The following is a 203,783-nucleotide window of genomic DNA, read 5'->3' on the forward strand; positions in this document are numbered from 1 at the left end:
CGCCTGCTAAAGAGTGAATGTTGTGCATTGGCTGGGTCGCTTTGAGTAAACGGCTTCCCCATAAACTCCCTGATACCGTGATGTCGCGGACAAAAATACCGTCGCGTGGTAAGACTTGCTCTACGGCATCACTGAGTTGACTATAAGGGCCACATTGTTGCCTTAGTTGTTCTTCCGCCTGCTGTACGGCCTCTTGCACTTGTTTCTTCCACTGAGTAGAGATAGGGCGCTTGGCTTGTTCGATTTTATCGGCAAGTGCTTCAAGTAAACTTTTACAATCCCCAGTTACTGACAAATCAGCTAAATAGTTGCGATTGGCGGCGAGTGGGTTTATATCGATTTGAATGATGGGGTGTGGCAAAGGTAATGACCATGTTTTGGTTTCATTACTGCGTAAACGTGAGCCTGCAACGATAGTTAAATCGCATGAACGCATTAATGCATCAACGGAATCTGCATTATGAAAAGCGCGTAAGCTGAATGGATGGTCATCCGATAAAATACCTCGTCCATGGGTGCTGCTGATGACGGCAATACCTGCATCAGCAAGGCGTTTGACAGCATCTTTTGCTTGTAGGGCTCCTGCGCCAACCCACAATAAAGGCTGTGCAGCGTGTTGAAGTTTATCCCAAATTGCATTGACTAACGATGTACAACTGTCAGGTAACCTAGAAGGGGGAAGTGGCGCACTCAGTACAGATAATGGCACCTGCGCACTTTGAATATCAATTGGGATTTCGATAGAGACAGGGCCACAAGGTATAGTTTGAGCAACTTGAATGGCTTTATGCAGCGTGGCGACGGCTTGTTCGGGCGTATGAACACGAAAAGCTTGCTTTGAACTTGAACGTAAAAAGCCGAGTTGGTCATGTGTTTCATGAATAAACCCTGCGTCCATATCCAGATAAGCTTTTTCAACTTGGCCTGTAATGTGGATCATGGGGGAGCATGCATTCATAGCTTCAATCATTGATCCAACAGCATTTCCAGCACCTGCTCCTGTACTGGTTAGCGCTATCCCTAAGCCACTAAAACGGCTATGGGCATCCGCCATGGTGACGGCCCCAGCCTCCCCTCGACTTGGCGTAAAATCAATCACGTCCCGGCGCCCGATAGCATCTGCTATGGGCAAATTATGAATTGAAATAACCCCATAAACCGTTGTGACTTGGTATTGTTCGAGTGTTCTGGCGATAGCTTCGCCAACTGTAATCATTTCAGACATTTTATTCTCCTCAATGCTGCCATAATCCGGTGACGGATTTGCTATTCACACCAACGGTTTGGTTGTGGGTTAAGTGCCAGAAATAGGCTTTTTTGTTGCATATAGGCTTTGAGGCTTTCAAGGCCTTTTTCACGGCCAATGCCACTTTCTTTAAAGCCGCCAAATGGCGTTGAAATAGAAAAAACTTTGTAGGTATTGACCCAAACAGTGCCGACATCAAGTGCATCGGCAAGCTTAAACGCTCGGGTGTAATCTTTTGTCCAAATACCGGCGGCAAGCCCATAAACAGAATCATTAGCTTGCTGAACGAGATCGTCTTCATCATCAAATGGCATTACGACGAGCACGGGGCCGAAAATTTCCTCTTGGCAAACCGTAGATTGGTTATTTAAGCCTTCGATAATCGTCGGTAAAAAGTAGTTGCCATCTTGAAGTGCCGGGTCAGCGGGGGCGGTTCCACCAATACGGATCTTCCCCCCTTGCCGAACGGCTTGTTCGACATAGTTTCTGACGCTATCTCGGTGTGAAGGGGAAATTAATGGCCCTAGATGAACACGCTCTTGCCTTGGGTCACCAATAATCAGGTTGTGGGTCAATTGCGTTAGCTTTTCCATAAAGGATGAGTAGATATCTTTAGCCACAAATAGGCGCGAACCCGCGATGCATGCTTGCCCCATCGAACTAAAAATACCGTAGCAAACACCATGTGCAGCGATATCAAGGTCAGCGTCTGACAACACGATAGTTGGGGATTTTCCCCCAAGCTCGAGTGACGTGGTGATCAGTTTCTCTGCTGCAATGTGAGCCAATTGTCGTCCGGTATTGGTGCCACCTGTAAAGGAGATTTTTTTCACCAGAGGGTGGCGAACTAATGCATCACCGACAATCGAACCTTTACCCGGTAGCACGCTCAATAGGCCGCTGGGTAAACCCGCTTGCTCAAATAGCTCAGCCAATTTTAATGAAATTAGAGGTGTGGCTTCCGCGGGTTTTAAGATGACCGCATTACCGGCCGCAATCGCTGGGGCAATTTTTTGCATATCACTGGCAATCGGGGAGTTCCATGGCGTGATTGCAGCGATTACGCCAATAGGTTGGTAAGTACTTATGGTCATCAGCTCGGGCTGGCGGCGAGGGGGAAGTTCACCACCTGAGACTTCACAAACCGCCGCAAAGTAGCGAGCGGTTGCTGCTGCGCTCATCACTAAGCCACGTGCTTCCGCCCAAGGTTTGCCGTTATCCAAGGTTTGTAATTGAGTTAATGTTTTGCAGTTTTCATCAATTAAGCGACTCACGTTGTACAAGATAGTTGCCCGCTGGTGAGCGGGAAGATTACGCCAAGAAGGCGCTCTCCAGGCCTTATCTGCGGCAATTACCGCATCTTCGACATCTTCCAAACTTGCACTGTTAAGGGTCGCAATCACCTGGTTATTCCCCGGAAAACGCGATTGCATTTCAGGCCCGCGACCTTGCTGCCATTTACCACCAATAAAAATATCCATTTTGTTCATAATAGGGCTCCTATTAAATAGCTTGGTGCTCAGCGATACGACGACAAATTTCAACAGCACTTAAAGCGGCTAACATCGATGTTTTCGGATTTGAAGGGAGTGGATTTCCATTGAGTTCAATGCAGAAATGGCCAAAATCACCAGTAACATCAATGCGGTGCGAGTTTTGTGTGGTAGTCGGGTCAACAACCAATTGCACTTGGGTGGCATCCATCCCAATGCCATACAGTGCAACAGTGGCAGCCACATTGGCATTCGCTGGAAAATTCAGTGCCGCTTCACGGGCACTGCCACTAAAGAACACCGTGGGCTGTGTCACTTGTGATAAATCGACATAACGTTCAGCCGCGCCATTGCGCCAACTTGCAGGGCTTTTACGTGACTGGTAGGTTACTTGGGTGATATTCGCCTCTTTTGCGGCTCGTAGGCCATCAAGACCTGCAACAGCGCCAGTCAGTGGGATCAACTGGCTGTGGTAGCGTTGGGTTAAGGCGATTAAGTGTTGTTCAAACTCCGTGTCTGCAAGTGCTCCCGTTGAGATAATAGCCAGTGTCCAGCCTCTTTCTAGTACCGCTGGTGCATATTGTTTAACGGCTTGGTGACCCGCACACTCCAACACTAAATCTGGTGGAACGATATTATTGTCAAGGTTATCGATGGGGGTGACTGCCCCTTTAAAGCGTTCCAAAATGGCTTGATGATGATGAGGCCGGGCAACAATGTAGCGCAGTGCTATCTCATTAGGTAAGCGAGTAATCACTTCTTGAGCCATTGCACCGTAACCAATCAACATGAGTGTTTTCATCGTTAAATCCTTCAAATATGATGGCTAAAGCCACCAGAAACGTCTAAAGCGGCACCCGAGGTAAACGACGCCATGGGGGAGGCTAAAAAGACTAAGGCACGTGCGGGCTCTTCGGGTTTTCCTAAACGTTGCATTGGAATGCCGCGTTTTTTAGCGATATCACCAATCCATTGTTCCCAATCGATATTTTTATCACTGCGATTGTCGAAACGGCGTCGCCATTGGTCAGATTCCACCATGCCAAGTAAAATAGAGTTCACGCGGATCCCTTTGGGTAACAGTGTTTTCGACAAGTTTAGCGTCATGTTTAATAATGCAGCCCGAGCCGCCGAGGTGGCGACCATATGTGGTTCAGGCTGTAAGGCCAACAGTGAATTGACACAGGTAATAGAAGCTATATTTGATTGCTCCAAGAATGGCAAAAAAGCATTCACGGGGTTAATCACACCAAATAGTTTTAACTGAGCTTCGTGTAACCATGCTTCTTCGGGGGTCTCGCTATAGCTTGCGACATAGCCTTGCCCTGCGTTGTTAATCAATATATCGACGTGTCCATATTGTTGATGAACCTGTTTTGCGAAAGCTTCGGTTTGTGTTTTATCAAGAACATCACAAGGTTGTGCAATAAAATGCCCTTGTGGGTAGTGTTCTCGTAATGTTGTAAGCGCTTGCTGGAGTTTGTCTTGATCACGGCCACAGAATGCCACTTTACATCCTTCATCCAGTAAGAGTTTGACGGTTGCAAAGCCGATGCCGGAGCTTCCTCCTGTCACGACAGCAACACGGTTATTTAACTGTAAATTCATGAGTCTTCCTTTATTCGGCTTCGCAATAGAGTGTCTCTAAAAATTGTTGTAAGTGGTGGTTAAAGGCATCTGGCGCATCTAAATAACTGGCGTGTCCCGCTTGGTTTATCAGGAAATAAGGGCAGTTTTTTTGGCGTGCGAGTTGCTCTACTTGGGCTGGTGGCGTAATGGTATCTTCTGTGCCAACCAGTATTTCCAAGGGGCCACCATAGCGATTTAAATATTGGCTAATATCGTCATGGGCTAGCATCCACGCCGCGGCTAAGAAGCCTTTGGGGTTGAGCTTCTTCATGTTCTGTTGAACCCAATTGACTTTTTCAGTGGTTGCGTTGGCGGATAACAAAGCAGCGGCACGGTTTTGCGCATATGCCTCAATACCGGAACTAAAAACAATATCTTGCCGCTGTTGGTAAACTTGTTTTTGTTGGTCAGGGCTTTTTGTGGCATAACCTTGCGCGGGGTTCGCTAAGATTAAGCCTTTAACTTTATTGGGGTATTGCGCTGCAAAAGCACTTGCCATTATGGCGCCAAGAGAGTGTCCCACTAACACGACGGGTGATAAGGCCAATTTATCAATAAAAGTATTCAATGCATTTGCGTAATCAATAGCGGTAGGCGTTGTCGTCTCTAGCTCACGGCTTTCTAAATAGCCGGGCGCATCCCAGCTATAGAGATGATAGTGTTCTGTCAGTGATGGACTGGTCAGTTGGCTTACCCATGAAGCAGAACCAGAGCTGATACCATGCAGCAATACCACCGGGTGCCCTTGGCCTGCTTCTCGCCAATTGAGGCGATATTGGCCAAAGTCTGCTATCTGTGGTTCCGGGAGTTTTTTATTGAGCAAATTCATCACTGACGACTCCTGTTAGTTACGTTTAACTTTTGATAAAGGGTGATCTTCAGGATATGTCGGGATCGCAGGTTTTGGTGTCCCGATCATGACGCACATTAAGGCTTCTTCTTCTCCATGGTTAAATAAGCCACGATAAATACCCGCAGGGACTGAAATTAGGTCACGTTCTTTCAGGACGGTTTCATACTCTTCATTGCCATCTTTCACAAACAACGTGATGGTGCCTTTCAACATAAAGAACACTTCTTCAACATCGGGGTGCAGGTGTAATGGCCCCTCGCATTTGGCAGGGAGAACCATGGTGGAGAAGGTAAAGTTCTCTGCGGGAACGGTGTTGACATCATTAGCAACGCCAGTCGCACCCGTGCCGATATAGCGCATTTGTGCGCGGCGATATTTAGGGTCGTAATCCGCTTGGAATTTCAGTGCATTCCAGTCATATTTACGCCCTTCAAGGCGAGCAATACGCGACTCAATCCATTGTGCCATTGGAATATCTTGTGGTTTGATTTGCGGTTGTGACATGGTGTTATCTCCAATAAAAAATGAATTAATATTTTTTCAGTAAAGGCACTAGTAACAAGCTGCCGAATAAACCTATGACGACGATAAATAACAGCCCGCTATCCATAGTGTGAGTGACAGTAATAAGAACTCCCATTGCCAGCGGTGCAGCAGCGCCAGCAAGGTTTCCTAACCCATTGAAAATACCGCCTGCTAATGCACTGACTTGCTTTTGTGTGGCTTTTGCGAGTAGAGCAAAGATATTTGGTGCGCCCGCCCCCCACATGAACATGCTAAACGCCATCATAAGAATGATGCTGTAGGTGCCAGTGAGAAATAACACACCAGCAAGGCCTAAAACGGCACCAAGTAGTGAAATAAAACAAACGAGTGCACGGCGATCGTAGCGATCTGATAACCACGCTCCGATGGCTTCACCAAATAACATGGCGATAAAGGGAAGGGATGACAGAATTCCTGCATGTTCTAAGTGAATAGACTTACCTTTAATTAAATAGCTGGGTAACCAACCATTCATTCCCCAAAGGTAGACAAGAAAAGCGATATTAAACATGCAGATAATCCAAAAATGGCTATTTTGGAATAAGCGTTTTTTATGGGCTCGCATCACGGCCAATTGCTCCACTGGAAGTGTTTCACCTGCTGTGTTTTTAGTCTGAGCTTGGCGATTGACTAAGTTGGGATGGCGAATACCAATCACCACAAGCCACCAAACAGGAACAGTAAAGGCGGCCATGACAAAAAATGTACTTTGCCAACCATAATTATTGAGTAAATACAATGAGATAGGAAATCCTAATGCTGCGCCTAACGGTGTGCCTAATAACCACATCATGGTGGCACGCGCTTGCATTTTTGGCGGAAAGGTACGGCGCACAATGGCGTAAGCGATTGCCAGCAAAGGCCCTTCGGCAATTCCTAGCAATACACGCAGAAAAACCATCGTGCCATAGTGGTGTGTGAATCCCATAAAAATCATGAGAAAACACCAGCTACTGATCATAAATAACAGCATTTTGGTGGGGTGAAATTTATCGCCAATACCGCTTAGCAGCATGGAAGAAACACCATAAGCGAATAAAAATGCGCTCATCAGTAACCCTAAACGGGTTGGGTCAAAATCAATCCCCAGAGCTTGCTGAAATTTTTCGTCAGAAAATAGAGCTGCAATACTGATTTTATCGAAGAAAGCCAGTAGTACACAGGAAAACAACCCGATAGGGATCAACCAATTGATCTTTTCAGGAACATCTTGCTCGACTTGATCATGCTCTGAGTTTTGTAAGGTTATAGTCTGATTAGCCATGAGATTTCTCCTGCTGGGCACTATTTCAGTGACATTAATGAAAATGTGGGATCAGCAAGTTGTGATGGGTCCAATTTGCGGTGGCCTTGTATCCAACGTTTACCTAGCTTGATGGCTCGTGCATCATTAAATGCAATCATTTGCACCAATTCATTGCTTTCATTTAAAGCAAAATGAACCTCTGAATTAGGGGTATACCGTTGAATATGTTTTAATTTTTGTGAGGTTGGGACGCCTAAAATTTGGATGTTGTCCTGGTATTGATCTGACCATAACCAAGCGAGTTCATTGAACCCTTCAGACTGCGGGTTTAGCATGGCTTTTGCTGTGGTAATGGCTTGGTTTTGCGCATAAGCCCATGACTGTAAACATAAGGATAGTGTTGGATGGCAAGCGACGTCGCCCGCAGCGTAAATATTTGGGTGAGAAGTTTGCCCTTGATGATTAATCACAATACCGTGGGTGACATCAAGCCCCGCTTCTTTGGCCAGTTCGAGATTTAATTCAACACCAATCCCCATAACAGCGAGATCGAAGTTTTGCGAAGGCTGTTTTTGGCAACTAATTTGTAATCCGCTTGGTGTCGGCTCGCCAAGTTCGATATCTCCACAATCGGTTATGACATGAACACCTGCTTGTGTGTGGCGTAATGCAAGAGCCTCTGAAACATTCTGCGGTACACTTCGTTCGCATAAGCGGCTTTGCCGCTCAAAAATCGTGACATCAATCCCCATTTTTCGAGCAGAAGCGGCGACTTCTAAGCCAATCCAACCACCACCAATAATGGCAATTTTTTGTGCAGAGAGCAGCGCAATGCGCAATTTCTGAGCGTCATCCCATGAACGTAAGGCAAATACTTGTGGATGTTGCTGCCAACGATTCGACAGGTAGCGAGGCCGACCGCCTGTCGCGAGCAGTAATTTGTCAAACGTAATGACACGACCATCACTTAAATAAATACATTGGGTTTGGCTATCAATTTTGGTGGCACGTAGTGGGCGAAACCACTGTAAATTTAAGGCGTGAGTTTCTTGTTCGCTGAATAAGCGTGATAATGAAAAACTCTCCTGTGTCAATGCGGCTTTAGACAGCGGTGGGCGCTCATAAAAATCATGGTTTTCATCGCTGATCACCGAAATAATACCTTGATAGCCTTCATCGCGTAGGGTTTTTGCCGCCCAACCACCAGCCTGACCCCCACCGATAATGACAATACCGCCTTGGATTAATGAGCTCATGGTGCTACTCCTTAACTTGGCGACGAGTTTCATAATCGAGACCGCCTTCTACAGCCCATTCGGTAAATGAAACCAAGGAATGTTCCAGTTCGCGTGGTTGCCATTTATCGGTAAGGTAATCATCATTGGTGTAATATTCGAAAGCTCCACCTGTTGGGCTGTTGACATACCAAAAGTAAGCGGATGAGATAGGGTGGCGGCCTGGGCCAATAAAGGTGCTCCATTGGTGGCGGTTCATTGCCAGACCGCCGCCAATCACTTCATGGATATCACGAACCGTAAAAGCGACATGGTTGAGGCCGCTGCCACGATGAGGAAGTTTCAGCAAAAACAGGTTATGGTGGCAACCGTTTATTTGTGTCCGTAAAAAGACGGCACGGTCGATATAACGGTCAGAAACTTGAAAACCCAGTTTTTGGCAATAGAACGCTTCTGTAGAAGGTAAGTCATCCACAAAGAACACCACGTGACCGACGTTAATTGGCGTGGCTTTTTCGTAAACTGGGCTGGGTTTATCAATGCGGCGAATATCTCCCCATTGGTTGATAGCGGTGACATCTAATTCAACTGTTTTTTGTTTACTAATGGTGAAAGCGACTGTCATGCCATTTGGGTCACGGCACTGTGCGCCATCTGACGTCAGTTGAAAACCATCACAAGGCCTAATTTTCTCAATGATTTCCTTGAGTTTATCCGGGCTTTCAACTCCCCATGTGATGCGGCGCAGTGTTGAACCGGCTTCAAAAGGTGCGGGTAAATTTGGGTCTTGGTGGGAAAATAACTGTATTTCAGCACCCGATAAAGTGGTGAATAACGAGGCGTTATCAGAGGCTGCTTGGAGGCCAAAATCATGTAAAAATTTCTGGCTGCTAGGGATATCTTCAACACCAAATTCTAATTTTTCTATTCCAATCACTGACATTATAAAGTCCTCTATCGATTGGTGTTATTGCCAAAGGTTTTTTGGACAAAAAGAACCTGAGGCTTATGGCAATAAACCTAAAAATGTGTGGATGATATTCGGTTAACGCTAAACGGCTTTTGCTTGGCTCATGCCACCTATAAATTCAGTGAGTTTTTGGGCTGCATAGCTCACTTCATTTTGTAGTCGCCGGCACTCTTGTGCAGGGATGCTATTCATTGGCACCATGATGCTAATCACCGCTTCGACGCCATTCGCTTGGTTATAAACAGGGTAAACAATGGATGAAATTCCTCGACGATAAAATGATTCACCAATCACATAGCCTCGCAGTTTGTCAGCTTGGATCATTTGCCAAAACTCCTGCTTGCTGCCTGCGTTGTCGGGGAGCTCATCGTCTGGGTAAAGCGCATCGAATTCAGCGCGAGTTAACCCACTGAGCAGCATGCGACCGAGTGAGGTTCGATGGGCTAATAAACGCGTGCCTACGCTAACATGGTTAATTTTTGATTCTGCGCCACTGACTCTGGCGATGTAAATAATGTCACGGCCATCTCGAATGACTAAATGGCTGTTACATTGGCTTCGGTCTCTGAGTTGCTCGATAATGGGCTGGCCTAACTGGGTTAAATCGAGTGATGCAATATAGCCAAGACCAAGGCTGAGTACTTTGCGGCCTAATGAAAATGCCCCAGTACGTGGGTGTTGGACGAGGAAATCCAAGTGCACTAAGGTTTGGATCGCACGGTAAGCCGTTGCTTTGGGCATATCGACTAAGCGAAGGATCTCTGCAAATGTGAGCTCACGGTGCTGTTCTGCAAGTAGCAGAAGAAGCTGTAGCCCTTTTTCCAAACCGGGTACCAGATATTTACATGTTGAATTCATGGTCCTCACCTCTTTACCTACTGAATGGTGAAATTAGTTAAAAATAAAGCCACCATTAACTGGGATTAGCTGTCCTGTAACAAAATCAGCCATAGGAGAAAGCAAGTACAAAGCGGTTCCTGTAACGTCTTCGGGCATTTGCTCCCCTTGTAATGCTCTGCCATTTTCATATAGCTGGTGGCGCTCGGTTGGAACGTATTCGGTCGCTTCGACTTTTGTGAGCCCGGGGGCAATCGCATTGACGCAAATTCGATGAGTGCCAAGTTCACGCGCCATTGAGCGGGTCATACTGATGATCGCCCCTTTACTGGCGACATAGGCCATCAGCTTGGGAGCTCCCCAAAGCGCGGTGTCAGAAGCAATATTGATAATTTTCCCGCGGGAGCTCTGTTTTAAAAAGGGGAGGGCGGCTTTGGTGACTAGCCACGTTCCTCTGACATTGACGGTCATAACCTTATCCCATAGCGCCAAGTCATATTCATCGAGCAGCTTTCCACCCACTCCGGTTGCCAGAGCCGCATTATTAATCAGCCCATCAATTGCACCTTGTTGACCAATACTGTCGAATGCATGAGTGATTGAGTCAGGATCCGCTAAGTCGAGAGAAACACCTTGGGCTTCAAACCCTTGTTGTTGTAGGGACTCGACACTTTCTTGTAATCGCTGTTCGAGGATGTCACACAAGATAACTTGAGCGCCTTGCTCTGCGGCGGCTTGTGCAAAGCTAAAGCCCAGTCCCCTTGCGGCACCAGTGATCACAAGGCGTTTTCCTGCCAAAACATCACGCATTTTCAGTTTCCTTATTGTGGATTAAGTCAAACTGTTTCTTCGCTTCACGTTGCATAATGCGACGTAGGCGAGATAACCCCACATCGTGTTGATAAAGAAACTCTTTATCCCGTGCATTTGGTGTGAGGTTTTCCAAAATAATGCGATCTTGCTCTAGGACATCCCAATGTAGCCCTTCTAGGCGGTTGCGGTACATAAAGCGCCATAAATCACGTTGCCAGTCTTTTACTTTGCGAATACGCCAAAAGAAAACACGCGTGTGGTGACGGTCTTCAGGAACGACCATGCCGATAATCCAAAAGTGCCCACCAGGACCGAAGCGTTTTTGATATGGGATAGATAAACGTAGCCAATTTGCACCCGTGCTCGCGAATTCCACCCAGTCAAAGTTGACACCAATTTGGTCATTTTTACGGAAAATAAACCCACTTTTTGTTGCTTCTAGGATCATTTCTGATTGTTTATCACCTTCTGCCATTGAGTGTGATGATGAATGGAGATAGGTGCCATGCATTGGGTCCATCACGTTTTCTAATGCATATTGGTAATTGCATTTCCACGATGCGGTGCAGAGGAAATTGCTGTGGTTTTCGTCATCAGCTAACTCTTCAGGAAATTCAAGGGCTGGGGGTGTTTCACCGTCAACTACCGCAAAATAGAGGAAGATAGCGCCATGAATTTCTTGAACGGGATAGGTTTTTAAACATTTTTGACCTTCAAGAGGGCATTGGCTGACCGCTGGGACATCTTTAACGACACCATCACCACCGACTTCGACACCGTGGTACCAGCAGGCAATACGTTCACCTAGGTTCCAACCCATTGATAAACGGGCTCCGCGGTGAGGGCATCTGTCTTCTAGTGCGTGAATTTGTCCTTTATCGTCACGCCAAAGGACAATTTGTTCTTCTAAACGGGTAATACCGATGGGGTCGCTACTCACTTCCCAACTGGATAATACGGGGTACCATTGCCCTCGTAACCCGACATCGAGATAATCTTGATAGTTTTGAATTTGTGTATTCGTTGTCATCATTTGCTTCCGTTTATCAAAAGTGTTTTTGTTTTATTTTCTTTTTATGACAATGTGTTAGTAACCATTGACAAGAAGAAATTCGCGGAAACTGCTGGTAGACCAAGGTTGCCCTTGTCGGTCATATAATTGTTGTTGATTTAATGCGCTAACTAATTCTTCAAGTGATTCAGTGCCTGCGGCGAATAGCGTTTCCAGTGCAAAAATAAGCTTATTTTCATATTCATCAGGGATGCGTGAACGTGTTTGCCAAACGATATTCGGTGCACTTCCCGGTGCTTGAATACTGCCTTTACCGCCTTCTCGCGCCGGGATGATTTGGTTATTCGCCGGCAAATACGGATTAAAATTTTGAATGGGTTCCATTCCTACTCCTCAATCAAACTGATTTCGATTTGGTTGTCGTGAATGCGTGTTTGGTAGGTTTTGAGATCTCGCCCACCAGGTTCGCGTAAACATTTACCTGTTTTAATATCAAAAACGGCTTCATGTAATGGGCATTCCACTTTGCCATCTTCAACAAAACCTTGGCTTAACAGAGCGTAGGCATGTGGACAAACATCTTCTAAGGCATAATATTGGTCTTCAACTAAGAAGATCCCAATTTCGGCATCATCAACTTTGGCGGAAAAAGGAAATTCTTCTTGAACTTGTGAGATATCGCAGACAGCAACCCAGCTCATGGTTTTCTCCTTTTGAATGTGTTGTAACATTTTGTTTCATAGGTGAAACATTGTTTTTTATTTAAAACCAGATTAATTGTATGGATGATTATTAGTCAATCGAATGTTGACTATATGTAAAATATTCGTTTCAAAATGTGGGGTGTGTCGAGGTTATGATGGAGTTTGGTTTCATATGAGAAACCAGTTAACGTGAGGTATTAAGTTCGTCACTCATATCTGGTGTAGAAAATAAAAACAGTTGAAGGCCAGTCATACCAATAAAATAGCCCTCAAGAGCGGATAAGCTATCGAGGGCGTATTCGGTTAAATAAGTTAAATTTAAGGTTTACTCGAGGTTTTCACCATTAGAAGCGATGACTCGCTGATACCAATAGAAAGAGTCTTTCGGTATACGTTTTAAAGAACCATTACCCTCATCATCTTGTTCTACATAGATAAAGCCATAACGTTTGGTCATTTGTGAGGTACCGCAGCTGATCAGGTCAATACAGCCCCAAGTGGTATATCCCATTAAATCCACACCATCACGAATGGCTTCTTTCATGGCAATAACGTGTTCTTTAATATACTCAATACGATATGGGTCAGAAACAGTGCCATCTGGGTTTAGCGTGTCACGTGCGCCTAAGCCATTTTCGACGACAAACAGAGGAACACCGTAGCGATCCCACAGTTTATTCAGGGTAATGCGAAGGCCTGTTGGGTCAATCGGCCAACCCCACTCGGATTGTGTTAAGAATGGGTTTTTGATTTTACTGACTAAGTGACCTGATAACTCTTTCGCGTCTGGCCCACCTTTAGTGACATAGGTCATGTAATAGCTGAGCGAAATAAAATCTGCAATTCCTTCTTTTAATACTTTAAAATCTTCCGGTTCAACTTGAATATTAATATTATTTTCTTCGAAATAACGTAGCATGTAAGCAGGATATTCCCCACGAACACTAACATCAGGGTAGAATAGGTTGATTTGGTCTTCTTTTAACGCCTGTAGCTGGTCTTCTGGGTTGCAACTTTCAGCGTAAGTTTCTAAGCGGCAAATCATGCAGCCAATTTTGGCGTTAGGCATCATTTGTTTACCCAGTTTGATAGAAATTGCACTGGCAACAAACTGGTTATGCGACGCTTGGTATGCGGCTTCTTCAACATTTTTAACGGTATCAGGTAATGTACCTGCACCCGTATATAAGCTGTTCAGGTTCATGTTCATTTCATTGAACGTGATCCAATATTTTACTTTTGATTCATATCGCTTATAACAAGTAGTTGCGAATTTTACGAATAAATCAATTAGGCGGCGATCTTGCCAGCCATTGAATTTTTGTGTCAGTGTTAATGGCATTTCATAGTGAGAAAGTGTCACCAGTGGTTCAATGCCATATTTTGCTAACTCATCAAATACGCGGTCGTAAAAGGCTAAACCGTCTTCATTTGGCTGCTCATCAATTCCATTTGGAAAAATGCGTGCCCAAGAAATAGATAAACGGAATACTTTGAAACCCATTTCAGCAAATAATGCGATATCTTCTTCATAACGGTGATAAAAGTCGATTCCCCAGCGTTTCGGGAATAATGCTTTACACTCGGGTTTTAAATATTCTTCCAACTCTTTTGAGGTAACGTTAAACGTAAAGTTATTGACGGAACCATCTGCATAAGGGTCTTTATAGGCGGCAACGTCTGAAGTTGATAATCCTTTACCACCTTGGTCAAAAGCGCCTTCGATTTGGTTAGCCGCTGTTGCGCCGCCCCATAAGAAACCTTTGGGAAAACCGATTGTGCTAATGTTTTTGGTATCTAATTTCATAATATCCTCTTACTGAATCAATTAACGGTGAGCAGTGTTGTGGTATTACTTGTGACATGTTTCTGATTTGTCACCTGTAATTCACTGAACTCGTCAAAGTTGGTTATCAAAACTGGGGTGATTGTTGATAATGAATGTTTAGTTATATTTTCAATATCGAACTCGATGAGTAGGTCTCCAGCTTTAACGCTGTCTTTTTCATTAACATGGAGAATGAAACCTTCACCATTTAATGAAACGGTATCGATACCTACATGAATTAGGATGTCTAACCCCTCATGGGTAGTTAGACCGATGGCATGTTTGCTCGGGGTGACCATGGAAATAATGCCATCCGTGGGAGCATAAACTTTGTTATCTGAAGGAAGGATGGCAATACCATCTCCAATGATTTTATTGGCAAAAACAGTATCTGGGACTTGTTCTAGTGCCAGTGTTTCCCCTGAAATTGGCGCGAATAAGTTAAGATTGATTAATTTTTTATCGTTTTGAGCGTGTGTTGATAGAGTATTTTCTTCGCTATTATTCTTATTTGACGAAACTAGGTTATGAGGTGAAGTCGACTCTTTATTTGGAGAGAGTCCCGTTTCATCAAGTTTTAATGAAAGTGTAATAATAAATGCTAAAGAAAAACTGACGATGACAGCGAGACAAACAAACAGGAAGTTATTGGTTCCCGCTTCAACATAAGTGGGTAAGGCCGTAATTCCAGGAATACTAAAAGCAAACGCTTTGACTGCAAATGTACCGATAATTCCGCCTCCCACGGCTCCTCCAATTAATGCCGCATAAAATGGTTTTTTCAAACGCATGGTAACGCCATAAATTGCAGGCTCTGTAATACCAAAAACCGCAGAAAGGGATGAGGAGTAAGCGATGGACTTTAATTTAGTATTTTTGCTCTTAATCGCGACAGCTAATGTTGCTCCTGCTTGTGCGAGGTTGCTGGATAAACTAATTGGTAATAAGACAAAGTCATAACCCAATGTTTTAAAATTAGAAAATGTGGCAGGGAAAAAGGCATAATGCATCCCTGTGATCACTAGCAGTGATAGGCATCCTCCCATGATGAAACCAGCGATAGGGCCTGCAACATCAAATAAATATGAGAATGTTTGTTGTAAATATTCGCCAACGTAGTAGCCCAACGGTGCTAATAATGACAAAGTGATAATCGAAGAGATAATTAAAACAAGTAGTGGCGCAAAAATAATTTTTACACTAGCAGGGATTATTTTTTCAACCCATTTGCTAATATAGCTTAATAACCATACACCTAAAATAATCGGAATAACGGTGAAGTTATAAGTAATGTTAGGGATATTAATGCCAAAGAAAGACATTGTGGGCTCGCCTTGAAACATCGGGTAAACAAGGATGAATGCCAATGTGACGGCGATATACTCATTAGTTTTAAATTTTTTAGCGACAGAAAATGCAAGTAAAATAGGTAAAAAGTAAAATGCTGAATCAGAAATTGTATAGAGAATTCGGTATTCTGAACTACCATTAGGTATAAAGCCAAAAATATCAAGAAGCGCAAGTAATCCCTTCAATAACCCGGTTCCAATAATAGCGGGTAAAATAGGGGTAAAAATGCCTGAAAGAAAATCAAAAAAGGTATTAATAATATTTTGTTTCGGTTCTACTATTTCTTCTTGCTGAGTTTCTTCGAGCGGAGAGCCATTTGGCTCAACGATTTTATGTAGCTCGGTAAAGACGTGGGTGACGTGGCTTCCCAATATGACTTGCAGTTGATTACCTTGGAAGTTAACGCCCAATACCCAAGGGATATCACGTAATTTTTCAACCTCGACAAGATCATTATTGTGCAGGTTAAACCGCAAGCGTGTAATACAATGCCAATGCTGACTAATATTTTTTTGACCACCAATAAGCGTGATGATCTGTTCTGCAACTTGTCTACTTTCCATAAGTATACCTATAAAAAAACCTGAACAATGCCCCCCGAAATTAATTGGAAGTATTGTTCAGGTTAATGCCTAGTCTTGCCAGTTACACACCTGTTATATTTCAAGCTTAAGTTTATGCCTGACTCATTTTATTTTTACAAACAACCTAATGAGTAATGCTAATTTCTATCATTTTTTACAAATAATAATGAATTTTATCGTTCGTTCTGAAAAAACATTATTATTTATAATCATTACTATTTATAAAGTCGTTGTCTGCACCTCAAAATTTAGGAATAAAAAAACCTGAAACCATTGAATTAATTAAATTCAATCTGTTTCAGGTTATTGCCTAGTCTAGCTAGTTACAGACCTACCATTACGTTATAAGATTTTTATGAATGAAAGACAATCGTTGATTAATAAATTTGTGATCCGTGCGACAGAGATGCGCTTATATCTAAGCTTAAATTTCTCTTACAATTTAATTGTGAAGGTATTATTTACAACGAGTCGATGACTAAAACCATTCCTCTAAAATAATTAGGAGTTTCTACTCAGCTATTGATCACAAAAAGCACCGATGTATCTTGCTTTTTAAAAGGAGAAAAGATATATCTACAGGTAATTGGTGTGTTACTAGCTCGACTAGGCAAAAACCTGAAGAGGCTGAAGTTTACTTCATGTCATTTCAGGTTTTTTGCATTTATAACTTATAAAAATGGAAGTACTCTATATGTATATAATAAAAAAAGTTATAAATAATAATGTGATACTTGTGGATAATGATGCCCAACAAGAATTCGTTATAATTGGTAAAGGAATTGGATTTAATTCAAAGGCAGGTCAAAACTACCACTGTACTGAGGGGGATGAGCTTTTTAGTAAGCCCCATGACTATGATATTCATAATTTTGTCGATAATATTCCGATTGGGATAATAAAGCTAACACTTGAAGTGATTAATAAATGTAAACCGATTTTAAATGCAAAATTAAGTGACAGTTTAGTCATTACATTATCTGAACATATTACATTTGCTATTGAGCGAAGTAAAAATAGAGAAATGAGTATTTCTCTCTATGAAGTTCCCTATCTTTATCACCTTGAATTTATTGCAGGGAAAGTGGCCGTTGATTATATTAATGAAAAGCTAGGGGTTAGCCTACCACCGGGTGAAGCATCGTTAATTGCGCTACATTTTGTCAATGCGAAGTTAAATAATAAAAGCGTAGGGGATACGTTAAAATTCACGCAAACGGTTTATAAGATTGTTAATATCATAAATTATTCTTTTCATATTCAAGTTAATACCGATGCCGATAGCTTTTCTCGGTTTATTAACCATCTAAAGTATTTATTGATCCGCTGCCAAGCAAATCATGACAAAAGTAGCCAATTTAATTCGGTACTTGAGGAACTCGTTGAAAAGGAATTACTGAAAAATTTTGCCTGTGCAAAAAAAATAGCTGCATTGATACAGTCTGAATATGCTATTCCTGTCTCTCGTGAGGAAATTATCTATTTAGCATTACACATAGAAAGGCTGCTACATTCAGTTTGAACGTTACTTTAACATTTTTTTAGTATAGGTGTGTAACTGGCAAGGCTAGGCATTAACCTACGTCATATTCTCCCACTGTAAAATACTGTGTTGCTATTTTAAATGGGAATAGAAAAGGAAAATCGTATGGCTGTAAAATTAATTGCTATCGACCTTGATGGCACGCTATTAAATACTCATCATCAAATCAGCGATAATATTAAATCAGTTCTTCAACAAGCACAGAAAAACAACATACAGATCATTCTAGCTTCTGGCCGACCTTATTCAGGTATTCAACCCTATTTACAACAGTTGGGCTTGGATAAGCCAGGAAACTACTGCATTAGTAATAATGGTAGCGTTATTCATGATGCTTCAAATGGTAATCATCTTATCGATTTTTTATTAGATATTGATGACTATAAGAAAATTTATGCTCAAACGGAAGAATTAGCCCTTTCTTTACATGCTCTCGGTGATAATAAAATTTTTACTGCAAATAAAATTATTGGTTTTTATACGACACATGAAGCTTATCTTTCGAATACATTAATCCATTATGTACCAATGAATGAGATGCCCTCAGATATTTTATTTACGAAATTAATGATTTCTTCTGAAGAAAACTATTTATCTAGTGTTATCAAAAAGATACCATCCAATTATTTTCAGCAATATACATTAGTTAGAAGCACGCCTTATTTTTTAGAAGTTTTAAATAAAAATGCAAATAAAGGGCTAGCAATCCAAGCACTTGCACAACAATTAGATTTATATAAACACGAAATCATGTGCATTGGTGACCAAAATAATGATTTGCCTATGTTTGATGTCTCAGGAATTTGTATTGCAATGGAGAATGCAACGGAAGAATTAAGGCAGCGTGCTACGGGGGTTACGAGTTGTAATGATTCTGATGGCGTCGCTAAGGCGATTGAGAAATACGCATTATAAGAGCGCCTAAAGATAAGTAAGTCGTTAAAAAACCCAGTAACGCTTACTGGGTTTTTTGTCTAATACATAGAACGAGGGGATTAGTTTTTTTGTAATCCTTCTAAAATAGCTTTCATTTTTCCTAAAGAGTGAGAAAGGTGAATTTTATAGGAATCACAAAAATAATTTTTCTTTGGTAACCTTTTTGAATCAAGTAAAAAACGATGTTTTGGGCAGCCGCCGTGACATAACGGTTTAAATTCACAGGGTAGGCAGTCTGCGCTAATCTTTTCTTTTTTAAGTGATGAAAAGCGTTGATGATTATCTGATTTCAACATATTAGAGACTGCATCTACCATTAAATTGCCGATTTTATTCTCAGGGTAAACAAAGTGGTCACAAGAATATAGATCGCCATTTGCTTCTAAAACTAAATTAGCTCCACAGCTTTCACTGGTTACACAGCTACTCGGCAAACCAAGGCTTTGGCTCATGGTCTGCTCAAAATTCATGACAAATACCTTACCAATATCGTTCTCTTGCCAATGGTCAAAAATATCATTAAGAAATTGGCCATATTTTATTGCATCGACGGACCAGTCCGTGACCTTTGCTGTTCCATTAAATTCAGGGGAAATTAATGATAACCCCTCCGTTGTTGCTTGCTGTACTTGACGTTCAACGACAGGAATAAACTGCATATAATAACTACCAATACTTTTTAAAAATTCATAAATTTCAATCGGCTTATCTACATTGAAATTATTGACGACCGTTAGTGTATTAAAATCAACTTGGTATTTTTTAAGCAGTTCAATACTGGCAAGTAAGCGGTCAAAGGTGCTTTTTCCTGAACGAGTTAAACGATATTCGTCGTTAAAAGAATGGTCACCATCGATTGACACCCCTAATAGAAAATGATGCCTTTTAAAAAATTGGCACCAATCATCATCAAGGTTGAGTGCATTAGTTTGAAATGAATTAGTAATCTTTTTCTTGCCTGCATATTTTTGCTGCAGTGCGACGGCATTTTTATAGAAGCCTAACCCGAGGAGAGTGGGTTCTCCACCTTGCCAAACAAATTCAACAACATCAGCAGGTTGTTGCTCTATATTGGTGTGAATATACTGTTCTAAAACCTCGTCACTCATTCGCCATTGATTTTTTCTATTTGGGTACAGTTTCGATTTCTCTAAATAGAAGCAATAAGTACAATCAATATTGCATACTGAACCTGAAGGCTTTGCCATCAATTGAAAATTTGGGTTTGTATTGCTCATACTTATGCCTCTATTATTAGAATTGTAATCCTATTTTATATTAAGGATTTTTTGATACTCTTTAACTTTTTCATCTGGGGCATTCCAGTTACCATCAAATATAGTATAAGTAATGTAACCTTTATCAAGGTATCCTGTATCAGAATCATCATTTCTTATTTTTAATGCTTCTGGATTAATAATTTGTTTTGCTTTTCCTTCCGGTGTTATTTCATATAAAATTTGTGGGGATACGGCATATTCATTCTCCACAAATTTAATACCTTTAATTTTATCTTTAGCTAAAGCGGGATAATTTATACTGAGCCCTGATTTTGCCGGAAGTATGGCTTGCCCTGAAACCCAATTTTTATTTAGGTCATCAACTAGCTCAACAACATAAGTAACAGAATCAGGCCAATACTTATGGGTACTTGGCCAGCCAGATTTCATTTCCTCTTCAGTCATAATATAGCCAATACTGGCGGCTATCGCTGGGTAGCCAAGACGTACAGCACGTGCAGCAGCTGAAACTGTTCCTGAATTAAGTTGTGACGTTCCGGTGTTTGGACCATCGTTGACCCCTGAAATGACAAGGTCTGGTGGTGTTTCCCGTAATAACCCCTGTAAACCGAAATCGAGAGAATCAGCCGGTGTACCAGGAAAACAATAAGTACGCTCATCGACTTTTTTAACATCGAATTCTTTCCCTGCTTTGAATGTAATAGCCGTCCCTATTCCACTTTGATTTGTTGCTGGGCCGACAAGCCAAACATCATAGCCTTTAGCATCTAATTGTGACTTTAATTCAGTGATACCAAATGCATCACAACCATCATCATTAACCAATAAAATTCGCATTTTTTCTGTGGATGCTTGGGCTTGAAGTCCAAATAGTGCGAGTAAACTGACAGCTAAAATAGTTTTTTTCATTTTTCATCTCTACACATGATTAGTGGTATTAAAATATATTGAATTTATAGTCAAAAATAATATCTACTGCGATGGAATTTCTTTTAATATAATGACCATTATTATCAAAGGCGGGTTGTATTCGATTCCCTTCTGTTTGATATAACCAAGCTTTGGTTAATTTAGTAAACATTGTGAAATTTTTTAACCGTGGATCACTTGGTTGCCATGCATTGATAAGGTTAATTTCTCCTGTTTTAATTTTGTTATTTTTAAAATCGAACTGGCCATAATTTAATTGTATTGCGGAATAAAAGTCTTCAGCATATTTATAGTCAATCAATCCTGTGAGAGCGAGCTCTCCGTCACGTTGATAATGATAGGCTGCGGAAGACATTGGGTCTAAACGCCAGCGAACGTTTTTAACAGGATGTCGGTCAAAGTAACCGAGTGACCCATCATTTTTAGCGGCATCGGTGTACCCAATACCCACTTTCATTCCTAGGGCATCATATTGCCATTTGGCCGTACCTTCATATACCCATGAGCTGCCATTTGCAGCCTGCCGTGAGGAAGGCATATTTTTATACATTTCCTGAGGAATATTACCAACGGCTCGAAAACCGAGTGTAATATCTGAACGTGGCATGTAGTTAAAATCAATGAAATGGCGATCGATATAATCTTTTGCATATCCGTAATTGTAGGTTGCATTTAAGGTTTTTGTTTTATAATTAAGCCCCCCTGCTGCTATATATTCAACTGCTTCATTGCTCTTACTGCGTAGCTTTTCTTTGTTAGGGGAAGCTCGCTCCATTACACTATCAATATATAATGTATCAATTGAGATATCATAATATTTTAACGTACCTGTATAGCCTAAATAGCTATTTTCCGATGATTCATAAGAGTTTTTTAATACAGTATATTTCCCCGGTGCTTGCCAGCCATATTTAGCTTTAAAGCTTAATTCTTTATCGTCACCTAATTGTAATTTAATATTACGTTTATTAAATTTTTTGAAGCTTTCAGCATTTGAAGATTTAAATCCAGAACCATCGTTCCATAATAAATCCCTACTTGCAAAGTAATCACTGGCTCCTAATTTAGCTACATAAGTATAAGAAACGTCAAAACCCAGAGTTTCTTTCCATAAACCTGATTGATAATTTAATCCAATCGTTTGTGCCCATGCAGTATGGATATAGGTTGGCCCAACTTCATTTTCGTTTAAATATTTTAATCTATTTCTGAGAAATAAATCCATTTTACTGTCTTTGATTAACGATTCATTACTTAGGCTATCAATAAATTTATATTCTCTAGCATCTACAATAGAAGAGAATAATATTGGGATGAGCATTGACCCTTTCAGATATTTTAGTAGTCTAACTTTTTTCATATACCAACCTTTATTCTTGATTATTAGCAATATTATTTTAATTGTTACTTTTTATGGTTTTAATTTTATTGGGTTACTGAGCAAGAAGATTAGGCAAAAAAAAACCTGAATTTTTATACGATTTGATAAAACGTATAAAAATTCAGGTTCTTGCCTAGTCAAGCTAGTAACACACCAATTGCTACATATTTAAAACGGGTTTATTTTTTATTACAATATATAATGATTGAAATTGTGAGCTACCACTGATTTTAATAAATAGAGCTCCTGAAGTAAATAAAATAGATATGAGTTAAATTAATTACAACTCTATGAATTTATTTAATTATAAGAATTTAATGGATGTAATAGTTTTGATGCTGTTCACAAATATATAAATAATAGATTGTGAATTTAATTTATTTTGATTAGATAGTGGCATTCTGGGTGTGTTACTAGTTTGACTAGGCAAAAACCTGAGACTTATAGCATTGGATGTTATAGGTCTCAGGTTTTTTTGTTTTTGTCCTTTTAATCCGAATGTGAGTTGTTTTTTACTAACTCGTATTTTATAAGTGAGGCACTATGTCTAATAAAGAGCGGTCGAATAAAGAAACAAGAAAAACTAAAAAACGGTATTTTTTACAATTACCACACAAGCCAAACCCGCTTAGACAGTGTATGAGTACAGCATTAAGTGGCGCATTGATGCTATCGGCATCTTTTGCTACACATGCCGCAGCTGAAAATACTGCGTCGAATATAAAGCCACCGAACGTGATCTTAATTGTGCTTGATGATGTTGGTTTTGCTGATTTTGGATCTTTTGGTTCAGAGATCAAAACACCAAATATTGATGCACTTGCAGAATCCGGGGTGCGTTATAACCGCTTTGATACAAGTGCGATTAGTGCGCCAACTCGCGCGGCTATCGTTACAGGACGAAACAATCAAACTGTCAATATGGAAGATTTGCCACCGGATAATGTGAATGCGCCATCGAAAGAAACACCTCATGGTACAGGGCCAGCAACGAGTGGGGAAATACCTGAAAATGCACAAAATATTGCTCAAGCCTTGAAATCTGCAGGTTATGATACTTATGCGTTGGGCAAATGGCATTTGGCACCAAATTATAAAGATGATTTAGCTCGTAATCAGAGCTTTTGGCCAAGACAGCGTGGATTTGATTATTTCTATGGTTTTTTAAGCGGTCATACCAACCAATATAAACCTGCATTAGTCGAAAATAACCAAAAAATTACCCCGCCTAATCATCCTGAATATCATTTATCGGTTGATTTAGTCGACCATGCGATTAAGCGTATTGATCAGAAATCAGAACAACCGAAATTTATTTATTTGGCTTTAGGCGCAGCTCATTCGCCTTATCATGTGCCGCAATCTTATATTAAAAATTACAGTGGCAAATATGATCAAGGCTGGGATCAACTGCGCTTAGATAGGTTTGAAAAACAGAAGAAGTTAGGCATTATTCCACAAAATACCCTTTTACCGGTAAGGGAGAAAGGAGACGCAGCTTGGGATTCACTCGATACTGAGCAGAAAAAAGTGTATGCAAGGTTTATGGAAACCTATGCTGGTTTTATGACTCATACCGATGAACAAATTGGCCGTTTAGTCGACTACTTGAAAGAAACAGGCCAATATGATGATACGTTAATTATTTTATTGTCAGATAACGGCGCCGCGCCAGAAGGCGGGGTAAATGGTGGTTTTAGAACGGCATATATGGATAAAACAACGGTTAAAGAAATGTACGATAACCTTGATGATGCCGGTGGACCAAAAACGGACATGCTATATCAGCGCCCTTGGGCGTATGCGGGGGCAACACCCTTTAAGCGTTATAAACTGTGGCCTTATTTAGGTGGTGTTAGAACCCCTCTGATTGTGTCATGGCCTAGTCATATACAACAACCAAATAGTATTCGCTCTCAATATGTTAGTGTTATTGATATTGCCCCTACAATTTTAGAGGCGGCGGGAACGTCATTTGCAACAGAGGTTGATGGCGTAAAACAAATTCCTGTGGCCGGTAAATCTTTCTTAGAAACATTAAATTCGGATGACGCAAAAACCCGTGATGTGCAGTATTTTCAATTGCGTAGTCAGCGAGCTATTACTCAGGGTAACTGGAGAGCGGTCGCATTGCACCGTTATAACACCAGCTACAATGATGACCAATGGCAACTGTTTAATACAGCAGAAGATTTTTCTGAATCAACAGATTTAGCACAGAAATACCCAGAAAAATTGAAAGAATTACAGCAATTGTGGTGGGATGAAGCCAGAAAATATAGCGACCCAGCTGTCGTAGACCCTTCTGAATTCTTCTACAACTTTAATCGCATGGAAGATGGATTTATTAGTGATTAAATTTCACTGCTATTATTCTGTACGCTAATATTTGAATAAATAGATATAAAAAGGTATTGAATATCAATACCTTTTTATTATTGAAATACCTTATTTCACTTCAAAACGTTGTAAGTCTTTACTGACCGTTACTGGGCCTGAGTATTGTTTTCTTACTTCATCAATCCACACATCGTCGGTGATGGATGGGTCATCGGCAGGAACTAAGTGAGTTAGGACAAGGTGTTTTACATTGGCTTGTTGGGCTATTTTGCCAACATCTTCTGCGGTCGTATGGTGAGAAATAATCGCTTTTGCCAGCGTTGAGCCGTTGCCGATACGATTTGCTAAATTTTCCACCCCAGAAACTAAGACAACTTCACTGATTAAGTAGTCAGCATCTTTAGCAAATTCAATGATTTGGCTATTATCAATCATATCACCGGTAATAACGATAGTTTTTCCGCCAGATTGTATTTTATAAGCGAGGGCTTCGTCTGAGTTAAAAGGTGGGTGTGGAACAAATAAGGCACTAATTTCGATATCATCATTCTTGAGTACAGGCCCTTCTTGAATATCTTTTGCTGTAACCATTTGACGCAAATCAGGTTTACCTTCATCTTTAACGCGTAAATCAATATCGCGACTAAAAGTATCCCAAACACCTTTTGTCATACTTTCCGTTCCAACAGGGCCATAAACAGCGATATTATGGTTTAAACCGCTGTTCCAGGCATTTAACAGTAGGGCTGGATAATCGGCAACATGGTCACTGTGAAGGTGGGTAATAAAGATAGAATCAAGGTTTTTTAATGGGGCTTTTGATTGAACTAATCGCAAACTTGCTCCGTATCCTGCATCAAATAGGTATATTTTATCGTTCTTGATAAATGCTGTAGATTGCGGCAAACGTTTTTCATTTAATAAGGAAGGACCGCCTTTTGTTCCAAGCGTAATAATTTCATCTGCACTAGCTAGATGGCTAGCACCAAACAGCGCAGCACCGATAGAAAGAGAAACGAAAAGTTGTTTTAATTTCAAAATATCACCTCTTTATATTATTAATAGATTGAGTTTTTTTATGAATAATATTCATTTATCCCAAGATGTTGCTATATTGTTAATATATGAATGAGTCTACGTTTATGTATGACGGGATACTATCGTTCTTATGGACTAGGTGAATGATTTAGAAAGGTTATTTATGTTGATTATAGAGAATAATTCTGAAAATAATTAATCAAATTGGCTATAATTCTAATATTATTTAATAGAGAAAGTTATATTGTTTACACATTCAAGTTAAATTGGATTTTAAGTTTATATTTAAGACTGTTTAGAATTCTTAATGAATAAATGATAGGCTCTATTTTTTAATGTAATCATTATTGTATTACTAAATAACTGAATCGGTTTTTTTTAAAAAACGAACCTGCCAATTGTATTTACACGATTTTTTTTGATCTCAAGTGAAGTTTTTTTTATGTTTTAGCGCGAAAATATCCTTACAGTGGTAAGAGGATATCTCAGTGAAAAGTGGTATACAGTTACGCATCAAAGGGAAAGTTCAGGGGGTAGGGTTTCGCCCCTATGTTTGGCAATTAGCCCACCAATGCAAACTATTAGGTGATGTCTGTAATGATGGCGAAGGGGTGCTAGTGCGCTTATGTCTTGATTCGGATATCACTGAATTTACCCAGTTATTGTACCAACACTGCCCACCGTTAGCCCACATAGAAAGTATTGAACCGCAACCATTTCAATGGGATAAATTACCCAACGCATTTACTATTCGCCGTAGTGGTGAAGGCAAAATGGATACCCAAGTGATCCCTGATGCCGCCACTTGCGATGCATGCCAACAAGAGCTTTTCACCCCATCGAATAGGCGCTTTCATTACCCATTCACAAACTGCACGCATTGCGGCCCGCGTTTTACGATTATTCGTCATATGCCTTATGATAGGCCCAATACCGCAATGGCTGATTTTCCCTTGTGCCCAAATTGTTTAGAGGAATATCAATCCCCAGCAGATAGACGATTTCATGCACAACCCAATGCGTGCGCGGTGTGTGGTCCTGAAATTAAATTATGCGACTCATCAGGAAAAACGACTGCAAATAAAGAGAACGCATTACTCTTGGCAGCTCAGCAGCTATTGGCAGGGAAAATTGTTGCTATTAAAGGGATCGGGGGCTTTCACCTTGCTTGTGATGCGAGTCATGATAAGGCTGTCGAGGCTTTACGCGTTCGTAAATGCCGCCCAACTAAGCCACTGGCGGTAATGATCCCATCACTGAATTGGTTAGAGTTGCACAATATTCCGCCTAGTGATGGGCTACGTGCATTATTAAAAAGTCCAGCAGCCCCGATTGTATTGATTAAAAATTGGAAAAATTCTGAACTAAGCCAATATATTGCACCAAACCTAGCGGAAGTCGGTGTCATGTTGCCGTCTAATCCGTTGCAACACCTATTGATGGCACAAGTTAATCGCCCACTAGTGATGACGTCAGGAAATGTATCAGGAAAACCCCCTGTGTTGAGTGAGCAAGCTGCTCTGGCTGAGTTAGCCAATATCGCTGACTTTTACCTCACTCATAACCGCGATATTGTCCAACGCGCAGATGACTCATTGGTGCGTTATCATGATGGGAAAGCGGAAATGCTCCGCCGTGCGCGGGGCTATGTTCCTGATGCCATTGATTTACCTGAAGGGTTTGAAAATTCGCCATCAATACTGGCCTTAGGGGCGGATCTTAAAAATACCTTTTGTTTATTGCGAGACAAAAGTGCAGTAATGAGCCAACATTTTGGCGATCTTGATGACATGGACATTTTCGAACAATATCAGTCTGCGATTGTATTATTTGAATCTATTTATCGTTTCACGCCAGCAGCGATAGTCAGTGATAGGCATCCTAGTTATGTGAGTACGCGCTATGGGGAGGCGTTATCACAGCAATTACAAATTCCATTACTAAAAGTGCAGCACCATCATGCGCATATTGCTGCGGTAATGGCCGAACATGGCTTACCATTAAACAGTAATAAAGTTATTGGGTTAGCTCTCGATGGGTTGGGGTATGGTGATAACGACCGCTTATGGGGAGGTGAATGCTTACTGGTGGATTATAAGTCCAGCCAATATCTAGGGGGGTTACCTCCAGTAGCACTACCGGGAGGGGAATTAGCTTCTCGCCAGCCTTGGCGTAATTTCCTTGCTCATTGTTTACAGTTTGTTCCCCAGTGGCAAAAGCAAGAAAGCGCTGCTTATTTAATGTCATTTTCTTGGCAGGGCTTACAAAAAGCAATTGAAAAAGGAATTAATAGCCCAATGGCTTCATCCACTGGGCGGCTTTTTGATGCGGTTGCTGCAGCATTAGGTATTTGTACGGCGCAAACTAGTTGGGAAGGGGAAGCCGCTTGCCAACTTGAGGCGATTGCAATGAAGTCACCCGTGATCTCGCATCCGGTCACTATGCCATTAGTTGGTCAACAATTGGATCTACACACATTTTGGCAACAATGGATGGCGTACTGTGCGCCTAAACCACAACGGGCACATGCATTCCATGTGGCATTAGCGCAAGGTTTTGCCGAGCTTGCTAGGAAATCAGCGAACCAATATGGTAGCAAACAAATTGTTTTGTCGGGTGGTGTGATTCATAACCAACTACTGCGAGAGCTATTAGTGAATAATCTATCTGAGTTCGATGTGTTATATGCAAAACAATTTCCCATGGGGGATGGGGGGTTATCACTTGGGCAGGTAGCTATCGCTTCTGCAATATTGAAACATGAATCTATTATTGATGGGTAGTATTATATTTAAAAGATTGTATATCTACCTATAATTTTACGGTTTATTATATTAATAGATTATATTGATTTTTTGATATTGATTCTTATTTAGCATGTTCATGTTTATATTAATAGATTGTTTATTATTAATACACTCATTCCGTTTAATTAATTAAGTTTCAATAATAAATTTCAATATCGTAATGAAAATAAAAGAATTTTATATTTAAAATGATGTGATATATAACGCATTATTGAAAATTAAATTCATTTATTTATATTTCTTTTCTTTTTTCAATACAGTTTACTGAATCGATTTTTCTAGCAAATATATAAAAAAAATAAAATTTCTTATTGCCTCTTGATGAAGATCAAATGATTTAGGCACGGTAGGAATAGGATCTTATTTTATATTTATGCATCAGGTTACTTAAATAAGAATTTATTTCATTAGACTTGGTTTTGTTGGCTTCTTAAATAGATAAACACAAGCCAAACGTGTGTATATCATTTGTACACAGGGCTTTGTGGTATCTATAACCTCAAGATAATAAACAAAAATTGCCTAATGAATAGGTTCTAAGCCACCCATAATAATAGGAAAAAAGAATGATAGGAGACAACTCTATTATTTCTTCGCATGGCATTAACCGCCGTGATTTTATGAAGTTATGTACAGCACTGGCCGCGACAATGGGATTAAGCGGGAAGGCTGCTGCCCAAATTGCGGAATCTATTAGTGACCCAGCACGGCCACCAGTCATTTGGATTGGTGCCCAAGAGTGTACGGGGTGTACGGAATCTTTGCTGTGTTCCACCCATCCTACTTTGGAAAATTTAATTCTCGATACCATTTCATTGGAATACCACGAGGTGCTGTCTGCTGCCTTTGGTGAGCAAGTTGAGCAAAACAAACATAACGCAATTGAAAAGTACAAAGGAAAATATGTTTTAGTGGTCGATGGTTCTATCCCACTCAAAGATAACGGTATTTATTGCATGGTAGCGGGTAAGCCGATTGTTGAGCATATTCGTGAAGTGGCTGAACACGCCGCAGCCGTGATTGCGATTGGTTCTTGCGCTTCATGGGGCGGTGTTGCTGCGGCAGGTGATAACCCAACCGGCGCTGTGGGTTTAAACCAAGTGATTAAAGATAAAACAGTTATCAATATTCCAGGCTGTCCGCCGAATCCTCATAATTTTCTTGCGACAGTCGCGCATTTAATTACGTTTAATCGCCCACCAAAATTGGATAGCAAAAATCGTCCAATGTTCGCGTACGGTCGTTTAATTCATGAACACTGTGAACGTCGCCCTCATTTTGATGCAGGCCGCTTCGCAAAAGAATTCGGTGATGATGGTCATCGTGAAGGTTGGTGTTTATACCATTTAGGTTGTAAGGGGCCTGAAACTTACGGGAATTGTTCCACATTGCAATTCTGTGATGTTGGCGGTGTCTGGCCTGTGGCAATTGGTCATCCTTGTTATGGTTGTAATGAGGAAAATGTCGGCTTTCACAAAGCGATCCATCAGTTGGCGAGCGTGGAAAACCCAACACCAAGGGCGGATAAACCGGATGTCAATAACCGTGAAGGTGGCCAAATTTCATCTACTGCTGTGGGGTTAATCGGCGGTGTTGTTGGGTTAGTGGCTGGAGTCAGTGTGATGGCGGTACGTGAACTAGGCCGTCAAAAACGCCAACAAGATACTGACTCACGGGGAGAATAACCGTGAATAGACGAAATTTTCTGAAACTCTCCGCGGGGGGAGCATTACTTGCGGGAAGTTCACCCAGTTTGGCGGGGCCCGAAAACCGCCCGCCGATTCCCAATTCTTTGGGGATGCTATATGACTCGACTCTGTGTATTGGGTGTCAGGCGTGCGTGACAAAATGCCAAGATATTAACCATCCAGAACGTAACCCGGTTGGAGAACAAACTTGGTCAAATAATGACAAACTAACCCCTTATACCAACAATATTATTCAGGTTTGGAGTAGTGGAACCGGCGTTCATAAAGACCAAGAAAAAGATGGTTACGCCTACATTAAAAAACAATGCATGCATTGTGTTGACCCGAACTGTGTGTCGGTTTGTCCAGTTCAAGCCCTGAAGAAAGACCCAAAAACCGGCATTGTTCATTACGACGCCAGCGTATGTACTGGTTGCCGTTATTGCATGGTAGCGTGTCCATTTAATATTCCGAAATATGCCTACGATGACAAATTTGGCGCAATTCATAAATGCGAGTTATGTAACCAAAAAGGTGTCGAACGTTTAGATAAAGGCGGCTTACCCGGTTGTGTGGAAGTTTGCCCAACGGGTGCGGTGATTTTCGGAACACGAGAAGAATTGCTCGCGGAAGCCAAAAAACGCTTAACACTCAAAGTGGGGGATGAGTACGGTTACCCACGACAAACCTTACACAGCAATGACCCGAATGTTATTAAAGTGCCGAAATATGAGACTCATGTTTATGGCGAGCTCGAAGGCGGCGGCACACAAGTCATTGTTCTTTCAGGTGTACCCTATCAAAATCTAGGACTACCGGAGTTAGAACAGTTGTCCACCGGAGCCCGCTCTGAGTATGTGCAGCATACCCTTTATAAAGGCATGGTACTGCCATTGGCTGCGTTGGCTGGGTTGAGTTTCTTGGTGTATCGCAATACCAAGAATGACAAACACGAAGGAGATGACTCAAATGACGACGCATCATAAAGAACAGCCGCTAGGCGGGCGTTTAGTCAGTTGGCCAATCATGGTCTTTGGGCCCTTAGTGCTGATTTGTGTCATCTTGATAGTTAAACGTTTAGTCTTCGGCCTAGGCTCAGTTTCTGACCTAAATGGTGGCTATCCTTGGGGAATTTGGATTGCTTTTGACTTACTGATTGGAACCGGTTTTGCTTGTGGCGGTTGGGCGCTGGCTTGGGCGGTATATGTATTTAACCGCGGTGAATATCATCCGTTAGTGCGTCCCGCACTATTAGCCAGTTTGTTCGGTTACTCTCTTGGTGGTTTGTCCATCACTATTGACGTAGGTCGCTACTGGAACTTGCCTTACTTTTACATTCCTGGTTTCTTTAACACCAATTCGGTGCTATTTGAAACTGCGGTTTGTATGACGATTTATATTGGTGTGATGGCATTGGAATTTGCTCCTGCACTGTGTGAACGTTTTGGTTGGAAAGTTTCGTTAAAACGCTTAAATAAAGTGATGTTTTTCATTATTGCACTAGGAGCGTTATTGCCGATGATGCACCAATCATCAATGGGTTCATTGATGATTTCGGCAGGGTATAAAGTTCATCCTATTTGGCAAAGTTATGAAATGCTGCCATTACTCTCATTACTGACCGCATTCATTATGGGCTTTTCGATTGTCATTTTTGAAGGGTCATTACTCCAAGCCGCATTACGTGGGCAGGGCGCAGATGAACGGCCACTGTTTGTTCGTATCACTCGTATCTTGCAGGTACTGTTAGTGCTGTTTTTAGTCTGTCGTTTTGGTGAGCTGATTTATCGAGATAAATTGCACCATATCTTCAATACCGATTTCTACGCCATGATGTTCTGGATAGAAACCGCATTAATGGTTTTCCCATTGATTATTTTCCGCATGTCATCACTAAGAAATGATTCGCGGTGGTTATATGCAAGCGGTTTAAGCATGTTGATTGGCGCTGCTATGTGGCGGATGAGCTATTCCCTCGTTGCATTCAACCCCGGAGGCGGATACGACTACTTCCCAACAACAGAAGAACTTTTAATTTCAATAGGTTTCGTGGCAATAGAGGTATGCGCTTATATCTTATTGATCCGCTTATTACCTGTTATTCCAGCATTGAAAAAAACAACGATGAGCCATTCAGAGGCCCGAGGTAAAGCATGAGCCAACGTATAACAATAGACCCAGTCACTCGTATTGAAGGTCATTTACGCATTGATTGTGAAATTGAAGATGGAAAAGTCACCAAGGCTTGGGCTTCAGGCACGATGTGGCGTGGTATGGAAGAGATAGTCAAAGGGAAAGATCCCCGTGATGCCTGGATGATTATGCAGCGTATTTGTGGTGTTTGTACCACAGTGCACGGTATTGTGTCGGTGCGTACCATTGAAAGTGCCTTAAATATTGATGTCCCAGTGAATGCACAGTATATCCGTAATATGATTCTAGCCGCGCATACCATTCAAGACCATATTGTTCATTTCTATCAATTATCTGCGTTAGACTGGGTGGATATCACCTCTGCGCTGAACGCAGACCCAAATAAAGCGGCCGAAATATTGAAAGGTGTTTCGACGTGGCCACTGAATAGCCCAGAAGAGTTCACACGAGTTCAAGATAAAATTAAAAAACTGGTTGCCAGTGGGCAATTGGGTATTTTTGCTAATGGGTATTGGGGGCACCCAGCGATGAAGCTGTCGCCTGAGGTGAACTTAATTGCCGTAGCCCACTATTTACAAGCCCTTGAATGTCAGCGAGATGCTAACCGTATTGTGGCGTTATTAGGGGGGAAAACACCACATATTCAAAACCTTGCAGTTGGTGGTGTTGCAAACCCTATCAATCTTGATGGTGTCGGGGTTCTGAACCTTGAACGTTTGATGTATGTGAAATCCTTTATTGATCGTTTAGGGGATTTTATTGAGCAAGTGTATAAAATTGACGCAGCGGTGATTGCAGCAGGCTACCCTGAATGGCTCGAAGTCGGTCAAGGCGCGAAACATTACATGTGCATGCCTGAAATGCCAATGGATGGTAAAAATGGGAGCTTCTTATTACCGGGGGGTTATCTGGAAAACAGCGATTTTAGTACTTATCGCCCCATTACTAGCCATACAGATGAGTATTTGATCAACGGCATCAAAGAAAGTAGCAAACATGCATGGTACAAAGAAAATGAACCTCAAGCACCGTGGGAAGGCACCACCAACCCTGATTACACTGGCTGGGATGATGACGGTAAATATTCATGGGTAAAAGCACCGACTTTCTATGATAAAACCGTCGAAGTGGGGCCATTAGCAGACTTACTGTGCAAACTAGCGGCAAAACACGAGCCAACGGAAAAACACTTTAATGATGTGGTAAACCTGTATCAAACATTGACAGGTAACAGTATTAGTGTGGATCAACTGCATTCAACATTGGGGCGGATTATCGGACGTAGTGTTCGTTGTTGTGTACTGAATGAAACCTTGTCAATTCAATGGCAAGCGCTGGTGGACAACATCGCAAAAGGGGATCACACCACCTTTGTAAAACCAATCTTCCCAGAAAATGCCACCATTAAAGGTGTTGGTTTTGGTGAAGTACCTCGAGGTTTGTTATCCCATTGGGTGGTGATCAAAGACGGTAAAATTGAAAATTACCAAGCGGTAGTACCTTCTACTTGGAACTCCGGCCCACGTAATTTCAATGATGAGCCGGGTCCTTACGAGCAAGCATTGGTAGGAACTCCCGTTGCTGACCCATCTAAACCCCTTGAGGTGGTGCGAACCATCCACTCATTTGACCCTTGTATGTCTTGTGCTGTACATATTGTTGACCCTGAAGGTGGCGAAGTCACTAAGGTTAAGGTGCTGTAATGCGTATTTTAGTCTTAGGTGTTGGCAATATACTGCTCAGTGATGAAGGAATTGGGGTACGCATCGTTGAGGCTTTAGAACAGCGCTATCATCTACCTGAATGCGTAGAAGTACTTGATGGTGGAACGGCAGGAATGGAATTGATTGGCCCAATGGCGGATAGAGACCATTTAATTATTGCCGACGTCGTGTTATCGAGCCAGCAGGCTGGCTCGATTTTAGTCTTGCGCGATGACGAAGTTCCTGCGCTATTTACGCGTAAAATTTCCCCGCATCAACTCGGTTTATCAGATGTGCTATCAGCTTTGCATTTAACCGATGAATTTCCACAGAGGCTAACATTAGTTGGCGTTGTGCCTGAATCTCTCGAACCGCATATTGGTTTGACAGCAACTGGGCAGGCCGCTTTAGAGCCAGCCTTACAAAAGGTCATTGAGGTTTTGCGAAGCGAAGGCTTGGAAATCATAGCAAAAGAAGAGAGTTTGCATGCCGGATGAAATCTTAGGTTATGACACTAACCCTCGGCCTCTGGTGGAGGCCGCATTTACGCGGGTTGCTGAACAATCAATGCATGATTTGTCATTTTTGCATCCGACGATGCCAGTGCATGCCAGTGAATTTACACTGTTTGACGGGCAATGGGTGGGCGTGGTGATCACGCCATGGATGCTCAGTGCGATTATTCTACCGGGGCCTGAACAATATTGGCCTCGCCGCGTGGTCGGTGACAAGGTTGGGTTAATCCTCCCTTATGGTGAAATGACGTATACCGTGGGTGAATTAGACGGTTTAACTCAATATGTTGCTTGCTCATTAATGTCGCCATTAGAAAAGAAAATGACACCGGAGCAAGGTATTCACTTGGTGGATGATTGTCAGCGAATTTTGTTATCGCTTCCAGTGAGTGACCCAAATATTCCTCAAGCACCTGAACGCAGGGCATTGTTTACCCGTCACTTAAGGGGGCAGGATGCATGAGATTTCGTTATGTCAAAGTACGATAGAAATTATTGAACAGCAGGCGAAAAAAAATGCAGTTAACCGAGTCACTGGTGTTTGGCTTGAAATTGGTGCGCTCTCTTGTGTTGAAGAGAGTGCATTTCGCTTCAGTTTTGATGTCGTTTGCCGTGGTACGGTTGCAGAAGGCTGCCAGCTCCACATCATTTACTCGCCCGCACAAGCATGGTGTTGGGATTGTAGTGAAACGGTGGAAGTAGACAGCCACCAATCGGTTTGTCCACGCTGTCAGGGGCTGAACCTGAAAGTTGAGAGTGGGGAGAGTTTGCGTATCAAAGAGTTGGAAGTGGAATAGCTTTTTGAACTGACTTTGAGGTGTATCAACCAGACTCAATAGATTATGTATTAATCTAATTTAACAATTTAGCGGTTGGGAGTGAAATTTATGTGTAGTACTTGTGGATGTGCATCGGGAGAGCGCAAAATTGAGGGGGATGACCATCATCATGGTCACGATCATCACCACGACCATGACCACCATCATGGTCACGACCACCACCACGATCACGACCATCATGACCACCAGCATGATCATGAATCTCACGGGCAAACAGTGATCATTCATCACCATTACTATCATCAAGGTGATGTGCATAACCATTATCACCAATATGAGCCCGCACCTGCTGAAAATAAATCTAAAAAGCATAAACACAAACATAAGCATAAACATATTTATCAAACGGCTGAGGCAAGTTTTAAACCAGCTGGGGAACACCATGACCTTGATTATGGACACGGTGAAGCAGGTACCCATGCACCGGGAATTAGCCAAAAACGTATGCTACAAATTGAAATGGATGTGTTAGACAAGAATAACCATCTGGCAGAACATAACCGCGAGGATTTTAACCAGAAGAATATTTTAGCGCTAAACCTCGTTTCTAGCCCGGGTTCTGGAAAAACGACCTTACTCACAGAAACCTTATTAAGACTGCGTGACAAAATCAATTGTGCAGTGATTGAAGGTGACCAACAAACCACTAATGATGCACAACGGATCCGCGAAACGGGTGTATCTGCGATTCAAGTGAATACAGGAAAAGGTTGTCACTTAGATGCACAAATGGTGCACGATGCAACGGCACGTTTAGATTTAGCAGATAACAGCTTGTTATTTATCGAAAATGTTGGGAATCTCGTGTGCCCTGCCAGTTTTGACCTAGGGGAGCGCCATAAAGTGGCGGTGCTGTCGGTCACGGAAGGGGAAGATAAACCTCTCAAATATCCACATATGTTTGCGGCAGCAGATATTATGTTATTGAATAAAATTGACTTATTGCCATACCTGAATTTTGATGTTGATGCGTGTATCGCCAATGCCAAGCAGGTGAACCCCAATATCCAAGTTATTCAAGTGTCTGCAATACGCGGCGAAGGGATGGATGCATGGCTGGCATGGTTGGAGACACAGCTATGTGCTTAGGTATTCCGGGCAAAATAGTTGCAGTTGGTGAAGATATCCACCAACTCGCTCAAGTGGATGTTTGTGGGGTAAAACGCGATGTTAATATTGGCCTAATTTGTGAAGGTGAAACCACTGATTTATTAGGCCAATGGGTATTGGTACACGTCGGGTTTGCCATGAGTATCATCAATGAAGAAGAAGCGCAATCTACCTTGGATGCCTTAACCGCGATGAGTCAATTAGACCATGAAGTTGGTGATTTTAGCGGTTTAAATGCAGGAGCAACAGATGCAGTACGTCGATGAATTTCGCGACCCTGTTCTTGCAAAAGCGCTATTGGCGCATATTCATCAACGGGTGAATGAAATACCTCAAGCGAAACGACGTCCATTACAACTCATGGAAGTCTGTGGAGGCCATACCCACGCGATTTTTAAGTTTGGTATTGACCAGTTATTACCCGCTGAAATTGAATTTGTTCATGGGCCAGGTTGCCCTGTGTGCGTTTTACCAATGGGACGAATTGATGGCTGTATTGAAATTGCACAGCACCCAGAGGTTATCTTTTGTACTTATGGTGATGCAATGCGAGTGCCGGGCGAAAAGGGCTCTTTACTTGACGCCAAGCGTAATGGAGCGGATGTCCGCATCGTTTATTCACCGCTAGATGCTTTGGCATTAGCAGAGCAGCATCCCCATCGCCAAGTGGTTTTCTTTGGCTTAGGTTTTGAAACCACCATGCCGAGTACTGCAATCACCTTGCAGCAAGCAAAACGCCGCCAACTAGCCAATTTTAGTGTGTTCTGCCAGCATATTACGATTATTCCCACCTTGCGTAGCTTACTCGAACAACCGGATGTGCGTATTGATGGCTTTTTAGCGCCGGGGCACGTGAGCATGGTGATTGGCGCGCATCCCTACCAGTTTATCACTGAAGACTTTCATAAACCCTTAGTGGTTACAGGCTTCGAACCCTTAGATATTTTGCAGTCATTAGCCATGTTAGTTGACCAAATCGCCGATGGCCGTTGTGAAGTAGAAAACCAATATAAACGTGTTGTGGCTGATGAGGGCAACCTGTTAGCACTTAAAGCATTAGAGGACGTTTTTGAACTCAAACAAACCAGCGAATGGCGCGGATTGGGGGAAATTGCCGATTCTGGGGTTCAATTAACTCAAGCTTACCAATTTTTTGATGCTGAGAGGCGCTTTCAGGTACAACCTCATAAGGTGGCTGATGACCCGCAAGCACGCTGTGGTGAGGTGTTGACAGGGCGCTGTAAACCCAGCGAATGTACGTTATTTGGGCGTCGTTGTACGCCACAAACTGCTTTTGGTGCATTAATGGTTTCTTCTGAAGGTGCCTGTGCAGCTTATTACCAATATCGTCGGGAGGCATAAATGAGTCGTGATGCTAACAATGTGGTGACGATGGCCCACGGTAGTGGTGGGCAGGCGATGCAGCAATTGATTGAACAACTGTTCTTGCAGGCATTTGCTAACCAAGCGTTGAATGAGCGGGAAGACCAAGCTCGGCTAGCATTGGCAGAAATGACCGCATTAGGCGACCGGTTGGCATTTAGCACTGATAGCTATGTCGTCGACCCGATTTTCTTTCCCGGGGGCAATATTGGTAAATTAGCCGTTTGCGGCACAGTGAATGACGTCGCAGTCAGTGGTGCTATTCCCAAATACCTTTCTTGCGGTTTTATTTTGGAAGAAGGCTTTCCACTTTCTGAACTTACCTCAATTGTGGAATCCATGGCGGCAACGGCAGCGGCTGCGGGTGTGGATATTGTGACCGGCGATACCAAAGTCGTGCAGCGCGGGGCGGCAGACAAAATTTTTATCAATACGGCCGGTATTGGTGTGATCCCGAGCAATATCCAGTGGGGAGCGCAGCATATTCAAGCGGGGGATAAAGTGATTGTTAGCGGTACGCTGGGTGACCACGGCGCCACTATTTTAAACCTACGCGAACAACTTGGGTTAGAAGCGGAGCTTTGCAGTGATTGTGCAGTATTAACGCCATTGATAGCACCGCTACGTGAAATTGATGGCGTTCGGGCATTACGAGACGCAACTCGTGGTGGCGTAACGGCAATCCTACATGAATTTGCCCAAGCCAGCGGCTGTGGAATTGCGGTTAATGAAGGTGATTTACCTATCTCTTCTGCGGTTAGGGGCGTGTGTGAGCTATTGGGCTTAGAGCCGTTAAACTTTGCGAATGAAGGTAAATTAGTGATTGTGGTGAAACCTGAAGTGGAAAATGCGGTGCTTGCTGCACTACACCAGCACCCATTAGGGAAAAATGCAGCCACGATTGGTTGTGTGACTGAGCAAAAACAAGTCAAATTAGTTGGGATCTTCGGTACATCAAGATTATTAGATTTACCCCACAGTGAGCCTTTACCCCGTATTTGCTAATTGAAAACGGCCTATAGATAGAATCTATAGGCCGTTCAAATCTATTAACGCCTTAACATACCTTTATCGATAATAAACTCGATAATGGTTTCTAAGCCGACTTTTTTCTTTAAGTTAGTAAACACATAGGGCTTTACTGGGCGCATTCTTGCGGTATCGGCTTCCATTACTTCTAATGAAGCACCGACATAGGGTGCAAGGTCAATTTTGTTAATCACCAATAAATCGGAATGGGTGATCCCCGGGCCGCCTTTACGTGGAATTTTTTCGCCTTCAGCAACATCGATAACATAAATAGTTAAGTCTGCCAGTTCTGGGCTAAACGTCGCGCTGAGGTTATCACCGCCGCTTTCCACAAACACGATATCAAGGTTTTTATGGCGCATGGCTAACTCTTCAACTGCCGCTAAATTCATTGATGCATCTTCACGAATCGCCGTGTGAGGGCAGCCGCCAGTTTCAACGCCAATAATGCGATCCGCATCTAATGCTTCGGCTCGGGTTAAAATTTTGGCATCTTCTTGGGTGTAAATATCATTGGTGACAACGGCAATTTGGTAAGTGTCGCGCATGGCTTTACATAACACTTCTAATAATGCGGTTTTTCCTGAGCCGACCGGCCCACCGACACCAATTCTTAAGGGTTGATTATATTCTTGCATAGCATTTTCTCATGAACGAAAAAGTCGTGTGTATTGGGTTTCATGCCGACTACTGGCAATAATTTGTGCAGGTGTAAAACTGCCAATATCGTCTATTGGCCAGATCGCTGATTGCGTAACCACTTCGGGTATGCGCTCAGCAAGGGTAAATAAAATATTTTGCCCTGCGCTTTGCCCTAAAGGGATAAGCTTAACACCGGACATCACAGTGTTTTCTAGCCAACCCCATGCATACGCGGTGCACAATTTTTCAACGTCAATCTGCCAATTTACGGCGGCGAGAGCGAAAGCCATTAGCTGGGTTTGTTTCACGCAGGTTTGCAGGTTAGCATCCAGTTCAATACCTAGCTGAGGAAGTAGTCGGGCAAAAGCAATTCCTCGTTGCCGTTCTTCTTGACGCAATTCTTTGGTTTCACGGCTGGCAATCATAAATTCACACCAATATTTCACCGTTTCAATATCACCAAGGGAAAGGGAAGTATGAATTTGCCGTAAAACAGGAAGCTCTAATGTTGCAATGGCATGTGTCATTTGTGCGGTTAGCCAGCCAGCAAGGGTATCAGGTGTTGTTACCCAGCCTTTTTCAATCGCCCATTCTAGGCCTTGTGAATAGGTAAATGACCCAACAGGCAAAGAAGGGCTAACTAACTGGTATAAGCGCAGATCTGCTAACATAGGCAAACTCCCTGAACCCGATTAGTGGTGGTGATCATCGTGGCCGTGATGGTGGTGATGACCACCTGATGAGCCGCCATAGGCCCCTGGTTCCGGTTGGTACTTTTCTAAACCGACACTGACGGTAGCGCCTAATCCACGGGCCATATCATCTAGCACATGGTCATGAAAATAACGGCACCAGCCCGCTTCAATTTGCAATGGAACATGGCGGTTACCTAAGTGATAGCAAACGCGAGCAAGTAACAGAGCGTCATCACTGTAAACCGTAGAAACTTGCTCTTTCGCGGCTTCGATGGTGACTAACTCACCGTCTTCAGTGGATAAAACATCGCCTTCCTTCAGGATGGTTCCGCGCGGCAAAAATAGCCCCGCTTCTTGCCCATCGCTTAAAGTGACTTTTAAACGGCTTTTGGTACGCTCATCCATAGTTAAGCATAGGGTTAACGCTGTTGGTGAATGCGGTTGTGGAGCAACCACTTTAATAAATTTTTTCATTCTCTGGCTCTTTTAATTAGGGGTCAGAATAAAAAGTAACGTTGTGCCATCGGTAACTCAGTCGCTGGTTCACACACCAGTGGGATACCATCGGCTTTGACGATATAGGTTTGTGGATCAAGTTCGATGTGGGGCACATAACTGTTGTGTACCATTGAAGCTTTGCTAATGCTTCGGCAGCCTTCAACTCGGCCTATTTGGCTCTGTAGGCCTAATTTTTCAGGAACACCTGCTTCAATACCGGCTTTTGACATAAAAATCATCGAGGTATGGTATTTTGCTTTACCTAACGCCCCAAACATCGGGCGGTAATGTACTGGCTGTGGTGTCGGAATAGCAGCGTTAACATCGCCCATTGGTGCATACGCAACCATTCCCCCTTTCATGATAAGGGCGGGTTTGATACCAAAAAATGCAGGATCCCATAATACGATATCCGCTAACTTACCGATTTCTACCGAACCGACTTCATGGGCGATACCGTGAGCGATAGCGGGGTTAATGGTGTATTTCGCCACATAGCGTTTGATACGGTTATTATCGCTATCGAGAGTGTCGCCTTCTAACGTCCCACGCTGTAATTTCATTTTATGAGCACATTGCCAAGTACGAGTAATCACTTCGCCAACGCGTCCCATGGCTTGTGAGTCTGAGGACATCACAGAAATTGCACCCATATCGTGTAAAATATCCTCCGCAGCAATGGTTTCACGGCGAATTCGAGACTCAGCAAAAGCCACATCTTCTGGAATCGATGGGTCTAAATGGTGGCAAACCATTAACATATCCAAGTGCTCATCAACGGTATTGATGGTGTATGGCATTGTAGGGTTGGTCGATGCAGGCAGAATATTCGGTTCTCCAACAGATTTGATGACGTCAGGGGCATGGCCACCGCCAGCACCTTCAGTATGGAATACGTGGATCACTCGCCCTGCAATAGCTTTCACGGTTTCTTCATAAAAACCACCTTCATTCAGCGTATCTGAATGGATAGCCACTTGCACATCCATTTCATCGGCCACATTCAAGCAATTGTGAATAGCCATTGGGGTAGCGCCCCAATCTTCGTGAATTTTTAAGCCTATTGCCCCCGCTTCGATTTGTTCGCGAATAGCTTCGGGTTGACTGACGCAGCCTTTACCAAATAGCCCGACGTTGATCGGCAGTTCATCAACGGCTTCTAACATGCGGTACATATTCCAAATACCGGGGGTGACGGTCGTGGCATTAGTACCAGCAACAGGGCCTGTTCCACCGCCTATAAAGGTGGTAACACCGGAAACAAGACCTTCTTCTGCCTGTTGTGGGCATATAAAATGAATGTGAGTATCAACGCCACCCGCGGTGATAATTTTACCTTCACCAGCAACCACTTCTGTGCCGGGGCCGATAACGATATCAACATTGGGTTGAACATCAGGGTTACCAGCTTTACCAATCCCCGCAATACGGCCGTTTTTAATTCCGATATCCGCTTTAACAATGCCCCAGTGGTCTAAAATAATGGCATTAGTGATTAACACATCGACACACTGGTCACTGGTGACTTGGCTTTGACCCATGCCGTCACGAATAACTTTACCGCCACCAAATTTGACCTCTTCACCATAGGTGGTGAAATCCTTTTCGATCTCTAAAAATAATGCTGTATCAGCTAAGCGTAAGCGGTCACCAGTTGTGGGGCCAAACATATCCGCATACGCTTGACGAGAGATTGTTTTCATTATTTATTCTCACTCTCTAACTTGCCCATGACTTTGCCATGGAAACCATAAATTTCTCGCTTGCCACTAAAAGCGACGAGTTCAACAGTACGACTTTGTCCAGGTTCAAAACGCACCGCCATACCTGCTGGGATATTCAAACGAAAACCCAGCGTGCCTTCACGTTCAAATTTTAGGGCCTCATTGACTTCATAAAAATGATAGTGAGAGCCAATTTGAATCGGGCGGTCACCATGGTTGGCAACTTGTATCGTTTGGGTTTCTCGACCTGCATTGAGTTCGATATCGCCTAAAGCGTGGTTGACTTTAATTTCACCGGGGATCATGTTGTTACCTATACAATCGGGTCGTGAATAGAAACCAGTTTTGTGCCATCAGGAAATGTACATTCCACCTGAATGTCTTTGATCATTTCCGGCACGCCTTCCATTACCTGCTCTGCGGTTAACACGGTTCGACCTTCGCTCATTAATTGAGCAACCGTCTTGCCATCACGGGCGCCTTCCATAATCGCACAACTGATCAATGCGACCGCCTCAGGGTAATTAAGCTTTAATCCACGGGCTAAACGCCTTTCAGCAACGAGGCCTGCCGTAAAAAGCAATAATTTATCTTTTTCTCTGGGGGTTAATTCCATTTTTTGCTCCTAAAAAACGTTTAAGTTGCCCAAATACGCGGCGGTTCTGGACAATAACCTAACCAGTATTGTCTTGTTGCCTGCCAAATATGGGCGAAGCAAGCCATCATGGGCTCGGTTTGAGAACCTAATAACCGCAATACTAAAATACCGTCTACATCAGTCAGTCCATACTCAAGCGGCCTCACTTCCGTAGAGAAAAACACCGCCAAACTCTCGTGAAGTTCAGCTTTTAATTCATCGCTGGCGGGGTAGATATACAAGGAACCCACCATAGGAAATTCACGCATGACGGCAGATTGTTTTTGCGAACCCTCGATAAATATGGATTCTGCCAAGGTGAGTTTGTCATCAATATAAAACTGCAAGCGGCCCCGAATATCACCGTTGTCGAATTGCTCGTTTAATACGGGGCGGCCTAAACATTGGATTTCCCAGCCGATAAATTTTGATGAACTTGCGATTCGAATATGAGTCTCTAAGCGAACTTGAGCCTCAGGGAAAAAAATATTTTCTTGAGGTAACCATTCTAAGAACCCATTGGGCGCGACGGTTAAGCTTTGTACTTGTCGTGCAACGCCGCCCGCACTACGATAAAATTTTGTTGCACCAGGCGTGGTCAATAACGCATGGGCATGTGGTTGAACATCAATATTGATAAGGAGTTTATCCCCCCCGACAACGCCACCGGGTGGATGAAGTAAATACGTGTGTGCAATTCCTTGCTCGGGGTAGAATGGCCGCTGAACCATTAAAGGGCCGATATGTTGTTTGTCCGTTAAGCGGGTGACGCCACGTTTTAGTTCATACCGTAAAAAGATTTCAGCTAACCAGCCTGATCCTGAAAAATCAGACATACTTTCTCCTGCAACTCAGTCAACTAAAAATACGCGAACATGTTTAGCTATACGCCTAACAAAAATTGGGTAGTTATGATGTAAAAGCTAATGCAAGTAGGGTAGGGTGTGAGTGAATACCAAAATCATTATTATTATGCAGTGTTGTCGGCTGCATGTGTCTGCCGCGCGATTCTACACCTTATATCGAAAATTACCTTTCAATTAAATAGCATTTTATTTAGAAAATGTAACAACCGTCAAAATAACAGTAAAAAATGAGCGTATATCTATATTGCGATTTCAGCGTAACAGGACTATATTCTCAGCCGCACAGGTATGGGGTTGATATGTTTTGCTACGTGACTTTATATCTATTCAACAATCCCTTTTCTTGGGAAGTCATTCTGACATTAACTGCAGTTTATAGAGATTATGGAATATAAATTCTTTCTTTCGGAAAGCCAAATGGTGCTAAAAGCGTTTTATATTGAAAACGCGATGATAGCCATGTTAACTGGCGCGAAAGGAAATGTTGTGATCAACGGTCAATCCATTGAAATTGAAACCGATGTCACCTTAATTATTCCTAAATATAGCCAAGTTTCTTGCAATATTGTGTGTAACACCGTGAATCAGCCGCTTGAATTACACACCTTATCGATGTCAGAAGAAGAATTACAATCGGTATTTTTATTACTAAAAACACTGATGAAGTCGGGTGCGCCACTGACTAGCCACCAACCCATTTACCATGTTTCTCCCCCTGAAACAGTGAGAGATAACTTTAGTTTATTAAAACAATGCTTACCATTAAAAAAACAGAGTGAATCCCAAGAAGCATTGTTAATGAAACAGAGCCTATATTTTATTTTAATGGCAGTATATCAAGAAGGTATCGATATTCTTAACCTGTTTCGTTTTAATTATGATGAACCGAAAAACCAAGCAATTACCCATTTGATAACTCAAGAACCGCAAAAAAAATGGCATTTAGACGATGTTGCGAAAGCGTTATTTACAACACCTTCAACTTTGCGTCGCCATTTAAACCGTGAAGGGGTGTCATTTCGTCAATTACTGCTAGATGTTCGAATGGGAATGGCATTGAATTATTTAACATTTTCGAATTATTCTGTTTTTCAAATTAGTCATCGCTGCGGTTTTGGCAGTAATGCTTATTTTTGCGATGTCTTTAAGCGAAAATATAATATGACGCCTTCTCAATTTCGGTTGCAATCAAGGCAGTCGAACGACCCGAATTTTATTACCAATTTGTCCTTGCACTCTAACCCAATTGAATTTGACAAAGAAATTGATGAGTAGTTGTTAAGATAGGTCAAATAACGACTTAATTTTGACGGTTTCTCGAATAAATTCGCTGTTCTATTGATGTAGCGCCTAGCAATTAGGGCGTTAAATTTAATATAACTCATATTGGTTACTCTACACATAGTGAATATCTCACCAATAGCGACATTAATGAAAATAACTTCATTAATTATATGAAATAAAAAATAAAATTTGTCTATAGAGGGATGTATGATTAAAAATATCGTTGCCGCAATGTGCCTGATGGGGCTCACACTGCAAGTACAAGCAGTTGAACCCGCTCAATCACAAACTTTACGTTTAGCGATTGGCTCAGAGCCGACTGAAGGTTTTGACCCCATGCTCGGGTGGAGCCACGGCAGCTACCTACTGTTGCATAGCCCATTACTGAAGCAAAAAGCTGACCTTTCATGGCATAGCTATATGCTTGAAAGTTATCAACACAATGCAGATGGTAAACAGTGGACACTCAAGCTGAAAAAAGGCTTAAAATTTTCCGATGGCTCACCGTTGACGGCGAAAGATGTCGTATTTACCTATAACAATGCTGCGGCAAGTGGCGGTAAGGTGGATATGGGGAATTTTGCCAAAGCAGAGGAAATTGACCCTCTCACCGTAAAAATCACCTTATCTTCCCCACAAAGTACCTTTATTAATGTACTTGGTTCGTTAGGGATTGTTTGTGCCGATAAATATGATGCGAAAACTTATGCACATAACCCAATTGGCGCAGGCCCTTATCGTTTAGTTGCATTCCAGCCGGGGCAGCAACTGATTGTCGAGCAAAATCCGTATTATGCAGGGCCAAAAAATGACTTTGATAAAATGGTCTTTGTTTTCCTTGATGAAGATGCGGCCTTTGCTGCGGCACAAAGCAATCAACTGGAAATTGTTCGTATCCCAGCTGCGGTAGCGGCGAATGCTAATGATGTGAAAAACATGAAACTGGTTGAGCGCTATAGCGTGGAAAACCGCGGTATTTCTTTCCCAATTCCACCTGCGGGTGAGAAAGATGCTCAAGGTAACCCTATCGGTAACGACATCACTTCTGATGTTGCTGTCCGTAAAGCCATTAACTATGCACTTGACCGTAAATTATTGGCGGAATCCGTGTTGGAAGGCTTTGCCGTACCGGCTTATACTGGTGTTGCAGGGCTGCCATGGAATAGCCCAGATTCAGCTTTTAAAGATGGTGATCTTGAAAAAGCGAAATCCATTTTAGAAGAGGCGGGATGGAAGCTGAATAAAGAGGGCTTACGTGAGAAAAATGGCAAAGTGGCAAAACTGACATTATGGTATGCCAGTGGTGATACCACACGTCGTGACCTTGCGCAGGCAATCCGTTCTAGCTTAAAACCGATTGGCATCGAGATGGATTTAAAATCGGGGAGCTGGGAAACCGTTGAGCTACACATGCATGCTAACCCAACACTGTTTGGTTGGGGAAGCTTAGACCCGATGGAAATTGTCCATAATTACAGCAGCAAAGCAGCAGGTGTTGGCTTTTATAACCCCGGTTATTATAAAAATGCAGCCGTTGATGAGCTAATCGAAAAAGCGTTAGCGCAAGCTGACCAAGACGCGGCGATTCCGTTATGGCAGCAAGTAGATTGGAACGGTACCACGGGTGTTGGTATTAAAGGTGATGCTCCGTGGGCTTGGTTGATGAACCTACAACATATTTATTTACTGAATAATTGTGTTGATTTAGGTACCAGTGCTCCTGAAATTCACGGCTCTTGGTCGGTGTTAAATAATGTCGATGAATGGGCGTGGACCTGTCAGTAATGCGAACCGCACTTGGGCTTTTATTGCGATTTATTTGTTTATTAACCGTAACGGCAGCGGGGATTTTTATCCTGCTGAGTTACTCGCCAATCGACCCAATAAAAGCCTATATTGGCAATGACTTACTGCACGTGCCCCCTGAGCAATATGCGCTAATTGCTGCACGATGGGGGCTTGATCAGCCATTATGGGTACAGTTTTGGCGTTGGTTTTCACAAGTATTACAGGGGGATTTGGGCTATTCCATGCTCTATAACACCCCAGTAATTCAAGTGATTGCAGACCGCCTTGTACCTTCTTTAGCTCTGCTTATTTGTGCTTGGCTGTTCTCCGGTGTTGTTGGTTTTGCACTGGGGTTGGTCTCTGGGCGTTATTTAAACCGCTGGCCAGACAAGCTTATCTCCACATTATGCTATTTACTTGCTTCAATTCCTGTTTTTTGGGTCGGTTTGCTGTTGTTGTCTTTGTTCGCGGTGACATTACAGTGGGCTCCAATATGCTGTGCTTGGCCGATAGGCTTGGATGAGCAAACGGCAACTTTTTCACAGAAACTTCATCACCTGATTTTGCCTGTCATTGCGTTGGGTATGCTAGGTGTGGGCAATATCGCATTGCATACACGTACCAAAGTTGTAGAAGTGATGAGCAGTGAATTTATTCATTACGCACAGGCTCAAGGAGATAATGGCTGGCCGATGATGAGGTTTCATGTACTAAAACATGCTATCACCCCTGCAATTTGTTTGCAGTTTGCTTCTGTTGGTGAATTATTGAGCGGAGCTTTGCTAGCTGAAAAAGTATTTGCCTATCCAGGCCTTGGTCAGGCGACGATTGATGCGGGGCTACGTGGAGATATTCCCTTGTTGATGGGGATCGTCATGTTATGTGCTGCGCTAATATTTTTAAGCAATACGGTAGCCGATAGCCTGCTAAAAAAAGTGAATAAGGGAGTGATGAGAGAATCATGACCTATAACCCTAATCGCGCTTTATTTAAGTTAGCTCTTTCGTTGCTTTTATTGGTCATCGTCAGTATTTATGCGTTTGGCCTCTCCTTCAATGATATTGAAATGAATTTACTCGATAGGCGTTTGCCACCTTCGTGGGCGCACCTATTTGGTACAGATAATTTAGGACGTGATTTATTTGCTAGAACCTTTCAAGGTGTGGCAACAAGTTTGCAAATCGGCCTTATGGCTGCCATTACCAGTGGTTTCATTGCACTTGTCATGGCGGGGTTATCTTCAATAAGCAAAGTTATGGACTACGTGGTGCGCGGCATTATTGATGCTATGTTGGCATTGCCACATCTCTTATTACTGGTATTGATTTGTTTTACGCTGGGTGGCGGAAAAATGGGGGTGATTTGGGCCGTTGCACTGACACATTGGCCAAAATTAGCCTTAATTTTACGTTCGGAGTTACAACGAGTTAGCCAGTCAGATTACATTATGTTGTCTCAACGTATTGGTAACAGTGCCTTTTACCGTTGGCGTTATCATTATTTACCCATGATTTTGCCGCAATGGATGGTAGGAACGTTGTTAATGTTTCCCCACGCGGTTTTACACAGTGCGGCATTAAGTTTCTTAGGTTTTGGTTTATCGCCTCATGAACCCTCACTGGGTATTTTATTGTCTGATGCATTGCGCTACCTCAGCACAGGAGCTTGGTGGCTGGTGGTTTTCCCAGGCGTTGCATTAGTCGGGTTAGTGTTATTATTTGACCAATTTGCTAAGGCCTTGCAGCAGCTATGGTTGAAGGGGGCCGTATGTTGAGTCTTGATAATCTCACCGTGGATGTCGCGCAGTTTCGTTGGTTAGGGCGTAAACGTTGGGCTCCGTTACTACAAGGAATTTCCTTGGATATTCAGCCCGGTGAGATGGTTGCACTGGTGGGTGGGAGCGGGGAAGGTAAGAGCTTGTTATTACAAAGTGTTTTGGGGTTACTTCCCCATAATATGCGCTGTCGTGGCGGTATTCACCTTAATGGTAAAAAGCTGACTGAACAAAACAAAGCGCAGCACCGTGGCAATGCATTATGCTATATCCCTCAAGGGGTTAGTGCACTTAATCCGCTAATTCGTATCGGTCCACAATTAGAACGTGCCGCAGTGTTAAGCGGGCAGCATATTAAAATGCACGATGTTGCGCGGCACTTACAGCAATATAATTTGCAAAGCTCACTAGTGGATAGCTACCCAAACCAGTTATCCGGTGGAATGGCAAAACGGGTACTCGCCAGCAGTGCGACACTTTCCCGCGCGCAATATATTTTAGCGGATGAAATCTCATCATGGCTGGATGATGACCATGCCATACAACTGCTCGAAAATATTAAATCACTGTGTCACGATGGCCGAGGTGTTTTATGGGTCACCCATGATTTATCCATGGCTGTGCGTTTTGCCGACCGTATCGCCTTATTGCGTAATGGAGAGTTGGAAGACGTGCTAAGCAGCCAACAACTGCAACAAGGCGGAGGTGGGCCGTGGCTGCAATCATTATGGAATGCGTTACCTGAACATCAATTTATGGCAAGTAAATGAGTATCACTGAACCTATTTTACAAGTAAATAATTTATGTATTGATCAAGGTGGGCAACGGCTGTGGGATGACTTTAATTTGTCACTGGCTAGCGGTGAACGCCTTGGAATATCTGCGCCTAGTGGTTTTGGTAAAACTACGTTAGGCCGAGTATTAGCTCAGTGGCAAACGGCATTCAAAGGAACCATTTTATTTGAAGGCCAACCATTGGCTCAACATGGTTATTGCCCGATTCAATTAGTCCCTCAGCATCCAGAAAAAAGTTTTAACCCATACCGTAAGGTCGGTGCGAGTGTATTTGATGCTTGGCAGCCAGATTCTCACTGGTTAGCACGTTTTTCAATTAAACCTGCATGGCTAGAAAGGCTTCCCAATGAGTTATCCGGTGGTGAGCTTGCTCGTATCGCCTTATTGCGGGCCCTTGACCCGCGAACGAAAATTTTGATTGCTGATGAAATCACCGCACAGTTAGACGCTAATTTGCAAAAAGAGATTTGGCAGTTGTTAGTGAGATTATCAGAAGAGCGGCCATTGGCGATGATTATTTTTAGCCATAACAAAGCGTTATTAGAGAAAGTGTGTAGCCGGGTTATCTCACTAGTCAAATAATAGGCCGATATTATGGCTTAACGATAGCTGAATTATTCAGTAATTTGGGCGAGCTTATCAATTTCTTTTAATAACTGATTTACATTGGGCCGATAGCCTATCCCATCGTTAACACCTTCCGTATAGGTCGATTTACTTATCAATTCGCGCATTCCCCACGCTGACAGAATAATTTGATGCTGTTTAGCATAGCCTTGAATTAATGCGAGTGCACCTGAACATAGTGGTGTTGCACTCGATGTTCCTGAATAACGGTCGGTATAATTGCGTTCATTGCCGGGGTGTTTTTGTAGTTTTCCATAGCCTGTGGTGGTCACACTCCAATCTCCCCATGAATTAATCAGTGAGCTTGTTTGATTATAATTTGAAAAAAGCGCACGTTTCCCAGTGTGGTGGTAACAAGCGCCTACTAACATGCTGCCATTGTCACCGAAATCATCCATAACCTCGGGTTTGCTTAAATCCAAGCCACCATTCCCTGCTGCTAGAAGAACGGTTGCACCTTTATCGACCATAATTTTAATTCTTTCCCACCAATTACGGATGGATGTGATAGGAAGCAATTTATTCTCAATGCGAAATTGGAGGTCGAAACTAACAATGTCACCCGGCTGAGTATCATCCGTAAGTTGATCTAAGTCGTCAGTATCATAGAAATAAAATTGGCAACCATGTGCAATGCCAGTGACACCAAATTCATTTTTAGTCGCAATTATGCAACCTGTTGAAGCGGTACCATGGTTACAATCTTGCGTTTCAGGTCGGCTACTTACCACAGCAAGGTTTGCATCTTTAAAATCTTCATGGTTTTGGTATACACCAAAATCCATATGGCGAACAACCGCTAGTGAGCCATCAATATTTTTTGCCCATGCCTCTCTCACATTCATACCCATTGGGGCATCTAAATATTTTTGTAACTCGGTGAAATCGGGGGTTATCTCATCACTACTGATCTCTTCTTCAATAGTTTGGCTATTGATAGGGAGTTTGGGAGGCTGGTAGCCTGTTGTGTTGGGGCAGATGCAGCAGTAGCTGACACAATCTAATTTTTCAATCCGTTGCGATATTTCAAGCAAATCGTCATAATTATTTTCTCCATAAAGGTTAAAATATTCACATTGCGTAACGGAAGAGCGAATATTTAATTTAATCAAAATTAATTTTGAATTAACTAATTCATTTGATAAAGCATCCATAATAAAATGCGAACTTTTTATTTTAGATTTAATTTCTAAAAAATATTTATTAATCCCATCTATTTTATGGTTGATGGTTTTCGATTTTATTTCTGCTTTAATTTTTTTATTGATTTCCTGATGGGGAAGACGATAGCTAACAGGGCTATCAATTAAGTGTAAAATATTTTTATTACTATCAACAAATGAGATAGTTACATGGTAGTTCCCCGATTTACCTACCTTGAAAAGATAATGATCATTATTAGTTGATATGGTTTCTATATTTTCATTATCTAAAAATAAGCTAATGGTGACTGTTTTTTTGTTTCTATTATCAAAATTAACGACAATGCCATTTGAATCCTTATCGATAAATTTAAAGGTTTTTATATTCATATATTCTCTTTTTATATAGCATATGTTGGTATGCTTTTAGTTATTTAAGTATTAGGTTGGGTACGTTATTTAAAATTGAAAATGAATTTACGACAAGATTGATAATTTAATAGAATTTAATGGAAACTATAATTTTAATATAAATAATAAATTAATTTATTTTGGTTTTGACAAATGTCATAGGGATATCTATACCCATCCTCTATTTTAAACTCCTTAAATGAAAATGATAACCATTACTATTATTGGGGTGAATATATGTCTTATCGTTTAAAGCGGCACCAATTGGCCCATTGTATTGCTCTAACTTTAGGCATAGGAACTTTGGCGATACCAATTGGATTCGCTGCACCAGTAGGCACACCAGACAAACTGATCGTTACGTCTTCAACAGGCCAAAGCCGTTTGTCACCGAGTGAGCAGCAAGAAAAAGATAAACTTGAAAAAGTGGCTGGTGGAACAAATTTAGTTGTTATCGAAAAAGATACTCGCCTTGCTACCTTACAAGACGCCCTGGATTACCAGCCTGGGTTGGTTATCCAAAATTTCTTTGGGGGGATTGACCAGCCACGTTTGAATATTCGCGGCTCTGGCGTGCAAAGTGCACCGCTTGCTCGTGGTGTATTGCTGTTGCAAGATGGCTTACCCGCAACGGATGCAGACGGCAGTTTTCATATCAGTACCTTAGAAATGCGTGATGCGCGGATGGTGAGCGTACGCCGTGGTGCAAATAGCCTTAACCCACAAAGTAATAGCTTGGGCGGTGAATTGGATGTGCTCTCTTACACTGGAGGAACTGAGCAAGGGCGCCTACGTTATGAGTACGGCTCCCATGGGCGCGAAGGGTTACAAACCGCCTTCGGTGGTGTTTCTGATGATGGGTTATTTGATGGGCGTGTGAATTTCACTTATGACCATTTTGATGGTTATCGCAAACACTCTGCTTCCCAACGTAAAACGTTACGCAGCAACTTTGGTTATGTGACTGATAACTTTGAAAACCGAACATGGTTGAGTTGGACAGATTTGCGCTTTGACGTTGCGGGGCCAGTTTCTGAAGAGGTATTAAATAATAACCCAACAGAGGTGTACCCAATGGTTTGGTTGCGTGATCCTCACCGTAATGTTGAACAATTCCGAGTGGCTAACCGCTCTGACTGGCAAGTGGATAACCAAGCAATTGGTGCAGGAGTTTGGCATATTCGTACCCATGATAATTTTACCACTCCCGCTTACTATCGCTTTAGCCGCAGCCACAGTGAAGGGCTGCAATTTACCTATAATATTGAAACTGAGCCCGTGACATATCGTACGGCACTGGCATGGGACCAAATGACCTTGCAGACTGAATTAATGCAAAATCGTAAAGGGACACCCGCAGACAAAACTAAAATAGGTAAATATGATGGCCGAGCGGAAAACCTCTATGGCAGTGTTGGGGTAGACTTACATATTACGCCAACAGTGGCTGTTAATTTAGATGTCAAAGGTACGCATGCGCGCCGCGATGTAGAAAAGCGACAGAGTCATTTGTCGTTAGACCAAAGTTGGACATTTTGGACACCAAAAGCGGGAGTGATTTGGCGCCCAACGGAAAGCCAGCGTTACTTTGCCAATATCAGTGCGAGTGAAGAACCTGCAACATTTTGGGAAATTATTAACTCCAGCAATGGAAAATTAACGAAACTCTCACCACAAAAAGCCATTACTTATGAAATTGGGGGAGAAGGCGATGTCACCGATGGGTTGAAATGGAGCCTTGCGCTGTACCGTAGCCAAATTAAAGATGAGTATATTACCACTTATGACAGTGCAGGGACGGTGGTTGGCGTATTTAATTATGCCGCGAAAACTCGCCATCAAGGCTTAGAAGCTGGGCTTACAGGACGTGTTGGCGCAGGGCCGGGGGATATCAATTACCGAGTTTCTTGGACTTATAACGATTTCCGTTTCATGGGCGGTGAATATAATGGCAACTATATCGCGGGTATTCCACGTAATATTGTTGCTGCCGAGGTGTTATATGAAATTGGGGATTGGAGTGTTGGGCCTAATATTCATTGGGCACCTACGGATATGGCAGTTGACCACCAAAACAACCTTGATATTCAAAAACGTAAACATTATGCCGTACTGGGGCTGACAGGCAGTTATAAGCCTACAGAGCAGTGGTCTGTGTATTTATCGATGGATAATTTAACCGATGAGCGCTATGCAACAACATCGGTTGCCAACCAAACCGTCACAGCAAAAGACAGCACTTTATTCCCCGGTATGGGGTTTAATGTGAATGGTGGCGTAACCTATAATTTCTAATAATGAATAAACGCATTAATATTGGTTAATGCGTGGTTGTTAAAATGGGCGCTGTGCAGAAATAGATAATTGCGTTAAGTAGTTTTCATTATGGATATGCACAGTGTCTTTCTCAATATCAATAAACCCTTTTTGCCGCCACCCTGAAACTAACCGGCTGAGTGTTTCGTAGCGTATGCCTAATTTAGCGGCGAGCTGGCCCCGTGATAAAGGTAAAACAATATTTGAAGTGAGTTGTTTATGTTTTAAATCAAGAATATAAGCAGCCAAGCGTTGTTCAGCAGAACTTGAAGTTAGCCAATCAATATGGTTAATGTTTTCATACAGTTTGCTACTAAAACGCATGAGTAGCTTTTCCATAATCTGTGGGCAGGCATGGCAAAGCCGTAAAATATCACGTTTATCGAGTAGCAAGGCTTCACCGTCGGTTTTTGCCCGTAAACTCATAGGATAGCGGTTATGTGGCATAAAAACGGCTGCGATGGCAACAATTTCCCCTGTACAAAATAAACCAAAAATTTTTTCCTCGCCCAAATAAGTATGGCGATACACCTCGATTTGCCCGCTTATCATCAAAGGACAGTGCTTAAATGGTTCCCCTTCATGGTTCAGGATTTCACCACTTTTAAAGCGAATATGGCCACAATTTTCCAGCAGTAATGCCAGTTTTTCATCTTCTATCCCATTAAACAGTAAGCACGATTTTATGGCATTGAGTGATTGTGTATGGGGGAAAACGTTTTTGACAAATGTCATAGGTCATCCTCTTACGCCGTCTTAGAATGGCATAAGTATAAATGATAATCATACACATTATCAATTGAGATCTTAGCAGAGAGCTGAATAACCCTATGATAAATAATGCTTTTAGACTCACCGCCGTTTTTCTGGCCTTGGGGGGGATAGGCAACGTATATGCATCACAAGCCGTTGATTTCACAGATATGTCAGGGGATAAAATTCATTTATCAGCCCCTGCAAAACGTATTGTCGTGATCCCAATCCCTGCCGCTTCGATGTTAGTTGGTATGGATGAAAGCAGTGAAAAATTAGTTGGAATGCACCCTTTTGCAAAGGTTGCTGCGCGAGATGGCATGCTAAGCCAAATGTTTTCTCCTGTTTTACAGGTGAATTCAAATGTCGTGGGTAACAATTTTACACCAAATATTGAAGCATTGCTTAATGTGGAGCCCGACCTGGTATGGCAATGGGGCCATCGAGGGGATGATATTATTTCCCCTATGCGTGATGCAGGGCTGACTGTTGCTACGTTAGATTATGGGCAAGAGCGCTATACGCAAGAGTGGGTTCACCTAATGGGGCAAACACTTGGCCACAATGATAAAGCACAGAAGATGATCCAGTGGCGCCAACAAGTTGTCGATACACTCTCAGCTACCACCGCTAAAATTCCAGAAGCGCAGCAGCCTCGTGTTCTGTATCTCTCTCATTTTAACCAGAGTATTCAAACATTTGGCTCAACATCACACAACAACGCCGATTTTGCATTGGCGGGCGGAGTGAGTTTAAACCGCGACCTCACTGGGCCAAGAACGCTCAATATTGAGCAGATCCTTGTTTGGGACCCTGACATTATTCTATTGGGTAATTTCGAAGAGGGGTTATCGCCAGCTGACGTTTATCGCAATCCCATGTTAAGCGAAGTCACTGCAGTGAAAAACCAGCGCGTATATAAGCTTCCTATTGGTGGTTTTATCTGGGATGCGCCAAACCAAGAAACACCGCTGTACTGGCAATGGTTATCAATGATTTTTCATCCAGAAACGATGAAAATGCCATTGCGTGAAGAAATTCGCCTGAGATATCAGCAACTTTATGGTTATGACGTGTCAGATGAGCAAATTGACGGTATTTTGCAAATGGAGATGAACAAAAATAGCCAGCACTACATCTCTTTAATGGGGAAACCGCATGCGTAAGCCCCAATATCTTTGGCTCGTTTTCGCCATTTGCCTAGTGTTGACCTTTGTTTTGGCACTAAGTTGTGGCCGCTACCCGGTTTCGTTTTCTGCGGTTTGGCATATTCTCTATGACACCATTTTGGGCAACGAAATGATGGGGAACTATAGTCGTACGGAACAAAATGTCGTGTTAAATGTGCGTTTACCACGTGTTCTGATAGCAGGTACAGCAGGGGCAGGGCTAGCGGTGGCTGGGGCGGCTTTGCAAGGCATTTTCCGTAACCCATTAGTTGGGCCGCAAATTATTGGCGTCTCATCAGGAGCTGCATTGGGGGGCGCACTAGCTATTTTGTTATTTTCTTCATTGTTGATCACCATTTCATTGGCTTTTGTCGGTGGGTTGTTAGCTATCGTGCTGGTTTTTTTGCTCGGCTTGAATCGCCAAGGTAGCCAGCTATTAATGTTAATTCTTGCGGGGGTGATTATTAATGCTTTTTTTGCTGCATTAATTTCGTTAATTACCTATTTTGCAGACCCTAATAATACTTTGCAAACCATTGTTTTTTGGCTTATGGGCAGCTTTGCCAGTGCGTCTTATCTTAAACTTAATATTGTTTTTCCTGTTGTTATGGTCTGTGTTTTAGTCATTTTTGCACTGCGTTTTCGTATCAATGTGCTCTCCTTAGGGGATGAAAATGCACAAGCCTTAGGGATGAAAATTAATAGAACCCGTTGGGCCGTGTTACTCAGCGTGACCTTGATCACTAGTGCGACAGTGGCGGTATCCGGCACCATCGGCTGGGTAGGGCTGATTGTTCCGCATATTGCACGGCTAGTGGTAGGTCATGATCACCGGATATTACTGCCTGCTAGTGCAGTTATTGGTGGGATTTATATGGTGGCTGTCGACACTTTTGCCCGCAGTATGACGAATGCAGAAATTCCATTAAGTGTGATCACTGCACTCATCGGTGCCCCCATTTTTGCTCTACTGATCCATACATTAAATAAAAAGGTGGCCGATTTATGATCCAAGTTGAGCACCTTAATTTCAAAATTGCACAGCGTCAGTTATTTACGAATTTAACTTTTCAGCAGCCAAAAGGCAGTATTGGCGCAATTTTAGGGCCGAATGGCCGTGGAAAAACCACCTTATTAAAACTCTTGCTCGGTTTACAAAAAGGAGCCACTGGCAATATTTCACTAAATGCACCCGTCGCTTATGTTCCACAACTTAGTGGTTCACTATTTCATTATTCTGTTCGCACCATGGTGAGTCTCGGGCGTATTCGTCATTTGCCGTGGTATGCCTCACCCAATGAAAAAGATAACCAAATTGTAGAGCAGTGTTTAGCGTACTTAGGCATAAGTAATTTTGCGGACCAACCCTTTAACTGTCTCAGTGGAGGGGAAAAACAAATGGTTATGATTGCGAGAGCATTAGCCAGTGAACCAGAAATTTTGATTCTGGACGAACCGACATCCGCGTTGGACCTTGCCAACCAAGACAGTGTGCTCAGCGTTTTACGTGATTTAGCCATACATCGCGGAATGACGATCTTATTTACGAGCCATTATCCACAGCATGCGCTGCATATCGCTGACTATTCATTGTTGCTGTTTAACAGTGGCGGCTGTTTATTTGGTGAAACTGAACGAATTTTAACGGAAGAAAACCTGACACAGCTGTACCAATTACCTGTTGCAATTACGCCAATGGACTATCAAGGCCGGCAGACCCAAGGGGTCATTCCGCTATTTAGATAATTGAATGAAAATGATTGAATTAAGGAATATAAACGATGAGCAATAACACAATAACACCCGCAGAAGCGCTGATTATCAACCAGTTAATTAATTATACCGAACAAGGTATTGCAAGCCGTGTATTAGCGAAAAATGGTGGGGGGAATATCACCTTATTTGCTTTTGATAAAGGCCAAGCGCTATCTGAACACAGTGCTCCTTTTGACGCCATTGTGATGGTTGTTGAAGGGAGTTTACAACTCACCATCGAAGGTAAGCCAGTGACGGCTAAACCTGGGGAAATTGTCAGAATGCCGGCTAATATCCCTCATGCGGTAGATGCACTTGAACCCGCAAAAATGCTGTTAGTTATGTTACGTGAGCCAGAAATGGCTTGTACACACTAACTTGGAGGTGTAAATGGACCAATCATTTACTGCCCATGAAGCAGGGCACAAATTTCTAGCACGTTTAGGGAAAAAACGCTTACGCCCAGGGGGGAAAGAAGCAACCGAGTGGTTACTTAGCCAATCAGGGTTACATAAGAACAGCCAAGTTCTTGAAGTGGCGTGTAATATGGGAACCACCGCCATTGAAATCGCCTCTCAATTTCATTGCCATATTACGGGTATTGATATGGACAAGCAGGCGCTCGCCCAAGCACAAAAAAACGTTGCGAATAAAGGGTTAACAGATTTAGTGACTATTCAAATGGCAGATGCATCAAAATTACCTTTTGAGGACAACAGTTTTGATGTGGTCATTAATGAAGCCATGCTAACCATGTACGGCGATAAAGCGAAAGCAAAGCTATTGCAGGAGTATTATCGAGTACTAAAGCCAGGTGGCTGTTTATTAACTCATGATATTGCATTTAAAGATGCCCAAGCTGTGCAAAATGTGGTTTCTCAAATGCAACAAGCGATTAATGTCAAAGCGCAACCATTACCGGAAACACAGTGGGTGGAATTATTTCAACAAGCGGGTTTCCAGCAAGTGGTATCCCATACTGGCCCAATGACACTGTTATCGCCAAAAGGGTTAATTTACGATGAAGGTGTATTCGGTACGCTAAAGATTATCCGTAATGCATTGAAGAAAGAAAACCGGCCTCAATTTTTGCGTATGTTCCGCCATTTTCGGCAAAATCGTGGGAAATTGAATTATATTGCAGTCGTTAGCGTGAAGTAATCTATAGGAAGATCTTACGCAAGGATGCGTGATTATGTATTTTTATGTTGAATAACCTTATACTTTACATTGCTAATAATAATAATTCTTATATTTATCTTGATTCTTAGTTACTGTTAATAATAATTATTTGATAAAATAATAAACAGTAATTTAATCAAGAATTGTGATTTATTTTTTAGATTCAATAACAGCAATTTTAATAAAATAAAGGTTTAATTTAATGAAAATAAAGTATTTTTTTATTATCTCTCCTTGCTTTCTCCCTTTAGTTTCTCCCTCTGTATTTGCTGTGGATAAAAAAGAAGAATCCATAACCGTATCCGCTACACGTGGTTATAAAACCGTTTCAGAAATGGCGCAAACCACATGGGTGATTGATAATGCTGAAATTGAACAGCAAGCTGAAGGTGGAAAAGAGTTAAAAGATATTTTAGCGCAGCTTATTCCAGGAATGAGTGTCAGTGGTCAAGGGCGGACAAACTATGGCATGAATATGCGTGGCCGTTCAATGATTGTGATGGTGGACGGGGTACGCCTTAACTCTTCTCGTAGTGATAGTCGCCAATTAGATTCCATCGATCCTTTTAATATCAATCATATCGAAGTTATTTCAGGTGCAACGGCGATGTACGGCGGTGGTAGTAGTGGTGGTTTGATTAATATCGTGACGAAAAAAGGCCAAGAAGAAAAACAGGTTTCTCTGCAATTAGGTGGAAAAACAGGCTTTAACAATGGTAAAGATCACGATGAAAATGTTGCCGCAGCAGTAAGTGGTGGTAATGAGAACGCTCACGGACGAGTGTCTGTTGCTTATCAACGCTATGGCGGTTGGTATGATGGCAAAGGTAATGCGATTAATATTGATAATACCCAAACAGGGCTGCAATTTTCTGATCGCCTAGATGTGATGGTATCAGGCACTATCAAAATCGATGAAAAACAACAGCTTCAAGCCGTTTATCAGCATTATAAAAGTGAGTCGGATGGTAAACACGGGCTCTATTTAGGAAAAGATTTCTCTGCGGTTAAAGGGCAAGGTGAAGCTTATAACAGCAGTAAATTAAGCTCTGACCGTTTACCTGGAACTGAGCGCAATTTGCTCAATTTACAATATTCAAATGCAGATGTATTCGGGCAAGATTTTGTTGCACAAGTTTATTATCGTGATGAATCACAAAAGTTTTATCCCTTTCCAACCCTGACTGGCAAGGATGTTACAAGTATCAGCTCATCGGATCAAAAAACCAATTTTTATGGAACCAAGCTGACATTCAATAGCCAACCCATTGATGAATTAACGTTAACTTATGGTGTGGATGCAGAGCATGAGCAATTTCGTGCTAACCAAATGTTTTTTGATTTAGATAAAGCGAAAGAATCAGGGGGAATGGATTTAACTAAAGCTTTCCAAATCGGCCGCTATCCAAGTTATACCACCACCAATATGGCGACATTTTTACAAAGTAGTTATGACATTACGCCGATGTTCACGTTAAGCGGTGGTGTGCGTTACCAATATACTGAAAATAAAGTGGATGATTTTATTGGTTATGCGCAGCAAGAAGCGATTGCTAATGGTAAAGGTAAATCAGCGGATGCAGTACCGGGTGGGAAAACGGATTACAACAACTTACTGTTTAATGCAGGGTTGCTGGTTAACCTAACCGAAGAGCAACAAACATGGTTTAATTTCTCTCAAGGCTTTGAAATTCCTGATATTGCTAAGTATTACGGAACAGGTGACTATGCGAAGACCCCAGATGCCAATGGCCACTACCATCTCAATAAAAGTGTTAACATTAATGATACCAAGGTAAAAGGAATTAAGGTTAACTCGTTTGAGTTAGGATGGCGTTACACAGGGGAAAACCTGCGTACACAAGTTGCCACCTATTATTCGCTGTCTGATAGAAGTTATGGCATTAATAAAGATGACATGACTATCTATATGAAAACCGATAAACGCCGTATCTATGGGGTTGAAGGCGCGGTGGATTACTTCTTTGCTGACTCAGATTGGAGTGTTGGAAGTAATTTCAATCTGCAAAAATCAGAAACTAAAGTTGATGGTAGCTGGGAAAAATGGAGCGTTGACTTCGCGAGCCCGTCAAAAGTGAATGCTTATATTGGTTGGGAACCGAATGATTGGGCACTACGCTTACAAAGCCAACAAACATTCAATTTAACGGATGCGGCGGGTAAGAAACTTGATGGCTATAATACCGTTGATTTATTAGGAAGTTATATGCTGCCAGTGGGTAAAGTCAGCTTTGCAGTTGAAAACCTACTGGATAAAAATTACTCCACAATTTGGGGACAGCGGGCACAAAGTTTATATAGCCCGAAATACGGAGCTGCCAACCTGTACGATTATAAAGGCCGTGGCCGAACCTTTGCTCTTAATTACAGTGTGACATTTTAATTAATTGAAAATAAGTCACTATGTATTAGTGACTTATTTCTAGCAGATTATTAGCAATAAAAAGTAATGAGATATTCCATGAAATCATTTCTTATAGGGTTATTGTGCTTGCTTAGTTTTTGGGCACAGGCAAAAACATCAACGGTGATCACTGACTTACAAGGTCGTGAAGTTACAGTTAATCTTCCTGTCGAAAAATTATTTTTGGTAGATAGTCGTGATATTTTGCCAGTGGATATTGCTGCTGGTAAAGCGGGGATATCACGCATTGTGGGTTGGAGTGATTCGCTTACGCAATACGCACCAGATTTAAAACAAGCTTATTTCAGTGTATTGCCTGAATTAGGCAAAATTCCAACGTTAAAGAAAACACGCGAAGCCGGTCTCCAAGTTGAAAAGTTGATCGAGTTAATGCCTGATGTGGTAGTTATGCATAAGGCTAATTATGGTGCGATGCGTGATAGCCAAATTTTACCGCAACTCGAAGCCGCAGGTATCCAAGTCATTTTTATTGATTTTCGAATGGATATTGCGAAAAACACGCCGAAAAGCATTTTATTATTAGGTGAATTATTCGGAACACAAGAAAGAGCGGGACAGTTTGCAACGCTGTACCAAGAGAAATTAGATACCATTGAAAGCCAATTAGCTCAGCCATTTCCAACTGTTCTGATTGAAGCGAATGCAGGGTTATTTGCGGATAATTGCTGTCAGCTTTATGGGCGTTCAGGTTATGGTGTTTTAGCATCCTTGGCAGGTGGAAATAACCTTGTTGCAGATAGCTTTCCTGCAAAAGGGGCTGAAAGCTCCATTGAGAATATTATTACATTAAACCCAGAATTTTATTTACTGACTGGCGCCGATTGGCACAATTTTAATCGGCGCTCGCTTGCAGTAAGCTTAGGATATAATGCAAATAAAGCTAATGTTCAGAAGCAGTTATCAGTATTAATGGATAGGCAAGGGATTTCATCATTAACGGCAGTTAAAGAAAAACGGGTTATGGCGATTTACCATAATTTCTACAACAATCCGATGAACATATTTGCCATTGAAGCGATGGCTAAATTTATGCATCCAGAGCGATTTAGTACATTAAATCCAGAACAAAACTTAATTGACTTTCAAAAGCAGTTTACAGAAATCCGAGAAACAGGGGTGTTCTGGGTGAATTTATAAAAATAGGGTCGCTAACTTTTTGTTGGTAATAGAAACTAACAAAAAGTTAGGCTGTCAGTTTATCTCCATATAGCTTTCCATTCATTAATAAACTCTCTGAAATCCCTTGTTCTATCTTATCTCCCAGTTTTTTTATAAACTGGGATTATTGCTATGTTAGTTATAGCAGCTAAAAAATTGTTAGCTAGAATCAAGATATAGATCACAAATTGCTCAAATCTTGATTGAGTCTCCATTATGATCTAACTAATATTTAGTTAGGCTTAAAATAAGTTTGGTAGAAAATGAAAATTATCCAAGACAACTTTGAAATGTTATTGGCAGTTATGAAAGGGATTGCGGGCCAATTTGGCGACACTTGTGAAGTGGTATTACATGACCATAGTAAAGGGCTAGAAAGCAGTATTGTTGCAATTATTAATGGTCATGTAACGAAACGAAAGGTGGGAGACCCAAGTAGTAATTTAGGGCTTGAGGTATTGCGCGGCACTGATGTTGATGGCGACAAATACAATTATTTTACCCAAACCAAAGATGGGAAAATGTTGCGTTCAACTTCAATTTATTTACGTGATGAAACTGGCAAAGTTTCTGGGGCACTTTGTATTAATCAAGATATTTCAGAATTTATTGCTGCAGAAAAAGCTATTCAAGGCATTACACAGCGCAATAGCATTGAGCAAGATACGGTTAAGGAAGTTTTTGTTACGGACGTTAATGAAATTTTAGATCACCTTATTCAAGAATGTATGCAGGTTATTAAAGTCCCCGTCATCAATATGGGCAAAAAAGATAAAATGGATGCAATTAAATTCTTTGATGATAGAGGTGCTTTCTTAATCAAAAAAGCAGGTGAGAAAATCTGTGAATTTTTAAATATTTCCAAATATACCCTTTATACCTATTTAGCGGAATTAAAAGGGGAAGAAAATAATGAAGAATAAGAGAGGTTTTTATGCCAATAACGCCTTACGTTGCTTTAGATTTACAGCAACTTGAAAAAAATGTCAGAGGCATGACAGGCAAGCTAACACAGCAAGGTATTGAACACTGGCCACATATAAAAACACATAAATCAGTAGAATTAGCAAAATTTGAGATTGCCTGTGGCGCAAAAGGAATTACGTGTGCCACATTGCAAGAAGCGGCAGTTATGGCAAAAGGCGGAATTGGTCATATTCTGCTTGCTTACCCAATGATTGGTGAACAAAAGTGTCAGCAATTTATTGAATTAGCTAAAAAAATTAAATTAAGAACGATTATTGATAGCCTACAAGGAGCTGAACAATTATCAGCAGCGGCAAAGCAAGAGAGCCAAATTATTGAGGTCTATATTGCTGTTGATTATGGTGCTCACCGGGAAGGAATTCAATTAGATGATTTAGAGCCATTTGCACTGGCAATACAAAAATTACCTAATCTGAAAATTATTGGTGTGTTTACTTATGCTGGAACAATATACCAATACCGTACAGAGCCTGAAATACGTAAAGCGGCAAAAGCAGAAGCAGAGCTTTTATTATCTTGCCAAAAACGGTTAGAAAAATTGGGTATCGAAGCGCCTCGGACATCTGGCGGCTCAACATTATCTTCATTCTATGCTGATGAATTAAAAGGGATTACAGAGTCACGGGCTGGGAACTTTATTTTTGGCGATATGAATGCTATCTATGGTGGTATTTATACTCCTGAAGATTGCGCTTTAACAATAAGAACAACTGTTGTAAGTATTCCTATTGAGGGGTATGCAACAGTAGATGCAGGGACCAAAACATTAACTTCTGATCAATCCGCAGAACCAGGGTTTGGTTATATAGTGGAAGACCCAAATATAAAACTAGTTAAATTAAATGAAGAGCATGGCTATCTTCGCTATGACCCAAAAAAAATTAAATTAAATATTGGTGATGTATTAAATATTATACCGAATCACAGTTGTGTTATTCCTAATTTAACAAACAAGATATATGCATTAAATAATAATGAAATAGACCATATTATTATACCAGACGCACGATATTAAATATCGGAGAATAAAATGTATAAATTAAATGAACAGCAACAATATGAGTTGCTAGAGCTTCTTTGTGCCTTAATTCGGCATAAATCTGAAAACCCACCAGGGGAAGAACAACAAGTTGCTGAATTTATATATCACTACTTTAAACAAGAAAATATTGATGTTGAAATGCAAGAGGTTGCTCCTGGACGCCCAAATATTATTGCCTATTTAAAAGGTTCAGGAAAAGGTAAACATTTATTATTTAACGGTCATATAGATGTTGTGCCTTGTGGTTGTGGTTGGAGTACCGAGCCATTCGACCCAGTGATTAAAGATGGCAAAGTTTTTGGGCGAGGAGCCGCAGATATGAAGTCTGGTGTTGCTGCAATGATGTATGCGGCAACATTATTAAAGCGTAATAAAGATGCATTTTCAGGTAATTTAACATTAGTATTTAATGTGGATGAAGAGAGAATTAATCTTGGCATGCTGCATTACATTAAAGATGGAATTTCTGCAGATTATGCCATTATTGGTGAGCCAACGTCTCTTGGTGTTTGCATCGCACATAAAGGCGTTAGCCGTTATAACTTAAGTACTAAAGGCACCGCGGGTCATGCAGCAAAAACTCGTTATCCTGATAGTGCCATTTCTAAGATGGCCAAAATACTACCTGCGATAGAGCAACACCACACTTCTGTTGAGGAAATTAGTCACCCACTATTAGGAAATGCTTCAATGATTATTACCACCATAAATGGTGGTACAGCTCCGAATATCGTTCCACAGCATTGTGATATTGAAATAGATAGAAGACTCGTTCCAGGGGAAGAAAGGCAAGAAATAGAGGCGAGATTGCATCAAGCTATTGCGCAATATAATAAAGGTGAAGAGATAGATTATCACTTAGATAATTACTTATTTATTCCTGCTTCAGATATCCCTGCGGATCATGAGCTAACTAAAGTTGCATTAGATACAGTGAGCCGTTTTACAGAAAAACCAGCGCTACCAGAAATATTTGAAGCGACATGTGAGGCGCCTTTTTTCTCGGTTACTAGTGAGATCCCTACACTTATTATGGGGCCAGGGGGATTAGCTCAAGCTCATGTTAAAGATGAGTTTGTTGAAATAAAAGAATTATACCTTGCTGCGGAAATTTATTATGACATGGCTAATATCTTGCTCAATAAATAGGAAAATTGAATGAATATTGAAAAAAAATTAGAAGATAAAGGGATTAAACTTGCCACACCAGGGGCACCAAAATTTTCATATGTATCCATTAAGCAGTATGGGGATTTATTATATACATCAGGCCATGACTGCCAAAAAGATGGTGTCTTAATTTATAGTGGTACATTAGGTAAAGAATTAACAGTCGAGCAAGGTCAAGAAGCAGCAAAGCAATGTATTGTTAATATATTTTCTTCATTGAAAGCGTATTTAGGAGATTTAGATAGAATTGATGAATGTATAAAATTATTAGGTTTTGTGCAAAGTACTGATGATTTTAAAAACCAGCCACAAGTCATGAATGGAGCTTCAGATTTTTTAATTGAAATACTCGGTGATAAAGGTAAGCATGCACGTTCAGCAATAGGTACGAATACATTACCTTTTGATACGCCAGTGGAAATAGAATTAATATTAAAGCTAAAGTCGTAAATAATAGATAAAAAATAAAGATTATTAATAAAATAAATCTGCGGAGTAAATTTTATTCCGCGGGATCCTGTTACGTCTTAAAGGTACTTAATTATGTCACTACATGCGAGTAAAAGGCTAAAGCGCTGGCAGCTTATTGCGCTTACATTTTTGTTGATAGCAGGTATCATTAATTTTTTAGATAGAGCATCACTCTCTATTGCTAACTCTACAATAAGTAAAGAATTAGGATTTAGTGCAACTCAAATGGGATTACTGTTATCGGTATTTTCATTTGGCTATGCGTTATGCCAACTACCTATAGGTATGGTAATGGAACGCTTTGGGGTTAAAAAGATCTATGGCTTCGGTTTGTTCTTATGGTCGTTAGCTCAAACCGTGACAGGGCTATTATCTTCATTTACCCATTTAATTATTGCACGGGTTATTTTAGGTATTGGTGAAGCACCGCATTTACCGACAGGCGTTAAAGTCGTTAATGATTGGTATAATATCCGTGAGCGTGGTCTGCCAATGGGGATTGTAAATATGTCCTCTACGCTAGCTCAAGCATTAGCTCCACCTTTGCTCATTGCATTAATGTTAGCTTTTGGCTGGCGTACAATGTTTATTATTATCGGTATTAGTGGGATTATTCTGTCTATACTTTGGTTTATTTTCTATCGTAATCGTGAACAATTAGAATTAACAGATGATGAATTAAACTATTTAAATGACGGTGCTCCACCATCTTCAACGAATAAAGTTTCTTTCAAAGAATGGGCGTCATTATTTAAACAACGTTCTTTGTGGGGAATGATCATTGGGTTTAATGGTGTGGGTTATATGGTTTGGCTATACCTAACATGGTTGCCTGCTTATCTTGAAAACTCCCGAGGCTTAAGTCTAGAAAAAACCGGCTGGGTTGCAGCAATACCCTTTTTATTTGGTGCGCTGGGAATGCTGGTAAATGGTGTTGTTGCAGACTATGTGGTGAAACGTGGTGCAGACAAAATGAAAAGCCGTAAGTGGATGATCTGCTTAGGCTTGCTGTTTGCTGCGATGTTTACATTGCCTGCCGCTTATACTGACAGTACCTTTTCAGCCGTTGCGTGTATTAGTATGGCACTATTTTCTATTCACTTTGCGGGGACTTCTGCTTGGGGATTGATTTTAGTTTCAGTGCCTTCTCGCTTAATCACTTCTGTAAGTGGTATTCAAAATTTCGGTGGTTTTATTGGAGGGTCGTTTGCTCCGATTATTACCGGTATTATTATTGACCAAACACACTCATTTACCTTAGCGCTTGTGGTTTGTGCAACTGTCGCATTCCTAGCATCATTGGTTTATTTCTTCTTTGTTAATGAACCAATTAGAGACCCTGCAGAGATGGAAGCAAAAACAGTCTAAATTAAATATTCATGGCCACTTTGTATCAGTGGCTTTTTTATAAAAAAAACAAATCGTATATTGATGGTCTAATTAAGTAATTATTCATAGTTAGTTGTTTTTATTATTTATTATTCGAATTTTTGTCTCAGTATAAATTTAATCATCAAAATTAGAATATGTAAGTTCCATAAATAATATGCTAATAATATTCCGGTACATGATTCTGTATTTTTAATTTTTCAAAGGAGTTCAAAATGAGAAAGGTTATTATATCTAGCGTATTACTTGCTGTATCTACAATTTCATTTAACTCAATGGCAGCAGACAAAAATACGGTTACACCTGAAAATATGACTTGCCAGCAATTTATTAATTTAGACCCTCAGAGCTGGGCACCTATTGCGTTATGGGTAACAAATCAAGAAACACAATTTAAAGGTGGAGATTATGTTGCGCTGACAGAGCAAAGTATTGCCGAAGCCCCTCAGATTGTTGAGTTTTGTAAGAAAAAGCCGGAAGGCACTCTACAAGATTATTTAGCATCTAAGAAATAAAGCAAACTATTATGCCATGGAGGGCATAATAGCCATTTCCGACTAGGAAAATGGCTATTATACTGTGGTAGGTTAGAAACTCTATTTTAGAAACATTGAACCGACCTATCTTTATTTTTTTACCGCTAATTTATCGGTTAAGAAATCGATAAATGCACGTGTCTTAGCCGGTAAAACAAAAGTATTTGGGTAAAGTAATTGAATATTTTGTTTCGGTAAACGGTATTCAGGTAATACATGAACTAAGCGTTCATACCGCAAGTCATCATCAACCATCCAAGCTGGGCATATTGCAATACCTAATGAGGCTAACACCATATGGTGAATAACGGCGGCAGAATTAGACTCATATTGGTTTTTAATTAAAGGTAAGTAATATTTTTCATTTTTTGAATTCTGTAAAAAATATTGAGGATCTTGCCAGTTTAATAGCGCATGGTTAATCCATGGAACATTTGCTAAATCAGTGAGTTGTTTGATTGGGTGTTTTTTTAGAAATTCAGAGGTAGCGACTAAGTAAATCTCATATTCACCCAGTTTTTTCATTTTATGGGATGAATTTTTTAAATTACCTAACCGAACGGATAAATCGAGTTTCTCTGTGATGAGATCATCTAAGGATGAGTTAAATGAGTACTGTAATCTTAGCTTAGGATAAAGGCGGCAAAATTCAGGAAGTAGTGGCAAAATAAAACGTTGGCCAAATTCACTTGTTGATGAAAAACGCAGCAAACCTACAATATTAGTTCCTAAATTTTGGCTTTTTTCGAAGGCTTCATCTATTTGACTTTGAATACGTTTAAAGTCGTCATAAAAATGTTTTCCCACCTCTGTTAATGCAATATTTCGCGTATTTCGTGTTAGCAAGCTTACATTAAGCTGAGCTTCTAATTGTTTGATATCGACACTCACCATAGAACGGCTTAGCCCTAAAATATCTGCGGCTTTAGTGAATGAGCCCGAATCAACAACTTGTAGAAAACTGATAATCTTTTTGAGATTTTTTTGCATAATAACAATGATTGTTCTTTTTTATTAAACAATCATGTTACCTCCCTTGTATCGACAAAGAAAGGACTAAAACTTATTCTTTGCCACCGGAGGAAGTCCATGACTTATCGATACAAAATTGCCACAGTATTTTTACTTGGTTTCTTTATTGATTGTATTAACATTTTTATGTCAGCGATAGCGTTACCTGACATTGCATCGTTATTCTCAGCAAGTCAATCTCAAGTTGCATGGGTTGCCAATGCCTATATTTTAGGTTTAGTTTTGGTGATGCCAATCAGCTTATGGCTAGCAGGTAGGTTAGGTAACCAAAAATTACTGTGTTATTCCATGCTACTTTTTTCTGTTGCTGCTTGGTTCAGTGGGAGTAGTGATTCAATTTATAGCTTAATTTTTTGGCGCTTTATCCAAGGGGCTGCAGGAGGGTTATTAATTCCGGTAGGTCAGGCATTAGTTTTCGCATTATTTCCCAATAATGATCGCCAACGTATATCAACATTAATTATGACTGTAGCATTAATTGCTCCCGCATTTTCGCCTGCAATTGGCGGTCTAATTATTGATTCTTTATCTTGGCATTGGGTTTTTTATTCTAATTTGCCTTTCTCATTACTAACGGCCGCACTAGCCTTATTATGGATAAAAAATGATGAGAAAAAAATAAGAGAAAAACCAGATATTTTGGGGTTAATAATGGTGAGTTTAAGTTTGTTAAGCCTATTATTATCATTCTCTTTTTATAATGATTATCACAATTTATTATTGGCTTTGGTGAGCTTTTTTACTTCAGCCCTCGTATTTATTGTTTATCTTAAATACGCTAAAAAATGTCGAGAACCTATTTTAAATTTTCAGTTATTAAAGAACGCCAATCTACGCAACGCTTTTATTGTTTACTATGCTGTTCCCGGTATTTTTACGGGGGTTAATTTACTCAATATTTTTAATCTACAAGAAAATATGGGGTTCAGTGCGGCACAAACCGGGCTATTTATGGTGCTATATGCATTGGGGGCAGTAATATCAATGCTAACCGGTGGGCGCCTTTATTTTCAGATAGGAAAAAAACGATTATTTATTATTGGTATTACACTGCATAGTTTTGGTATTTTTCTGCTTTATTGGGTTTCATCTTCAAACCAGCTCAGTTTATTGATAATCGCTTATTTATTAATGGGAATGGGGGGAGGATTGAGCGCCAATACCGCACAAATTAGCTCGTTAATGGATTTCAAAGACAAAGATTTACTTCAAGGTAGCGTATTGTGGAATATTAATCGACAAGTGGCATTTAGTGTTGGCGCAGTCGTATTTATTTCTATATTTAGCTTAACGACTTTCTCTAGTGATTTATTACGCTATCAATACACCTTCCTTATTGCATCAATACTCGGGTTGCTTGCATTAATTTCAGTGATCAAGGAAAAATAAATGAGTGAAACAATGAAAAAAGCGCTGCAAAGCGTAGTGGATTTACATGTTTTAATTGAAGATGTTTTTACGGGACGAAATGACGATAAAAGCCTATCTCTTTTATTAAGCAGTTTTGATGACAACTTCAAAATGGTCACAATACAAGGTCATTGCATTGGTTTAAATGACGTCATCAAGTTATTTAGCCAGAATGTAGGAGCTCGAAAAGCCCTTACAATAGAGTGTGTTAATCTGATGCCATTACGCGAAGACAATGGTTATTGCTGGGTTCAATACCAAGAAAAACAGTTGGTTGTAGGGGGGGAAACGCTAAGAACGTCAGTTGCCTGTATTAGAGTAGAAGCGGAAAAATGCGAGTGGGTTTACTTACATGAAACTCCAGTAATGCAAAACTAGATATTGTAGTGGTGATAAAACAGCGTGATGACTGTTTTATCACCGACAAAAATACATAATTTAATAGATGATATTTATTCTCATTTTCATTGACCGTCGGTCGGTCGAGTATTATCATATTGCTATGATCGATGATGAGGCATAAAAAATGAGACGGCTTTTTTTGATCCTAGCGGTTTGCTTGGGTACCTTTATGGCAACGTTAGATATCAGTATTGTAAATGTTGCACTACCTGCTATTGGGCGTGACCTCAAGGCGAATATGTCAATGCTACAATGGATTATTGACGCCTATGCGTTATGTCTGTCAGCGTTGATCCTATCTGTTGGTCCGATAAGCGACCGTTATGGGCGTAAAAAAATTTGGTTAACAGGAATTGTTATTTTTACTCTAGGATCTGCAATTTGTGCATTTTCTACTTCGCCACATATGTTGATAGCGGGGCGGGTTATCCAAGGGATCGCCGCTGCCGCCTTAATACCTGGGGCTCTTTCTATTATTACGCAAGCTTTCTCTAATGATATCGAGCGCATCAGAATTATTGGTATTTGGTCAGCGGTGAGCGCACTTTCCTTAATTATTGGCCCTATTTTAGGGGGGTTTTTAGTCGATAGCTTCAATTGGACAACGATATTCTTAATTAATATCCCGATTGGATTACTAACATTGCTGCTAGGCTGGTTAGGTATACAAGAAAGTGCGGATCCAGATAAAGCCGCATTAGATCCAATGGGACAAGTTTTAAGTATCATTGCGTTAGGTGGGTTAACCTTTGCTTTAATCGAAGCTGGAGAACACGGCTGGGGCAGTTACCTAACATTGAGTGGGTTAGTCATTGCGATTATTGCATGCATAGGGTTTATTTGGGTTGAACTTCACGTAACTCGACCACTATTACCGCTTTTTTTATTCAGAAAAAATCCTTTTTTCTTTCAATATAATATGGCGTCTTTTGCTTTAGGTTTTGCAACTTACAGTAATGTATTCTTCATTGCACTATTTTTGCAAAAAGGCCAAGGGTGGGGGGCATTTGAAGCAGGGATCCGCATGGCTCCTGAGTTTATTGCCATGGCTATTTTTTCATTTTCTTTTGGTAAACTGTCTCGCCGTTTAAGCGTGCGAAACCTCATGATTTTGGGCTTTATTTTAATTGCACTGGCTTCATTATTATTAACCCGTGTGAATGCTGAAACACCTTATATTCCTATTGCGATAACCTTATTTATTTTGGGAGCCGGAATGGGGATGTCTACTCCAGCAATTGGGGCACTCGTTATGGCGAGTGTTGATAAGGCTTACTCTGGCATTGCTTCTGCGGTCATGAATGCATTGAGGCAAACAGGTATGACTCTTGGCATTGCTCTTTTAGGGACATTGATGACACATCGCGCTGTAGAGCGGCTATTACAGGACGACAAGCTGGCCACGATGTTGTCGGCACAGGAAATCGAACGTTTGATTCAAACTTCCTCGGTGATGCCATCTAACTTTATTGAGCAAGTCACACGGTCCGCTTTTGTTTCTGGTTTTAATCTGGCGATGTTAGGTAGTGCGATAGCAATAATGATGACGTTATGCCTAATGGCAAGGCATAAATCAGAAAATTAGTGAATATTGGATTAGCGGGCATAAAAAAACACCTGCCAAAGCAGGTGTTTTTAGATATAAATGAATCAATTATTCGTCAAGGAAGCTGCGTAGCACTTCTGAGCGGCTTGGGTGACGTAATTTACGCAGTGCTTTCGCTTCAATCTGACGGATACGTTCACGGGTAACATCAAACTGTTTACCAACTTCCTCAAGGGTGTGGTCAGTATTCATGTCGATACCAAAACGCATACGTAGCACTTTCGCTTCACGAGCGGTTAAACCCGCTAATACTTCGTGAGTTGCAGAGCGTAAGCTTTCTGAAGTTGCAGAATCTAAAGGCAACTCTAAAGTCGTATCTTCAATGAAATCGCCTAAATGTGAATCTTCATCATCACCAATAGGGGTTTCCATTGAAATCGGTTCTTTAGCAATTTTCAGTACTTTACGGATTTTATCTTCCGGCATCAGCATGCGTTCAGCCAGTTCTTCTGGCGATGGCTCACGGCCCATTTCTTGCAGCATTTGACGAGAGATACGGTTCAGTTTATTGATAGTTTCAATCATGTGAACCGGAATACGAATAGTACGTGCTTGGTCAGCGATTGAGCGAGTGATAGCCTGACGGATCCACCAAGTTGCATAAGTTGAGAACTTATAGCCACGGCGATATTCAAACTTATCAACGGCTTTCATCAGACCGATGTTACCTTCTTGAATCAGGTCAAGGAACTGCAAGCCACGGTTGGTATATTTCTTAGCGATAGAAATTACCAGACGTAAGTTTGCTTCAACCATCTCTTTTTTCGCACGACGAGCTTTCGCTTCACCGATAGACATACGACGGTTGATGTCTTTAACCTGCTCAATTGTCAGGCCAGTTTCTTCTTCAATTTGACGCAGTCTTTGTAGGCAACGCAGAATTTCTTCTTCAACTTCAAGTAATTTTTCTGACCAAGGCTTGTTCATTGCTTTTGCAGCAGTTAACCAAGTCTCGCTGGTTTCATTACCGCTGAATAACGTGATGAAGTTTTTCTTCGGCATTTTGCACTGCTCAACACACAATTTCATGATGGTACGCTCTTGCAAGCGAACTCTATCCATCATTTCACGCATGTTGTTGACCAGATAGTCAAACTGTTTAGGGACTAAACGGAACTCTTTGAACACTTCTGAAAGTTGTTCAATTGCCGCAGCTGTTTTTGCATCACTGCGACCATATTGTTTAATATGTTGACGTGTTTTCTCGTACTGCTCACGAAGATCAGAGAATTTCTGGCGCGCTAATTCAGGATCGATGCTGTTATCGTCCTCTTCTTCTTCCTCTTCCTCATCTTCTTCGTCATCATCTTTATCAAGCTCTTCTTGTGGTAATTCAGAGCCGACGTGAGTTGCAGTTGGTGCGAGATCTTCTTCAGCGTTGGGATCAACGAAACCAGTGATTAAATCAGATAAACGGCTTTCACCTGCTTCAACACGGTCATATTGTTCCAGAAGATAGGTAATCGCTTCAGGGTATTCAGCGACAGAACACTGAACCTGATTGATACCATCTTCGATACGTTTAGCTATGTCGATTTCACCTTCACGGGTGAGAAGTTCGACGGTTCCCATTTCACGCATATACATGCGGACAGGGTCGGTTGTACGGCCAATTTCACTTTCAACACTGGACAGCACTTGTGCAGCGGCTTCTGCTGCATCTTCATCAGTATCGGAAGTATTTTCAGCCAAAATTAAATCATCGGCATCAGGTGCTTCTTCCATGACCTGGATGCCCATGTCATTAATCATCTGAATGATATCTTCGATTTGATCTGAATCGACGATATCTTCCGGCAGATGGTCGTTGACCTCAGCATAGGTTAAGTAACCTTGCTCTTTACCCTTGGTTACGAGTAGCTTAAGCTGCGACTGCGGGTTTTGCTCCATAAGACGGTATCCACACTTCTGAGTATTTAGATTGGTGTCGGTCGGCGAAACATTCGGCCAACAAGAACATACAAAGGGAACATTTATTATTTGCTACGCCCTTTATTTTTCGTAGCATTTTACAGGCATCTGCCTTGTGTTTATCGGCACTTAAGCCGTTTAAAATACTAATTCTGTTTTGGGTTGATACTATGTTTTCACTCTAGAGAGAGTGATTAAGCGGACTTCTTCGCGCTCTTCTGGGGTCAGCCCTTCAGTTCGTTCTTTTGCTATCAAGTAGTCAAAACGTTCGTCGAGTGCGCTGTTAAATAGATGGTTTAAGGCATCTATAAAAGTATTTTCCGCTATCTCCTCTATTTCTATATCGTTCCACGTTGCTAGTTTTTCAAGCTGTTTCGCAAATTTATTATCACGATAACGCTCTAGCAACTGCCCAGTTGACATTCCGGGGGTGGAACGGCAGACATCGACCAATTCCTGAAATAGAGAAAGCCCCGGCATTTGAATATGGGCAATTCCCTCTAATGAGGGAACAAGTTCCGAAAAGTTCGGATTCTGTACCAACAGCGCGATAAGTATTCGCATTGTGGTTGGTTTTAATTTGGGTGCCTGATAGTTAACTTGTTCTGTACTCTCTCTATCAATCATAGCAAGAACTTGAGAAATATCCGGTATACCAATAAAATTTCCTAGCTCTTGTGCCATATAAAGGCGCAGTGTTTCACCAGGTATTTGTTTAATCAAAGGGATAGCCAGTTTACTAAATTTTGCTTTCCCTTCTTGCGTTTTTAAATCTACCTGCGGCACAAGTGAATCAAATAAAAAAGCAGAAAGGGTTTGAGCATCTTTCATGCGTTGCTCAAAAGCGTCTTTGCCTTCTTTTCGAACTAATGAATCAGGGTCTTCACCGTCTGGTAAAAACATAAAGCGCAATTGACGACCGTCAGTCAGATAAGGCAGTGCTGTTTCAAGTGCTCGCCATGCCGCTTCTCGGCCAGCGCGGTCGCCATCATAACAGCAAATAACCGTATCTGTTGAACGATAAAGTAACTGAATATGTTCTGAGGTTGTTGATGTGCCAAGTGAAGCAACCGCATAGCGGATATCGTATTGAGCAAGTGCAACAACGTCCATATAACCTTCAACTACCAGTAATTTTGATAATTCATTACTGTTTTGTGTTGCTTCATAGAGGCCAAATAACTGACGGCCTTTATGGAAAATATCTGTTTCGGGGGAGTTTAAGTATTTAGGGAGAGCATCTCCTAATACGCGCCCACCGAAGGCAATCACACGACCGCGTCTATCCCGAATTGGGAACATGACACGCTCTCTAAAGCGGTCATAGACTCGGCCATTATCATTTGTCACTAACATGCCTGCATCATCAAGCTGTTTGCGACTTTCTGGGTTTACAGCGAATTTTTTGAGCAAATTGTCCCAGCCCGCAGGGGCAAAGCCAATCGAAAAATGCTCAATAATTTCGGCACTTAAACCACGTTGGCTTAAATACTCTTTCGCTTTATTAGCCGAAGAATGACTTAAGGCAGCACAGTAAAATTGATTAATTCTTTCCATCAACTGATATAAATTTTGCCGTTGATGAAGTTCTATTTGGCTTGAACCTGTTCCTTTTTCGTAAGGGACATCAAGGCCATGTAGTGCAGATAATTCTTCAATGGCTTCAACAAAATCGAGTTTGTCATAGTTCATCAAAAAATCGATAGCGTTGCCATGAGCACCACAACCAAAACAGTAATAAAATTGTCTTTCACCATTTACGGTAAAAGAAGGTGTTTTTTCATTATGGAACGGGCAACAAGCGTGATGATTTTTACCCTGTTTTTTTAACGGGACTTTTGCATCGACTAAATCAATGATGTCGGTTCTTGCTAACAAGTCATTGATAAATGAACGCGGAATTCGTCCAGCCATAAGCCTCTTTTTCGCCTGTTGATGAACGATAATAAGCCGCGCTTCCTTTAGGAAAGCACGGCCTTTAACTGCTTAGCTATTTACTACTACAAAAACTGGAGTGACTACAAGAGAAACTAAAGTTTTGTATTAGCTATCGTCTACAATGAATGCGGCTTTCACCGCAAACAATTAGTACAGACGAGTACGGCGTGCGTTTTCGCGAGCCAGTTTCTTAGCGTGACGCTTTACAGCTGATGCTTTAGCGCGTTTACGTTCAGTCGTTGGTTTTTCATAGAATTCACGACGACGAACTTCAGCTAAAACACCTGCTTTTTCACAGGAACGTTTGAAACGACGCAGTGCAACGTCGAATGGCTCGTTTTCACGTACTTTAATTACCGGCATGTGCCTCTCACCTCAATAGAAATCGGTTTGTTGCTGGTACTGATTCACCAGCCTTCATTTAAAATGGTGCGGAATTTTACTTCAATGAGTACGGGTTTGTAAAGTGCCGTATAAAATTGAATCACACAAGATTACCTGATTTGCAGTTCATTTGATGAAAAAGCAAACAAAACCAGATAATAATGAGAATTAGCCACACGAAATTTTTTATTACAGGGGACTGATTATAGACTATACAGTCAGGAAAGTCAGCCTTTTGACAACATTAATTACGCGATTGAACGAAAATAGTGATAGACTTGCGGTTATGCAATAAACAAGGGTAGTGCAATGCGTGTTTTAGGTATCGAAACCTCTTGCGATGAAACTGGTATCGCAATCTATGATGATGAGCATGGCTTATTAGCCAATCAATTATACAGCCAAATTAAAGTTCATGCAGACTACGGTGGTGTCGTGCCTGAATTGGCTTCACGCGATCATATTCGTAAAACAGTGCCGTTAATTCAAGCAGCATTGAAAGAAGCCAATTTAACAAGCCAAGACATCGACGCAGTGGCCTATACTGCGGGTCCAGGTTTGGTTGGGGCTTTAATGGTTGGCGCAACAGTAGGGCGTTCATTAGCTTTTGCATGGAATGTTCCCGCCGTGGCCGTTCACCATATGGAAGGCCATTTATTGGCACCGATGTTAGAAGAGAAAAGCCCTGAATTTCCTTTTGTCGCGTTACTGGTTTCTGGTGGGCATACTCAGCTTATCAGTGTGACGGGAATTGGTGAGTATGAGCTGCTAGGCGAATCCATCGATGACGCAGCAGGCGAAGCGTTTGATAAAACAGCAAAACTATTAGGTTTAGACTACCCTGGTGGCCCAGTGTTATCTCGCATGGCGGAGCAGGGTACTGCGGGTCGTTTTGTGTTTCCTCGCCCAATGACCGACAGACCAGGGCTGGATTTCAGCTTCTCAGGACTAAAAACCTTTGCAGCCAATACCATCCGTGAAAATGCGGATGACGACCAAACCCGTGCGGATATTGCGAGAGCCTTTGAAGATGCTGTGGTAGATACCTTGGCAATTAAATGCAAACGTGCTTTAGAACAAACTGGTTTTAAACGTTTGGTGATGGCGGGGGGCGTTAGTGCTAATCGCGCACTTAGAGCTAAAATGGAAGACGTTCTCAAACAGCGTGGCGGTGAAGTTTTTTATGCACGCCCTGAATTTTGTACGGATAACGGCGCAATGATCGCGTTGGCGGGGCTTATTCGCCTTAAAGGTGGAACCTCGACAGGGCTTGGGGTGACGGTTCGCCCACGTTGGCCTTTGGCAGAATTGCCACCGTTAGAAAAATAGTGTTGTTGGTGTACTCCTATTTTTGTAAAAGGGCTGGGATAACAGCCCTTTGTTATTCAGTTAAGTACTAATGTAAAATAACGACCGCATCTTCCAGCCGGCTTGACCGTTCTTTTACCATCTTCGATGTCTCTGTGCTTTGTTCTACCAGTAATGTGCTTTGTTGTGTGATGGTTTCGAGCTCACTGACTGCTTGGGTGATATCGGCTATCCCTGCCGCTTGTTCAGAGGTCGCTTGGCTAATATGGGTGATCAATTGCGTGACGTTTTGTATTTGGTCAACAATCTCCTTCATGGTATCCCCTGCCGTATGGACTTGATTTTTCCCTGAATTGACTTTCTTTTCACAATCATTAATTAATTCGCGAATATCATTCACCGCGCTTGCACTGCGGCTTGCTAGGCTACGAACTTCATTTGCGACAACGGCAAAGCCTTTGCCTTGTTCACCTGCACGTGCGGCTTCTACCGCGGCATTTAACGCAAGTATATTGGTTTGAAATGCGATGTCTTTAATCACGTCAGTGATGGAGTTAATTTTGCTGGTGCTGCTGACAATTTCATCCATGGTATCTACAACGGCTTCCATCATGGCGCCCCCATTCACTGCTGTTTTGCTCGTTGTATTCGAAAGTTGGTCAACTTGAATCGTGTTATCAGCATTCATTTTTATGGAAACGGCCATTTGGTTCATTGTTGCAACGGTTTGTTGCATATAGCCGACGGTTTGCTGAGTGTGAGTTTCTAATTCGCGACAATCGGAGACTAAAGATTCACTGCCTTTGCGAACGTTATCAACTTGTTCGGAGACATCTTTGATTAACCAACGGCAAATTAGCCCAAGTTGCCCGATAGAACGTAATATTAAGCCAATTTCGTCTGTGCGCTGCATATGGTTAACGCTATGTCGATTTCCTCGTGCAATACCAAGTGCCTGTTTGGTCATGTTTTCCAGTGGAGTTGCTAGCATTTTTTCAAGTATCACATTACCTGCCAATAGTATGATAAATGTACAGGCACTCATCAGCAGTAGAGGTGCGTTTGGCTGCAAAATAAAGCTAGCCGTAATGAGCCAAAGAATAAATAAAAGACTCATGATGAGTCGGATACGTGAACGTGTTGAATATGTTGAAAAGTGAAATGGTAATTTTTTAGAAAGCACAATCCCCTTAAAAATTTTTTGTTGGCTTTTATTTTCATTCATTGCTGCATAGAGCGGTTCTACCGTTGCAATTTCTTGGCGTGTTGCTCGAGTTCGAATGGACATATAGCCTGTAATAACACCTTTGCGCTCCACTGGGACAATATTGGCTCGAACCCAGTAGTGGTCACCATTTTTCCGCCGATTTTTCACAATGCCAGTCCAGGGTTCTCCTTTTTTAAGTGTTGCCCACATGTCGGCAAAAGCTTCTTTGGGCATATCCGGATGGCGGATAATATTGTGTGGACGTGTTAATAATTCATCTAATTCATAGCCACTAACCTGCACAAAGAAATCATTAGCGTGAACAATGTTTCCTTGCAAATCGCTGGTTGTCATTAATGTGATATTTTCATCTAACACATATTCATTTTGAGTGATATAAGGAGTTCTGCTCATTATAAATACCATTATTATTGTTTAATTTTCCTTTTATATAGTCGACAGTTTTTAAATATTCCTTAGTAATAAATTTGCAATAATTTAACTTTTTTTTAAAAGTGTGCGCTAGTTATGGCAAAAATGTAACGTAGCACAAATTGCTACCAGTACAGTTTTAAGGAGGGATATCACGCTGTTGTTATCAATGGAGTTTTTTAGGAAATTTTAAACAAGGTAAATAGCATAAAAAAGAGCTGAAATCAGCTCTTCTTAGGGAAAATCAAATGTCACCATTAGTCGTCGAGTTCTTGTTCTTTAGCTTCTTGGGCTATTTCTTTATTGGTTTTTCGTTTTTTATTTTTCAGTTTTTGCCAAATACGACTTTCTTGACCACGCCAAAGGCGCTGTATATTACCGTGATGGCGAACTAACACTAAACAAGATAGCATAGCGACCGGGAAGGTGAATTCAGGTTTAAACCACCAAACATAAAAGGGGGCAAGTAAGGCGCTGACAATCGCTCCTAGTGACGAATAACCACTAAGCAACACCGTCAGTAACCATGTTCCTGCGACTAAACCAGAAAGATCCCAACCAATAGCAGCAATTGAACCAAATGCGGTTGCTACCCCTTTTCCGCCTTTGAAGCGAAAGAAAATGGGATATATGTGGCCAAGACAGGCTGCAATTGCAACAAAGCCAAGATAGAATGGTTGCACATTTAAATAATAAGCAAGCCAAACTGGGATCATCCCTTTTAATACGTCACAAATGAGTACTCCGGCAGCGGCTGCTTTACCGCCTACACGTAATACGTTAGTTGCACCAGGGTTACCAGAGCCGTGTTGACGGGGGTCGGGTAGTCTCGCCAAACGACAGATCAGTATCGCACTCGAAACTGAGCCGCAAAGATAGGCGAAGATTATCATGCCAAGCGCGGTTGCACTCATAGCTAGCTCCAAAAACGGTTAAGGCCATAAATTCACTTCAGTCTTGGATAATACGCATATTTTTGCTGAAGTGGTATCAATTCAGTACATAAATGAGAAAATGACGTGATGGATATCGTATTTATTGAGCAATTATCAGTCATCACCACGATTGGTGTATATGACTGGGAACAAGGTATTGAACAAAAACTCGTGCTCGATATCGAAATGGGATGGGACAATAAACAGGCCGCGATGAGCGATAATGTTGAATTTTGCTTAGATTACGAAAAAGTGACTAATTGTATTGTTGAGCACCTAGAGAACAATAAATTTGCGTTAGTTGAGCGAGTGGCGGAAGAAGTTGCCCAATTATTGATGGGAAGATTCAAAATGCCATGGGTAAGGCTAAGAGTATCTAAGCCGGGGGCTGTCGCCAGAGCACACAATATGGGTGTCTTGATAGAAAGAGGCACAAAAACCGTTTAACTGTTTAAATAATTGCTGGCGGTATTGAATCGCCAGCAATACGTATTTATACATGAGGCACGATTATTTGTTGTTGCTGCCAGTTGGCGATAGCCTCAATACGTTGTCGGGTGAGTTCTTGGCGAATTTCAGGGCCTTGAAAACCTTGCTCAACAATAGGTTTGACCTCAACTGATTGTGCAATGGAAAAAGCTTGTCTGAAATACTGCCCTTGTGGGTAAGCCTGCTGCTCAAGGCCTAATCGACCTCTAGCATCCGCTTCGCTGATTAAACTCAGTTGTTCAATACGTTCTGGTTTACGCCAACTATCAAGTCCATCAAAAATCGCAACTAGATCATTAGCATATAATTTATTGATAACATGGATTTTATCATGATATCGTGCCGCTAGACGAGCTAAGTCACGAGCCGTGGTTGGTACTTTTAATCTTGCACAGAGTGCTTCTATTAATGGAATACCCGCTTCACCGTGGTTTGGATGGCTTGGCCAAATATCGGGTGGTGTCAGAGCCTTGCCTAAATCATGGCACAATGCGGCAAAGCGAATATCCACATCCTTAGATAAGCGGGAAATCACTTTCAGTACCATTAGAGTGTGGATACCTGTATCAATTTCAGGGTGCCATTTTTCAGGGGCCGGAATGCCAAATAGCGCATCAATTTCAGGAAAAAGTACAGTTAAAGCACCGCATTGGCGTAAGACGTCAAAATACACCTGGGGAGAATTTGATTTCAGCGCTTTTTCTGTTTCCGTCCAAACTCGCTCGGCGGTGAGATGAGATAACTCCCCTGTAGCGGCCATCGTTTGCATTAAGGCGAGTGTTTCTGGTGCGATAGTAAAACCATGCTCAAAGTAGCGAGCGGCAAAACGTGCAACCCGTAAGACCCGTAGAGGGTCTTCAGAAAACGCATCGGAAACATGGCGTAAAATGCGCTTATCGAGATCAATGACACCGTGGTATGGGTCAATAATTTCACCTGACTCACTTTGTGCTATCGCATTAATCGTTAAATCACGACGCAGTAAATCATCTTCGATAGTGACATCCGGTGCGCTATAGCAGCTAAAACCGGTATAGCCTGCACCAATTTTACGTTCTGTTCGGGCTAAAGCGTATTCTTCATGGGTTTTTGGGTGCAAAAAAACAGGAAAATCTTTTCCGACTTGTTGAAAACCTTGCGATAGCATTGCCTCGGGGGTTGCGCCAACCACCACGTAGTCTCTGTCTGAAATAGGCAGCCCAAGCAGTTGGTCACGTACTGCTCCACCCACGAGATATACTTTCATTTGAATGGCCTCAATTACATCCAGCCGTCATTACGTTTTTTACGACGTGGAATAATGTGCGGTAAAATTAGGCCTAAAATTAAGCCAACACCAGCAACACCACCACCATACATAAACCATTGTAAGATCAATTCGCGACGGCGATCGTCTAAGTTAACTTCTGCAATTTCCAGCTTCTTACCTGACTTGATCAACTCGTTTTTTAATTTTTCATTTTCAGCTTTCAGTTGGCTGACGATATTGTCATTATCAGCGACTTTTTGCTGCATATCAGCCGTTCGTGTATTCCACGTGCTGTCAATATTGTCGAGCTGTTGGCGTAGTTTTTGGTTCTCAGCTTCAAGTTCTGGAATTCGGGTTTTCATACTTGGCGTATTGCTGAGTTGGTCAACGGGTAACCAGACCGTTTTGCCTTTTTCATCACGGACTTGTGCGAACTTGTTATCTGTGGAGAGCAATTCAACCGCTTCCCCGGCATTGAGCGTGCCTACAATACGATATTTTGTGCCAGGTCCACTATGAACGTATGTGGATAAATCATCTGACACATAACGTTTTTCTGCTGCATGTGAATTTAAGGAAAGGCCTAGCCCCATGATTGAAATTAATAATAATGGAATTTTTCGCATGGTATTTACAGTCTTTTGATGGTGAGTGAGTTTTATATTATTTGAATATTAATGAGTAAAATGTAAGGGTGCAAACCCTAAACGCAGATGTCTCTACACTCTAAAGGAGAATGAGAACTATCCTAACTGTCTAAATTACCCTTATTTTTACTCTATTTTCAATATAACTCACTGAAAGAAATATGACAGGTAGAATTTTTGATTCCCATACAGATTCTTTTCTCAGCTTAGCTCGATTGGGGTAATATGAGAGAAGTGAAATAATTAAATAAGGATATGTATGAGCCACGTAGAGGTTGAACTCAAACTTGCCGCTAAGAGTTCCGCAATAGAGGCTGTACGGCAGTGTCTATCGACATTGTCTCACCAATACAGTGAGCCGATGAAGTTAACTAATATCTACTTTGATACGGCAAATAAGCAGCTACGTCAGTGGGATATGGGCTTACGCATCCGAGGTTGTGATGGTCGTTATGAAATGACCATGAAAACAGCAGGGCAGGCGATTGGCGGTTTACACCAACGGCCTGAATATAATGTTGACATTGATTCGCCAGAGCTTGATTTAGCTGCATTACCCGCTGAAATTTGGCCCGAAGGAACTGATATTTCTCAGCTTCAGCCTGAATTGAATATCCTCTTTAGCACTAATTTTACCCGTGAAAAATGGTTAGTGACTTTTGAAGATAGCGAAATAGAAGTGGTTTTTGATCAAGGCGAAATTTCCTCAGGCGCAAAGGATTTGCCTATTCAAGAGTTTGAATTAGAGCTCAAAAAAGGCTTTATTGCTGATGTACTTAATTTAGCAAAGAAATTTGCAGATATCGATGGTCTGCATTTGTCATCACTTAGCAAAGCTGCGCGCGGATATTCATTGTTATCGCCGCCAACAGAACCATTAACTCGCCCAGACTCGTTGTTTGACTATGAAGAGCAACCTCTCGAAAAGTCATTAACTCATATGCAATTACTTTGTCAACAGCATGAAGCCTATTGGCTAGCCAATGGCAGCAATGCGCGCCAAGGCTTTAGTGAGTTTTTACGCTTTGTTCAGGCATTTTTAGTTCATTACCAAAATTCAGCGCCTCATTTTATTCATGACACTCCGCTAGAGCAATTACGTTCAGATATTGCCGATGAAGCGGTTAGCGCTGACGATTTTTGCTATAGCAGCCAGTGGTTAAAATGTAAATTAGCCTTTATCCAATGGTTAAGTGCTTTAACCTATCAAGAAGCCCATTAAGGTACTGATAACATGCATGCTTTTCCTGAATTATTGCAAAGCCAAGGTGAACGCGTTTTAAGCCAATTAGCAGAACAAGCGAATGAATTATTACCGTTAAATGAACAAGAAATTCAAGTGCTTACTTTTAGTGATTTTGTGTTAAAGCAGGTATTGGCACATTCTCGGTTTTTACTTGAAATTCGCTCTCAACCACCCAAAGCCGATGAATGGAAAAGTTATGCGTCATGGTTAGCTCAAGACTTGTCATCTGTTAACAACGAAGAGCACTTGATGCAAGTGCTGCGCTCATTTCGTCATCATATGTTAGTGCGCTGCGCATGGATGCAAGTACTGGAAATAAGCTCGCAAAAAGAAACGATTTATCAGCTCAGTGTATTGGCGGAAACCTTGGTTGTTGCGGCGCGCGACTGGTTGTATCAAGAATATCGTCAGTTATGGGGAACGCCTTGTAATGTAGAAGGAAAACCTCAGCCGCTATTGATTTTAGGAATGGGAAAATTAGGGGGCAGAGAGCTCAATTTTTCTTCAGATATTGATCTGATTTTTGCATACCCAGAAAATGGGGTTACCCAAGGTGGCAAAAAAGAGTTAGATAACGCGCAATTTTTTACCCGTTTAGGGCAAAAATTAATTCGTGTACTTGATCAAGTGACTGAGTATGGTTTTGTCTATCGGGTCGATATGCGTTTGCGGCCATTTGGTGATAGCGGGCCGCTGGTTTTTAGCTTTTCCGCGCTTGAGGACTATTACCAAGAACAAGGGCGCGATTGGGAACGCTACGCGATGGTTAAAGCTCGTATTATGGGCGCTGATAGCCTCCATTATGAGGAGTGTTTGCGAAAACTTTTGCGTCCTTTCGTCTATCGTCGCTATATTGACTTTAGCGTGATCCAATCCTTACGCAATATGAAAAATATGATTGAGCGGGAGGTTCGGCGCCGTGGTTTGGTCAATAACATCAAATTAGGGGCTGGAGGCATTCGTGAAGTTGAATTTGTTTCACAGGTTTTCCAGTTAATTAGAGGGGGACGGGAACCTGTTTTACAGTCACAATCCTTATTTTCAACGTTACAAGGCATCCGAGAACTCGCATTATTAACCGAAGATCAAGTTAATATTCTGCAAGATAGCTACCTTTTCTTGCGTAGAGCCGAAAATTTACTGCAAAGTATCGATGACCAACAGACACAAACTCTCCCTGAAGATGCTTTAAACCAAGCGCGTTTAGCGTGGGGAATGGGGTTTGCTGATTGGCCTGCATTTTATCAGGTTTTGAGTCAGAAAATGGCGGCAGTGCATCAAATATTTACTGAGCAAATAGGCCAGGAAGATGACACTGAGAACAATGATGTATTTGATGAAATCTACATCACATTATGGCAAAGTGAATTATCAAAAGAAGAATTAGCCACCTATTTACCGTCTAAAAATGAAGAGATTGCACAACGCATTATTCATGGCATAGTGATGTTCCGTCATGACCTCAATAAACGCACAATTGGCCCTCGTGGACGGGATGTACTTGATGAATTAATGCCTAAATTATTGGCTAAAGTCGGTGAGCGTGATGATGCAGGACAAGTTATTGAGCGTATCACACCACTGTTATTGAGCATTGTTAGCCGCACAACTTACCTAGAGCTAATGCTTGAATTTGATGAAGTTTTGACGCACGTTATTCGCCTATGTGCGGCTTCACCAATGATAGCAGAGCAGTTAGCCCGTCACCCATTGTTACTTGATGAATTGCTCGATCCTCAATCGTTATACCAACCTCTACCATTAACCGCTTACCGTGACGAGTTGCGCCAATATTTAATGCGCGTTCCTGAAGATGACGAAGAACAACAACTGGAAGCATTACGTCAATTCAAACAAGCCCAGTTATTGCGTATCGCTGCTGAAGATATTTCAGGTGTTTTACCCGTAATGAAAGTCAGTGATCATCTGACTTATCTCGCCGAGGCGATTATTGATGCGGTAGTACACCAAGCATGGCAAAAAATGGTAAAACGTTATGGTGAGCCAGCACATCTAGCGCAAAGTGACAAAAAACAATATGGGTTTGCGGTATTAGGTTATGGAAAGCTAGGCGGCTGGGAATTGGGCTATGGCTCTGACTTAGATCTCGTTTTTCTTTTTGATTGCCCTTTAGATGTGGTTACCAATGGTGAACGCTCCATTGATGCACGCCAATTTTACTTACGTGTTGCTCAGCGCATTATCCACTTGTTTAGCACTCGAACACCTTCAGGCGTGTTGTATGAAGTTGATGCGCGGCTCAGGCCTTCCGGTGAGTCAGGGATGTTAGTCAGTACGATACAATCATTTGATGATTACCAAAAAAATGAGGCTTGGACATGGGAGCATCAAGCGCTCATACGAGCCCGAATGGTATTTGGTGATGAGGATTTACAACGGCAATTTATACAGACTCGCCACGAAACTCTGTGTATGCCAAGAGACCCTCACACTTTGCAGCAGCAAGTGCGTGATATGCGGTTGAAAATGCATCAGCACTTAGGAAGCCATCAAGCCAATGAGTTCGATTTAAAAGCCGATCCCGGTGGGATCACTGATATTGAATTTATCGCACAATACTTAGTTTTACGTTTTGCCACAGTAAATAATGTGTTAACCCGTTGGTCCGATAATGTGCGTATTTTCGAGTTGATGGCGCAATATGGCTTTATGCCAGAAGATGAAGCGAATGTCTTAACTCAAGCGTATGTTACGATGCGTAATGAACTTCATCACTTAGCATTACAATCATTGCCAAGCCGTGTTGAAATGACCCAATTTACTCAACAACGTGAACAAGTTTTAGCGAGTTGGCAAAAATGGCTTGAGGAATAAGGAATAAACGCATTTTATTTAGCTAAATAGCGCAATATGCTAGTATTGTTGCTAATTATTATCAGATTTCCTTTTTAAAACTGGAGTGCAGGATGAAAGTAACTCTTCCGGATTATAAACAAGCCGGTGTGCTGGTGGTTGGTGATGTTATGTTAGACCGTTATTGGCATGGTCCTGCAAACCGTATTTCGCCAGAGGCCCCTGTTCCGGTCGTTAAAGTCACGATGGTAGAAGAGCGTCCCGGTGGTGCGGCTAACGTCGCGATGAACATTGCCTCGTTAGGGGCAAATTCACGTCTTGTCGGGTTAACTGGGATTGATGACGCGGCAAAAGCACTGACTGAAAACTTAAATGCGGTGCAGGTGCGTTGTGATTTTGTCGCTATTCCAACCCATCCAACGATTACTAAATTACGTGTACTTTCACGTAATCAGCAACTTATCCGTCTTGATTTTGAAGAAGGTTTTGACAATGTTGATGTCGCACCTGTGTTGGAACGCATTGAACAGGCGTTACCTCATATTGGTGCTCTAGTGTTATCTGATTACGCGAAAGGGGCATTAACTCATGTTGAGAAGATGATAGCGCTTGCCAACAAGGCCAATGTTCCCGTCTTGATTGACCCGAAAGGCAACAATTTCGAACGTTACCGCGGGGCAACATTACTAACGCCAAATATGTCTGAGTTTGAAGCGATTGTTGGGCCATGTAAAAACAATCAAGATGTTGAAGAAAAAGGCATGAAGCTGCTTCAGTCATTGGAGCTTAAGGCACTGTTAATTACGCGCTCAGAACAAGGTATGAGCTTAATTCGTCGTGATGAAGCGCCATTGCATTTACCGACTCAGGCGCAAGAAGTGTTTGACGTAACAGGAGCCGGGGACACCGTAATCGGCGTACTTGCAGCATCTATTGCATCTGGCCGGCCATTACATGAAGCCTGCGCATTGGCTAATGCCGCAGCAGGCGTGGTCGTGGGTAAATTAGGGACCTCCACGGTTTCGCCAATTGAATTGGAAAATGCCATTCGTGGCCGTGCTGACACCGGGTTTGGTGTGATGACCGAAAGTGAATTGAAACAAGCCGTTGCGAATGCAAGGCAGCGCGGTGAGCGTGTGGTGATGACGAATGGTTGTTTTGATATTCTCCATGCAGGTCATGTGTCGTATTTAGCCAATGCACGTAAATTGGGAGACCGTCTGATTGTGGCTGTAAATAGCGACGCATCGACACGCCGCTTAAAAGGTGAAACACGTCCCGTCAACCCACTGGAGCAACGTATGACCGTTCTAGGGGCGTTAGGCGCGGTGGATTGGGTCGTGGCTTTTGAAGAAGACACGCCGCAACGCTTAATCGCAGAAGTACTGCCAGACATCTTAGTTAAAGGGGGGGATTACCGCCCTGAAGAGATAGCGGGCAGTGCGGAAGTGTGGGCCGCGGGAGGCGAGGTCAAAGTACTTAACTTTGAAGATGGTATCTCAACAACCAATATTATCAAAAATATTATGAAAACCAGCTAATTTATTATTAGCTATAAAAAAAACCTCACTATGGAACTTCAAGCCAAGTGAGGTTTTTATTTGTCTAGAATTAGTTTGACGTCAATTGTTGACGTCATATTTTTTTTAAATTGTGATATCACAATATGACGTCATGGAATAGACGATGATAAAAATGAGGGAACTGAGTTCCAAGCACTGTAAACGATGGTGGATATACTCACAATTCCACCAAAGTCAGGGATCAAATGGGGTGATGTAACAAGTCTAGTTGAGCATTTCGGCGGTGCTATAAAGTATGGAAGTGGTTCACGTCGCAGGTTTGTTTTACAAGGTTCTTTATTTCTGACACATCAGCCTCATCCAGGGAATACATTGGATAAAGGCGCAGTGAATGGTTTACGTGAGTGGCTAGAAAATACGATAGGGGTGGAATATGATTAAAAGCAGTAATGTGATGACGATAGACGGTCACCCTGCATCAGTTATCTATGAGGCTGAAATTAAAGCCTTTCGTGGCAAATTTTTAGATGCCAGTGGTTACTGTGATTTTGTAGCTGATAGCATTGAAGGGTTAAAAAAAGAAGCTCGTATTTCTTTGGCGGAATATATTGCAGTTTGCAAAGAAGAAGGAATTGATCCGTTCAAAGAACAAGAAACAGTAAAATCATTTACGTTACGTTACCCGAGCCGTTTAGAAGCATATTTAAATGCAGCGACAGCAGCTTATAATATTTCGAAAAATCAGTATATTGTCGAATTGATTGAACGAGAATTGTTGTCTGACTCGGTGGTAAAATAACGTCAAAAGTGACCCTTATGATTAGGCGTCACTTTTAATTTTTAGGTTACTGTGTGTTTTTTTCTTCGCTAAAGTGAGCTTCGAGTGCGCTAACACGTTGTTCCATTTTCGCTAATTTTTCGCGGGTACGTAATAAAACTTGAGTTTGAATATCAAATTCTTCACGGCTGACTAAGTCTAATTTACCCAGTTGTGATTGTAATAGTGAACGCAGTTTTTTATCGAAATCTTCACCTAAATCACGTACGCCTTGCGGTAAAGCGCCTTGAATTTGGCGGGCAACTTGTTCAATTTTTTTCGGATCGAGCATTCGCGGGTCCTTCAGTTAATCAAGATAATATTAAGTGTAGTGTAATACCTCTTTTCGCCTTGTGCTAGCTCGAATTAGTTAGTGAAAAGGCCTCGTTGTATTATCTGTGACGAAAGCAGCTTGCTATTCGTCTAAGGTAGTGAAATTAACCGTGATAACTCTAAGTTTTTATTCATGTTTTTTGACTAAAAGTGTGAGTCATTCGCCAATTTTGATTATCATCGTTGCGAACTTGAATTATTGGCGTTATATTAATTGCGTATATCTCAGGGCGGGGTGAAAGTCCCCACCGGCGGTAAACATGCATCACGCATGAAGCCCGCGAGCGCTTTACCATTTTGTGGTAAAGGTCAGCAGACCCAGTGTGAATCTGGGGCCGACGGTTATAGTCCGGATGGGAGAGAATTAACTGTATCTGCATGTTTGTGCTGTTACGCACAATAGTGTTCTACATACCTGAATAGGTAAAAGCCTGTTGTTGGCTATTTATATATTCACCATTTCTCGTATTCCTAAGACTGCCTTGATTCTGGTAACTAGTTAATAACTATTTAAGAGGTTTTTTACCATGGATCATTCGCTACTTTCTGTATTCGGTAATCCTATCGAGCGTGTTGAAAATGCTATCGAGGCTTTACGCCAAGGTAAGGGTGTTCTTGTTCTTGATGATGAAGATCGTGAGAACGAGGGCGATTTAATTTTTGCTGCAGAAACCATGACCGCTGAGCAGATGGCATTTACCATTCGTTATAGCAGTGGGATCGTATGTCTTTGTATCACTGAAGAACGTCGCAAGCAGCTCGAATTACCAATGATGGTGGAAAATAACACCAGCCAAAACCAAACGGGTTTTACGGTAACCATCGAAGCGGCAAAAGGCGTGACAACAGGTGTTTCTGCGGCGGATCGTATCACCACTATTCGTGCTGCTATTGCTGATAGTGCGGTTCCTGCCGACCTAAATCACCCAGGCCATGTTTTCCCATTACGTGGGCGTGATGGTGGGGTATTAGCGCGTCGTGGCCATACTGAAGCGTCTATCGACCTTGCAACTCTAGCGGGTTTCAAACCTGCCGGTGTGCTGTGTGAGTTGACTAATGATGATGGCTCTATGGCTCGCACCCCTGAAGTGGCAGCATTTGGTAAGCAGCATGGTTTGACGGTTGTGACAATTGAAGATTTAGTGCAGTACCGTCTTCAGTCCGAGAAGAAAGCGAGCTGATCCTCGTCATATTTCGAGGAAGAGTTCTAGATAGAGATTTTGATAAGTTTAAATATTAATAGGCTAAAATAAGCTAACTTATTTAAATTATTGATAGTACGTTAAGCATATAGAATGTTATTAAGGCCACTGAGTTGCACACCTCGTGGCCTTTTCAATTTTTTTGATGATCATACTCACAATTAGCCCACTGTGTTTTTAACAGGAAAGCGTATGCTGTAGGAAGAAACTAATTGAGTTGGAGTTGAAATCATCATGTCACTAAATACTTCAGTGGTAAAAAATAAGATCCCTGCCATTTTTATTGGTCATGGTAGCCCCATGAACGCAATTGAGGATAATCCTTATACCCAAGCGTGGGAGAAACTCGGTAAAGCTTTACCTCGACCAAGTGCAATTTTGGTAATTTCAGCCCACTGGTATACGCGTGGAACCGCAGTTACTTCGATGTTAAAACCGAAAACGATTCATGATTTTGGTGGGTTCCCCGAAGCATTGTACCAAATCGAATATCCTGCCCCCGGTTCGCCTGAATTAGCTCAGCAAGTTGCCTCATTATTAGCCCCTGAGCCAATTTACCTTGATGAACAAGAGTGGGGATTAGACCATGGTACGTGGGAAATTTTGGTACGTATGTATCCAGAAGCCGATATCCCCGTAATCCAATTAAGTATCGATGGTAGCAAGCCTGCTACTTGGCACTATGACCTTGGAAAAAAACTATCCGTTCTAAGGGATGAAGGTGTATTGATTATGGGGAGTGGCAATGTTGTACACAATTTACGGGCGATGAATTGGCAAAATTCCCATGCTGAGCCATACCCGTGGGCAGTATCTTTTGAGAAATTTGTGTATGACAACCTGAAAAGTCATGAAACGCCACATCCACTAGCTAGCGGATTGGAACGTGAAGATGGCAAATTATCGAACCCATCACCAGAACATTACTTGCCTATTTTACCAATTTTAGGCACTTGGGATGGTCAAGAAGAGATTAGTACACCGATTGAAGGAATTGTGTCGGCATCGCTAAGTATGTTGTCTATTCAGGTAGGATAAATTTTTCTGCAATACAATTGCTTTATAAAAAAGCCCAAATCATATTGTTATGTTTGGGCTTCATTTTTAGCTTTAAGTATGATTAGTCGACGATCGTATGTGGATAAAAACGTGATAAATCTTGAGTGATCAATTCTTTGTCTTCACGAATACAGATCCCCGCAGGTTGATCATTCACCAACCAGCTTCCGACTAAGGTGTAGTTACCTTCAAATTGTGGAAGTGGGTGGAACTGTTGAATAATCATACCTTCTTCGCCGTAAGGGCCATCCGCGGCTGCAATTTCTTTACCATTTTCGATAATACGGATATTAGCACCTTCCCGAGAGAATAGTGGTTTTATAACGTATTTTTCGAGTTCAGGTTGGGTTTTGCCATCCGCAAAATAAGCAGGCAGTAAATTAGGGTGCTCAGGGAACATTTCCCATAACATAGGCAATAAAGCTTTATTAGAAATGATGCTCTTCCATGCAGGTTCTAACCAGCGTACACCAGCGTCTTGCAATTTAGTCGAGAAAATTTCTCTTAGCATAAATTCCCACGGATATAGCTTGAACAGGTTACTAATCACCTGATCTTGTGTATCCGAAAATTCACCTTTTTCACCTAGACCAATTTCATCGATATATAAGAATTCAGTGGCAATACCGGCTTCATTTGCACAGTCTTGTAAATATTGAACGGTACCGCGATCTTCTTCTGTGTCACGGCAACAAGACATATGCAACAAACGGAAACCATACTGATCTTTTAATTGTGTAAAGCGCTCGATCAATTGCTCTTGAATGCTATTAAACTGATCGGCGTTTTCAGGGAGTTTTCCTGCTTCAATTTGATCTTCTAGCCAGATCCATTGGAAAAATGCAGACTCATATAATGAGGTTGGAGTATCCGCGTTGTTTTCCAATAGCTTAGGTGGGTTAATACCATCGTAAGCGAGGTCAAGCCTGGAATATAAAGAAGGTTGCTCGCTTTTCCATGAACTGCGAACAAATTCCCAGCAATGCTTAGGGATCTGAAAACGCGCCATTAACTCATCGCTTTCAACAACACGCTCAACCACTTTTAGGCACATTTGATGCAACTGCTCGGTTGCATCTTCGATTTCTTCAATCTGTGCCATAGTGAATTGGTAATACGCATCTTCTGACCAGTATGGCTCACCATACATAGTATGAAATTCAAAACCAAATTCAGAGGCTTTTTCGCGCCAGTTTGGGCGCTCTACTATAGGAACTCGTTTCATTACTTATCAACCACCCATCGAACGGGAAGAAGAGGTTGATTTTGCAGAAGAAGATGAACGTTGTGCCATCGCTTGTTTATTTACGGTGTCACCAAAACCACCACGGGTAACGGTTGAAGTTGTTGGTGGTTTAGGTGCCATGGCTGTTTTTGGTACGCTCATTGAACGACCACCTGCAACTGCAGGACCATAGCTTTTACCTGATGCATCAACAAACTTACCGTTGGCTGGGCTAGCTGGGTTTTTCGAGCTGAATAATGGTTGTGATGCAGCGCTACCGCCCATCATACGGCCCATCATATAACCCATCATTAATGGCATCCACATGCTGCCGCCGCTGCTTTGTGCTTGAGCCGTTTGTTCACCATTGGTTGAACTAGTACCTGCAAGGCCTGCTTGGGCTGGAGCTTGAGTACACATTGATTCACCAAACTCAGCGATGCAGTCAGCTTGAGTTTCATATTTAGGTGCGGTTTTAGCTGCTTCTTGTAGAGCATTATTGTAGGCGATAGTGCACTGTTCTGCTTGCGATGGGTTCGCTTGGCTACAATCTTGCGCATTGGTGTACAGTGATACGGTTTCATCGCTTTCTTCACAAGCGGAAAGCATAAATACAGCACTAACCGCAACAGCCACAGGTGCTAAACGGTATGAACGCCAAGACTTACGGAAGGCGCTCTGGTTAATATTTTTGGTACGCTTCATGGTCATGGTAATTACCCTGAATTAAATTAAGTAAGATGTTTTTAGATGTTAGCTCTAGGATAGGGGATAAACGCTGAAAATTAAAGCAGAAATATAGGAGAAATGAGCTGAATTTATCATTTTGATAACTTTCTGCTATTTTTCCCTAATTAGCATGGCGTTTCTTGAAGAGAAAAATAATATTTTTATTTTATATCAATACATTAAGTGTAGGTTGTTTTTTGCTCTAATGCGTAGTAATAAGAGTGAGAATTCACTGAAATTGTGCCCGTGGCTAATGAAAAGGCGTTATAAACGGTTTAATTAGTACAAATTAGCAATTCTAAGCGGTTTGCAGGATTACCCTCAAAAAAATAACCCGCTATGTAAGCGGGTCATTATGTCATTTTCACATGAGCTAAATATTTTAGTTCATTTTTGGCGCATTGGTATTACGGATAATACTACTTGCAGAGGTTGAAATCTCTTTACCCAAATTCGCATTCAGGCGTGCAATATCGTCTTCGTTCAATGTGCCACGAGCAAATTCGATATTCAGTTGGTTAATCATGTAGTCGTAACGAGCATTAGACAGATTCTGTTTCGCTTGGTATAGCGCTGTTGTTGCTGTCAATACGTCAACAATAGTACGTGTTCCTACTTGATAGCCAGCTTCCATCGCATCTAATGAACTTTGTGCAGAAACAACGACTTGTTTGTAAGCATTAATACTACTGATTGACGATGCTACGTTATTAAATGATGAGCGAACTAACTGAATCACATTGCGGTAAACGCTTTCTAGTTGCTCACTAGCACCTTGGAAACCATATTGTGCTTGTTCAACCTGAGAACTTACTGCACCACCAGTATACAGTGGAATACTTAAATTTAAGCCAATGCTATTTTGGCCGTTATAGCTATTGCGTGCGCCTGATAACCCTGTTGTTGGGTCATTATAGCCACTACCGTGTTGGTAGCTATTTGTGACTGATGTTGAGGCATCAAGGCTAACCGTTGGCATGTGACCTGTTTCCGCTAAACGGATGTTTTCACGAGAAACGTCTTGTGCTAAACGTGCGCTTAACAGGCTGAGGTTACGCTCTTCCGCTTCTTTTAAGATAGCGTTGATATCGCCCAGTTCATTGGTTTTAAAACGGTCGATATTTAAAGAGGCAAGTTGGTTATAGTACACGCCGCTAACTTGACGCAATTTTTCAATCGCATTTTCTAACTCGTTACGGCCTGCAACTTCTTGTGCAATAACGCTATCATAGTTTGCACGAGCGTTTTGCACGTCAGTAATAGCAACAAGCCCAACGTTAAAGCGTTGTGTCACTTGGTCTAATTGGCGATAAACAGCTTCTTTATTCGCTTCAATATAAGATAACGCGTCAATCGCTTTTAATACGTTAAAATACGCAATTGCAGTATCTAAAATTAATTGCTGCTGACTTGTTTGGTAAGTGACATCAGAAATACCCGCTGTTTTTTCTTGGATAGTTAATTGACGCCATTTAGACATATCAAACACAACTTGGGTCAGTTTCAGTGAAGCATTTAAACCTGTGCTTTCAGTGTTTCTTGCATCACGGTAACCGCTTCCGTAGCTAGCTCCTGCACCTAAACCTAATTGTGGCAATAATGGGCTACGAGATTCATTAATTTTTTCAAAAGCTTGATTACGTTCTGCTAATGATTTTCTTAACTCAGGGTTACTTTCTTTGGATTTTTGGTAAACCTGTAGTAAATCTTCTGCATAGCTATTGGTACTGAGACCCACAAAACTCATCGAAATTAAAAGGGGAAGCAGTTTCTTCATTTTGATTCCTTGATTAAACAGCAAATTAAGTTGAGTCTGTTGCCTAAAACGTACCATGCCTAACTAGGCGATAGAGATTAAATTATCCGTTTTAGAGACAGTTATTAAAAACAGACACTACGTTGCTCTTAGATTTGAATAATGGCGCTTATTGTAACAGAGTATCACTTCTATTAACGGTAGCCTTTTGTGCCATTTTGTCTCAATTTATTAAACATTACCTCATCTGAGGTTAAAAAACCTTAAAAACTGTTTTAATCCACAATTATTTCCTTAAGATGGAATAATTGGGTTTGGAGAATGCAATGACAAAACAAATAAAGCAGCCAATTAAATATGGCAAAAATGATGTTGAAATTATATCCAAGCGTAAATTATTTAACGGTTTTTTTCAAATGGTTGAATATCAATTTAGACATCGCCTTTTCGCGGGCGGATGGAGTAAAGAAATTTGCCGTGAGGTTTTTGAACGTGGTCATGCTGGTGTGGTTTTACCCTATGATCCGAAAACAGATGCTGTTGTTTTAATTGAACAAATTCGGTTGCCTGCGATCGAAACTAGCGAAACACCTTGGTTACTTGAAGCAGTTGCTGGAATGATAGAGCCAAACGAATCACCCGAAGAGGTTATTCGTCGTGAAGCCATTGAGGAAGCTGGGCTTATTATTGGTCGTACTGAAAAAGCAGTAAGTTATCTTTCTAGCCCAGGTGGTACGACTGAACGTATGCATGTATTTATCGGTGAAGTCGATAGCAGCCAAGCGAAAGGGGTGCATGGGTTAGCGTCAGAAAATGAAGATATTTGTGTGCATGTGGTTAGCCGAGAACAAGCTTATCAATGGGTTGAAGATGGCACAATTGATAATGCAGCCACCGTTATTGCGATTCAGTGGTTACAACTTAACCAGCAAAAACTTTATGAAAAGTGGATGAAACAGTTTTAAATAACGATTAATCTGGTGAAGTGTGTGCTGATTATCAGAAAGTTAGAAAGTAAAGTTTTAAGATAGTTGCAAGTATGTTTAGCTTTTATATAGCTTTAATGAATAGATTAGGTACTAAATAATATTTAAGGAAAGGAATACTTTTGGACAGCCAGCTTGAAGTGACTGCGAAGAACTCTAAAATTGTGAGAATTTTACAGGTTACTGATACGCATCTTTTTGCTAATACAGAAAATACGCTTTTAGGGGTAAATACTTACCGTAGCTATCAGGCGGTACTTGATGCTATCACAGAGCAAAATCTTCCAATTGATTTAATTGTTGCGACAGGGGATCTGGTTCAAGACCAATCACCACAAGCTTATCAGCATTTTGCGGATGGTATTGCGCGTATTCCTGCCCCTTGTGTATGGCTTCCTGGTAATCATGACTACCCACCTGCTATGGTAGAAACACTGCGAGTTGCTGGGATTTCAAGTGCTAAACAAATTTTAATTGGCGACGAATGGCAAATTCTGATGCTTGATAGCCAACTTCAAGATGTACCTCATGGTGAGCTTTCTGAACAACAATTGGAATGGATGAAAGCCAGCTTAGATGCTGAACCTGAACGTACTACATTGATTATGCTGCATCACCATCCTCTAGCTTCGGGTTGTACTTGGCTTGATCAGCACAGTTTGAGAAATTCACATATTTTAGCTGACTACTTAAAAAACTACCCAAATGTTAAAGCGATGCTATGTGGCCATATTCACCAAGAAATGGATGAAAACTGGCACGGGATTCGGTTATTAGCTACGCCTTCTACTTGCGTACAATTTAAACCTCACTGTACTAATTTTGCCCTTGATACTGTTGCGCCGGGTTGGCGATATTTAGAATTAAGTATTAATGAAGAAAGTCAAAGGCATATTACAACCCGCGTTCACCGTTTAGACACAAGGGAGTTTAGCCCTGACCTTGACTCTGACGGTTATTAATTCGCTTATGTCTACTCTACTTTATATTCATGGTTTTAATAGCTCACCTCAATCCGCTAAAGCTAATAACTTAAAGCAATGGATTGACGATAATTATCCACATATTAATATGCTTGTACCGCAATTGCCGAATTACCCTCAGCAAGCTCAAGCGATGTTGGATGATATTATCCAACAGCATCAGCATGAAAAAATGGGGTTAGTTGGATCTTCACTAGGCGGTTATTTTTCGATTTGGTTTTCAGAGCGTTATCAGCTCCCAGCCGTCGTTGTAAACCCCGCAGTGCGTCCTTTTGATTTACTGCAAGATTACTTAGGCGACAATACAAACCCATATACTCATGAACAATATGTGTTGGAAGAAAAGCATATCCATGAGCTAAAATCCTTATACATTGAAAGACTCGCATCTCCTCAACTTATCTGGTTGCTACAGCAAATGGGCGATGAAGTACTTGATTATCGAGAGGCAGTTGCCTATCTTTCAAAGTGCAAACAAACTGTGGAACCTGACGGTAATCATGCCTTTATTGGTTTTGAAGCTTACTTTTCTCAAATTGTTGATTTCCTTCAATTGGCAGAGAAATAGTGTCAAAACGTATGAACACTGTTATTATCAACAGTAACTCACTGATTGAATAGTTCAATTAATCACCTATTACCGCAGAATGACAACATGACTCAATCTAGTTATAACGCAGAGGCCATTGAAGTCCTCAGTGGTTTAGAGCCTGTTCGCCGTCGTCCGGGGATGTATACCGACACCAGTCGACCGAACCATCTGGCTCAAGAAGTAATTGATAATAGCGTCGATGAAGCGCTTGCGGGGCACGCGAGCCACATCGAAGTTATTTTACATGCCGATCAATCCCTTGAAGTAATCGATGATGGGCGCGGTATGCCTGTCGATATCCACCCTGAAATGAAAGTGTCAGCAGTTGAGCTGATTCTGGGGCAATTACATGCAGGGGGAAAATTCTCCAATAAAAACTACCAGTTTTCAGGTGGTTTGCATGGTGTTGGGATTTCTGTCGTCAATGCGTTATCAAAACGTATTGAAGTTACTGTTCGTCGTGATAGCCAAGTGTATCAAATTGCCTTTGAGAATGGCGACAAGGTTGAAGATTTGCATGTAATCGGGACTTGTGGCAAACGTAATACAGGTACTAGCGTGCATTTTTGGCCTGATGGTAGCTACTTTGATAGTCCAAAGTTTTCAGTAACTCGTTTAACTCATAACTTAAAAGCTAAAGCCGTTTTATGCCCTGGCGTGAAAATCACGTTTAAGGATAAGCTCAACAATACAGAGCAAAGCTGGTGCTACAGTGACGGGTTGACCGATTACCTAATGGAGTCGATTGACGGCCTTGAAGCGTTGCCACCAAAACCGTTTACAGGCGAATTTTCTGGGGAAACTGAAGCGGCGCAATGGGCGTTGCTCTGGTTACCTGAAGGCGGTGAATTACTAACAGAAAGTTATGTCAATCTTATCCCAACAGCACTAGGTGGAACCCATGTTAATGGGTTACGCCAAGGGTTGCTTGATGCAATGCGTGAGTTTTGTGAATTCCGTAATATATTGCCTCGTGGTGTTAAGCTCTCCGCAGATGATATTTGGGAGCGCTGCACTTATGTGCTTTCCGTTAAAATGCAAGATCCACAATTTGCAGGGCAAACGAAAGAACGCCTGTCTTCGCGTCAATGTGCAGCGTTTGTTTCGGGTGTGGTAAAAGATGCTTTCAGTTTATGGCTTAACCAGAACGTGCAAGTGGCTGAACAACTCGCAGAAATGGCAATTTCTAGCGCGCAACGTCGAATGCGTGCAGCGAAAAAAGTGGTGCGTAAAAAACTCACCAGTGGCCCTGCATTACCCGGTAAATTAGCCGATTGTAGCTCGCAAGACCTGAGTATGACGGAATTGTTTCTTGTAGAAGGGGACTCCGCAGGGGGCTCAGCAAAACAAGCCCGTGACCGCGAATATCAGGCTATCATGCCGTTGCGCGGTAAAATCCTCAATACATGGGAAGTGTCTTCTGATGAGGTTTTAGCTTCCCAAGAGGTACATGATATCTCTGTTGCCATTGGGATAGACCCTGATAGCGAAGACCTTAGCCAATTACGTTATGGGAAAATTTGTATCCTTGCGGATGCGGACTCCGATGGCTTGCATATTGCTACACTGTTATGTGCATTATTTGTCCGTCATTTCCCAACATTAGTAAAAGCAGGGCATGTCTATATGGCAATGCCACCGTTATATCGTATCGATTTAGGTAAAGAAACGTTTTACGCCCTTGATGAAAGCGAAAAAAATGCTGTGCTTGAACGTCTTAGCCGCAAGCGCGGTAAACCCAATGTTCAGCGTTTTAAAGGGTTGGGTGAAATGAACCCACTGCAATTACGTGAAACGACATTAGATCCAAATACTCGTCGTCTTGTACAGCTAATTATCGATGATGAAAACTACCAAGAAACACTTGCTGTCATGGATATGCTTCTTGCTAAAAAACGCTCTGAAGATCGCCGTAATTGGCTGCAAGAAAAAGGCGATATGGCTGAAATTGATGTCTAATATTCGAATTGCGATGAGAAAGGAACGAATTGAATGAGTGAAATTACTCATGATGGTGTAGAGCGTTTACCGCTGCATGCCTTCACTGAAAATGCCTATCTGAACTATTCGATGTACGTCATCATGGATAGGGCATTACCATTTATTGGCGATGGGCTTAAACCTGTTCAGCGCCGTATTGTGTATGCGATGTCAGAACTTGGCTTAAGCAACACTGCGAAATACAAAAAGTCCGCCAGAACGGTGGGCGATGTTCTCGGTAAATATCACCCACATGGTGATAGCGCTTGTTATGAAGCGATGGTGTTGATGGCGCAGCCATTTTCTTACCGCTACCCGCTGGTGGATGGCCAAGGGAACTGGGGGGCACCCGATGACCCTAAATCATTCGCAGCAATGCGTTATACAGAATCACGTTTATCAAAATATGCTGAAATTTTACTCAGCGAACTTGGCCATGGCACAGTTGATTGGGTACCAAACTTTGATGGTACGCTAAACGAGCCAAAAATGTTGCCGGCACGTTTACCGAATATTCTGCTAAACGGTACAACGGGAATTGCGGTTGGGATGGCGACAGATATTCCACCCCATAACGCCCGAGAAGTGGCTCAAGCGTTGGTTGCTTTACTGGATAAACCAACACTAAATCTTGATGACATCATGGCATTTGTACCGGGGCCTGATTATCCAACTGAAGCAGAAATTATTTCTTCCCGTGATGATATCCGTAAAATTTATCAAAATGGGCGCGGTTCTGTGCGCATGCGTGCCGTGTGGGAAAAAGAAGATGGTAATGCGGTTATCACGGCTCTACCTCATCAGGTTTCGGGCGCTAAAGTACTGGAACAAATCGCCAGCCAGATGCGGGCGAAGAAATTACCGATGGTGGAAGATTTACGTGATGAATCGAACCATGAAAACCCAACTCGTTTAGTGATTGTTCCGCGCAGTAATCGTGTTGACCTTGAACAGGTCATGACACACTTATTTGCGACAACCGATTTAGAACGTAGCTATCGCGTTAACCTTAATATGATTGGTTTAGATAACCGACCAGCGGTAAAAGGGCTCGTTGAGATCTTAAATGAGTGGATTGCTTACCGTCGTCAAACCGTACGTAACCGCTTAAATCATCGGTTAGAAAAAGTATTAAGACGTTTACATATTTTAGATGGTTTATTAATCGCCTATCTGAATATTGACGAAGTCATTGAAATTATTCGTACAGAAGACGAACCCAAAGCCGTTTTAATGTCACGTTTTAATATCAGTGATACCCAAGCGGAAGCGATTTTAGAATTAAAATTACGTCACTTAGCCAAGCTCGAAGAAATGAAAATTCGTGCTGAGCAGGACGAATTAGCCAAAGAGCGTGATGAATTACAAGCGATCTTGGGGTCTGAGAGACGTTTAAACACGTTGATTAAAAAAGAGATTCAATCTGACGCCAAAGATTACGGTGATGACCGTCGCTCCCCGTTGCATGAGCGGGAAGAAGCGAAAGCAATGAGCGAGCATGAAATTTTACCGTCAGAACCGATTACCGTTGTGCTTTCTGATATGGGATGGGTGCGTAGTGCTAAAGGGCATGATATCGAACCGACTAACCTAAATTATAAAGCAGGAGATGGTTTTAAAGGAGCAGCACGAGGCAAGTCAAACCAAGCGGCGGTGTTCCTTGATACGACAGGGCGCAGCTATTCTGTGGACCCACTGGAATTACCTTCAGCGCGTAGTCAAGGTGAGCCTCTAACGGGTAAATTAACGCTGCCTCCAGGTGCGACCATTGAGCATGTATTAATGGCGCCTGACGAACAGAAATATTTAATGGCTTCTGATGCAGGTTACGGTTTTATTTGTACCTTTAATGATTTAGTCACTAAAAATAAAACAGGTAAGGCCTTAATCTCCTTACCTGAAAATGCCAAAGTATTAGCACCAATTGAACTGCATAATGAGCAGGAAGATTTGCTATTGGCAATTACCAAGGCAGGGCGTATGTTGATATTCCCTGTAGCGGATTTACCTCAACTTTCAAAAGGTAAAGGTAATAAAATTATCAATATTGCTGGCGCGCAAGCGGCAACGGGTGATGATTTATTGACTTGGTTGATGATCTTGCCTGTGGGGGCATCAATGACCTTGCATTTTGGTAAGCGGAAACTGAAATTTAAAGCAGAAGATTTGCAAAAATACCGTTCAGAACGTGGCCGTAAAGGGACGTCATTACCGCGTGGAATGCACAATATTGAGCGTATTGATATTGAGCCAGTAGATACTGAATAATTAACAAAAACAAACCTTATAAATCTTGTTGAGTATGAAGTTCAAAAGGTTTATAAGCAGACAATATTCATCATGGGGCTGCGAAGCCCCTTACAATTTGGGGTTAGTATGTTAGCGCTGATTAGAGCGATCATTGTCATTATCTACACTATTTTTGTGTGCATAGGCGGCGGTATTTACTGCTTGTTTAGCCCACGCAACCCAAAACACGTAATGACATTTGGCCATATGTTTGGGCGGTTATCCGTCGTGTTTGGGATTAAGGTTATTAATCGTGTACCTGAGAAAGCCAAAAGTTATGGCCCAAGTATTTATATAGGGAATCACCAAAACAATTACGACATGGTGACTATGTCAAATGGGGTATTACCGAGAACAGTTACAGTCGGTAAAAAAAGCTTGGTTTACATTCCATTTTTTGGTTTTCTGTATTGGATCACCGGTAATATTTTGATTGACCGTGCGAATCGTTCTAAGGCGCATAATACGATCACGCAAGTCGCAGACCAGATCAAAAAACGTAAAATATCCGTATGGATGTTCCCTGAAGGAACGCGTAGTCGCGGTCGTGGTTTATTGCCATTTAAAACAGGGGCATTTCATGCGGCTATTGCAGCAGGGGTACCTATTGTGCCTGTTTGCGTTTCGAGCACACAAGGTAAAATTAAGCTAAACCGTTGGAATAACGGTAGCGTAATTATTGAAATGTTAGACCCTATTGATACATCACTTTATACCCGTGAGCAAGTGAGGGAATTATCGGAACATTGCCATGCTTTAATGGAAGCAAAAATTAAAGAACTCGATCTTGAGGTTGAAGAGATGGCAAAACAGGGTAAATAGCCTAACCGATTGAATTTATTTTAATAATAGGCAATATGTGAATATTGCCTATTATTTTAGATTGAACATAGCATAAACTGTCTTTATTGTTATCGACTGCCTGACTTTCCTTTTCTAATTACTTACCCTTACTATTTATAATCTTATTAATTAAATTTTAATGTATTGGATAGATATTTTTAGAATTTAGCCTTTTTTCGCGATATCATGGCTCACAAATTATTGCGGTCTTAAATTGTTGTATCTAAGTAGTTATATTGCTAGCGCCAACCTAAAATTAGCCATATCATTGGCTGAATATTTATAATATCAAATAATAAAATGCGCTGGAATTTTGTTTAGCGGAGAATTTATGTCATTCAATCGATGCCAAACCCTAATAGCGGCAGGGATGGCTCTATGTTTGTCCTATGCGCCTATTTATGCAAATGCAGAAGGGGCAACAGCTTTACCTGTACCACCGTTATTAGAATCACGGTCTGGACAGCCATTATTTTTAACATTACAAAAAATTCATTGGTCTTTTGATGGAAAATATTCAGCCGATATTTGGGGAGTTAATGGTTCTTCTCCTGGCCCGACTGTCAAAGTAAAAAATGGCGATGATATTAAGCTTATTTATAGTAATCGCTTACCTGAAGCCGTTTCGATGACTATCAGTGGCTTGCAAATACCAGGAACACAAATAGGTGGAGCCGCACGGTTAATTTCACCTAATGCGGACTGGTCTCCGGTGATCCCGATACGCCAAAATGCAGCTACGCTCTGGTATCATGCGAATACTCAAGGGAAAATGGGCGAACAAGTCTACAATGGTTTATTAGGGATGTGGATCATTGAAGATGATGTGACGAAAAACCTGCGTTTACCGAAACACTATGGTGTTGATGATTTTCCGGTCATTATTCAAGATAAGCGCTTAGATAATTTTGGCGTTCCAGAATACAAAGCGGATGAAAATGGTTTTTTAGGCGATACATTACTGGTTAACGGCGTGCAAAATCCATACATTGAAGTTTCTCGAGGATGGGTGCGCTTACGGTTATTAAATGCGTCGAACTCCCGTAATTATGTAATGAAAATCAGTGATGGCCGCCCATTTTCGTTGATTGCATCTGACCAAGGTTTACTAACTGTCCCTGTGAGTGTTCAAGAACTACCGTTAGCGCCGGGTGAACGACGCGAAGTCTTGATTGATATGGCTAAAACGCAAGAGTTAACTATCACGGCAGGTGAGTCGGCGACCTTTATGGACCGCTTAAAGGGGTTATTCGAGCCATCGAATAATTTAATTTCAACTAATGTGCTAACTATCAAAGCGACAGGGTTAATGTCATTAGTAACAGACGGCTTACCGACACAATTAGTTGAAGATAAAACGCAAGTCACATCCAGTATTACACAACGCAATATTCACCTTAATGATGGTTTTGGTATTAACAATGCGACCATTGATACAAATAGGGTCGATTTCTCAAGTCTCCAAGGTAATTGGGAGCGTTGGGTTGTGACGACGAATGAACCGCAAGCGTTTCATATTGAAGGTGTGCGTTTTAAGGTTTTAAACCGTAATGGTAAACCAACTCCACCGGAAGACTATGGCTGGAAAGATACGGTATGGGTGGATGGTCGCGTTGAATTATTAGTACAAATGATGCAACCATCCTATAACCATTTCCCATTCTTATTCTATAGTCAAAATTTAGAAAAAGCAGATTTAGGATCAGTGGGGCAAATGGTGGTGGCGCCACAAGACACAATGCAATAACTCGTATTACAACAATATTGAATATTTAAAAAGCAGGCATTTTCCCTGCTTTTTTGATGGGAGTTAATAAGGCTAGCTTAGCGCCACTCGAACACCAAAGGCGATTAATACCACCCCGAGAACCTTATCAACATAGGTTTGGACTTTTGCTAGGCCTTTTCTGACAGGGGCACTTTGGATCAAAAATACTAATATTGGCCAGTAAATGACAGCTAAGCCCCAAATAATAAAGGCAAACCATAGTTTTTCACCGACGGTAGAATTAATATCTAATACTTGAGTGAAGACCGCTAAAAAGAATAGCGTGGCTTTGGGGTTTAATACATTACAGAGAAAACCTTGCATAAAGGCTTTTTTGAATGAAACAATTTCGTGTTTGCTGGTTGTGAGATCAACGCTGTGGCCGGATTGCGGAAGTAAGCTTTTGACGCCGATCCAAATTAAATAAGCCGCACCTGCGTATTTTAAGATATTAAACAGCCAAGGTGTAGTTGTAATCAAAACAGCTAGGCCCGCAACGCAGTAGGACATATGCAATGCGATAGCGACTATCACACCACATGCAGACATTAATGCCGCAGAGCGTTGATAGCGAGCTGAGTTTTTGACAATTAAAAAGAAGTCAGGCCCTGGAGAAAGCATACCGAGTGCCGCGATGGTCGCAACCATAATACTCGTTTCGTACATTTTTAATCTCTTTTCCCGTTCAATGTTGGTAAATAAAAATGACCGACTAAATACTCGCATTTAGATTAGTATCAGAGGGTTCATTTTGTTTTTTCATGTTATTTTTAGTCGTAAGTTTATCAATTCGAGTATAAGTGATTCAAACCTGTTTAAGGAAGCTTAAATTTAGTCGACGAAACAATTCTCTTTCCGTATAGTGTGCTCAATTTTTATATCTTGTTTCTAAGGTGAGTAGATGAATATTAGCTTAATCGCAGCAATGGCGATCGATCAGGTTATCGGCATGGAAAAAGCGATGCCTTGGAATTTGCCGGGGGATCTCGCGTGGTTCAAACGAAATACGTTAAATAAACCGGTTATCATGGGGCGTGTGACCTATGAATCTATTGGGCGCCCATTACCACAACGTGTAAATATTGTATTAAGCAGTGTTCCAGGTACTGATTCTGATGTGATTTGGGTAACGTCAATTGAAGAAGCGTTAGCCGCGGCACAAGCAATTGAAAATGTTGATGAAGTAATGGTGATTGGCGGTGGTAAAGTTTATCAACAATTTTTACCGTTAGCGAATAAACTCTATTTGACTCATGTCGATGCCGAAGTTATTGGTGATACCCATTTTCCAACTTATGAGCCTGATGAATGGGATTCTATTTTTACAGAATACCATGAAGCTGATGAAAACAATACCCATGGTTATTGTTTTGAGATCCTAACCAAAAGAGCTTAATTTTTTGGTTTGATCACAAAAATGGCGCTTAATTGCGCCATTTTGCTATAACCTACAGTTAGTCATATAAAAAGTTATTCTTTGCGGCGTTTTTGATATGACTTTTGGCGGTGATACTGCTTGCTTTCCCAATGAAATAGCGTCAAGTCTCCTCCCCAGCAGCACCCAGTATCTAAAGCATAGACGTTATCGGGGGTGCATTTTCCTTCGAGCGATGCCCAGTGACCAAAAAATACCGAATAATCATCAGGAATTTGGCTTGGTAGATCGAACCACGGTTTTAGTGGGGCAGGTGCTTTTTTGGGGTTTTCCTTGCAAATCATATCTAATTGCCCGTTCGGAAAACAGTAGCGCAGACGTGTTAAGGCATTGGTACTAAAACGCAAGCGTGCTAGCCCCATTAAGCTTTCAGACCAGTTATTTGGCATATCACCATACATGGAGTCGATGAATAGTGGATATGCATCACTGGAAAGCACTGCTTCAACTTCCCTTGCACACATGCGTGCCGTTTTGATATCCCATTGTGGTGTCATACCGGCATGGGTCATCAAGATCTTTTTTTCTTCATCAATTTGTAATAAAGGTTGGCGACGTAACCAATTGATCAGTTCGTCAAGATCAGGGGCATGTAATAACTCATCGAGGTGATCTTTGGGTTTATTGCGACTGATCTTACAGTAAATTCCCAACAGATGGAGATCGTGGTTACCAAGCACTAAACGTACGGCTGAGCCAAGGCTTTTTACATAGCGTAAAACTTGCAGTGATTCAGCTCCGCGAGCAACGAGATCGCCTGTTAACCATAATGTGTCTTTGGTTGGATCAAAATGGACACTTTCCATCAAGTCACGGAGTTCACGATAACAACCGTGAATATCACCTACTAAATATGTCGACATAATTAATTAATTAATCAGTGTTGGGATGGCAAGACGAAAAGCAGGGATATCAACGTGGAAACTGTCCCCTTGCGTACTTATCATCACATAATAACCTTCCATCGTACCCATTGGTGTTTCAAGGATTGCGCCACTGGTATAACGATATTCTTTTCCTGGCTGAATAAGGGGTTGTTCACCCACTACACCTTCACCTTGAACTTCGGTTTTATGGCCATCACTGTTAGTAATGAGCCAATAACGGCTCATTAATTGGATAGGCTCTCGCCCTAAATTACGAATGCAGATTGTGTAAGCAAACACATATCTCGCAATATCGGGTTGAGATTGGCTTTCTATATAGACACTCTGAACTTGGATGCTAACATTCGGCTCATTAAGCATAGTGCCTCCTTCAACAGACTATTCTGAACGGTTAGAGAGATAGTTTGCCATTTTACAATATTGTTCAACAGAAATATTTTCTGCTCGGGTGCTTAAATCAATACCCAGTTCTGTTAACTCTTCAACGCTGAATAAATCCCCAAGACTGTTACGAACAGTTTTACGGCGTTGATTGAAAGCTTGTGTGGTAATGCGACTTAAAAATTTAATGTCTTTGACCGGATATGGATTTTCACGATGAGGAATCAATCTAACAATGGCAGAATCTACTTTTGGTGCGGGTGTAAATGCAGTCGGCGGTACTTCTAATACAGGCACCACGTGACAGTAATATTGTGCCATAACACTCAAGCGGCCAAAGGCTTTACTGCCTGGGCCTGCAACTAGACGATTCACCACTTCCTTTTGTAACATGAAGTTCATGTCAGAAATAGAATTGGTGAATGTGAATAAGTGAAACATTAAAGGTGTGGAGATATTGTAAGGCAAGTTACCGAAAACGCGCAGGGGTTGACCTGCTTGTTTGGCTAATTCACCAAAATCTACTGTCATTGCATCTTGCTGAATGATAGTTAATTTATCTTTTAGTTGAGGATGAACATGTAAACGTGCTGCAAGGTCACGGTCAAGTTCAACCACAGTCATTTTATCGATTCGGCTACCGACAGGTTCGGTTAAGGCACCTAAGCCGGGACCAATTTCTACAATGGACTGACCCGGCAGCGGGTTCATGGCATCCACGATGCTGTCGATAATAAATTGGTCAGTTAAAAAGTTCTGCCCGAAGCGTTTGCGGGCAAAGTGCCCCTGATGGACTCGATTATTCATGTATTCTTAGATGTCATTTGGATAGCTAACTTTAATGCGGTGATAAAACTTCCCACATCAGCATGACCCGTACCTGCGAGTTCAAGGGCTGTGCCATGGTCGACAGAGGTACGGATAAAAGGCAGGCCGAGAGTAATATTTACTGCTCTGCCAAAACCTTGGTATTTTAACACAGGAAGGCCTTGATCGTGATACATTGCTAACACTGCGTCTGCATGGTCTAAATACTTAGCTTGAAATAAGGTATCTGCAGGCAATGGCCCAATCAAATTAATCCCTTTTGCGCGCAGGTTTTCGAGTGCGGGCTCTATCGTATCAATTTCTTCGGTACCCATGTGCCCGCCTTCTCCTGCATGTGGATTTAAACCACAAACATAGATGGCGGGTTTTTCAATACCAAATTTTGTTTGTAAATCATGGTGTAAAATCGTGATGACTTCATTCAGGCTCTGTTGAGTAATGGCAGCTGACACGTCCTTGAGTGGCAAATGCGTTGTGGCTAATGCAACACGCAGCTCTTCTGTAGCTAGCATCATAACAACGCGTTCACAGCCACTTCTTTCTGCAAAGAATTCAGTGTGGCCGCTAAATGGTACGCCAGCATCATTAATAATCCCTTTATGCACGGGACCTGTAACAAGCGCTGAGAATTCACCTTTTAAACAGCCGTCACAGGCTTTTGCTAAGCTTTCTACGACATATTGGCCATTATCAACATTGAGTACCCCTGCCTTTGCAGCCGTTGCTAAATGAACAGGTAGAACGGATAAACTGCCCGCAGGTTGTACTTTAGTGACTGTATTAGGGATATATTCGGTTAATGTCAGTGGCAAATTCAGTGCTTTGGCACGCTGGCGTAACAACTCAGGATCAACACAGGCAACCAGCTCAACAGGCCATTGCTGTTGAGCAAGCTGAATCAGTAGGTCAGGACCAATCCCGGCAGGTTCGCCGGGAGTGATGACAATAGGCTTAATTTGATTTTTCATCTGTAGATTGGCTATCACGGCCATCAACCATTTTCACATAAGCGGAAGCACGTTGTTCTTGCATCCAGCTCTGTGCTTCTTCATTAAATTTACGGTTGAATAGCAGACGGTACGCTTGGTCTTTTTGTGCCGCATCTGTTTTATCAACGTTACGAGTGTCTTCTAATTGAATTAAGTGCCAACCAAAATTTGATTGAACAGGTTGGCTTAATTCGCCTTTATTCAGTCTCATTAATGCATCACGGAAAGCCGGGTCGTAGACATCAGGCATATTCCAACCTAATTCACCACCTTTTAATGCGCTACCTGGATCTTCAGAATTCTCTTTTGCTGCATCTTCAAATGAAACTTTGCCTGAACGAATTTCCTGAGCAATTTTGGTTAATTTTTGTCTTGCCTGAGCATCATCCATAATTGGTGATGACTTAATTAAGATGTGACGTGCTTTCACTTCTGTGACAGAAATCGGTTGGCTGCCACCACTTACATCATTTACGCGTAAAATATGGTAGCCGACACCCGAACGAATTGGGCCAGCAATATCGCCTTTTTTCGCATTTTTCAGCTGCTCAGCGAAGACAACAGGTAATTCTTGTAGGCGCGACCAACCCATATTACCGCCTTTCAGCGCTTGAGGGTCTGCTGAATAAGCGATAGCTAACTTACCAAAATCTCCGCCTTTTTTCAGTTCAGCTAAAATTTTATTCACTAATGCTTCAGCATTTTTTAGCTGTTCTTGCGTTGGGTTTTCTGCCAACGGGATCAATATATGACTTAGATTAACGCCCATTTCATAATTGGCTTGTGAACTCATTTGCTCTGCCAGCGAATCAACCTCTTGAGGTAAAATGGTAACGCGGCGGCGAACTTCATTGTTACGCACTTCAGCGATCAGCATCTCTTTACGAATTTCGCTACGATATTGATTCATATTGATGCCATCTGCGGTTAAACGTTGTTGCATTTGCTGCAGTGTTAAACCGTTTTGACGAGCGATATCAGTAATAGTTGCATCCACGGCTTCATCTGGAATATTGATTTGCATTTGGCTAGCCATTTGCAAAATGATGTTATCCATAACGAGACGCTCGAGGATCTGATGACGCAGAGTTTGATCATCAGGCACTTGTTGGCGTGCGTTCTGAGCATTCAGTTTTACTGTGTTGATCATATTCTGGACGTCACTTTCCAGCACAACACCGTTATTGACGACCGCAGCGACTTTATCCATTTGCTGAGGCGCAGCCAAAGCAGTGGAGCTTGCGAACATCAGTCCCAGAATAAGCGTTCTCCAATTCTTCATAATGGTCCTATAAATATTGACTTTGATTCCGCAAAAGCGGGCTAATCTCTTTTTACTCGTCATACTTCAAGTTGCAGTGTTGTTGACTGCGTTCATTCGCACTAGTCACATACTCATGTATGCTCCTAGCGACTCATTCGCTTGTCGCCTAACTGCAACTCGAATTATTTAGAGTAAATACTCGTTATGCCTTAAGTTACAGTGTTGTTGACTACGTTCATTCGCACTAGTCACATACTTATGTATGCTCCTAGCGACTCATTCGCTTGTCGCCTAACCACGCACTTGTCGCCTAACTGCACCTCAAATTATTTCGAGTAAATTTATGTTATTTTTATCAGAAAGCACGTTGGTAAGGCATAATGCCACTTTCTAACATTTTCTGACTACCTAAACTATGATTGCTATTTAGGCCTCTAAGTTCCACATTGATTGACCATTTATTGTCATATTCACTGCTGAACTTCTCTTTTTGCCAACCAACTATCTTACGTTCATAGCCAAGATTGACTGCCCAGCAGCAAGTATTGTATTGCAAACCAACCAGTTGGCTCGCGGGTTGCTGTTGTTTAGTATCATAGTAATATGACCCGACAAAGCCCCAACGTTCGCTTAATGGCCAACTCACGACGGTACCCACTTGTGAAATACCACGTTGGTATTCAGGCAGTGTATAGGTATTGGCTGCATTAGGTGTATCTTCACGACGGAAGGTTGCTTGAATATAATCGCGGTCAACGAAACGGTAGTTCAACTGAACTAAACGATCAGCATCTAAACGGTATTCAGCAACAGCATTCCCCATTGTGACATTACCGAGACGGCGGTCGTATTGTAACCCACCGCGTAAGCCCCAGTTATCATCAATTCGCCACATAGAGTCAGTAGCCCACAATAATGAACCTGTGTTGCTTTTATCATCTATTGGGCGATTTGAATCACCTGCACGTGGGCGTTCAAAGTAATAAATTTGACCTACAGAGAAGTTAAAGCGCTCAGCTAATGCGTCGTCATAAACACGTGTTGTAACACCTGTGGTGAACTGGTTTGCAGAGGCGATACGGTCAAGGCCACTGTAAATTCGGTCACGGAATAAACCGCTATAGTCTGACTGCAGCAATGAGGAGTCAAAGTTATTGATATTATCTTGATCTTTATACGGAATATATAAATATTGGACACGTGGTTCTAATGTTTGAACGAAATCACTACCTTGGAAAAGGTCACGTTCGAAGACAACTTTTGCATCGCTTTTAAACATGGGTAGAACACGTGTAACATTTTTTTCTAAGCTAGTATCCGTATTCGAACGAGGAATATCTTGGTCGTAATGAGTTGCATACAATTTGATGCTGTTATTCATATTTGCCCAGCCATTAGACAATGGCAGGTTCACTTCTGGCTCGATGTGTAAGCGAGTTGCATCTGGGTTATTTTTACCCACACTTGTAAAACGAGCAGCTTGTGCGTAAGTATGCACATCAAAGGCACCTAAATTATTTTTATAATAATTGAAGTCCACTTGCGGCTCTGCTTTATAAGCACGCTTGTTGGGGTTATCTGCAAAAATTTGGAATTGCTTGTGAGTGACTTTCGCATTCCAGTTTGTATCTGAATAACCAGCACTGAATTTTTGCGTGGCGTAGCCATCAGTAGTGCTACCGTACTGGGAACTAAAGTCAGTAAAATAGCTAGGGTCGCTCACTTTGGTATAGTCAGAGCTGAAGTTCCAGTGCCCCGCGTAAGTCCCAGAATGGCGCCAGTAGAATAACCAACGGTCATCGCTATCACGATCTTCACGCTTACCACGTTCTTTGTCTTTGATATAAGCACGGTCATGATTTAGAAAATCAAAAGCCACGGTGCCTGTACCAGGAGCAATAAGGTAACGGAATTCATTATTTAATTTTACGCCACGGTGGGTCATAAATTGCGGCGTAATTGTGGCGTCGTAGTTTGGCGCAATATTCCAATAATAGGGTAATGAGAACTCTAGCCCATCGTTACTTGAATAGCTTCCCGTCGGAATTAAAAAACCGGAACGGCGTTTATTGCCAATCGGCAATTGCATATATGGGCTATAGAAAATAGGCACGTCACCAACTTTAAAACGTGCATGCCAAATTTCAGCGACTTCTTCTTCACGGTCGATAATGACTTCAGAGCCCGCGACGCTCCAGCTATTATTGCCGGGTAAACAGGTCGTGAATGTGCCGTTTTCCATAATAGAGTAACGGTTTTCACCACGCATTTTCATTTTAGTCGCATCACCACGCCCCTGACGGCCTACCATCATGTAGTTACCATCATTCACATCCGTGTTTTTATTATCTAAGTTAGACCACGCAGAAGGGCCTTTTAAGATAATTTGTGGGTCATCGTAGTGAACATTACCCGTGGCTGTTACTTCACGCACAGGGAGTTCACCCGCTGTTTCTGTTTGTGTGAGTTTAACGTTATCAGCGGTTAATGTTTGGTTCCCCTGTTGAATATCGACATTACCTTCATATTCAACAAAATTAGGGTATTCACCACGGACATCTTCAGCGGTAATGTGAATCGGCAGGTTGTTAGGGTCACCTTTTACAATCGGTTTTGTGTAAACAGGGACACCCAGCATACACTGCTGTGCAAGGTCAGCATGCGCTTGCTGACTATAAATTGCCGCCCATACCATGGTGGCGAGTAGTGTTGGATAGCTTTTTTTCATCATTAAATATGGGGTTCCGTCATCATTGGCATCGCCAGCAAACGCTCAAAGACTAACTTAGCCAACCACTTTGCGCCAGTATAATGTAAGAAACTTTACGCGCGGGTAGTTATGCATAGAGCTGAATGAATAGTATGATAATGCAAAATTGCATTTTGAGCATTGAAGAATTGAGGGATATATGCACTATTGGGGCAAAATTATTGGCGTTATACTCGCAATCGTCTCTGGATTGGGCTTTTGGGGAGCGCTAGTTGGGTTAATTATTGGGCATGGTTTTGATAAAGCATCGATTCAACGTAAATTTGCAGGGAGAATGAATAAGCGAGATCGTCAAATCATTTTCTTTGCGAGCACCTTCCAAATTTTGGGGCATTTAACGAAGTCGAAAGGCCGTGTAACCGAGACAGATATTCAGCTTGCGACTAATTTAATGGACAGAATGCAATTACATGGAGAAACAAGAAAAGCGGCTCAACAAGCATTTAGAGAAGGCAAATCCCCTAACTTTCCATTGCGTGATGTATTAAAGCAATTACGTATGGCCTGTTATGGCCGTTTTGACTTGATTCAGATGTTTCTGGAAATTCAATTACAAGCTGCTTTTGCTGATGGACAATTACACCCGAACGAACGAAAAGTGTTGTTTATTATTGCCGAAGAGCTTGGTATTTCTAAGGTTCAGTTTGAACAGTTCTTGGATATGATCCAAAGTGGTCGCCAATTTGGCCACGGTTACTCTCAGCAGCAATCAGGAGGGTATTATCAGCAATCAAATGGCCCAACCCTTGAAGATGCTTGTAAAGTGCTTGGCGTGTCTCCTAGTGATGACCCAACAAAAATTAAGCGGGCCTATCGCAAACTGATGAGCGAACATCACCCCGATAAACTGGTAGCGAAAGGTTTGCCGCCAGAGATGATGGAAATTGCGAAGCAAAAGGCGCAATCTATCCAAGCAGCTTATGACTTAGTCAAGAAGGAGCTCGGCTTCAAATAAATTTCCCTGTCATATTTCGCGCCGCAGCGTTGTTGGCCGCGCTCGCGCACCCTAGTCACATACTTTTGTATGCTCCTAGGGATTTGCTCTCTTGCCGCCTAGCTGCAACACGAACTATTTAAGGGAAATCAAGTTAACGAAGGAAAACCAAAAAATCTCACTTTGTTGTCTTCATTCACGAACCCTAGTCACGTAGTTATCTACGCTCCTAGGGATTCGCTCAATCGACGCCGTGTGGTAGCACGAACTATTTAGGGGAAATCAGGGGAATAATTGAAAACAAAAAATTCACTCATCCAAATAAAATGAGAATTTACTCTAGTAGGCAATGTACATTTTTCTGCATGTAGCGCTCGTTGTATCACGAACCCCTAGTCACATACGGCTGTATGCTCCTAGGGATTTGCTCTTTTACCGCCTAACAGCGATACAAACTATTTAGGGTATGGTGGGGGGAGGGAAATTAATCAAACGATCAAATAAATCTAGCGTTAAAAATCTGGTGGGCAGGTAAAATGCATTGGTGTGCCATATTCAGGATGGGTGATATATAACTCCTGAGCATGTAATTGTAAGCGAGGGGCGAGTGCTTTGGCTTCATCGTGAGCATAGAAACGGTCGCCTAATATTGGGTGGCCTAAAGCTAACATATGGACTCTCAGTTGGTGAGAACGTCCCGTAATGGGTGAAAGCTTTACGCGAGTCGCCAGTTCTTCATACTGTAAAACGTGGTACTCAGTTTGTGCTGATTTCCCCGTTTCGAAACACACCTTTTGCTTAGGGCGGTTTGGCCAATCACAAATTAGCGGTAAATCAATCAAGCCTTCTTCTTTTTCTAAATGTCCCCAGACACGAGCAATATAGAATTTTTTGGGCTCACGTTCCCTAAATTGGCGTTTGAGCTCACGCTCAGCCTTTTTGTGCAGCGCCACAACCATGACGCCACTGGTCGCCATATCTAAGCGATGTACAGATTCAGCTGCAGGAAAATCACGCTGAATGCGGCTCATAATGCTGTCATTGTGTTCAGGGGCTTTTCCAGGCACAGAAAGTAGCTCGCTTGGCTTGTTAACGACAATGATATGGTCGTCTTGGTAGAGGATGTGGAGCCAAGGTTCTAGCGGTGGATTGTACGGTATCATTCAATTACCCGTCATACTTCAAGTTGTAGGGGTGTTAGCTTCACTCAGCTACTCGGGTCACATACTTATGTATGCTCCCCGAGATATCTTCGCTTGCCGCCTACCTACAACTCGAATTATTTAGGGTAATCCTATTTTTATTACGCAAAAGTACGAAATAAAATAATTAGTTCGAGTTGTAGATTTTAAATTAATCATCGAGCCATAAAGTTTATATGGCTCGATTGTCACGGCTTACTGATGTGTCACCACCACTAAGCGAATGGCATCTAAGCGCCATGTGGCTTGGTCGATATTGGTCATCAGTTGCTGGCGCTCTTCTTCAATAATATCAAGCTCTTCATCACGGATATTTGGGTTGACCGCTTTTAGTGCTTCTAAACGAGAAAGTTCCAACGTCAGCGCCTTATCAGCCGCTTCTTTTGCATTTTCTATCAATGCCTTGGATTCTTTTTCGATCATTGGCTCAGATAAGCGTAATACCGAATGAACCTCATTTTGTACTGCATTTACCAGTTTGCTCGCCATATGGCGGTTAATGGCATTTAATTGGCGGTTAAAACTTTCAAACTCAACTTGAGATGATAAGTTATTGCCTTTTAAATCAATTAATAAGCGTACTGGAGTTGCTGGTAAGAAACGGCTGATTTGCAGGTTCTTAGGTGCTTGAGCTTCCACAACGTAAATGAGTTCAGTCAATAAAGTGCCAACAGGTAACGCTTTGTTTTTCAGTAAAGAAACCGCACAGCTGCCAGTATCGCCAGATAACACTAGATCTAAACCATTACGAATAATAGGGTGTTCCCAGCTGATAAATTGCGTATCTTCACGGGAAAGCGCTTGCTCTCTATCAAACGTGATGGTGCAGCCATCTTGAGGAAGTCCTGGGAAATCAGGTACTAACATATGGTCAGAAGGCGTTAGGATAATCAAGTTATCACTTTTGTCTTCTTGATTAATGCCAACGATATCAAAAAGATTGAGCGCAAAGTTAACCAATTCAGTATCGTTATCGCCTTCGCTAATTTCTTCAGCTAACTGATTACCTGACTCGCCACCGTTTGAATGCATTTCAAGTAAGCGGTCACGGCCTTGTTCTAATTGCAATTTTAAGCTGTCATGCTCTGCGCGGCAGGTTTTAATAAAATCATCAAAACCTTCAGTGACTGTCGGTTCAGCCATAAATTGCAGCAATGGTTGGTAGTATTTATCGTAGATAGCTCGGCCTGTTGGGCAGGTATGTTCAAAGGCATCTAAGCCTTCGTGGTACCAACGGATCAGTACAGATTGAGCAGTACTTTCTAAATAAGGCACATGAATGCTGATATCACGGCTTTGGCCAATACGGTCTAAACGACCAATGCGCTGCTCAAGTAAGTCTGGATTAAACGGTAGGTCGAACATCACCAACTGGTTTGCAAATTGGAAGTTACGCCCTTCAGAGCCGATTTCAGAACACAGTAGCACCTGCGCGCCTTCTTCTTGAGATGCAAAATAGGCAGCGGCTCGGTCACGCTCTAATAGTGATAACCCTTCATGGAACACGGCAGCACGAATGGCTTCGCGTTCGCGTAACACTTGTTCCAATTGTAGTGCGGTTGCGGCTTTCGCGCAGATCACTAACACTTTTTCATGGCGGTTTGCGGTCAAAAAGCCCATTAACCATTCAACGCGCGGGTCAAAGTTCCACCAAGTGGCATTTTCACCTTCAAACTCTTGGTAAATTTGCTCAGGGTAGAGCATTTCTTTTGCACGTGTTTCAACGTCTTTTTTACTGCCCATAATACCCGCCACTTTAATTGCGGTTTGGTATTGGGTGGGTAATGGCATTTTTAGTGAATGCAATTCACGACGAGGGAAGCCTTTGACACCATTACGGGTATTTCTGAACAACAGTCGGCTGGTACCATGACGATCCATTAACATGTTGATCAGTTCTTGGCGCGCGGCATTACCATCTTCACTTTCAAGGTTTGCAGCCTTTAATAGTGGTTCGATATCTTGTTCTTTGATTAACTCATTAAGTAAATTTTGCTGGTCATTAGTCAGTTTATCACCCGACAGTAACAGCGAAACCGCATCAGCAACAGGGCGGTAATTTTCTTGCTCAGCAATAAAGTCTTGGTAATCATGGAAGCGGCTAGGGTCAAGTAAACGCAGGCGAGCGAAGTGGCTTTCTTGGCCTAGCTGTTCTGGTGTTGCCGTTAATAGCAAAATAGACGGGATATTTTCAGCTAATGTTTCAATAACTTGATATTCGCGGCTCGGGGCAGTCTCGCTCCACTGTAAGTGGTGAGCTTCATCGACAACCATCATATCCCAGCCCGCTTCAACTAATTGGTCAAAACGCTGCTTGTTACGGCGGACGAAATCCAGTGAACACAGAACGAGTTGTTCTGTTTCAAATGGGTTATCGCTATCATGTTGTGCTTCACTGTAACGGCTATCATCAAACAAAGAAAAACGCAGATTAAAGCGGCGTAGCATCTCAACCAGCCATTGGTGTTGTAAGCTATCAGGAACGATAACTAAGACGCGCTCTGCACGGCCTGCCATTAATTGCTGGTGGATAATCATCCCCGCTTCAATGGTTTTACCTAAGCCTACTTCGTCAGCGAGTAATACGCGCGGATGGTGGCGTTTTCCCACTTCATTGGCAATATGTAATTGGTGTGGGATCAGGCTTGCACGAATACCGCGTAGGCCTGTCGCTTGGTGTTTGACTTGCTCGCTTTGGAATTTGCGCGCACGAAAGCGTAAAGCAAAGCGATCCATACGGTCAATTTGCCCGGCAAATAGACGATCTTGTGGCTTATTGAATGTGAGTTTGCTGTCGAGGAACACTTCTCTAAGGCTCACACCGGTTTCTTGCGTATCTAAACGTGTGCCGATGTAAGTCAATAATCCTTTATCTTCTTCAATGCTTTCAACTTGAAGTTGCCAGCCTTCGTGGCTGGTAATGGTATCACCTTCATTAAACATCACTCGGGTAATAGGGGCATCGCTGCTAGAGTATAGGCGGTTTTCGCCACTGGCAGGGAAAAGCAACGTTACCATACGGGCATCAATTGCCACGACGGCACCTAATCCAAGTTCGCTTTCTGTATCGCTGATCCAGCGTTGACCAAGAGTAAATGGCATAGATTTAACTTAATTCCATAAAATTGAGAGTTTATTTTTTAGATTTTTTAAGACAATTTTTATCAGTGTCTTCGCCCAGTGTTGGTGTAACTCATTAATAGTTACACAAGGAAGAGTTCGAATTATTTTAAAAATAGTCGTTACCTGATGATTAATTATACACATTTAATCATTCAAATTGCAGCAAAGTGAGCACTAAGGCGTTTGCTGGGCTTGTGGCCGGGACAATGAGTCAGTCTATTTGAATTATAATGAGTATTGTTGATTATCACGCATAATTTGTGTAGCCAGACGTGCGAGACACCAAAGGGGCGATATATTAATTCAACCGAAGGCTATCGTCACCTGTTAAAAAAACATCAAAGGTAGAATAAATTTTAAAACAAAAGGGTAATTTGCCCAGTTAGCAGGGTATCAAAGTCATCTTGTAAGAAAGGCAAGATAGCATCTGCTATCGGTTTGATTTGTTTGGATATATAATGCTCGTAATCCGGTTTTGCCGTGATGATTTCCAATGGTTCAGGCCCTGCCTGAGTGATAATATAGTTTATCCAACCGCCATTTTGGTACTGCAAAGGGCGCTGTAATTTTAAATTATAGTCATCAGCAGTACGTGCGGCTCGAACATGCGGAGGAACATTTTTTTGGTAATCAGTCAATTTTCGGCGTAGACGTTTACGATAAACTAAACGGTCATCATATTGGCCCGAACGAATATTTTGTACATATTCACGAATATATTCACGGTAAGGCTGGCGATAAAAAATACGGGTATAGAGCTCTTTTTGGAATATTTGAGCTAATGGTGTCCAGTCTGAGCGAATGGTTTCCAGCCCTCTAAATACCATGGTGTCTTTACTCAATCCTGCATAGCGCTTTTTGCTCCCCATTTCGGCACCACGTACGGTGGGCATCAAAAATCGGCGGTAATGGGTTTCATACTCGAGCTCTAAAACACCTTCTAATTGCCATTCTTCTGCTAAATGTTTTTTCCACCAACTATTTACGTAATCACGTAAAGCAAAGCCAATTTTTTGCGCTTGTTCTTCATTGTGGGCATCACGTAGCCATACAAACGTGGAGTCGGTATCTCCATAAATAACTTGGTAGCCCTGTGACTCAATCAAACGTTTGGTTGTACGCATAATTTCATGGCCACGCATGGTGATTGATGCGGTCAGTCTTGGGTCAAAAAAACGACATCCTTCAGCTCCTAGTACCCCAGCAAATGCGTTCATAATAATTTTTAGCGCTTGGGATAGTGGTGCATTGTGCTCTTTTTTGGCTTTATCCCGCTCTTGCCAGATATGGCTGACAATATCGGGTAAACAGTGGGTTGTACGAGAAAACCAAGCTTGACGAAAACCGGGAACTGAATGTGCAAGGTTAGGGTGTGCTAACCCGTCAATCATACCCGCAGGGTCGATGAGAAAAGTTCTAATAATTGAAGGATATAGGCTTTTGTAGTCCAACACTAATACGGAGTCATATAACCCGGGTTGGGAGTCCATGACAAAGCCCCCGGGGTTCAGTTGCATTTTTTGTTCCGTGAGGTTGGGCGCCACGAAACCAAGTCGGTGCAAGCGAGGAATATAAAGGTGTGAGAATGCAGCTACAGAGCCCCCCATTTTATCAACAGCAAGGCCCGTTACCGTTGAACGTTCCTGCAAGAAAGCCATTAAATCGGTTTTTTCAAAGATTCGATGGACTAAAATACAGTCTTGAATATTGTAGTGAGCTAAAGCCGGTTTATCGTGAGCGAAACGACGGTTGATCTCATCCATTCGGTCATAAGGGGTATCAATGGCTTTACCTTCGCCAAGCAGCGCTTGGGCGACAGACTCTAAACTAAAGGATGGAAAACTCCATGTCGCTGCTTTTAATGCATCGATACCATCAATAATTAACCGGCCTTCAGCAGCGGCAAAAAAGACCCCTTGTTTAAAGCCATGTTCTCGCCATTCCAGTTTTTTGCTTTGCCGGCCAAACAATAATGGTATGCCATAACGCTCAGCATGTTTTTGTAATACTTGTAGGTCGAATTGGATTAGGTTCCAACCAATGATGGCATCAGGGTCGTATTGGTGAAGCCATTCATTGAGTTTATGAAGCAACTGGGGACGGCTATTCACATAGATTAAGCGATGCTCAGCACTCAATGCAGGCCCTTGTTCTGGCCCCAACATAAATACCACGTTGTCACCACAGCCAGATAGCCCTATAGAATAGAGTTCACCATGTTGGCTGGTTTCGATATCAAGGGAAACGGCTTTGACTAAGGGGCGGTAGCCTTCGCAAGGTTTTAGTTGAAACTCCCCTTGCTGATTTCGAGAAAACCAGACAGAGGCAGCGATAAAGCGTTCCATGAGGTACCGTTCACTTGGGCGAATATCGGTTTCTAATAATTCAACACCCAATTCATTGCAACTTTTTTCAAGATTCTGTAATTGTCGATATTGGTGGCAATAAATCGCATAGACCTTTTCGCGTTTAAAATTAATCAATTCAAGGAGGCGATAGGTAATGTTGGGTTGTTCATCTAATAGGTGTTTTACTTGTGGGAATTGAGATTCAGCTAAAAAACCAATCGCTTTTTGATACGGAACAGTGACTTTTTGTGGTTGGTTATCAGTGAGTAGCCAATAAGAAACCTCGACACCATGGCGGGTGTCTCTCCAGTGACGGCTAAGAATAAAGCCTCTTTCCGCTGGGGGAATGAGTTGGGTCATTAGGCTACTCGCATAAAAATAGTTAGGATAAATATACGCGAATAGTGTGAATTTATACAGTGCTAATTATTAGAAACGGCTGTAATACTCAATAAAGCAGATGCTGCACTTTGCCCTTGTAATAGGCTTTGGGTATCGCCATCGTAAGCAATTTTGCCCTCTGCAATAACCAGTGTTCTCGGAGCAATTTGTAAGGCATCATCAACATTATGAGAAACCATTAGCAGTGTGATTGATTTCTCCGCACAAATTTCCTTGAGTAATAGTAGCATTTCTCGGCGTAATGCAGGGTCGAGAGCAGAAAAGGGTTCATCAAGCAGTAAAATCGGTTGGTTACGGATCATGCAGCGTGCTAATGCCGCACGTTGGCGTTGCCCTCCTGACAGTTGCGCCGGTAACCTATCTAAACATTCACTCAGGCTGACACGGCTCGCCATTTGCTCAACTCGCTGAATTTGTGTTTTATTGAGGTGCAAATTGGGTTGTAACCCAAGGCCAATATTTTGCCGGATCGTCAGGTGTGAAAATAGATTATTTTCTTGAAATAGCATAGAAACAGGGCGCTTAGCGGGAGGGCTAAAGGTATGGTCTTCGCCATTGAGCACAATCGTACCGCTATTGGGAAATTGAAAGCCACTAATCAAGCTTAATAGCGTACTTTTCCCTGCACCACTTGGCCCCATAACGGCAACAGATTTACCAGATTGAACAGAAAAATCAAACGACATTGTCAGGTTGTCGTATTGGTAATCTAGCTGAGTCAATTTAATCATGATGTTTTCCTGAAATACGTTCAATCAAGCTAAATAAGCAAAAACAAAGCAATAACAATAGCATGGCTGTCACAGCGCCATCGTTTGAGCGGTAAGCCCCTATTTGCTGATAAAGATAATAAGGGAGCGTGCGGAAGTTATCATTGCCAAATAACGCGACGACACCAAAATCACCAATTGAGATAACACAGGCAAACGCAAGAGCTTGGGCGATTGGTTTGCGTAGTGCTTTCAGTTCAATAATTCGCAAGCGATTAAAACCCGAAATATCGAGTGATTGGCATAACGGGTTATAGCGTTCAGCACTGTCTCGCATAGGGTTTTCTAATACTTTTAATGCATAAGGAATGGCTAACAAAGCGTTAGTCATGATAACTAATGGGTAAGGGGATTCAGGTAAGCCTATCGTTTCATTAAAAAAGATAAAAAAACCTGTCGCGAGGACGATACCTGGCATGGCTAAAATAATTAACCCGCTAAGTTCTAAGGCTTGCCCTAGACGAGCCGCTTGGCGTAAGCGCAATTCACGGCTACTCCATAATAACATTAAGGTTAGTACTACACAGACAGCGCCAGCACATAGAGCAATAAACACCGAGGTTGCCGTGGCTTGCCATAAGGCGGGTTGCTGCAATACCGCCCAAAGTTGGCCATTTAATCCATCGAAAATAACCGCGAACAGTGGGGGGAGTAGTAATAGCATGGCAGCGGCAATGAGCAACAAATCACGAATGCGGCGAAACGCGTTATCAGCAGGGTCAACCCATTGAGCCTGATGACTAAAACCAACAGAAAATACACTATTTACTCTGTGGCAGATAAACATCAAACCGACACAAAAGAAGAGTTGAATTAATGCTAAAATAGTGGCTCGCCCTAAATCAAAATCATAATTAAGTGCTTGGTAAATAGCCAATTCGATGGTAGTAGCTGCTGGGCCACCCCCCAACGCGAGAACAGTCGCAAAGCTGGCAAAGCACAACATAAAAATTAACGCAGCAGTGGGTAATATTTGCCTCCGTAAATAAGGCCATTCTAAAATAGTAAATTGCTGCCACTCATTAAACCTCAGCTGTGCTGCAATTTGCCGTTGCTCAATAGCGATATTTTCTAACGATTGTAATAGCATACGCGTTGCTAACGGCATATTAAAGAAGACATGTGCCAGCAAAATACCCTTTAGGCCATAAGGCGAAAAACTGTAATCAAGCCCCAATGATTGGCACAGTTTAGCCAGCCAACCGGTTTGCCCGTAAACTGATAAAATACCAAATACGGCAACTAACACCGGAAGAACCAGCGTCATTGCACATAAGCGTAAAAATAGAGTTCGTCCAAAAAAACGACGGCGATGCAATGCTCTGGCGAGAAAAATAGCAGGGATTACAGAAAAAGTAGCGGATAAAAAAGCCTGCCAAAAAGTAAAGCCAATCACATGCCACAAATAGCTATCGCTGATAATATCAGCCATTGAAATTTCAGGTGCAAAAAACCACAGAGCACCAAAACTAATGAGTGCAACGGTAACCAGTAAACCGGAGGCCAATGCCCCCGGTAGTAGAGACAAATTAATTAGCGACTGACGGCGGTTTGCCATAAACGAGTCCAATTTTGGCGTTCTTTGGCCACTTCTTGAGAACTAAATTGCAAGGCTTTTTCAGGCAGAGGTAACTGGTTATAGACTTCAGGTAAGGGAATATCAATGACCGGATACATCCAGTTAGTTGTTGGTAAGGTATTTTGGAATTCAGGAGTTAAGACAAACTGTAAAAATTGTTTTGCCAATTCAGGCTCTGGACTGTTTTTTAGCCTTGCAGCCACTTCAACTTGCATGTAGTGCCCTTCACTAAATAAGGCGGCAGCATAATTATCTTTTTGGTCATTGAGTATTTGGTAGCCCGGTGATGAGGTATAACTGAGTACAAAATCACCTTCTCCTTTTAAGAATAGGCCATAAGCTTCGCTCCAACCTTTTGTTACGGTAAGCGTTTTACCTGCCATTTTTTGCCATGCATCAGCAGATTTTTCGCCATACAGCTTTTCAATCCATAACATCAAGCCAAGTCCAGGGGTACTGGTTCGAGGGTCTTGGTAAATAATTTTCCAATTATTTTCACTATTTAATAATGCATCCATACTGGCTGGTGGTTGTTTAATTTTATTAGTGTCGTATATGAATGCGAAGTAACCATAATCATAGGGAATGAAAATTGAGCTATCCCATGAAATAGGGAGTTTTAATGCCTTGGTATTAATATCAGCAGGGGCAAACAGGCCTGTTTTCTCAGCAGAATCTAATAAATTATTATCTAACCCTAAAATCACATCCGCTTTGCTTTTTTTTCCTTCCATTCTGAGCCTGTTTAGCAGCGCTACGCCATCCCCCAGTGCGACTATTTTTAATTCACAATCGCACTGCGCTTCGAAATTCTTTTTAATTTGTGGGCCCGGTCCCCACTCTGCCGTAAAGGAATCGTAGGTATAAACAGTAAGCGTTGGTTTATCAGCCCATGCCAATTGACTTAAACTGAGTGCACTAAAGGTAAGAATAGATGCTATAATTTTGTTTTTAAACATGCTTTTTCCTGCGCTAAAAGATAGTGACACAGGATTTGAGGATGAACCGGTGCAGGTATGCAGGCGGTGGCTCAAATCCCTACGCCGGTATTAACCGGATCAGGTTCTACGGGTTATTTCTCAGCCTAAATAAATTCGGCACCCCGTTGAGATGTTCACTATTGTAGTGACTTCAGACATATCTGCAAACTGTATTGATATAGGTTTACCAGTTTAGGTATGTGTGAAACAATTAGGCATCTTTCAAATTTGGTTATTGAGGTAGTCTGTGATTGATGATGATGGCTACCGCCCGAATGTAGGAATTGTAATTTGTAATCGGCAAGGGCAAGTTTTATGGGCCCGCCGCTATGGTCAGCACTCATGGCAGTTTCCTCAAGGAGGCATCAATCCCGGGGAATCGCCGGAACAGGCGATGTATCGTGAGCTATACGAAGAAGTCGGGCTACAGCGTAAAGATGTCAGGTTATTGGCATCTACCCGTAATTGGTTACGTTACAAATTACCCAAGCGTTTGGTGCGTTGGGATACAAAACCTGTTTGTATTGGGCAGAAACAGCGTTGGTTTTTACTCCAACTTCAATGCAATGATGCCGATATAAACGTGCAGCGCAGTAAATCGCCAGAATTTGATGGCTGGCGATGGGTCAGTTATTGGTATCCTGTTAGGCAGGTAGTTTCTTTTAAACGCGAAGTTTATCGGCGTGTTATGAAAGAATTCGCCCCCGTAGTTATGCCTTTACAGGAACAAAAATTACCGCAACGACCCACTTTTAATAACCGTAGGCGTGGAGCAAAGTAGCCTATGTTGATGCGTTTACGTGAAATTGTCGAAAAAGTTGCAATGGCGACAAGTTTGACTGATGCGCTAGAAGTGTTGGTGAATGAGACTTGCAAAGCAATGAGAACAGACGTTTGTTCCATTTATTTAGCTGATCACCCTCGCCAATGCTATTACTTAATGGCAACCCGCGGGTTAAAAAAACCTAGCGGGATTGCTATTCGTCTAGGATTTGATGAAGGTGTCGTAGGCGCGGTAGGGCGCCAATCTGAGATGCTCAATCTAGCCGATATTCGTGAACACCCTCAGTATAAATTCCTGCCTCAGCTTAAAGAAGAACGCTTGAGAGCTTTCTTAGGTGTTCCCGTGGTCTATCGTCGCCAATTATTAGGCGTGCTGGTGGTACAGCAGCGGGAAAAGCGGCTGTTTAATGAAACCGAAGAATCTTTCATGGTCACATTGTCAATGCAACTGGCTGTGATTTTGTCACAAGCACAAGCGAAAGGTATTTTTGGGCAATATCGGCAAAATAGAATTAAAGCGATTCCGGTATCACAGGGAATTGCAATGGCTTATGGGTGGCAAGATAGCTCCCAACCTTCTTTAGATAGTATTTTTCAAGCTAGTGCTATTGATATCGATAAAGAAAAACAACGGCTTGTTGCCGCTCTCGAGAGTGCCACAGCGGAATGTCGTCGTATTAGTAAGCGTTTTATGGCTAGCTCAGCAAAAGAAAGTGCTGCGATTTTTGATCTCTATAATCATCTACTTAGTGACCCTCAACTAAAAAAACACCTGTTTGCCGCTATTAATGACAATGCAACCGCTGAATGGGCGGTTAAAACGGTTATTGAAAATTATGTGGAGCAGTTTTCTCGCCTGCGTGACCTCTATCTAAGGGAAAGAGGGGCAGACTTAAAAGCATTAGGTCAACGCTTATTGTTTCATCTTGATGATTCACTTACCGCAAATGAACAATGGCCAGAACGCTTTATTTTAGTTGCTGATGAATTAAGTGCTAGCGTATTGGCTGAGTTGCCTATTGAGCAACTTGCCGGTGTGGTCGTGCGTGACGGAGCAACACATTCTCATTCCGCGATTTTAATCAGAGCCATGGGGATCCCTGCAATTATGGGGGCTGATATTGAGCCTTCGTTATTACATAACCGCCATTTAATATTGGATGGATACCGTGGTGAGGTCTTTATTGAACCTGAAAATTTAATTGTTCAGGAATATCAACAAATTATTGAAGAAGAAAATGCCATTAGTCGCTTAGCTGAAGGGACTCTTGACCAAGATGCAATGCTTAAAGGCGGCGAAAAAGTTCATATATACCTTAATGCAGGTTTAAGCCCACGTTACGAGCAACAAATCAATACTGGGGTTGATGGTGTTGGTCTGTATCGTACGGAACTGCCTTTTATGCTGCACAATGGTTTTCCCTCAGAAGATGAGCAGAAACAGCTCTATAAAGAAGTTTTACAACTTTTTCCTACCAAGCCTGTTGTATTAAGAACCCTTGATATAGGGGCAGATAAACAGCTGCCATATATGCCAATTAGCGAAGAAAACCCAAGCTTAGGCTGGCGTGGTATTCGTATCATGTTGGACCAGCCCGAGATCTTTTTGATTCAGCTAAGGGCTATGTTACGGGCAAATACACTTTCGGGTAATTTACGTATTTTATTACCGATGGTGACCAGTGTTAATGAGATAGACGAAGCAATTTCGCTGGTTAAAAGAGCAAGAGAAGAAGTGAGTGTTTTATTAAAAATGCCAGTTGAGATGCCTCAAATAGGTATTATGCTTGAAGTTCCTTCTTTACTGTTTTTACTACCTGAAATTAAAAAACGTGTTGATTTTATCTCTATTGGGACTAATGACTTTACACAATATTTACTTGCTGTTGACCGTAATAACACCCATGTAGCAGCGCTATATGATAATCTTCATCCCTCAGTTGTGCGCTTTTTAGCAAAAGTAAGCGAAGAGTGCCAACGGCTGCAGCTCCCTGTCAGCGTTTGTGGGGAAATGGCCGGGCAGCCACTTAGCGCAATGGTATTAATTGCCCTTGGGTATCGTTCTTTAAGTATGAGTGGGCGTAGTGTTCCTCGCATGAAATATTTAATCCGCCAACTTGACCCAGCCTTAATGTCGGAGTTAGCACCGAAGTTATTGGCTGCAGAAACTTGCGATAGCGTTAGGCAAGAAGCCAGTGAGTTTATGGAACAGCACCGTTTAGGTGGTTTTGTGCGTGGTGGAATTTAATTTACAACAAGATGAAGTATTTAATTTGGTTTAGGTTGAAAAATATCAAGTATAAATGACGATACTTTTTGTTGTATGCTTCAGGGTGCTTCACAAATTGAAGTCTGTTGAATACGTAATAGTCGACGAGTAGTTGGCTTAATGATTAAAAAGTGGGGAACAATGAGTAACAACTACTTAGCATTTCCGGAAATAGATCCTGTTATGTTTTCGATTGGACCAGTATCGTTACACTGGTATGGTTTTATGTACCTTGTTGGCTTTGTTTTTGCCCTTTGGCTTGCAGGGCGTCGCGCTGCAAAACCAAATAGTGGCTGGACAAAAAATGAAGTAGAAAATTTACTGTATGTTGGCTTTGTTGGCGTATTTGTCGGTGGCCGGCTAGGCTATGTTTTCTTCTATAATCTCCCTGTTTTTCTTGACGATCCTCTATATCTCTTTAAGGTTTGGGATGGCGGTATGTCCTTCCATGGGGGGTTAATCGGTGTGATATGTGCCATGATGTGGTTCGCTCATCGTACTCGCCGTCGTTTTCTGCAAGTTTCTGACTTTGTTGCACCATTGATTCCATTTGGTTTAGGCATGGGGCGTATCGGGAACTTTATTAATGGGGAGTTATGGGGACGAGTTACACTTGATACGCCATGGGCATTTTTGTTCCCACATTCACGTAGTGAAGATATCCAACTCGCTGCCCAAGACCCTTCGTTATTACCCATATTAGAGCAGTATGGTGTGCTACCAAGACATCCATCACAACTTTATGAAATGTTCTTAGAGGGAATTGTTTTGTTCCTTATTTTGAACTTATTTGTGCGTAAACGCCGCCCTATGGGGAGTGTTTCCGGGTTATTCTTGATTGGTTATGGTGCATTTAGGATTATCGTTGAATTCTTTAGGCAACCGGATGCACAGCTTGGTTTATTTGGTGGTATTAGTATGGGGCAAATTCTATCAATCCCAATGATTATTATTGGCATTCTAATGATTGTCTGGGCTTATAAATATGGTAAGAATGTGCCAGCCCATAAGCCATTAAAAGAGCCTAAAAAGAGTTAATTAGTCCATTTATTGGGGCTAACTTAGTCTGTTGAGTATAACTATTTTGTAAATAAAACAATGAAATACAACAAGGCGAAGGTTAGCCACTTAGTTATTTTTGAAAAAGAGAGTCACTATGAAGCCGTATCTTGATTTATGCCAGCGTATTATTGATGAGGGCCAATGGGTTGAAAATAAACGTACAGGTGTTCGTTGTTTAACCGTTATTAACGCTGACCTTGAATATGATGTTGGTAATAATCAATTTCCCTTGATTACGACTCGTAAAAGTTTCTATAAAGCGGCGATAGCTGAGCTTCTTGGCTATCTCCGTGGCTATGACAATGCAGCTCAATTTCGTGAAATTGGTTGTAATACTTGGAATGCTAATGCAAACGAAAACCAAGCATGGCTGAATAATCCCCATCGCAAAGGTGAAGATGATATGGGGCGTGTATATGGCGTTCAAGGGCGCTCATGGCAACGCCCAGATGGAACACATTTAGATCAGTTGAAAAAAGTCGTCAATAACTTAAAAAATGGTATTGATGACCGTGCGGAAATCATCACTTTCTATAACCCTGGTGAATTTGAAATGGGCTGCTTGCGTCCCTGCATGCATACTCATACTTTTTCACTACTGGGTGATACGCTGCATTTAACATCTTACCAGCGTAGCTGTGATGTTCCGCTTGGTTTAAATTTCAATCAAGTACAATGTTTTGTTTTACTCGCTCTAATAGCTCGTATTACAGGGCATAAAGCAGGTAAGGCTTATCATAAAATTGTGAATGCACATATCTATGAAAACCAATTACCTTTAATGCGTGATGTCCAACTAAAACGTGAGCCTTTTGCTTCTCCTTCATTGATTATTAACCCCAAAATTAAGTCATTAGAAGATCTCGAAACATGGGTAACTTCAGATGATTTTATCCTTGAAGGGTACCAGTGCCATGAGGCTATCAAATATCCATTTACTGTTTGATTAGTGAATAAATTTTTTACAAAGATGGTTTTATTGGAAAACCATCTTTGTACTATTTTTTAATTTCCCATTAATTTCCCTCCTTTATCAATCTCATCATCCTTGATGCAATTTATCTTGGCTTATAAGTCATTTACTTTCGTGTATTTATTTTGATTGAACTATTTCTTTGCGAGGCGCTTCGCAAATTGAGTTGTATTGCTCTGAATCTATCTATTTTGTTGCGAAACGTTATGCAGTTTGTAATGACAAACCTCGCTATATCGTTTTTTTTTGGCAATCTCAGGCTTGCGTATGAAAAAAGTGGAGTCACAACAAGATGAGAATTGATTCAAATACAGCACAGCGTGGTTTCACCTTAATTGAAATTCTTATTGTTTTATTTATTTGCTCTTTCATTATGTTGTCCGGTTTATATCAATGGCAACAGCAGGTAGAAAGACAACGGTTAATCGATGCTGCTAGGCAAGTATCTGAGTTTATTTATAGCCAAATGACAGAAGGGGTTTATTTAAATAGGTACCAAATATTATCGGTTAAGGTTGGGAAAGGTGATTGGCAGCTTATTGTTAAGGATGCAAATAACAAGCAGCAAGTTGGTAAGTTAACAGCAGAAAGGCACCAGGGAATAGATCTCAGCAAAGCGAGCCGTACTTCAATTCAGTTTTATGGAAAACAGGGAACTATTCGTGCTTTCAGTATAGAGCTAAGAAATCAGAGTGAGCAAATCACAATTTATATTTCTTCATTAGGTCGTATAAGAAGCTGTAGCCATAAAAAAATGGCCGGAGTGCCGAAATGTTAATCCTCTTAACTAACGATAAATTAAAAAAGCAGCAAGGATTTACGCTAATTGAAATGTTGATGGCAATGGCTATCAGTAGCATTGTGTGTGTATCAGCGATGAACGCCATTCCCGCATTATTTAAACAAACTTATCGATCTTATATTCAATATCAAATAGACAGGGATATAAGACAAACATTGATAAACATGGAAAAAGATTTTAGAAGAATTGGTTATTGCAGTAGCCTGAATTGTGGAAAGGAGCCTTTAAAAATTGCATCTAAGGCTTTAAGCCAAGGGAACAATTCATGCATTATTTTTGCTTATGACCAAGATTTATCAGGTAGCTGGGAAAATGTTAAATCTAAATCAATAGATTCTGATTATTTTGGTTATCGGTTAAATAATGAAAAATTAGAAACCAATAGGAATGTTAGGGATTGCAATGGAATGCGTTGGCAATCGCTATTTGATGAGAAGCTAATCAAGGTTAAAAAATTAGTATTTAATTGGCGGGAAAATGTGCAATTACTTGAAATGGAAATTAGCCTTAGAACAGAGTTATTACCTAATCAAACATTTAATTATCGAATAGCGGCCTTGGTTAGAAATTTATGAAGCGCATAGAGCAACAACAGGGAAACGTTTCTCTATTGATGGTTATTATTTTTATCACAATAGGCACATTATTGATTAAATCTGTTCATTTCTTCCAAGAACGAGCTCGAGACGAGCAGCGTAATGAAATCAAGTATTTCGATACATTTAATAAAGCAGAATCAGCCCTTGCATGGGGAGGAACATTGCACTGGGATAGTAAACATAGAGAACTAAGGCATTGGGTTTGCCAGAAAGAGGAAACTCAACAATGGAAAAGTTGTTTAAAACATTATAAAGGGGCGACTTTCTTACTTTCGGGACAAAGCCATTACCGCTCTGAAAATGAGATTAAAGTTTACCGGTGGATGGTATTGGATGTAAATAAACGACAGTTTTTTCCTCGTGAAAAAGGGTGGTTAGATTATTGTCCAGTGATTAAAAAAGGATTTTGCGAGTGAAAATAAAGCAGCAAGGGTTTGCATTAGTTGAAGCAATGATTGGCGTGGTTATTTTTGCTATTTCACTGGTAGCTTTGGTAAACTATTCGCAATATATCATATTGAATTTTAATCAATTGTATATGAACTCGTCGGCAATTAGAGTACTGCATAGCACATTAGAAAAAAGCGTGATGTCAGGGGAACCAATATCAGGGGAGAAAAATTCTTCCATAGGGCCAAATTTGCGTTACCCTGAATGGAAAATGCAAACAGTTCGCATACCACGGGTCGATAACTGTACTGAGTTAATGGTATCGTTAACGGTAAAAAAACAGCCATTTTCATTAAGTCGTTGGTATTGCTCAACAGGAGAGCACTATGTTTCAAGTGTATCATTCTAATCAATTAGATTTATTAAAAGATCTAATGACTCATTTAATGAAAAATGAACCACTTTCTCACCCTTTTGAGCAAGAAATAATTTTAGTACAAAGTCCTGGAATGTCACAGTGGCTACAAATCGAACTTGCTAAGCAGTTTGGTATCGCTGCAAATATTAACTATCCCTTACCTGCAACATTTATTTGGGATATGTTTAGGCGGGTCTTACCTGATATCCCAAAAGAAAGCGCTTATACCAAACAAGCAATGACATGGAAATTAATGACAATATTGCCAACTGTCATTAACGAAGAAGAATTTGAACCTTTAAGGCATTATCTTCAAGAGGATACAGATAAACGTAAGCTGCATCAACTTGCAGGTAGGATTGCTGATTTATTTGACCAATATTTGGTATATCGCCCACAATGGGTTGAAATATGGCAAAAAAATGAATTAATAGAGGGGCTAAGTGAAAATCAACTGTGGCAAAAACGCTTGTGGCAATGCCTTGTTGATTATTCAAATGAATTAAAACAGCCGCCTTGGCACCGAGCTAATTTATATCAACATTTTATAGATACATTATCATCGAATCCTGATTTAGGAAAAATGCTGCCAAAGCGTATTTTTATTTGCGGTATCTCATCTCTTCCACCTGTTTATTTACAAGCAATCAATGCAATAGCAGAACATACAGATGTTCATTTAATGTTTACAAACCCATGTCGTTATTATTGGGGAGACATTCAAAGTGCGTCATTTTTAGCTAGGTTGCAGCAAAGGAAACTTCGGCATTATCTTGACAAACATGAAATTTCTCGTTTTAAACTTGAGGATCATACTCCTAATTTATTTAATGAAAATGGCGAGCAGGATATTGCAAATCCACTGCTTGCATCGTGGGGAAGGCTAGGCCGAGACAACCTATACTTTATTTCTCAAATCGATAGTACTAATGAAATTTCAGCCTATGTTGATACTGAACGAGCCAATTTATTAGAGAATATCCAGCAGGATATTTTAGATCTCGAAAATCATGCTCAATTAGGGACAACATTAGAAAATTATGAAACGAGTGTGGGTAAGCGGCCAATCAATGAGTTAGATGACTCGATAACATTCCATTTATGCCATAGTGCACAGCGGGAAGTCGAAGTATTGCAAGATCATCTACTTTCTCTCTTTGAGCAAGACCCATCGTTAACACCGCGTGATGTGATAGTCATGGTTGCCGATATCGACAGCTATGCTCCCTATATTCAGGCAGTTTTTGGTAATACAGCATCAGTTCGTTATATCCCTTTTTCAATATCAGATAGGAAAGCGCTACAGGCTCACCCTATTTTACAAGCATTTATTATGCTACTCGATTTACCTCAGAGCCGTTTTTCAACGGAGCAAGTCCTCAGTCTACTTGAGGTTTCTGCTTTTTCTCAACGTTTTGGTATTGATGAAAGTGAGTTAAGTTTATTACGCCGCTGGGTTAATGAATCAGGGATCCGTTGGGGGCTTGATGATGATAATGTACGTTCCTTCGCTTTACCGGTGATAGGGCAAAACACATGGGAATTTGGCTTAAGTAGAATGTTGCTTGGCTATGCAATGGACAGTAGAAATGGCCCGTGGAATGGTATTTTACCTTACGATGAGTGTAGTGGCTTAGCGGCTCAGCTTGCCGGGAAATTAGCATTATTAATCAATACACTAAGAGAGTGGCGCGCTGTACTAGCACAGGAACGTCCCCTTGCAGAATGGAAAGAACTTTGCCAGCAATTACTTGATAGCTGCTTTATGGTTGATGGTGAAACTGAACTGGTTCTCGCACTATTGACGGAACAGTGGCATCAAATAATTGATAACGCGATAATTTCAGGATATGAAGAGCAAGTTCCGTTACGATTAATTCGTGATGAACTTTCAGTTCGTTTTGATGATGAAAAGATTAGTCAACGTTTCTTGGCTGGAGCCGTTAACTTTTGCACTTTGATGCCAATGCGCTCGGTACCATTTAAGGTTGTGTGTTTACTGGGTATGAATGACGGTGCTTACCCTCGGAATATACCGCCTTTAGGGTTTGATTTGATGGCTGAAAAGCCTGTGCGTGGAGATAGAAAACGCCGGGACGATGATAGATATCTGTTTTTAGAAGCATTGAATTCAGCATCTAAACAACTTTATGTTAGCTATATCGGGCTTTCTATTCGCGATAATCAACCTTGTAATCCATCAGTATTAGTAACTGAATTAATTGATTATATATGCCAAAGCTTTTGTTTAGTTGGCGATGAAACGTTGACCATTGATGAAAGTGCTAAGCGGTTAAGCAAGCATCTGGTCATTCAACATAATAGAGTTCCATTCGCAAAAGAAAATTTCTTACCAGAAACGCCTTATCAGAGCTTCGCGAGCGAGTGGTTACCTGCCGCAAAAACAACAAATAAAGTTGATGAACCATTTTGTTCAGTACTTGAAATTCGTGAACCTATTACAGAAATTTCTTTAGAACAATTATTACGTTTTTATCGTCACCCGATTAGGGCATTTTTCCAACAGCGTTTGAAAGTACATTTTTCTATTGAAGAAACCGAACTGCCAGAAGAAGAGCCATTTAACTTAGGTAGATTACAGCGATATAAAATTAATGATCAAATTTTAGATTTACTTGTCAAAGATAAGAATATTGAGCCTTTTTATTCTGCTTTAAAAGCATCGGGCCAGCTGCCTGCTAGGCAATTTGGTCAACTTTTTTGGGAACAGCAGTTGAACGAAATATCGCCATTAGCTGAAAAAGTTAAAGAATATGATATGCAGCTATTTGATTATCCGTTTGATTTTCAGTTAAATGGGATAAAAATCACAGGGTTACTGAAAAATATTCATGAAACAGGAATGGTACGCTATCGTCCGGCTTACTTAACCGCTAATGATGGGGTGCAGCTATGGGTGGAGCATTTGCTATTTAACTCACAAATTGGTGAAGGGGAAAGCCTTGCACTAGGAAGAGATAATAGTATTTGGCAGTTTTCCGCTATTAACAAAGATGATGCATTGGTTTATCTACAAGATTTAGTCGTAGGCTACTGTGAGGGGTTTAATTCTCCGTTAATTCTTCTTTCTCAAAGTGGTTGGAGTTGGGTTAAGGCCTGTTTTGATAAAAAGACGAAACAGTACGATTTTTTGAGTGAAGAAACTCAGCAAAAAGCATTATCTGCTTTGCTCCAAAACTTACAAGGAAGTCAGATACAAAGAGGCGAGATGGAAGACGATTATGTGTCAAGAGTTTGCAGAAGCATTGATGATGTGATGATTAAAACGTTGTTATCAAACACTCAGCGGTTTTTATTACCGATGACAAAATACTTGAAATGACAGGAGAGCACCAAAGGATGCAATATTTATCCAAAAATATCGCTCATCTATTTTTATTACTGATAATTTTTTTCGGTGGCCAAGCGATTGCAGCTCAACCACTTTGGCAAGTTTTGCCTGAAACAGTAAATAAAAGCGAAAGTGACCCTAGGGAATATAAAGCCATCAAGCTTAGCAATGATATGACGGTTTTATTAGTATCAGATGCCAAAGCGACAAAATCATTGGCTGCTGTATCAATACCTGTTGGTAGTATTGAAAACCCAAATAGCCAACTAGGGTTAGCCCATTACTTAGAACATATGGTTTTAATGGGCTCCAAAAAGTACCCTGAGCCAAGTAGTTTCTCTGAGTTCTTGCAAAAACATGGTGGTAGCCATAATGCAAGTACGGCATCTCACCGCACTGCTTATTATTTTGAAGTGGAAAATGGAGCATTAAAAGAAGCGACAGACCGGCTTGCAGATGCATTAGCTGATCCACTTTTAGACCCAATTAATGCAGATAGAGAACGTAATGCAGTTAATGCAGAACTTACAATGGCACGCTCTCGTGATGGGATGCGTATATGGCAAGTACGTTCTGAAACATTGAACCCATTACACCCAAATTCGCGTTTTTCGGGAGGGAATTTAGAGACTCTGAAAGACAAACCTAATAGCAAACTACAAGATGAGCTAGTAGGCTTTTATAAGAAGTATTATTCTGCAAACCTAATGAATGCAGTGCTTTACGGCGACCAGTCTATTGAGTCATTAGCGAATATCGCACAAGAAACATTTGGGCGTATACCTAATTTTAATGCAAGTGTTCCTGCTGTTAATATCCCCGCAGTAACGGATAATGAAAAAGGTATTATCATTCATTATGTGCCTGCTCAACCGCAAAAAGCCATACAAATTGAATTTACTATTAAAAATAATATGGCAGATTTTCGCAGTAAAAGTGATAACTATATTAGCTACTTAATTGGTAATAGAAGTCCAGGGACACTGGCTGATTGGTTAATATCACAAGGGCTCGCTGAAGGTATCAGTGCTTCTGCATCCCCAAATCTAGATAGAAACTATGGTTCTTTCTCTATCTATGTCACGTTGACAGATAAAGGGTTACAAGAAAGAGACGAAATTATTGCAGCGATTTTTTCTTATCTTGAGTTAATTAAGAACGACGGAGTCAACAAAAGTTACTTTGATGAAATAGCAAAAGTTCTTAATTTATCATTCCGTTATGGTTCAATTGTCAGGGATATGAACTACATTGAGTGGTTATCAGACCAAATGATTGATGTTCCTGTTAATCATGTTCTTGATTCAGATTATATTGCTGATAAGTATGATCCTGAGGCGATTAAACAGCGTTTATCAGAGCTCAGTGCGAAAGAAGCGAGGATTTGGTTTATTAGTCCAAATGAACCGAATAACAAAAAAGCATATTTTGTTGATGCACCGTATCAAGTTAATAAAATTACAGCAAAACAATTTAAATCGTGGGCAAGTTTAGAAGCTAAAATGAATTTTAAATTGCCTGCTTTAAACCCGTATATTGCTGATAACTTATCATTAATTAAAACTAGTAAGGCTTATAAACACCCTGAATTCATCTATCAAGATGGCAATACGCGTGTGTTATATATGCCAAGTCAATATTTTGCTGATGAGCCGAAGGCAAGTATCACTTTGTCATTACGTTCTAATCAAGGGGATAAGGATGCTAAGGAACAAGTAACAGGTTCTTTATTACAATATATCGCTTCATTGAAAATGGACGAACTGCAATATCAAGCATCGGTAGCGGGTATGTCAGTCTCTGTTTCTCAAGGAATTGGTCTGCAATTAAATGCCAGTGGTTACACCCAACATTTACCTGAACTCTTTTTATCTATGACTCAACTATACCTAGATTTTGAGCCAACAGAACAAGAGTTAGCTCAAGCAAAATCTTGGTATAAAGAGCAAATTGAAGTTGCTAATAATGCGAAAGCTTATGAGTTGGCTATGCAACCGCTTCAACGTATTAATAGTGTGCCTTATTTTGAGCAAGAACAGCGTTTAGCGGAGCTAGATAAAATATCACTTCAAGACATCACTAGCTACCGTGAAATGATAGTTAAAAGTGCAGCATTACAAGCGCTGGTCTTCGGCAATATGACTGAGTCACAAAGCATTAAAACTATTAAAGATGCACAGCAATTATTAAAGAGCGAAGGTACCAATTGGTGGCGCGGTGATATTGTCGTTATTGACAAAAATTACCTAGCCGATTTCCAAAAGCAGGGAAATAGCTCAGATAATGCACTTGCTGAAATCTTTATTCCAGACGGTTATAGCCGCATTGATGGTGCAGTACTATCTGGTATTCTTTCTAAAGTGATTCAGCCTTGGTTTTATGATCAATTAAGGACCAATGAGCAACTGGGTTATGCGGTATTTGCTTTTAAAACCGGTCTGGGTGATCAGTGGGGAATGGGCTTTTTGATTCAAAGTAATGCCAAGACACCGAGTTATTTGAATGCACGCTACCAACAATTTTATCTTCAAGCATTAGAGAAACTAAAAAAACTACCGATAGATGAATTTAATCAATATAAACAATCTATTATCACGGAAATGAACCAACCACCTCAAACATTCTATGAGGAAGTCGGTCGTTATTCATCTGATTTTTCTAGAAATATTTTCAGTTTTGATACTCGTGAAAAAGTTATTACAACTTTAGGTAGTGCAACGAAAGAACAAGTCATTGAGTATTATGAAAATGCAGTCATAAAGCACAAAGGGTTAGCTGTTAGCTCCCAAGTGACAGGCCAGGGAGTTGACACTAAAGTAGGATATGCGCATCTGAAAGATTGGGTGCTTTACCCAACAGCTTCTCAGTTGCAAAAGATTTTACCAATAAAGGAAGATGCTGAGTGAATAAAGTGCAGGTAGAGTCCCAATTACTGAATGTTTTTTCCTTGCCACTGCGTGGACAGCGGTTAATTGAAGCATCAGCAGGAACGGGTAAAACATACACAATTGGTATACTTTATCTGCGGCTTTTATTAGGTCTGGGAGGCGTTAATGCGTTTCCTCGGCCGTTAAGTGTTGAAGAAATTCTAGTTGTAACATTTACAGAGGCTGCGACGAATGAGTTACGTGGACGTATTCGTCAACGTATTCATGATATGCGCTTAGTTTGCTTAAGAAATGGCGTTGGTTTCGAGTCGCAGCCTGAGTATCTTGAATTATTAACCGAGCTTTCGGGGGAGCCTCAAAGAAAATTCGCCGCGCAATGGTTGCAGGCAGCGGAAAGGCAAATGGATGAAGCGGCAATATATACTATCCATGGTTTTTGCCAAAGAATGCTAGTTCATAATGCATTTGAGTCCGGGGTGTTGTTTGAGCAAACCATGATCCAAGATGAATTTCCGATTCAAAAACAAGCCTGTGCAGACTTTTGGCGCCGCCATTTTTATCCTTTAAATTACTCCATGACGAAAGTCATTCAATCACTATGGAGTGGCCCTGAAGCATTGCTTTCAGAGATTAAACCTTTTTTACAGGGGGATATTCCTTTAATTATTAACCAACCTAAGGAAACAGAAACTCTGGAAGAACGGCATCAGCGGCTAATCTTGTTAATTGAGTCAGTTAAAGCAGTATGGTTAGAAAATTCAGCAGATTTTGAGAAGCTTATCGCTGATTCCGATGTTGATAAACGAAGTTATAGTACTCGTTTTCTGCCCACATGGTTGATAAAAATAGGCGAATGGGCTCAAGAAGAAACAGAAGATTATCAGCTACCTAAAGATCTTGAACGCTTTTCACAAACGGCACTACATAAAAAATCAAAAAGTGGTTCAGGGCCAGAGCATGTTGTTTTCCAAAGAATAGATGAGCTACTTTCTCAATCATTAACCCTAAAAGATCTGATTATTCCACTGGCTATTGCAGAGGTGAGGGAGGCTATCACTTTTGAAAAACATAACCGTGGTGAGATGGGGTTTGATGATTTATTGACCCGTTTAGACAGCGCTCTCGCTCAAGAAAGCGGAAAATTTTTAGCTCAAGCTATCAGCCAACGTTTTCCCGTTGCAATGATAGATGAGTTTCAAGATACAGATGCACAGCAATACCGTATTTTTCAACGAATTTATCGGGAAGTTAATGACAGTGCTTTACTTTTTATCGGCGACCCTAAACAAGCTATATATGCTTTTCGAGGCGCTGATATTTTCACCTATATTGAAGCAAAAAATGAAGTTAGTGCTCACTATACATTAGAGACTAACTATCGCTCATCACAAAATATGGTTGAAGCTATTAATCATCTATTTTCTCGTTGTCAGTCCCCATTTATTTTTGAGCAAATTCCTTTTCAACCTGTTAATTTTGCTAAGCAAAACAGTGATAAGAAACTTATTCATGATGGTGAAAAAGTCAAATCACTTACATTTTGGCAACTTGAAGCGGAAGGTGTCTCTGTTGCTGAATATGAACAAGCAACAGCTTCACAATGTGCGGTGCAAATCGCACAATACTTGCAAGGCGGGTTACAAGGTAGCAGCTATTTTGACAATCAAGGAGCGCATACACCTGTTGAGGCTTCTGATATAACTGTGTTGGTGCGCAGCCGACGAGAAGCCGTATTAATTCGTGATGCTTTAAATCGGTTAAATATCCCTTCTGTGTTTCAATCTAATCGGGAAAGTGTATTTTCAACACCAGAAGCGAGGGATTTACTGTGGTTGCTACAGGCAGTTTTAACACCTGAAAAAGAACGTGTTTTGCGTAGTGCATTGGCGACAGGAATATTGGGTTTAACCGCTAAACAAATTGATGACCTAAACCATGATGAAAAATCGTGGGAAAAAATTGTTGATGAATTTGCTCGTTATGCCATGGTTTGGCAAAAAAGAGGCGTGCTGCCGATGCTTAGAATGGTCATGGCGCAGAGGCAAATTGCAGAAACGTTATTATCAGGCACTGATGGAGAACGCCGCTTGATGGATGTGATGCATATTGGTGAGCTATTACAAGAAATGTCATTACAGCTTGAAGGTGAGCACACACTAACACGTTGGCTAGCACAACAAATTGCTCATCCTGACCATCAATCTGACGTACAGCAAATGCGCCTTGAAAGTGATAAACACCTGGTGCAAATCAGTACTATTCATAAATCTAAAGGCCTTGAATACAAGATTGTTTGGTTACCTTTTGCGAGCAATTTTTTACCTCAATCTAAAGGTTTATATCACGACAGAACAGATTATGGGGTACGGTTAGATTTAAATGATAGTGAAGAAAATGTCGCTTTAGCTGATGAAGAACGTCTAGCAGAAGACCTGCGTTTATTGTACGTGGCACTTACAAGAGCTATCTATCACTGTAGTGTTGGTATTGCACCATTAATTAAAGGTAATCGGAAAAAAAGTGGTGAAACCGACTTACACTTATCTGCGCTGGGTTATGTTATCCAAAAAGGACAAGCTGGAGACAGCTTGCTATTAAACGACATGTTGGCTGAGATTAGCAATGACGTTATTGATGTTATCGTGATTAATCAACCTAAGTCGGAACGTTTAATATTAGAACAAAATGACAGCGTAAACTTGTCTGCAAGAGCGGTGACCCGTCATTTTAATGATCATTGGCGTGTTACCAGTTATTCGGGGTTAAGTTACGGCTCAAGCCATACAGAGGTAGAACAATCAGTTTCAGCATTGCAATTTGCGAATTCATTAGCTCCTAATATGGATATTGAGGCTAGTGTTGATGTGGAGCAACAGGAAGGTGAGCCTTCTACTCTAACTCCTCATCAATTTCCTAAAGGCGCATCTCCGGGAACATTTTTACATAGCTTGATGGAGGAAATTGACTTTAGTGAGCCGGTTTCTCAAGAGTGGTTGTCTGAGAAACTTGAATCCTCAGGGTTTGACTTACATTGGGCACCAATGCTGCAAGAATGGCTACACGCAATTGTACAGGCACCATTATCAGAAGACGGGCTATGTTTGTCTGCATTACAGGCTCAAGACCAATTAGATGAGATGCAGTTTTATCTTCCTATTGAGTCAATATTGAGTGCAAGCCACTTAGATAAGATAACGCATCAATATGACCCATTATCACAACGTTGTCCTCCACTCAATTTTGAGAAAGTTCAGGGGATTTTAAAGGGCTTTATTGACCTCACCTTTTACTGGAAAGGTAAATTTTATCTTCTTGATTATAAGTCAAATTATCTAGGGAAGGACGCTAGCTTTTATACCCAAGAGGCCATGGCTGAAGCGATGATAGACCACCGCTATGATTTACAATATCAACTATATTCGTTGGCGTTACATCGTTATCTAAAGCAAAGAATGCCTAATTATGACTATGAAACCCATTTTGGAGGAGTTTATTATTTATTTCTAAGAGGAATAGATGATGTTAATTCAAGTAATGGAATATTCTTTTGTCGCCCAATAGGCGCTTTTATTGAAGCGTTAGATAGCTTATTTAAAAATGCTCAACAAGGGGAGTCAGCTTAATGAAATCCCTATTTAATCAGGCTATTGAGGAACATATCTTTACACCTCTAGATGTGCAATTTGCTTACAGTATTTCTGATAATAAGCACCCGATAGTGCTTACTATTGCCGCACTTCTCAGTGCAGAAACCATGGCTGGGCATGTTTGTTTAGCACTGGCAGATGTTGTGCCTGAAAAATTATTTGCAGGAAGGCACCCAGAGTTAGCCGCTGAATTTTGGCAAAAAATGGGAGAGCCGAGCGAACAAGAACTTTATCAAACGCTAAAACAAGCAAATGCAGTGTCATTATCAACAGAAAACAAAATTTCTCCTTTGGTGCTTTCAGGGGAACACTTATATTTTCAACGAATGTGGCAATATGAGCAGTATGTTGCAAACTTTTTCGCTAGTACATCAGTAGACAAACAAAATAATGCTCAAATTAAGAATGTATTGGATAGCCTATTTCCCATTACTGATGAAATAGATTGGCAAAAAATTGCCGCAGCAGTTGCTGTAACCAGTAAAGTATCAATTATATCAGGGGGGCCAGGGACAGGAAAAACGACAACAGTTGCGCGTATCCTCGCGGCATTAATTAAACTTGAAGCCAGACATCACCATAAAATTAGAATTGAGCTGGCCGCTCCAACAGGTAAGGCTGCTGCTAGGTTGACAGAGTCCCTCGGTGAGGCGATGAAAAAAATTCCGTTAACTGATGAAGAACGCGCTGTTTTGCCTAATCAGGCAAAAACACTACACCGTTTATTAGGGGCTCAACCTGAGAGCCAGCAGTTTCGCTATAACCGTGATAATCGTTTATCTCTTGATATACTCATTGTTGATGAAGTCTCAATGGTAGATTTACCTATGATGAGTAAATTACTTGAGTCATTACCTGAAAATGCAAAGTTAATATTTTTAGGTGATAAAGATCAATTAGCCTCGGTTGAAGCGGGGGCAGTGCTAGGGGATATTTGTCAGTTTGCCGATAGTGGTTATAGCGTAGAAAGAGCGTCTCAGCTTTCGGAACTAACAGGGCATTCTATCGAATCTTATGCATCACCAAGCGGCCCTGCTATTCGTGATAGCCTATGTCTACTACGTAAAAGCTACCGTTTTTCTGCAGACTCAGGGATTGGTCAACTCGCTTTTGCTGTAAACGAAGGTAATGTTTCTCAAGTTCAACAATTACTAAATCAACAACGGCCGGATGTACATAGTTATATCCAAGAAACTGCGGATGATTACGCGAAAATTTTATTAGATGCCGCCGAAAATTATAAGGAATACCTACTTGCGGTGAAAGATAAAGAAGATCCTGAGCAGGTTTTGAAAAAATTTAACCAATATCGGTTACTAACGGCTCTGCGAGAAGGGCCTTTTGGCGTTATTGGCCTTAACGATAAATTAGAAAAATTGTTTCATAGGCAGGGGATAATAAACCGCCCATATAATTTATCGAATAAACACTATGCAGGCCGGCCAATTATGATTAGTCGTAATGATAGCCCTCTAGGACTCTTTAATGGGGATATCGGTATCATTTTACCTGATGAAGAAAATGCATTGAGAGCTTATTTTCAATTTCCTGATGGGACTATTCGTGGAGTGCAACCTAACCGACTTCCACAACATGAAACAGCTTATGCGATGACTGTTCATAAATCACAAGGTTCGGAGTTTGCTCATACCGCATTGGTTTTACCAAATGTATATTCTCCCGTAATGACCCGTGAGCTAGTGTATACAGCGATAACTCGAGCTAAAAAAGAGCTATCTCTTTATGGCAGCCCAAAGGTATTACGTCGAGCAGTTGAAACGCCAACCAAGCGGCGAAGCGGTTTAGCGACCCAATTAATGTGACTAGTTTATATATAAATTACGTGAATATTTAACCCTAAAGTAAAGGTAATGAGATGGATAACCAGCAAGCAATGACGGCAATTACAGTAACATTAAATGCAAGGCTTGAACCAATTAGGCGTGGCGATTTAGAAGACGCATTTAATGAAGTCATGAAAAGCATGGGTAAAAATATCCATGTCACAGGTGGTGGAACATTATTAGGTGATAATGGTGAAGCACAGGAATGCGATATAGAAATAGCACTTGAAGAGGCTAGTGACGAAAATATCAGTTTAATTATTCAACTTTTTTCTTCAATGTTAGCTCCAAAAGGTTCTCGTTTATTTATTCACGGCGAAGATGTACGAATTGATTTTGGCTCAGATGAAGGTATGGCTATTTATTTCAACGGGACAGAGCTCGCAGATGAGGTTTATGAGAATGGGGATATCAATGAAGTGTTCGATATTCTAGATGAAGCAGTGGAAGACATCGGGAGTATTCACGGAGTTTGGGATGGTCCGACAGAAACTGCATTTTATTTTTATGGTACTTCTTTCGCTGAGATGAAAGCTGCAATACAACCACATATAGACTCCATTCCTTTGTGCGAGAAAGCCAGAGTTATTCAGATAGCTTAGTGGCTATTCCTTGGTTTTAAAGCCACAACCCCAACTATGCATCCTTGTATAGTTTGGGGTTAAAGCAAGTGACTAAACAGTCATTATTTGACGACTCTAATGTTTATTTATCCGGTTGGCTTTTTAAATCTAAAATCAATATTTTAGAACGGCGCTGGTAGTTATATAAAGCCTGTTTTTTCATTGGTAACATCTCAATCTCCGCGGGGGTAAAACCACGCTCTTGAAACCAATGGATGCTACGAGTTGTCAGAACAAATAGTTTATCTAAGCCAAATTGTTTCGCTTGTACGGCAATACGGTGCAGTAACTCCTCTCCTCTAGATGAACTTCGGTAATCAGGATGAACAGCGACACATGCCATTTCACCTAATTTTTCTTCTGGGTAAGGATAAAGCGCAGCACAAGCGATGACTAAGTTATCACGTTCAATAATGGTAAATTTATCAATTTCCATTTCTAACTGTTCACGTGAACGTCTAACTAAAATCCCTTGCTGCTCTAATGGGCGAATAAGCTCTAATATTCCACCAATATCATTAATGTTTGCACGGCGAATTTGTTCCGCACTTTCCATCACGATTTGTGTACCAATACCATCACGTGAGAACAACTCTTGAATTAAAGAACCATTTTCTTGATAGCTCAATAGGTGGCTACGGCGGACGCCTCGACGGCAAGCTTTTGCTGCTCCGCGTAGGAAACGCACGGTTCCGGAATAGAAATCACCTTCAGATTCCAGCTCTTGAATGCGGTTTTCTGCTTCATTTGGGAATAATTCAGACAAAATATTACCGTCTTTATCTGCAACACCTTGAGAGGAGCAAAAGCCAATCAGCTTTTCTGCTTTCATTTTTACTGCCAATTGGGTAGCAATTTCTTCAGAGGTCAAGTTAAAACTTTCCCCTGTGACTGAGACGGCAACTGGCCCAATTAACACTATAGATCCATTATCTAACTGATTATTAATAGCTTCTTCATTAATGCGACGGATCCTTCCGCTGTGGCAATAATCAATGCCATCATCGACCCCGAGAGGTTGAGCAATAACGAAATTGCCACTAACCACATTAATATGCGCACCTTGAAGCGGGGTATTTCCTAAGCTCATAGATAACCGAGCCGTAATATCTAATTGTAAAGCTCCAGAAGCTTGTTTTACATATTCAAGTGTATTCGCATCGGTTACGCGAGTATGTTTATGATAAACCGCCTCATATTGATGCTCAGCTAAGATATCTTCGATTTGAGGTCTTGCACCATAAACGACAATAATTCGGATGCCTAAACTATGTAATAACCCTATGTCGTTGACAATACTGGGAAAATTTTCATGCGCAATCGCTTCACCACCAAGCATAATAATAAATGTTTTGCCGCGGTGGGCGTTTATATAAGGGACCGAATGGCGAAACTCATCAACCAACTCGGTGCTGCGCTCTTTCATATCAACCCTCTTAATTGAATTTTTATTCGTTAATAATGTATTTTTATTCTTTTTGGTGGAAAATATCAAGTAAAAGATAGGATAAAAAAAGTAACATTTTTATTTTTTACATTTACATATCTCTAAACTTAACTAGATATACTCTACGAAATCTAAATTGCATAAAATTGACACAGAAAGTCACTCACAAATATTTTCTCTTAGTATGATTAAGTTATACTCATTACTGTAACTCTATAGATGCTTTGATATATTCTTAATGACAGAGTGCAAATGATTAGTTAGAGTGCGTGTTTCAAGTCTAATTATTAGCAATTATCCTAAAATCACTTTATTTCTCAGTTCTAGGTTCGGAATTATTGATGAGTCACCAAGATCACAACCCATCTAAACGTCGTTTTATTCAAGGCGCAGCTGCAGTTATGTTACTGAGCATTAGCCCATTCGGTTTTTCTGCGAGTAGCAGCGTGGTGGCTGTACGTATTTGGCCAGCATCGAGCTATACTCGAGTTACATTGGAATCTAGCACGCCATTGAAATACCGTCAGTTTGTGCTTAATAACCCTGAACGTATTGTGGTCGACCTTGAAGGGGTGCAGTTAAATAATGTGTTGAAAGATATGGGAACTCAAATTCAAACACGTGACCCCTATCTAAAACTAGTTAGAGTTGGGCAATTTGATCCAAAAACGGTTCGCTTGGTGTTTGAGGTTAAAAATAAAGTCAGTCCTCAATTCTTTTCGATGGCGCCTGTCGCAGAATTTAAACACCGCTTGGTTCTGGATTTTTATCCAGGCAAAGGCGTTGATACCAATGATGACCCACTATTGGCATTACTTGAGGATTACAATAAAGGTGATCTTGAAGAAAGTATGCCTGCTCAAGCGAAGAAGCCTGGAAAAGCGGGAACGGATCGACCAATTATTATTATGATCGATCCAGGACATGGTGGTGAAGACCCTGGTGCGATAGGTAAATATAAAACGCGTGAAAAAGATGTCGTTTTACAGATTGCTCGTCGCTTAAAAGCGTTGATAGATAAAGACCCTAAAATGCGCTCTTATATGACACGCAATGAAGATGTCTTTATTCCATTAAAAGTCCGAGTGGCGAAAGCGCGTAAAATGCAGGCAGATTTATTCGTTTCAATTCATGCGGATGCATTTACTAATCGTTCAGCTCGTGGTTCTTCTGTTTTCGCACTATCGACGAAAGGGGCTACTAGTAATACGGCTCGCTACCTTGCACAAACACAGAATGAAGCGGACTTAGTGGGTGGTGTGAGTAAAAGTGGTGATGTGTATCTCGACCATACGATGTTTGATCTCGTGCAAACCGCAACGATTAATGACAGTTTGAAATTTGGTGATGAAGTGTTAAAGCGGATGGGGAAGGTTAATAAACTACATAAAAATAGAGTTGACCAAGCTGGATTCGCGGTACTGAAAGCACCTGAGATCCCATCGATTCTAGTCGAAACGGCTTTTATTAGTAATTTAGAAGAAGAACGGAAATTAAAAACATCTAAATTCCAACAACAAATGGCAGAATCCATTTTTGAAGGGGTAAAAGCCTATTTCCGCAATGGTGGGACATTGGCAATTCGTAACTAATTGATTTAAGACAAGAAAAAGGTGATGAGCACACGTGTGAGTCGCCTTTTTTATTTTTATTGATAGCTAAAAATAGATGATTTTATAGTGGTACTACAAAGAGAATTGAATCAGAAAGGATATTCAAAAGAATTGGTTGCGGGGGCTGGATTTGAACCAACGACCTTCGGGTTATGAGCCCGACGAGCTACCATGCTGCTCCACCCCGCGACTGAAGAGGTAAAAAATTGGTTGCGGGAGCTGGATTTGAACCAACGACCTTCGGGTTATGAGCCCGACGAGCTACCAAGCTGCTCCATCCCGCGACTGAATTTTTACGACTTTATACTGCAGATTTTTTGTTACTTTACTGATTTAATCAGTAATTGGTTGCGGGGGCTGGATTTGAACCAACGACCTTCGGGTTATGAGCCCGACGAGCTACCATGCTGCTCCACCCCGCGTCCGATGCGGGCACTATACTCGGGATGAGATCTGATGCAAGTTTTTTCGTGTTTTTTTTACAAAATTTAGCATTTACAGAACAAAATATGTTCTGTCTGGCTGTTTTTTACACTTTGATGAGTAGGGAAAGGAAAATAACCCCTCTAAATATATTTACACGTTTCATTCCCTAATTGGGTTTGCTATTGTGCGCTTCATATTGGATTGTTGGATTTATCTGGGTGGTAGAGCATGAATATAGGGCTAACAAAAATCGTCAATAAACATACAGTAAAAAAATGGTTAGTAACCAGCGTATTTCTTTCTTTATTGGCTGGATGCCAAACCCATCCAACGGATAAAGGCCAACAATATAAAGATGGTCGCTTAGTTCAGGATTTACAGAAAGTAAATCAGGTGAATGTAAATGGGCGACCTATAAATGCGCCAGATTTTAATCAACAAGTTAATGAAATTAAAAATGCATCACCGCGGTTGTTTAAAAATAATAACGACACCTACCATGCTATAGAGAATTGGTTGATGGCGGGAGGAAATCCGGCTCAATTGGCTAATTTCAATTTAACCGCCTTCCAAATGGAAGGCGCCGATAATTATGGAAACGTACAATTTACAGGGTATTACACACCTGTGATTGAGGCCCGCCGTATGGTTCAAGGGGAATTTCGTTATCCGTTGTACGGCATGCCACCAAAAGGAAAAACTCGTTTACCTAGTCGAGCAGCGATTTATAACGGCGCCCTGAGTGACAATTTAATTTTAGCTTATAGCAATTCGCCAGTTGAAAATTTTATGATGGAAGTTCAAGGAAGTGGCTATGTTGATTTTGGGGATGGTAGCCCACTGAATTTCTTTGGTTATGCAGGTAAAAATGGTCACGCATACAAAAGTATTGGAAAAGTACTGGTGGATCGTGGTGAAGTTCCTCTGAGCCAAATGTCATTACAAGCTATTCATGACTGGACTAATCAGCATAGCGAGCAAGAAGTTCGTCAGCTTTTAGAAGAAAATCCGTCATTTGTATTTTTTAAACCGCAATCATTTGTCCCTGTCAGAGGAGCTAGCGCGGTTCCTTTAATCGCTAAAGCATCTGTTGCATCAGATAAAACCCTTATTCCACCGGGTACAGCCTTGCTCGCAGAAATCCCTGTATTAGATAATAACGGGAAATTTACGGGGCAGTATGAAATGCGTATGATGATAGCCTTGGATGTCGGTGGGGCGATTAAAGGGCATCATTTTGATATTTACCACGGTATAGGCCATGAAGCTGGAAAAATGGCCGGTTTTTATAACCATTACGGGCGAGTTTGGGTGCTGAAAAAAAGCCAGCCGCTATTTGGTTCACTGTAGTTACAGGTTTAACTGAGGTTGTTCGTTATTATGCAAGCTAAGCTTTCTGATGCTTGGATGCAGCGTTTTGCTGGGATCGGGCGTTTATATGGGCAACATGCTCTTCATCTTTTTGCACGTTCCCACGTTTGTGTCATTGGTATTGGTGGGGTAGGTGTGTGGGCCGCTGAGGCTCTTGCTCGTTCAGGTATTGGGCATATCACATTGATTGATATGGATGATATCTGTGTGACTAATACTAATCGGCAATTACATGCCATCAAATCGACCGTTGGGCAGCCAAAAGTTGATGTGATGAAAAATCGTATTTTAGAAATTAATCCCGAATGTGTAGTGAATGTTATTGATGATTTTATTACGGTTGATAATGTCGCTCATTACCTTGATGCGGGGTTTGATTATGTTATTGATGCGATTGATAGTGTAAGGCCTAAAGCTGCCCTGTTAGCGTATTGTAGGCGCTTTAAAATACCCGTTATCACCACAGGTGGTGCTGGTGGGCAAGTCGACCCAACAAAAATTCAAGTAGTGGACTTGGCTAAAACAGTTCAAGACCCGTTAGCGGCTAAGTTGCGAGAACGCTTAAAGTCCGATTTTAACGTTGTTAAAAATGGAAAAGGAAAGCTTGGGATTGATTGTGTTTTTTCTACCGAACAGCTTGTTTATCCACAAAGCGACGGCACTGTGTGTGCGGCAAAAAGTACTGCGGATGGTTCAAAGCGAATGGACTGCGCTTCAGGCTTTGGCGCGGTTACTATGGTTACGGCTAGCTTTGGGTTTATTGCTGTTTCACATGCACTTAAAAAGATGATAGCAAAATCACAACGGGAAATGGAAAAGCAGTAAAGTGAATGAGGCTATTGCGATAGATAGCCTCATCCAATGAATTACGCGGGCGTCATTTCATTAGCAATATTTTGAATTGCAGTAATGAGTGATTGAATACCATTTTGGCGCGATTCGCTGAGCTGCCCAGGTAAGCCTGTTTGGGATAATAAGTGATTGAAATCAATCTCCATAATCTCTTTCGCTGTTTTTTGCTCTACTGCTGCTAACAAAATGGCAAATAACCCTTTCACTACTCGGCCTTCACTATCCCCATAAAAATGAAATGTTTCATCATCATTGAGTAGTGCACCAATCCAAACACGGTTTTCACAGCCTTTAACTTCTTGAGTTTGCAGCTTTTCATCATCAGACAATGCAGGCAACTTTCTCGCAAATTGAATTAATAAACGATATTTATCTTCCCATGCTTTATGTGTGGAAAACTGTTCAACTATTTCTTGAATTTTAATCTCTGTACCGAATGGGTGCGGAGCAAGTTCATGGTTAGTCGAAGTCATTAGGCTTCCTTTATTGATTTATTCATTGAGTATAGAAAGTGAAACAGTGACTGCATCGATAAATTTATCGACATCTTGCTGGTTATTGTAAGGCATCATTGAGATGCGCAAGCAGCCACTTATATTTAATGCAACCATTAATGGTTGGGTGCAATGTTGACCATAGCGTAATGCAATATTTTGCTCGGTCAAGAGGGCTCCCAGATCGCTATGGTGAACATCTTTAAAGTTAAATGATAGCAAAGGAGAATGAGGTACACTATAGCTAATAAAGCCGGGTAGCGCCGACAGCTTTTTAGCTGCATATTCGATTAACGAGCAAGTATATGTTTCTGCTAGTGTTAAATTTATTTCTTCCAGCCACTCTAAAGTAGCCGAAAAGGCAATTACCCCGGCAATATTTGGTGTTCCTGCTTCGAATCGTTGGGGAATAGGGGCAAGAGTGAAATTATCAAATGTGACGTGAGTCAACATTTTGCCTCCACCATGCCAAGGAGTCATTTGCTCTAAAAGTTCTGTTTTGGCGTAGCAAACCCCAAGCCCAGTCGGTCCATATAACTTATGTGCTGAAAATACATAGAAATCGATATTCAGCTCACTGACATTTATAGGTCTATGAACGACACCTTGTGCTCCATCAACAACGACTAGCGCTCCTACTTGGTGAGCGAGTTGAGTCACCATCTGTATATCTGGCTGATAGCCAGTTACATTAGACATTTGTGTGATAGCGATGACTTTCGTTTTTTCCGATAATTTAGATTTGAGAACATCAAGGTTCAACGTCAGGTTTTTTTCAACCGGCCATTTTATAATTTTGGCGCCAGTTTGCTGTGAAAGCATAATCCAAGGTAATAAGTTTGAATGATGTTCTATTTCGCTGACAATAATTTCATCGTTAGGCTGTAATCTTGAGCGAAAATAACCTTGTGTAATTAAATTAATTGACTCTGTTGTTCCACGAGTCCAAATAATATTTTTTTCATTTGAAGCATGAATATATTTCGCCGCACGAATTCGACCTAGTTCATAGTCACGGGTTAATTTTAATGATTCAGGTGATTGCCCGCGATATACCGAACTGCCTGACAAGCGATAATAGTCATTTGATGCATTGATCATGGCAATGGGCTTTAATGCTGTGGCTGCACTATCAAAAAATAGTGTTGACGAGTCTATCGCTGGAAAAGCGAGACGAAATGTGGCGGCGCTGAAATGATCCATGAGTATTTTCTTTTTAGTCAAAATTTCAATGTGATTTGATATTACTGAGCGTTGTATTAATGGATTGTACATTTATTCGTACATTTATGGTTATTTCTGATTAATTTAAACGCATCATTTTTTAATCTAATTATTGAAATATTTTGTTACGTTTGGTATTAATTGTTAGCATTATTCTCGATGTGGTTTCAAGATGATTCAGTGTTTTGCATTACAATGCAATGCCTTTAACTTATAAAGTTATTTTTTTTAGCACTTAGTAAATAATTTTCAAGATTTATCTTAAATATCTTACTGATAGTTTTTTCGGTACACTAGTAATTATCTATAGATATCTGTATTTGTTAAGTTAAATTGTTTAAGTAAATACCATTAAAACATTAAAAAAGAGTAAAAAAAAGCACCGCGCGTTGGCGGTGCACTATATAAAATCACTATGGACAGACAGGGTAAATGTACAGGAAGTGAAAAAACAGTAGCTAAAGCTACAAAGGTCTGGTTCAACCAGACAACTTGCAAACACAACATCACAACCACAAAGCCAAAAGTTTCAAAGTAACTAAACTCTGTAACTTTTCGTTCCGGCTTAGGAAGTGTGCATACTATAGGTATTTACTAGCGTATCCTCAAGGGACAAATTATAATGCTTCGGATGAAAAAAACTAATGCATAACAAGATGCCAAGTAGAAGTGATTATGTCTAAAAGATTACCGCCCCTAAATGCTCTGAGAGTCTTTGATGCTGCAGCTCGTCATTTAAGTTTTACTAAGGCAGCAGAAGAATTATTTGTAACTCAAGCGGCCGTTAGCCACCAAATGAAAAGTTTGGAGGATTTCCTTGGGTTGAAATTGTTTCGTCGACGCAATCGTTCATTGCTATTGACAGAAGAAGGTCAAAGTTATTATCTTGATATTAAAGAGATTTTTTCTTCTTTAAACGAGGCAACACGTAAATTACAAGCTAGAAGTGCAAAAGGGGCATTAACGGTGAGTTTATCCCCAAGTTTTGCGATTCAGTGGCTGGTACCAAGGCTTTCTGGTTTTAATCAAGCCTATCCCGGAATTGATGTGCGGATCCAAGCTGTAGATAGAGAAGAAGATAAATTGGCAGATGACGTTGATGTCGCTATTTTCTACGGCAAAGGTAATTGGCCTGGGCTAAGAACAGACAGGCTTTATGCTGAATATTTAATGCCAGTATGTTCACCATCTTTATTAACTGGGGATCGCCAACTAAAAAATCCTGAGGATTTAGCAAAACATACGTTGCTTCACGATTCTTCACGAAGAGACTGGCAAGCATATGTTAAGCAACTAGAGTTACAAAATGTAGTTAATGTACAGCAAGGTCCTATTTTTAGTCATAGCGCTATGGTTATTCAAGCCGCAGTCCATGGTCAAGGGATTGCACTAACGAATAATGTGATGGCTAAAAATGAAATTGATGCAGGGCGCTTAGTTTGTCCCTTTAGTGAGGTATTAGTGAGTAAAAATGCATTCTACTTAGTTTGCCAAGAAAATCAGGCTGATTTAGGCAAAATAGCTGCATTTCGCCAATGGATTCTTGGGCAGGCGGCAAGTGAACAAGAGAAATTAGGCTTTATTACGGGTGACCAAGATGTGGCGCTTATTCAGTAATCAAGTATTTAAATAAAAGGTGTTACTGTGAATAGTCGTTTGATGTTAATTTTCGCTGGAATTAGTGGCTTCTTTACCGTTGCTTTTGGGGCTATTGGTTCACATGCGTTATCGTCAATTATGAGTGTCCACCAAATGGACTGGATTGAAATCGGGCTACGTTATCAAATGTTGCATACTGTTGCATTGATGGTGCTCGGGGCAATTCTATTACGTAAAATTATTCTGTGGTTCTACTGGTCAGGTGTGTTTTTCTCTGTTGGGATACTTCTTTTTAGCGGTAGCCTTTATTGTATGGCACTATTGCAGGTAAAATACTTTTCTTATTTTACGCCAATAGGTGGTGTATGTTTCCTAATTGGTTGGCTGTTAGTGGTTATTGGCGCTATGCGTCTAAGGAAATCGGCGTCACGCAATGAGTAATAAAATTGCACTATATTGCCGTCCAGGCTTTGAAAAAGAATGTGCAGCAGAGATTACAGATAAAGCTGGGCAAAAAGAAATTTATGGTTTTGCCCGCGTAAAAGAAAATAGTGGTTATGTTATTTTTGAGTGCTACCAAGCAGAAGATGCGGATACGCTTGCACGAACGTTACCTTTTCGAGAATTAATTTTTGCTCGCCAAATGATTGTAATAGGGGATTTACTCAAGGATTTGCCGCCTGAAGACCGTATTACTCCGATTGTAAATGCATTGAGCCAGCAAGTTGTACGAGCAGGAGACCTTCGTGTCGAAGTTGCTGATACCAATGAATCGAAAGAATTACTGAAGTTTTGCCGCAAGTTTACGGTACCTTTGCGTAATGCATTACGTAAAGAAAAAATCTTATTACCACTAGAGAACTTTAAGCGGCCAGTTATTCATGTATTCTTTATTGCCCCAGGTTGCTGCTATACCGGGTATTCATATACTAATAACAGTTCAAATTTCTATATGGGGATCCCAAGGTTAAAATTCCCATCAGATGCCCCGAGCCGTTCAACCTTAAAACTAGAGGAAGCTTTCCATGTCTTTATTCCTTATGAAGAATGGGAGGAGCGTCTAGCAAGTGGAATGAAAGCTGTAGATCTTGGAGCATGTCCAGGGGGATGGACTTATCAATTGGTAAAACGCAGTATGATGGTTGATGCTGTAGATAACGGCCCAATGGCTGAAAGCCTTATGGATACAGGGCAAGTTAAACATCACCGTGAAGATGGTTTTAAATTTAAGCCTACTTCCCACAACATCACTTGGTTAGTTTGTGATATGGTCGAAAAACCAGCTAAAGTTGCTGCGTTAATGACGGATTGGCTTGCTCAAGGTTGGTGCCGAGAGGCCATTTTTAACTTAAAATTGCCGATGAAAAAGCGCTATGAAGAAGTTTCACATATCTTAGAAAAGATGAAAATACAGCTTAAAGAACAAGGTGTTAATGTGTTGATTCAAGCGAAGCAGCTTTATCATGACCGAGAAGAAGTGACTGTACATGTGATGAGGGTATGGTCGGCGAATCCGATGGCACGTGAGTATTATTAATTCATAAATTCAGTCAATAAAAAGGCCACTAATGAAGTGGCCTTTGTGTTTCTACTAATTGGTAGTAAAACGTAGCTGATTTAAATTTCCTTGGAGCACAATATCGGTTCTTAAAGTCGCAATATCTCGGCAAATCAATGCAATCTCCTGCTGGTTGATTAACTTTTTTTGCCATTTCTCTTCAATGTTATCTAAATTGGCAAATATATTTTCAATTGAGTGGTATTGCTGCAAGAGTATTGTCGCACTTTTGGGGCCAATGCCCGCAACACCAGGAACTTTACTGCTACTGATCCCGGCAAGTCCCCAATAATCAGGGAGCTGCTCAGGAGAAACGCCAAATTCCTTTTCGATGAAAGGGATATCAAGCCAGCGCTTTTGAAAATAATCGCGAATTCTTAAGTTAGGGGCTAGTAGTTGGCAGTAACCTTTATCTGTGGATACGATGGTAACAGTGTGCCCCGAACCTGCAATACGTGTTGCTAAGGTAGCGGCTAAATCATCGGCTTCATCTCCTTCAGACTGCCAGCAGTGAATCCCTTTCTCTTTAAATAAGGCTACCAATACGGGGAGTTCAGTATGCAAATCTTCAGGCATAGGTTGCCGACCTGCTTTGTAATCGGGCAGTTTTTCATGGCGCCAGCTTTGATGGCGCCCTTCTTCATCGAACACCGCAACAATGTGTGTGGCATTAGTATGGGCGATCAACTGTGATATTGCAGATAAACAAGTTTCTCCACACGGGCTTCCTTGTACCGCGTGGATACGGCGTATTAAGTTTAATGCATCAATAATTAATAAATGGATCATAAATACGCCATCATTTATTTATTTCACGATTTCATAGCAAGGTTCGTATGCAGTGCCGCCAGGTAATTTCATACGATGTTGTTCAACGAAGCCTTGTAATAGCACATCCATACGCTTCATTAGCTCACTATCGCCGTGAATTTTGAATGGTCCATGCTCTTCGATGGCTTTCATTCCAAATTCTTTCACGTTACCAGCCACAATACCGGAGAAAGCGCGGCGTAAATCTGAAGCTAGCTTTTCAGGTGCTTCTCCTGGATGGAGGTTTAGTGATGCCATATTTTCATGCGTTGGTTCGAATGGATGCTGTAAATCGTGAGCAATTTTAATTGACCAGTTAAAGCTATAGGCGTCACCGGTGCTACGACGATTTTCTTTAACTTGTGGCATGCTACGTTTCATTACACGAGCGACTTCCTGAGCATCATCAATAATAATTTGGTAATGCTTACTGGCTTCATCACCTAAAGTGTGGCGAATAAAATCATCTAAAACTTCAAAGTATTCTGCACTTTCTTTTGGACCCGTTAAAATCAGCGGTAGAACTTGTTCACTGTTGGCCGGGTCCATCAAGATACCAAGTAAATAAAGCAACTCTTCAGCGGTACCAACACCACCAGGGAAGATAATAATCCCATGACCTAATCGAACGAATGCTTCTAAACGTTTTTCGATATCAGGCATAATGATGAGTTCGTTCACTAATGGATTTGGCGGCTCAGCTGCGATAATTGAAGGTTCAGTTAAGCCAATAAAACGGCTATTTTTGTATTGTTGTTGTGCATGGCCAACAGCGGCACCTTTCATTGGTGCTTCCATCGCTCCCGGGCCACAACCAGTACAGATATTGAGTTCACGCAAGCCAAGCTCGTTACCAACCTTACGGCCATATTGGTATTCAATTTCATTAATTGAGTGGCCTCCCCAGCAAACAATCATACTTGGGTCTTCATCAATGTGTAGGGCACGAGCATTACGCAAGATAGAGAAAATCATATTGGTGATATGCGTGCCGTTTTCGAGGTCTAGATTAAATTGTTCTTTGGCATGTGTAATCTGCGCATGAACGAATAAAATGTCACGTAATACGGCAAACAGGTTTGCTTGTAAGGTGCGGATGATTTTACCATCAACAAAGGCTTTCTCTGGGGGCTCGATAAGTTCAAGCTTAACACCACGTTCGCGACGTAATACATTGATATCAAAATCTTTACTTTTTTCTAATAGTTCTTTACTGCTATCAGTTAAGCTGCCTGAATGCAAAACGGCTAAAGAGCAATTCCTAAATAATTGGTACAAATCGCTACTGGCCGTGCGTTTTAGCATATCAACTTCAAGTTGAGAGAGTAGATCCATAGATCCTAATGGACTGATATGAGTAATCAAGTAGTACTCCTTTACCCCATGGGTTCTTGATATGTGAATTGTACTGTAAATGTATTAATTACATTTACTTTTCAACTATATATATTTATTGCCGTGATAAACGACCTAATTCAGGCGTAAATTCTTCATTACTACGCCATGGGTTTATATCAAGCCCTCCACGACGAGTATAGCGTGCGTAAACACTTAATTTTTCAGGTTTACATAATTGCATAATATCAGTGAAAATGCGTTCAACGCATTGTTCGTGAAACTCATTATGATGGCGAAATGAAACCAAGTAACGTAATAAGGCTTCGCGATCAATTTTTGGTCCACGATAGTGGATCTGTACAGAGCCCCAGTCAGGTTGATTGGTAATTAAACAGTTTGATTTTAATAAATGGCTCACTAACGTTTCGTCGACAGCCTGTTGTTGGGTACAATTCGCCAAATAGTCACGATTAAACTCATAATTATCAATATCAATTTCTTGCTCATCAATACATGCGCCAAGTAATGGCTGGATAGGCTGATGAGAAAAGTGCTCTAATTTATGAAGTGTAACGCTTACTTGTCCATTAGCACAGCGGCTTAAATCATTTTGCAAAGCGCTTCGCACATTTTCCCAAGTTTCAAAACGCGTTTGGTTAAAACTGTTTAGATAAAGCTTAAAACTTTTAGACTCAATTAAATTTTCGCTATTTGCATCAACACTAATCGAGCCTATCGCGACTTGGGGAACACCACGCTGATTTAGCCATGAAAGCTCGTACATTGTCCAAATGTCAGCACCGTGAAATGGAAGCGACTTAGCGTGAATTGCTAAAGGATCACGATTTAAGCTACGAGGAACGGCTTGTAATAATGTGGCATCATACAGGTCATGATAAGCCGTTTTTTTCCCAAGAGTTAAATTATTAAGTGCGGGATTATTCTGATAGTGTGACATAGGAGTCCTTATACTTCATAAACTGAAAATGAGGCTAACAGGTAAAAATTGGGATATTTTCTTCGTCTGTGAACTTCTGTCATAATACCATTTATCGGCAACATTGACGCCTTTCTCTTTAAATTGACTACAAAAAATACATAATTATGAATACATCACATTCTGTCGCACTACAAAATTTTACTCAGAAATATGTTTCACAATGGCATCAACAAACGGGACTACCTCCTGCATCAGCAGACTTATATGGTATTCCATCTCCCTGTATTGTCCGCACAGGTGAAAATTGGGTTTACTGGGAGCCTCAACCATTTCCAATAAAGAATGCTAACTTGGATAAAGTTGCGACAGCATTAGAGATTAATTTACAAAGTGATATCCATACTTTTTATACGACACAGCTTGCTGGTGATATGAAAGCCATATTTCGTGACATTACGCTGAGCTTAGTGCAAGTATGGAATGAAGATGATTTCATCCGTTTGCAAGAGAATTTAATTGGTCATTTAGTCACTCAAAAGCGTTTAAAACTATCCCCCACGCTCTTCATCGCGACTTTAGAATCTGAGATTGAAATGATATCAATGTGTAATCTCACGGGGGAAATTATATTAGAAAAATTTGGTAGTCAGGACAGGCGTGTACTTTCTTCGAATTTAACAAGTTTTCTTGATGAACTAGTGGTTGTTGTTGAACCTCAGGGGTAAGTGTTTTTAAGTGGGTTTGTGTAAGTAAATACCTACAATTAAACTAAGTAATTTCTTAAAAAATGATCTTTATATTGTAATGATAATTATTTAACTTTTAATTTCATGGCGTTACTACCTAGTTGGCGTTTTGCGAATGTTTTTACTGCTTTATTGTTTATTTTGCTAGGTTGTTTCATTAATAGATTTAATGCATTCTTATCTCGCTGGACAGGGTAAACTCGTTTAGCTTTTTATACCTTTATGTGAGGTGTAAAAATTGTTTAAAACAAGGCGATGGAACGCGATTAGATGATGAATCTATGAATTTGTTTTAATCAACAGGATGTTGAATGACGGGAAGTCATTTTGCAGGATGCGTAAATTTTAAAATATGAGCCAGTCAGCTTAGGTTGACTGGCTTTTTTAGTTATGAATCATTCGTAGCGGAATGATGTTAAAGTGTTAAAGGTAATTTATTGGAGAAAATCAATTCGTTAAGCTAATTGAATTCTTGGTTAACGAGGTGATAATATCTTGAGTCATGGCATCGCGTAGTGCTTCTCGGCGGCGAAACTCAGCACGACGCTGGCTTTTCACTGACTCAATATCTCGTACAGGCTCTTGAATGGGTAATTGGAACCAACCATCAGGTGTTTTCGTTGCACTACATTCTTGCCAAAACGTATCGTAACTTGATTTCAAATGCTGGCTCTTGATATGGCACTGGTTTGAAATTCCTAATATTGATTTTACCTGAAAGAAGCTTGCTACGGCATAAATTGCTGACATTAATAAGTTTTTTGGTCTCATTCCATGCATCTGCTTTGTTATCAACCTAACTTGGTCGACACTTTGTTCAGTGGAAGGACCTTGCAAAGAGCACACGTATAGTTGTCCTTCAGGGCCAAAGGAAAAGCTCATTAAGTAAATATCGTCACCCGTTTCATTTCTCAAATGTAGAGTGAGATCGCCTTCCCGAGGATATTGAGAGTAAATCAAAGTTAATTGAGCGAACTCGCCTGATTTTAATTCAATGTTTGCCACGAGAAGCCCTTCCCGTTTTGCAGAAAACATCGCTTCAATAGCTTCAGGTTTAAATGTGTTTTCAATTAAGTTAAGAGTGTAGCTGGCGGTTAATAGCTTTTGCTTTCCACTCCATGCTTTATGCAGGTACTTATTTATGGGGCGTTCAATAAAGCGAGGAACACCTTCAATAACTGAAGAAAGCTGGGCACTGTGGTAGTTTTGGCACATAGCTTGATAATGCTGATATTGTGACGAAGGTAGCTTTGAAATGCGTACTTTTCTTTTAAATTCAACATACTTGGATTTTAAAACTTTCCAAGTTTTATTTTCCTTGCGCCACTGTTTTAGTCGTCCCATAGATAAACCATTTTGTTGTTAATTATTATGTAAATACTAAATTAATAAAACATTTAATCATACATGTGTTATCTGCAACAAAATATAAACGAATCTTATTAAACGGGTTGTTAACTTAATAGCTGGGATAATAATTATAAATAAGCAAAATAAATAAACTTGTATTTGCTAACTTTTAACCCCATTTATCCGACAGAATTGTGATAGAAAATACCGTATATTTGCCACAGCCATCACTAAATGAGTTTAAGCATGAATATTGAACAACGTATTATTGAGAAACTTCGCCACTTAGAAGAGGAAATGAAATTAAAATCTCTTTGGAATGAACAACCGCCGTTACCGGAAGCGTTTAACAGTGTAGAGCCTTTTTGTATTGATACAATGGAGGCTATTGAGTGGCTACAGTGGATTTTGATACCTCGTCTTCAAATGTTAATTGAGCAAGAGGCAGTACTGCCAACTAATTTTGCAGTCGCGCCTTATTTTGAAGAAGCTTATAAGCATGATGAAGAAGAACAATACACGCTAATTATTAATCACTTGCGTGAATTAGATGGCTTTTTCCCAACGAAGACCCGCGGGTAATTTATTGATGTTGGAAATTATTTATCACGATGAATATATGGTGGCGGTGAATAAGCCTGCGGGTATGTTAGTGCACCGCAGCTGGCTGGACAGTAAAGAAACCGTATTTGTGATGCAAACATTACGTGACCAAATTGGCCAGTATGTTTATCCCATTCATCGCCTCGATAGGCCTACCTCAGGTATATTACTTTTTGCATTATCGAGTGAGGTTGCAAGGCTGTTATCGGCTCAATTTGAAAACCATCAACTAGAAAAAGTGTATCACGCCGTTGTTCGTGGTTATTTAACCGAAGAGCAAACCATCGATTATCCGCTATTAGAAGAGTTAGATAAAATTGCAGATAAACATGCGTCACGTGAACCTGTTTTACAGGAATGCGTTACCCACTGTAAACCGATAGCAACAGTTGAATGCGCTATTGCGATTGGGCGATATGAAACATCAAGATTTAGTTTAGTTGAGTTAAAACCTGAAACTGGTCGTAAACATCAATTGAGAAGGCATATGTCTCACCTTCGTCACCCTATTATTGGTGATAGCAAGCATGGGGACTTACGGCAGAATAGAGGGGTGAATACACATTTTTCAGTGTCTCGCTTGATGTTACATGCCAGCTTATTAAATTTAAATCACCCAATAACAAAAGAAAATATATCGTTAGTTGCCACGTGGGATACACAATGGTTGTCATTAATTGAGCAATTTGGATGGTCAGATAAAGTTGCAAAATTAGGGATAAACGTCATTAACTCATCAAGTTAACTATGAAATAGAGGGAATATTATGTCAAAAATAGGCATTTTTGTTGGTACTGTCTATGGGAACTCTTTAGCTGTTGCAGAAGTGGCACAAGAAGTTTTAGAGCAGCAAGGGCATGAAGTGGTTGTTTTTGATGAGCCCACCTTGAGCGATTGGCAACTTTATAATTCAGGCCATGAAATTGCACTTATTGTTACTTCATCGACAGGGCAAGGGGATTTACCTGATACAATCGCCCCATTATATAGCGAAATCAAAGATGTTGTCGGTTATCAACCCGATTTGCGTTATGGCCTAATTGCTTTAGGCGATAGCAGTTATGAAAGTTTTTGCGGAGCAGGAACTCGTTTTGATGAGCTGTTAGCTGAGCAATCAGCAACTCGTATTGGTGATATCTTATTTATTGATGCGATTGAAGTGGATGTTCCCGAGGAGTTTGCTAAGCCTTGGGTTGAAGCATGGGCAGAGCTACTTTAAATATCTGCACCGTAGTATTACCAGTATTAATGATAAATATCGGCAGTACTACGGCGCAGTAAATCAATCGTTTCGCCTGTAAATTATTTACGGGTCAATTTTTCTAGATCCGCTTCAATTTCCGCGATCTTGTTTGAAACCACATGTTCAAGATGGCGTAAATCATCAAGAATTTTGTGTTTTAAATCAATATCAGTTTGATCTGTTTGGCAAATTTGGTCTAGTTCTTCGATGGCATAACGCAGGTTAGTGTTAATTTCATTAATTTCTTTGAAATTATTATTACCATCCGCAATGGTTTTACGCTGGCGTGGATATTTGAATTTTACGCTTTTAGCGAAAAACTCCCCTTTATCTTTGCGAAAATAAATTTTTAAAATGTCATTATTCGCTTCTTGGCGTAAGGTGTAGCGGTCGATGTCTTGAGGGTTACTGATGCCTAAACTTTTCAAATTATCGTACATGTTAGCTCGCTTTACTGTAGAGACAGAGTCGGTGAACAAAGTGATAGTGTGAGCAGGCCGTAACAATATCGGTCTATTTCTCGTTAATAAATTATCTATTCTACCCATCTGGGTGATAGATTGAATGATGTTATTATGCAAACAGCATCATTATAATGAAAAATAAAATAATACAGTTTTATTAGAGGTAAACGGCAAAAGCTACGGACATATTATGCGCGATTTCTAGAAATTGACAAACTTCTCTTTGCAATTAATGCGCTAATATTAAAAGGTAACGCTGATATGGCCACCCGAGTTGCATACGAGTGTATGCGATTCGGGATAGCTTCGGTTTTTAACCTAATTACAATGGCTCATGACAAAAACTTATTATAAAAACCAGTAACAGGTTTGGTATGAGATTCTAGGTGGTTAATTACTCATCAATCGTTCTTAATAATTCATTAATGCCTACTTTGCCGCGAGTTTTCTCATCGACTTTTTTAACAATGACCGCGCAATACAGGCTATAGCGGCCATCTTTTGATGGTAAATTACCCGAAACAACTACGGAGCCAGCCGGGACTCGGCCGTAATGAATTTCACCTGTTTCACGGTCATAAATTTTGGTACTTTGCCCCAGATAAACTCCCATTGAAATAACGGAGCCTTCTTCAACAATCACACCTTCAACCACTTCTGAACGAGCACCAATAAAGCAGTTGTCTTCAATAATCGTTGGGTTGGCTTGTAGTGGCTCTAAGACACCGCCAATACCCACGCCACCAGATAAATGTACGTTTTTACCAATCTGCGCACATGAGCCCACGGTTGCCCATGTATCCACCATTGTGCCTTCATCAACGTAAGCACCAATGTTGACATATGACGGCATTAATACGCTATTTTTAGCGATATAAGCGCCTTTGCGTACAGCCGCTGGAGGAACAACTCGGAAACCTTCTTTCTCGAAGCGAGCTTGGTCATAATCCGCAAATTTCATCGGCACTTTATCGAAATAACGGCTTTCTGCACCGTCAATGACTTGGTTATCTTGAATGCGAAAGGATAACAAAACGGCTTTTTTCAGCCATTGATGGGTAACCCAAACGCCGGCAATTTTTTCAGCTACACGCAATTTGCCGCTATCGAGTAATGCAATGGTATCTAGCACGGCTTGTTTCACCGAGCTTGATACGGTATTTGGTGTGATACTAGCTCGCTCTTCGAACGCTTGTTCAATGATCGCTTGTAAATGCTGCATTGATTGTATTTTCCTCTTGAATGACATAAAAGTGAACGTTCACCATGAAAATGTGATGGACGCTATATTTTATCCTTCGATTTTAGGGTTTCTGTCAACCTTTCTGATAACTCTTGTTGCATATTTTTAGTCAACGCTTTGTGATCTTTATCTGCTAACACAAAGAAATCTTCCACTTTTTCGCCAATTGTGGTGATGCGTGCGCCATACAGAGAAATTTCCATTTGAGCAAAAATATGACCGATACGAGCTAATAAACCTGGTTGATCCAAAGCGAACAACTCCATATAAGAGCGACGTTCGTTAGTGGAATGTAGAAAATTGACTTTTGTTGGTACGGTAAAGTGACGTAATTTTGACGGTAGAGTACGAGGCTTAGGCAGTGAAATTTCGGGTTGCTGAACGGCTAATAACAACATTTTTCGAATATGATCGTATCTGTCTTTGGATAGAGGGCTACCGTTAGGCTCCAGTACGACGAAGGTATCCATGGCCATATTGTCTTTGTTAGTAAAAATTTGAGCACTGTGAATGCTTAAATTTCGTCGATCTAATTCGCTGGCGACAGCGGCAAATAAATGGGGTTTATCATGGCACCAAATAAAAATTTCTGTTCCGCCATGTTTAGGCTGCGTGCTGATTAACACTAAAGGCTGGCTCAAATCATGGGCCAGCAGGTGCTTAGCATGCCATGCTAACTGGGATGGTGTGTGACGTAAAAAATAATCTGCATGGCAGCGAGACCATAACCCTTGTAGTTTCTCTTCATCAATTGACGATTGACGTAGTAATGATAAAGCCTGATAACGATGGTGACGAATACGTTCACGTAAGTCAGGGGTACTTTGCATGCCTTGATTTAATTGATGTTCTGTAGATAAAAATAGTTCACGAATTAAACTCTGTTTCCAACTATTCCACAGAGTGCTATTTGTCGCGCAAATGTCCGCGACAGTTAGGCACATCAAGTAGTTAAGCCGTGAAACGGTTTTAACTTCCCCTGCAAATTGTTTAATGACATCAGGGTCTTGAATATCACGTCGTTGAGCGGTTACTGACATCAATAAGTGATTTTTCACCAACCATGACGCCAATTCAGCTTCTTTGGTAGAAAAATCATGTAGTAAGGCAAAATCATAAACAAAGTCAGAGCCGAGATCGGAGTGATCTCCTGAGCGACCTTTAGCGATATCGTGGAAAATCGCCGCTAATCGTAAAAGTTCAGGTTGCAATAATTTAGGATAAACACTGACACAAAGAGGGTGATCTCGTCGGTTTTCTTCTAAGGTAAAGCTATCAATTTTTTGCAGCACACGAATAGTATGTTCATCAACGGTATATGCATGGAATAGGTCGAACTGCATTTGCCCGACGATATTGCTCCATAGCGGTGTGTAAGCGCTTAATACACTATGAAGGTGCATGGGAACAAAAGCACCTTTGATTGCTCTGGGGTGGCGTAGAATTTTGATAAACAGTTTTCGGGCTTCAGGGATTTCACATAATGGCACTGAAAGGTTACGGCGCGCGTAACGAAGCTGACGCAATGTGGTGGAATAGATCCCTGTAATATTTGGATAGCGAGCCATTTGATAAAACATTTTTAAAATAGCAGCTGGTTGCTTAATAAATAACTCTTCATCAATAACATCAATCAATGACCCGCGTAATTGGAATAGCGAATCAATAGGGCGCGGTTTTTCGTTAGGGTTGAGTGTTAAAATGGCTTCATCAAATAATTGTAATAGCATTTGATTGAGTTCCCTCACCCGGCGAGTGACACGATAGAAATCTTTCATCATTCGTTCAACGGGTTGGTTCTTTTCGCCCTCATAACCCAGTAACCGAGCCACGCTAAATTGGCGGTCAAATAGTAGACGATTATCATGACGTTTCACCACCAAATGGAGTGCAAAACGAATTTTCCATAAAAACATTAAGCACTCTTTGAGTTCTTGGCGCTCTTCTTCGGTGAGAAAGCCAAAGCCCACCATTTCATCGACGGTGGTTGCGCCAAAATGGCGCCTGCCGACCCACAGTAAGGTATGGATATCTCGCAATCCCCCAGGGCTACTTTTAATATCAGGTTCTAAATTATAGCTGGTGCTATGGTAGCGTTGATGGCGCTCTTGTTGTTCTTCAATTTTTGCAGCAAAAAAGACCGCGGAAGGCCAAAAATCATCGCTAAAAATGGTTTTTTGTAATTGTAAAAATAGGGTGACATCACCACAGATTAACCGTGATTCAATGAGATTAGTTGCAGTGGTTAGGTCTGCATTTCCGGCTTCAATGCATTCAGCGAGCGAACGAACACTGTGGCCGATATCAAACCGTAGATCCCACAATAGAGTAATAAATTGCCCAATTTTGCTAGCGATGTACTCTGGAAGAGGGGTTTTACTTAACACTAAAATATCAATGTCAGAAAGTGGATGCAATTCGTGGCGTCCATAACCCCCAACCGCGATTAGTGACATATCTGGTTGCTTATCAAATTGAAAGGATTGCCATAATCGTGTTAATAAGGCATCAAGGTAGTCACTACGTAAGTGAATGAGGTCGACAACATCTTTACCTTGGTTAAAAGCCTCTTCGAGCCACTGATCAAAATTATCGACATGTTGTCTTAATGAATTAAGTTCAAGGTCATGAGTACTAAATTGATTAGGGGATAGGTAGGAAGCTGAATTTACAGTCATCTTTATCTTTCCGTATTATAGCAATAGGGGGGTAGCTACCAGCTTACGGTTTTTTGATAAAAATGAACAGAGGAAGAGCCTTCGGTTAGGAAGGCTCTACAGAGAAGATTATTCGTTAACTAATACTGCTGAGATAAACGGTTCTTCTTCTTTACGCAGTGTGAGGATTTCACAGCCGTTATCTGTCACAACTAACGTGTGTTCATATTGGGCAGACCAACCGCGGTCTTTGGTTTTAACTGTCCAACCATCTTTCATGGTGCGAATACGATGATCGCCTGTATTGACCATAGGCTCAATGGTAAAAGTCATCCCTTTTTGCAGGATCACGCCACTGTCGTCAGCGTCATAGTGTAGAACTTGTGGTTCTTCATGGAAACCTTGGCCAATGCCGTGGCCGCAATATTCACGCACAACGGAGAAATCTTGTTTTTCGACAAATTCTTGAATGGCTTTACCCAAAGTACGTAAGCGAATACCCGGTTTAACCATGCGAATTGCTAAATACAAACTGTCTAGTGTGACTTGGCAAAGGCGTTCACCTTGAATCGTTGGTTTACCAACGATAAACATTTTGGAGGTATCGCCATGGAAACCATCTTTAATGACGGTGACATCAATATTGACAATATCGCCATCTTTCAAAATTTTATCATCACTAGGAATGCCGTGGCAGATGACATCATTGACGGAAATGCAAACTGATTTAGGAAAACCGTGATAATTTAGGCACGCAGGGATAGCTTGCTGTACGTCAACAATATGTTGATGACATAGGCGATCTAATTCACCCGTACTAACTCCCGGCACAACGTGCGGAGCAATCATTTCTAATACTTCTGCGGCTAAGCGGCCAGCAACGCGCATTTTCTGAATATCTTCTTCAGTTTTGATAATAATAGCCATGAGTGTAGTCCATTCATGCCAACATTGATTAATGGCATGTTAAAAAAGAGGGGTAAAAATAGGGAGCCCATTTTACATCGATGAGACATATGGTAACAGCCACCGCATTTTCTGCCAACTAGCTATCGAATGGATTCGAAAGTCGAAGTTGCTTTATAGTAGATAAGGAAAGGAGCAGAGCTTGTTCATTTTGAGCTTTTAACAGCACAAAATGCAAAGTAGTAATGAAGGCCATCTAGAAGACATTGCAAAAATAAGGCTTTTTTATCTTGTCAAATAGCGTCTATAATTGACCTGAGCAATGGTTAAATATTGCTCAGGTCAATGGCTTTAAACCAAATCCACTTTTAGGCACTTTTGTGAGCGAAAAAAACAACAAAAGTTGGCTTCTAGGTTGGTTTTATGGTATAAAGCGCGCCGGCAATCCATATTATTTCTTATCACCATCATCGAAATGACATTTTATGGCATCAAGATGAAGTCGCTGATAAAAATATTGGATGTGCGAAACTTAAAACTCAATTGTGTAATAACACACACAAATCGACACGTGCACCGGGGTGCTCTTATGCGTTTTTTAACGCAGCTTTGGAGTCGGTAGCATGGGATTTGTGGAGGCATAACCCCAATTACTTAAATACAGAGGTATTAAATGGCAACTGTTTCCATGCGCGATATGTTACAAGCAGGCGTACACTTTGGTCACCAGACTCGTTACTGGAACCCAAAAATGAAACCTTTCATTTTCGGTGCGCGTAACAAAGTTCATATCATCAACCTGGAAAAAACTGTTCCAATGTTCAACGAAGCTCTGGCTGAATTGACTAAAATTGCTTCTCGTAAAGGCAAAATTCTGTTTGTCGGTACTAAACGTGCTGCAAGCGAAGCCGTTCAAGAAGCTGCTAACAGCTGTGACCAATATTTCGTTAACCACCGTTGGTTAGGCGGAATGTTGACTAACTGGAAAACCGTTCGTCAGTCAATCAAACGTCTGAAAGATTTAGAAATTCAATCACAAGACGGTACTTTTGACAAACTGACTAAGAAAGAAGCGCTGATGCGTACTCGTGAACTTGGTAAGTTAGAAAACAGCTTAGGCGGTATCAAAGATATGGGCGGTTTACCTGACGCTCTGTTCGTTATCGATGCAGACCACGAACACATTGCTATTAAAGAAGCAAACAACCTGGGTATCCCAGTATTTGCTATCGTTGATACTAACTCTGATCCAGACGGTATCGACTTCGTTATCCCTGGTAACGATGATGCAATCCGTGCAATCAAACTGTATCTGGGCGCTGTAGCAAGCACCGTTCGTGAAGGTCGTTCACAAGATCTGGCTGTTCAAGCAGAAGAAAGCTTAGTAGAAGCTGAGTAATAAGGCCCAAACCCTTATTTAGGTATTGCTATACAGGTACTGCTATATGTTAGAAGGGGCCTGATTTAGGCCCCTTTTATATATGAATCAGAACTATCCACGTGGGGAAGACTCCCACGGGGAATATCGAGGAATAAATCACATGTCTGGAATTACCGCTGCATTGGTAAAAGAACTGCGCGAACGTACTGGCGCAGGTATGATGGAATGTAAAAAAGCACTCGTTGAAGCTAATGGCGACATCGAATTAGCGATTGATAACATGCGTAAATCAGGTCAAGCAAAAGCGGCTAAAAAAGCAGGTCGCGTTGCAGCTGAAGGTGTTATCCTGACTGAAGTTTTCAACGGTGGTAAAACAGGTGCTCTGGTTGAGCTGAACTGTGAAACTGACTTCGTTGCTAAAGACGCAGGCTTCTTAGCATTCGGTAAAGAAGTTTTGGCTTCTGTTGTTGCTGACAAAAATGCTGACATCGATGCGCTGAAAGCAAAATTCGAAGAAGCTCGTACAACATTAGTTGCGAAAATTGGTGAAAACATCAATATTCGTCGCGTTGCTATTCTGGAAGGCGCACAAGTAGGTAGCTACCTGCACGGTGCTCGTATTGGTGTTTTAGTTGCGGCTGAAGGCGCTGACGAAGAATTACTGAAACACATCGCTATGCATATCGCTGCAAGCAAACCTGAATATGTGACTCCAGATGATGTTCCTGCTGATGTTGTTGCTCATGAGCACCAAATCCAGTTAGACATCGCAATGCAATCTGGCAAACCACGCGAAATCGCTGAAAAAATGGTTATCGGTCGCATGAACAAATTCACTGGCGAAATCTCTCTGACTGGCCAGCCTTTCGTAATGGACCCAAGCAAATCTGTTGGTGACTTACTGAAAGAGAAAGGTGCTACTGTTTCTGGTTTCCTTCGTTTCGAAGTAGGTGAAGGTATCGAGAAAGTTGAAACTGACTTTGCAGCAGAAGTTGCTGCAATGAGCAAGTAATCAACTAAGGGCCGCCAATTGGCGGCTCTGTTTTATATACGTATATTCCCTGCGATGTTAGCGTCATAGGCATTGCGCTAGAATTCTTGTGTATAAAAAAATTATATTTAAACTAATTCAAAATTTAGGTACGTAGAACACTGTAATTCTACGTGTGTTACCCCAATAAATATCTGTTAGGACAGAACACCATGGCAACCAATGCAAAACCCGTTTATCAGCGTATTCTGCTTAAATTAAGTGGCGAAGCCTTACAAGGGGCAGAAGGTTTTGGTATCGATGCTAGCGTTTTAGATCGTATGGCTCAGGAAATTAAAGAACTCATAGAACTGGGTATACAGGTCGGTGTGGTTATTGGCGGTGGTAACCTGTTTCGTGGTGCTGGTTTGGCACAAGCTGGAATGAACCGTGTTGTCGGAGACCACATGGGGATGCTAGCAACTGTGATGAACGGACTCGCAATGCGTGATGCATTACATCGCGCCTATGTGAATGCAAGACTGATGTCTGCGATCCCACTTAACGGTGTCTGTGATAACTATAGCTGGGCAGAGGCCATTAGCTTGTTACGTCACGGCCGTGTCGTTATTTTTTCTGCAGGAACAGGCAACCCATTCTTTACAACAGACTCCGCTGCATGCCTACGTGGTATTGAAATTGAAGCGGATGTCGTGTTAAAAGCGACAAAAGTTGATGGTGTGTATTCAGCAGACCCTGCTAAAGACCCAGACGCAGTCCTTTATGAAAATCTGAGTTACCAAGAGGTTTTGGAACGTGAACTTAAAGTGATGGATTTAGCGGCATTCACATTAGCACGTGACCATAACTTACCGATTCGCGTATTCAATATGAATAAACCGGGCGCTTTACGTCGCGTTGTTATGGGCGAAAATGAAGGAACTCTGATTTCTCACAATTAATACTCAGAGACATGACCTGAGTTTAAATGTATTATCTAATATAAATTCAGACAATTTAAGCGAGGTCGCATGCGGCCTTTAATAACCAGTTCTTAAGGGTTGAAAACGTGATTAACGAAATCCAAAAAGATGCTCAAGACCGTATGGAAAAGAGCCTTGAAGCATTCAAAAGCCAAATTAGTAAAGTTCGCACAGGCCGTGCATCTCCAAGCCTATTAGACGGTATCACTGTTGAATACTATGGTTCAGCGACACCTTTGCGCCAATTAGCTAACGTCACTGTTGAAGATTCACGCACATTAGCTATTTCTGTTTTTGACCGTAGCATGTCACCTGCGATTGAAAAAGCAATCATGGCATCTGATTTAGGCTTAAACCCATCATCAGCGGGTACTGTTATCCGTGTTCCACTTCCTCCATTAACGGAAGAACGTCGTAAAGACTTAATTAAAGTGGTTCGTGGTGAGGCAGAGCAAGGCCGTATCGCAGTTCGTAACGTTCGCCGTGACGCTAACGACAAAGTCAAAGCGTTACTGAAAGATAAAGAAATCAGTGAAGATGACGAGCGTCGTTCACAAGATGATATCCAAAAACTGACTGATAGCTACATCAAGAAAGTTGATGAAGCATTAGCGCAAAAAGAAGCAGAGCTGATGGAATTTTAATCCATCATAATAATAAAGCCACCAATGCAGACGGTAAAAGTGTGCGTTAGCGTGGCTTTATTATTTTTCAAGTTTATTAAAAAATCCTTTCTAACCTCTAAGCTGATATAATCTCAGTATTGAATTAATACAGAGTACTCAATCACTATGAAACGTCTGACAATCCTAGGTTCTACAGGCTCAATTGGTACAAATACACTTTCTGTTGTTCGCCAAAATCCCGAAAAATTTCAAATTGTTGCTTTAGTGGCAGGAAAAAATGTCACTGAAATGGCGAAACAGTGCCTTGAGTTTAATCCGAAATATGTCTCAATGGCGGATGAATTATCAGCAAAAGCCTTAAAAACTATTTTGATTGAGCATAACTGCAAGACTGAGGTTTTGTCAGGAAAACAAGCGGCTATTGACCTCGCGGGCCTTGATGATGCCGACCAAGTTATGTCAGCAATTACCGGAGTTGCCGGTTTACTTCCTACCTTGGCTGCAATACGTAAAGGTAAAAGAATATTATTAGCGAATAAAGAGTCTTTAATTACCAGTGGCCGTTTATTCTTTAATGAGATTCGTAAGCACAATGCAACCGTATTTCCTATTGATAGCGAGCATAATGCTATTTTCCAAAGTTTACCGGAAATTATTCAACGCAATTTAGGCTTTGCTGATTTATCAGCTTCGGGTATTTCAAGTATTGTTTTGACCGGTTCTGGCGGGCCATTTAGGGATACACCATTATCGCATTTTGATAACGTGACACCTGATGAAGCATGTAACCACCCAAATTGGTCAATGGGACGAAAAATATCAGTTGATTCAGCGACAATGATGAATAAAGGTCTAGAATATATTGAGGCTTGCTACTTTTTTAATGCGAATGCTGAGCAGATGGAAGTGATTATCCATCCTCAATCCGTTATTCATTCTATGGTTCGGTATAAAGATGGCAGCGTGATAGCACAACTTGGTACGCCTGATATGCGCACTCCGATTTCATATAGTATGGCTTATCCTCAACGTATTATATCTGGTGCGAAACCTCTTGATTTTGCAACGCTTTCATCATTAACGTTTGTTCTGCCTGACTACCAACGCTATCCTTGCTTGAAGCTCGCAATTGATGCCTGCCATCAAGGGCAAGCTGCTACAACCGCACTTAATGGCGCAAATGAAGTGACTGTTGCGGCCTTTCTTGAAGGTAAAATACGCTTTACGGATATAGCAAAAATTAACCACAGTGTATTAGATAGCCAAGTTTTTTCTGAACCTGTTTCAATTGAAGAGGTCTTAGAAATCGACGAGCGAGCACGTAAAAATGCAGAAAAAATAATCGCTCAGACAATTTAACGCTGGTATGTGTTTTATTTAGTTGCTGATAGCCATAATAACTCTTTAATATGTGACGTGTTTAAAAAAAGAAAAATAACATAGCACTACTTTGAGAATTAAGGATGTGTCTTATCAGCAAATTCAATAATAGTAGTTATTATTGGTCTGTATACTCAAAGTGGTACTCACAAGGATTAATATTTAATGAACTCTAGTGGTGAAAATCTCTCTGATTCAATGATGCCTAAGCATGTTGCTATCATTATGGATGGTAATGGTCGATGGGCAAAGCAAAGAGGGAAACTCAGAATTACAGGTCATAAGGCAGGTGTTGAATCTGTCCGTAATTCGGTGCGTTTTGCGGTGAAAAATAAAATTAGTTCGCTCACATTGTATGCATTTAGTAGTGAAAACTGGAGACGACCAGAGAAAGAAGTAAGTTCTCTAATGGAACTATTTGTTTTTGCTCTTGATAATGAAGTTAAGAACCTGCATAAAAACAATGTAAAACTAAAAGTCATTGGTGATATTAGTCGTTTTAGTGAACGCCTCAGAAAAAGAATTGATAAGGCAGAAGCATTAACGCAAAACAACACTGGGCTAAAACTGAATATAGCCGCGAACTATGGTGGTCGCTGGGACATCAGTAACAGTGTAAAACAAGTATTTGCAAAGGTACAAAGTGGTGAGCTTTCCATTGATGACATCAATGAAGAAAATATTAATGACCATATTTGTATGCATGATCAAGAAAATGTCGATTTAGTCATTAGAACCGGTGGGGAGCATCGCATTAGCAACTTCCTATTATGGCAAGTCGCTTATGCGGAATTTTATTTCACCAACGTTTTGTGGCCAGATTTTGATGAAATGGTGTTTCAGAGTGCAGTTGATGCTTTTAGTAAGCGTGAGCGCCGTTATGGTGGAGCTGAATCAGATGATGAACTGGGCAAGGAATAGGGGATAGATGTGCTGAAATATCGTTTACTTACTGCGATAGTCTTAATACCGATTGTTATAGCAGCTCTGTTTTTACTTTCCCCAGCAAATTTTGGGCTTGTCGTAATTGCGGTTTGTGCTTTAGGCGCTTGGGAATGGGCACAATTTGTCGGCTGGCATTCACAAGCTAAACGTGTCGGGTTGGCGGTTGTTTTTGCAGCAATATTACTTGCAATGCAATTTTCTATTTCCGATATAAACCTGTTCTCCTCTGAGCCTATGGTTTTGTATGGCCTGTGGGCAGGTCTTATTTGGTGGGTAATAGCGATTATTTTAGTAGTTACCTACCCTGCATCGGCTTCTTGGGGTAAATCAGCCATTATCCGGTTGTTATTTGGCGTGTTAACGATTATCCCGTTTTATTGTGGAATGATGGTTTTAAGAACCGTGGGTTATCAAAGTGATACATTCTTCGGTGCTTGGTGGTTACTGTATGTTATGTTGCTGGTTTGGGGGGCTGACTCAGGTGCCTATGCATTTGGTCGTACTATCGGACGCAACAAAATGGCACCTAAGGTATCTCCCGGTAAAACATGGGAAGGCTTAGTCGGTGGACTGATTACTGCTGGGATTATCTCATGGTTATTTAGCGCCTTTGCACCAATCCCTGTGATGCCTGATTATTTACTAGTGACTTCAATTATTGTTGTTGTAGTATCAGTATTTGGTGATTTGACCGAAAGTATGTTTAAGCGTCAATCAGGTATTAAAGATAGTAGCCACTTAATTCCAGGGCATGGCGGTATTTTAGATCGTATTGATAGCCTGACGGCAGCAATCCCTGTTTTTGCTGGGCTAAATTTGTTAATTTTTAACGGTTTTGGTCTTTAGGAAGATACATGGGATTTATTTGGAGTTTAGCTGCGTTTATTATTGCGATTGGTGTGCTGATTACAGTACATGAATATGGTCATTATTGGGTCGCTCGCCGTTGTGGTGTTTATGTAGAACGTTTTTCTATTGGTTTCGGGAAGACGTTATGGCGTAAAGTCGATAAACATGGCACTGAGTTCGTGTTAGCCATGATCCCGTTAGGGGGCTATGTCAAAATGCTTGATGAACGTGTTGGAGAGGTTGCTCCTGAGCGTCGTCATCAAGCGTTTAATAATAAAACAGTAGGTCAACGAGCTGCCATTATTAGTGCGGGGCCTATTGCGAACTTTTTATTGGCAATTGTTGTCTATTGGATTGTCTTTATGATTGGCGTTCCTTCTGTGAAACCTGTCATTGAAGATGTAAAACCAGGTTCTATTGCGGCAATTGCAAATTTTGAACCAAAAATGGAACTAAAATCTATTGATGGCATCGAAACTCCTGATTGGAATTCAGTTCGTTTAGCATTGGTCGGTAAAATAGGTGACCGCGAACTGACTGCACAAGTATTACCGAGTGGTTATAATGAACCGATGACAAAAACGGTTGATTTAACGACTTGGCAGTTTGATCCTGAGAAACAAGATCCAATTTTGTCGGTAGGGATAATGCCTGTTTCTGCAAAAATTGACCCTGTCATTCAAAAAGTCACTGAGGGGTTAGCTGGCGAACGAGCAGGTTTACAGAAAGGTGACAGAATAGTCAGTGTTAACGGGGAGGTATTAGGCCTTTGGAACCCAGTAACACGAATTATTCGTAATAACCCAGGTGTACCGTTAAAACTAGAAGTACAACGGTCGCAACAATTAGTTTCACTCACGTTGACTCCTGATAGCCAAGATGGACAACGCGGAGAGAAAATTGGGTTTGCAGGCGTAGAACTTTCAGTGTTACCGTTAGCAGATGAATATAAAATGGTGCAGCAATATGGGCCATTCTCTGCGTTTTACCAAGCCAGTGATAAGACGTGGCAGTTAATGAAGTTGACGGTCAATATGATGGGTAAACTGGTTGTTGGGGATGTCAAACTCAATAACTTGAGCGGTCCGATATCTATCGCTAAAGGTGCGGGGGTATCCGCCGAGTCAGGCTTGGTATATTATTTGATGTTTATTGCGCTTATTAGCGTCAATTTAGGTATCATCAATCTGTTTCCATTGCCTGTTTTAGATGGGGGGCACTTGCTCTTCTTATTAATTGAAAAAATTAAAGGAAGTCCAGTGTCTGAGCGAGTACAAGACTTTAGTTTTCGGATAGGTGCAATGGCATTGATTCTGTTAATGGGACTTGCACTTTTTAATGATTTCTCTCGCTTCTAATTTTTATAAGCTGGGGACCAGTAAGGAATACGCATAACAACGATGGCGATGAAAAAGTTGCTCATAGCGTCGCTGCTTTTCGGCAGCGCCACTGCATACGGTTCAGACGGATTCGTAGTTAAAGACATTCGTTTCGAAGGTCTACAACGCGTCGCCGTTGGTGCAGCATTATTGAACATGCCAGTTAGGGTTGGCGATTCAGTTGATAACGATGATATCAGCCGTTCGATCCGTTCCCTATTTTCAACCGGTAACTTCGAAGATGTTAGGGTCCTGCGTGATGGAAACACGCTGATCGTTCAAGTTAAAGAGCGGCCAACGATTGCCAGTATCACTTTTACAGGCAATAAGTCTGTTAAAGATGATATGCTCAAGCAGAACTTGGAAGCTTCAAATATCCGCGTTGGTGAGGCACTTGACCGCACGACAATTGCGAATATCGAAAAAGGTTTAGAAGACTTTTACTATAGCGTTGGTAAATATAATGCAACAGTAAAAGCTGTTGTAACACCTTTACCACGTAACCGTGTGGATTTAAAATTTGTTTTCTCTGAAGGTGTTTCAGCTCAAATTCAGCAAATTAATATTGTAGGTAATAAAAATTACACTACAGCAGAATTAGTTAATAAGCTGCAATTGCGTGATGATGTGCCTTGGTGGAACCTTGCTGCTGACCAAAAATATCAGAAGCAAAAACTGGCAGGTGACTTAGAAACTCTGCGCAGTTTTTATCTAGATCGCGGTTATGCACGTTTTAACATTGACTCCACGCAAGTCAGTCTGACTCCAGACAAAAAAGGCATTTATATTACGATTAATATCACTGAAGGCGACCAATACAAAATATCGGGTGTCGAAGTTAATGGTAATGCTGCTGAACACTTAACTGAAATCCAAGAACTTATCACTATCACACCGGGAGAGTTATATAACGGTGCTCAAGTGACAAGCATGGAAAACAAAATCAAAGATATGTTTGGCCGCTATGGTTATGCATATCCTCGAGTAATGACACAGCCTGAAATCAACGATGCAGATAAAACAGTTAAATTGCATTTAAATATTGATGCAGGTAACCGTTTCTATGTGCGTGAAATTCGTTTCCAAGGGAATGACACCAGTAAAGACACCGTTTTGCGCCGTGAAATGCGCCAAATGGAAGGGGCATGGCTTGGAAATGACCTTGTTGAATTAGGTAAAGAACGTCTGAATCGTACCGGTTATTTCGAAACTGTTGATGTTGAGACTCAACGTGTGCCAGGTAGCCCTGACCAAGTAGATGTTATCTACAAGGTTAAAGAGCGTAATACAGGTTCAATGAACTTCGGTATTGGTTTTGGTACTGAAAGTGGTGTGAGCTTCCAAGTTGGGGTTACACAAGATAACTGGTTAGGTACAGGTAATGCGGTTGGTATTAACGCAAGTAAAAATGACTACTCAACTAACGTTGAATTCTCATTTACTGACCCGTATTTCACCGTGAATGGTGTGAGCTTAGGCGGTCGTATTTTCTATAACGACTTTAGTGCGAAAGATGCGGATCTATCAGGCTATAACAATAAAACGTATGGTCTAGACAGTTTCTTAAGCTTCCCGTTCAATGAAAATAACTCTTTCCGCGTCGGTGCGGGTTATGTTCATAACCGACTTTCAGACATGCGTGCTCAAGCTGCCATGTGGGATTACCTTGACTCTATGGGTAAAAATCCACCAGTTACAGAAAATGGGCGTAATAAAGAAAGTTTTGATGCGGATGACTTTACGCTTAACTTAGGTTGGACTTATAACTCGTTAAACCGTGGTTTCTTCCCAACATCGGGTAATAAAACGAACGTATCGGGTAAAGTAACAATACCTGGCTCTGATAACGAATACTATAAACTGCGCTTTGATACTGCACAGTATTACCCACTGGATGAAGACCAAACTTGGGTAGTTCTTGGACGTGCACAAGCAGGTTATGGTGATGGTATTGGCAGTAAGCAAATGCCATTCTACGAAAACTTCTATGCGGGTGGTTCAAGCACCATTCGTGGTTTCCGTTCGAATAATATCGGTCCAAAAGCGGTTTACTTGAAGAAAATTAATGGTGTGGATGGCCCTGAGCCAGGAAGCCCATCAAGTGATGCAGTCGGTGGTAATGCGATGTACGCGGCATCATTTGAGTTAATCACTCCGACTCCATTTATTGACGAGAAGTATTCGAACTCAGTTCGTACGTCTCTGTTCGTTGATGCGGGTACAGTATGGGACACTAATTGGAACAGTATCAATTCTGATTGGCGTAAGGGTATGCCTGACTATGGTAAGGCAACTAACGTCCGTGCTTCTGCGGGTGTTGCTTTACAATGGATGTCTCCACTTGGACCACTGGTCTTCTCTTATGCGCAGCCGATTAAGGACTACGAAGGGGATAAATCAGAACAGTTCCAATTTAATATTGGTAGAACGTGGTAATCTATTCCAGTTTCTACTCATGATGGCTCCCATAATTTTATGGGAGCAACCAAAATTTCCAGCCATACGTATGGGTTAAGGAGTTTAGTGTGAAAAAATTGTTGTGTGCAGCGGGTGTGAGTATTGCTTTAGCAATGTCTGCGGGTGCTTATGCTGAGAAAATCGCTATCGTCAATGTTGGTGAAATTTTCCAAAATATGCCTGCGCGTGAAGCCGTTGCTAAACAGCTTGAAAGTGAATTCAAAAGCCGTGCGACTGAGTTACAAAATCTAGAAAAAGATTTGCAAACTCGTGTTGAAAAATTGCGCCGTGATGGTGCAACGATGAAGCAAAGTGAGCGCGAAAAGCTTGAATCTGAACTCATGACTAAACGTGATCAATTCGCTGAAAAAGCGCAAAAATTTGAAGAAGACAACCGTCGTCGTCAAGGTGAAGAGCGTACTAAAATTTTAACTCGTATTCAGGACTCTATTAAGTCTGTTGCCGCTAAAGAAGGCTATGATGTCGTTATCGATGCAAATGCAGTTGCTTACGCAAAAGATAGCGTTGACATTACAAGTCAGGTCCAAAAACAGGTTAAATAATAGATGTCTTCAATTCGATTGGCTGACCTTGCTCAGCAGTTGAATGCGCAATTACACGGTGATGGTGATATTACCATCACCGGTATTGCTCCAATGCATTCAGCGAATAATCAACAGATTACTTTTCTATCTGACAGCCGTTATAGTGACAAATTGGCCGAATGCCAAGCTGCAGCGGTGGTTCTCACAGCAAAAGATCTCGAAGCATGCAAAGTGGCTGCACTGGTAGTGGATAACCCATACCTTGCTTATGCACGCATGGCTCAAATTATGGATACAACGCCAAGTCCGGCTGAAGATATCCACGCATCAGCGGTAATTGCTGATGATGCAAAACTCGGTAAGAATGTCGCAATTGGCGCAAATGCTGTTATCGAAAGTGGTGTTGAACTTGGCGATAATGTGGTGATTGGCGCAGGTTGTTTTGTGGGTAAAAACACACGCATAGGCACAGGGACCCGTTTATGGGCAAATGTCAGTGTCTACCACAATATCGAAATTGGTGCACATTGTTTAATTCAATCTGGCACCGTGATTGGTTCAGATGGCTTCGGTTATGCGAATGATCGTGGTAATTGGATCAAAATTCCTCAGTTAGGTACAGTGATCATCGGCGATCGTGTTGAGATCGGAGCAAGCACAACGATTGATCGCGGTGCGTTAGATAACACTGTGATTGGGAATGGGGTTATTATCGATAACCAATGCCAAATTGCACACAATGTCATAATTGGTGATAATACCGCAGTTGCTGGCGGGGTTATCATGGCTGGTAGTTTAAAAATCGGCCGTTACTGCATGATTGGTGGTGCTAGCGTCATCAATGGCCATATGGAAATTTGCGATAAGGTCACAGTAACAGGAATGGGTATGGTCATGAGGCCTATCACTGAACCAGGAGTATATTCTTCAGGGATTCCTTTACAACCTAATAAAGCTTGGCGTAAAACAGCTGCTTTAGTCTTAAGTATCAATGAGATGAATAAGCGACTGAAACACGTTGAGCGTGAATTAGATAGCCAAAATCAAAAAAATCAGTAATCATTTTGTAATTCAGGCTAAAATAGTTATCTGAGTTACGTTTTCCGGCCTGCCAGTTAACCTAATTTATGGGTTAAAGCAGGCCGATTCATTAATTAAACCGTATTAATAGACAGGAAGAGTATTTCGATGAGTGATAATCATACTCTGAATATAGAAGAAATCTTAGAACTGCTTCCACACCGTTACCCATTCCTTTTGGTTGACCGTGTATTAGATTTTGAAAAAGGCAAATCATTGCGTGCAGTGAAAAATGTGTCATTTAACGAGCCATTTTTCCAAGGGCACTTTCCAAGCAAACCCATTTTTCCTGGCGTATTAATTTTAGAAGCCATGGCACAAGCGACTGGGATCCTTGCGTTTAAAAGCGTTGGAAAATTAGAGCCTGGTGAGTTGTACTATTTTGCTGCGATAGACAATGCGCGTTTTAAACGTCCTGTTCTACCAGGAGACCAAATGGTCCTAGAAGTAGAATTTATTAAAGAACGTCGCGGAGTTGCACGTTTTAAAGGTGTTGCTAAAGTTGATGGAGAAGTGGCCTGCGAAGCAGAAATGATGTGCGCCCGTCGCCGTGAGGTCTGATATGATTGATAATACAGCCTATATTCATCCGTCCTCTATCGTAGAAGACGGAGCTATCATCGGTGCCAATGTTCGTATTGGCCCTTTTTGTTATATTGGCGCGAATGTCGAAATTGGCGAAGGTACTGAGTTGAAATCTCACGTTGTCGTTAATGGCCATACAAAAATAGGCCGTGACAATGTGATTTTCCAGTTCGCTTCCATTGGTGAGATTAACCAAGATCTTAAATATCAAGGTGAACCAACACGAGTTGAAATCGGGGATAGAAACCGTATTCGTGAAAGTGTAACCATTCACCGTGGTACTGTTCAAGATGTTGGCCTGACAAAAGTGGGCAACGATAATTTACTAATGGTGAATGTGCATATTGCCCATGATTGTATCATTGGAAACCGTTGTATTATTGCAAATAACGGCACTTTAGGTGGGCATGTAACACTTGGTGATTATGCCATCATTGGTGGTATGACCGCAGTTCATCAATTTTGTAAAATTGGTGCTCATGTTATGGTCGGTGGTTGCTCTGGTGTTGCACAAGATGTGCCACCTTATGTTATTGCGCAGGGTAACCACGCAACACCATTTGGTTTAAATCTTGAAGGTTTAAAACGCCGTGGTTTTGAAAAAGAATCACTACATGCTATTCGTAATGCATACAAGGTGTTATATCGTTCAGGTAAATCATTAGAAGAAGCGCGTGAAGAAATCGCGGAAGCGGCAAAAGCCAATGAACAGGTTAAAGTGTTTAGTGATTTCTTAGAGGATTCAGCGCAGTCTAAACGTGGTATTATTCGTTAATCTAGTATTAATGAATCGGGGCCTTTAATAAGGAGCGAATTTCGGTGAATAATAGCCGCCCACTTACTATTGGCCTTGTTGCCGGAGAAACATCTGGTGATATTCTCGGTGCTGGGCTTATCCGTGCACTTAAAGAGCAAATACCAGATGCTCGCTTTGTTGGTGTTGCTGGTCCATTAATGCAAGCGGAAGGTTGTGAAGCTTGGTATGAAATGGAAGAGCTTGCTGTCATGGGCATTGTTGAAGTTCTTGGTCGTTTACCTCGGCTATTATCCATTCGTAAGGATTTAACCCAGCGTTTTACTGAACTACAGCCAGATGTTTTTGTTGGGATTGATGCCCCTGATTTTAATATTATCCTAGAGGGGCGCTTAAAATCGAAAGGTATCAAAACCATTCATTACGTTAGCCCATCAGTTTGGGCATGGCGCCAGAAGCGGGTATTTAAAATTGGTCGTTCAACAAATTTAGTATTAGCTTTTTTACCTTTTGAAAAAGCATTTTACGACCGTTTTAATGTTCCTTGCCGTTTTATCGGTCATACAATGGCGGATGCCATTCCATTACACCCGGATAAACATGCCGCTCGACATCGGCTGAATATACCTGAGCATGTTAAATGTTTGGCTTTACTGCCAGGAAGTCGTCATTCAGAAGTCGAAATGCTAAGCGCAGATTTTCTCAATACAGCGAAAATATTACAATGCAATATCCCTGATTTACATATTGTGGTGCCGTTGGTGAATGAAAAACGCCGCCAGCAATTTGATGAGATCAAAGAAAATACCGCACCTGAATTGCAAGTCCATATTTTAGATGGTCAAGCTCGTGATGCAATGATTGCAGCAGATGCGACTTTGTTAGCATCAGGAACGGCAGCACTTGAGTGTATGCTAACAAAATGCCCAATGGTAGTGGGGTATCGTATGAAACCTTTCACTTTTTGGTTAGCAAAACGGTTAGTGAAAACGCCGTATGTTTCTTTGCCTAATTTGTTAGCAGAAAAAGAAATTGTGAAAGAATTACTACAAGAGGAATGCCAGCCTGATAAACTCGCACAGCAGTTGCTTCCTCTCCTAGATGGTGGCGAACAGGTTGAAAACCTGAAACAAACTTTTTTACAATTACATCAGCTCATTCGTTGTGATGCAGATAAACAAGCTGCTGAAGCGGTATTAGATATGGTCAAAAATTAATGGAATTTATCTATCCAAAAGCAAATTTAATCGCTGGTGTTGATGAAGTGGGTCGAGGCCCGCTAGTTGGAGCTGTAGTGACTGCGGCAGTGATTCTTGATCCCAATAACCCAATTACAGGGCTGGCAGATTCAAAAAAACTCACCGAAAAAAAACGTGAGAAATTATTTGATGAAATCCAACAAAAAGCGCTGTGTTGGTGCATTGGTCGCGCAGAGCCAGAAGAAATTGATAACATAAATATATTACATGCAACTATGTTAGCGATGCAGCGTGCCGTTGCGGGTTTATCTATTGTTCCTGAGTATGTTTTAATTGATGGCAACCGCTGTCCTAAATTGCCAATGCCTTCACAAGCAGTCATTAAAGGCGACAGCCTAGTACAAGAAATTAGTGCAGCATCCATTTTAGCTAAAGTGATTAGGGATAGGGAAATGGTCGAATTGGACAAAACCTTTCCTGAATATGGCTTTGCGAAGCATAAAGGCTACCCAACCGCGTATCATTTAGAAAAATTGGCGCAGTATGGTGCAACCGAATTCCATCGTAAAAGCTTTGCTCCAGTGAGAAGAGCTTTAGACAGCAATAAGTAGGTATTAGGTCGATGGCATCACCTCGTTTTATTCATTTACGTGTTCACAGTGACTATTCCATGATTGATGGGCTAGCCAAAACGGGGCCACTGGTTAAAAAAGTGGCTTCAATGGGCATGCCTGCGTTTGCGATCACCGATTTTACTAACCTTTGTGGGCTAGTCCGGTTTTATGGTGCAGCACATGGTGCAGGGATCAAACCCATTATTGGTGCTGATTTTTATGTAGAAAGTGAATTGTTAGGTGATGAAATATCTCACTTAACTGTTTTAGCACGGAATAATGAAGGTTACCAAAATCTTACCCTACTCATTTCTGAAGCGTACCAAAAAGGCTATGGCGCGGTTGGGCCAACGATTAAACGTGAATGGCTGGCTAAGCACAAAGACGGTTTGATTTTACTCTCTGGTGGCCGTAAAGGGGATGTTGGGCAATTTCTATTAAGGGGGAATCAAGCCTTAGTGGATGAGTGCCTTGCATTCTATGAAATGCATTTTCCAGATAGCTACTACTTAGAGTTAGTCAGAACTGGGCGGCCAGATGAAGAAAGTTATCTTCATGCGGCTGTCGAGTTAGCAACTAAAAAAGGCTTGCCTGTTGTTGCAACGAATGATGTGTGCTTCATTGAAAGTAGTGATTTCGACGCCCATGAAATACGTGTTGCTATCCATGATGGTTTTACATTAGCTGATCCAAAAAGGCCTAAAAATTATAGCCCTCAGCAATATTTACGTTCAGAAGAAGAGATGTGTGAGCTATTTGCTGACATCCCTGAAGCGTTAGAAAACAGCGTAGAGATTGCTAAGCGTTGTAACGTCACAATTCGCCTTGGTGAATACTTCTTACCGCAATTCCCAACAGGGGATATGAAAACCGAAGACTTTTTGGTTATGCGGTCAAAAGAAGGGTTAGAAGAGCGCCTTGAATTTTTATTCCCAGACGAAAAAGTACGAGCGGAAAAACGCCCTGAATACGATGAGCGTCTGGAAATTGAACTTAACGTGATTAATCAGATGGGGTTCCCCGGTTACTTCTTGATCGTGATGGAATTTATCCAATGGTCAAAAGATAATGGCGTACCTGTGGGGCCGGGGCGAGGTTCCGGTGCGGGCTCTTTAGTCGCTTATGCCCTTAAAATTACAGATCTTGATCCACTTGAGTTTGACTTGCTTTTTGAGCGTTTTTTGAACCCTGAACGTGTATCAATGCCTGACTTTGACGTCGATTTCTGTATGGAAAAACGCGACCAAGTTATTGATCACGTAGCCCAAATGTATGGGCGTGACGCTGTTTCACAGATTATTACTTTCGGTACGATGGCAGCCAAAGCGGTTATCCGGGACGTGGGGCGCGTGCTTGGGCACCCATATGGTTTTGTTGATAGAATTTCAAAATTAGTACCGCCAGATCCCGGTATGACACTGGAAAAAGCGTTCGAAGCAGAACCTCAGTTACCTGAAATTTATGAAGCTGATGAAGAGGTTAAAGCGCTTATCGATATGGCGCGTAAGCTCGAAGGTGTCACACGAAATGCTGGTAAACATGCGGGTGGGGTGGTTATCGCTCCAACTAAAATTACTGACTTTGCGCCGCTTTATTGTGATGCGGAAGGTAATAACCCTGTCACACAATTCGATAAAAACGATGTTGAATATGCGGGGTTAGTGAAGTTTGACTTCCTTGGTTTACGGACGTTGACGATCATTAACTGGGCGTTGGAGATGATCAACGCGCGTCGAGCTAAGAAAAACTTAGAACCAATTGATATTGCAGCTATTCCGCTACATGATCAAAAAAGCTTTGATATGCTGCAACGTTCAGAAACCACAGCGGTATTCCAATTAGAATCCCGTGGAATGAAGGACTTAATTAAGCGATTACGCCCCGACTGCTTCGAGGATATGATCGCACTGGTGGCATTGTTCCGTCCCGGGCCTCTGCAATCAGGCATGGTAGATAACTTTATTGACCGTAAACATGGTCGTGAAGAAATATCGTACCCAGATGTACAATGGCAACATGAATCATTAAAACCTGTTCTAGAGCCGACGTATGGCATTATTTTATACCAAGAACAGGTTATGCAGATTGCTCAGGTTTTAGCCGGCTATACGCTTGGCGGTGCGGATATGCTGCGTCGTGCGATGGGTAAAAAGAAACCTGAGGAAATGGCGAAGCAGCGTTCTGTTTTTGAAGAAGGTGCAATTAAAAACGGAGTAGACGGCGAGCTATCAATGAAAATCTTTGACTTGGTAGAGAAATTTGCCGGTTATGGGTTTAATAAATCGCACTCAGCTGCCTATGCTTTAGTTTCTTATCAAACATTATGGTTAAAAGCGCACTATCCCGCTGAATTTATGGCTGCAGTTATGACCGCGGATATGGATAACACGGAAAAAGTGGTTGGTTTAGTTGATGAATGTTGGCGAATGGGCTTAAAAGTATTGCCGCCAGATATCAATAGTGGGCTTTATCACTTCCATGTAAATGATGAAGGTGAGATAGTTTACGGTATCGGTGCAATCAAAGGGGTCGGCGAAGGCCCGATCGAAGCGATTGTTGAAGCTCGTCAACAAGGCGGCATTTTTAAAGAGATTTTTGACCTTTGTGCGCGAGTTGATATTAAAAAAATTAACCGTCGTGTGATGGAAAAGCTTATCATGGCAGGGGCATTTGACCGATTAGGCCCTCACCGTGCGGCATTGATGTCTTCCCTTGAAGATGCGTTAAAAGCGGCTGACCAACATGCTAAAGCAGAGGCAATAGGCCAAGCCGATATGTTTGGTGTACTAGCTGAAGCACCTGAACAAGTTGAAAGTTCATATGCAAGTGTACCTAAATGGCCAGAGCAAGTAGTATTGGATGGTGAACGAGAGACGCTTGGTTTATATTTAACAGGGCATCCAATAACGCGATACTTGAGCGAAATAGAGCGCTATACTAATGGGCTTAGATTAAAAGATGTGAACCCCACCCCTCGTGGTCAAGTAACAACTGTGGTAGGTTTAGTACTTTCAGCTAAAGTGATTACAACCAAGCGTGGAAATAGAATCGGGATTTGTACGCTTGATGATCGTTCCGGTCGTCTGGATATTATGTTATTTTCAGATGCACTCGATAAGTACCAACATATGTTGGAAAAAGACAATATCCTGATAGCCACCGGTCAGGTCAGCTTTGATGATTTCAATGGTGGTAATAAAATGACAGTGCGTGAGTTAATGGATATTAGTGAAGCAAGGGAAAAGTATGCACGAGGACTTGCAATTTCACTGTCAGATAAACAAATTAACGATCAATTGCTGAACCGGCTTCGCAGTACTCTTGAACCTCATCGTTCAGGAACCATCCCGGTTCATCTGTATTACCAGAAGGATGATGCCAGAGCCAAGCTTAAATTTGGTGTTGTTTGGCGTGTGACGCCAGTGGATCCCCTTTTGAACGATCTTCGAACTCTGCTGGGTAGTGAGCAGGTAGAATTAGAATTTGACTAAAATAGGAATATTATGAGTCTGGATTTTCTTGATTTTGAACAGCCAATCGCGGAATTAGAGGCGAAAATTGATTCTCTAACAGCGGTTAGCCGTCAAGATAACAACTTAGAAGTCAACCTAGATGAAGAGGTTGCTCGTTTACGTGAAAAAAGTGTTGAACTGACACGTAAAATTTTCTCTGATCTAGGAGCTTGGCAAATAGCTAAACTCGCTCGTCACCCACGTCGTCCATATACATTGGATTATATTTCTCGCATTTTTACTGATTTCCAAGAATTAGCAGGTGATCGTGCTTATGCAGATGATAAAGCCATTGTCGGTGGAATGGCGCGTTTGGATGGTCGTCCAGTCATGATTATTGGGCATCAGAAAGGGCGTGAGACAAAAGAAAAAATCCGTCGTAATTTTGGTATGCCAGCCCCAGAAGGTTACCGTAAGGCACTGCGTCTGATGGAACTGGCTGAGCGTTTTAACTTACCTATTATCACCTTTATTGATACTCCTGGTGCTTATCCCGGAGTTGGTGCTGAAGAGCGTGGTCAGTCAGAGGCTATCGCACGTAATTTACGTGAAATGTCACGTTTATCTGTCCCAGTCATTTGTACCGTTATTGGTGAAGGTGGCTCTGGTGGTGCACTTGCTATCGGTGTGGGTGATAAAGTCAATATGCTGCAATACAGCACTTATTCTGTTATTTCACCAGAAGGCTGTGCTTCTATTCTATGGAAAAGTGCGGATAAAGCACCATTAGCAGCAGAAGCAATGGGAATTACTGCACCACGTCTTAAAGAACTGAAATTAATTGATAATGTTATTCCTGAACCATTAGGCGGTGCACATCGTAATTATGATGAAATTGCAGAACAGCTAAAAGCACGCCTAACTGAGGACTTAGATGAATTAGAAGTATTAGATGCTGAAGCATTGAAAAACCGTCGCTATCAGCGCCTGATGGACTATGGTTATTGTTAATCACTAACCGCTAATCACTAATAAATACGGGAGTTTGCTTTTGCCAGCTCCCGTTTTTTATTTTTAAGCTAGTCATTTTTAATGATAACAGAATGTTTTGATTTAAATTATTCATCTGCTGAAAATAACAATAGATAGGGACTAGGGTGCGACAATATAATTATTTGCTGTATGCTTTTACTTGCGTGTTGATATGGAGCTTTATTCCTATTGTCTCTCGTTTCGGGCAAGAAGGCATGGACAGCTTTCAATTTCTGTTCTGGTCGAACGTAATATCTGCGATATCTGTGATTATTGTTGCTCTTGCTTCAGGCTATCGACTGACAAAACTGTTTATTTTGCCAAGAGATATATTAGTTAAAGTCTTTGTTCTTGGCTTTCTTGACTGTTTATTCTATTTGTTGCTGTACTACGGATATTCCATTGAGAATGGTATCGCGGTATTGGTCATTCAATATAGTTGGCCATTAGTTATTATTTTGTTATCAGTAGTATTGCTAAAAGACAAATTAGCAGGAAGACAAATAATTGGTATCATAATCGGTTTTATTGCGGTGGTTATTACTTTTACCAAAGGGCAAATTACGCAATTACATGTTGAAAACCCAACGGCGTTATTACTGGTTTTTAGTGGTGCATTTTGCTTTGCCTTAATGTCAGTTTTTTCCCGCCAATATTCGATTGACCCTTATATTAGTACCGTATGGTTATTTATTTTTTCAACGCTGACTTCTTTTGTCTTATTGATGCTGTTTAGTGAAATGCGATTACCTTCAAAAGCCGCTTTTTGGCCAACGTTGATTAATGGTATTTTAATCAACGGTGTGTCTTATATTTTATGGTTCAAGGCGATGAATACAGGGCACTCGGCGAAAATAGCTTCTGTGGTATTTTTGTCTCCCGTATTATCGGTGCTCTGGTTAGTGTTAATCTTGAATGATGCTTTTGAAATTGCGTATGCAATAGGGGTATTACTGGTAATTATTTCTGGTGTTCTGTGTGTTGGCGCAAAGAGCCAAAGTCAGAAGTTGTGAGAAGGGCGAATAAATGGCGCAGCATTCGCAAGTCATTGTTGATAGAGTTTTTAATAAAATAAGCGGTATCGGAAAAATTCTAGTAGGATTCAGTGGTGGCATTGACTCAACAGTTTTATTACATGCACTTTATCTTATTCGAAAGCAACAGCTTCCTTTATTAGAGGTTCGCGCTATTCATATTCATCATGGATTGAATAGAAAAGCAAATGAATGGGAGCAGCATTGTGCTCAATTATGTTTACAGTGGGACATTCCTTTCATTTGCCGACACGTAGTGGTTGATTCAAGCCAAAAAGGTATTGAGGCAGCAGCACGAGATGCACGTTATCAGGCTTACCGAGAAGAATTACAAGAAGGTGAGGTGCTAGTTACGGCTCAACACCTTGATGATCAAGCAGAAACTTTCATGTTAGCGTTAAAGCGTGGTAGTGGGCCAGCAGGGTTGTCTTCAATGCCTGAACAATTAACCTTTTCAGCATGTTGCGGTTCAACATCGCTGCTAAGACCATTACTCTCAACACCCCGCATAGCGCTAGAAGCTTATATGCAAGAGCAGCAATTATCGTGGGTTGAAGACGATAGTAACCAAGATGATCGTTACGATAGAAATTTTTTACGCCTGAATATCATGCCTGTTTTGACTGAGCGTTGGCCGCATTTTTCTAGTGCAGTTGCCCGCAGCGCAGCGTTATGTGCAGAGCAAGAAACATTACTTGATGAGTTATTAAAAGATACCCTTGATGAAATGATGGATTATCGGGGAGGGCTATTTATTGATGGCCTGAAAGCCTGTTCATCAGCAAAACGCAATGCACTTATTCGCCGCTGGGTTGGTCTGCATCAGCTACCAATGCCACCATTTAACCAATTGGAACGTATTTGGCAAGAAGTGGCGTTAGCTCGACAGGATGCGGACCCTATTTGCCGTTTAGGGCAATTCGAAATTCGCCGTTATCAAGATGCATTGTGGGTTGTTAAGCGCATTAATAGCTTAGCTAATCAACAGTTTGAATGGATTTATCCTGAGGTTTTTGAGTTACCTGAATCCTTAGGAATTTTACACGTTATGGAAGGCGAGGGGCAAATACGTCCACCATTTTCACATGAAAATGTGACGGTTCGTTTTGGGCTGCAAGGCACTCTCAATATTGTAGGACGGCATCGTTCCAGAAGCAGTAAGAAGATCTGGCAAGAATTAGGAGTGGCTCCATGGATGAGAGAAAGAGTGCCTCTAATTTATTATAACGACCAGCTCATTACTGCGGTGGGGTGTTTTATTACCCCTGAAGGAATGGTTGATGAAGCGTCTCTTGGTATTGCTATCGATTGGCAAAAAGAGAGTGCATTTAAGGTATTGAATCAATGAGAAGCCCCTTATGACTGTGATTACCATAAGGGGCCATAGAAGGACTCAAAATAGTGAGTATTAGTGAGAGTGGTCGACAACAATCGTGCCGATTTCTGGATGACTGAAGGAAATTATGCAATCCAATCTTAACTCCTTGGTTCCTTCATGTGTCTCAACAATCAGGTACTCAACTTTTTTTCGTAGGAGTAAATCATTGGCTTTCCCCTCAATATTCACGCCGTCATTGAGTGCTATTTGCAGTTTTAGCTGACGTTGGCATGCGATTTCTAGATATTCGTAATCATCACAATTGATAGGTTGATATTCAGTATCTGTAGACATATTCCCTCACCACTGTGTTAGTGGCGGTTATTGCCGCCTTGAACATGTTGTACCAAGCAAAAATGTGCTTAGTACGATAATAGCACAGTAACTTTAATAACTATAATCACAGCACTGGGAAAAAGACAATTCTTATTCACTAAATCAATGCATAACGTATTTTATCAGTAATGTCCGAATTTTCTTATGTTTGCCATATTTTTATTAGATGAAATGCTATGATGTTTATATTGGTTAATAAGTTAAAACACATGGTTTTAAGGGAATTATAATGAAAAAATCACTAATGTTAGTCTTAATGGCGGTTGGAAGCATTACGTTAGCTGGCTGTCAGAGTGCGACAAAAAATATTGATGCAGCGCCAGTCGATAAAGTATATACAGGCATTTTACCTTGTGCAGATTGCTCTGGTATTGAGGCGACATTGCTAGTTAATCAAGACGGTAGTTATGTTGAACAGCTTGTCTACTTAGGAACGAAAGATGGCGATACTGCTTTCCATGATACTGGTAAATGGAATATAGAAAATAATAAATTACGTGCAACTAATCCTAAAGGTGAGAGCACTTATTTTGCCCAATCAGCAGATGGCCAATCAATGACCTTACTGGATTTAGACGGTAACCCGATTGAAACACAGATGAATTATACATTAGACCAAGTTAAGCCAAGTAAAAAAGTGGGGCAATACCGCTATATGGCAGATGCAGCTGTATTTACAGAGTGCGCTAGTGGTCGTCAATATGCAGCTTCTGGTATCGAATTAGAAAAAGCGTATGGAGAAACGGGTGTAGATGGTGGTACGCCAGTCTACGCTGAAATTGAAGGTTATTATACCATTCGTCCTTCAATGGAAGATGGTCAGTTCGACTCAGCATTAGTACCAACAGGTACAATTAAATTCGACAAATCGGCTTCTTGTAACTAATTCGTATTTTTTCCTTTCTTAAAAGACCCACTTCAGTTGAAGTGGGTCTTTTTCTTTCGGACTCCTAAATTATCGACTAACGCCTCGTATTCTCTATCTTTAATTCATTTCTTATCATTATTTGACATCAGTATAACTTTTTTATTGACGCAAAATATTTATATAAATGTGAAGGTCGTCATAGCTGCTGGTCAATAGGAGACAATTGTTGCTCAGTTTGAATTATCGAAAATGCAGGGAAGGCAGTATACTCAATTCAACTAGAGATAATTATATTCTTTAGTATATAGGATTGAGCTATATGATAAGTCTATAAGAAAATTTATAAGTCACAGCGGTAATAAAAAATAGAACGAATTAAAGGATAAGGAATGAATAAGAAAAATATTTATCTATTTTGTTCTGCAGGTATGTCTACCTCACTGCTAGTTAACAAAATGAGACAGCAAGCAGAAAAATATGATGTACCTGTCAATATTGAAGCCTTCCCTGAAAGCTTAGCTTCAGAGAAAGGTGTAGATGCGGATGTAATATTGCTGGGCCCGCAAATCGCGTGGATGTTATCGGATATTCAGAAATTATTACCTAATAAGCCAGTTGAAGTTATTGATTCACTTTTATACGGAAAAGTGGATGGGCTTGGTGTACTAAAAGCCGCTGTTGCAATCATAAAACAACAATCGGCAAGTTAGTATCAAAAAGCTATTTACTACCTCTACAACATAATAACTCCATCGACATTAACGCTATTAATACAACGTAATTAGTTAAGAATGGAGCACACTCAAAAAAATTGAGGGTAATTTTATGAGTCTTTTTATCACTTCACTTGAAAAGGTTCTCCTTCCATTAGCAGTTAGATTGGGAAAGCAACCTCATGTTAATGCAATAAAGAATGGTTTTATTCGAATTATGCCTCTGACACTAGTTGGGGCAATGTTTGTGTTAATTAATAATGTTTTTCTGAGTTTTGATACAGGATCTTTTTTCTATTCTTTGGGAGTTAGACTAGAACCATCAACGATAGAAACACTAAATGGCTTTAAAGCCATCGGTGGAAATGTTTATAACGGGACATTGGGGATCATGTCCTTAATGGCGCCTTTTTTTATTGCAATGGCACTTGCGGAAGAGCGTAAGGTGGATCCTCTAGCAGCGGGTTTGTTAGCCGTTGCATCTTTCATGACAGTAACACCTTATGACGTCAATGGTGCTTATGCTGTTGGTGCTAATTGGCTCGGTGGGGCAAATATCATTTCAGGGATCATTCTAGGGTTAGTTGTTGCTGAAATGTTCACTTTCATTGTTCGCCGTGATTGGGTGATCAGATTACCCGATAGCGTACCTCCATCTGTATCTCGTTCATTTTCTGCACTTATTCCTGGTTTTATTATCTTATCCATTATGGGAATTGTGTCGTGGGCATTAAGCGGTATTAGTAGTAACTTCCATCAAATTATAATGGATACAGTATCAACACCACTTGCTTCTATGGGGAATGTTGTTGGTTGGGCATATGTTGTATTTACGTCTCTACTATGGTTCTTTGGTATTCACGGTTCTCTCGCATTAACCGCATTAGATAGTGGCATAATGACCCCATGGGCATTGGAAAACGTGTCTTTGTATGCTGAATATGGCTCAGTTGACGCTGCGATTGCTGCGGGTAAGTCTTTCCATATGTGGGCAAAACCGATGCTTGATTCCTATGTGTTCTTAGGTGGAACCGGTGCTACATTAGGATTAATTATTGCTATCTTTATTGCATCACGCCGTGCCGATCATCGTCAGGTTGCGAAATTAGCATTACCAGCGGGTATTTTCCAAATTAATGAGCCGATTATTTTTGGTCTACCCATTATTATGAACCCAGTAATGTTTATTCCATTTATTCTTATTCAGCCTTTATTGGCGGGAATAATGGTCGCGGCTTATTATCTAGGGATTATCCCGCCAGTGACGAATATTGCACCATGGACAATGCCTACTGGGCTAGCTGCATTCTTCAATACTAATGGTAGTATTGCTGCCCTATTACTTGCATTATTTAACCTTGGTGTGGCCGTACTCGTTTATCTTCCATTTGTTGTGATTTCGAATAAAGCACAAAACACAATCGATGAAGAAGAAAGTGAAGAAGATATTGCTAACGCACTTAAGTTTTAAAATAGGGAGGAGCTTGCTCCTCCCATTAAAATAGAGATAAAAATATGTTTGAGCTTAATGATATCCAAGAAAATGCCACTACGGATGAACTGGAAGAAGTTGTCATGGGACTGATTATTAATGCAGGGCAAGCAAGAAGCTTAGCTTACACCGCATTAAAAAAAGCGAAAGAAGGTGATTTTGTGACCGCAAAAAGTTTAATGGCGCAATCTCATTCCTCGTTGAATGAAGCTCATAAAGTGCAAACTCAGTTAATTGAAAGTGATATGGGGGAAGGGCGAATCAAAGTAAGCCTAGTCCTAGTTCATGCACAAGATCATTTAATGAACGCAATGTTAGCCCGTGAATTAATTACAGAGTTAATTGAATTACATGAAAAACTAAACCATTAGAGAGGGTCATGATGCAGACACTGATGAATAGAACCGACACTAATGCTGAAATTAAACTAGTTCAAGAAAGTGAACTTTTTAATAATAAAACCTTTCATGTCTTTATTTATAATAAAGTTGAGAGTGCAAGTGGACTGCATCAACATGATTATTATGAATATATGATCGTTTTAACGGGGCGTTGTTATCAAATAATTAATGGAAAAAAAGTTTTATTAGAACGAGGAGATTTCATTTTTCTTCCAATAGGGTCTCATCACGAAAGCGCTTATGATTTCGGGCCAACACGAATATTAAATGTGGGTATCAGTAAATCATTTTTTGATAAACATTATTTACCACTGTTGCCAAGTTGTTTTGTTGCGTCACAAGGTTATCAACTGAAAAATGAGTTTATGGCTTATATAGAGTCCGTGATCGCATCATTAAATTTTCGTGATAGCGAATTTAATGAATTTATTGAATTAGTTACATTCAATGTAGTAAATCGATTACGCCATTATCGTGAAAAAAGTATGCGAGATGATGCACCGCAGTGGTTAAAAAGCACATTGGAAGAAATGCATGATATCGCAATGTTTAGTGAGAGTGCTCTACAAAATATGATTTCTATAACGGGAAAATCACAAGAATACTTAACCCGAGCAACAAAAAGATATTATGGCAAAACGCCAATGCAGATTATTAATGATATCAGAATTAACTTTGCTAAAAAGCAACTTGAAATAACTAATTATTCAATTACAGATATTGCTTTTGAATCAGGTTATAGCAGCCCAAGTTTATTTGTAAAAAAATTTAAAGAGCTAACTTCATTAACACCGAGTGATTACAGAAAGAATCTATTTAGCGTTGAACAAAAAATGGTAGGTTAAATTATTATCTAAATAAGCTTTCCATTTCTAAAATCTCTAGCATATCCATCTTTATATATAAAGATGGTGTGCTTTTCTATGTCTATTATAAAGGTCCATGAGGTTAATATGACTCAGAAATTAAAAGTTGTTACTATTGGGGGGGGGAGTAGCTACACTCCTGAATTACTGGAAGGTTTTATTAAACGTTACCATGAATTACCTATTACTGAATTATGGTTAGTGGATGTCGAAGAAGGTAAAGAAAAATTAGATATTATCTATAATTTATGCGAACGCATGGTTAAGCATGCCAATATTCCCCTAAAGATATTTAAAACACTGGATAGGCGAGAAGCATTAAAAGATGCTGATTTCGTCACGACTCAATTAAGAGTTGGGCAATTAAAAGCGCGTGAATTAGATGAATCAATCCCTTTAAAACATGGTTATTTGGGACAAGAAACTAATGGTGCTGGTGGTTTATTCAAAGGGTTACGAACAATACCCGTGATTTTTGACATTATCAAAGATGTTGAAGAAATTTGCCCGAATGCTTGGGTCATTAATTTTACCAATCCGGCAGGGATGGTCACTGAAGCGGTTTATCGTCACACTAATTTCAAACGTTTTATTGGTGTTTGTAATATACCAATCGGTATGAAAATGTTTATTACTGATGTCCTGAAATTATCTGACAGCGATGAATTGTCTATCGATTTATTTGGTTTAAACCATATGGTTTTTATCAAAGATGTTATTGTAAATGGCTCATCGAGGTTTAATGAATTATTAGAGGGTATTGCCTCTGGAACGTTAAGTGCCAACTCAGTTAAAAACATTACTGACCTTGCTTTTGACGAAGGTCTAATTCGTGGGTTAAATCTGATCCCATGCTCCTATTTATTGTACTATTTTAAACCTAAGGAAATGCTAGCGATTGAGCTGGGTGAGTATTATAAAGGTGGTGCTAGGGCGCAAGTCGTGCAAAAAGTTGAACATCAGCTATTTGAACTATATAAAAACCCGACATTAGATGTAAAGCCTAAAGAGCTTGAATTAAGAGGTGGGGCTTATTATTCAGATGCAGCTTGTGAAGTCATCAATGCAATATACAATGACAAGCAAACGGAGCACTACGTTAATATTCCACATCATGGACATATCGATAATATACCTGAAGACTGGACAGTCGAAATGACATGTATATTAGGTCGTGATGGTGCGAAACCGCACTCACGAGTAAAACATTTTGATGATAAGGTACTTGGTTTAATTTATACCTTAAAAAACTTTGAGATTGCGACTAGCCAAGCTGCAGTAAATGGTCAGTTTAATGATGTATTATTGGCGATGAATTTAAACCCATTAATTCATTCTGATAACGATGCGCGTTTAATTTCTAAGGAATTACTTATCGCCCATAAAAAATATCTACCCAACTTTGCTAAAGCAATACAACAGCTTGAGCAAGAAGGTTAATTAGCCAGATAGCTTATAGAATTAAGGGAGAGCATATGGCTGTACTACTTATTGTAAATGCTGATGATTTTGGGCTCTGTGAAGCTGTCAATTATGGCATTATTGAATCTCATCGTAATGGGATAGTTCATTCAACTAGTGCGATGATGAATATGCCAGCAATATCTCATGCAGCTAAATTAAGCCAAGAAAATCCGAACTTAGCGGTGGGCATGCATTTTGTTTTAACGGCTGGGAAGCCTTTCTCATCAATGCCTACACTCAGTCGTGATGGAATATTGGGGAAATGGCTTTGGGATATTAATGACTTACCACTGATTGAGATTGAGCAAGAGCTAAGCCTGCAATATCAAAAGTTTATCGAAATTTTTGGTCAAAAACCTAGCCATATTGATAGCCATCATCATGTCCATATGATTGAAGGCATTTTTCCGATTGTAGTTGCTTTTGCCCAAGAGAAGGGAGTCGCGTTACGCGTTGATCGCCAATTAGAGAAAAATTGGCCACCATTATCATATCAAGTGGCGAGTACGGACTGTTTCAGTAGCGAGTTCTATGGTGATGAAATTTCAGAAGCGCTATTTTTGAAAATTATTAATGAATCTAAGGTACAAGGTAATAGCTCTATTGAAGTTATGAGCCATCCTGCTTTTATTGATAATGCACTATTAAAAAGTAACTATGCATATCCACGTTTAAATGAATTGGAAGTTTTAACATCTGAAAACTTAAAATCACAAATTTTGGTACAAGGTTTTAAGATTGGTTCGTACCGAGACATCTAAAGAAAAAGCCCAAATTCAAAGTAACCTAAATTTGGGCTTTATTTTCTAGCTTTTAACCTGTTTTATTTACCGAGCTTACCTTTTAGGAAGCTAACAATATTTTCTAGACCAACCAGTTCTTTATCATCACTTCGGCGTGATTTATATTCAATTTGGTTGTTGTCTAAGTTACGGTCACCAATAACGATAGTATATGGAACACCAATCAGCTCCATATCGGCAAACATCACACCGGGGCGCTCTTTACGGTCATCGAAAATTACATCAATACCGTTTGCTTTTAAGTCAGCGTAAAGTTTTTCTGCAACTTCTTTAACACGATAAGATTTGTGCATATTCATTGGCAAAATAGCCACTTGGAACGGAGCAATTGCATCAGGCCAAATAACTCCTCGGTCATCATGGCTTTGTTCAATGGCAGCGGCCACAATACGCGTTACACCAATACCATAACAACCCATGGTGACGATTTGATTATGGCCATCTTCATTTTGGACTGACGCTTTCATTGCTTCTGAGTATTTAGTACCTAATTGGAAAATGTGGCCAACTTCGATACCGCGTTTAATTTGTAGTACGCCTTTACCATCAGGGCTTGGGTCGCCTTCAACAACGTTACGTAAATCAAAAGCTTCTGGTAGCGCTAAATCACGTTCCCAGTTGATGCCGAAATAGTGTTTGCCATCAATATTTGCGCCAGCACCAAAGTCACTCATTACTGCAACGCTACGGTCGATAACAATCGGTAGAGGCATATTGACAGGGCCTAAAGAACCTGGGCCTGCATTGACCGCATTTCTGATTTCAGCTTCAGTGGCAAACTCTAATGGGCTAGCCACTAAAGGGTGTTTTTCTGCTTTGATTTCATTTAATTCATGGTCGCCACGAATTAATAAAGCGACTAATGTGTGGCCTGAGTCTTTTTTCGCATGGACAATCAATGTCTTAACAGTTTTCTCAACAGGTAAATTGAATTGTTCGACAAGCTCTGCGATTGTTTTTGCATTTGGCGTATCAACAAGGCGCATTTCTTCTGTTGGTGCACCACGTGGCGTTGTTGGGGCTAATGCTTCTGCAAATTCGATGTTAGCGGCGTAATCAGATTCGGTCGAGAAAATAACATCATCTTCACCATTTTTTGCTAATACTTGGAATTCGTGGGATGCGCTACCCCCGATAGAGCCGGTATCAGCTTGAACAGCACGAAAATCAAAACCAATACGCGTGAAAATTTTGCTGTAGGCTTCGTACATTGCATCGTAGGTTTCTTGCAATGATTCTTGGCTAGTGTGGAAAGAGTATGCATCTTTCATGATAAATTCACGTGAACGCATCACACCAAAACGTGGGCGAACTTCATCACGGAATTTGGTTTGAATTTGGAATAAATTCAATGGTAGTTGCTTGTAAGAAGTAATTTCGTTACGCACTAAATCGGTGATCACTTCTTCATGGGTTGGACCGAGAACAAACGGGCGCTCACCACGGTCAACAAAACGCAGCAATTCAGGGCCATACTGTTCCCAACGTCCACTTTCTTGCCATAAATCTGCAGGTTGGACGACGGGTAAAGATACCTCTATAGCGCCTGCATTTTCCATTTCTTCACGAACGATGGTTTCTACTTTTCGCAGAACACGCACACCAGTGGGTAACCAGTCATACAGACCAGAGGCAAGTTTACGGATCATTCCTGCACGCAGCATCAGCTGATGGCTGATAACTTCTGCATCCGCAGGGGTCTCTTTTAGAGTTGAGAGCAGATATTTGCTAGTACGCATTGTATAGGTTCCATTAGAACAACAAGTTATGGCAAACGACTTATTTGCCAAGGTATATAGTGAGCTAGTCTACCAGTGACGAAGGCTTGTCAAAAGGGGTTAAGGTGATTTTTCGTATGGTTCGATAGCGAATACTTCAGTCACACCATCAATTACTCGCCAACGAATATTAAAATCTAATAAATGGACTGCATAGTCACGTATTTCAGTCGATTGTTTTTTATATGCAGGGCGAGGGTCTTGCATTAAAACTTGTGAAATAAATTGTTTAATACCCGGGTACTGACTTTGATAAGTATTTAATACAGTTTCTGTATGTGGGGTAAATATAACTTGCATATCATCTGAAGGTGTGTCCTGTGCATAGCCGGCAGTTGCATTTGGTATAGCCTCTGCAAAAGTTAAGTAAGGCTTTATATCGATAACAGGGGTACCATCAACTAAATCAAGGCTGCCAAGCTCGAGGATCACTTGGTTGTTTTCTATTGTGACTCCATGTAATTCAATAAGTGACATACCTATCGGATTCGGTCTAAATGTTGAACGGGTGGCGAAAACCCCCATTTTATCATTGCCACCTAATCTTGGAGGACGAACGAGCGGTTTCCAGCCATTTCCCATCGTTTGATGAAAAACGAATAAAACCCAAACATGGCTAAATTGATTGAGTCCTCGCACCACATTTGGATCGTTATATGGAGAATGCAGGTATAAGCGTCCCACACCCCCCTGAACGAGTCCAGGTTGGCGAGGGATAGCAAACTTTTCTTTATAAGGTGATTCAATATGCCCAATAATATTAAACTGAAAAGATTGCATAAGATATTTATTCAACAATTTGTAATGCACTACCTTCACATATAGTTGCCTGATAACAACCAGGAGAAGTCATGGTTTGGCACTGGTGTAAAAGTACAGCATCAGCCGCAATATAGGCTGCCTGTGTTAACATACTGTTTTTAGCAGTATTCAAATTTGCCGGAGGGCTTTGAACGCTTTCTCGACAAGATTCCCCAGAAACAACACCTAAATCTTTGAAAGGCATCCCTAATAGTTCTTCTGGGCTATTCATTAATTTAACGTTTGCAGTGTCTGGTTCTGTCACACTCGGTACAGGTTTAGACAATTTCATACTAGTGAAACCTTTATTTTGCCCTGGACTCGTGTATTGGTTAATTCCACACCCGGCTAACACAAATGTCACCAAGGTGAGCAATAACAGTCTCATAAGTTATACCTTTCTTATATGATTCAAAGTAATGCCGTTATTTTTATAGTCTATAAATTACAAAAAAATACTAGACGGCGTTAAGCCGTCTAGTATTTTAATCGTTTTTTAAATAATAAAAAAGATTACCAACCTTTAACTGCACCACCATCGAAGACTTCGTTAGCTTTATTTGCCACTTCATCTGATTGATATGCTTGAATAAATTTTTTCACATTCTCGCTATCTTTATTATCTTCACGAGCAACAATAATATTTACGTATGGAGAATCTTTATCTTCAACAAATAAACCATCTTTTGCTGGGGTTAATTTAGGTGTAGCACTACTTGCCCAAGTTGTATTTATGATCGCTAAGGCAATTTTTTGGTCATCTAAAGCTCGAGGTAATTGAGGCGCTTCTAACTCAACAAATTTCAGGTCTTTCGGGTTTTCAACCACATCTAAAACCGTTGGCATTAAACCTGTACCATCTTTTAATTTAATTAAGCCTTGTTGTTGTAATAACAGTAATGAGCGACCTAAATTGGTAGGGTCATTTGGTAACGCAATTTGTGAGCCATCTACAAGTTCATCAACTGACTTGATCTTTTTAGAGTAAGCCGCAATTGGGTAAATAAAAGTATTTCCAACAGGGACTAATTTATAGTTACGGTCTTTAATTTGCTGATCAAGATAAGGTTTGTGCTGGAATGCGTTCGCATCGATATCGCCTTTACTTAATGCTTCATTTGGTAAAACGAAGTCATTAAATGAAACAAGCTCAACATTTAAACCGTATTTTTCTTTAGCAACTTTTTGCGCGACTTCAGCAACTTCTAATTCTTTGCCCATGATCACACCAACTTTAATGCTGTTAGCATCTTTCTCTTTTTCACCACAACCAGTGAGAATGAGTGTGCCTAATAGCGCGCCGACAACTGCGATAGATTTTAATTTAATAGACATTGGTTTACCCCTTTAAAACGGACTTTATAAGCACCTCAACGGCGCCGCTATTTTACTAACTATCGATGTGAAACTTTTTTCATTAAATACTCGCCACCAAACTGAATTAGATTTACTAAAATGACGAGTAGAACAATAACGGTATTCATCACAACAGGGTTATAGGTTTGATAACCATATTGTAGTGCGATTTGGCCTAAACCACCGGCACCAACGGCACCACCCATTGCAGAATATCCGACTAACATAATTAACGTGATAGTGGCTGCATTAATTAAACTTGGCAATGCTTCAGGGATTAAAATCTTGCGAATAATCTGAAGCGGAGTTGCCCCCATAGCGCGAGCAGATTCAATTAAGCCACTTGGAATTTCTAATAGCGCATTTTCAACCATACGAGCAATAAACGGTGCGGCCCCAATAGTTAAAGGCACGATAGCCGCTTTTAAGCCAATAGTCGTCCCAACAAGAAACGACGTTAATGGAATAATCCAAACGAGCAAAATAATAAATGGTACTGAACGGAAAATATTAACAACAACCGCAAGAGCACGATATAAGCCAACATTTTCCATAACTTGATCTTTGCGCGTAATATAGAGCAACACGCCTAAAGGTAAACCTAAAACAAAACCTAAAAAGCCGGAAACAAAGGTCATTGTGATAGTGTCAATTGTGCCGTTAATCAGCAGATAAATCATTCTCTCAGACATAACCCAAAACCTCTACTTTCACATGATGCTCTTTCAAAAATGCAATTGTGGACTCAACACCACCATTGATGCCATGCAGCTCAGCTAACATCACACCAAATTTTACGCCACCGGCGTAGTCAATCTGCGAACTCAAGATATTAATATCAATATCAAATTTACGTACTGCCATTGAAATTAAAGGTGCATCAACAGACTGCCCTGTAAACTCTAGTTTGAGTAATGGTGATAAATCTTTGCCTGGCTCAGTTTTTAAGCGCTCTTTATAATCATCTGGAATATCAATTACCAGTGTTGATTGAATAAACGCTTGAGCGACAGGTGTTTTCGGGTGAGAGAAAACTTCGCTCACTTTGTCTTGTTCGATTAATTGACCACCACTAATTACAGCTACTTGATCACAAATACGTTTTACAACATCCATTTCGTGGGTAATTAATAAGATAGTTAGCCCTAATCGGCGGTTAATATCTTTCAATAATTCTAAAATTGAACGAGTTGTCGCAGGGTCTAATGCACTTGTAGCTTCGTCACATAGCAATACTTTAGGGGAATTAGCTAATGCGCGAGCTATAGCAACACGTTGTTTTTGTCCACCGGATAAATTCGCAGGATAAGCATCCTTCTTTTCACTTAAACCAACTAAATCTAGTAATTCATTCACACGCTCTTTAATTTTTTCTTTAGGCGTATTATCAAGCTCTAAAGGTAGAGCAACGTTATCAAAAACAGTGCGTGAAGATAACAAGTTAAAATGTTGAAAAATCATGCCAATGCCGCGACGTGCTCTCGTCAAGGTTTTTTCAGTCATCGACGTTAAATCTTGCCCATCAACAATAACTTTGCCTGAAGTTGGGCGCTCAAGCATATTTACGCAACGAATAAGCGTACTTTTACCTGCACCTGAAGCACCAATAACGCCATAGATCTGACCAGCAGGTACATGCAAGCTAATATCAGTAAGTGCTTGAATGTTACGGCTTCCTTGCTGGAAAACTTTATTAATATTTGAGAGCTTTATCATTTATAGTTTCTAACTTTATCTGAATTGTTTTTAGATAGTGTATCTAATAAGGTTGGATGTTAAGGCGTCTAGACGTCTAAGTCAATAAAGATTGTTCTATTTATTCTATTCTCCTTTTATTTCTTTTCATGAGATACTAAAAAAATACTAAATTTTAGGAGTAAACAGGTGAGTAACGGGATCCCAGCAGTCTTTTTAGATAGAGATGGAACAATTAATATCGATCATGGCTATGTACATAAAATTGATGATTTCGAATTTATCGAAGGGTCAATTGAAGCAATGCTTGAATTAAAAAAGATGGGCTATGCATTAGTTATTGTAACCAACCAGTCAGGTATTGGTCGGGGAATTTATACAGAAGACCAGTTTATGCAGCTCACAGAATGGATGGATTGGTCATTAGCAGATCGCGGTATTGACTTAGACGGTATTTATTTTTGCCCTCATCATACTGAAGCTACAGTAGAAGAATATCGACAAGACTGTAATTGTCGTAAACCAAAACCTGGAATGCTATTAGATGCACAAGACTTTTTAAAGATAGATATGGCTTCATCGATTATGGTCGGTGACAAACTAGCTGATATGTTAGCAGGTAAAGCTGCTAACGTTGGTACGACCGTATTAGTAAAAAGTGGTGAGCCAGTCACAGATGAGGCTATCAATAATGCAGATCTTGTTATTAATAGTATTGCCGAACTGCCAGAAGCACTAAAAAGAATCAAAAAGTAGTCGTTTTGTGTGGTAAATAGGCAGTTAGAAAAAAAATGTAAAAAAACAC

The 203,783-nt window shown here is 41.1% G+C and carries 177 protein-coding genes, 3 tRNA genes, 1 pseudogene and 2 riboswitches (1 of these 183 cut by a window edge); of the genes and pseudogenes, 106 read left to right on the forward strand and 75 right to left on the reverse strand.

Annotation, left to right across the window (positions count from 1 at the left end):
* The 16 genes from PSF09_RS12700 to PSF09_RS12775 all read right to left on the reverse strand — a co-directional run.
* Window positions 1-1,225 carry the 5' portion of a thiamine pyrophosphate-binding protein gene (locus tag PSF09_RS12700; protein WP_272683972.1) on the reverse strand. The gene continues 419 nt to the left of window position 1, outside the view, so the window shows 1,225 of its 1,644 coding nt (coding positions 1-1,225); the start codon lies at window positions 1,223-1,225; its stop codon lies off the left edge, out of view.
* A 41-nt stretch (window positions 1,226-1,266) separates the two neighbouring features.
* Complete coding sequence (locus tag PSF09_RS12705) at window positions 1,267-2,736, reverse strand: aldehyde dehydrogenase (protein WP_272683973.1); 1,470 nt, start codon at window positions 2,734-2,736, stop codon at window positions 1,267-1,269.
* A gap of 13 nt (window positions 2,737-2,749) precedes the next feature.
* On the reverse strand, window positions 2,750-3,541 hold the full coding sequence (locus PSF09_RS12710; protein WP_272683974.1) for an aspartate dehydrogenase: 792 nt from the start codon (window positions 3,539-3,541) through the stop codon (window positions 2,750-2,752).
* 11 nt (window positions 3,542-3,552) lie between these two features.
* Entirely contained in the window at window positions 3,553-4,347 is a 795-nt protein-coding gene (locus PSF09_RS12715) for an SDR family oxidoreductase (RefSeq protein ID WP_210835862.1), read from the reverse strand.
* 10 nt (window positions 4,348-4,357) lie between these two features.
* Window positions 4,358-5,197: an alpha/beta fold hydrolase gene (locus PSF09_RS12720; protein ID WP_272684009.1), complete on the reverse strand. Its 840-nt coding sequence runs from the start codon at window positions 5,195-5,197 to the stop codon at window positions 4,358-4,360.
* A 15-nt stretch (window positions 5,198-5,212) separates the two neighbouring features.
* The gene (locus tag PSF09_RS12725) at window positions 5,213-5,725 is read right to left on the reverse strand and encodes a cupin domain-containing protein (protein WP_004257990.1); all 513 of its coding nucleotides are present in this window, start codon (window positions 5,723-5,725) and stop codon (window positions 5,213-5,215) included.
* Between the two features lie 25 nt (window positions 5,726-5,750).
* Complete coding sequence (locus tag PSF09_RS12730; protein ID WP_272683975.1) at window positions 5,751-7,031, reverse strand: MFS transporter; 1,281 nt, start codon at window positions 7,029-7,031, stop codon at window positions 5,751-5,753.
* A gap of 20 nt (window positions 7,032-7,051) precedes the next feature.
* Window positions 7,052-8,269 (reverse strand): NAD(P)/FAD-dependent oxidoreductase, encoded by a 1,218-nt coding sequence (locus PSF09_RS12735; RefSeq protein WP_210835861.1) that lies wholly within the window; start codon window positions 8,267-8,269, stop codon window positions 7,052-7,054.
* A 4-nt stretch (window positions 8,270-8,273) separates the two neighbouring features.
* A complete protein-coding gene (locus PSF09_RS12740) occupies window positions 8,274-9,191 on the reverse strand; it encodes a VOC family protein (protein ID WP_198635220.1) in 918 nt (305 codons plus the stop codon).
* Between the two features lie 108 nt (window positions 9,192-9,299).
* Window positions 9,300-10,076 carry an IclR family transcriptional regulator gene (locus PSF09_RS12745; protein WP_004908423.1) on the reverse strand — a complete coding sequence of 259 codons (777 nt, stop codon included), beginning with the start codon at window positions 10,074-10,076 and terminating at the stop codon, window positions 9,300-9,302.
* Between the two features lie 33 nt (window positions 10,077-10,109).
* Complete coding sequence (locus tag PSF09_RS12750; RefSeq protein ID WP_210835859.1) at window positions 10,110-10,865, reverse strand: SDR family oxidoreductase; 756 nt, start codon at window positions 10,863-10,865, stop codon at window positions 10,110-10,112.
* Window positions 10,858-11,898 (reverse strand): aromatic ring-hydroxylating oxygenase subunit alpha, encoded by a 1,041-nt coding sequence (locus PSF09_RS12755; RefSeq protein WP_272664332.1) that lies wholly within the window; start codon window positions 11,896-11,898, stop codon window positions 10,858-10,860. Before PSF09_RS12755 ends, PSF09_RS12750 begins: the two co-directional genes overlap by 8 nt.
* Before the next feature lie 57 nt (window positions 11,899-11,955).
* The gene (locus tag PSF09_RS12760; protein ID WP_210835857.1) at window positions 11,956-12,264 is read right to left on the reverse strand and encodes a recombinase-like helix-turn-helix domain-containing protein; all 309 of its coding nucleotides are present in this window, start codon (window positions 12,262-12,264) and stop codon (window positions 11,956-11,958) included.
* Window positions 12,265-12,266: 2 nt separating this feature from the next.
* Complete coding sequence (gene nirD, locus PSF09_RS12765) at window positions 12,267-12,581, reverse strand: nitrite reductase small subunit NirD (protein WP_210835855.1); 315 nt, start codon at window positions 12,579-12,581, stop codon at window positions 12,267-12,269.
* Window positions 12,582-12,909: 328 nt separating this feature from the next.
* A complete protein-coding gene (locus PSF09_RS12770) occupies window positions 12,910-14,391 on the reverse strand; it encodes a glycoside hydrolase family 1 protein (protein WP_272683976.1) in 1,482 nt (493 codons plus the stop codon).
* Window positions 14,392-14,408: 17 nt separating this feature from the next.
* Window positions 14,409-16,325 carry a beta-glucoside-specific PTS transporter subunit IIABC gene (locus PSF09_RS12775; RefSeq protein WP_272683977.1) on the reverse strand — a complete coding sequence of 639 codons (1,917 nt, stop codon included), beginning with the start codon at window positions 16,323-16,325 and terminating at the stop codon, window positions 14,409-14,411.
* Between the two features lie 715 nt (window positions 16,326-17,040).
* Between PSF09_RS12775 and PSF09_RS12780 the strand changes: the two genes are divergently transcribed.
* On the forward strand, window positions 17,041-17,868 hold the full coding sequence (locus PSF09_RS12780; RefSeq protein WP_196718190.1) for a PRD domain-containing protein: 828 nt from the start codon (window positions 17,041-17,043) through the stop codon (window positions 17,866-17,868).
* Window positions 17,869-17,994: 126 nt separating this feature from the next.
* The gene (gene yidA, locus PSF09_RS12785; protein WP_036958009.1) at window positions 17,995-18,804 is read left to right on the forward strand and encodes a sugar-phosphatase; all 810 of its coding nucleotides are present in this window, start codon (window positions 17,995-17,997) and stop codon (window positions 18,802-18,804) included.
* A gap of 80 nt (window positions 18,805-18,884) precedes the next feature.
* Here the strand turns inward: yidA and PSF09_RS12790 are convergent, their stop codons facing one another.
* The 3 genes from PSF09_RS12790 to PSF09_RS12800 are packed head-to-tail and all read right to left on the reverse strand — an operon-like array spanning window position 18,885 to window position 22,356.
* Complete coding sequence (locus PSF09_RS12790; protein WP_272683978.1) at window positions 18,885-20,063, reverse strand: anaerobic sulfatase maturase; 1,179 nt, start codon at window positions 20,061-20,063, stop codon at window positions 18,885-18,887.
* A 30-nt stretch (window positions 20,064-20,093) separates the two neighbouring features.
* Window positions 20,094-20,975, reverse strand: coding sequence for a 5'/3'-nucleotidase SurE (surE, locus tag PSF09_RS12795; protein ID WP_164565478.1), 882 nt, complete (start codon window positions 20,973-20,975; stop codon window positions 20,094-20,096).
* 28 nt (window positions 20,976-21,003) lie between these two features.
* Complete coding sequence (locus tag PSF09_RS12800; RefSeq protein WP_196718187.1) at window positions 21,004-22,356, reverse strand: hypothetical protein; 1,353 nt, start codon at window positions 22,354-22,356, stop codon at window positions 21,004-21,006.
* Between the two features lie 660 nt (window positions 22,357-23,016).
* On the opposite strand from PSF09_RS12800, the gene PSF09_RS12805 reads away from it, so the two are divergent.
* On the forward strand, window positions 23,017-24,735 hold the full coding sequence (locus PSF09_RS12805) for an arylsulfatase (protein ID WP_231136910.1): 1,719 nt from the start codon (window positions 23,017-23,019) through the stop codon (window positions 24,733-24,735).
* A gap of 90 nt (window positions 24,736-24,825) precedes the next feature.
* On the opposite strand, the gene PSF09_RS12810 is transcribed toward PSF09_RS12805, so the two are convergent.
* A complete protein-coding gene (locus PSF09_RS12810) occupies window positions 24,826-25,755 on the reverse strand; it encodes an MBL fold metallo-hydrolase (RefSeq protein ID WP_196718185.1) in 930 nt (309 codons plus the stop codon).
* Window positions 25,756-26,243: 488 nt separating this feature from the next.
* Between PSF09_RS12810 and hypF the strand changes: the two genes are divergently transcribed.
* The 12 genes from hypF (at window position 26,244) to hypE (ending at window position 38,959) form a co-directional block, all read left to right on the forward strand.
* The gene (gene hypF / locus PSF09_RS12815) at window positions 26,244-28,538 is read left to right on the forward strand and encodes a carbamoyltransferase HypF (protein WP_272683979.1); all 2,295 of its coding nucleotides are present in this window, start codon (window positions 26,244-26,246) and stop codon (window positions 28,536-28,538) included.
* A gap of 590 nt (window positions 28,539-29,128) precedes the next feature.
* A complete protein-coding gene (gene hybO / locus PSF09_RS12820; protein ID WP_210837671.1) occupies window positions 29,129-30,247 on the forward strand; it encodes a hydrogenase 2 small subunit in 1,119 nt (372 codons plus the stop codon).
* A 2-nt stretch (window positions 30,248-30,249) separates the two neighbouring features.
* Entirely contained in the window at window positions 30,250-31,236 is a 987-nt protein-coding gene (gene hybA, locus PSF09_RS12825; RefSeq protein ID WP_272664309.1) for a hydrogenase 2 operon protein HybA, read from the forward strand.
* Window positions 31,220-32,407, forward strand: a complete 1,188-nt coding sequence (hybB, locus tag PSF09_RS12830; RefSeq protein ID WP_210837675.1) for a Ni/Fe-hydrogenase cytochrome b subunit — start codon at window positions 31,220-31,222, stop codon at window positions 32,405-32,407. Before hybA ends, hybB begins: the two co-directional genes overlap by 17 nt.
* Entirely contained in the window at window positions 32,404-34,107 is a 1,704-nt protein-coding gene (gene hybC, locus PSF09_RS12835; protein ID WP_272664308.1) for a hydrogenase 2 large subunit, read from the forward strand. The genes hybB and hybC overlap by 4 nt, the downstream gene beginning before the upstream one ends.
* Window positions 34,107-34,604 carry a HyaD/HybD family hydrogenase maturation endopeptidase gene (locus tag PSF09_RS12840; RefSeq protein ID WP_210837679.1) on the forward strand — a complete coding sequence of 166 codons (498 nt, stop codon included), beginning with the start codon at window positions 34,107-34,109 and terminating at the stop codon, window positions 34,602-34,604. The genes hybC and PSF09_RS12840 overlap by 1 nt, the downstream gene beginning before the upstream one ends.
* Window positions 34,594-35,085, forward strand: a complete 492-nt coding sequence (gene hybE, locus PSF09_RS12845) for a hydrogenase-2 assembly chaperone (protein ID WP_210837681.1) — start codon at window positions 34,594-34,596, stop codon at window positions 35,083-35,085. The genes PSF09_RS12840 and hybE overlap by 11 nt, the downstream gene beginning before the upstream one ends.
* On the forward strand, window positions 35,078-35,419 hold the full coding sequence (gene hypA, locus PSF09_RS12850) for a hydrogenase maturation nickel metallochaperone HypA (RefSeq protein ID WP_210837683.1): 342 nt from the start codon (window positions 35,078-35,080) through the stop codon (window positions 35,417-35,419). Before hybE ends, hypA begins: the two co-directional genes overlap by 8 nt.
* A 90-nt stretch (window positions 35,420-35,509) precedes the next feature.
* The gene (gene hypB, locus PSF09_RS12855) at window positions 35,510-36,550 is read left to right on the forward strand and encodes a hydrogenase nickel incorporation protein HypB (RefSeq protein WP_272664307.1); all 1,041 of its coding nucleotides are present in this window, start codon (window positions 35,510-35,512) and stop codon (window positions 36,548-36,550) included.
* Entirely contained in the window at window positions 36,541-36,837 is a 297-nt protein-coding gene (hybG, locus tag PSF09_RS12860; RefSeq protein WP_004908461.1) for a hydrogenase maturation factor HybG, read from the forward strand. Before hypB ends, hybG begins: the two co-directional genes overlap by 10 nt.
* Entirely contained in the window at window positions 36,821-37,933 is a 1,113-nt protein-coding gene (gene hypD / locus PSF09_RS12865) for a hydrogenase formation protein HypD (protein ID WP_272664306.1), read from the forward strand. Before hybG ends, hypD begins: the two co-directional genes overlap by 17 nt.
* Entirely contained in the window at window positions 37,934-38,959 is a 1,026-nt protein-coding gene (gene hypE, locus PSF09_RS12870; RefSeq protein ID WP_272664305.1) for a hydrogenase expression/formation protein HypE, read from the forward strand.
* 44 nt (window positions 38,960-39,003) lie between these two features.
* Here hypE and ureG read toward each other — a convergent pair whose 3' ends face one another.
* The 7 genes from ureG to PSF09_RS12905 are packed head-to-tail and all read right to left on the reverse strand — an operon-like array spanning window position 39,004 to window position 44,015.
* On the reverse strand, window positions 39,004-39,621 hold the full coding sequence (gene ureG, locus PSF09_RS12875; protein ID WP_004908472.1) for an urease accessory protein UreG: 618 nt from the start codon (window positions 39,619-39,621) through the stop codon (window positions 39,004-39,006).
* Window positions 39,622-39,630: 9 nt separating this feature from the next.
* On the reverse strand, window positions 39,631-40,296 hold the full coding sequence (locus tag PSF09_RS12880) for an urease accessory protein UreF (protein ID WP_210837690.1): 666 nt from the start codon (window positions 40,294-40,296) through the stop codon (window positions 39,631-39,633).
* 21 nt (window positions 40,297-40,317) lie between these two features.
* Window positions 40,318-40,794 (reverse strand): urease accessory protein UreE, encoded by a 477-nt coding sequence (gene ureE, locus PSF09_RS12885; protein WP_109911748.1) that lies wholly within the window; start codon window positions 40,792-40,794, stop codon window positions 40,318-40,320.
* A 23-nt stretch (window positions 40,795-40,817) separates the two neighbouring features.
* Entirely contained in the window at window positions 40,818-42,521 is a 1,704-nt protein-coding gene (ureC, locus tag PSF09_RS12890; protein ID WP_272664304.1) for an urease subunit alpha, read from the reverse strand.
* Window positions 42,521-42,847 carry an urease subunit beta gene (locus PSF09_RS12895; protein ID WP_272664303.1) on the reverse strand — a complete coding sequence of 109 codons (327 nt, stop codon included), beginning with the start codon at window positions 42,845-42,847 and terminating at the stop codon, window positions 42,521-42,523. The genes ureC and PSF09_RS12895 overlap by 1 nt, the downstream gene beginning before the upstream one ends.
* An 8-nt stretch (window positions 42,848-42,855) precedes the next feature.
* Window positions 42,856-43,158: an urease subunit gamma gene (locus tag PSF09_RS12900; protein WP_004908484.1), complete on the reverse strand. Its 303-nt coding sequence runs from the start codon at window positions 43,156-43,158 to the stop codon at window positions 42,856-42,858.
* 20 nt (window positions 43,159-43,178) lie between these two features.
* Entirely contained in the window at window positions 43,179-44,015 is an 837-nt protein-coding gene (locus tag PSF09_RS12905; protein WP_210837698.1) for an urease accessory protein UreD, read from the reverse strand.
* 414 nt (window positions 44,016-44,429) lie between these two features.
* On the opposite strand from PSF09_RS12905, the gene PSF09_RS12910 reads away from it, so the two are divergent.
* From PSF09_RS12910 to PSF09_RS12935, 6 genes are all read left to right on the forward strand, one after another.
* Window positions 44,430-45,320: an AraC family transcriptional regulator gene (locus PSF09_RS12910; protein WP_042851525.1), complete on the forward strand. Its 891-nt coding sequence runs from the start codon at window positions 44,430-44,432 to the stop codon at window positions 45,318-45,320.
* A 240-nt stretch (window positions 45,321-45,560) separates the two neighbouring features.
* Complete coding sequence (locus PSF09_RS12915; protein ID WP_272684010.1) at window positions 45,561-47,114, forward strand: ABC transporter substrate-binding protein; 1,554 nt, start codon at window positions 45,561-45,563, stop codon at window positions 47,112-47,114.
* Window positions 47,114-48,082 carry an ABC transporter permease gene (locus PSF09_RS12920; RefSeq protein WP_210837702.1) on the forward strand — a complete coding sequence of 323 codons (969 nt, stop codon included), beginning with the start codon at window positions 47,114-47,116 and terminating at the stop codon, window positions 48,080-48,082. Before PSF09_RS12915 ends, PSF09_RS12920 begins: the two co-directional genes overlap by 1 nt.
* Window positions 48,079-48,891 carry an ABC transporter permease gene (locus PSF09_RS12925; RefSeq protein WP_210837704.1) on the forward strand — a complete coding sequence of 271 codons (813 nt, stop codon included), beginning with the start codon at window positions 48,079-48,081 and terminating at the stop codon, window positions 48,889-48,891. The genes PSF09_RS12920 and PSF09_RS12925 overlap by 4 nt, the downstream gene beginning before the upstream one ends.
* Window positions 48,885-49,661, forward strand: coding sequence for an ATP-binding cassette domain-containing protein (locus tag PSF09_RS12930; protein WP_272683980.1), 777 nt, complete (start codon window positions 48,885-48,887; stop codon window positions 49,659-49,661). The genes PSF09_RS12925 and PSF09_RS12930 overlap by 7 nt, the downstream gene beginning before the upstream one ends.
* Before the next feature lie 14 nt (window positions 49,662-49,675).
* Complete coding sequence (locus tag PSF09_RS12935) at window positions 49,676-50,269, forward strand: ATP-binding cassette domain-containing protein (protein WP_272664330.1); 594 nt, start codon at window positions 49,676-49,678, stop codon at window positions 50,267-50,269.
* Between the two features lie 32 nt (window positions 50,270-50,301).
* Here the strand turns inward: PSF09_RS12935 and PSF09_RS12940 are convergent, their stop codons facing one another.
* A complete protein-coding gene (locus PSF09_RS12940) occupies window positions 50,302-51,846 on the reverse strand; it encodes a S8 family serine peptidase (RefSeq protein WP_272664299.1) in 1,545 nt (514 codons plus the stop codon).
* A gap of 258 nt (window positions 51,847-52,104) precedes the next feature.
* Between PSF09_RS12940 and PSF09_RS12945 the strand changes: the two genes are divergently transcribed.
* Window positions 52,105-54,162: a TonB-dependent receptor family protein gene (locus PSF09_RS12945; RefSeq protein ID WP_272683981.1), complete on the forward strand. Its 2,058-nt coding sequence runs from the start codon at window positions 52,105-52,107 to the stop codon at window positions 54,160-54,162.
* Between the two features lie 39 nt (window positions 54,163-54,201).
* Here the strand turns inward: PSF09_RS12945 and PSF09_RS12950 are convergent, their stop codons facing one another.
* Window positions 54,202-54,918, reverse strand: coding sequence for a Crp/Fnr family transcriptional regulator (locus PSF09_RS12950; protein ID WP_272664297.1), 717 nt, complete (start codon window positions 54,916-54,918; stop codon window positions 54,202-54,204).
* Between the two features lie 95 nt (window positions 54,919-55,013).
* Here PSF09_RS12950 and PSF09_RS12955 point away from each other — a divergent pair, with 95 nt between their 5' ends.
* The 13 genes from PSF09_RS12955 (at window position 55,014) to PSF09_RS13015 (ending at window position 68,220) form a co-directional block, all read left to right on the forward strand.
* Entirely contained in the window at window positions 55,014-56,102 is a 1,089-nt protein-coding gene (locus PSF09_RS12955) for an ABC transporter substrate-binding protein (protein ID WP_272683982.1), read from the forward strand.
* A complete protein-coding gene (locus PSF09_RS12960) occupies window positions 56,095-57,114 on the forward strand; it encodes a FecCD family ABC transporter permease (RefSeq protein ID WP_210840229.1) in 1,020 nt (339 codons plus the stop codon). Before PSF09_RS12955 ends, PSF09_RS12960 begins: the two co-directional genes overlap by 8 nt.
* On the forward strand, window positions 57,111-57,851 hold the full coding sequence (locus PSF09_RS12965) for an ABC transporter ATP-binding protein (protein ID WP_272664295.1): 741 nt from the start codon (window positions 57,111-57,113) through the stop codon (window positions 57,849-57,851). The genes PSF09_RS12960 and PSF09_RS12965 overlap by 4 nt, the downstream gene beginning before the upstream one ends.
* 35 nt (window positions 57,852-57,886) lie before the next feature.
* Window positions 57,887-58,237: a cupin domain-containing protein gene (locus tag PSF09_RS12970; RefSeq protein ID WP_004908515.1), complete on the forward strand. Its 351-nt coding sequence runs from the start codon at window positions 57,887-57,889 to the stop codon at window positions 58,235-58,237.
* 13 nt (window positions 58,238-58,250) lie between these two features.
* Window positions 58,251-59,021, forward strand: coding sequence for a class I SAM-dependent methyltransferase (locus PSF09_RS12975; RefSeq protein ID WP_140171562.1), 771 nt, complete (start codon window positions 58,251-58,253; stop codon window positions 59,019-59,021).
* 223 nt (window positions 59,022-59,244) lie between these two features.
* Window positions 59,245-61,446, forward strand: coding sequence for a TonB-dependent siderophore receptor (locus PSF09_RS12980; RefSeq protein ID WP_272683983.1), 2,202 nt, complete (start codon window positions 59,245-59,247; stop codon window positions 61,444-61,446).
* Between the two features lie 78 nt (window positions 61,447-61,524).
* The gene (locus PSF09_RS12985; protein ID WP_210840060.1) at window positions 61,525-62,625 is read left to right on the forward strand and encodes an ABC transporter substrate-binding protein; all 1,101 of its coding nucleotides are present in this window, start codon (window positions 61,525-61,527) and stop codon (window positions 62,623-62,625) included.
* 284 nt (window positions 62,626-62,909) lie between these two features.
* Window positions 62,910-63,569 (forward strand): helix-turn-helix transcriptional regulator, encoded by a 660-nt coding sequence (locus PSF09_RS12990; RefSeq protein WP_210840061.1) that lies wholly within the window; start codon window positions 62,910-62,912, stop codon window positions 63,567-63,569.
* A gap of 11 nt (window positions 63,570-63,580) precedes the next feature.
* A complete protein-coding gene (locus PSF09_RS12995) occupies window positions 63,581-64,648 on the forward strand; it encodes an alanine racemase (protein ID WP_210840062.1) in 1,068 nt (355 codons plus the stop codon).
* A gap of 15 nt (window positions 64,649-64,663) precedes the next feature.
* Entirely contained in the window at window positions 64,664-65,824 is a 1,161-nt protein-coding gene (locus tag PSF09_RS13000) for a M20 family metallopeptidase (protein WP_272683984.1), read from the forward strand.
* Window positions 65,825-65,833: 9 nt separating this feature from the next.
* Window positions 65,834-66,295: a RidA family protein gene (locus PSF09_RS13005; protein ID WP_272664290.1), complete on the forward strand. Its 462-nt coding sequence runs from the start codon at window positions 65,834-65,836 to the stop codon at window positions 66,293-66,295.
* 93 nt (window positions 66,296-66,388) lie between these two features.
* On the forward strand, window positions 66,389-67,684 hold the full coding sequence (locus PSF09_RS13010; RefSeq protein ID WP_210840065.1) for an MFS transporter: 1,296 nt from the start codon (window positions 66,389-66,391) through the stop codon (window positions 67,682-67,684).
* Window positions 67,685-67,920: 236 nt separating this feature from the next.
* On the forward strand, window positions 67,921-68,220 hold the full coding sequence (locus PSF09_RS13015) for an HdeA/HdeB family chaperone (RefSeq protein WP_210840066.1): 300 nt from the start codon (window positions 67,921-67,923) through the stop codon (window positions 68,218-68,220).
* Window positions 68,221-68,331: 111 nt separating this feature from the next.
* On the opposite strand, the gene PSF09_RS13020 is transcribed toward PSF09_RS13015, so the two are convergent.
* A complete protein-coding gene (locus tag PSF09_RS13020; protein WP_210840067.1) occupies window positions 68,332-69,231 on the reverse strand; it encodes a LysR family transcriptional regulator in 900 nt (299 codons plus the stop codon).
* A 99-nt stretch (window positions 69,232-69,330) separates the two neighbouring features.
* On the opposite strand from PSF09_RS13020, the gene PSF09_RS13025 reads away from it, so the two are divergent.
* The 3 genes from PSF09_RS13025 (at window position 69,331) to PSF09_RS13035 (ending at window position 72,670) form a co-directional block, all read left to right on the forward strand.
* Window positions 69,331-70,662: an MFS transporter gene (locus PSF09_RS13025; protein ID WP_272683985.1), complete on the forward strand. Its 1,332-nt coding sequence runs from the start codon at window positions 69,331-69,333 to the stop codon at window positions 70,660-70,662.
* On the forward strand, window positions 70,663-71,061 hold the full coding sequence (locus PSF09_RS13030) for a hypothetical protein (RefSeq protein ID WP_272664288.1): 399 nt from the start codon (window positions 70,663-70,665) through the stop codon (window positions 71,059-71,061).
* A 148-nt stretch (window positions 71,062-71,209) separates the two neighbouring features.
* Entirely contained in the window at window positions 71,210-72,670 is a 1,461-nt protein-coding gene (locus PSF09_RS13035) for an MFS transporter (RefSeq protein ID WP_272683986.1), read from the forward strand.
* Between the two features lie 69 nt (window positions 72,671-72,739).
* On the opposite strand, the gene rpoD is transcribed toward PSF09_RS13035, so the two are convergent.
* From rpoD to rpsU, 3 genes are all read right to left on the reverse strand, one after another.
* Window positions 72,740-74,671: an RNA polymerase sigma factor RpoD gene (rpoD, locus tag PSF09_RS13040; RefSeq protein ID WP_336298953.1), complete on the reverse strand. Its 1,932-nt coding sequence runs from the start codon at window positions 74,669-74,671 to the stop codon at window positions 72,740-72,742.
* 99 nt (window positions 74,672-74,770) lie between these two features.
* A complete protein-coding gene (gene dnaG / locus PSF09_RS13045; RefSeq protein ID WP_210835444.1) occupies window positions 74,771-76,516 on the reverse strand; it encodes a DNA primase in 1,746 nt (581 codons plus the stop codon).
* Between the two features lie 171 nt (window positions 76,517-76,687).
* The gene (rpsU, locus tag PSF09_RS13050; RefSeq protein WP_001144069.1) at window positions 76,688-76,903 is read right to left on the reverse strand and encodes a 30S ribosomal protein S21; all 216 of its coding nucleotides are present in this window, start codon (window positions 76,901-76,903) and stop codon (window positions 76,688-76,690) included.
* Between the two features lie 330 nt (window positions 76,904-77,233).
* Between rpsU and tsaD the strand changes: the two genes are divergently transcribed.
* Window positions 77,234-78,253, forward strand: coding sequence for a tRNA (adenosine(37)-N6)-threonylcarbamoyltransferase complex transferase subunit TsaD (tsaD, locus tag PSF09_RS13055; RefSeq protein ID WP_210835442.1), 1,020 nt, complete (start codon window positions 77,234-77,236; stop codon window positions 78,251-78,253).
* Between the two features lie 67 nt (window positions 78,254-78,320).
* Here the strand turns inward: tsaD and PSF09_RS13060 are convergent, their stop codons facing one another.
* Together PSF09_RS13060 and plsY are read right to left on the reverse strand one after the other, a co-directional pair.
* Window positions 78,321-79,853 (reverse strand): methyl-accepting chemotaxis protein, encoded by a 1,533-nt coding sequence (locus PSF09_RS13060; protein ID WP_272683987.1) that lies wholly within the window; start codon window positions 79,851-79,853, stop codon window positions 78,321-78,323.
* A gap of 275 nt (window positions 79,854-80,128) precedes the next feature.
* Window positions 80,129-80,785 (reverse strand): glycerol-3-phosphate 1-O-acyltransferase PlsY, encoded by a 657-nt coding sequence (plsY, locus tag PSF09_RS13065; RefSeq protein WP_004908566.1) that lies wholly within the window; start codon window positions 80,783-80,785, stop codon window positions 80,129-80,131.
* 108 nt (window positions 80,786-80,893) lie between these two features.
* On the opposite strand from plsY, the gene folB reads away from it, so the two are divergent.
* Entirely contained in the window at window positions 80,894-81,253 is a 360-nt protein-coding gene (folB, locus tag PSF09_RS13070) for a bifunctional dihydroneopterin aldolase/7,8-dihydroneopterin epimerase (protein ID WP_272664328.1), read from the forward strand.
* Between the two features lie 46 nt (window positions 81,254-81,299).
* Here folB and PSF09_RS13075 read toward each other — a convergent pair whose 3' ends face one another.
* Both PSF09_RS13075 and PSF09_RS13080 read right to left on the reverse strand, forming a co-directional pair.
* Window positions 81,300-82,541, reverse strand: a complete 1,242-nt coding sequence (locus PSF09_RS13075) for a multifunctional CCA addition/repair protein (RefSeq protein WP_272664284.1) — start codon at window positions 82,539-82,541, stop codon at window positions 81,300-81,302.
* Window positions 82,542-82,555: 14 nt separating this feature from the next.
* Entirely contained in the window at window positions 82,556-83,170 is a 615-nt protein-coding gene (locus PSF09_RS13080) for a TIGR04211 family SH3 domain-containing protein (RefSeq protein WP_272664283.1), read from the reverse strand.
* A 280-nt stretch (window positions 83,171-83,450) separates the two neighbouring features.
* On the opposite strand from PSF09_RS13080, the gene PSF09_RS13085 reads away from it, so the two are divergent.
* From PSF09_RS13085 to PSF09_RS13105, 5 genes and pseudogenes are all read left to right on the forward strand, one after another.
* Window positions 83,451-84,413, forward strand: a complete 963-nt coding sequence (locus PSF09_RS13085; protein ID WP_272664282.1) for a CYTH domain-containing protein — start codon at window positions 83,451-83,453, stop codon at window positions 84,411-84,413.
* A gap of 12 nt (window positions 84,414-84,425) precedes the next feature.
* The gene (gene glnE, locus PSF09_RS13090; protein WP_272664281.1) at window positions 84,426-87,272 is read left to right on the forward strand and encodes a bifunctional [glutamate--ammonia ligase]-adenylyl-L-tyrosine phosphorylase/[glutamate--ammonia-ligase] adenylyltransferase; all 2,847 of its coding nucleotides are present in this window, start codon (window positions 84,426-84,428) and stop codon (window positions 87,270-87,272) included.
* A 92-nt stretch (window positions 87,273-87,364) separates the two neighbouring features.
* Window positions 87,365-88,792, forward strand: coding sequence for a bifunctional D-glycero-beta-D-manno-heptose-7-phosphate kinase/D-glycero-beta-D-manno-heptose 1-phosphate adenylyltransferase HldE (gene hldE, locus PSF09_RS13095; RefSeq protein ID WP_272664280.1), 1,428 nt, complete (start codon window positions 87,365-87,367; stop codon window positions 88,790-88,792).
* Between the two features lie 145 nt (window positions 88,793-88,937).
* Window positions 88,938-89,215 (forward strand): annotated as a pseudogene (locus tag PSF09_RS13100) (type II toxin-antitoxin system HicA family toxin).
* The gene (locus PSF09_RS13105; RefSeq protein ID WP_272683988.1) at window positions 89,208-89,573 is read left to right on the forward strand and encodes a type II toxin-antitoxin system HicB family antitoxin; all 366 of its coding nucleotides are present in this window, start codon (window positions 89,208-89,210) and stop codon (window positions 89,571-89,573) included. The pseudogene PSF09_RS13100 and the gene PSF09_RS13105 overlap by 8 nt, the downstream one beginning before the upstream one ends.
* 46 nt (window positions 89,574-89,619) lie before the next feature.
* Here the strand turns inward: PSF09_RS13105 and ubiK are convergent, their stop codons facing one another.
* Window positions 89,620-89,883: a ubiquinone biosynthesis accessory factor UbiK gene (gene ubiK / locus PSF09_RS13110; RefSeq protein WP_210835414.1), complete on the reverse strand. Its 264-nt coding sequence runs from the start codon at window positions 89,881-89,883 to the stop codon at window positions 89,620-89,622.
* 258 nt (window positions 89,884-90,141) lie between these two features.
* Window positions 90,142-90,293: riboswitch (FMN riboswitch) on the forward strand.
* Window positions 90,294-90,451: 158 nt separating this feature from the next.
* Between ubiK and ribB the strand changes: the two genes are divergently transcribed.
* Together ribB and ygiD are read left to right on the forward strand one after the other, a co-directional pair.
* Window positions 90,452-91,105: a 3,4-dihydroxy-2-butanone-4-phosphate synthase gene (gene ribB / locus PSF09_RS13115; protein WP_210835412.1), complete on the forward strand. Its 654-nt coding sequence runs from the start codon at window positions 90,452-90,454 to the stop codon at window positions 91,103-91,105.
* 255 nt (window positions 91,106-91,360) lie between these two features.
* A complete protein-coding gene (gene ygiD / locus PSF09_RS13120) occupies window positions 91,361-92,164 on the forward strand; it encodes a 4,5-DOPA dioxygenase extradiol (RefSeq protein WP_210835411.1) in 804 nt (267 codons plus the stop codon).
* 82 nt (window positions 92,165-92,246) lie between these two features.
* On the opposite strand, the gene PSF09_RS13125 is transcribed toward ygiD, so the two are convergent.
* The 3 genes from PSF09_RS13125 to tolC form a co-directional block, all read right to left on the reverse strand.
* Window positions 92,247-93,410, reverse strand: a complete 1,164-nt coding sequence (locus PSF09_RS13125; protein ID WP_210835410.1) for a glutathionylspermidine synthase family protein — start codon at window positions 93,408-93,410, stop codon at window positions 92,247-92,249.
* 6 nt (window positions 93,411-93,416) lie between these two features.
* Window positions 93,417-94,121, reverse strand: a complete 705-nt coding sequence (locus tag PSF09_RS13130; protein WP_042851529.1) for a DUF1190 family protein — start codon at window positions 94,119-94,121, stop codon at window positions 93,417-93,419.
* A 400-nt stretch (window positions 94,122-94,521) separates the two neighbouring features.
* Window positions 94,522-95,916 (reverse strand): outer membrane channel protein TolC, encoded by a 1,395-nt coding sequence (gene tolC / locus PSF09_RS13135; protein WP_210835404.1) that lies wholly within the window; start codon window positions 95,914-95,916, stop codon window positions 94,522-94,524.
* Between the two features lie 305 nt (window positions 95,917-96,221).
* On the opposite strand from tolC, the gene nudF reads away from it, so the two are divergent.
* From nudF to ftsP, 7 genes are all read left to right on the forward strand, one after another.
* Window positions 96,222-96,860, forward strand: coding sequence for an ADP-ribose diphosphatase (gene nudF, locus PSF09_RS13140; RefSeq protein WP_210835402.1), 639 nt, complete (start codon window positions 96,222-96,224; stop codon window positions 96,858-96,860).
* Window positions 96,861-97,003: 143 nt separating this feature from the next.
* Complete coding sequence (cpdA, locus tag PSF09_RS13145) at window positions 97,004-97,843, forward strand: 3',5'-cyclic-AMP phosphodiesterase (RefSeq protein ID WP_272664277.1); 840 nt, start codon at window positions 97,004-97,006, stop codon at window positions 97,841-97,843.
* Window positions 97,844-97,850: 7 nt separating this feature from the next.
* The gene (gene yqiA, locus PSF09_RS13150; protein WP_272664276.1) at window positions 97,851-98,432 is read left to right on the forward strand and encodes an esterase YqiA; all 582 of its coding nucleotides are present in this window, start codon (window positions 97,851-97,853) and stop codon (window positions 98,430-98,432) included.
* An 87-nt stretch (window positions 98,433-98,519) separates the two neighbouring features.
* Window positions 98,520-100,415: a DNA topoisomerase IV subunit B gene (parE, locus tag PSF09_RS13155; protein ID WP_004908605.1), complete on the forward strand. Its 1,896-nt coding sequence runs from the start codon at window positions 98,520-98,522 to the stop codon at window positions 100,413-100,415.
* 33 nt (window positions 100,416-100,448) lie between these two features.
* A complete protein-coding gene (gene parC / locus PSF09_RS13160; protein WP_272664275.1) occupies window positions 100,449-102,704 on the forward strand; it encodes a DNA topoisomerase IV subunit A in 2,256 nt (751 codons plus the stop codon).
* A 108-nt stretch (window positions 102,705-102,812) separates the two neighbouring features.
* The gene (locus tag PSF09_RS13165) at window positions 102,813-103,547 is read left to right on the forward strand and encodes a 1-acylglycerol-3-phosphate O-acyltransferase (RefSeq protein WP_004908611.1); all 735 of its coding nucleotides are present in this window, start codon (window positions 102,813-102,815) and stop codon (window positions 103,545-103,547) included.
* A 352-nt stretch (window positions 103,548-103,899) separates the two neighbouring features.
* Window positions 103,900-105,315, forward strand: coding sequence for a cell division protein FtsP (gene ftsP / locus PSF09_RS13170; RefSeq protein ID WP_210835389.1), 1,416 nt, complete (start codon window positions 103,900-103,902; stop codon window positions 105,313-105,315).
* Between the two features lie 72 nt (window positions 105,316-105,387).
* Here ftsP and PSF09_RS13175 read toward each other — a convergent pair whose 3' ends face one another.
* Window positions 105,388-106,002: a LysE family transporter gene (locus PSF09_RS13175; RefSeq protein ID WP_272664272.1), complete on the reverse strand. Its 615-nt coding sequence runs from the start codon at window positions 106,000-106,002 to the stop codon at window positions 105,388-105,390.
* A gap of 235 nt (window positions 106,003-106,237) precedes the next feature.
* Between PSF09_RS13175 and folA the strand changes: the two genes are divergently transcribed.
* Window positions 106,238-106,732: a type 3 dihydrofolate reductase gene (gene folA, locus PSF09_RS13180; RefSeq protein ID WP_004908621.1), complete on the forward strand. Its 495-nt coding sequence runs from the start codon at window positions 106,238-106,240 to the stop codon at window positions 106,730-106,732.
* Window positions 106,733-106,806: 74 nt separating this feature from the next.
* Here the strand turns inward: folA and apaH are convergent, their stop codons facing one another.
* From apaH to lptD, 6 genes are all read right to left on the reverse strand, one after another.
* Entirely contained in the window at window positions 106,807-107,634 is an 828-nt protein-coding gene (gene apaH / locus PSF09_RS13185; protein WP_272664271.1) for a bis(5'-nucleosyl)-tetraphosphatase (symmetrical) ApaH, read from the reverse strand.
* 6 nt (window positions 107,635-107,640) lie between these two features.
* The gene (gene apaG / locus PSF09_RS13190; protein WP_004908625.1) at window positions 107,641-108,018 is read right to left on the reverse strand and encodes a Co2+/Mg2+ efflux protein ApaG; all 378 of its coding nucleotides are present in this window, start codon (window positions 108,016-108,018) and stop codon (window positions 107,641-107,643) included.
* 18 nt (window positions 108,019-108,036) lie between these two features.
* Window positions 108,037-108,846 carry a 16S rRNA (adenine(1518)-N(6)/adenine(1519)-N(6))-dimethyltransferase RsmA gene (gene rsmA / locus PSF09_RS13195; RefSeq protein ID WP_272683989.1) on the reverse strand — a complete coding sequence of 270 codons (810 nt, stop codon included), beginning with the start codon at window positions 108,844-108,846 and terminating at the stop codon, window positions 108,037-108,039.
* A complete protein-coding gene (gene pdxA, locus PSF09_RS13200; protein WP_210835382.1) occupies window positions 108,843-109,835 on the reverse strand; it encodes a 4-hydroxythreonine-4-phosphate dehydrogenase PdxA in 993 nt (330 codons plus the stop codon). The genes rsmA and pdxA overlap by 4 nt, the downstream gene beginning before the upstream one ends.
* Window positions 109,819-111,138, reverse strand: a complete 1,320-nt coding sequence (gene surA, locus PSF09_RS13205) for a peptidylprolyl isomerase SurA (protein ID WP_042851532.1) — start codon at window positions 111,136-111,138, stop codon at window positions 109,819-109,821. The genes pdxA and surA overlap by 17 nt, the downstream gene beginning before the upstream one ends.
* A gap of 337 nt (window positions 111,139-111,475) precedes the next feature.
* On the reverse strand, window positions 111,476-113,851 hold the full coding sequence (gene lptD / locus PSF09_RS13210) for an LPS assembly protein LptD (RefSeq protein ID WP_272683990.1): 2,376 nt from the start codon (window positions 113,849-113,851) through the stop codon (window positions 111,476-111,478).
* Window positions 113,852-114,029: 178 nt separating this feature from the next.
* Here lptD and djlA point away from each other — a divergent pair, with 178 nt between their 5' ends.
* Window positions 114,030-114,845, forward strand: coding sequence for a co-chaperone DjlA (gene djlA / locus PSF09_RS13215; protein ID WP_210835374.1), 816 nt, complete (start codon window positions 114,030-114,032; stop codon window positions 114,843-114,845).
* A 491-nt stretch (window positions 114,846-115,336) separates the two neighbouring features.
* Here the strand turns inward: djlA and rluA are convergent, their stop codons facing one another.
* The 6 genes from rluA to thiB all read right to left on the reverse strand — a co-directional run bounded on the left by rluA (window position 115,337) and on the right by thiB (window position 125,207).
* Window positions 115,337-115,987 (reverse strand): bifunctional tRNA pseudouridine(32) synthase/23S rRNA pseudouridine(746) synthase RluA, encoded by a 651-nt coding sequence (rluA, locus tag PSF09_RS13220; RefSeq protein ID WP_210835372.1) that lies wholly within the window; start codon window positions 115,985-115,987, stop codon window positions 115,337-115,339.
* 234 nt (window positions 115,988-116,221) lie between these two features.
* The gene (gene rapA / locus PSF09_RS13225; RefSeq protein WP_272683991.1) at window positions 116,222-119,128 is read right to left on the reverse strand and encodes an RNA polymerase-associated protein RapA; all 2,907 of its coding nucleotides are present in this window, start codon (window positions 119,126-119,128) and stop codon (window positions 116,222-116,224) included.
* A gap of 377 nt (window positions 119,129-119,505) precedes the next feature.
* Window positions 119,506-121,857, reverse strand: coding sequence for a DNA polymerase II (locus PSF09_RS13230; protein WP_272683992.1), 2,352 nt, complete (start codon window positions 121,855-121,857; stop codon window positions 119,506-119,508).
* A 62-nt stretch (window positions 121,858-121,919) separates the two neighbouring features.
* Entirely contained in the window at window positions 121,920-122,630 is a 711-nt protein-coding gene (gene thiQ, locus PSF09_RS13235; protein ID WP_272683993.1) for a thiamine ABC transporter ATP-binding protein ThiQ, read from the reverse strand.
* Entirely contained in the window at window positions 122,623-124,227 is a 1,605-nt protein-coding gene (gene thiP, locus PSF09_RS13240) for a thiamine/thiamine pyrophosphate ABC transporter permease ThiP (RefSeq protein WP_272683994.1), read from the reverse strand. Before thiP ends, thiQ begins: the two co-directional genes overlap by 8 nt.
* Window positions 124,203-125,207, reverse strand: coding sequence for a thiamine ABC transporter substrate binding subunit (gene thiB, locus PSF09_RS13245; protein WP_272664264.1), 1,005 nt, complete (start codon window positions 125,205-125,207; stop codon window positions 124,203-124,205). The genes thiP and thiB overlap by 25 nt, the downstream gene beginning before the upstream one ends.
* Window positions 125,208-125,265: 58 nt before the next feature.
* A riboswitch (TPP riboswitch) is annotated at window positions 125,266-125,363 on the reverse strand.
* A gap of 112 nt (window positions 125,364-125,475) precedes the next feature.
* On the opposite strand from thiB, the gene rppH reads away from it, so the two are divergent.
* From rppH to PSF09_RS13310, 13 genes are all read left to right on the forward strand, one after another.
* Window positions 125,476-126,009 (forward strand): RNA pyrophosphohydrolase, encoded by a 534-nt coding sequence (gene rppH, locus PSF09_RS13250; RefSeq protein ID WP_004908658.1) that lies wholly within the window; start codon window positions 125,476-125,478, stop codon window positions 126,007-126,009.
* Between the two features lie 3 nt (window positions 126,010-126,012).
* A complete protein-coding gene (gene ptsP, locus PSF09_RS13255; RefSeq protein ID WP_272683995.1) occupies window positions 126,013-128,259 on the forward strand; it encodes a phosphoenolpyruvate--protein phosphotransferase in 2,247 nt (748 codons plus the stop codon).
* A 162-nt stretch (window positions 128,260-128,421) separates the two neighbouring features.
* Window positions 128,422-129,318, forward strand: coding sequence for a prolipoprotein diacylglyceryl transferase (gene lgt / locus PSF09_RS13260; protein WP_210835359.1), 897 nt, complete (start codon window positions 128,422-128,424; stop codon window positions 129,316-129,318).
* Between the two features lie 118 nt (window positions 129,319-129,436).
* Window positions 129,437-130,288, forward strand: coding sequence for a thymidylate synthase (locus tag PSF09_RS13265; protein WP_272683996.1), 852 nt, complete (start codon window positions 129,437-129,439; stop codon window positions 130,286-130,288).
* A gap of 319 nt (window positions 130,289-130,607) precedes the next feature.
* Window positions 130,608-131,093, forward strand: coding sequence for a prepilin-type N-terminal cleavage/methylation domain-containing protein (locus tag PSF09_RS13270; RefSeq protein WP_210835358.1), 486 nt, complete (start codon window positions 130,608-130,610; stop codon window positions 131,091-131,093).
* Window positions 131,087-131,692, forward strand: coding sequence for a prepilin peptidase-dependent protein (locus tag PSF09_RS13275; protein WP_210835356.1), 606 nt, complete (start codon window positions 131,087-131,089; stop codon window positions 131,690-131,692). The genes PSF09_RS13270 and PSF09_RS13275 overlap by 7 nt, the downstream gene beginning before the upstream one ends.
* Window positions 131,689-132,132, forward strand: a complete 444-nt coding sequence (locus tag PSF09_RS13280; RefSeq protein WP_210835355.1) for a DUF2509 family protein — start codon at window positions 131,689-131,691, stop codon at window positions 132,130-132,132. The genes PSF09_RS13275 and PSF09_RS13280 overlap by 4 nt, the downstream gene beginning before the upstream one ends.
* The gene (locus PSF09_RS13285; protein ID WP_210835354.1) at window positions 132,129-132,515 is read left to right on the forward strand and encodes a prepilin-type N-terminal cleavage/methylation domain-containing protein; all 387 of its coding nucleotides are present in this window, start codon (window positions 132,129-132,131) and stop codon (window positions 132,513-132,515) included. Before PSF09_RS13280 ends, PSF09_RS13285 begins: the two co-directional genes overlap by 4 nt.
* Entirely contained in the window at window positions 132,493-135,867 is a 3,375-nt protein-coding gene (gene recC, locus PSF09_RS13290) for an exodeoxyribonuclease V subunit gamma (protein ID WP_272683997.1), read from the forward strand. Before PSF09_RS13285 ends, recC begins: the two co-directional genes overlap by 23 nt.
* 17 nt (window positions 135,868-135,884) lie before the next feature.
* Window positions 135,885-138,782, forward strand: a complete 2,898-nt coding sequence (gene ptrA, locus PSF09_RS13295) for a pitrilysin (protein WP_272683998.1) — start codon at window positions 135,885-135,887, stop codon at window positions 138,780-138,782.
* Window positions 138,779-142,387 carry an exodeoxyribonuclease V subunit beta gene (recB, locus tag PSF09_RS13300; protein WP_272683999.1) on the forward strand — a complete coding sequence of 1,203 codons (3,609 nt, stop codon included), beginning with the start codon at window positions 138,779-138,781 and terminating at the stop codon, window positions 142,385-142,387. Before ptrA ends, recB begins: the two co-directional genes overlap by 4 nt.
* A complete protein-coding gene (gene recD / locus PSF09_RS13305) occupies window positions 142,387-144,234 on the forward strand; it encodes an exodeoxyribonuclease V subunit alpha (RefSeq protein WP_272684000.1) in 1,848 nt (615 codons plus the stop codon). Before recB ends, recD begins: the two co-directional genes overlap by 1 nt.
* Window positions 144,235-144,287: 53 nt before the next feature.
* Window positions 144,288-144,857 (forward strand): hypothetical protein, encoded by a 570-nt coding sequence (locus tag PSF09_RS13310; protein WP_210835342.1) that lies wholly within the window; start codon window positions 144,288-144,290, stop codon window positions 144,855-144,857.
* Window positions 144,858-144,960: 103 nt separating this feature from the next.
* On the opposite strand, the gene argA is transcribed toward PSF09_RS13310, so the two are convergent.
* On the reverse strand, window positions 144,961-146,304 hold the full coding sequence (gene argA, locus PSF09_RS13315; RefSeq protein WP_210835340.1) for an amino-acid N-acetyltransferase: 1,344 nt from the start codon (window positions 146,302-146,304) through the stop codon (window positions 144,961-144,963).
* A 362-nt stretch (window positions 146,305-146,666) separates the two neighbouring features.
* Here argA and amiC point away from each other — a divergent pair, with 362 nt between their 5' ends.
* Window positions 146,667-147,917 (forward strand): N-acetylmuramoyl-L-alanine amidase AmiC, encoded by a 1,251-nt coding sequence (gene amiC / locus PSF09_RS13320; protein ID WP_272684001.1) that lies wholly within the window; start codon window positions 146,667-146,669, stop codon window positions 147,915-147,917.
* 133 nt (window positions 147,918-148,050) lie between these two features.
* Here amiC and PSF09_RS13325 read toward each other — a convergent pair.
* The 3 genes from PSF09_RS13325 to PSF09_RS13335 form a co-directional block, all read right to left on the reverse strand.
* A tRNA-Met gene (locus PSF09_RS13325) sits at window positions 148,051-148,127 on the reverse strand.
* 18 nt (window positions 148,128-148,145) lie between these two features.
* Window positions 148,146-148,222, reverse strand: a tRNA-Met gene (locus PSF09_RS13330).
* Between the two features lie 61 nt (window positions 148,223-148,283).
* A tRNA-Met gene (locus PSF09_RS13335) sits at window positions 148,284-148,360 on the reverse strand.
* 232 nt (window positions 148,361-148,592) lie between these two features.
* Between PSF09_RS13335 and mltA the strand changes: the two genes are divergently transcribed.
* Both mltA and tcdA read left to right on the forward strand, forming a co-directional pair.
* The gene (mltA, locus tag PSF09_RS13340; RefSeq protein WP_210835339.1) at window positions 148,593-149,714 is read left to right on the forward strand and encodes a murein transglycosylase A; all 1,122 of its coding nucleotides are present in this window, start codon (window positions 148,593-148,595) and stop codon (window positions 149,712-149,714) included.
* 30 nt (window positions 149,715-149,744) lie between these two features.
* Complete coding sequence (gene tcdA, locus PSF09_RS13345) at window positions 149,745-150,560, forward strand: tRNA cyclic N6-threonylcarbamoyladenosine(37) synthase TcdA (RefSeq protein WP_272664258.1); 816 nt, start codon at window positions 149,745-149,747, stop codon at window positions 150,558-150,560.
* Window positions 150,561-150,601: 41 nt separating this feature from the next.
* Here tcdA and csdE read toward each other — a convergent pair whose 3' ends face one another.
* The gene (csdE, locus tag PSF09_RS13350) at window positions 150,602-151,060 is read right to left on the reverse strand and encodes a cysteine desulfurase sulfur acceptor subunit CsdE (RefSeq protein WP_272664257.1); all 459 of its coding nucleotides are present in this window, start codon (window positions 151,058-151,060) and stop codon (window positions 150,602-150,604) included.
* A gap of 18 nt (window positions 151,061-151,078) precedes the next feature.
* Window positions 151,079-152,284 (reverse strand): cysteine desulfurase CsdA, encoded by a 1,206-nt coding sequence (csdA, locus tag PSF09_RS13355; RefSeq protein ID WP_272664256.1) that lies wholly within the window; start codon window positions 152,282-152,284, stop codon window positions 151,079-151,081.
* A 696-nt stretch (window positions 152,285-152,980) separates the two neighbouring features.
* Here csdA and PSF09_RS13360 point away from each other — a divergent pair.
* The 3 genes from PSF09_RS13360 to rlmM are packed head-to-tail and all read left to right on the forward strand — an operon-like array spanning window position 152,981 to window position 155,441.
* Window positions 152,981-153,922 carry a transcriptional regulator GcvA gene (locus PSF09_RS13360; RefSeq protein ID WP_004908711.1) on the forward strand — a complete coding sequence of 314 codons (942 nt, stop codon included), beginning with the start codon at window positions 152,981-152,983 and terminating at the stop codon, window positions 153,920-153,922.
* A 27-nt stretch (window positions 153,923-153,949) separates the two neighbouring features.
* The gene (locus tag PSF09_RS13365; protein ID WP_004908716.1) at window positions 153,950-154,345 is read left to right on the forward strand and encodes a DUF423 domain-containing protein; all 396 of its coding nucleotides are present in this window, start codon (window positions 153,950-153,952) and stop codon (window positions 154,343-154,345) included.
* Window positions 154,338-155,441: a 23S rRNA (cytidine(2498)-2'-O)-methyltransferase RlmM gene (rlmM, locus tag PSF09_RS13370; RefSeq protein WP_004908722.1), complete on the forward strand. Its 1,104-nt coding sequence runs from the start codon at window positions 154,338-154,340 to the stop codon at window positions 155,439-155,441. Before PSF09_RS13365 ends, rlmM begins: the two co-directional genes overlap by 8 nt.
* 54 nt (window positions 155,442-155,495) lie before the next feature.
* Here rlmM and xni read toward each other — a convergent pair whose 3' ends face one another.
* The 3 genes from xni to queF form a co-directional block, all read right to left on the reverse strand.
* The gene (xni, locus tag PSF09_RS13375; RefSeq protein WP_210836168.1) at window positions 155,496-156,251 is read right to left on the reverse strand and encodes a flap endonuclease Xni; all 756 of its coding nucleotides are present in this window, start codon (window positions 156,249-156,251) and stop codon (window positions 155,496-155,498) included.
* 18 nt (window positions 156,252-156,269) lie between these two features.
* Window positions 156,270-157,637: a nucleotide 5'-monophosphate nucleosidase PpnN gene (ppnN, locus tag PSF09_RS13380; RefSeq protein WP_210836169.1), complete on the reverse strand. Its 1,368-nt coding sequence runs from the start codon at window positions 157,635-157,637 to the stop codon at window positions 156,270-156,272.
* Window positions 157,638-157,722: 85 nt separating this feature from the next.
* The gene (queF, locus tag PSF09_RS13385; protein ID WP_272664255.1) at window positions 157,723-158,568 is read right to left on the reverse strand and encodes an NADPH-dependent 7-cyano-7-deazaguanine reductase QueF; all 846 of its coding nucleotides are present in this window, start codon (window positions 158,566-158,568) and stop codon (window positions 157,723-157,725) included.
* Between the two features lie 146 nt (window positions 158,569-158,714).
* Here queF and syd point away from each other — a divergent pair, with 146 nt between their 5' ends.
* Window positions 158,715-159,275 (forward strand): SecY-interacting protein, encoded by a 561-nt coding sequence (syd, locus tag PSF09_RS13390; RefSeq protein ID WP_272664254.1) that lies wholly within the window; start codon window positions 158,715-158,717, stop codon window positions 159,273-159,275.
* Between the two features lie 468 nt (window positions 159,276-159,743).
* Here syd and PSF09_RS13395 read toward each other — a convergent pair whose 3' ends face one another.
* Window positions 159,744-160,640 carry a DUF535 family protein gene (locus tag PSF09_RS13395; RefSeq protein WP_210836174.1) on the reverse strand — a complete coding sequence of 299 codons (897 nt, stop codon included), beginning with the start codon at window positions 160,638-160,640 and terminating at the stop codon, window positions 159,744-159,746.
* A gap of 252 nt (window positions 160,641-160,892) precedes the next feature.
* Here PSF09_RS13395 and PSF09_RS13400 point away from each other — a divergent pair, with 252 nt between their 5' ends.
* Genes PSF09_RS13400 through PSF09_RS13410 form a run of 3 tightly spaced genes read left to right on the forward strand, consistent with a single transcriptional unit; the run spans window position 160,893 to window position 162,468 of the window.
* Window positions 160,893-161,228, forward strand: a complete 336-nt coding sequence (locus tag PSF09_RS13400) for a YqcC family protein (RefSeq protein ID WP_272684002.1) — start codon at window positions 160,893-160,895, stop codon at window positions 161,226-161,228.
* Window positions 161,229-161,235: 7 nt separating this feature from the next.
* Window positions 161,236-161,994: a tRNA pseudouridine(65) synthase TruC gene (gene truC / locus PSF09_RS13405; protein WP_115167788.1), complete on the forward strand. Its 759-nt coding sequence runs from the start codon at window positions 161,236-161,238 to the stop codon at window positions 161,992-161,994.
* A gap of 21 nt (window positions 161,995-162,015) precedes the next feature.
* Window positions 162,016-162,468 (forward strand): flavodoxin, encoded by a 453-nt coding sequence (locus tag PSF09_RS13410; protein WP_272664252.1) that lies wholly within the window; start codon window positions 162,016-162,018, stop codon window positions 162,466-162,468.
* An 83-nt stretch (window positions 162,469-162,551) separates the two neighbouring features.
* Here the strand turns inward: PSF09_RS13410 and PSF09_RS13415 are convergent, their stop codons facing one another.
* The 4 genes from PSF09_RS13415 to map form a co-directional block, all read right to left on the reverse strand.
* Window positions 162,552-162,932, reverse strand: a complete 381-nt coding sequence (locus PSF09_RS13415) for a DUF3461 family protein (protein ID WP_004908747.1) — start codon at window positions 162,930-162,932, stop codon at window positions 162,552-162,554.
* A gap of 418 nt (window positions 162,933-163,350) precedes the next feature.
* On the reverse strand, window positions 163,351-164,178 hold the full coding sequence (gene dapD / locus PSF09_RS13420) for a 2,3,4,5-tetrahydropyridine-2,6-dicarboxylate N-succinyltransferase (protein WP_004908750.1): 828 nt from the start codon (window positions 164,176-164,178) through the stop codon (window positions 163,351-163,353).
* A gap of 62 nt (window positions 164,179-164,240) precedes the next feature.
* Entirely contained in the window at window positions 164,241-166,877 is a 2,637-nt protein-coding gene (gene glnD / locus PSF09_RS13425; protein WP_272664251.1) for a bifunctional uridylyltransferase/uridylyl-removing protein GlnD, read from the reverse strand.
* Between the two features lie 108 nt (window positions 166,878-166,985).
* Window positions 166,986-167,783, reverse strand: a complete 798-nt coding sequence (gene map / locus PSF09_RS13430; RefSeq protein WP_210836180.1) for a type I methionyl aminopeptidase — start codon at window positions 167,781-167,783, stop codon at window positions 166,986-166,988.
* A gap of 652 nt (window positions 167,784-168,435) precedes the next feature.
* Here map and rpsB point away from each other — a divergent pair.
* The 19 genes from rpsB (at window position 168,436) to tilS (ending at window position 190,375) form a co-directional block, all read left to right on the forward strand.
* The gene (gene rpsB, locus PSF09_RS13435) at window positions 168,436-169,161 is read left to right on the forward strand and encodes a 30S ribosomal protein S2 (RefSeq protein WP_004908759.1); all 726 of its coding nucleotides are present in this window, start codon (window positions 168,436-168,438) and stop codon (window positions 169,159-169,161) included.
* 142 nt (window positions 169,162-169,303) lie between these two features.
* Window positions 169,304-170,155 (forward strand): translation elongation factor Ts, encoded by an 852-nt coding sequence (gene tsf, locus PSF09_RS13440; protein ID WP_004908761.1) that lies wholly within the window; start codon window positions 169,304-169,306, stop codon window positions 170,153-170,155.
* 191 nt (window positions 170,156-170,346) lie between these two features.
* The gene (gene pyrH, locus PSF09_RS13445) at window positions 170,347-171,075 is read left to right on the forward strand and encodes a UMP kinase (RefSeq protein ID WP_004257499.1); all 729 of its coding nucleotides are present in this window, start codon (window positions 170,347-170,349) and stop codon (window positions 171,073-171,075) included.
* A gap of 107 nt (window positions 171,076-171,182) precedes the next feature.
* Window positions 171,183-171,740 carry a ribosome recycling factor gene (frr, locus tag PSF09_RS13450; protein ID WP_272684003.1) on the forward strand — a complete coding sequence of 186 codons (558 nt, stop codon included), beginning with the start codon at window positions 171,183-171,185 and terminating at the stop codon, window positions 171,738-171,740.
* A 147-nt stretch (window positions 171,741-171,887) separates the two neighbouring features.
* Window positions 171,888-173,081: a 1-deoxy-D-xylulose-5-phosphate reductoisomerase gene (gene ispC / locus PSF09_RS13455; RefSeq protein ID WP_272664250.1), complete on the forward strand. Its 1,194-nt coding sequence runs from the start codon at window positions 171,888-171,890 to the stop codon at window positions 173,079-173,081.
* A gap of 186 nt (window positions 173,082-173,267) precedes the next feature.
* Window positions 173,268-174,023 carry a polyprenyl diphosphate synthase gene (uppS, locus tag PSF09_RS13460; protein ID WP_109911801.1) on the forward strand — a complete coding sequence of 252 codons (756 nt, stop codon included), beginning with the start codon at window positions 173,268-173,270 and terminating at the stop codon, window positions 174,021-174,023.
* Window positions 174,024-174,032: 9 nt separating this feature from the next.
* Window positions 174,033-174,893: a phosphatidate cytidylyltransferase gene (cdsA, locus tag PSF09_RS13465; protein ID WP_210836184.1), complete on the forward strand. Its 861-nt coding sequence runs from the start codon at window positions 174,033-174,035 to the stop codon at window positions 174,891-174,893.
* Window positions 174,894-174,901: 8 nt separating this feature from the next.
* Window positions 174,902-176,254: a sigma E protease regulator RseP gene (rseP, locus tag PSF09_RS13470; protein WP_210836186.1), complete on the forward strand. Its 1,353-nt coding sequence runs from the start codon at window positions 174,902-174,904 to the stop codon at window positions 176,252-176,254.
* A 42-nt stretch (window positions 176,255-176,296) separates the two neighbouring features.
* The gene (gene bamA / locus PSF09_RS13475; RefSeq protein ID WP_210836188.1) at window positions 176,297-178,711 is read left to right on the forward strand and encodes an outer membrane protein assembly factor BamA; all 2,415 of its coding nucleotides are present in this window, start codon (window positions 176,297-176,299) and stop codon (window positions 178,709-178,711) included.
* Between the two features lie 89 nt (window positions 178,712-178,800).
* The gene (skp, locus tag PSF09_RS13480) at window positions 178,801-179,295 is read left to right on the forward strand and encodes a molecular chaperone Skp (protein ID WP_115167781.1); all 495 of its coding nucleotides are present in this window, start codon (window positions 178,801-178,803) and stop codon (window positions 179,293-179,295) included.
* Between the two features lie 3 nt (window positions 179,296-179,298).
* Window positions 179,299-180,336 carry a UDP-3-O-(3-hydroxymyristoyl)glucosamine N-acyltransferase gene (gene lpxD / locus PSF09_RS13485; RefSeq protein WP_272664247.1) on the forward strand — a complete coding sequence of 346 codons (1,038 nt, stop codon included), beginning with the start codon at window positions 179,299-179,301 and terminating at the stop codon, window positions 180,334-180,336.
* A gap of 129 nt (window positions 180,337-180,465) precedes the next feature.
* On the forward strand, window positions 180,466-180,918 hold the full coding sequence (gene fabZ / locus PSF09_RS13490) for a 3-hydroxyacyl-ACP dehydratase FabZ (protein ID WP_004257450.1): 453 nt from the start codon (window positions 180,466-180,468) through the stop codon (window positions 180,916-180,918).
* Between the two features lies 1 nt (window position 180,919).
* The gene (lpxA, locus tag PSF09_RS13495; protein WP_210836192.1) at window positions 180,920-181,717 is read left to right on the forward strand and encodes an acyl-ACP--UDP-N-acetylglucosamine O-acyltransferase; all 798 of its coding nucleotides are present in this window, start codon (window positions 180,920-180,922) and stop codon (window positions 181,715-181,717) included.
* A 44-nt stretch (window positions 181,718-181,761) separates the two neighbouring features.
* Window positions 181,762-182,913, forward strand: a complete 1,152-nt coding sequence (lpxB, locus tag PSF09_RS13500; protein WP_272684004.1) for a lipid-A-disaccharide synthase — start codon at window positions 181,762-181,764, stop codon at window positions 182,911-182,913.
* Window positions 182,913-183,506 carry a ribonuclease HII gene (gene rnhB, locus PSF09_RS13505; protein WP_109911807.1) on the forward strand — a complete coding sequence of 198 codons (594 nt, stop codon included), beginning with the start codon at window positions 182,913-182,915 and terminating at the stop codon, window positions 183,504-183,506. Before lpxB ends, rnhB begins: the two co-directional genes overlap by 1 nt.
* Before the next feature lie 11 nt (window positions 183,507-183,517).
* Window positions 183,518-187,000, forward strand: coding sequence for a DNA polymerase III subunit alpha (gene dnaE, locus PSF09_RS13510; RefSeq protein WP_210836194.1), 3,483 nt, complete (start codon window positions 183,518-183,520; stop codon window positions 186,998-187,000).
* Window positions 187,001-187,012: 12 nt separating this feature from the next.
* Window positions 187,013-187,972 carry an acetyl-CoA carboxylase carboxyl transferase subunit alpha gene (gene accA / locus PSF09_RS13515; RefSeq protein WP_166264467.1) on the forward strand — a complete coding sequence of 320 codons (960 nt, stop codon included), beginning with the start codon at window positions 187,013-187,015 and terminating at the stop codon, window positions 187,970-187,972.
* A 146-nt stretch (window positions 187,973-188,118) separates the two neighbouring features.
* Window positions 188,119-189,006, forward strand: a complete 888-nt coding sequence (locus tag PSF09_RS13520; RefSeq protein WP_272664245.1) for a DMT family transporter — start codon at window positions 188,119-188,121, stop codon at window positions 189,004-189,006.
* 13 nt (window positions 189,007-189,019) lie between these two features.
* Window positions 189,020-190,375, forward strand: coding sequence for a tRNA lysidine(34) synthetase TilS (gene tilS / locus PSF09_RS13525; protein ID WP_272684005.1), 1,356 nt, complete (start codon window positions 189,020-189,022; stop codon window positions 190,373-190,375).
* 60 nt (window positions 190,376-190,435) lie between these two features.
* On the opposite strand, the gene rof is transcribed toward tilS, so the two are convergent.
* On the reverse strand, window positions 190,436-190,699 hold the full coding sequence (gene rof / locus PSF09_RS13530) for a Rho-binding antiterminator (protein ID WP_272664243.1): 264 nt from the start codon (window positions 190,697-190,699) through the stop codon (window positions 190,436-190,438).
* Between the two features lie 271 nt (window positions 190,700-190,970).
* Between rof and nlpE the strand changes: the two genes are divergently transcribed.
* The 7 genes from nlpE to chbG all read left to right on the forward strand — a co-directional run bounded on the left by nlpE (window position 190,971) and on the right by chbG (window position 197,306).
* Window positions 190,971-191,627, forward strand: coding sequence for an envelope stress response activation lipoprotein NlpE (gene nlpE / locus PSF09_RS13535; RefSeq protein ID WP_210836198.1), 657 nt, complete (start codon window positions 190,971-190,973; stop codon window positions 191,625-191,627).
* Between the two features lie 371 nt (window positions 191,628-191,998).
* Complete coding sequence (locus PSF09_RS13540) at window positions 191,999-192,319, forward strand: PTS sugar transporter subunit IIB (RefSeq protein WP_115167775.1); 321 nt, start codon at window positions 191,999-192,001, stop codon at window positions 192,317-192,319.
* A gap of 115 nt (window positions 192,320-192,434) precedes the next feature.
* The gene (gene chbC, locus PSF09_RS13545) at window positions 192,435-193,793 is read left to right on the forward strand and encodes a PTS N,N'-diacetylchitobiose transporter subunit IIC (protein WP_272684006.1); all 1,359 of its coding nucleotides are present in this window, start codon (window positions 192,435-192,437) and stop codon (window positions 193,791-193,793) included.
* A gap of 44 nt (window positions 193,794-193,837) precedes the next feature.
* Complete coding sequence (gene chbA / locus PSF09_RS13550) at window positions 193,838-194,185, forward strand: PTS N,N'-diacetylchitobiose transporter subunit IIA (protein ID WP_004908815.1); 348 nt, start codon at window positions 193,838-193,840, stop codon at window positions 194,183-194,185.
* Window positions 194,186-194,193: 8 nt separating this feature from the next.
* The gene (gene chbR / locus PSF09_RS13555; protein ID WP_198641592.1) at window positions 194,194-195,060 is read left to right on the forward strand and encodes a transcriptional regulator ChbR; all 867 of its coding nucleotides are present in this window, start codon (window positions 194,194-194,196) and stop codon (window positions 195,058-195,060) included.
* A 108-nt stretch (window positions 195,061-195,168) separates the two neighbouring features.
* The gene (locus PSF09_RS13560; RefSeq protein WP_272664242.1) at window positions 195,169-196,521 is read left to right on the forward strand and encodes a 6-phospho-beta-glucosidase; all 1,353 of its coding nucleotides are present in this window, start codon (window positions 195,169-195,171) and stop codon (window positions 196,519-196,521) included.
* 35 nt (window positions 196,522-196,556) lie between these two features.
* Window positions 196,557-197,306, forward strand: coding sequence for a chitin disaccharide deacetylase (chbG, locus tag PSF09_RS13565; protein ID WP_272664241.1), 750 nt, complete (start codon window positions 196,557-196,559; stop codon window positions 197,304-197,306).
* A 62-nt stretch (window positions 197,307-197,368) separates the two neighbouring features.
* Here the strand turns inward: chbG and proS are convergent, their stop codons facing one another.
* From proS to metN, 6 genes are all read right to left on the reverse strand, one after another.
* Window positions 197,369-199,087: a proline--tRNA ligase gene (proS, locus tag PSF09_RS13570; protein ID WP_272684007.1), complete on the reverse strand. Its 1,719-nt coding sequence runs from the start codon at window positions 199,085-199,087 to the stop codon at window positions 197,369-197,371.
* A 99-nt stretch (window positions 199,088-199,186) separates the two neighbouring features.
* Window positions 199,187-199,906 carry a tRNA (N6-threonylcarbamoyladenosine(37)-N6)-methyltransferase TrmO gene (gene tsaA / locus PSF09_RS13575; RefSeq protein ID WP_272664240.1) on the reverse strand — a complete coding sequence of 240 codons (720 nt, stop codon included), beginning with the start codon at window positions 199,904-199,906 and terminating at the stop codon, window positions 199,187-199,189.
* A gap of 7 nt (window positions 199,907-199,913) precedes the next feature.
* On the reverse strand, window positions 199,914-200,315 hold the full coding sequence (gene rcsF / locus PSF09_RS13580) for an Rcs stress response system protein RcsF (RefSeq protein WP_272664239.1): 402 nt from the start codon (window positions 200,313-200,315) through the stop codon (window positions 199,914-199,916).
* A gap of 125 nt (window positions 200,316-200,440) precedes the next feature.
* A complete protein-coding gene (locus PSF09_RS13585) occupies window positions 200,441-201,262 on the reverse strand; it encodes a MetQ/NlpA family lipoprotein (RefSeq protein ID WP_272664238.1) in 822 nt (273 codons plus the stop codon).
* A gap of 59 nt (window positions 201,263-201,321) precedes the next feature.
* The gene (gene metI / locus PSF09_RS13590) at window positions 201,322-201,975 is read right to left on the reverse strand and encodes a methionine ABC transporter permease MetI (RefSeq protein ID WP_004257375.1); all 654 of its coding nucleotides are present in this window, start codon (window positions 201,973-201,975) and stop codon (window positions 201,322-201,324) included.
* A complete protein-coding gene (gene metN / locus PSF09_RS13595) occupies window positions 201,968-202,999 on the reverse strand; it encodes a methionine ABC transporter ATP-binding protein MetN (RefSeq protein WP_272664237.1) in 1,032 nt (343 codons plus the stop codon). The genes metI and metN overlap by 8 nt, the downstream gene beginning before the upstream one ends.
* A gap of 168 nt (window positions 203,000-203,167) precedes the next feature.
* Here metN and gmhB point away from each other — a divergent pair, with 168 nt between their 5' ends.
* Window positions 203,168-203,734, forward strand: coding sequence for a D-glycero-beta-D-manno-heptose 1,7-bisphosphate 7-phosphatase (gmhB, locus tag PSF09_RS13600; RefSeq protein WP_272664236.1), 567 nt, complete (start codon window positions 203,168-203,170; stop codon window positions 203,732-203,734).
* Window positions 203,735-203,783 lie beyond the last annotated feature (49 nt).

It is taken from the genome of Providencia sp. PROV141, assembly GCF_028481645.1.
GTDB classification, from domain to species: Bacteria; Pseudomonadota; Gammaproteobacteria; order Enterobacterales; family Enterobacteriaceae; genus Providencia; species Providencia rettgeri.

Excerpts from the sequence above, each read along its gene's own strand:
- lpxD (WP_272664247.1), top strand. The coding sequence starts at position 179,299 with ATGTCTTCAATTCGATTGGCTGACCTTGCTCAGCAGTTGAATGCGCAA.
- csdA (WP_272664256.1), bottom strand. The coding sequence starts at position 152,284 with ATGGATCATTTCAGCGCCGCCACATTTCGTCTCGCTTTTCCAGCGATA.
- PSF09_RS12950 (WP_272664297.1), bottom strand. The coding sequence starts at position 54,918 with ATGACATTTGTCAAAAACGTTTTCCCCCATACACAATCACTCAATGCC.
- surE (WP_164565478.1), bottom strand. The coding sequence starts at position 20,975 with ATGAAAAAAACTATTTTAGCTGTCAGTTTACTCGCACTATTTGGACTT.
- nirD (WP_210835855.1), bottom strand. The coding sequence starts at position 12,581 with ATGAGCTGGGTTGCTGTCTGCGATATCTCACAAGTTCAAGAAGAATTT.
- argA (WP_210835340.1), bottom strand. The coding sequence starts at position 146,304 with ATGAAAGAGCGCAGCACCGAGTTGGTTGATGAGTTTCGCCATTCGGTC.
- PSF09_RS13415 (WP_004908747.1), bottom strand. The coding sequence starts at position 162,932 with ATGTACGATAATTTGAAAAGTTTAGGCATCAGTAACCCTCAAGACATC.
- lptD (WP_272683990.1), bottom strand. The coding sequence starts at position 113,851 with ATGATGAAAAAAAGCTATCCAACACTACTCGCCACCATGGTATGGGCG.
- PSF09_RS12910 (WP_042851525.1), top strand. The coding sequence starts at position 44,430 with ATGGAATATAAATTCTTTCTTTCGGAAAGCCAAATGGTGCTAAAAGCG.
- PSF09_RS13165 (WP_004908611.1), top strand. The coding sequence starts at position 102,813 with ATGTTAGCGCTGATTAGAGCGATCATTGTCATTATCTACACTATTTTT.
- PSF09_RS13560 (WP_272664242.1), top strand. The coding sequence starts at position 195,169 with ATGACTCAGAAATTAAAAGTTGTTACTATTGGGGGGGGGAGTAGCTAC.
- PSF09_RS12995 (WP_210840062.1), top strand. The coding sequence starts at position 63,581 with ATGCCAATAACGCCTTACGTTGCTTTAGATTTACAGCAACTTGAAAAA.
- glnE (WP_272664281.1), top strand. The coding sequence starts at position 84,426 with ATGCATGCTTTTCCTGAATTATTGCAAAGCCAAGGTGAACGCGTTTTA.
- amiC (WP_272684001.1), top strand. The coding sequence starts at position 146,667 with ATGAGTCACCAAGATCACAACCCATCTAAACGTCGTTTTATTCAAGGC.
- PSF09_RS12750 (WP_210835859.1), bottom strand. The coding sequence starts at position 10,865 with ATGCGTGATGTTTTGGCAGGAAAACGCCTTGTGATCACTGGTGCCGCA.
- dnaG (WP_210835444.1), bottom strand. The coding sequence starts at position 76,516 with ATGGCTGGACGAATTCCGCGTTCATTTATCAATGACTTGTTAGCAAGA.
- PSF09_RS12805 (WP_231136910.1), top strand. The coding sequence starts at position 23,017 with ATGAGTACAGCATTAAGTGGCGCATTGATGCTATCGGCATCTTTTGCT.
- lgt (WP_210835359.1), top strand. The coding sequence starts at position 128,422 with ATGAGTAACAACTACTTAGCATTTCCGGAAATAGATCCTGTTATGTTT.
- PSF09_RS12960 (WP_210840229.1), top strand. The coding sequence starts at position 56,095 with ATGCGTAAGCCCCAATATCTTTGGCTCGTTTTCGCCATTTGCCTAGTG.
- PSF09_RS12895 (WP_272664303.1), bottom strand. The coding sequence starts at position 42,847 with ATGATCCCCGGTGAAATTAAAGTCAACCACGCTTTAGGCGATATCGAA.
- PSF09_RS13270 (WP_210835358.1), top strand. The coding sequence starts at position 130,608 with ATGAGAATTGATTCAAATACAGCACAGCGTGGTTTCACCTTAATTGAA.
- PSF09_RS12770 (WP_272683976.1), bottom strand. The coding sequence starts at position 14,391 with ATGAAATTAGATACCAAAAACATTAGCACAATCGGTTTTCCCAAAGGT.
- PSF09_RS12800 (WP_196718187.1), bottom strand. The coding sequence starts at position 22,356 with ATGAAAAAAGTTAGACTACTAAAATATCTGAAAGGGTCAATGCTCATC.
- yidA (WP_036958009.1), top strand. The coding sequence starts at position 17,995 with ATGGCTGTAAAATTAATTGCTATCGACCTTGATGGCACGCTATTAAAT.
- recD (WP_272684000.1), top strand. The coding sequence starts at position 142,387 with ATGAAATCCCTATTTAATCAGGCTATTGAGGAACATATCTTTACACCT.
- truC (WP_115167788.1), top strand. The coding sequence starts at position 161,236 with ATGTTGGAAATTATTTATCACGATGAATATATGGTGGCGGTGAATAAG.
- syd (WP_272664254.1), top strand. The coding sequence starts at position 158,715 with ATGAATACATCACATTCTGTCGCACTACAAAATTTTACTCAGAAATAT.
- parC (WP_272664275.1), top strand. The coding sequence starts at position 100,449 with ATGAGTGAAATTACTCATGATGGTGTAGAGCGTTTACCGCTGCATGCC.
- bamA (WP_210836188.1), top strand. The coding sequence starts at position 176,297 with ATGGCGATGAAAAAGTTGCTCATAGCGTCGCTGCTTTTCGGCAGCGCC.
- apaH (WP_272664271.1), bottom strand. The coding sequence starts at position 107,634 with ATGTCGACATATTTAGTAGGTGATATTCACGGTTGTTATCGTGAACTC.
- nlpE (WP_210836198.1), top strand. The coding sequence starts at position 190,971 with ATGAAAAAATCACTAATGTTAGTCTTAATGGCGGTTGGAAGCATTACG.
- metI (WP_004257375.1), bottom strand. The coding sequence starts at position 201,975 with ATGTCTGAGAGAATGATTTATCTGCTGATTAACGGCACAATTGACACT.
- tilS (WP_272684005.1), top strand. The coding sequence starts at position 189,020 with ATGGCGCAGCATTCGCAAGTCATTGTTGATAGAGTTTTTAATAAAATA.
- PSF09_RS13085 (WP_272664282.1), top strand. The coding sequence starts at position 83,451 with ATGAGCCACGTAGAGGTTGAACTCAAACTTGCCGCTAAGAGTTCCGCA.
- PSF09_RS12720 (WP_272684009.1), bottom strand. The coding sequence starts at position 5,197 with ATGAATTTGCTCAATAAAAAACTCCCGGAACCACAGATAGCAGACTTT.
- PSF09_RS12715 (WP_210835862.1), bottom strand. The coding sequence starts at position 4,347 with ATGAATTTACAGTTAAATAACCGTGTTGCTGTCGTGACAGGAGGAAGC.
- ptrA (WP_272683998.1), top strand. The coding sequence starts at position 135,885 with ATGCAATATTTATCCAAAAATATCGCTCATCTATTTTTATTACTGATA.
- folA (WP_004908621.1), top strand. The coding sequence starts at position 106,238 with ATGAATATTAGCTTAATCGCAGCAATGGCGATCGATCAGGTTATCGGC.
- hldE (WP_272664280.1), top strand. The coding sequence starts at position 87,365 with ATGAAAGTAACTCTTCCGGATTATAAACAAGCCGGTGTGCTGGTGGTT.
- PSF09_RS12705 (WP_272683973.1), bottom strand. The coding sequence starts at position 2,736 with ATGAACAAAATGGATATTTTTATTGGTGGTAAATGGCAGCAAGGTCGC.
- PSF09_RS13075 (WP_272664284.1), bottom strand. The coding sequence starts at position 82,541 with ATGAAAGTATATCTCGTGGGTGGAGCAGTACGTGACCAACTGCTTGGG.
- rluA (WP_210835372.1), bottom strand. The coding sequence starts at position 115,987 with ATGATACCGTACAATCCACCGCTAGAACCTTGGCTCCACATCCTCTAC.
- PSF09_RS12775 (WP_272683977.1), bottom strand. The coding sequence starts at position 16,325 with ATGGAAAGTAGACAAGTTGCAGAACAGATCATCACGCTTATTGGTGGT.
- PSF09_RS12975 (WP_140171562.1), top strand. The coding sequence starts at position 58,251 with ATGGACCAATCATTTACTGCCCATGAAGCAGGGCACAAATTTCTAGCA.
- PSF09_RS13080 (WP_272664283.1), bottom strand. The coding sequence starts at position 83,170 with ATGCGAAAAATTCCATTATTATTAATTTCAATCATGGGGCTAGGCCTT.
- PSF09_RS12905 (WP_210837698.1), bottom strand. The coding sequence starts at position 44,015 with ATGTCTGATTTTTCAGGATCAGGCTGGTTAGCTGAAATCTTTTTACGG.
- PSF09_RS13310 (WP_210835342.1), top strand. The coding sequence starts at position 144,288 with ATGGATAACCAGCAAGCAATGACGGCAATTACAGTAACATTAAATGCA.
- ispC (WP_272664250.1), top strand. The coding sequence starts at position 171,888 with ATGAAACGTCTGACAATCCTAGGTTCTACAGGCTCAATTGGTACAAAT.
- rlmM (WP_004908722.1), top strand. The coding sequence starts at position 154,338 with ATGAGTAATAAAATTGCACTATATTGCCGTCCAGGCTTTGAAAAAGAA.
- PSF09_RS12985 (WP_210840060.1), top strand. The coding sequence starts at position 61,525 with ATGAAATCATTTCTTATAGGGTTATTGTGCTTGCTTAGTTTTTGGGCA.
- PSF09_RS13410 (WP_272664252.1), top strand. The coding sequence starts at position 162,016 with ATGTCAAAAATAGGCATTTTTGTTGGTACTGTCTATGGGAACTCTTTA.
- PSF09_RS12710 (WP_272683974.1), bottom strand. The coding sequence starts at position 3,541 with ATGAAAACACTCATGTTGATTGGTTACGGTGCAATGGCTCAAGAAGTG.
- mltA (WP_210835339.1), top strand. The coding sequence starts at position 148,593 with ATGAATATAGGGCTAACAAAAATCGTCAATAAACATACAGTAAAAAAA.
- PSF09_RS13395 (WP_210836174.1), bottom strand. The coding sequence starts at position 160,640 with ATGGGACGACTAAAACAGTGGCGCAAGGAAAATAAAACTTGGAAAGTT.
- thiP (WP_272683994.1), bottom strand. The coding sequence starts at position 124,227 with ATGGCAAACCGCCGTCAGTCGCTAATTAATTTGTCTCTACTACCGGGG.
- ribB (WP_210835412.1), top strand. The coding sequence starts at position 90,452 with ATGGATCATTCGCTACTTTCTGTATTCGGTAATCCTATCGAGCGTGTT.
- PSF09_RS12740 (WP_198635220.1), bottom strand. The coding sequence starts at position 9,191 with ATGTCAGTGATTGGAATAGAAAAATTAGAATTTGGTGTTGAAGATATC.
- hybO (WP_210837671.1), top strand. The coding sequence starts at position 29,129 with ATGATAGGAGACAACTCTATTATTTCTTCGCATGGCATTAACCGCCGT.
- ureG (WP_004908472.1), bottom strand. The coding sequence starts at position 39,621 with ATGCAAGAATATAATCAACCCTTAAGAATTGGTGTCGGTGGGCCGGTC.
- PSF09_RS13125 (WP_210835410.1), bottom strand. The coding sequence starts at position 93,410 with ATGAAACGAGTTCCTATAGTAGAGCGCCCAAACTGGCGCGAAAAAGCC.
- PSF09_RS12940 (WP_272664299.1), bottom strand. The coding sequence starts at position 51,846 with ATGAATATAAAAACCTTTAAATTTATCGATAAGGATTCAAATGGCATT.
- PSF09_RS12725 (WP_004257990.1), bottom strand. The coding sequence starts at position 5,725 with ATGTCACAACCGCAAATCAAACCACAAGATATTCCAATGGCACAATGG.
- PSF09_RS13230 (WP_272683992.1), bottom strand. The coding sequence starts at position 121,857 with ATGACCCAACTCATTCCCCCAGCGGAAAGAGGCTTTATTCTTAGCCGT.
- chbR (WP_198641592.1), top strand. The coding sequence starts at position 194,194 with ATGATGCAGACACTGATGAATAGAACCGACACTAATGCTGAAATTAAA.
- PSF09_RS13060 (WP_272683987.1), bottom strand. The coding sequence starts at position 79,853 with ATGAGCAGAACTCCTTATATCACTCAAAATGAATATGTGTTAGATGAA.
- csdE (WP_272664257.1), bottom strand. The coding sequence starts at position 151,060 with ATGACTTCGACTAACCATGAACTTGCTCCGCACCCATTCGGTACAGAG.
- PSF09_RS12925 (WP_210837704.1), top strand. The coding sequence starts at position 48,079 with ATGACCTATAACCCTAATCGCGCTTTATTTAAGTTAGCTCTTTCGTTG.
- rnhB (WP_109911807.1), top strand. The coding sequence starts at position 182,913 with ATGGAATTTATCTATCCAAAAGCAAATTTAATCGCTGGTGTTGATGAA.
- ubiK (WP_210835414.1), bottom strand. The coding sequence starts at position 89,883 with ATGCTCGATCCGAAAAAAATTGAACAAGTTGCCCGCCAAATTCAAGGC.
- PSF09_RS12945 (WP_272683981.1), top strand. The coding sequence starts at position 52,105 with ATGTCTTATCGTTTAAAGCGGCACCAATTGGCCCATTGTATTGCTCTA.
- glnD (WP_272664251.1), bottom strand. The coding sequence starts at position 166,877 with ATGACTGTAAATTCAGCTTCCTACCTATCCCCTAATCAATTTAGTACT.
- dnaE (WP_210836194.1), top strand. The coding sequence starts at position 183,518 with ATGGCATCACCTCGTTTTATTCATTTACGTGTTCACAGTGACTATTCC.
- PSF09_RS12990 (WP_210840061.1), top strand. The coding sequence starts at position 62,910 with ATGAAAATTATCCAAGACAACTTTGAAATGTTATTGGCAGTTATGAAA.
- PSF09_RS13025 (WP_272683985.1), top strand. The coding sequence starts at position 69,331 with ATGACTTATCGATACAAAATTGCCACAGTATTTTTACTTGGTTTCTTT.
- PSF09_RS12955 (WP_272683982.1), top strand. The coding sequence starts at position 55,014 with ATGATAAATAATGCTTTTAGACTCACCGCCGTTTTTCTGGCCTTGGGG.
- PSF09_RS12735 (WP_210835861.1), bottom strand. The coding sequence starts at position 8,269 with ATGAGCTCATTAATCCAAGGCGGTATTGTCATTATCGGTGGGGGTCAG.
- PSF09_RS13360 (WP_004908711.1), top strand. The coding sequence starts at position 152,981 with ATGTCTAAAAGATTACCGCCCCTAAATGCTCTGAGAGTCTTTGATGCT.
- PSF09_RS13020 (WP_210840067.1), bottom strand. The coding sequence starts at position 69,231 with ATGCAAAAAAATCTCAAAAAGATTATCAGTTTTCTACAAGTTGTTGAT.
- xni (WP_210836168.1), bottom strand. The coding sequence starts at position 156,251 with ATGATCCATTTATTAATTATTGATGCATTAAACTTAATACGCCGTATC.
- hybB (WP_210837675.1), top strand. The coding sequence starts at position 31,220 with ATGACGACGCATCATAAAGAACAGCCGCTAGGCGGGCGTTTAGTCAGT.
- PSF09_RS12965 (WP_272664295.1), top strand. The coding sequence starts at position 57,111 with ATGATCCAAGTTGAGCACCTTAATTTCAAAATTGCACAGCGTCAGTTA.
- PSF09_RS12790 (WP_272683978.1), bottom strand. The coding sequence starts at position 20,063 with ATGAGCAATACAAACCCAAATTTTCAATTGATGGCAAAGCCTTCAGGT.
- PSF09_RS12745 (WP_004908423.1), bottom strand. The coding sequence starts at position 10,076 with ATGAATTCAACATGTAAATATCTGGTACCCGGTTTGGAAAAAGGGCTA.
- yqiA (WP_272664276.1), top strand. The coding sequence starts at position 97,851 with ATGTCTACTCTACTTTATATTCATGGTTTTAATAGCTCACCTCAATCC.
- PSF09_RS13275 (WP_210835356.1), top strand. The coding sequence starts at position 131,087 with ATGTTAATCCTCTTAACTAACGATAAATTAAAAAAGCAGCAAGGATTT.
- PSF09_RS12880 (WP_210837690.1), bottom strand. The coding sequence starts at position 40,296 with ATGTTAGCAGATCTGCGCTTATACCAGTTAGTTAGCCCTTCTTTGCCT.
- hybE (WP_210837681.1), top strand. The coding sequence starts at position 34,594 with ATGCCGGATGAAATCTTAGGTTATGACACTAACCCTCGGCCTCTGGTG.
- ureC (WP_272664304.1), bottom strand. The coding sequence starts at position 42,521 with ATGAAAACAATCTCTCGTCAAGCGTATGCGGATATGTTTGGCCCCACA.
- ygiD (WP_210835411.1), top strand. The coding sequence starts at position 91,361 with ATGTCACTAAATACTTCAGTGGTAAAAAATAAGATCCCTGCCATTTTT.
- apaG (WP_004908625.1), bottom strand. The coding sequence starts at position 108,018 with ATGCTTAATGAGCCGAATGTTAGCATCCAAGTTCAGAGTGTCTATATA.
- thiQ (WP_272683993.1), bottom strand. The coding sequence starts at position 122,630 with ATGATTAAATTGACTCAGCTAGATTACCAATACGACAACCTGACAATG.
- map (WP_210836180.1), bottom strand. The coding sequence starts at position 167,783 with ATGGCTATTATTATCAAAACTGAAGAAGATATTCAGAAAATGCGCGTT.
- PSF09_RS12930 (WP_272683980.1), top strand. The coding sequence starts at position 48,885 with ATGTTGAGTCTTGATAATCTCACCGTGGATGTCGCGCAGTTTCGTTGG.
- PSF09_RS12980 (WP_272683983.1), top strand. The coding sequence starts at position 59,245 with ATGAAAATAAAGTATTTTTTTATTATCTCTCCTTGCTTTCTCCCTTTA.
- PSF09_RS12755 (WP_272664332.1), bottom strand. The coding sequence starts at position 11,898 with ATGACAACGAATACACAAATTCAAAACTATCAAGATTATCTCGATGTC.
- rof (WP_272664243.1), bottom strand. The coding sequence starts at position 190,699 with ATGTCTACAGATACTGAATATCAACCTATCAATTGTGATGATTACGAA.
- chbC (WP_272684006.1), top strand. The coding sequence starts at position 192,435 with ATGAGTCTTTTTATCACTTCACTTGAAAAGGTTCTCCTTCCATTAGCA.
- tsf (WP_004908761.1), top strand. The coding sequence starts at position 169,304 with ATGTCTGGAATTACCGCTGCATTGGTAAAAGAACTGCGCGAACGTACT.
- PSF09_RS13030 (WP_272664288.1), top strand. The coding sequence starts at position 70,663 with ATGAGTGAAACAATGAAAAAAGCGCTGCAAAGCGTAGTGGATTTACAT.
- hybG (WP_004908461.1), top strand. The coding sequence starts at position 36,541 with ATGTGCTTAGGTATTCCGGGCAAAATAGTTGCAGTTGGTGAAGATATC.
- PSF09_RS13035 (WP_272683986.1), top strand. The coding sequence starts at position 71,210 with ATGAGACGGCTTTTTTTGATCCTAGCGGTTTGCTTGGGTACCTTTATG.
- PSF09_RS13585 (WP_272664238.1), bottom strand. The coding sequence starts at position 201,262 with ATGTCTATTAAATTAAAATCTATCGCAGTTGTCGGCGCGCTATTAGGC.
- PSF09_RS13105 (WP_272683988.1), top strand. The coding sequence starts at position 89,208 with ATGATTAAAAGCAGTAATGTGATGACGATAGACGGTCACCCTGCATCA.
- PSF09_RS13280 (WP_210835355.1), top strand. The coding sequence starts at position 131,689 with ATGAAGCGCATAGAGCAACAACAGGGAAACGTTTCTCTATTGATGGTT.
- ptsP (WP_272683995.1), top strand. The coding sequence starts at position 126,013 with ATGTTGATGCGTTTACGTGAAATTGTCGAAAAAGTTGCAATGGCGACA.
- hypA (WP_210837683.1), top strand. The coding sequence starts at position 35,078 with ATGCATGAGATTTCGTTATGTCAAAGTACGATAGAAATTATTGAACAG.
- PSF09_RS13015 (WP_210840066.1), top strand. The coding sequence starts at position 67,921 with ATGAGAAAGGTTATTATATCTAGCGTATTACTTGCTGTATCTACAATT.
- rsmA (WP_272683989.1), bottom strand. The coding sequence starts at position 108,846 with ATGAATAATCGAGTCCATCAGGGGCACTTTGCCCGCAAACGCTTCGGG.
- rpsB (WP_004908759.1), top strand. The coding sequence starts at position 168,436 with ATGGCAACTGTTTCCATGCGCGATATGTTACAAGCAGGCGTACACTTT.
- PSF09_RS12780 (WP_196718190.1), top strand. The coding sequence starts at position 17,041 with ATGTATATAATAAAAAAAGTTATAAATAATAATGTGATACTTGTGGAT.
- metN (WP_272664237.1), bottom strand. The coding sequence starts at position 202,999 with ATGATAAAGCTCTCAAATATTAATAAAGTTTTCCAGCAAGGAAGCCGT.
- rseP (WP_210836186.1), top strand. The coding sequence starts at position 174,902 with ATGGGATTTATTTGGAGTTTAGCTGCGTTTATTATTGCGATTGGTGTG.
- nudF (WP_210835402.1), top strand. The coding sequence starts at position 96,222 with ATGACAAAACAAATAAAGCAGCCAATTAAATATGGCAAAAATGATGTT.
- PSF09_RS13400 (WP_272684002.1), top strand. The coding sequence starts at position 160,893 with ATGAATATTGAACAACGTATTATTGAGAAACTTCGCCACTTAGAAGAG.
- PSF09_RS13010 (WP_210840065.1), top strand. The coding sequence starts at position 66,389 with ATGTCACTACATGCGAGTAAAAGGCTAAAGCGCTGGCAGCTTATTGCG.
- ureE (WP_109911748.1), bottom strand. The coding sequence starts at position 40,794 with ATGAAAAAATTTATTAAAGTGGTTGCTCCACAACCGCATTCACCAACA.
- PSF09_RS12920 (WP_210837702.1), top strand. The coding sequence starts at position 47,114 with ATGCGAACCGCACTTGGGCTTTTATTGCGATTTATTTGTTTATTAACC.
- hypD (WP_272664306.1), top strand. The coding sequence starts at position 36,821 with ATGCAGTACGTCGATGAATTTCGCGACCCTGTTCTTGCAAAAGCGCTA.
- lpxA (WP_210836192.1), top strand. The coding sequence starts at position 180,920 with ATGATTGATAATACAGCCTATATTCATCCGTCCTCTATCGTAGAAGAC.
- PSF09_RS12840 (WP_210837679.1), top strand. The coding sequence starts at position 34,107 with ATGCGTATTTTAGTCTTAGGTGTTGGCAATATACTGCTCAGTGATGAA.
- PSF09_RS12915 (WP_272684010.1), top strand. The coding sequence starts at position 45,561 with ATGTGCCTGATGGGGCTCACACTGCAAGTACAAGCAGTTGAACCCGCT.
- PSF09_RS13005 (WP_272664290.1), top strand. The coding sequence starts at position 65,834 with ATGAATATTGAAAAAAAATTAGAAGATAAAGGGATTAAACTTGCCACA.
- uppS (WP_109911801.1), top strand. The coding sequence starts at position 173,268 with ATGAACTCTAGTGGTGAAAATCTCTCTGATTCAATGATGCCTAAGCAT.
- PSF09_RS13000 (WP_272683984.1), top strand. The coding sequence starts at position 64,664 with ATGTATAAATTAAATGAACAGCAACAATATGAGTTGCTAGAGCTTCTT.
- PSF09_RS12730 (WP_272683975.1), bottom strand. The coding sequence starts at position 7,031 with ATGGCTAATCAGACTATAACCTTACAAAACTCAGAGCATGATCAAGTC.
- tcdA (WP_272664258.1), top strand. The coding sequence starts at position 149,745 with ATGCAAGCTAAGCTTTCTGATGCTTGGATGCAGCGTTTTGCTGGGATC.
- hypB (WP_272664307.1), top strand. The coding sequence starts at position 35,510 with ATGTGTAGTACTTGTGGATGTGCATCGGGAGAGCGCAAAATTGAGGGG.
- pyrH (WP_004257499.1), top strand. The coding sequence starts at position 170,347 with ATGGCAACCAATGCAAAACCCGTTTATCAGCGTATTCTGCTTAAATTA.
- plsY (WP_004908566.1), bottom strand. The coding sequence starts at position 80,785 with ATGAGTGCAACCGCGCTTGGCATGATAATCTTCGCCTATCTTTGCGGC.
- rpsU (WP_001144069.1), bottom strand. The coding sequence starts at position 76,903 with ATGCCGGTAATTAAAGTACGTGAAAACGAGCCATTCGACGTTGCACTG.
- PSF09_RS13540 (WP_115167775.1), top strand. The coding sequence starts at position 191,999 with ATGAATAAGAAAAATATTTATCTATTTTGTTCTGCAGGTATGTCTACC.
- rapA (WP_272683991.1), bottom strand. The coding sequence starts at position 119,128 with ATGCCATTTACTCTTGGTCAACGCTGGATCAGCGATACAGAAAGCGAA.
- PSF09_RS13265 (WP_272683996.1), top strand. The coding sequence starts at position 129,437 with ATGAAGCCGTATCTTGATTTATGCCAGCGTATTATTGATGAGGGCCAA.
- hypE (WP_272664305.1), top strand. The coding sequence starts at position 37,934 with ATGAGTCGTGATGCTAACAATGTGGTGACGATGGCCCACGGTAGTGGT.
- surA (WP_042851532.1), bottom strand. The coding sequence starts at position 111,138 with ATGAAGAATTGGAGAACGCTTATTCTGGGACTGATGTTCGCAAGCTCC.
- accA (WP_166264467.1), top strand. The coding sequence starts at position 187,013 with ATGAGTCTGGATTTTCTTGATTTTGAACAGCCAATCGCGGAATTAGAG.
- PSF09_RS12900 (WP_004908484.1), bottom strand. The coding sequence starts at position 43,158 with ATGGAATTAACCCCCAGAGAAAAAGATAAATTATTGCTTTTTACGGCA.
- tsaD (WP_210835442.1), top strand. The coding sequence starts at position 77,234 with ATGCGTGTTTTAGGTATCGAAACCTCTTGCGATGAAACTGGTATCGCA.
- ftsP (WP_210835389.1), top strand. The coding sequence starts at position 103,900 with ATGTCATTCAATCGATGCCAAACCCTAATAGCGGCAGGGATGGCTCTA.
- hybC (WP_272664308.1), top strand. The coding sequence starts at position 32,404 with ATGAGCCAACGTATAACAATAGACCCAGTCACTCGTATTGAAGGTCAT.
- chbA (WP_004908815.1), top strand. The coding sequence starts at position 193,838 with ATGTTTGAGCTTAATGATATCCAAGAAAATGCCACTACGGATGAACTG.
- tolC (WP_210835404.1), bottom strand. The coding sequence starts at position 95,916 with ATGAAGAAACTGCTTCCCCTTTTAATTTCGATGAGTTTTGTGGGTCTC.
- rcsF (WP_272664239.1), bottom strand. The coding sequence starts at position 200,315 with ATGAGACTGTTATTGCTCACCTTGGTGACATTTGTGTTAGCCGGGTGT.
- djlA (WP_210835374.1), top strand. The coding sequence starts at position 114,030 with ATGCACTATTGGGGCAAAATTATTGGCGTTATACTCGCAATCGTCTCT.
- parE (WP_004908605.1), top strand. The coding sequence starts at position 98,520 with ATGACTCAATCTAGTTATAACGCAGAGGCCATTGAAGTCCTCAGTGGT.
- queF (WP_272664255.1), bottom strand. The coding sequence starts at position 158,568 with ATGTCACACTATCAGAATAATCCCGCACTTAATAATTTAACTCTTGGG.
- dapD (WP_004908750.1), bottom strand. The coding sequence starts at position 164,178 with ATGCAGCATTTACAAGCGATCATTGAACAAGCGTTCGAAGAGCGAGCT.
- PSF09_RS13175 (WP_272664272.1), bottom strand. The coding sequence starts at position 106,002 with ATGTACGAAACGAGTATTATGGTTGCGACCATCGCGGCACTCGGTATG.
- chbG (WP_272664241.1), top strand. The coding sequence starts at position 196,557 with ATGGCTGTACTACTTATTGTAAATGCTGATGATTTTGGGCTCTGTGAA.
- tsaA (WP_272664240.1), bottom strand. The coding sequence starts at position 199,906 with ATGCAATCTTTTCAGTTTAATATTATTGGGCATATTGAATCACCTTAT.
- PSF09_RS12970 (WP_004908515.1), top strand. The coding sequence starts at position 57,887 with ATGAGCAATAACACAATAACACCCGCAGAAGCGCTGATTATCAACCAG.
- PSF09_RS13130 (WP_042851529.1), bottom strand. The coding sequence starts at position 94,121 with ATGACCATGAAGCGTACCAAAAATATTAACCAGAGCGCCTTCCGTAAG.
- folB (WP_272664328.1), top strand. The coding sequence starts at position 80,894 with ATGGATATCGTATTTATTGAGCAATTATCAGTCATCACCACGATTGGT.
- thiB (WP_272664264.1), bottom strand. The coding sequence starts at position 125,207 with ATGTTTAAAAACAAAATTATAGCATCTATTCTTACCTTTAGTGCACTC.
- recC (WP_272683997.1), top strand. The coding sequence starts at position 132,493 with ATGTTTCAAGTGTATCATTCTAATCAATTAGATTTATTAAAAGATCTA.
- proS (WP_272684007.1), bottom strand. The coding sequence starts at position 199,087 with ATGCGTACTAGCAAATATCTGCTCTCAACTCTAAAAGAGACCCCTGCG.
- fabZ (WP_004257450.1), top strand. The coding sequence starts at position 180,466 with ATGAGTGATAATCATACTCTGAATATAGAAGAAATCTTAGAACTGCTT.
- pdxA (WP_210835382.1), bottom strand. The coding sequence starts at position 109,835 with ATGAAAAATCAAATTAAGCCTATTGTCATCACTCCCGGCGAACCTGCC.
- PSF09_RS12760 (WP_210835857.1), bottom strand. The coding sequence starts at position 12,264 with ATGGAACCCATTCAAAATTTTAATCCGTATTTGCCGGCGAATAACCAA.